Genomic DNA, 227,320 nt, shown 5'->3' with positions numbered 1-227,320 from the left:
GGGGGGCTTTAAAAGCCAATCCTCATGCACCTTGAGGTTGGTGAACTTCAATTCCGCCTCGGGCATGCCACATAGACCCAGGGTGTTTTCCCGGCCGGTGATCTCAAACCCCTCGGGCAGGTCCGCGTTCATCGGATCGGCAAATACAATAAAGCCCCCAATGCCCATCTCATCGCCCGCCTCATCGATCACACGGGCGAAAATCAGGTGCAGCTTTGAAACACCGCCGCCGGTGATCCAGTGCTTCCGGCCATTTATGACGTAGGTGTCGCCTACCTTCCGGGCCGTCGTCTGCATATCGGTCGCCGCACTGCCTGCGTCCGGCTCGGTAATGCAAATCGCCGGTTTGTCCCCCGCCAGAACATGATAGGCACAGAACGCCTTTTGCTGTTCGGTGCCATAGGCCATGACCGCGCTGATGCCACCCATATTCGCCTCGACCACAACGCGGGCGGTCAACGTGCACACTTTTGCGATCTCTTCGACCACTTCCACAACGTCGAGGAAACTTGCGCCCTGACCGCCGAACTCTGTTGGGATCGTCATTCCCATGATCCGGGCTTCTGTCAGGGCTGCGACGTTGCTCCAGCAATAGCTGCGGGTTTTGTCCCAATGGGCGGCCCGCGCTTCAAACGCAGGCGATAGGTCTTTGACTGTTTCGACAAATCGATGAGTCATTGCGGGGACTCCTGCGCGGCACTTCACGAAAGCGTGGTAATGCAAGGGTAACAGATGCAGTAATTCAGCAAAACGAACTTAAATTTGACATCTAATTCAGGTACACTGAATTTATGCAGACCCGTTCACTAAAAAGTCTTGTTAAGATCTCTCACGTTCAGTCTTTCAGCGACGCGGCTGAACAGCTTGGAATGACGTTACCTGCGCTGTCTATGCAGATGAAATCATTGGAAGAAGCCTTGGGCACCGAACTGTTCGACCGCTCGGTCAGACCACCGCGCCTTACGCCAGTTGCGCGCGCAATCGTCGAAGAGGCGGTTCCTTTGCTGCGGCACGAAGACAATCTGATCGAGATATGCCGACAAGGCGGAGGGCTGGCAGGCAAGTTTCGTTTGGGGTTTGTCACCACAGCGGCGGTGCGCCTGCTGCCCGGATTTCTTCAGACCGCCAGTCGGGAATTGCCGCAGGCCTCGTTCGAATTCGAAACCGGTTTGTCTGCCAGCTTGCAGCAAAAAGTCGTCTCGGGGCTGCTGGATGCGGCGATCATCACCGACGCAGATGGTCTGCCCAGCCTACTGGCATCCGAAGTTTTGCGGCAGGAGCCATTTGTATTTGCAGCCCGCAAAGACCTTCTCGATCAAGGTTTGCCCAGTTTGTTGTCCGAAGGCGTGTTCTTCCACTTCATGCCGGATACCGGGATCGGGAAGCTGATCGCGCGGGTGATGGTCAGCCATGAACGCCCTGCCCAGTCCAAGACTGTCGTACTGGATAATCTTGAGGCCATCATGGAATGCGTCTCGGCCGGGTTAGGCTTTACGCTGCTGCCTGTCCCTGACGTCGAACGCTACCGCGCGCCGGACCTGGTTGTGCTGGATGCCAAAGCCACGATGCAGCGCAAACTGGTTCTTGTCACGTTGCGCGACAGCGTTCTGGACCGGTACCGGAGCGAACTGGCATCCTCGCTGGGCCGCACTTCGAACGATGGTGTTACATAGTCCCGTCGATTTCCCCTCAAATCGAGGGATAGGTGCGCCCTGATGGTTACATCGGCGGTTCAATCTCGACAGGTTGGCCGCTGCGCTGCGATTGGATTGCAGCAAATGTCAGCGCCAGAGATTTCAGATTGCTCCGGGCGGAATTGTCCGGTGAGCGATCTTCTTCGATGGCGCAAAGCAACTCGCCCATTGCGCCTTGAAACCCGTCATTGAACCAGGCGCCCTGCAACGCGGGCCGGCTATACCCATCTGCAGTCGTCAGGGTGATCGTTTGCTGCCCTAGGTCTGCTCCGGTTGAGGATATGCTTCCCTTGGTGCCGGAGATATAGGTCGTGTCCAGTGGCCCGTGTTGCGTGCTGCCGTCGAAAACCAGACTGGCCTGCCCCTGTTCCAGACTGACCACGGCCTGCGCCAATAACGGCACCTTGTTATCCTGCCCCCGCGCGTGAGAGGCGCTGGCGAACACCGATTTCGCCCGGTTGCCAACAATAGAAGACACGAAATCGAACCAGTGAATCCCGAAATCATACAGGATCAAATCCTCGATTTCGTCGAACGGCGTGCCTGCGGTCCAACCATGGTTCCAGTGAATGGAGGTGTGGACGGACTGGACATCTCCGATATGCCCAGCGCGACACGCTTCGCGCATCCAGGCCATGTGCGGCGACCATCGTCCATTCTGGTTAACCGCAAGCTTCACGCCTTGTTTGTCGGCCAGTTCTACCAGCGTTTTTCCGGTTGTCAGATCGGATACAAAGGGTTTCTGGCTTAGAACATGCTTTCCCGCTTTCAGAGCAGCCTCGATTACTGGCGCACGTATGTCGGTGGGCAGAGTTATGTCGATGATGTCTATTTCGCGGTCTTCCAAAAGGTCTTGATAGCGTTCAACAATGCGGGCATCAGGAAAGAACTCTGCCGCTTTGCCTTCCGCTTTTGCACGGCTTCGGTTCCATAGCGCCACGACATCCCAACCCGCAGTGCGGTATGCATCCAGATGGCTGTTCGAAATACCTCCCGTTCCGATCATGCCGATCCGAGGGCGATAGGTTCGGGGGTTTGGTGGAAGGTAATCGACCTCGGGCGCGTTGATCTGCGGCAAGTCCTTGGATTTCAGCGCGTAGGTGTCTGTGTCGGCGGCATCGTCGCTCATGGCAGCAGTTCCAATGTGCGTTTTTCGGCGGCGGATTGAACGGCTGTGTCCACGATCCTCTGCGCCGTCAGGCACAATTGCGGATTCAGCGGACCGGCCACCGCTTCGCCGCGGCTGATGCAGCCCAGAACGTACTCGATTGCGTTTGTCTGGCCTTTGGGCAGCGGATCAGCAGGGATTTCATGCCGCTCTGGCCGGGCGCGGGTTTGGACGGTCACGTGGTCGGCATAGTCGGGCGAAGAGATCGTTCCATCCGTGCCGACAAAGACAAACCCACAGGTAGGCTGCGGCTGAGTGGTCCACGGATCAGTAAACGTTCCCCAACGGGTTTCCATCTTGGACAAACCGCACGCATAGCGGCAGACAGCAATGGCATGTTGATCGACTTCGATACCGGGTGTTTCGTCGACGGTGCATGTCACCTCAATCGGGGCTTCCCCGTCCATGTACCACGTCCCCAGTGTCGCGCCGTATCCGAGGTAGTCCAGCAACGACCCGCCGCCCGAGGATTTCTTGTACCACCAAGAGGTTGGCTTTTCCTGTTCAACCTCTTCCGGGCTGACCTCGACCTTGTCGGCAAGGTGAAAAAGCGGGCCGCGATTGCCGTCGTAGAAATGCACCTCTCGCAACTCGCCGATCAGTCCTTCATCGATCAGGCGCTTGGCGGTAACGTGGCTTTCCACCCACCGCAAAGGCCAGTTGATGATCAGTTGTTTCCCGGTCCCGTCCATGGCCGCGATCATGCGGCGCGCGTCATCCGAGGACGCAGCGAATGGTTTTTCGACGAAGACATGCACGCCATGCGCTGCCAGTTTTTCAGTGTAATCGGCGTGGTCTGCCGTGGCGACGCATAAAACGGCCATGTCATAGGTTCCCGCGGCCATGCAGGCATCGAAATCGGTAAAAACCCGGTCTGGCGGAATATCGAAATTCTGGACCGCCGAAGCCATTTTCTGCCTGTCGGGATCATAGATACCGGCAATTTCCGCTTCAGGGTGTTCATGCACCATGCGGAGCAGATCGCCCATATGCATGTGGTCAAAGCTTATTCCAACAATCCGAAACATGGGCGTCCTCCGTTCTAACGGTTTCCCGTGATCCTGACATAGATGGCCGTCACCGCCAGGATGATCAGACCAAACAGCGCCGTTCTTGCGCCTTCGGGCATCTGCATCAGGGTCAGCATTGTATCCAGAACCCTGATGATCAAGGCGCCCACAATGGCACCCGCAAAACTGCCACGCCCGCCAAAGATCGAGGTTCCGCCGATCACCGCAGCCGCGACCGAGGGCAGCAGCAGCGGATTGGCAAGGCTCAGCGAGGTTTGCCGGATCATACCAAGATATAGCAACCCCGCGACCGCCGCGATCACCCCCGACAGCGCGTAGAGCGCCAGATAGACCTGCCAGGATTTGACGCCCGAAAGCTTGGCCGCGTTTTCGTTCGAGCCCAGCGCGAACAGCAACCTGCCAAAGCCGGTGAATCGCATCAGCCAGAAGATGAACAAGGCGAAGGGCACAAACAGAAACAACCCGTTGGGCATGGACAAGGTGCGCCCGGTTCCAAGCCACGCCAAAAAGGCCGGGATCTCGGACCCGGCATTGATCACCATCCGCTGATAGACCTGCAGACAGCCCGTGGCGATCAGGCCGGTGCCAAGGGTCATGATCAACGGATGCACCCGCACCAACCCAACCCCAAGGCCGTTGACGACCCCGACAACCAGACCGGAGGTCAAGGCGACCAGCACCGCAGGCGTCACGCCCCAGATCGAGGTCAGGGTGGCGCAGACAAAGGCCGCGACGGTTGCGACAATGCCCGCCGACAGGTCGATCCCGGCGGTCAGCATCGTCAGCACCTGACAAGCGGCCAGCATCGCAAGCGGTATTGCAAACTTGATCAAGTTGCCAACCCAGAAGGTCGAGACCAGCCCATCGCGCCCCGCCCTGAACGGCGTGACAATACCGGGCCGCATGAACTCCAGCACAGCGATCAGCAAGACCAGAAAGATCAAAAGCGGTATCACAGGATTATCCCGCAGATACCGTCCAAAGCGGACGACGGGTGGGTCATTCACGGCCATGCTCATCGTCTTGCTCCTCGCGCGGTGGCTGCGGTGCCAAGCAATACGACGGCCACCATGATCGTCCCTTCGATGATTGTCGTGACATTGGGGTCCACGGCCAGAAATGTCAGGATCGTGCGCACGATGCGCAGGATGAACACAGCGACAATCGGCCCAAGCAGCCCGCCGCGCCCGCCCCCCAGAACCACGCCGCCCAGAACAACGGCGGCGACCGAGGCCAACAGATAGGGTCCGGGCACCGGCTCACCAATGCCGGTCAGTGCCGCAAGGCTGAGCCCGCCGAAGGCACAGAAAAGCCCACAAATTCCATAGGCTGCGATTTTGACGCGCCCGACGGACACCCCCGATCGAAAGGCCGCGCGTTCGTCTGATCCGGTTGCATAGATCGAGATACCAAGCTTGGATCGCCGAAGGGGCAGCCATACCACCGCAATACATCCGACCATGATGGCCAAGGCGCTAGGTACCCCAGGAATGACACTGCCGCGAATGCTCTGCTGGACCCAATCGGTGGTTGACCCGCCCGGCGTTTCCAGGATCAAAAGCGCTACGCCTTCCCAGACAAAAAGCATCGCCAGCGTGACCACGATATCAGGCACTCGGGTCAGAACGATGAGGGCGCCGTTGATTAGTCCCATCGCCAATCCGATGCCAAGCACGATCACGATGGCCGGTAGTCCGGACATCCGCTCCATCAGCGCAGCGGCAGAGACGGCACATACAGCCATCATCGATGCAACCGACAGATCGATCCCGCCGACGATCACCACCACCGCCATGCCCGCCGTTGCGAAAGCAAAGGGCAATGCGGCGCGGGCAACGCTTTCCAACCCAGACGCTCCGAAAGAGGGCTGTATGAGTTTGGTGACGGCCAGCAAAACCAGCAGCAACGCGACAAGACCCAGAAGCCAGGAGTGTTTGCGCAGGGTCTTGGTCACGCTGCACTCTCGTTTTCAGTTAGCCCATAAGCCGCGCGCAGCAGGGTTTGCTCGTCCGCGTCTTTGGCGTCGATCACATCCACAACACGGCCATTGAAAATGACCAGCGCGCGGTCGCAGGCCAGCGGCACCTCCTCCAGTTCCGACGTATAGAACAGGACCGAGGCCCCGTTTTGCGCCAGTTCCCGCACCAGAGGGTAAATCTGGCGTTTGGTCCGCACATCGATCCCCCGCGTCGGGTCAAACAGCAACAGCGTCTCGACCCCTGTGGCGAGCCATCTGCCAATGGTCACCTTCTGCTGGTTCCCGCCCGACAGGCGCTGCACCTCACCCTGCGCGCGTGTATCGATTTGTAGCTTCTCAATGGCATAATCGACCCGCTCACGCTCTTGCCGCAGGTTCAGTTGTCCCCAATCCCGCAGGCGGGCCGAGAACGGCAGCGCGATGTTCTCTTTGACCGATCGTTGCGCCAACAGCGCGTCGGCCCGGTCACCCGGCACAAAGGTCAACCCGGCCGAGATCGCATCGGCAGGGTGCCTGAACCCAACCTGCGATCCGTTCACCTCGATCACCCCGGCAGTCGGAGGCAGAAAGCCTGCCAAACAGTCGAACATCTCATCCTGCCCCTGCCCTTCAAGCGCGACAACGCCAAGCACCTCGCCCGGATGAAGGTCGAACGAGATATTCGACACCTTCGGCGCAATCGCCAGATTTCGAACAGACAGGCGCGGATTGCCTTGCGCGACAGAACTCGCGCCGTTGTTTTCGCGATCCCCAAGGTCCAGTTTCTGACCCAACATCAGTTCAACGGCCCGTTCTTCGACGCCCGGCTCAATTCTCAGATCACCAACGGTCATCCCGTCGCGCAGAACCGAGGCGCGGTCACACAGCTCAGAGATTTCGCTGAATCTGTGCGACACGTAAATGACACCCATGCCCTGATTTGCCTGCTCGCGCACAACCGTCAGTACCCGCTCAACCAGATCGGTTGGCAGCGCGGCTGTCATCTCATCCAGCAAAACCACATCCGGCTCGGACGCCAAGGCACGCGCGAGGTCCAGAATACGCAAAGTGGCAAGCGGCAGGTCTGCGATCAGGTCCGAGAGGTTCAGCTGTTCAATCCCAAGCTCACTGACCCAATGCCTGAATGGCGCAAGTGGTGTATCGGTCAGCCGCAGGTTATCGGCCACATCCAGATGGGGGATTAGTGAGGGTTCCTGATAAACCGGAACAAGGCCCGATTTGCGCGCCTCGGCCGGGCTGCCAACGCGGGCTACTTGTCCTCGGATCAGCACCTTGCCGCTATCCGGCCTCAAGGCGCCGGTGATGATTTTCACGAAGGTGGATTTCCCGGCGCCGTTTGCCCCCATCAGGGCGACCACCTCGCCCTTGGAGACGCTCAGATTGGCATCGGTCAAAGCACGGACAGCACCAAAGTTCTTGGCAATCCCGGACGCGTCGAGAAGGTGTGTTTCGGTCATCGGTGCCCACTATTCCAACTTGGTTGCCCCCTGCCCGAACCGGGCAGGGGGAATTCACACAAGGCCAGACCGCTTTTAGCTGTCGCCCGGCCCTTTGCATTCGATGATCTGTTCCATCGAATAGTCTGTCCAACCGGGAACCGTGACCGAGACGGGCCATTCGGGATCAAGGTTGGGATTTTGCGCCGCAGTGATGGTTGCAACACCGTCATCCGTGGCGTTTTCCCAGAGCACCGGGTCCACCAGAACGGTTTTGTCGTCAGGCGCGTTGCCGTTCAGAATATCGACAGCCAGAGCGATCCCTGCACCGCCAACAGATCCGGGATTGGTCACCGCGGCCCCTTGCAGACCGTCAACTTCGGTCAGGTACTGCACGAACCCGGCATTGTCCGCGCCGACAATCGGCACCAACGGCGCGCCGGATTCCACAAAGGCATCTACGATCACGTTGTCAATTCCGCTGGTCCACACACCGTTGAACGGAATGCCCGTGGCCAGGAAGTCGAACATCTGCTGCTTGCCCTGATCCTGCTGCCAGCCGGTGAACACCTCGTGCACCACGTTGATGCCGTCATATTCGGCCAAGGCGCGCTTGAACCCGTTGTCCCGGTCAGTATCAGCCGAAACCCCTGCGATGCCGCGCATATAGACCACGTCACCCGAGCCGCCCAATTGCTCGAACAGCCATTTCGCGCCCAGATAGGCATATTCTTCCTGATTGTTCGACAGGATATACGCACCATCCGCCGTCACTCCCGCATCCACGGCGACCACGACAATGCCCTTCTCCATCGCCGCATCCAGCGCCGAATTCAAAGCGTCCGGGTTTGACGGGTTCAGAACAATCGCATCCACACCCGCTTCGATCAAGTTGTTGATGTCCTCCAACTGTCCGGCTGAATCCGTGTTGCGATGCGCAACGATCAGGTTCGACACATCCTCTTCGACCAGGGCCTGAGCCCGCATGGCGCAGATCATTTGTTCGCGCCAGCCGTTGCCCTGCACGGTGTTGGACACACCGATCGTGTAGTCGGCAGCAAACGCCGCCGGTGTGAACGCCGCAGCAACAGCTATGGCCGCCGCACCTGTGAGTAGCTTTTTCATTGTAGTACCTCCCAATTGAACACTCAGTGATATGTCCGGGGCTTTTCGCCCTTCTATTTGATGAACGGTTGCAGCACGTCGCGTGCCAGCAAGAACCCGCGCTTTATCTTTTCGTCGGTCCCTTCAAACAGCCTGTCCTCATGCTCGATGATGACAGGGCCATCGTATCCAACCCGGTAAAGGCCCGAGAAAAAGTCGGACCAGTCGACATCGCCCAGACCGCAAAGGCGCGGCACCTGCCACCCCATGCCCGCCGACATGATCCCGTGTTCATAAAGCCCGTCGTGATCCACCATCAGGTCCTTGGCATGGACATGCGCGATATGCGGGCCGAATTCCTTGATGAACCGGGTCTGATCGATGAACTGCCAGATCAGGTGAGACGGGTCGAAGTTCATCCCGACATCGTCGCCCCATTCCTCGAAAATCCTGCGCCAGATCTTCGGCGAATAGGCAATGTTATGACCGCCGGGCCATTCATCATAGCTGAAGATCATCGGGCAGTTTTCAAAGCACAGGCGAACACCCTGCCCACGGGCATGATCGACGATGGGTGAGATGATCTGCTGCGCCCGCGCCCAGTTCTGGTCCACATTCAGGGTTCTGTCGCCGCCGACAAAGGTGTTGACCACCGACAGGCCCATCGTGCCTGCGGCTGTTATTACCTTTTTCAGGTGCTCGATCACCTCATCCCGGTGCGACGCATCGGCGTGCAGCGGGTTGGGGTAATATCCAAGACCCGAGATTTCGATACCCATTCCGGTCAGCGCATCCACGATCTCCTTGCCCTGCGCGGCCGTCAGCCCATCGACATTGATGTGGCTCGTGCCCGCATAGCGCCGCTTTTCACCGCCGGAGGACGGCCAGCATGCGATCTCGAGCGCTGAAAACCCGTTGCCAGACGCCCATGTGGCAACGTCCATCAGGTCGGTATCTTCAAATGGCGCGGTCAGCAGTCCAAGTTTCATGTTGCCCCCCTTAAACCTCGTCCAGATCGACCCAGCGATCTTCGCGGGCCGATTTCACCACGGCATCGCAGAACCGCATTTCATAATGGCCGTCCTCAAACGTCGCCCAAGTGCTGTCTGGCCCGCGTTTGCCTGCGCAGACGTCCGTGTAGACCGCACGGAAGAAGTTGAAGAAACTGTCCGCAAACCCTTCGACATGACCGGGCGGCAAGGTCGCGGCGCGGGTGCCCGTAGCATTCATCAGCGTGAAATCCCGCATCAATATCTGATTGGCGTCGTCGCGATGCCCGATGAACAGGTGATCCGGCGTTTCGCTGTTCCACGCCGCGCTGGCCGCGCTACCTGCAATATCCCAAACCAATGAGTTCTTGCGCCCGATATTGATCTGAGAGGTGGTCATCACGCCCTTCGCGCCACCCTCGTACCGGATCATGATCGCCGAGGCATCGTCGGTATCGACGGCCACAGTTTCGGTTGTCCCTTCGGCGCTGGAAAATGTCTCAACCGGGCCGGTCGGCCGCTGCCGTTCGGGCAGAAAGGTCGTCAGGTCGGCAAATACGGATTTAGCTTTCAGCCCTGTGACAAAACTCGTCAGATCAACCCAATGCGTCCCGATATCCCCGACCGAGCGCAACACGCCCCCTTTGTCAGCCTGCAACCGCCAGTTCCAGTCCGTTGGCTTTGCCAGCCAGTCCTGATGATAGTGGCCGGTCACAAAGCGGATGCGCCCCAACTCTCCCTGAGCGACCATTCCATGGGCTTGCTGGTTCAGGGGGTAAAAGCGGATGTTGTAACATACCGCGCAAACCTTCCCCGACGCGGCGGCCATCTCGACCATCTCAGCCGATTGATGACTGGTCATTGCCAGTGGCTTTTCACAGATCACGTGTTTCCCGGCCTTCAGGATCGCCATGACCTGCGGGAAATGGGCGTGGTTCGGGGACGTGACGTGGACCACATCAACACTGTCATCTGCCAGCAAGGCCTCCAACGAAGGATACGCTTGATGGACCCCAATCTCAGCAGCCCGCGCCGATCCCCGTTCCGCTGACGACCCGAGCACGCCAACAACCTGCACTCCAAGACGATGCAGGGCCTGCACATGAACCGTTCCTATAAAGCCGGTTCCAATCACTGCCGCGCCGATGGCCGAGACATCAGACATTATCACCTCCTTCAGACAACCGAGTATCCTCCGTCCACGGGCATGCAGATGCCGGTTACAAACGCGGCTGCGTCCGAGGCCAGGAACAGCGCCGCGCCGACGATGTCGGCGGGCATTCCCCATCGGGACATCGGCGTTCGCGCCTCGACTGCGTCGACGAATTTCGGATCCTGTCTGGCCCTTGCGGATTGTTCGGTCACGATGAACCCTGGCGCGATGGCGTTCACGCGAATACCGTCTGCGGCCCATGCGACCGCCAGGGATTTGGTCAATTGCTCGACCCCCGCTTTGGACGAGCCATAGGCCGGGTTTTGCGGTGATCCAAAGCGGGCATACATCGACGCGATATTGATCACCCGACCCTTTCGGGCCAGAAGCGCGGTATGCAACGCCCGCGCGCATCGCATGGTTCCGACCAGATTCACATCCAGCACATGGCTGAAGAATCCGGGCTCCATTTCCTCGCCTCGCCGCGTGATCGCTGCGCAATTCACCAGCACATCCAATTCAAGGCGGTCGCGACCAAATGCTTCGACCGCGTCAGTGTCCACGACGTCGAGCTGGGTATAGGGGAACCGGGCGGCGTCTTCGGGCAGGCACTCTGGCTCGGCCCCTGTGATTTCGACCTCGGCACCGGCGTCTTTGAACGCGCGGGCAATGGCTGCCCCAATGCCACCCCGGCTGGCACCGATCACGGCGACCTGCGCGCCGGAGAAGTCGAACCGGGCCGCGGCAGTCAAACCGCCACCCCGGTCCACAGGTCGTTGTTGCCAGCTTTGGCGGCACGGATCATTACATTCCCCCGATTGCGAATTATGCGCCTGCAAACGATTACATTTGCAGAAATTCGCCCTTTTCAATCCTTGAAATCGATTACATAATCGACAGCGTCAGGGATTCGAGTCAACCGAAATCTCACTTTGCAATCAGGACCCATGATCCAGAAACCCGCAACCATTCAAGATGTCGCCCGCGCAGCAAGGGTGTCCACGGCCACCGTCAGCCGGGTTCTGTCCAACCCTGATGTCGTCAAGAAATCCACCAAAGATGCGGTCATGCAGGCGATCCAGAGCACGGGCTACAGGGCAAACCAGGCGGCCAGAAACCTCAGGATGCAGCGCGCGAATGCGGTTCTGGTCCTTGTCCCGAATTTGGGCAAACCCTTCTATTCCGGCATTCTGGCGGGCATCAGCGAGGCGTTTTCCGGCACCGGTTATGCAGTTCTGATTACGGATACGGAAAGCAATCCGATCCACGATTCTACTCTGGCCGAGTATTTCCTGGACGGGCGTATCGACGGCGCGATTTCGCTGGATGGTCAGTTGTCGGACACAGTGCTGAACAGGTGCATTCAGGCCGGAGCCCGAGACAAAATTGTGTTCTTGTGCGAATGGGTCGAAGACCAGTCTTTTCCGGTGGTCAAAAGCGACAATGTCGAGGGGGCCCGGCTGGCAATCCGCCATCTGCACAACCTCGGCCACGAAAAAATCGCTCATGTCACCGGGCCGCAGGGCAATGTTCTGACAAGCGCACGTCGAGAGGGTATGGTGTCTGAGCGCGCACGTCTTGGCCTGCCTGCCCCGACCGAGTGGATCATTCGCGGTGATTTCTCGCTCGAATCCGGACACGAGGCCGCCGCGCGCATTCTGGCGATGGACGACAGGCCCACAGCTGTATTCTGCTCGGCCGATATGGTGGCATTTGGGCTGATCGCCGGGCTTCAGGCTGGTGGTGTTCGGGTGCCCGAGGATATGTCTGTTGTGGGTTTCGACGACATCGAGATGTCGGAATATTATGTGCCCGCACTGACCACGATCCGTCAGAACCGGCACTTTTTGGGTCAACGGGCCGCAAAACTTCTGCTTGATCGGCTCTCGTCGGGGCTTGGCGCAAATGAACCGGAAGCCCCGGTTCCTGTTGAACTGATCGAACGGGCCAGCACCGCGCCGCCCAAAACAGGCGGTAGGTAACCTAGCGCGGCGCGCCCAGAACCGACTGTTCAAGATCGACACATACGCCGGTCATCGGAAATGATTCAGGGCTTAGTAGGAATACGGCCAACCGAGCCGCTTCGTCGGGCATCAGCAACCGGCCCAACGGAAGCCCCTGCCCTGCCTGTTCCGCCCAATCCTGCGCTTGGCCCAAAGCACCGGTTTGCGTTTCATGCTCGGACTCAGTCAGCGCCCAACCCAGATTGATCCCGTTTACGCGAATAACATCGTGCAAATGCGCGTTGGCCGCATTCTTGGTCAATGTCTGCAACGCCCCTTTCGACGCCGCATAGATTGCCAGATCCGGCGCGCCGCAATGGGCATTCATAGATTGAATATTCACGATCCCTCCGCCAGACCCACGCGCTTGCATGTCCCGGATCGCTTCACCGATCAGCAGAAAAGGCGCGCGGGCGTTGACTGAAAAAATCTTGTCGAAATCCTGCGCTGTTCCGTCAAGAAAACTGGCGCGGTTCGTTAGTCCCGCAGCATTCACAAGGCCATCAATCCGACCAAAAGCGGCCCGCGCTGCCGCCGCGACATCCGCGCAAGCGCCAGCTTCGGCCAGATCGGCGACAATGGTCTTGGTCCGGGCAACGCCCGACAATTCCGCTGCAAGGCTTAGCAGACCGGCCTGGTCTCTGTCCGTCGCCAAAATCCGACGAACGCCCTGCGCAGCGGCCCGGCATGCGATCGCACGGCCGATGCCTTTGGCGGCTCCGGTGACGACAAGCGCCATATCTTGCAGCCGGATACTCATGCCGACACCCGACCGGCTGGAATATTTTCCCTTAGAATAATCCTCGGCTCGATATGCTCCATCGGCAATTGGACAGGCCCCGACGCAATTGCCCCAAGCAGACGAATGACAGCTTGTTCCCCGATAAGATGAGCGTTCTGGTCGATCACCGCATGGATCAAACCTTCGGCCAACCAGCGCCGCGTGTCCTCTGTCAGGTCGTGCATGACGACAAGGGGCCGTTCGGATTGCGGGATGGTTTCAAGCGCCTGCACCAGACCCTTCCGCCCCGCCCCTACGCAATAGACCCCAACCAGACGCGCGCCCGAACGATAAAGCCGCGTCAATTCGCGGTACAAACGCTCTCCATTCTCACCGGTCTCGACTGATGGCAAAGCGGTAAGCGTCGGGTAATACGCGGACAGACAGGACCGAAACCCCAATTCCCGCTCGCTGTGTCCGTGATACGCATGCGTTCCAAAGAAAACCGCGACATCTCCGGCGCCATCGCTGGCAGACATACCCAGTATCTGAGCCGCCGTGCGCCCGGCGACCATGTTGTTAACACCGACATACCCCGAGCGCGGCGTTGCCAGCACATCCGACGCTAAAGTGACCACACGAATACCGGATTCGCACATCCGCCGCAGGGCATCCCGGCTGCGCGGGTCGTCTGTTGCCACGACACCGATCCCGTCGGTATCTGGCGGCAGGTTGTCCAAAGCCTCGATCAGCGGGTCCGGGCCTATGCCGTCCAGCACCTGTATTCTGCAACTTTCGACCAAGGGCTGAGCGTCCGAGAACCGCGTGATGGCCCCGGCCATATCCTGCAGGAACGTATTGCCGCCGGTCGGGATGAGAAAGCTGAGACGCGCAGGTCGCGAGGGCAGCGCCAGAATACCCTCGGACGGGAGATACCCCAAAAGCCGGGCCGCCCGCATCACACGCTGCCGGTTGGCGGCGCTGACGCCCTTGCGCCCGTTCAGCGCCCGGTCCACGGTCGCCGTCGAGACCCCGGCCCGTTTGGATATGTCGGCAATTGTGGCGCGCGTCATGCCCTTAAAGACCTCAATCGATTGCTTTGTCGCGGACCATACTGGCACGATAAAAGCCGCTCGTCTTGTTTTGAGGCATCAAATTACATCAATTTGGCGGTGTTGTTTTTCTAAATTACGCCACTGCTGTGCCCTAGCGCGATATGACCCGAAAATAGCTGATGTAATCTGATGGGCATGGCACTTGATGCGACAGGGTGATGTGCCAAAGCTATCAGTGGACCGGACAGGCCGTCTGATCGCTCAACACGGCCTGCACTTGGTAGAACCATAACAGCGGCGTAAACCGATGACCGACACGCTTCAACATGGGCCCTTGCCCGAAACAGTTCGGGATTATTCCCTGACCGGCGAGACCGGCAAAAAAGCGCAAGAGATCGGGCTTGCGGCAGCAGAGTGGTATCACAGCGCCGTCCCCCGCAAGACGATGAAATCCCTGATGAAACGCCGCGACGGCCCTGCCCTGCGCGACACGGCATTGTGGGTTGGGCTTCACATTTTGCTCGCGGCCGGGGGCATCTTCTTCTGGGGGAGCTGGCTTTCGGTCCCGTTCTGGCTGGCCTATGGCGTGGTCTATGGCTCGGCCTGCGACAGCCGTTGGCACGAATGCGGCCATGGGACGGCCTTTCGAACGCGCTGGATGAACGATGTTGTGTATCACATCGCATCCTTTCAGATCATGAGGAACCCTGTGAACTGGCGGTGGAGCCACGCGCGTCACCATACCGACACGCTAATCGTGGGCCGCGACCCGGAAATCGCCTGGATGCATCCGATCAACCTGATGCTAAAGGCACTAGCGTTTGTCGGCATCTACGACACCTGGCTGTCACTCAAGGTCCTGTGCCGCAATGCGCTGGGGTATTTGTCGCCGGACGAGAAGGACTACATCCCGCAATCCGAATGGCCAAAGGCCGTGTTCTGGGCGCGGATCCATATGCTCATCTACGCGGTCGTGTTGCTGGTATCCGCGTTCATGCTGGCAAACGGCATGGGCTGGAAATCGACAATCCCCATCCTGCTGATCGGCGGACCCCGCGTTTACGGGTGCTGGCATTTCGTTATGACCGGCCTGTTGCAACATGGCGGCTTGCCCGAGGACGTCATTGACCACCGGCTGAATTCCCGCACGGTCTACATGAACCCGATCAGCCGCTGGCTGTATTGGAACATGAACTATCATGTAGAACACCACATGTTCCCGATGGTGCCCTATTACGCGCTTCCTGCCCTGCACGAGGAAATCAAAGATGACCTTCCCGCGCCCAACACCTCAATCCGGGACGCCTACAAAGAGATGATGGGGGCCGTGATGCGTCAACGCTCTGACCCCGGCTATGCGTTAAGGAAAACGCTGCCGCAAACGGCGCAGCCCTACAAGGAACATCTGCATTCCCATGTGCCAGACCGGAGCAGTGACGATTAAAAAGGTAGGAGCCCAACATGCCCTGGGTCGAAGCAATCGCCATTGATGACGTTGAAGAAGAGGATGTCATTCGCTGGGACCACGTCGGTCGAACTTTTGCAATTGTCCGTGGCCCGGACGGAGATTTCTTTTGCACAGACGGTTTATGCACTCATGAACAGGTTCATCTGGCCGATGGCCTGGTGATGGATTACGAGATCGAGTGCCCCAAACATAACGGGATTTTCGATTACCGTTCGGGCCAAGCCTTGCGCGCCCCTGCCTGTGCAAAACTTGGAACTTATGAGACGAAGTTTGAAGGTGGCAGAGTTTTCGTTTTGGTTTGAAGAATAATCTCACCGGACGCGCAGCCCTCAAGACGAACAGCGCCCAAAACCACAAGGCGGTCCCATGTCCGAAGACACGATCAACCTGAATGCAGATGGCATCCGACTGTCGTTCGACACCAGCATCGGCATGATCAAAAGCTTCACGGTGACGGATGGCGACGCTGGGATATCCCCGTTGCACCGCGCGCCTTGGGTCGGAATGGACGAGGCCCTTCCCGATGGGCTAGCGCCCCATCTATACAAGCTGGGAGGAGATTTTTTCTGCGCGCCGTTTGGGCAGGAAAAAGACGGGGCACCCCTGCATGGTTGGCCTGCAAACGCATCCTGGTCGATCATTGATCTGTCGCCTGACCAATTGTCAGCCCGGCTGGATCACCGCGTCAACGATGCGGAAGTCATCAAAGAGCTTTCACTGCGCCCGGATCACCCCTTTGTTTATCAAAAACATACGTTTGTGGGCGGGTCCGGGTCGGTCCCGGTGGCCAACCATGCGAATATCTCTCTGCCAAATGGTGGCTATGTTCGGACCTCTGCCAAATCCTGCTGGATGACGCCTGCAACACCACAGGAAACTGATCCGAAACGCGGCAGGTCGGGGTTAGTCTACCCTGCGTCCAGTGACGATCCAACGCGTTTCCCGTCGCAGGACGGCACCACAGATCTGACGCGCTATCCCTGGTTCCAACGGCATGAGGATTTTGTTGCCGGGCTGGATGCACCCGGTGGCGATTTCGGTTGGACAGCCGTCACCAGACCGGTCGAGGGTGATCTGTTCCTTTCGCTCAAGCGATCTGAACACCTGCCCATGACGATGCTGTGGCACTCGAACGGAGGGCGGGATTATCCGCCGTGGTCGGGCCGTCATTTTGGCTGCCTGGGCATCGAAGAAGGCGCGGCCGGGCATGTTTTGGGACCTGATCGCGAAAAGGCACTGTCCGGGCCCGGTGCTTTGCAGCTATCTCCGGCCCGCTCTGCCGTTGTTAAACACGTGATCGGCGCGATTGCCTGGCCTGCGGGTTCTCCGGTTCACTTCATAAACCTGCATGATCACGGGCTGGAGGTTTTTGGGGATTGCGGAACGCGCAAACGCATCAGCTTCGACACCGAATTCTTGCAGGGTTCCTAACACCCAATCGTCGCAATCCCCGCGCCTTGTCTGAGCAGGATTGGGCGACAGCCGGCTCCCTAACAGGAACAAAGCCATCGCCCGCCGGTCAAATGTCAGGCGTGATCGTCCTTCACCAACTCGCCCCGACCATGTCCTGACATACCGCCAGAAACCTCCTCGGTCGCTTCATCCGCCAATGTCTCTGGCAGGATCAGGTTCAGGACAATCGCGATCAGGGCCGCAGGTAAGATCCCCGACGCACCCAGAACTCGCAGCGTATCCGGCAGGTGCTGCAGCGCGTTGGCCGAACCCGGCGCGACGTTCATGACCTCTAGCTGAAGCCCCAGACCAATCGACAGCGAGACCGCGAAGATCACCATGTTCCGACGGTTCCAGACCACATCGGACAGCATCGAAACACCCGCGGCGACAACCATCCCGAACATGACGATGACCCCGCCGCCCAGTACTTCGATCGGAACGGTGCGAATGATGCCACCGACTTTCGGGACCAATCCGCAGATGATCAGGAAAATGGCTCCGATGGTCACGACATGCCGGCTCATCAACCCGGTCATCGCAATAAGGCCCACGTTCTGGCTGAATGAGGTGTTGGGAAACCCGCCGAAGATACCGGCAATGGCGGTGCCGAAACCATCGGCAAAGGTCGCGCCCTGAATCTCGTTATCTGTCGCTTCGCGCCCCGCGCCACCTTTCGTGATCCCGGAGACGTCGCCGACGGTTTCAACCGCTGAAACAAAGGCCATAAGGCAAAAGCCGATCACGGCGGCCAGAGAGAACTCGAACCCATACTTGAATGGCTGTGGCAACGCGAAGGCCGCAGAACGTTCCCACGAACCCGAAATCGCCTCGAGCGGCAGTTTCCCGACGAGGATGCAATAGACGTATCCGACAAGAATGCCGACAAGAACCGCCGAGACTGACAGCATCCCGCGGGCAAAGAATTTCAGCCCCAATGTGACAAACACAACGATCAACGCCGGGGCCCAGCTGGACAATGAACCGTAGGTTTCAGACCCCGAAGCCTTGGCCGGAACACCACCGGCGGCGTATTCGATGCCGACCTTCACCAATGCAAGCCCGATCATGGTAACCACAAGACCTGTGACCAAAGGCGGCAGGGCAAAGCGGATTCTGCCGATCACAGTGCCCAGCAAGGCATGGAAAAGACCGCCGATAATGACACCACCGAACAAAGCAGCCAGACCGTCGACACCTTTTCCGGCGACCAGCGGGATCATGATCGGGATAAAGGCGAAGGACGTCCCCTGCACGATGGGCAAGGCCGCCCCGACCGGGCCGATGGTGACCGTCTGCAACAGCGTGGCAACGCCTGCAAACAGCATCGACATCTGGATCAGGTACAGCAGCTCCGGGAAATCCGGGCTGTTCGAGCCAAAGCCGAAACCGGCGGCCCCGGCGACGATAATCGCTGGTGTGACGTTCGAGACAAACATCGCCAGCACATGCTGAATGCCCAACGGCACGGCACGATATATGGCAGGAAAATAGTTCGGATCACGAAGTTGCTCTGGCGTTCCGATAGATGAAGCAGTCATGGAGTCCCTCGCGTTGTGCCCCTGTTGCAGACTTTGCCGGGGGGTTGGCGCGCACGCTGTGACCTGCGTTCGACTCAGCGGCTTTGGACCTAGTGGCCTTCTCTGTGCCTTGACCTCCACAAAGTGGAGTTAGGTTAGTGCAGAAAAGCGCGAGGGATTATCAAAAATACCCGAAAGGTGCTGTGCTGACGTGGGGGGCCGTAGGGCGGAATGCCCAAACAGTACGATACGGATTTTGGAGTGGCGGGGAGACAGGGATTCGAACCCTGGGAACGCTCTCACGTTCAACGGTTTTCAAGACCGCCGCATTCGACCACTCTGCCACCTCCCCGTCGAAGGCAGGGTCTAAGGCCAACTGAAATCAGAGGCAAGTCGAAATCGGGAAATCTTGCCGAAGCCTGCGCAGCAGTCTTTCCATGACACCTCGCCCGCGTTATGCTCTGGCGGTAAGACCGTAGCAGGCTGGCGCGCAGAACCGGCCCTGCGGCGGGGCTCGGAAAAACGAGGCCCTTTCAGGCAAGGGATGAAAAGATGAAGCGAGCAACACAGACACGCGCAAGATCGCGAGGACTGGCTGTTTTGGCTGTGACTTTGACCGTTTTGTCCGGGTGTGAGGAAGTTTTACAATCACAGAACGCGTCTGAAGATGGCGCAAAATCCGGGGACGACTCGAAGATCGAGTTGCTGCCTCAGGTCACCAGCGCCTCGCAACGTGATGTCGAGGCGCCGGATGTGTTTTCCGTCACCGAGGCAGGTTTGTGGGACGGGCGTCCATCGCTGGGCGGTATCTGGGTCGCACATCCTGACGTCAAGCAGCCCGAACGCGTGCTGATCAAGAACACCGCCAACAACAAAACCATCACCGGCGCGCTGTTCCGGCGGGAACGCAATTTGCCGGGTCCGGCGCTGCAGGTATCCTCGGCGGCAGCAGAGGAATTGGGAATGCTGGCCGGTGCCCCAACCCGCGTCAGTGTCGTTGCCCTGCGCCGCGAAGAGGTCGAACAGAAGCCACCTGCCGAGGAACCCGCCCCCGAAGCGGAAACAACCAGTGACGAGGCCGAGGTCGCGGCAGCCGAAACCGCGCCGGATACCGCGGCCGAGGAAAAGCCCGCCAAGCGGAAATGGTGGCAACGTAAGGAACCCGCAGCCGCGGCAGGCGCAGCCGGTGCCGCCACCGCAGCAGCAGGGTCCGCAGCTGAGGACGCGGCAGAGACGGCGGTCGATGCCGCTGCACCGGAAGCCAGTGCAACCGCCGCGCCGGGCCTGTCCGATGCTCCGGTCGCGCCGCCGCCCGAAAAGCCAGCCAAGCGCAAGTGGTGGCAAAAGAAGCAGCCAGACGAAATCACCCAGACGCCGCTGGACCCGATCGAAGGCGCAGCCGCCGCGATTGAAGCAGCCGAACCTACACCGGCAGCCGCTGCGGCGGCCACGGCGGCGGCCCCCTCGAACCTGTCGAAACCCTTCGTTCAGGTCGGCACGTTCAGCGTCGAGGCCAATGCCAAGTCCGCAGCGGACAAGGTTCGCAAGAACGGCATGACCGCCGACGTGCGCGAACTGAAAACCGAAGACAAAACGGTCTGGCGGGTTCTGGTCGGCCCCGCCGCGACCCGCGCGGAACGCAAGGCTATCCAGAGCGACGTGAAGGCCTTGGGCTTTACCGACGCGTTCACCGTGTCCAACTGATAACAGGAGGCGCCCCCGTGCTATCCGCATTGCGAACATCCGTATTCACCCTTGGGCTGGCCGTTCTGGCCCTGCCCGCGCACGCGTTCGATACCTCGGCGCGCGCGGCTTATGTGATGGACCAGACGACCGGGACGGTTCTGCTGTCGAAAGACGCCGATCAACCCTTGCCTCCGGCGTCGATGTCAAAATTGATGACGCTGTATGTCGCGTTCGAAGCGCTGCGCGACGGGCGGTTGACCCTGCAGGAAACCCTGCCGGTTTCCCAACATGCAATGAGCTATGGCGGCTCGACCATGTTCCTGAACACGCAGGATCGCGTAACGGTCGAGGACCTGCTGCGCGGGATCATCGTGCTTTCGGGCAATGACGCCTGTGTGGTGATCGCCGAAGCGCTCAGCCCCGATGGCACCGAGGCGGGGTTTGCCCGCTACATGACCCAGCGCGCCAAGCAAATCGGTATGGACAATTCGAACTTTGCCAACTCGAACGGCTGGCCCGCTGCCGGGCATATGATGTCGGTGCATGATCTGGCGGTTCTGGCCGACAGGCTGATCACGGATTTCCCGGAATACTACCCCCTGTTCGCCGAAGAAGAGTTTGAATTTGACGGGCGCGCACCGTCCAACAAACGCAACCGGAACCCCCTGCTGCGGCTGGACATCGGGGCCGACGGGCTGAAAACCGGCCACACGCAAGAGGCGGGCTATGGCCTTGTCGGCTCGGCCAAACAGGGCGACCGCCGGGTGATTTTCGTGCTATCGGGTCTCGACAGTACCGCGCAGCGGGCAGAGGAGGCTGAGGCCGTGGTTAACTGGTCGTTTCGAAATTTTGTCGAGAGGACAGTTGCCACCGAAGAAGCGCCGATAGCCGAAGCCAAGCTGTGGATGGGCGAAAAAAAGACCGTGGGTCTGGTGCCCGAGGGTGATCTGAACGTGTTGTTCCCCGTTCTGGGTGCGCAAGATGTCGAGGCCGAGGTGGTCTATGAGGGCCCGATCAATGCGCCCGTCACCAAGGGCCAGCAACTGGCCGAACTGGTGATCAAACCCGAAGGTCTGCCCGAAATCCGCCGCCCTCTGGTCGCGGCCGAAGATATACCGCTGGGCGGGTTCGTGGTGCGCATGATGACAGTGGGCGGCATTGTCCTGAAAGACGTGATCAATAACCCGCTGGAGTCGATGTGACGCAACGCGGGTTATTCCTGACCTTTGAAGGCATAGACGGATCAGGCAAATCAACTCAGGCCCGGATGCTGGCCGAGTATCTGCGCGACGATGGCCATCAGGTGGTGTTGACGCGTGAACCCGGCGGCTCGCCGGGGGCCGAGGAAATCCGTCGGCTGGTGCTGGAAGGCGACCCCGATCGCTGGTCGGCGGAAACCGAGTTGTTGCTGTTCACCGCCGCCCGCCGCGACCATCTGGAGCGGACCATCGAACCGGCTCTGGCCGATGGCATGGTGGTGATCTGCGACCGTTTTGCCGACAGCACACGCATGTATCAGGGCCTGTCGCGCGGCAATCTGCGCGGGCTGGTGGATCAGTTGCATGATCTGATGATCGGGCGCGAACCGGACATGACCCTGTTAATCGACATGGACCCGGACACCGGCCTGTCGCGTGCCAAAGGCCGTCAAGGCACCGAGGAACGGTTCGAAGATTTCGGCCCGGCCCTGCAAAAACAGATGCGCGCCGGGTTTCTGGCTTTGGCGGATGAATTCTCTGACCGGTTCCGCGTCGTCGATGGCAATCGCGACATGGACAGCGTCGCACAGGATGTGAGAGATATCGTCGAGGCAGCCCTGCGATAGACGATGAGCGACGACACCCCAACCCCAGATCAGGCGCCCGGCGCGCCGCATCCGCGTGAAACCGCCCGCCTGTTCGGGCAGGACGCGGCGGAACAGGCGTTTCTGACCGCCTACACCTCGGACCGGCTGCATCACGGCTGGCTTCTGACCGGCCCCCGCGGGGTTGGGAAGGCGACGTTGGCCTGGCGGATCGCGCGGTTCCTGCTGGCAACGCCCCCTGCTGATGACGGTGGGCTTTTTGGCGCGCCTCCGCCCCCTGAAACACTGGATATTGATCCGGATCAGCCGGTCTTGCACCGTATCATGGCGGGGGCAGAGCCCGGTTTGGCGGCCATCACACGCTCGCTAAACGATCAGGGGCGGTTGCGCGGTGAGATTGTGGTGGATGACATTCGTAAGCTGGGCAAGTTCTTCGGCCTGTCCTCGGCGGATGGCGGTCGGCGTGTGGTCATCGTGGATTCAGCAGATGAGATGAATGTCAGTGCCGCAAATGCGCTGTTGAAAATGCTTGAGGAACCGCCCGCGCGAACCACGCTGCTTCTGATCTCGCACCAACCCTCGCGCCTGTTGCCGACGATACGGTCGCGCTGTCGGACCCTGCGCTTGTCGCCGCTGGGGCCCGAGGACATGCAGGCCGCATTGGCGCAGACCGGGGCAGAACTGCCTGCGCAGCCGGATCATCTGGCCGCGCTGGCTGCCGGGTCGGTCGGTGATGCGGTGCGCCTGATCAATCTGGGCGGGTTGGAGATTTACGCCGAACTGATCGCCATTCTTGGCACCCTGCCCCGCATGGATCGCCAACGCGCGCTGGCACTTGCCGAAGCCGCCGCCCAGCGCGGCGCAGCAGAGCGGTTCGAATTGCTGCTGACTTTGATTGACGTCGCCCTGTCCCGCCTTGCCTTGACCGGCGCCACCGGCACCCCACCCGCGCCCGAAGCCGCCCCGAACGAGGCCGCAACGCTCGCGCGCCTGTCGGCCTCGCCCGATCAGGCGCGGCGCTGGGCCGAGGTTGCCGCTACAATCACAGCCCGTGCACGCCATGGTCAGGCGGTGAACCTTGACCCTGCCGCTTTGGTTCTAGATACGGTGTTCAAGATACAGGAAACCGCCGGTCAGAGCAGATGAGCGACACCCCCCAAATCACCGACAGCCATTGCCATCTGGACTTCCCCGATTTCGAGGGGCAACTGGACCAGATCATCGCCAACGCCGCCGAGGCAGGCGTGACCCGCATGGTCACGATCTGCACCCGTTTGCGCAACGAGCCTTCCGTCCGCGCCATCGCCGAGGCCCACGCTCCGGTTTTCTACGCCGCGGGCACCCACCCGATGAGTGCCGCAGACGAGCCAATGGCAACGGTCGATGAGCTGGTCGCTTTGGCGCAACACCCGAAATTCGTGGGCATCGGTGAATCCGGACTGGATTACCATTACACCGCCGACAGCGCCGAGGTGCAGAAACAATCGCTGCGCATCCATATCGAAGCCGCCCAGCGCACCGGCCTGCCCCTGATCATCCACGCCCGCGCCGCCGATGACGACATGGCCCGCATTCTGGCCGAGGAATACCGCAACGCGCCCTATTCCTGCGTCATGCATTGCTTCTCGTCCTCCGCCGAGCTGGCCAAGGCTGCTCTGGATTTGGGGTTCTACCTGTCCATGTCCGGCATAGCTGCCTTCCCCAAAAGTCAGGGGTTGCGCGACATCTTCGCCGCCGCGCCCGTGGACCGCATTCTGGTCGAAACCGACGCGCCCTATCTGGCCCCGCCGCCCTATCGCGGCAAACACAATGAGCCTGCCTATACTGCGCACACCGCCCGCAAAGGGGCCGAGGTGTTCGGCATGGATTACGCCGTATTCGCCGCGCAAACGCAGGCCAATTTCGACCGCCTGTTCTCGAAGGCCGCTTTGTACAAGGCCGCTGCATGAACCAGCTGCGGTGCACCATTCTGGGCTGCGGGTCCTCTGGCGGCGTGCCGCGCCTTGGCGGGCAATGGGGTGACTGCGACCCAACGAACCCGCGCAATATCCGCCGCCGCTGCTCGATGCTGGTGGAGCGGGACGGGCCAGATGGCACCACATCGGTCCTGATCGACACAACGCCGGACATGCGCAGCCAGTTGCTGGATACCGGCACCGGTCGGTTGGACGGGGTGGTCTATACCCACTCTCACGCTGACCACGTGCATGGCATCGACGATCTGAGGATGATTGTCTTCAACATGAAATCCCGCGTGCCGGTCTGGGCTGATGGCGATACGCAGAACGCACTGCTTGGGCGGTTTGGATATGCGTTTATCCAACCCGAAGGCTCACCCTACCCTCCGATTCTGGATCTGAAATCCATTGACGGCGCTTTCGAAGTTGACGGACCCGGTGGCCCGATCCCCTTTCAACCGTTCAAGGTCAATCACGGCTCGATCGACGCGCTGGGATTTCGCATGGGCAACCTTGCCTACCTTCCCGACGTGGCCGAGGTCTACGACGACGCGTGGCCTGCGATGGAGGGGCTGGATTGCCTTGTCATCGACGCCCTGCGCCGCACGCCGCACCCGACCCATGCGCATCTGGAAAAGACGCTGGGCTGGATTGAAAAGCTGCAACCGAAACAGGCGGTACTGACCAATATGCATATCGATCTTGACTATGCGACCGTCGAGGCCGAGACCGCCGACCACATCACCCCCGCCTATGACGGGATGGTGATCCATCAGGCGCTGTAAGGCCCTGCCCCGCGCAATCCGGATACCGCCAGGCCGGGGGGCGATATGCTTCAAAGCCTGATTGACGTCATCCTGCCGGTCTTTCTGGTCATCGGTGCGGGCTATGCCGCGACGCGGTCGGGCTATTTCAAAGAAGTGCATGTCGATGGTCTGATGAAATTCACGCAGGGCTTCGCCATCCCCTGCCTGCTGTTTCTGGCCATCGCGCATCTGGACCTCAGCGCCAGTTTCGATCCGCGCCTGTTGGCCAGCTTCTATTCTGCCGCTGCGCTGTGTTTCACCGCCGGACTGTTCGGCGCGCGGCTGATCTTTGGGCGCGAGTGGGAAGACTGCGTCGCCATCGGCTTTTGCTGCCTGTTTTCGAACTCAGTCCTGCTGGGCCTGCCGATAACCGAGCGTGCCTATGGGCCTGAAAACCTGACCGGAAACTACGCGATCATCGCGTTCCATTCGCCCTTCTGCTATGGCGTCGGCATCACGGTGATGGAGATCGTCCGAAATCGCGGCCATGGCGGCGCGCGGATGGCACGCTCGGTCCTGTCTGCGATGTTCAAGAACGCTTTGATCCTGGGCATTGCGCTTGGGTTTGTCGTCAACCTCTCGGGCCTTGTCATTCCCCGCGTGGTCGATGAAGCGCTTGGCCTTGTGACCCGCGCGGCCTTGCCCGGAGCCCTGTTCGCACTGGGCGGCGTGCTGGTCAAATACAAGCCCGAGGGTGATCTGCGCACGATTGCCTATGTGTGCTGCATCTCACTGATGCTGCACCCAAGCCTTGTCTGGATCTTCGGCAAATCCACCGGACTGCCGCAGGACCTGTTCCGCTCGGGCGTTTTGAACGCGGCCATGGCACCGGGTTTCAATGCCTATATCTTTGCCAATATGTATGGCCGCGCCAAACGGGTCGCCGCCTCATCCGTTCTGATCGGAACAGGCGTTTCGATTCTGACCGTCTGGCTTTGGCTGGCCGTTTTGGGCTAACACCTGTCTTGACTTGCAGGCCCGGCGACACAGCTATCGCCCAAGAACAGGAGCCGTATATGCCGCACGCCATTATTGTCGCCCATGGTCAACCCTCGGATCCCGATCCGGCCGAGGCCTCTTTGTCGCGGTTTGCCGCGCAGGTAGACGCCGTGGCGACCGGTGTATCGGTGCACTCTGCCACCCTCGCGGCCCCCGGATCGCTTGAGGCCATGATGGATAGCCTGCCCGGTAACGCAGTGATTTACCCTTTGTTCATGGCCAAGGGCTGGTTCGTCACCAGCGCCCTGCCGAAACGTGTCGGAAATCGTGGCCTGCAGATTCTGGACCCGTTGGGCGTTGACCCGGAATTGGCCAATCTGGCGGCCTCGGCCCTGCAGGATGCGTTGGTCGCGAACCAATGGCTGGCGTCAAAAACAGATCTGGTGATCGCCGCCCACGGATCGGGGCGCAGCCGCAATCCTGCGATCGTGACGCAGGATTTTGCAAAGACACTGGGTGAGATTCTTGCCTTCAAATCAATTCACGTGGGCTTTGTTGAGGAACCCCCTTCAATTGCCTATGCAGCGAGCAGCGTGGGTCAGAAATCCATATGCCTGCCCTTCTTTGCCTGCACAGGCGGGCACGTGTTGGAAGACGTCCCGCAAGAACTGGACCGCGCCGGGTTCCAAGGGCAGCTGTTGCCCGTGGTCGGAGAGCTTCCGCCCATACAACTCCAGATCGCCCGGAAACTGAGCGCCGCCTTCGAGGCCGCCTGACAAGGGTCAACTCACGACTGCGCTTGCAACAGCGTTGAGTACAGTCGATGGCAGGATCGCCCTTCCCGCTTGGCCTGATACAGCGCCAGATCGGCGGCATGAAGAATCTCTGCCGCTTTGGGCGCATCGAACTGGGTGGAGATCGCCGTTCCGATGCTTGCGGAAATACGGCAGGGCTGTTGTTGAAACATCATCGGCTCATTCAATCGCGCGATCAGGCGCGCGGCGATGGAGGCCAACACATCCTCTCGGGTCAGGCCCTTGAAAATAATCACAAACTCATCGCCGCCGACACGCGCAACGGTGTCGTCGCCCCGCGTTTCCTCGACCATGATCTGGGCGGCTTGCTGCAATACATAGTCCCCGGCGGCGTGACCCAATCGGTCATTCACGGCTTTGAAATAGTCCAGATCCAGATGCATCAGCGCAAACGACGCGTTGGCTGATACCAGATGCCCCAGCATATGATCCATCGCGCGGCGGTTTTTCAGGCCGGTCAAGGTGTCGGTATAGGCTTGCTCCTCGGCGGCCAGCATCGCGCCCTGCAACCGCAGGTTCAGGGACCGCGATGCCTCCATCGCGGCGGATTTCGCCTCGACCAGATACAGAAGTTCGATGGCCAGATCGGTGCCCGAAAAATCGGCACTGGTCAGGGCGTAATCCCGCACCGCGTCCAGGATCGAGATGCCAAATGACAGGTTGATCACCGCCCCGCGCCCATTCGGTAACGGCGCAACAAGCCCTTTCAGGGCGGTTCGGGGTTCATCAAGAAACTTCAGATGCAGCTTCGCCCCGGCCATGGACATCAGCGCCGGAATGGTGGTGACGGTGCGCGGGCGGATCAGTTGGAACACGTCCAAAAAACTTTTTCCGATCAGAGGCATGTCCGGGCGCAGCTTTTGCAGGGTAGGCCCGGCCCGTTCGATTCTCCCGCCTTCATCCAGCAGCAGAAACATCGGGCACAGGGTTTCCAGCAGATGTGCCAGATCCTCGGGTTCTGTCATCCGTTTCGCGCCCCCAAATCGAAATGCCGCCCTTCCGCGAAGGCGCTTTCCACCAACATGATTGAGATAACCTCGGCCGTGTCCTGTTGCCCCTCATGCGACAGCATCACCAGCGCACCATAATCGTCGGCCATGGCCCGCAGGACCCCGACCATTACGCTGGAATAACCCGGCAACCCCGAATAACACAGCAACTGATATTCGGTCGCAGAACGTTCCCGCAACTCCAAGGCTGGCAAGGTCAGGTCCGACACGGCCAGGCGGACGCGATCCGCAAGATCGTCCAGCGAATGCAGGAACTCGACATAGCTGACGCCGCCAAACCTCAGCAGCCGTCGCAAACCCTCCATATTGGGATGCGAGACCAGATAGGTGCCGACGTCTTCGAGTATTTCGGGCTGCGGACGCCCCAGATCGTGGCTCAACGCGTCAAGAACCTGCGCCAGCACGTCTTCGCCATAGATCAACATGGGCTCGAACTCGTGAAACCCCAGCCCCGTCGCCTCGGTCACGCGCAGCCAGCACGATTGACCATAAGTCGCACAGACAAAGGATTGGATCGCCCGATTGATCAGACCATGCATAGGGTGCCCCAGATTGGTTTCACCCTACTGTGGTCTGACAATCCTTAACAAATAGCCAAAATCTGCCCGATTTGCCGAGAATCCGGCCAAGCAAGACGGTCTAAGGTCAAAAATCCGTGGGTGCCCCGCCTTCCGCTTTGCGACGATCAACAAATTCGGCCAGTTCCTCGCGAATTCCGTCGTCCATCGCCGGAGGCTCAAAGCTGGTGATGATCTCTTTGAACATGTGATGCGCCCGTTCGGCTGTCCAGATGCCGCCTGCGACCTCCCAACCTTCATAGTTTTTCCAGTCGCTTAGGAAGGGTTGATAAAACGCCGTGGTGTACCGATCCTGTGTGTGCTGAATGCCAAAGAAATGGCCGTCATTCCCGACCGAACGGATAGCGTCCACGGCGATCTCATCCGGGCCGGTCGCGACAATTTCAGGGTCCATATAGCGTTGAATTTGCTGAAGAACCTCGCAATCCATGATGAATTTCTCAGGGCTTGCGATCAGGCCACCTTCCAGCCAGCCAGCCGCATGATACACCATGTTCGTGCCCGACTGGACCGCCGCCCAAAGCGAGTTTGACGTCTCCCAAACCGATTGCCCGTCCGGTACATTCGCTGCGCAAACGCCCGAGGATCGCATCGGCAGATTATAGAACCGCGCCATCTGCCCGGTCATCTGGGTCGAGCGCATGTATTCCGGCGTTCCAAAGGCCGGAGCGCCGGTTTTCATGTCGACATTTGACGTAAACGTCCCGATTGCGCAGGGCGTGCCGGGGCGGACATATTGGAACAGCGCGATTGCACAAAGCGCCTCGGCCAGCGACTGCGCCACCGCGCCCGCCATCGTCACCGGTGCCATCGCACCCGCAAGCGTGAACGGCGTCACCACAATCGCCTGCCCCCGCCGGGCCAGACGCAGGCAACCGTCGATCATCGGATAGTCGTGTTTCAGAGGCGAGGTCGAGTTTATGTTGGTATACATCCTTGGGCTGGCGTCAAATTCGTCGTGGCTCAGGCCACTTGCGATCCGCACCATCTCCATCACGTCTTCGACCCGCTCTTTGCCCAGCGAATAGGCGTGCATGGCCTTATCCGTCAGTGTCAGCTTGTCATACAGCACATCCAGATGCCGGACGCTGGCATGCAGATCCACGGGTTCGACCGGATAGCCCCCGGCAAAGTGGATGCAGTTGAAATATTGCGTCAGTTTCAGAAGGTTGCGACACATCTGGCGGTTGCCGGGAACCTTCTTGCCGATCTCCATGTCCCAGTAATTCGGTGGAGACGAGACGTTCCCGAACACCATATTCTTGCCGCCGATTTCAATCGTGCGTTCAGGATTTCGGGGGGTGATCGTGAAACTGCTGGGGGCCTTGGCCACCATCTCCATCACGAAGTCGCGGCCCATCCGAACGTTGTCGCCTTCTATCGTGCACCCGGCCTCGCGCAGGATCTCAACGGCTTCGTCATTGTAGAACTCGATACCGATCTCTTCCAGAATACGCATCGCGCCATCATGGATCGCCTCGATCCCTTCGGGGCCCAGCGGTTCGGTCGGTCGGTCGGTGTTGACCGGCGGGTTCCATGGCATCTGATCGATGACGGCGCTTCCGCGTCGGGCGGCGGCCCCGGCGCGGCCGCCGCCGCGCCGTTTGCGAGTACTGGTGTCGGCCATCGTCCCCTCCTGCTTTGCTTATACCAAGCAAGCCTTGAAGACCGTCCAACAGCCGCTCTGTCTGCGACAGAAAATGTCGGTTTCTTATCCCGATATGCCGAATTTCGGGTCGGTGAGGTCAGTTCTGCGCCAGCCAGACCGGAATATGCCCGATATCCGGCAGAACCACATCGGCCATAGGGGCCAGTACCTCGGCCTTGGCCAGGCCTGTCAGAACGCCAATAGTCACCATACCGGCAGCGCGCCCGGCCTGCAGGTCATGCAGGCTGTCACCCACCATGGCAATACGCGACGGATCGACGCCGACATGCGCGGCAAAGGCCAGCAACTGCCCCGGCCCGGGCTTATATCCATGGCCGCTGTCATACCCCGCGATAAAGTCGAAATGGTCACGAATACCCACCGACTCCAGGTGCTGAAGCGCGGGGTGTTCGCTGTCATTTGTCGCAACGCCAAGTTTGAGGCCGGATTTCCGCAGACCATCCAGAAACGATTCCAACGGCACTGCGGGGGCCTGAGTGGCCGCCGCAGCCTCGGTATTGATCAGGTCGATAAGTTCGGCCAGCGTGTACCCATCCAGATGAGGCAGCATAAGCTCGGCAATTTCTTCAACCGTGGCTGCGATGACGATACTGTCTTCGGCATATCGATCCTGCTCAAGATCATAGCCGATGACGGCGCCCAGCTCTGCCGCCCGTGTCTGATCGGAACCGGCGAGACGCGTCAGCAGCGACCGCCCGAATGCCCCCCACGTATTGGCGAAATCGAACAGAGTGCCGTCCTTGTCGAAGACGATTGCATCAATGGGCATCGCAGGCTCCTGCTGAGATAGGGTTAGGTCCAGTGCATTTCACCGCCCGCCAGCACCGCGCGGGCCTGTGCGGGTTGGGCATATGGGACCGAATGCGCGTCGCAAAACGCGATGATCCACGAATCATCCATCAGAAGGAAATCCAGAACGGATGCCAAAAAGGCAGGGTCGCCCGCATTGGTCCGCAAATCCTGAGACGCAGCGCCGGTTGAGCCAAGAAATACAGGCAAAAGCTCATCATTTCCGACCAGCCAGCCAAGGGCGGTCAGCGCAAGCGTTTCGGCAGAATCGGCAGAAAGTGACATAAACCGGCCCTGGATTCGGTCTTGGAAAGGGTTTGTTAACCAGACTCATAAACACTTTGTTGACGCATGCAATCAACGGTGAGCGACTATGTCCGTGCAGGGAACCATCCTTGTCCTCGACGGGGTATCAACCAACCGCATTATGCTGAAGGTTCAGCTGACGGCGGCATGGTATCACGTGGTGCAGGGGGAAAAGCTAAAGGGGCTGCGAGCCTTGCTGCGGCGGGTACGGCCCGATCTTGTTCTGACTGCGCAGACCCTGCCGGACGGGACGGCCGCAGATGTCAAAAAGCTTATCCTGAACGAGCCCGAGCTGGGCGATGTGCCCGTGGTGGCGCTTGCGCCTCAGAATGACAAGGCCGCCCGCCTGCGCGCGTTGGAGGATGGGCTGGACGATGTGATGACCCATCCATTCAAGGATACGCTGCTTCTGGCCCGCATTCGCAGCCTGTTGCGGGCGCGGGCCGACACGCAGGACCTTCACGTCAACGACACGCCTCAGACCATTGGATTCGCAGAACAAGCCACGGCATTTCTCACCCCACACAAGCCAGCGCGCGTCGATATTCTGTCGCTGACACCCCGAACCGGCGCGATATGGAACAAGGCCCTGTCCCATCAGACACGGCACATTGTCGGCTGGCACACGCAATCCAATCTGCAGGCGCTGTTGTCGGGCCCGACCCCGGACGCCGTCGTGATCGAATTGGATGCCAGCCCGAGCGGATTGAATATTCTCGCCGACCTCAGATCTCGCAGCGCGACGCGCCACACAGTTCTGATCGGGGTACTGGACGACACCAATGCCGCTATGGCGTCCGAGGCTTTGGATCGCGGCGCGGATGCCGTTTGCCTTGGCGGCTTCTGCCCGCAGGAAATCCAGTTGCGACTGGCAAACCAGCTTGCCCGAAAAACACGTATCGATCAGATGCGCGCCTCGCTGAAACGCGGGATCGCCGACTCGTGGATCGACCCGCTGACCGGGTTGCACAACCGGCGCTACGGTATGCACGCGATGGAACAGATCGCCCGCCAATCGCTGAGGTCCGGGCGCGGCTTTGCGATCATGCTGGCCGATCTGGACCATTTCAAAACGATCAATGACCGCTTTGGGCATGCCAGCGGCGACATGGTGCTGACGCAGGCCGCGACCCGGATGCAGCGGGTTCTGGGGGACACCGGGTTTGTCGCCCGCATCGGCGGTGAAGAGTTCATGATCGGGGCCTCAAACATGACCCGTGCACGGGCCGTCAAACTGGCAGAGGCGCTGTGTGACAGTATTTGCCAACAACCCTTTCACCTGTCCGACACACAGGACCCGATCCCGGTTACGATCAGCATCGGCCTCAAACACGCCTCGCCCGGATATGCGTCGCAAGATACACGGCCCGAGCCTGTGGATAGGCTGATGAAATCAGCGGACGAGGCGCTGTACGCCGCGAAAAGAGCAGGCCGCAATCAGGTTCGGATCCGCCAAAGCGCGGCATGAATCAATCGTGCTTCTGGTGCTTGCGGTGGCCACGCTGAACAACCTCTTCCAGCCGGTCGGCATAACCCTGACGTTCTGCATCCGACATCGCCGAGACACGCGCCAACCATTGAGTTTGTAACGCAGCTTGCAATTGGGCCGTTTCCTGTGCCTGTTGCTGCAACAGAACCTCAACAGCCGCCGGATCGAACGGCACCGCGCGCAATGCCTGGCTGATCGCTGCAAAATCCCGCGCCCGGTTACCTGAACGTTCCCGGTGCAACCCCGACAATTCCCCGCGCAGGGATTTGCGGTCGTCTTTGGGCAAAGCGCGATACAAGGCGGGGCCAAAACCCGGTGGGCCCTTGGCGTGGTCACCGCCTTTCAACCGAAGAACCGTCCCCGCAGCAATCCCGACAATCAACAGGTTCAGGGCCAGTGAGAGGGCCAGAACAATCGGCATCCAACGCCGTTTTGGTTTGGTTTCCGCGCTCATTCCGTGGCCTCCAGAAAACTCGTGTCAAAGCCCAGATCCGCTATCAGATAAGACGTGTCCTGCGACGTCACCAAACTGGCCGGGTCGGGCAGAAAAGCAGGTGCGGAAAACCCGATCCAGACACCAGCGGCACTGGCCGCGATCAGGCCACCAAACCCCTGCCAGCCGCCGATCTGTTCTAGAAAACGGACCCATGGTCGGGGGCCGACCGGCGACCGGGCTTTCAGACGTTGCAGGCGAACCGCCTCGGCATCGGTCTGAATGCGTACGGCCAGACCATCCGGCAGGTCGTCGCGCTGCGCCCTTGCCTGGGCAAACAGATCATCCAGTTCCATGTCATCATCAGCCATTTTCATACCCCAGTTCATCCCGTCGTCTGGCCAGATTGGCAGCCAGGCTGCGTTTTCCCCGCGCGGTCAGACTTTCGACCGCTTCTACCGATACCCCCATGATCCCGGCAATCTCGGGGTTGGGCAATTCCTCGATATGGCGCAGGATAACCGCCTGTCTTTGCCGATCCGGCAATTGTGACAGGGCCGCCTGCAATGCATCCTTGCGCGCCTCTTGCTGCATGCGTTCAACCACGCTGACACCATCGTCCTCGGGTTCGGGTACATCCGACAAGGCCTCGGGCCGTTTCTTGCGCCGCATATCCACACACAGGTTCAGCGTCACCCGGTATAGCCAGGTTGAGACCTTGGCCTGCCCTGGCACCCAGTCCGGTGCCATCTGCCACAGCCGCATCATGGCCTCTTGCGTGATGTCTTCGGCCTCGGCCCGGTTTCCCAGCATACGCAAAGCCACCGAATAGCTGCGCGGCCCCAGACGGTCGGTCAAAAGCCGCGCGGCCCCGGCATCGCCATCAGCAAACTGCCTCAGCAACACATCGTCGCCAAGGTCGGCTGCAGCGGCATCGCCGCCGCAACCTGTATCTGGATGGGAGGTCAGATCCTCCATCCCGCATCAGTTATTGTCGGCGCCCGCCTTGTGACGCTTTTTGTGATGCCGGCCCATTTTGTCTTTTGCATCGGCAAATTCCTGTTCCGAGATGCTGCCGCTGTCATCTGCATCGATCCGGTCAAACATCTTGTCAGCCCGGCGTGGTTTCGGCAACTCATCCTGGCTCAGAAAGCCATCGGCGTTGGCGTCATGCTCTTCGAACATCTTGGTGATACGCTCGTCCGACCGTTTCTGGGCCGCCGCCTGCATTTCTTCAACGCTCAATTGGCCGTCGCCATCGGTATCTGCCGTCGTGAACCGCGCATTGCGATGGGCGGTCATCTCGTCCCTGGTGATCTGCCCATCTCCGTTTGCGTCCAGTTCCTGAAACGAAACGGGCTCACGATCTTTGGGACCCGCCGCCAGAACCGATGTGCCTGTGATGGCGACTGCTGCAAGTACGATACCCGCGATGAAAGTTGAGTTTTTCATGGTTGGTTTCCCTTGTTTGACGCGGCCTCATCACCGCTGCTCATATCCATTCAAACGGGGCGCGCCGGGGTTTCCGTCGCAAAGGTCAAACTTTTTTTGATATTTGGCTTGGGCGCGTCATTGCCCGCATCGGCACAAAGCGACGCACCCCCCTTTAAACTCGCGGACACAAGGCGCAATATCCGGCAAAGATGAGCGCATGAGTTATATTATGGACCAGACGATCGAGACCCCGACCGAAGATGAGCGCCCGACATGGCCTGCTTTGGTCAAAGGCTTTCGTGGCCGGTGCCCCAAATGTGGTGAGGGCAAGCTGCTGCACAGCTATCTGAAGGTGAACGACCACTGCCCGAACTGCGGGCAGGAGCTGTTTCATCACCGCGCCGATGATGGCCCGGCATACCTGACGATTCTGGTGGTCGGGCACTTGCTGGCCCCCGCGCTGCACGTCTCGTACGTGCATTGGCGGCCGGATCCGTGGACCATGGCAATCGGCTTTTCCATTGCCTGTGTGGCGCTGTCGCTGTACCTGCTGCCCCGCCTGAAGGGGGCCATGGTGGCCTATCAATGGGCACGCCGGATGAACGGGTTCGAGAAAGCCTCATGAGGTCATCCATCGGAACCGGCCACGCATGAGCATCGACAAAACAGCAATACGGGACGCGGCGACAGTCATTGTCTTGCGCAATCGCCTGACGGATCCGTCGATTCTGATGGGGCAACGCGGCACCAATGCCGTGTTCATGCCCAACAAGTTTGTTTTCCCCGGCGGCGCGGTTGACCCGTCGGACGGGAGTGTTCCTTTGGCCACGCCGCTGCCCGGTTTGTGTCAAGACCGGCTTGCCGAACAATCCGCGCCCGATCTGCAAACCGCGCTGGCCGCCGCTGCGATACGCGAATTGTGGGAAGAAACCGGACTGGTTCTGGGGCAGCCCGGCACTTGGTCCGCGACCGTGCCCGAGGATTGGGCGGAATTTGCCGACATGGGATTTCTGCCATCCGCCAAAGGCTTACAGTTCGTTTTTCGCGCGGTCACGCCGCCCGGCCGCCCACGCCGGTTTGATGCGCGGTTCTTTCTGGTCGATGCGGATGAGATTCAGGGCGATCTGGACGATTTCAGCCGCGCCTCGGACGAGCTGTCGCATCTGCAATGGGTCCAGCTGGACCGCGCCCGTGATCTGGACCTGCCCTTCATCACCGAAGTTGTTCTGGCCGAAATCGCAGCGCGCGTGACCGATCCGACGCCACCGGCATCGGTTCCCTTCTACCAGAACCAGGATGAGGCCAGCCTGTTTCTGCGCCTGCGCGGATACCCGATGCCGGATGCCGACTGACGCCGGGCTTACTTCATCCGGCTGATCACAACGGTAACTTCGGGCTTCTTGCCGATCTCGGTCTTGGCGGTCTGACGCACGATCCGGCGCATCGCCTCTTCCAGCTTGTCATCGTCGCGCAGGGTCTTGGCCTCGGCCCGCATCAGGAACTGGTTCAGGTCTTCCTCCAGCACCTCGACCAAAGCGGCCCGCGAGGTTCCGGTTTCCGGTAGGCCCATCATATCGCACCAGGGTTCGCCCAGCGGCTCGTCCTCTTCATCCAGAATGACTGTGACCGTGACATGCCCGTTCAGCGCCATGCGAATACGGTCGCGGACAATGCCGTCCAGCGCGCCGATCTTGACGGTGCCGTCCAGATAGGTGCGTCCGGTCTCGACATAATCCACAACCTTGGGCGCATTGCCGGTCAGGTCCAACATGGTGCCGTTGACCGCAAGGATACCGGTCCGCCCGCCAGCCTCGGCCAGTTTCGCATGTTCGCGCAGGTGGCGGTGTTCGCCGTGCATCGGGATGACCATCTGAGGGTCAGTCAGCGCATGCACCTTCTCAAGATCAGGCCGGTTGGCGTGGCCCGAGACGTGATACAGCCCCGAGCTGTCATCGACCACATCCACGCCCTTTTCGCTAAGCTGGTTCATGATGAAGATCACGCCGCGCTCGTTTCCGGGAATGGTCTTCGACGAGAACAGGAACAGATCGCCCTCTTTCAGTTCGATCCCGCGATACTTGCCGCGTGCCAGTTGCGCGCTGGCGGCGCGGCGTTCGCCCTGACTGCCGGTCACGATCAGCATCAGGTTCTGGCGCGGCAGGTCCACCGCCTCTTCGGCGCTGATCACCTTGGGGAAGTCCGACAGGATACCGGTTTCCGTCGCCGCCTCGATCATCCGGCGCATGGCGCGGCCCAGCAAAACAACCGAACGCCCGGCCCGCTGCCCGGCCTCTGCCAATGTCTTCACCCGCGCAACGTTCGAGGCAAAAGTGGTGGCCACAACCATACCTTCGGCGCTTTCGACCAGCTTTGTGATCTCGGGCCCAACTTCGGATTCCGATCGTCCGGGATGGGCTGAAAACACATTGGTGCTGTCACAGACCAGCGCCTTGACACCCGATTTGGCAACCTCGGTCCACAGGTCCGGGTCAAACGCTTCCCCCACAACCGGGTTTGCGTCCAGTTTGAAATCGCCCGAATGCACGATCCGGCCCGCAGGCGTGTCGATCACCAAGGCCGCGCTTTCGGGGATCGAATGCGAGACCGGCAGGAAACCCACGGTGAACGGGCCAGCCGAGACCTGCTCGGGCCAGGCCGAGGCGGTGCGCACGGCGTCTTCGGGATGGCCATGTTCGTCCATCTTGCGGCGGGCGATATTGGCGGTGAAAGCACGTGCATAGACCGGCGCGCCAAGTGCTTCGTAACAATGGGCCACGGCGCCCACGTGATCTTCGTGCGCGTGGGTGACAAAGATCGCCTCAAGCCGGTCGGCGCGGTCCTGCAGCCATGAAATATCGGCGTGGATCAGATCAACCCCTGGCGTGGTATCCATATCGGGAAACGTCACGCCCAGATCGACGAGGATCAGGCGTTCCTTGCCCGGTTCACCATAGCCATACACATAGGCATTCATGCCGATTTCACCGGCCCCGCCCAGCGGCAGGTAGATCAGTCTTTCGCTGCTCATGTCGAGCCATTTTCCTTGTTATAGCGATGGATCACGGTCAGGCCGTGCATCGTCAGATCATCTTCGATTGCGTCGAACCCCACGTCGGCCTGATCGAACAAGGGTGCGAGCCCTCCGGTTCCAACGACTTTCATCGGCATTCCGTATTCGGTCTTGATGCGGGCAATCAGCCCCTCGATCAGACCGGAATAGCCCCAATACACGCCCGACTGGATACAGCCAACCGTATTCGTGCCAATCACTTTGTCCGGCCGCGTAATGTCGATATGCGGCAACGCCGCAGCGCCCTGATGCAAAGCCTCCAGGCTGAGGTTCACCCCCGGCGCAATGATGCCGCCGACATAAGCGCCGTCGGCGGCCACGACGTCGAAATTGGTTGCGGTGCCGAAATCCACCACCACCACATTGCCGCCATGCCGGTCAAACGCCCCGACCGCGTTGGCCAGACGATCCGGGCCAGGCACGGTGCCTTCATCCACGCGGGGCGTCACAGGCAACAGGCAATCGGGTTTACCCACCACCCATGGCCGGCAGCCAAAGAACCGATCCGCAAATATACGAAGGTTGAACACCACGCGCGGCACGGTCGAGGCGATAATCACATCCGTGATCTCGGCCTCGATGCCGTAATGTTTCACCAGCGTCGAATACCATGTGAAATAGGCGTCCGCCGTGCGCGAGTGATGGGTCGACGTGCGCAGCGTGCACAGGAAGGTTTCGCCATCCCAGATCGAGAATACGGTGTTCGTGTTGCCGCAATCGATGGCCAGAAGCATCTGCGCCCCTTTCAGAAATACACATCCGCCGCGGGAATGCTCACGCGGCCTTTCGCGGTGTTTAGGACAAGGTTGCCCCCCGCGTCCACCGTTTCGAAGGTTCCGACCGTCTCTGACGTTCCGGTACGGGCGGTGATGACCTCGCCCAGACGCGCCGCGCGGGCCAGCCAGGCGGTGCGGATCGGCTCAAACCCATAGGTGACAAACTGCGTCTCGTAACGGGCATAGGCGGCGGCGAGTTCGGTCAGGAAATCCTCGGGCGTGACATGGGCCCCGGTTTCCGACAGCAATGAGACGGGGCGCATTGCACCGGGTTCCACCGCCTCGGGGTCGGGGGCCGAGGCCAGATTTACGCCAATGCCGATGGCCAGATGGGCCACGCCGCGCCCCTGCCCGGTGCTTTCCAGCAGGATTCCCGCCAGCTTGCCGCCATTCAGCAGCACATCATTGGGCCATTTCAGCGACAGACCGTCCGCCCGCCCGGTGACAGCCACACAGGCATCAAACAGGGCCAGCGCGGCGACGAAGCTGCGCAAAGCCGATTGTTCCGGTGCACCTTGCGGACGCATCAGCAAGGTCGCGGCCAGATTGCCCATGGGGTTCGCCCAAGCCCGCCCGCGCCGTCCGCGCGCTGCGGTTTGGTGATGCGCCATGATCCACACCGGACCGCTGGCGTTTGGGGCGATCCGTGCCGCTTCGTTCAGGGTGCTATCAACTTCCTGCACTTCGTGCAGGCCGTAGCCTTGGGGCCATTTGGTCATATCAAAAAGGCCCGGTCGCGCGACCGAGCCCCTCCTTCACAGTGTTCTAGACGATCAGTTGACAAGCGTGGCTGCCGCAGCCGCCGCTGCGCCCTCGACACCGAACTGATAGAATACGCCGATCAGCATCAGGGCTGCCGATCCCATCAGGGCGACCCACAAAACGGGCGATGACCGCGTTTCGATCGGTTCCTCGTTCTCGGCCCCGAAATACATGTAGAACACGATCCGCAGGTAATAGAACGCACCGATGACCGAGGCGATGGCCGAGACGATGACCAGACCCGTCAGACCCGCGCTGACGCCCGCTTGCCAGACACCGAACTTGGCGAAGAACCCAAGCATCGGCGGCACGCCCGCAAGGCTGAACATCAGGATCAGAACCGCCAGCGCCTTACCCGGATCATGCCTGGAATACTGGCGCAACGCATCAATGTCGGTGACGGGTTTGCCATCACGTTCCATCATCAGGATGAAGGCGAAGGTGCCGATATTCATGGTCACGTAAATGGCCAGATACATCAGCATCGCCTTGATGCCCAACTCGGTCCCTGCGGCCAGACCGATCAGCGCATAGCCCATATGCGCAATCGACGAAAACGCCATCAGGCGCTTGATGTCACGCTGCCCAATGGCGGCGACCGCACCCAGCAGCATCGACAGCACAGACAGCAGCACGATCACCTGTTGCCAGTCTTTCACGATACCGCCGAATGCGTCATGCAGCAGCCGCGCGAACAGGGCCATCGCCGCCACTTTCGGCGCGGTTGCAAAGAACGCGGTAATCGGGGTCGGAGAGCCCTCGTACACGTCCGGCGTCCACATATGGAAAGGCACCGACGAGACCTTGAAGGCCAAACCCGAGATCAGGAAGATCAGACCAAACAGCAGGCCAACCGAGACATCTCCGGCCTGTACAGTCGCGATGATGCCCGAAAACAGGGTGGTTCCGGTGAAGCCATAAACCAGCGACGCACCATATAGCAGAAGGCCCGAGCTGAGCGCGCCCAGCACGAAATACTTCAATCCGGCCTCGGTCGATTTCGCACTGTCGCGGCGCAGCGCGGCCACGACATAAAGGGCCAGGGATTGCAACTCCAGCCCCATATACAGCGACATCAGATCGCCTGCGCTGACCATCATCATCATGCCCACAGCGGCCAGGGCCACCAGCAACGGATACTCAAAGCGCAGCAGGCCCCGGCGGGCCATGTATTCCTGGCTCATGACCAGAACGGCGGCGGCGGATAGCAGGATCGCAACCTTGGCAAAGCGGGCAAAGCCGTCATCGACGAACATGCCGTTGAAGGCCACGTTGGTGCCGTCACCATTGGTGGCAATCCAGATTGCCAACAGCGCCATCAGGCCAGCGGTGGCCCAGACCAGAACCGGCGCCAGCCCGTCTTTCGTCGTATAAACGGCCCCGATCAGGGCCACCATCGCATATACGGCCAGAACGATTTCCGGCAGGATTATTGTCAGATCAGCCTGGATCATGTCTCCAAAGCCTCCTTAATGCGAGGCGGCCGTCTGGGTCGCAGCCTCAGCCGCGGCCAGAGCCGTGTCATAGTTCGAAATCAGCGCGGCGGTCGAGTTGCCGATCACATCCGTGACCAGCGATGGGTAGACGCCCAGCAGGATGGTCATCACGATCAGCGGCGCGAAGATCAGCCGCTCGCGCGAGCTCATGTCCGTCATCGCCTTGAGGCTTTCCTTGATCAGATCGCCAAACACCACCCGGCGGTACAGCCACAGCGCATAGCCAGCCGAGAAGATCACACCGGTCGCGGCCACGGCCGTCACCCACGTGTTGACCTGGAAGGCGCCCATCAGGGTCAGGAACTCTCCGATAAAGCCTGACGTCCCCGGCAGGCCGACATTGGCCATGGTGAACAGCATGAAGACCAATGCATAGGCGGGCATTCGGATCACCAGACCTCCGTAAGCCTCGATATCGCGGGTATGCATCCGGTCATATATCACGCCGACGCAAAGGAACAGCGCGGCCGAAATGAACCCGTGGCTGAGCATCTGGAAGATCGCGCCATCAATGCCCTGCTGGTTCGCCGCAAAAATCCCCATGGTCACAAAACCCATATGCGCGACCGAAGAGTAAGCGATCAGCTTCTTCATATCCTTCTGCACCAGCGCCACCAGCGAGGTGTAGACGACAGCAATCGCCGACATCCACAGCACCAGATCGGTCATCACCGCTGACCCCACCGGGAACATCGGCAGGCTGAACCGCAGGAAGCCATAGCCGCCCATTTTCAACAGGATCGCCGCCAGCACGACCGAACCCGCCGTTGGTGCCTGCACGTGCGCATCTGGCAACCAGGTGTGCACCGGCCACATCGGCATCTTCACTGCGAACGAGGCAAAGAAAGCCAGGAACATCAGCGTCTGCATACCGCCGACGATGTAGACGCCCAACACGCTGAACCCTTCGGAGGAGAACTGATGGGTCATCAGCGCCTCGATATCCGTGGTGCCCGCATCGGCATACATCGCCACCATCGCCACCAGCATCAGCACCGAGCCGAGGAAGGTGTAGAGAAAGAACTTGAAGCTGGCATAGATACGGTCCTTGCCGCCCCAGATGCCGATGATCAGGAACATCGGGATCAGGCCTGCCTCGAAGAACAGGTAGAACAGCACCAGATCCAGCGCCATGAACACGCCCAGCATCAGCGTTTCCAGCAGCAGGAAGGCCACCATGTATTCCTTGACGCGGTCCGTCACCTGCCAGCTGGCCAGAATGGTCAGTGGCATGATGAATGTGGTCAGCAGCACGAACAGAACGCTGATCCCGTCCACGCCCATCTTGTATTTCAGGCCCAGCAGCCATTCACCCTCTTCCACCATCTGGAAGCCGGTGTCGTTGGGGTCAAAGCCGGTGTAGATGCCGATCGAGACAAGGAAGGTCACCGTGGTCGCCAGCAGGGCGACCCATTTGGCATTGCGTTGCGCCGCCGCGTCGTTGCCGTGCAAGAACAGAGCCAGAATGCCCGCTGCGATGGCCGGGATGAAGGTAACGATGGAAAGGATATTGTCCATTACTGCGCCCCTCCGCCGATCGACATCCAGGTCACAAGGGCCGCGATGCCCAGCACCATCCAGAAGGCATAGGTGAAGATGTACCCGGTCTGCGCCTTGCCTGCGAGGCGGGTGAAGAAGGGAACAACGCCCATGGCTACTCCGTTCAGGAAACCGTCGATTGTATTGCCGTCACCGCGCTTCCAAAGGAACCGGCCAAGGGCCACGGTAGGTTTGACAAAGACCGCATCATAGATCTCGTCAAAATACCATTTGTTCAGCAGGAACAGGTACAACGGGCGCTGGTTTGCAGCCAGCCGCGCGGGCAGCGTGGTGTTCACGATGTAGAACCAATAGGCCACGACAAAGCCCAGCAGCATCGCCACGAAGGGCGAGACCTTGACCCATTTCGGAACCGCATGGGCATCGTCCAGCACGGTATTGTCGGGTGCTATATACAACGCGCCCTCGCCCGGCTCACCCGCAAACACGTAGTGATGGTCGCCGCCGTGGGCGTCTTTCTCTCCATGGCTGCCATCCGCATGACTCTCATCTGCATGTGCGTCATCCGCGTGGCCTTCGTCCCCATGATGCGCATCAGCGGTGCCGTCGGCGACGTGCTCGGCATGAGTCGCATCATCATGCCCTTCGGCGTGTTCGGATGCTTCGGCTACGGGGATGCCATAGAACTTGCCAACCTTATCGGTATGGCCAAAGAAGTTGCTATACCAGATCATCCCGGCAAAGACGGCCCCTATAGACAGCGCGCCAAGCGGGATCAGCATGGTCATCGGACTTTCATGGGCGTGGTCATGCGTGTGCTTGTCGCCGCGCGGCTCACCATAGAAGGTCAGAAAGATCAGACGCCAGCTGTAGAACGAGGTAAAGACAGCGGCAATCACCAGCATCCAGAAGGCATAGCCCGTTCCACCGGCAAAGGCGCTTTCGATGATGGCGTCCTTGGACAGGAACCCGGCAAAGCCGAACGTGGTCAGCGGGATCCCCACACCGGTGATCGCCAGCGTTCCGATCATCATCGCCCAGAAGGTATAGGGGATCTTCTTCCGCAACCCGCCGTATTCGGTCATCTCCTGCTCATGATGCATGGCGTGGATCACCGAACCCGCACCAAGAAACAACAGCGCCTTGAAGAAGGCGTGCGTCAGCAGGTGGAACATCGCCGCCGAATACATGCCGACACCAGCCGCCACGAACATATAGCCCAGCTGCGAACAGGTCGAATAGGCGATGACGCGCTTGATGTCGGTCTGCACCAGCCCCACGGTCGCCGCAAAAAACGCGGTCGAAGCCCCAAGGAAGGTGATGAACGCAGTCGCACCCGGCGCGAACTCCATCAACGGCGACATGCGGCAGACCAGGAACACGCCCGCCGTCACCATGGTCGCAGCGTGGATCAGGGCTGACACAGGCGTCGGGCCTTCCATCGCGTCGGGCAACCAGGTGTGCAGGATCAACTGCGCCGATTTCCCCATCGCGCCGATGAACAGCAGGACGCAGATCACCTCAATCGCTGTCCACTCCCCCCACAGGAAGGTCAGTTGCGTTTCGGCCAGCGTCGGGGCCGAGGCAAACACGTCCGAGAAATTGATGCTGTCGGTCAGGAAGAAGATCGCGAAGATCCCCAGCGCAAAGCCGAAATCACCGACACGGTTGACGATAAACGCCTTCATCGCCGCCGCATTGGCGCTGGATTTGCGGTAATAGAACCCGATCAACAGGTAGGACGCGACGCCCACGCCTTCCCAGCCAAAGAACATCTGCACCAGATTGTCCGCCGTCACCAGCATCAGCATGGCAAAGGTGAAGAAGGACAGATAGGCAAAGAAACGCGGCTTATAGCTCTCACCCTCACGCCATTGCGGGTCATGGTCCATATAGCCGAAGGAATAGAGGTGCACGAGCGCCGAGACCGTCGTCACCACAATCAGCATGATCGCGGTCAGACGGTCCAGACGGATGGCCCAGCTTGTCGACAGCGAGCCGCTTTCGATCCAGCGCAGGATTTCGATCTGCTGGGTCTGGCCATCGAAGGTCAGGAAGACGATCCATGACAGCAGACAGGCGAGGAACAGCAGACCCGTGGCGGTCCACATGGCGGCCTTTTCGCCAATAAAGCGCCAGCCAAACCCGCAGAGCAGCGCGCCCACCAGCGGGGCAAAGAGGATGGTGGTTTCCATATTCTCTTACCCCTTCATCATATTGACGTCTTCAACCGCGATGGTGCCGCGGTTGCGGAAGAAGCAGACCAGAATGGCCAGCCCGATTGCCGCCTCGGCCGCCGCAACGGTCAGCACGAACAGCGTAAACACCTGCCCGACCAGATCGCCAAGGAAGCTGGAAAACGCCACGAGGTTGATATTCACCGCCAGCAGCATCAGTTCGATGCTCATCAGCAGGATGATGACGTTCTTGCGGTTCAGGAAGAGACCGAAGATGCCGATGACGAACAGCGTCGCCGCGACCGTAAGATAGTGTTCAAGTCCGATCATAGACCTGCTCCTCGGGACTCTGGGTAGTAGATTTTGCAGCCGTTGAATGGGTCATAACGGTTGCGGCGCTTCATGTTTGCGATTTGTTGCTCAACACTAAGAGAAACTTTGTAGTCGTTCTCGTAAGCTATCGATACCAGTTCAGCCGCAGATGTAATTTCTCGCACGTCTATAGCTCCAATGGGGACTTGTATCAGATCCACGAGTTCATCACGCCATCCGTTGGGCTGATCAAGGTTTTCAGCTCCCAAGATCGACACAACTTCTGCTCGATGGCAGTCCGCAAACAAAAGCCTTTCGAAAATACCACCGCATGAGGTCGTAAGGGTGACTCGTTGAGCAACTCGCTTGCCGCCTAAATCAACGATCTTTCCACCGTATAACTTATGGTGCTTATAGTCTTCAGCGTGCTGAAAGCTCCCATCAGGTGCCACCGAAACTGGTTGATCTCTCCAAGTAGGGTCTTCTTCAAGGCTGCAAGCAAAGGCGCTTCCAGCAGACACAACAAAAGCAAATGCTATGAATACTTCACGCATCACAACCCCTGCCCCGGTTTCACGTCCTTCAACTCCATCGCCTTGGCCGGGTCGCGCATCATCTGGCCGATGATGTCTTGACGCTTGATGTCCTGACGGTGGCGCAGTGTCAGAACGATGGCACCGATCATGGCCACCAGCAGGATCAGGCCCGCAAGCTGGAACAGAAGGAAATATTGATCATACAGGATGACACCCAGTGCCTCGGTATTGTGGCGGTCCGCCGGGACCGGCTGCGCCAGATTGGCGGCGGCACCCTGCGCGCTTTCCCATGCGCCGAAGGCCATGACGAACTGCATCAGAATGACCAGACCGATCAGTAGGGCCAGCGGCATATAGCGGGCCATCTCGGCCTTCAGCTCGGCAAAATCCACGTCCAGCATCATCACCACGAACAGAAACAGAACCGCGACTGCGCCCACATAGACGATGATCAGCAGCATCGCCACGAACTCGGCCCCCAGCAGCACGAACAGCCCCGCCGCCGACAGGAAGGACAGGATCAGCCACAGCACCGAATGCACCGGCTGACGGCTGATCACAGTGAACAACCCGCCGGTTATGGCGCTGATGGCAAACAGGTAGAAGGCAAAGACGGTCATTGATCCTCATCCTCGTTGTCGCCCATGACTTCTTGCGCCAGATCCAGCGCGCGGGTCATGGCCGGGATGCCGGCAAAGACCGACATCTGACCGATCGTTTCCACGATCTCTTGTTTCTTAGCACCCGCCTCCAGCGCGTGGCGCACGGTCTGGCGCACCGCTGAATCCGCCTGTGCGCCCTGACAGGTCAGCCCGGCCAGCGTCAGCAGCAGGCGGGTCCTGGCATCCAGCCCGTCCTTGTTGACGGTATTGCCGAACATCATCTCCATGACCTCTTTCGGCATGGTCGGCCACAGCGCCTCGAACCCCTTGGGCGAGAATTTCTCCATCGCCGGGTTCATCGCCCTGGCCATGTCCTGAGCCTGCTTCATCATCAGCTCGAACGGATTTGTCGGGCTGTCAGTCATCGGTACGGCGCGTCCAGTTCCAGATTGCGGGCGATCTCGGCCTCCCAGCGTTCGCCGTTCGACAGGAGTTTTTCCTTGTCGTAGAACAGCTCTTCCCGAGTTTCCGTGGCGAATTCGAAGTTCGGGCCTTCGACGATTGCATCGACCGGGCAGGCTTCCTGGCAGAAGCCGCAATAGATGCACTTGGTCATGTCGATGTCGTACCGTGTCGTACGGCGAGAGCCGTCCTCGCGTGGTTCGGCGTCGATGGTGATGGCTTGCGCCGGGCAGATCGCCTCGCAGAGTTTGCAGGCGATGCAGCGTTCTTCGCCGTTCGGATAACGGCGCAGCGCGTGTTCGCCCCGGAAGCGCGGGGACAGAGGGCCCTTTTCATGCGGATAGTTCACGGTGGCCTTGGGGGCGAAGAAATACTTCAAACCCAGCTTCATGCCGACCCAGAAGTCCTGCAGCAGGAAATACTTGGCAGCGCGGGTGTAGTCGATGTTTGCCATATCAGCCTCCTACGCTCCAACGGGCGAACGCGCCCCAGAACCAGTCGAATTTTGCCGCGAAGGCCACAAAGACCACCCAGACCAGCGAGAACGGCAGGAACACTTTCCAGCCCAACCGCATCAGCTGGTCATAGCGGTAGCGGGGCGTGATCGCCTTGACCATTGCGAAGATGAAGAAGAAGAACGCCATCTTGGCCACCATCCACAGCACGCCATCGGGTAGGCCCGGGATCGGGGACAGCCAGCCGCCGAAGAACAGCAGCGAGGTCAGGGCGCACATCAGGAAGATGGCGATGTATTCACCGGCCATGAACAGCAGGAAGGGCGTGGCCGAGTATTCGACCTGATAACCGGCAACCAGTTCCGATTCCGCCTCGGGCAGGTCAAACGGGGGGCGGTTGGTCTCGGCCAGTGCCGAGATGAAGAACAGGAAAACCATCGGGAAATGCGGCAGCCAGTACCAGCTAAAGAACCCGAACGAGCCGTCCTGCGCGCGCACGATGTCGCCGAAATTCATCGAACCGGTCGAGATGATGATGCCGATGATGATCAGGCCGATCGAGACCTCGTAGGAAATCATCTGCGCGGCTGAGCGCAGCGACCCAAGGAACGGGTACTTTGAGTTCGACGCCCAACCGCCCATGATCACGCCATAAACCTCAAGTGAGGAGACGGCAAAGACGTACAGAATGGCGACGTTGATATCCGACAGGACCCAACCGTCGTTGAACGGGATCACCGCCCAGGCGATCATCGCCAGCACGAAGGATGTCAGCGGCGCGAGTATGAACACCGTACGGTCGGCACCCGCAGGAATGACAACCTCCTTCACCACATATTTCAGCGCGTCCGCCACCGATTGCAGCAAGCCGTATGCACCGACAACGTTCGGGCCGCGACGCATCTGGACAGCAGCCCAGATCTTGCGGTCACCATAAACAAGGAACAACAGCGAAATCATCACAAAGGCAACAACGGCAAGCACTTGCGCCAGTATAATGATGGCTATTCCGCCTGGGGTGTTAAAGAATTCAGCCATTGGTCCTCACACCGTGGGTATTCCGTTTTCCGCCTGCGTCACGATAGTCGCGAGGCAGCAGCTGGGTCGGCGCGTAGGTGTAAACAGCATCCGCCGCCCTCGCGCTACCCTTTTTCTTTGGTTCCACATTCACATCCCGCGCGGTGACCTGCCGAATAGCAGCCGCGCTAGTTGGCGATATGAAACAGCTCTGGTTCATTCCGCAGCGATCTTTTCGGCCTTGCGCGCCTGCGCTTGCGCCGACAGCTCGGCCATCAGTTGCGAGGCGCGGGCGATTGGGTTGGTCAGGTAGAAATCCTGGATCGCGTGGCGGAAGCTGGCTTGGCCCAGGGGGCCTGCCTCGAGCGGTTGAAATTCGTTCTCGATCACCTCGTCGATGCGGGCCAGATGCGGAACCGCCTCGATCAGTGCAGTGCGCAGTTGCGCCAGCGAGTCATAGGGCAGTGTCGCCCCCAATTCGGCCGACAAGGCGCGCAGGATGGCCCAGTTCTCTTTGGCGTCCCCCGGCGCGAACCCGGCGCGCATCGCCAGTTGCGGGCGGCCTTCGGTATTCACGAACAGCCCGTTTTCCTCGGTATAGGCCGCGCCCGGCAGGATCACGTCGGCACGATGCGCGCCCCGGTCGCCATGGCTACCTTGGTAGATCACAAAGGCCCCATCATCGATCTCGACCTCATCCGCGCCCAGGTTATAGATCACCTCGGCCCCTTCGAATGCAGCCTCAAGCCCGCCTTCCGTCACAGCGCCAACATCCATTGCACCAACACGGGCGGCAGCGGTGTGCAGGATCATCAGCTTACCATTGGTCCGCGCGGCTGCCTGCATGGCGTGCCCAAGCACCGCAGCGCCGTCCGCTTCGCGCAGCGCACCCATGCCGACGATGATCACCGAGGGCTTTTCCAGAATGTCGTCGAATTCGTGCTTTTGCAGATCGGCCAGCGCATCCCGCCCCTCGCCCATCTGGAAAACGTCATAGGTCAGATCAGCCTGCGGTCCGATATTGGCAATCTTGGCCCCGTTCAGCCACGCCTTTCGGATGCGTGCATTCAAAACCGGTGCTTCGTCACGCGGGTTGGCCCCGATCAGCAGGATATATTTCGCATCATCAACATCTTCGATCGACGCCGTGCCGACATAACCCGACCGGTTGCCAGCAGGCAGGCGCGCATTGTCCACACGGCATTCAATATTGCCGTCCAGACCTTCGACCAGTTGCTTCAACGCGAAAGCCGCCTCGACCGGAACAAGATCACCGACCAGCGCCGCAACCTTCTTGCCCTTCATCGCCCCGGCCGCTTTGGTCAGCGCCTCAGGCCATGAAGCCGGGCGCAGCTTGCCGTTTTCACGCACATAGGGCTTGTCCAGCCGCTGACGCCGCAGACCGTCCCAGACGAAACGGGTCTTGTCGCTGATCCATTCCTCATTCACGCCATCATGGTTGCGTGGCAGGAAGCGCATCACTTCGCGCCCTTTGGTGTCCACCCGGATGTTCGAACCCAGAGCATCCATCACATCGATGCTTTCGGTCTTCGTCAGTTCCCAAGGGCGGGCGGTAAAGGCGTAGGGTTTCGAGGTCAGTGCGCCCACCGGGCACAGGTCGATGATATTGCCCTGCATGTTCGAGTCGAGCGTCTGGTTCAGATACGAGGTGATCTCGGCATCCTCGCCCCGCCCGGTCTGGCCCATCTGGGTGATCCCGGCGACCTCGGTCGTGAAGCGCACGCAGCGGGTACAACTGATACAGCGGGTCATCGCGGTACCGACCAGCGGACCCAAATCCAGATCGTCCACTGCCCGCTTGGCCTCTTTAAAGCGCGAACCGGATACGCCGTAGGCCATGGCCTGATCCTGCAGGTCACATTCGCCGCCCTGATCGCAAATCGGGCAATCCAGCGGGTGGTTGATCAGCAGGAACTCCATCACCCCTTCGCGGGCCTTCTTGACCATGGGAGAGTTCGTCTTGACTTGCGGTGCCTGCCCTTCCGGCCCCGGACGCAGGTCACGCACCTGCATGGCACAGGATGCGGCAGGCTTCGGCGGGCCGCCCACGACCTCAACCAGACACATGCGGCAATTCCCGGCGATCGAGAGGCGTTCGTGATAGCAAAACCGTGGAATCTCGATCCCGGCCTCTTCACAGGCCTGGATCAGGGTCATCGAACCATCGACTTCAATCTCCTGTCCGTCGATATTCACTTTCCGAAGGTCAGACATGGTCTAGTTCGCCCTCAAATACACGCCAATGGCGCTGTTTCTTTCGATTTCCGCCCGCCCCAGCGTGCAGAATGAATTTGGTTTGTCATACGAGACACCGTTCTGCGCCAGATACGCCTCGCCCTTGGCGCGCATCCGGTCCTTTTCGGCATCCGATTCGACGTAAGCCCGGATTTCCGTGTCCGAATACCCCAGTTCATTGGCTTTGGACCGCAGCCCCCACATCACGCCAATCGCTTTCAGACGCCGCCCGCTGATCGAGGGGCAGTATTCGGAGATCTCGTTTGCGATGGCGATATAATAAAGCTCGTTGTCGATCTCAGCGACATCGCTTAGCGGAGGTTTGGCCTGAACCGCGCCCGGCACGGTCATCAGCGCGGCCACTGCCAGAGTTTTTGCAACAGACATGATTGATCCTTTTGTTTTGGGTGCACCAAAACAAAAACCCGCCGATCTGCTATGCGATAGCAGACGCGGCGACATGCCGTGATATGCAAGAACGCGCGTCATGGTCTTTGGCAGGTTCCTGCAAAGGCCAGCTTGTCGTTGTCAATCCGCAGCTGCTGCGGATCCGTATCCGGCCCCACCTTCCACGCGATGCGGGATGAGCCGAAATTCTGCACGCAGTATTTGATCCCTTCATACCGCCCGGCCTCACGCGCGCCGTTCAGGGAAGCTGATACACCGTTGACGACGATGGTGAACTCGGTCGGTGCCCTTTTCTTATCGACGGCTTTGGCCTTGGTTCTGAAGTAATTGCCTTCGAACAAAACCCGGTCACTTCGGGATGTCGTGATCGTGCTGCAAGCCGTCAGCAACGCCAAAGTCGCGATGGTCAGGCATGTCGTGGCCCGGCTTGCTTTCGCAAACCTTTGATTTCTATAACTCATTCCCATCACAGTGCAGCCACCAAAGCCATAACCCCAATAACAAACATGCAAGCCCAGGCCAGCACATACAGAACCGAGCGCACACCCGAATGCGGTTTACCAACGCCCCGAATGTGAACCCCCAGCATCACAAGCCGGGCGACCAGCGCAATCGACGCCAACAGGTTGACCCAAAACGGGCTGACCCCCAGCAAAATCGCGGTCACGACAACGATGACAAAAGCGGGCAGTGTTTCCGTGCCGTTCAAATAGGCCCGGTTCAGACGATAGGCCCGGTCCGCATAGTCTTGTTCGGGCGTGGCGCCCGGTGCCAGACCCTTGTTCTGCTTGGCCATGGCGCTGAACGGTGCAAGCAACAACACAACCAGCGTGAAGATCACCAGCGAGGCCAGGGCATGAGCGTATTCGGCAAAACCTTCCATTCGACTTACTCCGCAGCTATCGCACTGGTGCGACCCGATTTCTGGGCCTTGATGCGGTCTTCGATCTCATCCCGGAAGTTGCGGATCAGGCCCTGGATCGGCCAGGCCGCCGCGTCGCCTAGGGCGCAGATCGTGTGCCCTTCGACCTGTTTGGTCACGTCAAACAGCATGTCGATCTCTTCCAATTCGGCCTCGCCCCGCACCAGACGGTCCATCACCCGCATCATCCAGCCGGTGCCTTCACGGCAGGGCGTACACTGACCACAGCTTTCGTGCTTGTAGAATTTCGACAGCCGCCAGATCGCCTTTACGATGTCGGTGGACTTGTCCATCACGATCACCGCAGCAGTACCCAGACCCGAACCCAACTCACCCCGCAAATAGTCGAAATCCATGATCGCATCGCGCATGTTCTCACCGCGCACGCATGGCACGGACGAGCCGCCGGGGATCACCGCCAGCAGATTGTCCCAACCGCCGCGAATGCCACCGCAATGGGTCTCGATCAATTCTTCGAAGGATATCGACATCGCCTCTTCAACAACGCAGGGGTTGTTCACGTGACCCGAGATCGCAAACAGCTTGGTGCCCGCGTTGTTCTGGCGGCCAAAACCCGCGAACCAGTCGGCACCCCGGCGCAGAATGGTCGGCACAACGGCAATCGATTCCACGTTGTTCACCGTCGTCGGGCAGCCATAAAGCCCCGCCCCCGCCGGGAACGGAGGTTTCATCCGTGGCATGCCCTTCTTGCCTTCAAGGCTTTCGATCAGGGCGGTTTCCTCGCCGCAGATATAGGCCCCGGCCCCGTGATGCAGGAACAGATCGAAATCCCAGCCCGAGCCAGCCGCGTTCTTGCCCAGCAGACCCGCATCGTAAGCTTCGTCAATCGCGGCCTGCAACGCCTCACGCTCGCGGATATATTCGCCGCGCAGGTAGATATAGCAGGTATGCGCGTTCATCGCGAATGAGGCGATCAGGCAGCCTTCGATCAGCGTGTGCGGATCATGGCGCATGATCTCGCGATCCTTGCAGGTGCCCGGCTCGGATTCATCTGCGTTTACAACCAGATAAGACGGACGTCCATCGCTTTCCTTGGGCATGAAAGACCATTTCAACCCGGTCGGAAAGCCCGCACCACCGCGACCGCGCAGCCCTGAATCCTTCATCGTCTGGATGATCCAGTCCCGGCCCTTCTCGATCAGGCCAGCGGTGCCGTCCCAATGCCCACGCGCCTGCGCGCCGCGCAGCGTACGCTCGTGCATCCCGTAGATGTTGGTAAAGATCCGGTCCTGATCCTTCAGCATCGCGTGTTACCCTTGGCTATCCTGACGCATGCGCCAGAGTTGAAAAATGTTGACGCCCGCATAGATAAATCCGGCCAGCGCGGCGAGGTCGAACAGCAGCGCATGGCGCGCGGTCAGTTCCATGGCAGGGCCGATGAACAGGTTCATGGCAAGCCAGAACGCCATCGTCACCGCGATGACGATGCCGATGTGACGGCCCTTACGGGCTATGGCCAGTTCCTTGTCCTTGTCCATCTCACCTCGATGCCCCGAATGGGCACCCGTCATTTAGTCTTCGTCTGTCTGCTCATCATACGTGCCTTCTTCTTTGGCACGTTTGGCGAATTCGGTTTCATCACCCACCGCAAGCTTGGCCGCCTGTTCGATCCAGCCGTCCCGCTCGATCCGGCCTTTGAACTTCAGCCGGGCATCGACCCAGGCCACATGCTCGGGCGTCCACGAGGCGATCTGATCATAGTGGAAAAAGCCCAGATCGTTCAGTTTCTCTTCCAGTTTCGGCCCTACGCCCTTCAGCAGTTTGAGGTCGTCGGGCAAGCCCCCGCGCGCCTCGGGCAGTGTTCTGGGCTGATCTTCCTTTGCCTCTTCGGGCGCAGGCTTGGCCTTGGCTTCTTCCGCCTGTTTCACCGCAGGTTTCGCCGGTTCAGGAGCCTTAGGCGGTTTCGCCGCAGCCGAGGCACCGGCCTGTTTGCCATCCTTGTCCAGCCACGGCGTCAGGATCGGAACCTCGGTCCCGTCGATGCGCTTGACGGTATCGCCCAGACCGGTCGCCAAAGCGACCGAGGCATTCTGCGCAGGTTTCCCGGCGTCATGTTCGGTCAGGCTGGTCAGCCCGCTCAGCGGTTCCGCCGCATAGCGCCCGTTCTGCGGGCCCGGCGTCGGTACTTTGCCAGCGGCCAGATCGTCGATGATCTTGCCAAAGCTTTCAGTCGTCAGGTCTTCGTAATAGTCCTTACCGATCTGAGCCATCGGAGCATTCGCACAGGATCCAAGGCATTCCACCTCTTCCCAGCTCAGCTTGCCATCGGCGGATAGTTCATGCGGCTTGGCGGCAATCTTTTCCTTGCAGACCGCGATCAGATCCTCGGCCCCGCAGATCATGCACGACGTCGTGCCACACACCTGAATATGCGCGACCGACCCAACCGGTTGCAGTTGGAACATGAAGTAGAACGAGGCAACCTCAAGCACGCGGATATAGGCCATGCCCAGCATCTCAGCGACGTATTCAATCGCCGGACGGGACAGCCACCCTTCCTGCTCTTGCGCGCGCCACAGCAGAGGGATCACCGCGCTGGCCTGACGCCCCTCGGGGTATTTGGTGATCTGCGCTTCGGCCCATTGCTGGTTGGCAGCAGTAAAGGCGAAGCTTTCGGGTTGTTCGGGGTGAAGACGTCTAAGCATTGGTCCGGTCCTACTGCATCGCGACGCACGCAACAAATATGTTGGGCACCTTTCGATCAGGCGATTCATCGCGCACTTCTGCGCTCAGTTTCTCACGCCGGACCGCAGCAAACTCCTCTCGATCCGCGCTGAAACAAAAATACATGTCCGAGCCTTTCTTCATCCCGAAGCTGGCCCCGTTCTGACCACTTGTCGCGAAGGGCTCAAAACTCGCATTGGCGAGATCGGACAAGTGAACATAGTCGCTTTCGCCAACCAACGCTTGGGCCAACACCGGCCCGGGAAGCGCAAAAGCTGAAAGAGCGAAGATAAGCGACTTCACCGATCAATCTCCCCAAACACCACATCCATCGTCCCGATAATCGCGGCGACGTCGGCCAGTTGGTGCCCTCCGGCAACGTGGTCCATGGCTTGCAGATGCAAGAACCCCGGCGCGCGCAGTTTGGCGCGGTAGGGTTTGTTGGTGCCATCGGCAACCAGATAGACGCCGAACTCACCCTTGGGGGCCTCAACGGCGGCGTAGACTTCGCCTGCGGGGACGTGGAAGCCTTCGGTATACAGTTTGAAGTGATGGATCAGGCTTTCCATCGAGGTCTTCATGTCCGAGCGTTTCGGCGGGGTGATCTTGCCGCGGGCCAGAACGTCGCCGGGGCATTCGCGGATTTTGGCGATGGCCTGACGGATGATCAGCAGCGACTGGCGCATCTCTTCCATCCGCACCAGATAGCGGTCATAGCAGTCGCCGTTCTTGCCGACAGGGATCTGGAACTCGAACTCGTCATAGCATTCATAGGGCTGCGCGCGGCGCAGGTCCCATGCCAGACCCGACCCGCGCACCATCACGCCCGAGAAGCCGTATTTCTGGATGTCATCCTCGGTCACGACACCAATGTCGGCGTTGCGTTGCTTGAAGATGCGGTTCTCGGTCAGCAGACCGTCAATGTCGTCGAGAACTGAGGGGAACTCATGGCTCCATGCCTCGATATCATCAAGCAACTCGGGCGGCAGGTCCTGATGCACACCACCGGGGCGGAAATAGGCGGCGTGCAGGCGGGCACCGCAGGCACGCTCATAAAACACCATCAGCTTTTCGCGTTCCTCGAACCCCCACAGAGGCGGGGTCAGCGCACCCACGTCCATCGCCTGCGTGGTCACGTTCAACAGGTGGTTCAGGATGCGTCCGATCTCGGAATACAGAACCCGGATCAGGGACCCACGGCGCGGCACTTCGACCCCGGTCAGCTTTTCAATCGCCAGACACCAGGCATGTTCCTGATTCATTGGCGCGACATAATCCAGACGGTCGAAATACGGCAGGTTCTGCAGATAGGTCCGGCTTTCCATCAGCTTTTCGGTACCACGGTGCAGCAGGCCGATATGCGGATCGCAGCGTTCGACGATCTCTCCGTCCAGCTCAAGTACCAAACGCAGAACCCCGTGCGCCGCAGGGTGTTGCGGGCCGAAGTTAATGTTGAAGTTGCGGATCTTCTGTTCTCCGCTCAGCGCGTCCGTGCTGCCGTCATCGTATCTTGAGCCGTCCATCAACGCCCCCGTTTCTTCTTTTTCGCCTCAGCCCGGACCCGGACCTTTTCCGCCTCGGCGGCCTTGGCGGCGGCCCCGGCCAGAAGAACGCCCAGCGCCCCTAATGCGATCAGTTCCCCCAGCATCATCTCAGCGGCGCTCCAATTCCTGTAGCTTGATCCCGACCCACCAGAGCAGGGCAATCGTGCCAAATGGGACGAGACAGAGCAGGCACCAGACTTTGTTGATCCCGAAGAACGGCAGTATCTTGACCATCGGGATGATGGTCAGCGCGGAAAGGATCAACCACCAGATACCACCCATCACTCGGCCTCCTGTTTCTCATCCCCCGGCAAGATGTAATTCGCACCTTCCCACGGGGACATGAAATCAAACTGACGGTATTCCTGCACCAGCGACACGGGTTCGTAGACCACGCGCTTTTGCGCCTCGTCATAGCGCACCTCGGTATAGCCGGTTGTCGGGAAATCCTTGCGCAGCGGATAACCTCGGAACCCATAGTCGGTCAGGATACGCCGCAGGTCGGGGTGGCCCGAGAACAGGATGCCGAACATGTCGAACACCTCACGCTCGAACCAGTTGGCCGAGGGGTGCACGTCGACAATCGAGGGTACCATGTCCTCCTCGCGGATCGAGACCCGCAGGCGAATGCGCTGGTTCTGGTACATCGACAGGAAGTGATAGACAACATCAAAGCGCTTGGCCCGTTCGGGGTAATCAACGCCGGTAATATCCACAAGGGTCGAGAACTGACAGTTGCGGTCGCTGCGCAGAAACTCGATGAACTCAACAAGGCTCGACGGAGCGACATCGACGTTCAACTCACCATGGGTGACGTCCCACGACAGCACGCAGTCGGACCGCTTCAGTTCAAGTTGCGCGCCAAGTTCCTTGAGTGCTTCGCTCATCTGCCCTCTCCCTCAGCGTACAATCGTGCCGGTGCGGCGGATTTTGCGTTGCAACTGCATCAGACCGTATAGCAGCGCCTCGGCAGTTGGCGGGCAGCCGGGGACGTAAATGTCCACCGGGACGATACGGTCACAGCCGCGCACCACCGAGTACGAATAGTGATAGTACCCCCCGCCATTGGCGCAGGAGCCCATCGAGATCACATAGCGCGGCTCGGGCATCTGGTCGTAAACCTTGCGCAGCGCCGGGGCCATTTTGTTGGTCAGGGTGCCTGCAACGATCATCACGTCCGACTGACGTGGCGACGCGCGCGGGGCGATACCGAACCGTTCGGCGTCATAGCGCGGCATCGAGGTGTGCATCATCTCGACCGCGCAGCAGGCCAGACCAAAGGTCATCCAGTGCAAGGAACCGGTGCGGGCCCAGTTGATGATGTCTTCGGTCGAGGTCAGCAGGAACCCTTTGTCCTGCAATTCGGCATTCAGGGCCTGGGTGGCGACTTCTTTGTCGACGCCGGCGGTGTTTGCACCCGTCATCACTCCCATTCCAGGGCCCCTTTCTTCCATTCATAGGCAAAGCCGATGGTCAGCACCGCCAGGAACACCATCATGGACCAGAACCCCACATCACTGATGTCCTTGAAGCCAACGGCCCACGGAAACAGAAAGGCGATTTCCAGGTCGAAGATGATGAAGAGAATCGAGACCAGATAGAAGCGAACGTCAAATTTCATCCGGGCGTCGTCGAACGCGTTGAAACCACATTCATATGCGCTGACTTTTTCCGGATCGGGATTGCGGACAGCAAGGACGACGGCCGCCAGAATCAGCACGATTCCAAGGCCCACGGCCACGGCCAGAAACACCAGGATCGGGAGATATTCCCGCAACAACTCTTCCACGAGTGGCTCCTTTCTTGCGCGGCCCCGACAAGGCGCGCCGTCAATTGGCGTGTTGACTGGATATTCTGTATCCCTGCGGGATCAGAGGGTCAACCGACCACAAGCGCGCAGGGGGGCATTCAGGGGCTTGACAGGTCTAAGAAAACCCTCGCCACCCCCCTGTTGGTGCGCTTCGAGTTTCAGAGTCAAACTTCGTTGATCCACGCAGGCTTGCGTTTGTCGAAAAACGCGCCGATGCCTTCAAGCGCTTCATCGGTTTCCCAGCGAGCGACAAGCGCGTTGATGGTGTGGTCAATGACCTGCTCGTCGATTTTCGGCCCCAGATCCCTGACAAGCGCCTTGGCCGAGGCGACAGCCCCCGGTGCGCAGGCCAGATAGGGGCGTACTTCAGCCTCAACAGCGTCCGCCAGCTCGTCCGCAGGTACAACCTTGGCCAACAGGCCAAGCGTCACCGCCTCGGTCGCGTCAAACAGGCGCGCAGACATGAAGACTCGCCGAGCCCTTGCCTCGCCCATGCGGGCGATCACGTAAGGGCCGATGGTGGCCGGGATCAGGCCCAGCTTGGTTTCCGTCAGCCCCATTTTCAGCGTCTCGACGCCAAGCGCCACGTCGCAGACAGCAGCCAACCCGACCCCGCCCCCGAACGCGTTACCCTGCAACGCACCGATCAGAGGTTTCGGCAAAGTGTTGAGCGCCTGCAACATCTCAGCCAGCTTGCGCGCCTCGGCAAATCGCGTTTCAGGATCCGCAGCCATCTGATCCTGCATCCACCCCAAATCCCCTCCAGCGCAGAACGATTTGCCCTCACCGGTCAGAACCACCACCCGAACGGACGCGTCCTGCCCCAAATCAGAAGCTGCCTGAGTCAGTTCCGCAATCATCTGCGCCGACATGGCGTTGTGTTTTTCGGCACGATCCAATTTCAAAGTCGCAACGCCGCGCGCATCCGTTGTGACGGTTATGGTGTCGAACATTTCAGCCCCTCATTGCGCGCGCCATCTGCGCCGCTTTTTCCAAAATTCCGGCATCCAACCCGGTTTCGTAGCCCAATCGCTCCAGATGCGCTGCCACGGCCTCGGTCGCGACATTGCCTGCGGCGCCGGGCGCGTAGGGGCACCCACCAAGGCCGCCAACGGCCGCGTCAAACACCCGCACCCCCAACGAAAGCGAGGCGTCGATATTGTCAATCGCCCGTCCGTTCGTGTCGTGAAAATGCCCGGCCAGACGGGTCACCGGCACACGTTCGCGCACGGCCATCAGCATCCTCGCGATCTTGTCCGGGGTTCCCTGCCCGATTGTGTCCCCCAAAGACACCTCGTAACAGCCATGCGAGAACAGAAGATCCGCAACCTCGGCCACTTTTTCCGGCGGGGTCGGTCCGTCATACGGGCAGTCGGTCACGCATGAGACATAGCTACGCACCGGCAGGTCGATATGGCGTGCTGCATCCAGAATCGGCGCGAACCGCTCAATCGACTCGGCAATCGTGGCGTTGATATTGGCCTTCGAAAATCCCTCGGACGCCGAGGCAAAAACCGCGATCTCATCCGCACCGGCGGCCAGAGCATCCTCGTATCCCCGCAAGTTCGGCGTCAGTGCGGCATAACGCAGGCCGTCGGCCCGGCGGATACCGGCCAGAACCTCGGCGCTGCCTGCCATTTGCGGCACCCATTTGGGCGACACAAAACTGGCCACCTCGATCCTGTTGAACCCGGCATCGGACAGGCAATCGACCAAGGCGATTTTCTCGGCGACCGGGATGTCGCGCTTTTCGTTCTGCAGCCCGTCCCGTGGCCCCACTTCAAAGATTTCGACGCGCTCACCCATTCCTTCGCCCTCTCTGGCTTCTTCTCGTTTCAAATACGGATGGCCCGACTGTGCCACGCCGCGTGCCCGACGAACAGCTTAAGCGTCCTCCAACCGGACCAGAGCCGCCCCGGCCTCGACCTGCGCACCGTCTTCGGCCAGCACCTCGGCCACCACTCCGTCACGCGCGGCCAGCAGGGAATGCTCCATCTTCATGGCTTCGAGAATGGCAAGGCGGTCGCCTTCCTTGACCGATTGGCCTGCCGTCGCGAACACCGCTTTGACCAGCCCCGGCATGGGCGCTTCGATGACATTGGTGTCGCCCGCCGCGCTGGTGTCGCGGTCCAGAGGGTCAACGATATCAAACACCTGGCCGTAGTCCTCGAACACGGTGATCCGGGACCCTGCGACCGAGACATTGGGCATCCTCGCCCCGTCAATCAGCCAGCGCCCATTGCGCCGGGTCGCCGTGACTGTGCGATCCCCGACCTGCCAGATTTGCGTGTCCGGTCCCTCGACCTGCACATCAAGGTCGACGATTTCGCCATTGCGTTTCAACTGCGTCGCACGATGCAGCGGAGCCCACAAAGTGAACCCCGTAGAATCTGATGCCTCCAGCAACCCAAACGCATGCATCGCTGCTGCAACCAGCGTTTCCGGCTTTGGCTCACCCTCCTGCACCAGCGTATCAATGTCGCGCCCGATAAGCCCTGTATCCACATCGCCCGAGGCAAAGCCCGCATGGCGGGTCAATGCGCCCAGAAAGGACAGGTTTGTGACCGTGCCCCCAACCTCGGTCCCGCGTAAGGCCCGATGCAGCGTTTCCAGCGCAACAGCGCGGGTCGGGCCGTGCACGATCACCTTCGCGATCATCGGATCATACCAAGGGCTGATCGTATCCCCTGTACGCACGCCACTGTCGGCCCTGCAATCCTGCGGGAAATGCAGATGGGTCAGCGTGCCGGTCGCGGGCAGAAAGCCCTTTGGCACATCCTCGGCATAAAGTCGGGCCTCGAACGCATGACCGGTGATCGACAGGTCCGACTGCCGTTTCGGCAGGTTCTCACCCGCCGCGACGCGCAGCTGCCATTCCACCAGATCAACACCAGTGATGGCTTCGGTAACGGGATGTTCCACCTGCAGGCGCGTGTTCATCTCCATGAACCAGAACCGATCCGGTCGCAGCCCGTCCGAGGCATCGACGATGAACTCAACCGTCCCCGCGCCCTTGTAGCCAATCGCCTCGGCCGCGCGTACACCGGCCTGCCCCATCGCCTCGCGCATTTCAGCGGTCATGCCGGGGGCCGGAGCTTCTTCGATCACCTTCTGATGCCGCCGCTGCAACGAACAATCGCGTTCGAACAGATGCACCGCATGGGTGCCATCGCCGAAGACCTGCACCTCGATATGGCGCGGCTTGGCGACGAATTTCTCGACCAGCACGGCATCATTGCCAAAGGCGGTCTTTGCCTCACCACGCGCGCTGTCGAGCGCGGTTGCGAAATCCTGAGGCCGTTCAACAAGGCGCATCCCCTTCCCGCCACCGCCCGCAACGGCCTTGATCAGAACCGGATAGCCGATGGTGTCAGCAGCCCCCGCCAGATGTTCGGGGTCCTGATTGTCGCCGTGATAACCGGGCACCACGGGCACACCCGCCTGCTCCATCAGCACCTTGGCCGCGTCCTTGAGGCCCATCTTGCGGATCGCATCCGCCGAGGGGCCGATAAAGGTCAGACCCGCAGCCTGAACCGCATCCACGAAATCGGGATTCTCGGACAGAAACCCATAGCCCGGATGGATCGCCTGCGCACCGGTATCGAGCGCAGCCTGAATGATCACGTCGCCCTTCAGATAACTCTCAGCCGGGGCCGCAGCGCCGATATGCACTGCCTCATCCGACATCTGCACATGCTTGGCCGACGCATCCGCATCGGAATACACCGCAACGCAGGACACACCCATCTTCTGAGCGGTTTCCATCACCCGACAGGCAATCTCACCCCGGTTGGCAATCAGGATTTTATTGAACATTACTGTGGCCTCTCGCTGAAATGCCCAAAGGCATTCAGTATTGGAATCGTGCCCTCATTTAGAGGTCGACATGGGTCGTTGGGCTGCGCCGTGTTACAGATCTGCCCGTAGTTTTCGCTGATGCTAACAAAAGTGCTTGCGGAGCAACCAATCGCGAACTGCGCGCGTTCAATACCGTTGTATCGCAAGCTGTAATCGGAGTAAGCCCCGGCTCCGCACACCCCTCTGGGAGAAGGCACTTTTAGGCTGACACGTATTACTTCAATTTTCTGTGCCTTTCCAAGTTCGCACGTTAGCACCGGGACTTCTTCCTTCGGACTATCCCAACCCTTTGCCATCGGAACATAGAAACCATCTCTTGTGGCAGGCATCTGATTGTTAGCGTCAAAATAAATTGGATATGCAGCGAAGTGCCGAGCCTTCTCATCGCAATTCCAACCCAGTGCCGGCCACCACTGATCCGCGAGCACGCCGTGGTTCCAACAAATCACCAAGAAAGCAATGAAACTCGCCCTTGGCATCCTAGCCCTCACATCCGGAACACGCCAAAACGTGTCTCCTCAATCGGCGCGTTCAGCGCCGCGCTCAGCGACAAGGCCAGCACGTCGCGGCTTTTGCGCGGGTCGATGATGCCGTCGTCCCACAGCCGGGCGGAGGCATAGAGCGGGTGCGATTGCTCCTCAAACATCTCCAGCGTCGGGCGTTTGAATTCGGCTTCTTCCTCGGCCGACCATGTGCCGCCCTGCCGCTCGATCCCGTCGCGTTTGACGGTGGCCAATACGCCCGCCGCCTGCTCGCCGCCCATCACGGAAATGCGCGAGTTCGGCCAGGTCCACAGGAACCGCGGCTGATAGGCCCGCCCTGACATGCCGTAATTCCCGGCCCCAAACGATCCGCCCACCAGCATGGTGATCTTGGGCACATTGGTCGTCGCCACGGCTGTCACCATCTTGGCCCCGTGCCGGGCTATGCCCTCGTTTTCGTATTTCCGACCGACCATGAACCCGGTGATGTTCTGCAAGAACACCAAAGGCGTTTTGCGCTGCGAACACAGTTCGACAAAATGCGCGCCCTTCTGCGCGGCCTCGGAAAACAGCACGCCGTTATTGGCGATGATCCCGACCGGGCAGCCTTTCACATGCGCAAACCCCGTCACCAGCGTCTCACCAAAACGCGGCTTGAACTCATCGAACCGAGAGCCATCGACCAGCCGCGCAATCACCTCGCGGATGTCATAAGGCGTGCGCAGATCAGCAGGCACGACGCCCAGAATTTCCTCGGGGTCATAAGCCGGTTCCTCGGATGCCTCAAGCTGTAGGCCGGGCTTCAGCCCGGCACCGCCCAACGACCCAACGGCCCGCCGCGCCAAGGCCAGCGCGTGGGCATCATCCTCGGCCAGATAATCCGCGACGCCGGACAGGCGCGTGTGCACATCGCCGCCGCCCAGATCCTCGGCGCTGACAACCTCTCCGGTCGCGGCCTTGACCAGAGGCGGCCCGGCCAGAAAGATCGTGCCCTGATCCCGCACGATGATCGTCACATCCGACATCGCAGGCACATAAGCCCCGCCCGCCGTACAAGACCCCATCACCACGGCGATCTGAGGGATACCCTTCGCGCTCATCCGCGCCTGATTATAGAAGATTCGGCCAAAATGGTCGCGGTCGGGGAAGACCTCATCCTGATTGGGCAGGTTCGCACCACCGCTGTCGACCAGATAGATACAGGGCAGATGGTTTTCCTCGGCAATCTCCTGCGCGCGCAGGTGTTTCTTGACCGACAGCGGGTAATAAGTGCCGCCCTTCACGGTGGCGTCGTTGCAGACCACCATGACCTCGCGCCCCTGCACCCGGCCAATGCCCGCGATCACCCCTGCCGCCGGGGCCGCATCGCCATACATCCCATGCGCCGCCGTCGCGCCGATTTCCAGAAACGGAGACCCCGGATCGAGCAGGTTCGCCACCCTGCGCCGAGGCAACATCTTGCCCCGAGATTCATGCCGCGCGCGGGATTTCTCGCCCCCGCCCATACGGGCCGCTTCGGCAGCGGCAGAGATTTGCGCCAGTGCATCGAGATGCGCTGCGCGGTTTGCCTTGAAGCCCTCAGAGGCGGGCATGGCTTTGGATGTGAGTTTCATACTTCAACGACGCTCCAAGCTCTAGTTAGGTAGCAGGAAATTGCGATAAAGATTGGCATCGTCACTAAAACTAAATACGCAAAGTCGATACCAACCAACGCAAGAACGATCACTGCAATCGGGCACAAGAAAAGGAGAGATATGTAGTGGCGCTTCGGCTTCCCATTCGCCAGCGTTGCCCGCAGTTTCGCACCGCAATTGGCACAGCCTGAATACGGTTGAACTGTTTGGACACCCAGCCCAAAATCGAAAGTAGGCCAAAGAGACGCTCTCGATTGTTCTGTTCCGCATTTTGGACAGCACAGGCTATTTGTCGAAATGATCATGCTCAATCTATCTCCCCCGCAGCTAGCGCCTTCAATTCCTTCCGAATAACCTTCCCGGTCACCGTCATCGGCAACTCGTCCAGAAACGCCACTTCGCGCGGGTACGAATAATGCGCCAGACGGTCTTTGACCCACTCCTGCAATTCCACGCCCGACGCCTCAGCCCCCGGTTTCAGCACCACATAGGCCTTCACGATCTCGGTCCGCAGCGGGTCGGGCTTGCCGACCACACCCACCGTCGCCACCGCCGGGTGGGTCAGCAGGCAATCCTCGATCTCAGCCGGGCCGATGCGGTAGCCGGCAGACGTAATCACATCGTCATCACGACCGACAAAGCGCAGATAGTCGCCCTCCCACACGCCGCGATCGCCGGTGATCAGCCAATCGCCCCGGAACTTCTCAGCCGTCGCGTCGGGTCGGTTCCAGTATTCCAGCAGCATCGAGGCTGAGCCACGCCGGATGGCGACGTCGCCTTCTTCGGTGGTCGGCTTGCCACCATCGTCGATCACCGCCACGTCATGCCCCGGCACAGGCTTGCCGATGCAGCCGGGCTGCACCGGGAAGTCCTCGGCGCAGGAGGACACGACCATGTTGCATTCGGTCTGGCCGTAGAATTCGTTGATCGTCAGGCCAAACGCCTGTTGCCCCCAGGCCAGCATCTCGGCCCCCAGAGGCTCACCCCCCGAGGCGACCGAGCGCAGGACGGGGATCGATTGATCCGCCGCCTTGAGCATCCGCAGCGCCGTGGGCGGGAAAAACACGTTCTTCACGCCCCCACGCGCGATGATATCGGCGCAGGCTTCGGGCGTGAATTTCTCAAGCCGCGCTGCGACCACCGGAATTCCCAAGGCAAGCCCGGGCATCAGCACATCGAACAAACCGCCGATCCAGGCCCAGTCGGCAGGGGTCCACAGGCAGTCACCGTCGCGCAGATGGTTATGGCTGATCGACACGCCCGGCATATGGCCAGTCAGAACCCGATGCCCATGCAGCGCGCCCTTGGGGCTGCCGGTTGTGCCGGATGTGTAGATCAGTACCGCCGGATCATTTGGCGCGGTTTCCGCAAACGGCACCGGCCCGCCCGGCTGACCGATCTCGGACGCGATCAAAGGCTCAGCAAGGTCGCCCAAGAGTTCCGCGCCCTCGGCATCCGTCAGGACGAGCCGCGCGCCTGCATCCCCAACCCGAGACCGCAGCGCATCCTGTTTGAACAGGTTGAACAAAGGCACCGAGATCGCCCCGATCTTCCAGATCGCCAGATGCGCAGCGGCACACCAGGGCGACTGGCTCAGCAAGACGCCCACCCGATCCCCGGCCTGCACTTTGGGCAGCAGGGCGCGGGCCAGCCCGTCCGTCATCTGTCGCAATTGCCCATAGGTGACGCGCTGTTCAGATGCGCCGGTCAGGTCGATCAGGGCCACCTTCTCAGCAGGATGGTCGAGGCATTGTTTCGCCATGTTCAACCGGTCCGGCAGGTCCCAGCTATCCCCAGGGCGCAAACCCGGTATGCGCGCAGGGTCAATCATAGCGATAACCTCTTGTTTCATTGGTGTTTTCGGCTTCCGCTCTGATCCACCCCCACACCGAAACTTGATGCAGATCAGAGTGTGACCCGGCCCAGCCTGCCACATCCGGGGCGTCAACAAAACCAAAGGCAAGATTATGACCAAAACGCTCGTCGCTTTGACCCTTTCTACCGCATTGGCCGGACTGGCCGTGCCCGCGTTTGCTCAATCGCAAGGCGACTGGACCCTTGGTGTCGGTGTCGGATACCTGGACCCGAAATCCGACAACGGAACGATCGCAAACTCTGACGCCGAGATCGATGCCGACACCCGACCGATCTTCACCGCCGAGTATTTCATTCGCGACAATCTGGGGATCGAGCTGCTGGCCGCAACGCCGTTCAGCCACGACATCACCCTTGGCGGCAGTGTCGACGCGGGCAGCGTCAAGCACCTGCCCCCCACCCTGTCGCTGAACTATCACTTCCCGACCAACAGCGCCTGGAAACCCTATGTCGGTGCTGGTCTGAACTATACCATCTTCTTTGACGAGCAGTCCGATCTGGGCGAGCTCAAGGTCGATAACTCGTTCGGTGTCTCGCTGCAGGCCGGGTTGGACTATATGGTCACCGAAAAAGGTGCCGTCCGGCTGAACGTGCGCTGGTTCGACATCGACTCGGACGTGACACTGGACGGTGCCGACATTGGTACCGCCGAAATCGATCCATGGCTGGTCGGTGTGTCCTACGTCCATCAGTTCTGATCCCGCAAACGCCTCGCCGGTCCGGAACCGGCGAGGCATTCTGTTCACTGCATCTCGCTCATCAACTCGCGGCCAATCAGCATCCGGCGAATCTCGCTGGTGCCGGCGCCGATCTCCATCAGCTTGGCGTCGCGGAAAATCCGGCTGACCGGCGCGTCCGACAGGAACCCCGCCCCGCCCATCGCCTGAACCGCCTGATGCGCCTGGGTCATCGCCGCTTCGGACGCATACAAGCAGCACGCAGCCGCATCCTGACGGGTCACATCCCCACGATCACAGGCCTTGGCCACCTCGTAGACATAGGCACGGGCCGAGTTCATCGCCGTATACATATCGGCGATCTTGCCCTGCATCAGTTGGAAGCTGCCAATCGGTTTGCCGAACTGCTTGCGCTCGGACAAATAGGGCATGATTTCATCCAGACAGGCCGCCATGATGCCGGTTCCGATCCCGGCCAACACGACACGTTCATAGTCGAGACCCGACATCAGAACCGCAACGCCGTTGCCTTCTTCGCCCAGAACGTTTTCGAACGGCACCTCGACATCTTCAAAGATCAGTTCCGCCGTGTTCGACCCGCGCATCCCCAGCTTGTCGAAATGGGGCGAGGTCGAGAAACCCTTCATCTCTTTTTCGATCAGAAACGCGGTGATGCCCTTGGATCCGGCATCCGGGTCGGTCTTGGCATAAACGACCAGAGTGTCCGCATCCGGCCCGTTGGTGATCCAGTATTTGTTGCCGTTCAGACGGTAATGGTCGTTGCGCTTTTCCGCCCGTAGCTTCATCGAAACCACATCCGACCCGGCCGAGGGTTCGGACATCGCCAACGCCCCCACATGCTGGCCCGAGATCAGGCGCGGCAGGTATTTCCGCTTTTGTTCTTCATTGCCGTTCAGCTTGATCTGATTGACGCACAGGTTTGAATGCGCGCCATAGGACAGCGAAACCGAGGCTGATGCCCGCGCCACTTCTTCCACAGCAATCGTATGGGCTAGATAGGACATTCCGGCACCGCCATATTCCTCGGGCACAGTGACGCCCAGCAGGCCAAGCTCACCCATTTCAGCCCATAGCTCGTTGGGAAATTCGTTGGACGCGTCAATATCAGCGGCCATCGGCTTGACCCGTTCCTGCGCCCAGCGATGCACCATTTCACGCAGCGCGTTCACGTCTTCGCCAAGATCGAATTTCATAGTCGCCATGAACATTGGCGGGCTCCTCCCGAGAATTAATGAACAAGCGTTCAATAACTGGATAGCAGCGAATCTGCAACCGGTCAATCACCGTAAGGATATCGGCCCCAAAACGCACAAACGCCGCCCATGCGGGGCGGCGTTTTGCAAACATCAAGCGTGCGCCGCAGGCGCACTCCGCTGGATCACGATTGGTAGACGGCCCCGACCTCGGCCCGAATGATGCGCGCGATCAACTGACAATCCTCCAACGAAAAGGTCAGTGGAACCCGCATGTCCATCACACCCGCCAGCACGCGGTCCGATTTTGGCATCCGCTCGCTGTCCACATAGCGCCAACTGTCATAGCGCGAGGTAAAACCGGTTGGCTCGGCCCCGCCAAACCACTTCAACTCGACCCCGCGCGCGGCGCAGCGGCTGATCACCTCTGCGATACGTTCGGGCAACCAGTCCAACAGAAGAAACTGAATCGACGAGCCCACATAGGTCTCGGCCTTCGGGCGCTCGACCACGGTCAGCCCCGGCGTGCCACGCAGACCGGCCTCGACGGCACGGTATCGTTCGTTCCAACGCTCAACCTGCCGGTCCAGATCCCGCAACTGCGGGCGCAGAATGGCCGCGCGCAGATTGTCCATGCGACCCGAGACATTGGGGGTGGTGTACTTGATCCGCTCGAACACCTCAGGCCCCGGTGCGGCCAGATGGCGCTCATACAGCATATAGGACCCCGACAGCATCGTGGCCTTGGCCGCCAGTTCTTCATCATCGGTGATCAGCAAACCGCCCTCACCTGAATTGACGTGCTTGTAGGTCTGGCACGAATAACACCCGACCGCGCCCTGACGACCCGACAATTGCCCGCGCCAGGCGGCCCCCATCGTATGGGCGCAATCTTCGATCACGGTTACACCGGCCGCGTCGCAAATCTGCATCAGCCGGTCCATGTCGCACAGATGACCGCGCATATGGCTCAGCATCAAAACGCGTGCCTGATCCAGCTTGGCCTCAAGATCGTCCAGATCGATGGTCAGGTCTTCTGTCACCCCGACAAACACAGGCTTGGCCCCAACCGAGGCAATCGATCCCGGCACCGGAGCCAGTGTGAACGCGTTTGTCAGCACCGGATCGCCGGGCTGCACACCCACGGCACGCAACGCGGTGGCCAGCGCATAGCCACCGGACGACACGGCGAGGCAGTATTTGGCCCCCATCTGAGCGGCAAATTCCTGTTCCAGCAACGCGGTCTCGCCCAATTCACCGGGCGCGACATTGTAACGATGCAAGCGCCCATGGCGCAGGACGGCCATCGCCGCGTCGATCGCCGCGTCCGGGATCGGTTCCTGCTGGGTGAAGCTGCCTGTGAATATCTCTGTCATATCTCAGTTCTGGGGCTGCATTCTGCTGGGGTCAAGAGATCATGCCGCCGCACCGATCAATCCGGTCACCACCTCGGGCAGATCGTCGAAATGATGCAGCAGAGCGTCGGGCTCCAAAGCCGCCATATCGTCGCCCGACGGGCCGAACGTAACCAGAACCGAGGGTACTCCGGCGGCCTTTGCGGTATTGCGGTCGGTATCCGAATCTCCGATCAGAACGCACAGATCGGGATGCCCGCCAGCGCGCCGCGCGGCTTCGCGTAAGGGTTCAGGGTCTGGTTTGCGCACCGACAAGGTATCCGCACCAACTAATGAGGCAAACTGATCCCGCACGCCCATCTGGCTCAGCAATTGATCCGCCAGCCGTTCCGGTTTGTTGGTGCAGATCCCAACGCCATAACCTGCGGTTTTCAACGCCTCGACCGCGTCCAACGCGCCGGGATAGAAATGTGTATGGGTGTCGATGTCTTTGGCATAGGCCTCAAGCAGCACGGGATAGTAGGCGTCTACTGTGCCCTCATCAAAGGCCCCGACCCGTTTCAGACCGTGGGTCAACATCATCCGACCGCCACGCACGGCGATACCCGCATCCTGCCCGTGAACCAGCACATCCCCATGTCCCATCTTGCGAAAACAGTGGTTCGCGGCGGCCAGCAAATCGCCCGACGTATCCGCCAAAGTCCCGTCCAGATCGAAGATGACCGTGCGCATCGCGCCTCCTTGCTCGGCAGGTTTCCGCCATGTCGTGTTGCAAACGGCAATCTAGTTTGATGGCCGAACGGCTTGCGCCTTTGCCCTCAGCGGATAAAACGGACGGCAACAAAACACAAAGAGAAAACGATTTCATGACCACTGCCCTTGTCATCCTTGCCGCCGGGAAAGGCACCAGGATGAATTCGGACATCCCCAAAGTCCTGCACCCAATCGCTCAGGTTCCGATGCTGATCCACGCCATGCGCGCCGGATCGGTCTTGTCGCCCGAGCGCACCGTGATCGTCACAGGCCACGGGGCCGAGGCCGTCGCCAAGGTGGCGCAGGCCGAGGACGAGACCGCCCAGATCGCGGTGCAGGAGGAACAACTGGGCACCGCCCATGCGGTTGCGCAAGCGCGTGAGGCGCTGCAGGGGTTCGAGGGGAATGTCGTGGTCCTGTATGGGGACACACCGTTTTTGCAGCCCGACACGCTGGAGCGGATGATCGAAGCGCGGGCCAAGAACGATTTGGTGATCCTTGGGTTCGAAGCGGCCGATCCGGCGCGTTATGGCCGTTTGGTCATGAACGGTGACACGCTGGGGCGGATTGTCGAATTCAAGGACGCATCGGATGAAGAACGCGCAATAAGCTTCTGCAACTCGGGCCTTTTGGCGTGCAACGCGCAGACGCTGATGTCGTTGATCGATGCGGTGGGCAACGACAATGCCTCGGGTGAGTACTATCTGACGGATGTGGTCGAAATCGCCCGCAGCCGAGACCTGACAGTAACGGCGGTTGCCTGTGATGAGGCACAGACGCTGGGCGTGAACTCTCGCGCCGACCTCGCCGCTGCAGATGCCGTGTTTCAGGCACAAGCGCGTGCCGAACTGCTGGATTTGGGCGTGACCCTGATGGCCCCGGAAACGGTCTACCTTGCTGCCGATACGGTGATCGGGCGGGATACGGTGATCGAACCCAACGTGGTCTTTGGCCCCAGCGTAACCGTGGAAAGCGGCGCAACGATCCGGGCGTTTTCGCATCTTGAAGGCTGCCATGTCAGCCGGGGTGCAATTGTCGGCCCCTATGCCCGCTTGCGCCCCGGGGCGGAACTGGCCGAAAACGCGCGGATCGGCAATTTTGTCGAGATCAAAAACGCCGAGATCGCCGAGGGCGCGAAGGTCAATCACCTCAGCTATATCGGTGATGCCTCGGTTGGGGCGGCAACAAATATCGGGGCGGGTACGATCACCTGCAACTATGACGGCGTGATGAAGCACAAGACCACGATTGGTGAAAACGTGTTCATCGGTTCGAACACGATGCTGGTGGCCCCGGTGACGCTGGGCGATGGCGCAATGACGGCGACAGGTACGGTTGTGACTAAGGACGTCGAAGCCGACGCGCTGGCCGTGGCCCGTGCCAAGCAGGAAAACAAACCCGGCTACGCGCGCAAATTGTTTGATATGTTAAAGGCGAAAAAGGCTCGCCGCGATAAAGAGGCCTGATTTTATGTGTGGAATTGTTGGTGTTCTGGGACAGCATGAAGCCGCCCCCATTCTGGTTGAGGCCCTGAAACGGCTGGAATATCGCGGCTATGACAGCGCCGGTATTGCAACCGTCAATGACGGAGCTTTGGGCCGCAGGCGGGCGGTGGGCAAGCTGGTCAACCTAAGCGATCTGCTGGTGCATGACCCTTTGCCCGGAAAATCCGGCATCGGGCACACCCGCTGGGCCACCCATGGCGCGCCTTCGGTCAACAATGCCCACCCGCACAAGGCCGGGCCGGTTGCCGTGGTCCACAACGGGATCGTCGAAAACTACCGTGAACTGCGCGCCGAACTGGCCGAGCACGGGATCGGGTTCGAGACCGAAACCGACACCGAAACCGTCGCACTGATGGCTGAACATCTGCTGAATTCGGGCCTGTCGCCCGTTGAGGCCGCGTTCAAAACCATCGACCAGTTGCAGGGCGCGTTTGCGCTGGCCTTTCTGTTCGACGGTCAGGATGACCTAATCGTGGCTGCGCGCAAGGGCTCGCCGCTGGCGATTGGTCACGGAGATGGTGAGATGTATGTTGGCTCGGACGCGATTGCGCTGGCGCCGCTGACCAACAAGATCACCTATCTTGAAGAAGGCGACCGGGCGGTCCTGACCCGCACCTCGCTGGAAATCCGCAACGAGGCCGGTGAACTGGCCAATCGTGAGATGCGCAAGATCAAGCTGGATCATGCACGCGCCGATAAGGGCGAGCACAAGCATTTCATGGCCAAGGAAATCGCCGAACAGCCCGTTGTCGTGGCCGAGGCGATCCGATCCTACCTGCCCACCGGCGGCGACCGGGTCGTGTTGCCAAATACCGATCTGGATTTCACCAAGCTGGACCGCCTGACAATGGTCGCGTGCGGCACGGCCTTTTATGCCTGCCTGACCGCGAAATACTGGTTCGAGCAATTGGCGAAACTGCCGGTCGAGGTCGATATCGCCAGCGAGTTCCGCTATCGCGAACCACCCATCACCGACCGTACCATGGCGCTGTTCGTCAGCCAGTCGGGCGAGACCGCCGATACACTGGCCGCGCTGCGCTATTGCGAGGGCAAGGCGGACAAGATTGTGTCGGTCATCAATGTCCCCGAAAGCTCGATTGCGCGGGAAAGCGATGTGGCGCTGCCCATCCATGCAGGGGTCGAGATCGGCGTTGCCTCGACCAAGGCGTTCACCTGTCAGCTGAGCGTGCTGCTGATGCTGGCCCTCAAAGCCGCAGCCGACCGGGGCACGATGTCGGATGAGGATCTGGCCGATCACGCCGCCGCCCTGCGCGGGTTGCCCTCGGTCCTGAACGCAGCGCTGGATCAGAACCGCGCCATTCGCAAATCCGCCCAGCGCCTGTCCGAGGCGCGCGACGTGCTGTTCCTGGGACGCGGTCTGATGTACCCGCTGGCAATGGAAGGTGCGCTGAAGCTGAAAGAAATCAGCTATATCCACGCCGAAGGCTATGCCTCGGGCGAATTGAAACACGGCCCCATCGCGCTGATCGACAAGCATATGCCGGTTGTGGTGATGGCCCCGAAGGATACGGTTTTCGACAAGACGGTCTCGAACATGCAAGAGGTGATGGCCCGCAAAGGCAAGGTCATCCTTGTGTCCGATGACGACGGCATTGCCGAGGCCGAGGACGGCGTCTGGAGCACGATCCGCATGCCGCATATCCACCCCAGCCTCGCCCCGATTCTGTATTCGGTCCCGGCCCAATTGCTGGCCTATCATACGGCGGTCGCCAAAGGCACGGATGTGGACCAACCGCGCAATCTGGCGAAATCGGTGACGGTGGAATGACCTGGCCTGCCCCTGCTACGCTTGTTGGCACTCACGTCCGATTGGAACCGCTTGACCCCGCGCATTCAGAGGCTCTGAAAACGGCGGCGGCGGATCTGGGGCAGCTTTGGTATACCTCCATCCCCACGGTCGAGGGGATGGACGCCGAGATCGACCGCCGCATGGGGTTGCACGATATGCAGCCCTTTACGGTCATGACACAAGACGGCACCCCTATTGGGATGACCACCTACATGAACACTGATGAGGTCAACCGGCGGGTCGAAATCGGCTCGACCTGGATCGGGCGCGCGGTTCAGCGCACGCCGCTGAACACCGAAGCCAAATTTCTGTTGCTGCGCCACGCTTTCGAGGGTCTGTCCTGCCATGCGGTCGAATTCCGCACCCATCGGCTGAACACTCAGTCCCGGCAGGCTATCGAGCGGCTGGGGGCGCAGTTGGATGGCATCCTTCGGGCCAATATGGTGATGGCCAACGGAACCCTGCGCGACACGGCCGTCTATTCAATCACCGCACCGGAATGGCCTACGGTGCGCGCACATCTTCTGCACAAGCTGGACCGATGACACTGGACGACGCCCTTGCCGCGATAAAGGCCCATGCCGACGCAGAAAAGGCCGTGCAGATGGCGGCGTACCACAAGGCGGACCGCCCCTATCTGGGCGTCGCCAACCCGGTTCTGAACGACCTCAACAAAGCGTGGAGGCAAGAACTGGACGTGCCCGGGCGCATCCATTTGGCGGATGCGCTGTGGCAGACCAATGTGCACGAAGCCCGTCTGGCCGCTGCCAAACTGCTGACGCAGGCGCGCATCCGACCGGACGACGCGGTTTGGGCGTTGCTGGAAAGCTGGCTGCCGGATTTCGATGCCTGGGCCGTTGCCGATCACGCCTGTATGGCGATGCAAAAACGGCTATCCGCCGACCCGACGCGTCTGGATCAAGTCGAGGGCTGGACGACCTCGGACCATATGTGGACACGCCGCGCGGCGCTGGTTGCCACCCTGCCCTGGACCAAGCAGAACCACCCGAAACCGGATGATCTGGCCCGCCGGGATCATATCCTTGGCTGGGCCGCCACCTATGTCCCGGACCGCGACTGGTTCATCCAGAAAGCCATTGCTTGGTGGCTGCGCGAGCTGTCCAAACACGACGCCCCGCGCGTCCTGGCCTTTCTGGACCAACATGGGGATGCCATGAAACCCTTTGCCCGGCGTGAAGCCGGGAAATACCTGAAAGATCAGTTGGCGTAGATTTCGACCTCGACCAGCGCATCCAGCGGCACCAGCAATGCCCGCATCGCATCCAATGACAGCTGGCTCCCGCCGCCTTCCGGCCCGCGCGACGGCACCAAGGTGATGTAAGCCTGCGCACCGGTTCTAGGCACCACCACACGTGCGGTTACCTCGGTGTCCACAAGCGGCGTTTGCATCCAGCGGCCGGGCGTCGTCGGATCGCCCAATCCTGCAATGGTCGTTCTGGGGCCCGCCCAATCGGCGCGGGCGGCAACCGGCTCAGGCTCGAGTGTGGCTTCCGTAATTTCGGATTCCACTTCTGGCGCTGCTTCGTTCCGGCCAAAAACGCGATCCGTTGTTGACCGAACCGCATCGCAACCGGTGACCAGAACGCACAGGAAAACAAGAAAATACCTCATCCGTCTTACCTACAGCCCCACACCCATCTGTTCCAGCCCAAAGCGCAGTTCGCTCTTGTCGTGGACCGGTTCCACATCTACCTATAGCGCATGACTGCTCCGCTGATTGATCCCTTCGCCCGTGCCATCACCTATCTGCGCGTCTCGGTAACCGACCGCTGCGATTTCCGCTGCGTGTACTGCATGTCCGAGAACATGACCTTCCTGCCCAAGAAAGACCTTCTGACGCTGGAAGAACTGGACCGGATGTGTTCCACCTTTGTGAAGATGGGCGTCGAAAAGCTGCGCATCACCGGCGGGGAACCCCTTGTGCGGCGCAATATCATGACGTTTTTCAATGCCATGACCCGTCATCTGGACAGCGGCGCGCTGAAAGAGCTGACGCTGACCACCAATGGCTCACAGCTTCACCGTTTTGCCGACGATCTTTACGCGGCGGGTGTGCAGCGGGTGAATGTCTCGCTTGATACGCTGGACGATGACAAATTCGCCAAAGTCACCCGATGGGGGCGTCTGAAACAGGTGCTGAACGGCATCGACGCGGCGCAAAAGGCCGGGTTGCGGGTCAAGATCAACGCGGTGGCCCTGAAAGGCTTCAACGAGCCGGAACTGCCCCGCATCACCGAATGGTGCGCAGAGCGTGACATGGACTTGACCTGGATCGAGGTCATGCCAATGGGCGATATCGGCAACGAGGATCGTCTGGATCAGTACTGGTCGCTGAAAGACGTGCGCAAGGAATACGAAAACCACTATGCCGTCACCGATCTGGCCGAGCGCACCGGCGGCCCGGCGCGCTATGTCCGGCTGGAGGAAACAGGCCAGAAGATCGGCTTCATCACGCCCCTGTCCCACAATTTCTGCGAAAGCTGCAACCGCGTGCGCCTGACCTGCACGGGTGAGCTGTATATGTGCCTCGGACAAGAGGATATGGCCGATCTGCGCGCCCCGCTGCGCGATCACCCCGACAGCGGAGCACAGCTTGAAGACGCGATCCGCGCCGCAATCACCCTAAAACCCAAAGGGCATGATTTCGACTATTCCCGTCAGGCCGTCGATGGCCAAATGAGCCGCCACATGAGCCACACGGGCGGCTGACATGCCCGGCCACCCAACGCTGCTGTACCGGCTGTATTGCGGCCTGACGACGATTGCGGCACCTCTGGTCTGGCGCGCGGTGCGCCGCAAACTGCAGGCCGCTGACGTCCCCCCACAGCGTCAACAGGAACGGCTCGGCCACGCCAGCCTGACCCGCCCGCAAGGCCGCCTGATCTGGTTTCACGCCGCAAGCGTCGGTGAAAGCCTGTCGGTTCTGAGCCTGATAAAGAAGCTGGGCGAACGCCTGCCCGATGCCGAGTTCCTGATAACCTCGGGCACCCCGACCTCTGCCGCTCTGATCGAAAAGCGCCTGCCGGCCCGCGCGCGCCACCAATACCCGCCGCTGGACACAGCCGGCCCGGTTAAACGCTTCCTGGACCATTGGACACCCGACGCCGGGATCTTTGTCGAAAGCGAAATATGGCCGCGCCTGATCGTCGAAAGCGCACGGCGGGGCGTGCCGCTGGCCCTGCTCAACGCGCGCCTGTCCGAGAAGTCCGTCAAAGGCTGGAAAAAGCGCCCCAAAACGGCGGGCTTCCTTCTGGATAAATTCCGGCTGTTTCTGACCCAGAACGAAAAGACGGCCAACAACCTGATTGCCATGGGCGCGCAAGCCGACCGGGTGAAACCCGGCACCAACCTCAAGGCCATGTCCGACCCGCTGCCCGTGGACAGCGCAACCTTGAACGAGATACGCGCGCAAATTGCAGATCGCCCCGTCTGGATCGCCAGTTCCACTCATGACGGCGAAGAGGAAACGGTACTTGCGGCGCACAAGGCTTTGCTGGAACGCTGGCCGAACCTTCTGCTGCTGCTGATCCCCCGTCACCCCGAGCGCCGAGGCGACGTTGCCACCCTTCTGCGTCAATCCAACCTACCCGCCGCCTTCCGCGCCGCTGGCGAGCCGATCACCGCCCAAACCCAAGTCTACGTCGCCGACACGCTCGGCGAAACCGGAACTTGGTACGCTATTGGCCCTATAGTCTTTCTTGGCGGATCACTCAAAGAGATCGGGGGCCACAACCCCTTCGAACCCGCCCAGGCCGGGGCCGCAGTCATCACCGGACCGCGCTACTTCAACTTCGCCGAAACTTTCGCCCCACTGGTCGAGGCCAAAGGCGCAATCGAGGTCCAGACCGCCAAAGACCTGTCCGATGCCGTCGAAACCTGGCTGGCAGATGACACCGCCCTGACCCGCGCGCGCGCGGCAGCCCAAACCTGCGTCTTTACCCAAAAGGACGCGCTGGATGCAGTCGTTGAAACGCTCTGCACCCATCTGACCCTCGCCCAATAGGCGCAGGATCCCTCTTCATCTGGCTAAAAATATCTCGGGGGTGTGGGGGCAGAGCCCCCACCCTTTCAATCAGGCCGCCGGCATCCGCTGCTCGACAATCTCAGCCCACCAGCTGCACCCGGCGGGAATGGCCTCGTCGTTAAAATTATATTCCGGGTGGTGCACCATGGCCGTGTCGCCATTGCCAACCAGAATATACGCCCCCGGACGTTCTTCGAGCATGAACGCAAAATCCTCGCCGCCCATCACCAAAGGCGCATCCTCGCAGTCGCCGGAAACAGACCGGGCCACGTCTGCGGCAAACGCGGTCTGCTCGTCACTATTCACCATGACCGGGTAGCCGCGGATATACGTCACGTCCGCAGTGCCGCCGAACGTCGCCGCCACGCCGTTGCAAATCTCGTTGATCCGCTTTTCGGCCAGATCGCGCATCTCCTTGCTCATCGTGCGCACAGTGCCTTTGATCTGCACCGTCTGCGGGATCACGTTGAACGCCTTGGATGACGTCTCGAACGAGGTCACCGACACCACCACCTGATCAATCGGGTCCGCATTGCGCGATGCAATGGTCTGCAATGCCAGCACCGCCTGCGCCGTCATGACAGTCGTATCCACCGTCTCCTGCGGTTTCGCCGCATGACCACCGCGCCCTTCAAAGGTGATATCGAACTGATCGGTCGCCGCAAAGAACGAGCCCGGACGAATCGAGAAACTGCCAACCGGCTTACCGGGCCAGTTGTGCATCCCGTAGACCTCCTGAATGTTCCAGCGATCCATCATGCCGTCTTCGCACATTTCGCGCCCACCGCCGCCGCCTTCTTCGGCAGGCTGGAAGATTACGACAACGGTGCCGTCGAAATTGCGCGTTTCCGACAAGTACTTCGCAGCCCCCAGCAACATCGCCGTGTGGCCATCATGCCCACAGGCATGCATCGCGCCGGGCGTTTTTGAGGCATAGTCCAATCCCGTCGCCTCATGGATCGGCAGCGCGTCCATGTCGGCGCGTAGACCGATGACCTTGCCGTTGCTGTCGGACTTGCCCTTGATCACGCCGACAACGCCAGTGCGGCCGATACCGGTGACGACCTCGTCGCAACCGAACTCCTTGAGTTTCTCGGCCACTACTGCGCTGGTGCGATGCGTTTCGAACAAAATCTCGGGGTTCTCATGCAGATCGCGTCGCCATTCGGTGATTTCGTTCTGCAATTCGGCAAAGCGGTTCTTAACTGGCATTCTTTCTCTCTCCTACTTCAAGCCGCCGGCATCCGGCGCTCGACCATTTCGGCAAACCACGAGCATCCGATTGGGATGATCTCGTCGTTGAAATTATATTCGGGGTGGTGCAGCCCGGCGCTGTCGCCATTGCCCAGAATGATGAAAGCGCCGGGGCGTTCTTCCAGCATGAATGAGAAATCCTCGCCCCCCATCACCATTGGGGCCTCGCCGCAACTTCCACCAACAGCAATCGCGGCTTCTTCTGCATAGCCGGTTTGCTCTTCAGCGTTGATCGTGACCGGAACGCCTTTGTTGTAGGTCACGCTTGCGGTGCCGCCCATCGTGGCGGCGATGCCGGTGGCAACTTCGCTCAGCCGCTTTTCGATCATCTCGCGCATTTCGTTGGAATGCGTGCGTACCGTGCCCCGAAGGCGGGCCGATTGCGGGATCACGTTGAACGCCTTCGATGACGTCTCGACCGAGGTCACAGACAACACACCCTGCTGGATCGGGTCGGCATTGCGCGACACAACCGTTTGCAGGGCCACGATTAACTGAGACAGCATCACTGTGGTGTCCACCGTTTCCTGCGGTTTGGCCGCATGCCCGCCATGACCTTCCAGATGGATGTCGAACTCGTCCGCCGCCGCCAGCAATGGCCCCGAGCGGATGGCGAATTGGCCCGTGGGCAGGCCCGGCACGTTATGCATCGCATAGACTTCCTGAATGCCAAACCGGTCCATCAAACCGTCCTGACACATGGCCTCGGCCCCGTTGCCGCCCTCTTCCGCAGGCTGAAAGATCACAACTGCCGTGCCGTCGAAATTGCGCGTCTCGGCTAGGTACTTTGCAGCGCCCAGAACCATCGCCGTATGACCATCATGGCCGCAGGCATGCATCGCGTCGGCGGTTTTCGAGGCATAATCCAGCCCGGTCTGTTCTTGCATGGGCAGCGCATCCATATCCGCCCGCAACCCAATCGCACGGCCCTGTGTATCTGTCTTGCCCCGGATGATCCCGACCACGCCGGTACGGCCGATGCCTGTGACAACCTCATCACAGCCGAACTCTTTCAGCTTTTTGGCCACCAGGGCGCTGGTGCGGTGGGTGTCGTACAGGATCTCGGGGTGTTCGTGAATGTCGCGCCGCCAGCCGGTAACCTCATCGTGCAGTTCTGCAAGGCGGTTTCTGATCGGCATGTCATTCTCCCTTATCAGGCGATGGGCAATCGTCGTTCCACAATCTCGACAAACCAGCTGCAGCCGGCGGGAATCGCGTCGTCATCGAAATTGTATTCCGGGTGGTGGCACATGGCCGTGTCCCCGTTTCCAACAAAGATGTAGGCTCCGGGCCGTTCTTCAAGCATGTAGGCGAAATCTTCCGATGGCATGATGGGATCGGTGCTGTCATTCACCTTACCCGCAACGGCTGCGGCGGCTTCTGCGGCATAGGTGGTTTCCGCCTCGGAATTCACAGTCACCGGATAGCCGGGGTTCCACTTCACCTGCGCCGATGCGTCAAAGGCCGAGGCCGTATCCTCGGCAATCCGGCGCACGCGGTCTTCGGCAATGGTACGATATTCCGGATCCAGCGTTCTGACGGTGCCTTTCAGCCGGACGGTATGCGCAATCACGTTCGACGCGGAACTGTCTGTTTCAAAAGTGCCGACAGTCAGAACAACCGATTTGATCGGGTCCACCGTGCGCGAGACAACCGATTGCAAAGACACAACAATATGTGACGCAACAAGCGTCGTATCCACCGCGTCATGAGGGGCCGCTGCATGGCCGCCCTTGCCCGTAACGGTGATTTCGAACTCATCCGATGATGCCAGCAAAGCACCGGGCCGGATGGCAAATTCGCCCACCGGAAGGCCGGGCATGTTGTGCATCCCGTAGACCTCTTGAATGTTCCAGCGGTCCATCAGCCCGTCCTGACACATGGCCAAGCCCCCGGCCCCGCCTTCTTCGGCAGGCTGAAAGATCAGTACCACGGTGCCATCGAAATTCCGCGTCTCGGCCAGATAGTGCGCAGCCCCCAACAGCATCGAGGTGTGGCCGTCATGCCCGCAGGCGTGCATCTTGCCGGAAACGGTCGAGGCATAGTCCAGCCCCGTCGCTTCTTCGATCGGCAGGGCGTCCATATCGGCGCGCAGCCCGATCACGCGACCCCTGGTATCCGTGCGGCCCTTGATCACCGCCACGACGCCGGTTTTGCCTATACCGGGCGTGATTTCATCGACGCCAAATTCCTTCAACCGTTCAACAACAAAGGCTGCGGTTTCGTGGACGTCGTACATAAGTTCGGGATGCGCATGCAGGTGGCGACGCCATTTGGTGATTTCACCATGCATCTCGGCAAGTCTGTTTTTCACCGGCATGTCGTGCCTCCTTTGGCGGGTTAGCCCGTCAGCTTTTCCAGCAGCCGTTTCATAAATGCGTGGCCTGCTTCGAACTGCGCGACCGAGATAAACTCGTTCGGCTGATGCGCCTGCGCGATGTCGCCGGGGCCGCAGATGACAGCGGAATAGCCTGCTTCCTGAAACTGACCCGCCTCGGTGCCATAGCTGACCACGTGGCCGGCATTGTCGCCGGTCAGGGCGCGGACCAGGGCCTCGGCCTCCCCATCCTCTTCCGGCACCAGACCGGGGATCGAGAAGTTCTCGGACAGGTCGATCCGCGCCTCGGGGTGGACCGCCTGCATCCGTGCCTCGACCTCGCGCACCTGCTGGAAATACGCGTCGCGCCAATCGGCTTTTCGTTCGTCCGGGACAATGCGGAAGTCCATCATGAACCGGCAATCCTTGGCGGTAATGTTATGCGCCGTACCGCCTTCGATCATGCCCACATGCAGGGTCGACCATGGTGGGTTGAACACCGCAGCGGTATCGCTGGGCCTTGCCGCCTGATTACGTGCATTCTGATCATTTGCCCAATCGATCAGCGGCGCCGCCTGCATGATCGCATTGACACCGGTGTGCATGATCGAGCTGTGGACCTCGAACCCCACCATATGCGTGTCATAGCCAAAGCTGCCCTTGTGCCCTGTGACCGCCTGCATTGTCGAAGGCTCACCCACAATCACGGCAGAGCCTTTGGGCAGAACACCCTGCATCGCCTTGATCATGGGCGGCGCGCCGGTGCAGCCGATCTCTTCGTCGAAACTCAGCGCCAGTTGCAGCGGGCGTTGGAGGTTTGCGTAATGGCCTTCGACCAAGGCCCAGATGGCCAGCGCATCAAACCCCTTCATATCGCAGGTGCCACGCCCGAAATATTTGCCGTCTTTTTCGACAACGGTGAAGGGATCAGTGTCCCACGGTTGCCCGTCCACCGGCACCACATCCGTGTGGCCGGACAGGACTACCGCGCCTTCTTCCCACGGGCCGACATGGGCAAATACCGCCGCCTTGTGCGGCTGGTCCGGGTCGGGCCAGCGATGCGGTTCAATCCCATGTTCCCGCAGATAGCTTTCGACCCAATCAACCAGCGGCAGGTTGGTGTCACGGCTTACGGTCGGGAACGAGATCAGCTTGGTCATGATCTCAAGCGGCGTCAGGCGCTGTGCCATGGAATTTAGTACCCGCTATCCGTCGTCAGGATGAAATGGCCCGGTTCGACCTCATGATAGACCGAGGGTTCAGGCGTGTAGTCGATTGGATGAATTGGCGACGGGATCGGTTTGAAATTCAGGTCTTTTTCCGATTTCCGCTGGTTCGGATCGGCAATCGGAACCGCCTTCATCAGCGCCTGTGTATAGGGGTGCTGAGGGTTCTCGAACACCCGCGCGCGCGGCCCAAGCTCGACGATCCGGCCCAGATACATAACGCCGACATGGTGGCTGACCCGCTCGACCACGGCCATGTCGTGGCTGATGAACAGGTATGACAGGCTGAGTTCGGATTGCAGTTCCATCATCAGGTTCAGAACCTGCGCCTGCACCGACACGTCCAGCGCCGAGACCGCCTCATCCGCGATGATCAGCTTGGGGTTCAGGGCCAGTGCGCGGGCAATCGCGATCCGCTGACGCTGTCCGCCCGACATCTCGTGCGGGAAGCGGCGCATGAAGCTGCGCGGCAGTTGTACCTTGTCGAACAATTGCGCCACGCGGTCCTGTAGTTCCGACCCGGTCGCGACGCCATAGTTGCGCATCGGTTCGGCCACCTGATCAACCAGTTGCATCTGCGGGTTCAGCGAGGCGAACGGGTCCTGAAAGATCATCTGCATGTCCAGCCGCGCCTTGCGCAGGCCGCCGGGATCCAGCTTCATGATATCGACGCCATCCAGATCGATCTCGCCCGCCATTGGCTCGACCAGACGCAGGATCGACCGCCCGGCCGAGGACTTACCACAGCCTGATTCGCCCACAAGGCTTAGCGTTTGACCGCGATTCAACGTAAAGGACACATCCTCGACCGCGTGAACGTTCGAAATCGTGCGGCGCAGCAACCCGCCTTTGACGGGGAAGCGTGTAGTCAGGTTTTTGACCGTCAGCAAAACCTCTTCGGTGCCGGGAATCGGGGCGATGGTCTGGCCTTCTACCCCCAGCAATTTCATCGGCTCGGGCGCGGATTTCCCCTGCATTTCCCCGAGCTTGGGCACCGCAGCCAACAGCGCCTTGGTGTAATCATGCTGCGGGTTTTCGAAGATTTCCTTGACGGTGCCTTCCTCGACCTTGTTGCCACGGAACATAACCACCACGCGGTCGGCCATCTGTGCCACCACAGCCATGTCATGGGTGATAAACATCACCGCCGTGCCGGTTTCCCGCTTCAACCGGTCCATCAGGGCCAGAATCTCGGCCTGAATGGTCACATCCAGCGCCGTGGTCGGCTCGTCCGCGATCAAAAGCCGGGGCTCGCACGCCATTGCCATCGCAATCACAACGCGCTGCCGCATTCCGCCGGACAGTTCATGCGGATATTGCTTCAAACGGCGTTCCGGCTCGGGAATCCTCACCTGACGCAGCAGTTCAAGGGCGCGTTCTTCGGCCTGAGTCTTGGACATATTCTTGTGGATGCGCAGACCTTCGGTCAGTTGTCGGCCCACGGTGAAAACCGGATTCAGGGCTGTCATCGGCTCCTGAAAGATCATTCCGATCTCGTTGCCGCGAATCTGTTTCATCAGATCCTGATCGGCTTTGGACAGGTCCATTTCGTCCCCGTCGCGGCGATCAAACAGCAATTCTCCGCCCGCGATTTCGCCGCCGCCAAACTCGACCAGCCGCATCAAAGACAGCGAGGAAACGGACTTGCCGGACCCGGATTCGCCAACGATACAAACGGTTTCGCCGGGCTTCACCTCGAACGAGACATCCTCGACGCCCACCACGGGGCCATCCTTGGTTTGGAACTCGACCCGAAGTTTTTTTATCTGGGCAATAGGTTGGTCCAGCACGTGCGCACTCCCCTTGGCAGGCTGATTTGTTCGAATGCCCGACGCTAAGGCGCTGAGGCGGGAAAAGTCAAACCCGTCGCAATTTTTCCCGACGGCAACCCTTGCTTTTTTCCAAAGTTCTGTTTCGATACCTCGCGTAACCGTGTTGGGGAGAATACGGCATCACAAAAATGCGAACTGATTTTGCGATATGAAATCAGCGTCTTACCCCCATTGCGGCAACGCCTAATCCGCAGGCCTTGCGGAGAAAATCGAGACACGCAAGTGTCCAACATGGAGTGTATGATGAAAATCAAAGCCCTTTTGCTTGGTGCGATCGCAAGCACGGCGATGGCCCCAATGGCCTTTGCCGAGCGCGGCTCGGACGGCAATGTAAGCATCATCTATTGGCAAGCACCCTCGATCCTGAACCCGTTCCTGTCGGGCGGTACCAAGGATGTGGAATCAGCTTCGCTGGTGATCGAACCGCTGGCGCGCTACGACCAGGACGGCAACATGGTGCCCTTCCTGGCATCGGAAATTCCGACCGTCGAAAATGGTGGTGTCAGCGAGGATCTGACCTCGATCACATGGAAGATCGCACCGGGAATCACCTGGTCGGACGGCACTCCGTTCACTTCGGCAGACGTGAAATTCACTGCTGACTACTGCATGCACCCGGAAGGCGGTTGTGCTCAGGTCACCAAGTTCGAGGGCGTCACCTCGGTCGAAGCGGTGGATGATCTGACCGTCAAAGTCACTTTCGACAAACCGACCCCCTTCCCTTACGGCCCGTTCGTGGGCGGTGAAAGCCCGATCATTCAGGCCGCTCAGTTCGCAGACTGCCTGGGTGCGAAGGCCCCGGAATGCACCGACCAGAACTTTAACCCGATCGGAACCGGCCCGTTTGTCGTCACCGAGTTCAAGCCGAACGACGTGATCACATTCGCAGCCAATGACAACTATCGTGACCCGGCGAAACCGGCCTTCGCGACCGTGACCTTCAAGGGCGGCGGCGATGCAACGGCTGCCGGTCGTGCGGTCATGGAAACCGGCGAGTTCGATTATGCCTGGAACCTGCAGCTTGCGCCCGAAGTGATCGCGCAGATGCAAGAAGGCGGCAAGGGCACCCCGGTCGCAGGCTTTGGCCCGCTGGTCGAGCGTATCATGCTGAACCAGACCAACCCGTCACCCGACCTGCCCGAAGGTGAGCGTTCGACGGCTGCGCATCCGCACCCGTTCCTGCAGGACCCGGCCGTCTACAAGGCGCTGTCCATGGCAATCGACCGGCCGCTGCTGGTTGAGATCGGCTACGGTCAGGCGGGTAAAGTGACCTGTAACTGGGTTCCGGCCCCCGCTGCGTTCAATTCGACCTCGATGAGCTGCGACACGCAGGACATTGAAGGCGCGAAGAAGCTGCTGGATGATGCCGGTATCGTGGACAGCGACGGCGATGGCGTTCGTGAAAAAGACGGCGTTCCGCTGAAAATCGTCTATCAGACCTCGACCAACGCCGTCCGTCAGGACTTCCAGGCGCTGATCAAGGAATGGTGGAGCCAGATCGGTGTTGAAACCGAACTGCGCAACATCAACGCATCGGTCTTCTTCGGTGGTGATCCGGGTTCGCCCGACACGTTCCAGAAGTTCTACGCCGACGTTGAAATGTACGCCAACACCTTCAACGGCACCGACCCGCAGTCCTATCTGGGCAACGGCCTGTGCGACAAAGCTCCGCGTCCGGACACGCAGTGGCAGGGTGAGAACATCAGCCGCTTCTGCAACGAAGAGTTCGACAAGCTGCATGGTCAGCTGGCCGAAACCGCCGGTCTGGAGGCTCGTGCCGAGATCGCGAAGCAGCTGAACGATATCATGGTTCAGAACGGCGGCATGATCCCGCTGGTGCACCGTGGTCGTCTGTCGGCGCACGCAAACACGCTGGGTGGTGTTGTCCTGAACGTTTGGGACAGCGAGCTGTGGAACATTGCGGACTGGTACCGCAAGACCGGTTCCTAAGCGTTAATCTTGCAAAGCCGCGCCCCGACCCGTATCGGGGCGCGGTCATTTGCACACCATCCCAACAAGAAGACGCATATAAAGGCGCCTCTTAATGCTCAACTTTACCATCAGACGACTGGTTCTGGCCGTTCCCACGCTGCTGTTCATCAGCCTCGTCATCTTCCTGCTCCTCGAACTCGCACCCGGCGACCCGATGGCACAGGTTCCGCTCACCGTTCCCCCCGAAGTCAAAGAGAAGATGCGCGAGGCGCTTGGCCTGGGCCAGCCGATGCATATCAGGTTCTGGAAATGGATCGTGCAGTTCTTCTGGATCGAACCGCAGGTGCTGGTCGACCATATGTTCGGCACCACCTTCTCGGAAGGTGATCTGCGAGTGATTTCGTGGCAGACCCGCTCGCCCGTCATGGACATCGTCGTACAGCGCATCCCGCAGACCCTGTGGGTTGTCGGCACCGCCTATGTGGTCGCCATCCTGATCGCCCTGCCCATCGGCATCTATTCCGCTTATCGCCAGTATTCCTGGTTCGACCAGATGGGCACGTTCGTGTCGATGGTCGGCTTCTCGGTCCCGCCGTTTTTCTCGGGCGTTCTGGTGATCGTGATCTTTTCGGTGCAACTGGGCTGGTTCCCGTCGATCTATGACACAACTCTTGTGGTCAACAGTTGGGACAGCTTCATGCTGCAGCTGAAACAGATGATCATGCCCGTCATGGTTCTGGCACTACAGATCACGGCACAGCTTAGCCGCTTCATGCGTGCGTCAATGCTGGACAACCTCAATCAGGATTACGTCCGCACCGCCCGTGCCAAGGGCCTCAGTGAATATACGGTCGTAATGGTGCATGTCCTGCGCAACTCGATGATCCCCGTGGTCACCGTGATCGCGCTGGGTATTCCGGCCATCTTCGGCGGCGCCATCATCACCGAGCAGGTGTTCAAGGTGAACGGCATCGGCCAATTGCTGATCGGGGCCATTCAGGCCAACGACCTGCCGATGGTGCAGACCCTGACCTTCATCTTTGCCGTGCTGATCGTTCTGTTCAACCTGATCGCAGACGTGCTCTACGGCATTCTGGACCCGAGGATTCGTTATGACTGATCATGATCGTACCGATACGCTGGTCCCGGATGAAGGCATTGCACCCGCGTCTACCGCCCTGCCAACTGCAGGCGTGATGGACGACCTGACCACCCCGCCGCGCAGTCAGTGGCGCGACGTGTGGGATCAGTTCAAGACCCACAAGGGCGCGATGATCGGGGCGATGCTGTTCATCTTCATCGTCGCTGCCGTGTATCTTGGCCCCTATGTCTGGACCATCGATCCGACGCAGATCGACATCCGGGCGCGCAATCAGGGGCCAAGCTGGGCGCACCCGTTTGGCACTGACCAACTGGGCCGTGATATTCTGGCGCGGATGATGTCCGGCGGGCAGACCTCGGTCTCGGTGGGTATCACCGCGATGTTGCTGGCGCTGTTCCTGGGCTCGTTCATCGGCGTGGTCGCCGGGTTCTTCAAGCGGCTCGACGGGCCGCTGATGCGCCTGACCGATCTGTTCCTGGCCCTGCCCCTGCTGCCCCTGCTGCTGGTCATGATGCTGCTGTTTCGCGAGCCCTTGTCGGCGGCCTTCGGGCTGGAGCGTGGGATCTTTATCCTGATTGTCTGCGCAATCGGCATCACCTCGTGGATGCCCACCGCACGGATCGTGCGGGGCGACGTGTTGGCGATCAAGGAACGTGAATTCGTTCTGGCCGCGCGTTCTATCGGCACCAGCAACACGCAGATCATCACGCGGCATATCCTGCCGAACGTGCTGTCCCCGATCATGGTTTCGGCCACTTTGGGGATTGCCACGGCGATCATCACCGAAAGCGCGTTGTCCTTCCTTGGGCTGGGTTTCCCACCGGACTTCCCGACCTGGGGTCGTCTGCTGTTCGACGGTGTCGACTATCTGCAGCAATACCCCGAACGTGTGTTCTGGCCCGGTCTGGCGATCTCGCTCACCGTGCTCAGCGTCAACTATCTGGGCGACGGTCTGCGCGACGCGCTGGATCCGCGTATTCGCGGGCGTTAAGCGAACTCAGTCGGCGCGCCTTAGCGCGCCGGCACACACCACGATCAGAACGGCAAGCGGCAGCAATACGGCAAACGCCATCCGCAGCGTCAGCAACTCGGCCAGAAACCCGATCAGCGGCGGCCCGATCAACAGCCCCCCATAACCAAGCGTAGCAACACTGGCGATGGCCTGCCCCGGCGGTATCTGCGGATCATTGGCCGCCCGGCTGAACGCCAATGGCATGATCACCGCATAGCCCACACCCATCAAAGTGAATCCCACCAGCGCCAAAGGCGCGGCCCCTGCCGAGACCACGCAGAACACACCCACCGCCGCAAAGACGCCACCGCCGCGCGCCGCCGCAACCGGCCCGACCCGCGCAATAAGAAAGCCTCCGGCCAGCCTGCACACCACCATCGCGACCGAGAAGACCGCATAGCCCAACGCCGCAACGCTCTCAGCCGCTCCGGTGACATCGCGCAGGAACAAGGCGCTCCAATCGGCGACTGCGCCTTCCCCTAGCGCGCCGCACAGCGCCGTGAAGCCAACAAGGATCAACACGCCGGACGGGAAGGCAAAAACCGCGCCATGCGATTGTTCTGCCCGGCGAGACGTCCACTGCACCCAGGACAGCGCCAAGGCCAAAGCCACGACGACAGCACCTGCGGCAAGAAAGTGCTGCAACACGTTCATCTGCAACTGAACCGCGGCATATCCGCTGATGGCCCCCAGCCCTGCCCCAAGGCTCCACATCGCGTGGAATGAGGACATGAGCGGTTTGTCAAAGGCCTGCTCGACCTCAGCCGCCCAGGCATTCATGGCCACGTCCATCGACCCGTGGAAGGCTCCAAACAGAAACAGAAAGGCGGCCAACATGGTGAAACTGTCCGCCATCGCCAACAGGATCAGGGACCCGGTATAAAGAACGGCTATGATCCGAGTGATCGCGACCGCCCCGAACCGGTCGGTCAGCCGCCCGGTGATGGGAAAGGAACACACTGCCCCCGCCGCCATGAACAGCAGACCATAGCCCAAGTCTTCGTGGCTGAGTTGCAGATGGTCACGGACGGCAGGAATACGGGACGCCCAAATGCCAAACAGAGCACCGTTCAGAATGAACATCGCGGTCACAGCCCGCCATGCCGAAACAACACTGATCATTTGAACGCTCCGATTGGCTTTTCTGCCCGGCCACTACTACAAAGCCTAAGGGCTCGCGCAAGCGTCGTTCACTCCAACCGCTTGCGAATACGGCGCACCGCGAACCACACTGCCAGAATGACAGGCAAGGTTATCAGCGCGGTCAATGTGCCCTTGCTCAACCCCGCGGACGTCAGCGGGTACAACAGGTAACTGACCAGAGAGACCGCATAATAGCTGATCGCAACAACCGACAGCCCCTCGACCGTGTGCTGCAAACGCAGGGCCAGATCAGCGCGGCGATCCATGCTTTCCAGCAATGCCTGATTCTGCGCGCTGCGCTCTACATCCACCCGCGTTCGCAGAAGATCACCCGCCCGAATTGCCCTGTCCGACAAGGTCTGCAGCCGCTTTTCGGTGGATTTTACGGTTCGAATGGCCGGATCGTATCGGCGCATCATGAAGTCCGCAAAGCTCTGCCCACCCTGAAACCGTTCTTCCCGCAACACCTCGATGCGCTGGTTTACGATGGCTTCATAGGCACCGGTGGCCCCAAAGCGAAAGGCACAGCGGGCCGACAAGGTCTCCAACTCGGTTGAAGTTGTCAGAAGATCGGGCAGCAGATCGTCGGGATGTTTGCCGCCGTCGGTCATCTCGACCATCAGCTCGGACAACCGTTTGTCCAACTCACCAATGCGCGGCATCAGGGTTTTAACCCGCGCAAAGCCAAGCATCGACATGGCCTTGTAGGTCTCGATTTCGCACAGGCGCTGGATGACCCGCCCGGTGCGCCTGTTGCCGGTTCCGTCCGAGACAAACAGGGCAAAGCGCATATGCCCGGCCGGATCGATGCGAAAATCACTGGCGCAAATGGCCGCGCCATCCAGAACACCGGCAACGGCCAGACTCTCGGGTTCGAACCAGTCCAGCAGTTGCGCCCTGATCTGCGCGTCATCCGGGCGCGGTACGACGCGCATCAGAATCGAGGTCACCCTTTGGCCCGGGCTGGACATCAGCCAATCAGGCGGAAAGACCTCAAAATCGGCGGGATTGAACGCCCGGTCGCTCACGTTCGGCGTAATGGCCGTGTAGGTGACAAACTCGGTGTGCTGTTCCCATTTCAACCAATGGCGACCGATCTGGCCCGCATAATGCGTTGCTGCGGGTTGCGGATGCGGTGCCCCGTGACGATCCAGAAGATCCGTCAGATGAGCGATATCGTCGCTCTTGTCCCGACCGGCTGCATCAACCGGCATTTTGATCGCAAGGAAGGCAACCGTGCAGGGCACCTGAGCAACCGGAAAGGGCCGCGCATGCAGCTCATTGGCCAGCGCATAGCGCAATGGGTGGTCCTGAATGGGTGTCATAGATCGCTCCGTACCGTGCCACGGACTATATGCGATCCAGAGAATACATCAATTCTCTTTTTATTTCATATACTTACATGAATGCAACGGCATACAAATCCGCTATCTCATTGATTTGGTTGCCACAGTTCAATCGGATTGCCTTCAGGGTCGTGAATTCGGGCGAACTTGCCCACCTCGCTGTCCCAGTCCGGGTTGGTTTCCACAGCGATCCCCGCCGCCTGAAGTTGTTCAGTCAGGGCTGCAAGATCATCGACCCGAAAGTTGATCATCCATTGCTGCACGGCCCTGCCGAAATACTCGGTGTCCTCAGCAAACGGAGCAAATACCGTGTAGCCTTCGCGCTGCTTCCAGGGGGCAGGGTCATAGTGGTTGACGCCCAGATGTGTCTCGTACCAGGCGCTCAGCGCTTTTGGGTCGCGCGCGCGGAAGAACACGCCACCGATACCATTCACCTTTTCCATCTCCGACCTCCTGCATAGTTTGGTTCCGACCCAGATTACCACATTCCGCCCGCTTCATCTGGCCACAAATATCCTGGGGTTTTGGGGGCAAAGCCCCCATTCAAACGCAAAAAAGGGCGCCCATTGGCGCCCTTTGCGTTTGGATTACGACCCGTTTGATCAGTCGATCATAGGCAGCAGTTTGTCCAGCGACTGTTTGGCGTCGCCGTAGAACATGCGGGTGTTTTCCTTGAAGAACAGCGGGTTTTCGATGCCCGAGTACCCGGTGCCCTGACCGCGTTTCGAGACAAACACCTGCTTGGCCTTCCAGCATTCCAGAACCGGCATTCCGGCGATGGGGCTGTTGGGGTCTTCCTGTGCCGCAGGGTTCACGATGTCGTTCGAGCCGATGACAATGGCCACATCCGTATCCGGGAAGTCATCGTTGATCTCGTCCATCTCCAGCACGATGTCATAGGGCACCTTGGCCTCGGCCAGCAGCACGTTCATGTGGCCCGGCAGACGGCCCGCGACCGGGTGGATCGCAAAGCGCACCTCTTTGCCCTTGGCGCGCAGCTTGCGGACCAGCTCGGAAACCGATTGCTGCGCCTGCGCCACGGCCATGCCGTAACCGGGGATGATGATCACGCTGTCGGCCTCGTTCAGCGCGGCGGCCACGCCATCGGCGTCAATCGCCACTTGTTCGCCTTCAACGGCCATCTGCTCGCCCTGCGGGCCACCAAAGCCGCCCAGGATCACGCTGACAAAGTGACGGTTCATCGCCTTGCACATGATGTAGGACAGGATCGCACCGGACGAGCCCACCAGCGCACCAACAACGATCAGCAGGTCGTTGCCCAGCGAGAAGCCGATCGCCGCAGCCGCCCAGCCCGAGTAGCTGTTCAGCATCGACACAACCACCGGCATGTCGGCCCCGCCGATGCCCATGATCAGGTGATAACCGATGAACAGCGCCGCCAGTGTCATCAGGATCAGCGGCAGCAGACCGCCCGACATAGTGTACCAGACCAGACAGATCAGCGACAGACCAGCAGCCGCCGCATTCAGCGCATGACCGCCGGGCAGCTTGGTCGCCGCCGAGGTCACCTTGCCCGCCAGCTTGCCATAGGCCACGACCGACCCGGTAAAGGTGATCGCACCGATGAAGATGCCCAGGAACAGCTCGACATGCAGGATCGCCAGCTCGGCCGAGGTTTTCTTGGCGATCAGCTTGGCAAACGCGCCCAGATCGCTCAGATCCGCCTGAGACGCGCTGTCGGCAATCGCCATGACCTGCGCCACGTTGCCGATCTCAAAATGCGCGTTGAAGCCCACAAACACAGCCGCCAGACCCACCAGCGAGTGCATCGCGGCCACCAGCTGCGGCATCTCGGTCATCTGGACGCGCTGCGCCACATATTGACCGATCAGACCACCGCCCGCGATCAGCAGCAGCGACAGCAGCCACAGACCCGAACCGGGGCCAACCAGCGTGGCAAAGACCGCCAGCGCCATACCGACGATGCCATACCAGACCGCGCGCTTGGCGCTTTCCTGGTTCGACAGACCGCCGAGCGAAAGGATGAACAGAACAGCTGCAACAACATAGGCGGCAGTGGTGAAGCCAAATTCCATGTGCCCGGCCTCCTTAAGATTTCTGGAACATGGCGAGCATGCGCCGGGTTACGAGGAAGCCGCCGAAGATGTTGATCCCGGCCATGAAGACGGACAGCGCCGCCAGCAGAATGACCAGGAACGACCCCGATCCGATCTGCATCAACGCCCCAACGATGATGATCGACGAGATCGCGTTGGTGATCGCCATCAGCGGTGTGTGCAGGCTGTGCGCGACGCCCCAGATCACCTGGAAGCCCACGAAGATGGCCAGCACAAAGACAATGAAGTGCTGCATGAAGCTGGCCGGGGCGATCAGCCCCACCAGCAGCATCAGCGCGCCGCCGACCCCCAGCAGGGTGAACTGCTGTTTGGTCTGCGCTTTGAAGGCCGCAATTTCCTGCGCCTTTTTCTCTTCCGGGGTCAGTTCCTTGACCTCGGGTTTCTTCTGCGCCGCAATCGCCTGCACTTTCGGCGGTGGCGGCGGGAAGGTGATCTCGCCCTCATGGGTCACGGTCGCGCCGCGGATCACGTCATCTTCCATGTTGTGATTGATCTGGCCGTCCTTTTCAGGCGTCAGGTCAGTCATCATGTGACGGATGTTCGTCGCATAAAGCGACGAGGACTGCGCCGCCATCCGACTGGGGAAGTCGGTATAGCCGATGATGGTCACGCCATTGTCGGTCACGATCTTCTCATCCGCCACGGTCAGCTTGCAGTTGCCGCCCTTTTCCGCCGCAAGGTCAACGATGACCGAGCCCGGCTTCATGCTTTCGACCATGTCCTTGGTCCAAAGCTCAGGCGCTTCGCGGTTCGGGATCAGCGCCGTGGTGATGACGATATCCATTTCTGGCGCCAACTCACGGAACTTGGCCAGCTGCGCGTTGCGGAATTCTTCCGACTGAACGCTGGCATAGCCGCCGGTGGCCGCGCCATCCTGCTGCTGTTCCTCAAAATCCAGATAGACGAACTCGGCGCCCATCGATTCGACCTGCTCGGCCACTTCGGGGCGCACGTCGAACGCATAGGTGATCGCACCCAGCGAGGTCGAGGTCCCGATCGCCGCCAGACCGGCCACACCGGCCCCCACGATCAGCACCTTGGCAGGCGGCACCTTACCCGCCGCCGTCACCTGACCGGTGAAGAACCGGCCAAAGTTGTTGCCCGCCTCAATGACCGCACGATAACCGGCGATATTGGCCATCGAGGACAGCGCGTCCATCTTCTGCGCGCGGCTGATCCGAGGCACCATCTCCATCGCGATCACATTCGCGCCCTTGGATTTGGCCAGCTCCATGCCTTCTTCGTTCCCGGCAGGATTGAAGAAGGAAATCAGGGTCTTGCCCTTGGTCAGACGCTTGAGTTCCGTCGCATTCGGCTGGCGCACCTTGGCAACAATGTCAGCCTCTTTCCACAGCGCCGCCGCGGTCTTCACAACCTCAACACCCGCCGCCTCATAAACCGCATCCGAAAACCCGGCCGCAGCCCCCGCACCCGTCTCAATCAGGCACGCATACCCCAGCTTCTGCAACTGAACCGCAGACTCAGGCGTCATCGCAACCCGATTCTCACCCTCATATATCTCTCTTGGTGTGCCTATTTTCACTGGCAATCTCCCGTGGTTCCAAGGCCGAGCAGGTCCTCGGTATTGATTGTTAAGAAAACGTGTATCTCGCGCAATTTTGTTTCGCAAGCGCAGCATTTGTTACGTTGTGTCATTGCCGCCCCCTCCTAAACCCAGCGCCGTGTCTTGCGTTCGTAGCGGGCGAAATCGGCGCGAAAGGTGCGGCGCAGCCGGTCTTCTTCGGGCAGAATGAAGCGCCGCTCCAACACCCAGACAAAGATCGGGACAAGGGCAAGCGACACGACCGCGTCGAACCGCAGGATCAGCCCTGCCAAAATAAGAACGTCGCCCAGATAGATCGGGTTGCGGCTGCGCTTGTAGATGCCGGACTGCACCATCGCGCTGGGTGTTCCATGGGGGATGACGGTGGTCTGATGCCGCCGAAACTCGACAACGGCCAGGACCGCCAGAAGGATGCCGCCGCCGATCAGCACTCCGCTGATCAGATCGGTCAGCCCCCCGTCAAGCGACAGACCAAAGCTGAGGAACCGCGCCTGCAGCCAGGCCAACAGGACAAAACCCGCAAGCCAAACAGGGGGAACATCGATCCAGCGCATTGCAATCCTCGAAGATTGACGCCACGTAAGGGCACGTGTCGTTTCTGGGCGCTGTCCTATCGTTTTCAGGCCAAAATAGCAAAACCCCAGTATGTCGCATCAATGGACAGGGCGGCGGGGATCGTTTACGCCCAAGGTAACCCGCGACTTTGAAACGAAAAAGTGAGCTGCCATGACTGATTTCGCCGCAACCAAGGCCATGTTCACGCTGCCCGATGGCATGGTATATCTGGACGGGAACTCTTTGGGGCCTGTTCCCAAAGGGGCGGCGGGCCGGGTTCAGGCCATGATGTCCGACGAATGGGGCCAGATGCTGATCACGGGCTGGAACAAGGCCGGTTGGATGGGGATGCCGGTAGGTCTGGGCGACCGGATCGGGCGGCTGGTCGGGGCCGAACCGGGCAGCGTTGTTGTCGGCGACACGTTGTCGATCAAGGTTTATCAGGCCGTTGCCTCGGCTTTGGAACTGAACCCGGACCGCCGGGTTGTGCTGTCGGACAATGGCAACTTCCCGTCCGATCTGTATATGGCCGACGGGCTGTTGCGATCGCTCGGCGCGGACTACGAACTGCGCGTGGTTGACCCTGAACAGGTGGCCGAAGCGATCACGGATGAGATCGCCGTTCTGATGCTGACCGAGGTCGATTACCGCACCGGGCGGATGCATGACATGAAGGCGCTGACAGAACAGGCCCATGCCAAAGGCGTGGTGACGGTTTGGGATCTGGCGCATTCGGCAGGTGCGATCCCGGTGGATCTGGCCGGGTGCAATGCCGATTTCGCCGTGGGTTGCACCTATAAATATCTCAACGGCGGACCGGGTGCGCCCGCCTTTATCTACGTCGCACCGCGCCTTTCAGACCAGGTGCGCCCGGCCTTGTCCGGCTGGTTGGGGCACGAGGCCCCGTTCGCCTTTGATCTGGATTATCGCCCCGGTGCCGGGATCGAACGGATGCGGGTCGGGACCCCGCCGGTTATTCAGATGACCGCCCTGTCGGCAGCGATGGACATCTGGGACATGGCCGAGATGGCGGATGTTCGCACCAAGTCCATTGAACTGACCCAGCGCTTTATTACCCGCGTCGAGGCCACCTGCCCTGATCTGGAACTTGCCAGTCCCCGTGATCCGGCCCAGCGCGGCAGCCAGATCTCATTCCGGTTCTCTGACGGTTATGCCGCGATGCAGGCGCTTATTGCCCGTGGCGTGATCGGAGATTTCCGGGCCCCGGACATCATGCGCTTTGGGTTCACACCGCTTTACATCGATGAAGGGGATGTGGATTGGGCCGTCGAAATACTGGCGGATATCATGAGCAACCGGCTTTGGGACCGGCCCGAATACAAGATCCGCCAGCGGGTTACCTGACCTCCAACCCGGCCCCGATCAACGCCGCCAACTGGGCAATGCGCTGTTCAAAATCCTGAGCACTGGATGAGGTCAGCTTGATGCCCTTCAGGCTTGCTGTAATGGTCGTGGCCGTCTCATGCGGCGCGGCGAAGATTTGCGCACGGCCTTCGGCTTGCATCCTGGTCAGCCACGCGGCGAAAAGATCGGTCAGATCGGCCTCACCCTGTTCGACTATGTCGGTCGACATGGATTTGGTCGTATCCAGCATTTCAACCCCATGGGGCGAGGCCAGAATAGCCGCCATACCATCCATTTGTGCCCTGACCGCTGACGCAAGGACGTCCGAAACCGATCCTTCGCCCGCCAGAGCCTCGGCCACGGCGGCAATCTTTTCTGCGTAATGCAGTTGCGTCAGCTCGCGAACGATCGCCTCTTTGTTCTTATAGTGCAGATAGACAGCAGGACGGGACATTCCAGCGCCGCGCGCTATGTCGTCCATCGAGGTCTTGCGGAAGCCATAGCTGGAAAACGCCTGAAACGCCGAGTCCAGGATGGCCTTTTGCCGCTTGTCTTCACTTGAATCTTTCATTTCCGAAGCTCTGACAGTTTTCGTCTATTTTGTCAATTGACACACTGACACTTTTCACCAATTATGTCAAAAACTGCCACAGCGAGCGAGAGGTGTGCCATGGCGACCACCCTGAAAATCAACGGAACAGCGCATCAGGTTGACCTGCCTGATGACGTCCCCCTGCTTTGGGTTTTGCGGGACGAGGTCGGATTGACCGGCACCAAATTCGGCTGCGGCGTCGCTGCCTGCGGGGCCTGCACGGTTCATATCGATGGCGAGGCTGTTCGATCCTGTCAGGTCGCCCTGTCGGATGTCTGGGGCGATGTGACCACGATCGAAGGCGTCGGCAGCCCCGCGGCGATGTCGGCGATCCAGCAGGCTTGGGTTGACCATCAGGTGGCGCAATGCGGCTATTGCCAGTCCGGACAGATCATGCAGGCGGCGGCTTTGCTGGCCGAAAACCCCTCGCCCACGGACACTGACATTGACGAGGCGATGCAGGGCAACCTGTGCCGCTGTGGCACCTACCCCCGCATCCGCGCAGCGATCCACGACGCTGCTGGCAAGTTGAAGGAGGCGTAAGTTATGGGCAAAGTTGGAAAAATCCTGCGCCGCACCTTCCTGATCGGGTCTGCCGCTATTGTTGGCGGCGTGGCCTTTGGGGCCTATTACGTCACCCGGCCCGCCGCCAACCCGCTGAAACCCGGCGACGGCGAGGCCGCGCTGAACCCGTTCATCCTGATCGACCAGAACGGCGTGACGCTGTTTGCCCCCCGCGCCGAGATGGGACAGGGCGTGCAAACCACCTGGGCCGCGTTGATTGCCGAGGAGTTGGACGTCGATCTGGACCAGATCACCGTTCTGCATGGCCCTGCAGCGGCGGCCTATTACAACTCGGCCCTGATTGGTGAAGGTCTGCCCAACAAGGGCTACGATATCTCGAATTTCCAGCACAATCTGGGCGAGGCTCTGGGCGTTCTGGGCAGAACACTCAGCCTGCAGGTCACCGGCGGTTCGACCTCGATGAAGGACGGGTTCGAACGAATGCGTCAGGCCGGGGCATCGGCGCGGGAGACGCTGAAACGGGCTGCGGCGGACCGGTTGGGCGTTGACCCCTCGCAACTGCAAACCGCCTCGGGCCATGCGATCGCCCCCAATGGCGACAAGATCGCATATACCGAGCTTGCGATGGACGCCGCCGGATTGGAGCCGGTCGAGGTGCCCCTGCGCGATCCGTCCGAATGGCGCTATCTTGGTCAGACCCAGCCGCGTCTGGATATGGTGGAAAAGGCCACCGGCACCGCTGAATTCGGCGTCGATGTGCGCCTGCCCGGCATGAAATTCGCCGCCGTTCGTATGAACCCCAAACTGGGCGGAGCGATGAACGGCTTTGATGACAGCACCGCAAAATCCATGCCCGGCGTCGAACAGATCGTCGATCTGGGCACCGGCGTTGCGGTCATTGCCAACAACACCTGGCTCGCCAATCAGGCGGTCGAGGCCATCGAGGTCGACTGGGGCGACGCGCCCTATCCGCCCGACACCGATGGTATCTTCGCCAAGATCGCCGAAGCCTTTGACGACTCGCCGAACTCGACCATGCGCGACGACGGCGATGTCAGCGTCACGCCCGAAGGCGCAACCGAGATCACGGCGGAATACCAGCTGCCCTACCTCGCCCACGCGACGATGGAGCCGATGAACGCCACTGCGCTTTACACCGGAGACGCGCTGGAGCTGTGGTGCGGCAATCAGGCCCCGACCCTGATCCAGTTCCGCGTCGCCAACACCGCCGGACTAGAGACCGAGCAGGTGCAGATTCACACCACCTATCTGGGCGGCGGATTCGGTCGGCGCGGAGAGCTGGACTTTGGCGAGATCGCCACCAAGGTTGCCATGGCCATGCCCGGAACCCCGGTGCAAACCACCTGGAGCCGCGAAGAAGACATGCGCCACGACTATTTCCGCCCCGGCGCCATCGCCCGGATGCGGGGCGCGGTTCAGGACGGCAAGGCAGTTCTGATCGACGGTCAAGTGGCGGCACAATCCTGCACGCAGCAGGCGGTCGGGCGCTACACCGGCCTTCCCGGCGCGGGTCCGGACAAGGTGCTGGTCGAAGGGTTCTTTAACCAGCCCTACGCCGTTCCGAACTATCGCATGAGCGGCCATATCGCCGATCTGAATGTCCCCGTTGGCTTCTGGCGCTCGGTCGGGAACAGCCACAACGGGTTTTTTCATGAAACCTTCATGGACGAACTGGCCCACGCCGCTGGCCGCGATCCGCTGGAATTCCGGCTGGAGTTGATGAAGGGCGAACATGCACCCTCGGCCGGTTGCCTGGAAGCAGTGAAAGAAATGTCCGGCTGGACGGGTCAAACACCCAACGGCGTCGGGCGCGGCGTGGCCTTTACGTACAGCTTCGGAACACCTGTGGCTCAGGTCATCGAAGTGGTCGACGAAGACGGCACCATCCGCATCAACAAAGCGTGGATCGCCTGCGACATGGGGCTGGCGCTGGACCCGGAAAACGTCAAGGCCCAGTTGTTTGGCGGCATGATGTATGGCCTGTCGGCGGCCTGTTACGGCGAGATCACCTTTGCCGAAGGCGAGGTCGAGCAGTACAACTTCCCCGACTACGACGCGATCCGCATGCACACAGCCCCGCAGGTCGAGGTGCGCGTGCTGGAAACCAACCGTCATATGGGCGGCGCGGGCGAGCCCGGCACGCCGCCTTCAATGCCAGCACTAGGCAACGCACTGTTCGACCTGACCGGCGAACGCGCCCGCACCCTGCCGTTGATGAAGCAGTTCAATCTGCTGATCTGAGCGAACACCCCGGTCCTGTCCGTACAGGGCCGGGGATCAATCTGCCCTCGACACAGTCAGAAATTGACCGACAGGAAGATGGATGCCTCGGTCGCATCCAAATCATCCTCGAACAGACCCAGATACCCCAGTGTCGCTTCCAGGAAAACAGCCTCGCTGGCTCTTCCCCGTACACCGATACGCGTAGCCCATGTCACATCTGACTGCGATGTTGAGCTGACCCCAATTTCGTCCCGCTCGAACCAGTAGGTTGCGCTGAGCGACGCAAACGGAGATACAACGGACCGCGACGTGACAAACGGCCTGCTCACCTCCAACTCCGGCGTTAGGGCACTGTATCTGACTTTGGCAACCTCGCCGATTATGTTGGTAGGCTGGCCCAGAACCGTGCCGGTCAGGTCGTACTCTTCGGCGCTGTAATTGTAGTAGTCAAAGGCGATAGACGGTCTGATCAGGTACCGCCCGGCCTCGTATTGGCCAATAGCTTCCAAATTGGCGCGCCAGCGCGTGCGGTCAAAGTCGCCGCTCAGCTCAAGCACACCGACATCTGTTGAAAACTCGCCGAACGTTGCCACGCCATTGAGAACCCATCGGTCTGACATGCGCCAGGCGAAATAGGGACCGGCCGCGAATCCTTGGGTGTCCTGAGTGAACTGACCCTCAAAACCTTCGACATCAATACTTTCCATCTCGACCTGAAAGCCAATCACCAGATCTTCTCGTACCAGCCGATCGATTCCAGCAGCGAAATACCTGTCATTGACATCAACCTCATTGGCGCCGCGCGTATCCTCAATTTCCGTATAGGAGAAATCCGTCCAGACGTTCCATGGCGATGGCGGCGCAAGATCCCGGCCTTCCGTCAATGGCGGCCCGGCAACAATAGGAACAACTTGAGGGTCACATAGCGCGGGATCCAGCTTGCCTGTCGCCGCGTTTACACATTCCGCTCGGGCAACGCCGGTTCCACCACCAGACGAGCCGGGCTGTGTACGCGGCACAACGACCGCTGTCGACCCACCTCCGGGAAACCCGCCAGACCCGCCAGAACTCCCCGCGAAACCACCCGTTCCGCCGCTGCTGCCGGTGCCGCCGCCGCTGCTGCTGCCGGTGCCGCCGCTGCTACTGCCGCCGCCAAAGCCGCCGCTTCCGCCGCCAAAGCCGCCACCGCTGCTTCCGCCACCGAAGCCTCCACTGCCGCCACCGGTTCCACCACTGCTGCCACCGGAACCGCCGCTACCGTTCCCTCCACCGGACCCGCCGTTGCTGCCACCAGAGCTACCGCCACCACCGGGCAAGCTCCAATTTCTTTGTTGGTTTTGGGTGTCGATCAAACAATCGCGACCGTTTGGGGCTCCGCCTACCTCGAACAGCCGATGCACGCCGCCGTTTCCGTTCGACACAAAAGGTGAAAAACTCAGATGAACGCCATTGCGTGACCTGCTCCATGTATCGACCGTTGTGTTGCGCTGTGCGGCTTCAAGACGGAAATTCCCTTGCCCGGTCGCTGATAGCCAAACGGATGACGCCGAGTTCGGGGTGCGACCGATATAAAGTAACTCACCCAAAGAACCGCATTGCTGCGCCGCTACATCAGCGGCAATACCAAAAGTCGCAAAACACGCGGCCATAAAAAGACCAGAGTACCGCCGCATCCGCTTTAAAGGTCGTCGCATATCAGGCCCCAAAGTTGCGTTTCGGGCAAAAGGCCCAAGGCAAAGCACGATGGCTCAAGCCTCTCAAACGCAAACACGGCCAGACAAGCCAAATTGACTACAATAAAATCTAAATTTGAGAATGTGGCGGATGTGCAAACGCCCGATACGTATCAGGCCGATTTCTGAAAGGCACCTGTTTTGCGGCCGCAACTCCACAAATGCACAGCCGCCCCAAAGGCTTCGAACAATGGGCGGGATACCGGGTCGTTGACCGCATCCCATTCCGGATGCCACTGTACCGACAGCGTAAAGCCCGGCGCATCTTTGATATACATCGCCTCTGGCGTGCCATCCGGCGCGTGACCATCGATCACAACCCGCTGGCCGACGGTCTTGATCCCCTGCCCGTGCAACGTATTGGTCATCACCTCGGAAGCACCAAACAGGTCGTGGAAAACGCCACCTTCGGTCAGCGTCACCACATGGCGCAAGGCGAATTTCTCCTCCAGCGTACCGTCCGGCGGCATCCGGTGGTTCATCCGGCCCGGCAAGTCCCGGATCTCGGGGTACAGCGTACCGCCCATGGCCACGTTGACCTCCTGAAACCCGCGGCAAATGCCCAAGAAAGGCTGACCACGCTCCACACAGGCGCGCACCAGCGGCAAGGTGATCGCATCCCGCGCCCGGTCGAAATCGCCATGGGCATCGGTTGCAGGCTCGCCATATTCCTCGGGGTGCACATTGGGGCGACCACCGGTCAGCAGAAACCCGTCGCAGGTCTCAAGCAGCTCATCGACCGAGACAAACCGCGGATCCGCCGGGATCAGCAGTGGCAAACAGTCCGAGACATTGGCCACCGCATCCGAATTCATCGTCCCGCCCGCATGGGTCGGGTATTGATCATTCATCAGGTAAGAGTTGCCAATGATGCCTACGACGGGCCGCGCCATTCCAATGTCCTTGCTGTTGCACTGATTGGAATGGACGCTAACGGCAGACTTGGGAACGTGCAACAGAACACGCCCTGCATGACAGCGCAACGCAATGTTCAACTGCGCACAAGCGTAAACCTGCGACCGGTTGATCAGATCTCCCCTGTCAACCCGGCGGCCTCGATCCCGGCCATGCCCGCCACGGCGTCGTTGTCCGAGGTATCGCCGGTCACGCCAACCGCGCCAATCACAGCGCCCTTCTTGTCCCGCAACAGAATGCCGCCCGGCACAGGAATGACCTGACCGCCATAGGCACCGTTCACCGAGGCCATGAAATAGGCCTGCGCCTCGGCCCGTTGCATCTGCGCCGTGCCCGCCATGCCCAGCATGACCGAACCATAGGCCTTGCCCTGCGCAATCGCGAACCGACCGGGGGCCGCGCCATCCTCGCGCTCAAACGCAATGACATGGCCGCCCGCGTCCAGAACCACAACGGACAGAGGCTTCAGCTCCATCTCATGCCCCTTTTCCAGAGCTTTACGAATGATGGTGCGCGCCTTGCGCAAGGAAATGCCCATACCTGATCCCTTTCATCTGGCCAAAAATATCATTGGGGACACGAGGGGGCAGGCAGCCCCCTCGTTCCCGCCATTGCCGCCTAGCCACGGCTGGCTTTGAATTCCAACCGCCGCGCATGCAGAACCGGCTCGGTATAGCCCGAAGGCTGAATGCGGCCCTTGAAAACCAGATCGCAAGCGGCCTGGAAAGCGATACCGTCAAAGCCGGGTGCCATGGGAACATAGGCCGCATCATCCGCGTTTTGGCGATCCACCACTGCAGCCATTTTCCGCATCGCCGCCATGACCTGTTCTTCGCTTACCACGTCGTGGTGCAACCAGTTGGCCAATGCCTGAGACGAAATCCGACAGGTCGCACGGTCCTCCATCAGGCCGATATCGTTGATATCCGGCACTTTCGAACAGCCGACGCCCTGATCGACCCAGCGTACTACATAGCCAAGAATGCCCTGCGCGTTGTTCTCGATCTCGCGGGTGATCTCATCCGCGCTCAGGTTGCGCCCACCCAGCAGCGGGATGGTCAGCAGATCCTCCAGCGTGCCACGGGGTCCACCAGCGGCCAGTTCGTCCTGACGGTCCAGAACACTGACTTTATGATAATGCGTCGCGTGTAGGGTCGCGGCAGTTGGTGACGGCACCCAGGCGCAGGTGGCACCGGATTGCGGATGGCCGATCTTGGCCTCCAGCATGTCTCCCATCCGATCCGGCATCGCCCACATGCCCTTACCGATCTGTGCTTTGCCTTTCAGGCCGCAGGCGAGGCCGATATCGACATTGCGATCCTCATAGGACGCAATCCACGGCGTGTTCTTGATGTCGCCTTTCGGCAGCATCGGGCCGGCCTCCATCGAGGTGTGGATCTCATCCCCCGTCCGATCAAGGAACCCGGTATTGATGAAGGCCACCCGCGATTTCGCAGCCCGAATACACTCGCCAAGATTCACCGACGTGCGGCGTTCCTCATCCATGATGCCCAGCTTCACCGTATTGCGCGGCAGGCCCAGAATGTCTTCGACCATGTCGAAAATCTCGACCGAGAAGGCCACTTCTTCCGGCCCGTGCATCTTGGGTTTGACCACGTAAACCGACCCGGCGACCGAGTTCCCGCCCTCGCGCTTGAGGTCATGCATCGCGATCAGCGTAGTGCAGAGCGCATCCATCAGCCCTTCGCCGATCTCGCCCCCTTCGCCGTCCAGTACGGCGGGGTTGGTCATCAGGTGGCCCACATTGCGCACCAGCATCAGCGAGCGGCCCTTCAGCGTTGCCTGCTCTCCCCCTGCGGTGGTGTAACCCACGTCGCCCGCCAATTTGCGGGTAAAGGTCTTGCCGCCCTTTGTGACCTCTTCGGTCAGGTCGCCCTTCATCAGACCCAGCCAGTTGCTATAGGCCACCACCTTGTCCGCGGCATCGACACAGGCGACCGAGTCCTCGCAGTCCATAATCGTGGACAACGCAGATTCCAGACGCATATCCGCGATCCCGGCAGGGTCCGTCGCCCCGATATTGCTGGTTGGGTCGATCATGATCTGAATGTGCAGGCTGTTGTTCTTCAGCAGCACAAATTCGGGCGCATCCGCAGCGCCACCAAAGCCCACAAAGCCCGCCGGGTTGGCCAGAGCGGGCACCAGCGTACCGCCCGCGACGCGCAGACCGGTAACTTCCGCCCACGACCCTTCGGCCAGTGGCACGGCGTCATCCAGAAACGACTTGGCCCAGGCGATCACGCGGGCGCCGCGCTCGGTATCGTACCCGCCACCTTCGGGCAGATCGCCCATCGCGTCGGTGCCATACAGCGCATCATACAGGCTGCCCCAGCGCGCATTGGCGGCATTCAGCGCAAAGCGGGCGTTGGTGATCGGCACCACCAGCTGCGGGCCGGGGGTCAGCGCGATCTCGGGGTCGACATTGGTGGTTTCGATCTGAAACGCCGCGCCGTCTTCGACCAGATAGCCGATCTCGCGCAGGAAGGCCTGATAGGCGGCGGCGTCATGATCCTGACCCATATTCGCCAGATGCCAGCCGTCGATACGGCCCTGAATCTCATTGCGTTTGGCCAGCAGCGCCTTGTTCTTCGGCCCCAACTCTTCGACCATTTGGGACAGGCCGGACCAGAATGTTTCCGGCGACACGCCCGTTCCCGGCAGCGCCTGACCCTCGATAAAACCTGTCAACTCTGCGGAGATCTGCAGGCCGCTCCGGGTTTCTCTGCTGCTCATCTACCATTTCTCCCGCTTTTGTACGCCACTGTATGCCGCCCTCAATTAGGACGGATGTTTCCGATAGGCAACTCTTGTTGGGAATTTCATCCCCCAAACCCACCACACGCACCAGATCAAACCGAAACCCAAGCCCCGGATGGCCGACGCCACCCTGCTTGCAGCCCGGCGGCGCAGCCCCTAACGTCGCGCCAGACACGAACCGATGCGAGGCCCCCGATGCGCGACGCCGCCCCCACAACGATCTATCTGAAAGACTATGCGCCCTTCGGTTATCTGGTGGACAATGTGCATCTGACTTTTGATCTGGCTGATCACGCCACCCGCGTCACCTCGCGCATTGCATTCCGGCCAAACCCCGAGGCCACCGACCGCACGTTTTTCCTGCATGGCGAAGACCTGACCCTGATCCGCGCCGCCATTGACGGTGTCGATGTCACGCCCAAACTCACCGACAAGGGTCTGACCGCCGCTGCCCCGGATGCTCCATTCATCTGGGAATCCGAGGTTGAGATCGACCCCGGCAACAACACCGCTCTGGAAGGGCTGTATATGTCGAACGGCATGTACTGCACCCAATGCGAGGCCGAAGGGTTTCGCAAGATCACCTATTACCCCGACCGCCCCGATGTGATGTCCACATTCACTGTGCGCATCAATGGCGACCTGCCTGTGCTGCTGTCCAACGGCAACCCGTCCGGCAAAGGTGAAGGTTGGGCCGAATGGACCGACCCATGGCCCAAGCCCGCATACCTGTTCGCGCTGGTCGCAGGTGACCTGATCGCGCATTCCGACCGTTTCAACACGATGTCGGGCCGCGACGTGGACCTGAACCTCTGGGTCCGCCCCGGAGACGAGGGCAAATGCGCCTTTGGCATGGAAGCCCTGAAAAAGTCGATGAAATGGGACGAGGACGTCTATGGCCGCGAATATGATCTGGACGTGTTCAACATCGTGGCCGTGGATGATTTCAACATGGGCGCGATGGAGAACAAGGGGCTGAACATTTTCAACTCCTCGGCCGTTCTGGCCAGCCCGGAAACCTCGACCGATGTGAATTTCGAACGGATCGAGGCGATCATCGCGCATGAGTACTTCCACAACTGGACCGGCAACCGCATCACCTGCCGCGACTGGTTTCAGCTATGTCTGAAAGAGGGGCTGACCGTCTTCCGTGACGCCCAATTCACGTCCGACATGCGTTCGGCCCCGGTAAAGCGTATCCATGACGCCATCGACTTGTGCGCCCGGCAATTCCCCGAGGATAACGGGCCGCTGTCACATCCGGTGAGGCCCGAGAGTTTTCAGGAAATCAACAACTTCTACACCTCGACCGTCTATGAGAAGGGCGCCGAGGTGATCGGGATGCTGAAACGGCTGATTGGCGACGAAGCCTACGCCAAGGCGCTGGACCTGTATTTCGACCGCCATGACGGGCAGGCCTGCACCATCGAGGATTGGATCAAGGTGTTCGAGGACACAACAGGCCGCGATCTGACCCAGTTCAAGCGCTGGTACAGCCAATCCGGAACGCCTCGGGTATCGGTTGCCGAGCACTGGAACGACGGCGCCTATACCCTGACGCTGACCCAGCGCACCGAAGCCACGCCCGGTCAGGACACCAAAGAACCGCAGGTGATCCCCGTCGCCGTGGGTCTGCTTGGCCCCAATGGCGATGAGGTCCGCGCAACCGAGGTGCTGGAACTGACCGAGGCCGAGCAGAGTTTTACCTTCACCGGTCTGGCGGCCAAACCCGTGCCCTCGATCCTGCGCGATTTCTCGGCCCCGGTGATCTTGGAACAAGATCACTCGAATGCCGAACGGGCGTTTCTGCTGGCCCATGATACCGACCCCTTCAACCGCTGGCAGGCGGGGCGCGCGCTGGCCGAGGATACGTTGCTGCGGATGATCTCGGATGAGGCGGTGCCGGATGCCGATTACCTGGATGGTTTGCTGGCGGTATTACGCGATGGCGATCTGGACCCGGCCTACCGCGCGTTGATGCTGGGCCTGCCCACGCAATCCGAACTGGCGGCGGCTTTGTATGAACGGGGCGAAACGCCCGACCCGATGGCAATCTGGACAGCGACCGAGACCCTGCGGCAGGCCACGGCACAGCATCTGCAAGACCTTCTGCCCCGCCTGCACAGCGAGGCTTTGGTGGACGCGCCCTACAAGCCGGATGCGGAACAATCCGGCAAGCGCGCGCTGGGAGGTGCGGCTTTGGCCCTAACCACGCGGTTGGACGGCGGCGCGATGGCGGCGGAGGCCTATTCCAAATCGGACAACATGACCCTGCAACTCTCGGCCCTGTCCTGCCTGTTGCGCGCCCGCAAGGGCGAGGCCGAACTGGCCGCGTTCTATGATCAGTGGCAGCATGACCGTCTGGTGATCGACAAATGGTTCGGGCTGCAGATTGCGATGGCCGCGCCCGAGGCAACGCCAAAAACCGCCCAAACGCTAACACAGCACGCTGATTTCAATTGGAAAAACCCCAACCGCTTCCGCGCTGTGATGGGCGGGCTGGCGATGAACCATGCCGGGTTTCATCAGGCCGATGGCGCAGGGTATCGCTTGCTGGCCGATTGGCTCATTCGCCTGGACCCGGTGAATCCACAGACCACCGCGCGCATGTGTTCGGCCTTCCAGACCTGGAGGCGATACGACGCAGACCGTCAGGACCTGATCCGCGCGCATCTGACCCGCATTTCCGAGACACCAGACCTGTCACGCGACACGACCGAGATGGTGTCGCGCATTCTGGGCGCATGACGACCTACACGTTCACGCGGCACAACCGGAATCCGCGCACGATTCTGATTCTGATCGGTGTCTATGCCGCATTGCTGTCGCTGATCATCCTGTTCGACGCGGTGTGGTGGATCGTCGGGTTGCTGTCCCTTGCGACCTTGCCCGCCATCTGGGACGTCGTTCAGGACAGCAGCGCCGGCGTTCAACTGGATCAGCATCGCCTGCGCTGGTTTTCAGGCAAAAGACAGGGCGAAATGGCCTTGGATGAAATCCAATACATCCGCTTTGACACGCGCTGGGATTTCTCGGTCCGCGTCTCACTGGTTCTGCACTCGGACAAAAAGGTCCGCCTGCCGGATGAGTCGATTCCACCGCATCGCGCATTCGAAACCGTGTTGGAACAGGCCGGTTATCGCGTCAAACGCCACCATTTTACCGTTTTCTGAAACGATCCGTGCAACAATGCAAGATTGCGCAGAATTCATAAAAGGTAACGAGCATTTAACTTGAAATAGCCGCAGTTTCCGGCCAATTTTGAGTCGTACGTTACCAGTTTTTAAGTTTTCGAGTTCCACCATGTTCCGGTTTGCACGGGCGCTTTCTGCCCGATTGACAGCTTCCAAACCCCAAACCGCGTCTGATTTCAGCGCAACGTCCGCCTTGGCCGCAGCCTTGCCCGAGCAGGGTCAGCTGAATATTCCCGTGGCCAAATTGGGCCCCGAGGACATGGTCGGGCGCGAAACGATTGAGCGTGGCCGCCATCTGGCGCGTCAGGATCGCTGGGCTGAACTGTCCAAGGAAATGCGTGCCGCTGACGACGCGTGCAAGGCGGCCCCGGACGGGATGCCAATCGCCGATCTTTTGGCCTTTGGCGCGCGTTCCGATGTGGTGCTGGCGGCAGAACATGCCCTGTCCGACGGCAAACCGATTTCGGATTACGACCTTCTGGGTGGCATTTCAGATCTGGAATCCGAATTGCGCGACAATCCCGACGACCCGATGATCGCTCTGGTCGTGGCGCTGGCCCATATCGACATCGCATGGGCGTGGCGCGGAAACGCGGCGGATGCGACCCTACCGCCGCTGCATCGATCGCGCTGTGCGGCGCATTTCGACCGGGCGGCGCAAATCTTGCCGGATTGCAAAGCCGCCGCCCCCAACAGCCCGCTGATCGCGGCTGCGGCATGTGCCTTGCTGGCCGGTCAACGCAAGGCGACGGCGCGGGTTGCAGATGAATATGAACGCCTGATCACCCTGGACCCGAATAATCAGCGCCACATGCGCGCGATGGGCAGCCACCTGCTGCCCCGTTGGTTCGGAAGTTACGAGGAGCTGGAAATTCAGGCCCTGCGCAACGCTGCTCGTACACATGAGACATGGGGCGCAGGTGGTTATACCTGGGTTCAGTTCGACGCCATCGCGCTGGACGAAGAGGCCTGCGCGCGGTTGGATGTCGAGTATTTCCTGGAAGGTCTGCGGGATATCCTGCAACGGCGACCCGATCAGCAGATGGTCAACATGCTGTCCGCCTATTGCGCAATCACGCTGCAAAACGGGCTGGGCCTGAACGAACAGGCCGATCTGGTGCGCAGCCAGATGCGCGAAGCTGCAAACTGGCTGATCCGCGATCACCTGACCGAGCTTCACCCGCTGATCTGGGCCCACGCGGCGGCCGGATTTAACAACTCGGTCCGCATCAACTCACCCGAGCGGTTCGCCGCTCGCGGACAGCGCGATGCGTTGCGCGCCATCGGCGATTTCTTCCGGGATGAGTTGGGCAGCGGCAAGGATGTGACCTTCACTCCGACCGGCCTGCAGTTTTCACAGCACTGAATCGCGCCTTCCCCCTTGCCCCTAGGCCCTGCCGGGCCTAATACGCAGGCTTAGATTTCTGCGGATATGAGGCGCGCCATGCTCGACCTGACATACGATATGCCCAAAGTCAAAACCATTGCCGGGGCCAAGCACGATTGGGAACTGGTGATCGGGATGGAGGTGCACGCTCAGGTCTCGTCCAATGCCAAGCTGTTTTCCGGTGCATCGACCCAATTCGGGGCCGAGCCGAACGCAAACGTGGCCTTTGTAGACGCAGCGATGCCGGGGATGCTGCCGGTGATCAACGAGTTCTGCGTGGAACAGGCCGTGCGCACCGGGTTGGGCTTGAAGGCGGATATCAATCTGAAATCGGCCTTTGACCGCAAGAACTATTTCTACCCCGACCTGCCGCAGGGCTATCAGATTTCCCAGCTGTATCACCCCATCGTAGGCGAAGGCGAAGTGCTGGTCGAGATGGGCGACGGTACCGCACGCATGGTCCGTATCGAACGCATCCATATGGAGCAGGACGCAGGTAAATCGATCCACGACATGGACCCGAATATGTCCTTCGTCGACCTGAACCGGACCGGCGTTTGCCTGATGGAGATCGTCAGCCGCCCCGATATCCGTGGCCCGGAAGAAGCCGCCGCCTATATCGCCAAGCTGCGCCAGATCATGCGGTATCTGGGCACCTGCGACGGCAACATGCAGAACGGCAACCTGCGGGCGGACGTGAACGTTTCGATCTGTTTGCCGGGCGCGTATGAGAAGTATCAGGAAACACAGGATTTCTCACATCTGGGCACGCGCTGCGAGATCAAGAACATGAACTCGATGCGGTTTATCCAGCAGGCGATCGAGGTCGAAGCCCGCCGCCAGATTGCCATCGTTGAAGGGGGTGGCAAGGTCGATCAGGAAACCCGCCTGTACGATCCGGACAAGGGCGAGACACGCTCGATGCGGTCCAAGGAAGAGGCGCATGACTACCGCTATTTCCCCGACCCTGATCTGCTGCCATTGGAGATTGAACAGGCGTGGGTAGACGACATTGCCGCCAAGCTGCCGGAATTGCCCGACGACAAAAAGGCCCGCTTCATCAGCGAATTTGGCCTGACCGACTATGACGCCTCAGTCCTGACTGCCGAGGTCGAAAGCGCCGCCTATTTCGAAGAGGTCGCACAGGGCCGCAACGGTAAACTGGCTGCCAACTGGGTCATCAACGAGCTATTCGGCCGGTTGAAGAAAGAAGATCACGAGATCACAGACTCGCCGGTTTCGCCTGCGCAGTTGGGCGGGATCATCGACCTGATCGCCTCGGACGCGATTTCCGGCAAGATCGCCAAGGATCTGTTCGAAATCGTCTATACCGAGGGCGGCGACCCGGCGCAGATCGTCGAAGAGCGCGGCATGAAGCAGGTGACCGACACCGGCGCCATCGAGGCCGCCTTGGACGAGATCATCGCCGCCAACCCGGCGCAGGTCGAAAAGGCCAAGGTGAACCCGAAACTGGCGGGCTGGTTCGTCGGTCAGGTGATGAAAGCCACCGGCGGCAAGGCCAACCCCAAGGCTGTGAACGAACTGGTCAGCAAAAAGCTGGGATCGTAAGCCCCCGCTACACCGGATTGAACGGAGTCAGGCCACCGGCTTGACTCCGTTTTCATTTGCGCCCTTTCTTCGGCAGAGATGACAGAGGGTGCCATGCAGAACAGATTTGATCAGGAACTTGAGGACCGTCTGGTCCGCTACGCGGCCATCGACAGCCAAAGCGATGAGACCTCGGCTACCACCCCCAGCACCGACATTCAGTTCGACATGCTGAACCTGCTGCGTGACGAGCTAACGGCAATCGGCGCGCAGGATGTGGAACTGACCGGCGACAGCGTTGTTGTGGCGACCATCCCAGGCACCGCGCCGGGGCCGACCATCGGCTTTCTGGCCCATGTGGACACCGCGCCCCAGTTCAACGCCACCGGCGTCAAACCGCGTGTGATCAAGGGGTACAACGGCGGCGATATCAGCTTTCCCGATGATCCTGATCTGGTGCTGTCACCTGCGGAACATCCTTATCTGGCGGACAAGATCGGTCATGACCTGATCACCGCATCCGGCACCACCTTATTGGGCGGCGACGACAAGGCGGGCGTGTCGATCCTGATGACAATGGCGCGGCATCTGATCGAAAATCCTGACATCCCGCACGGTCCGATCCGCATCGCCTTCACCCCGGACGAGGAAATCGGCCGTGGTGTGACCCCGCAACTGCCTAAAGACCTGGGGGCCGATTTCGCCTATACGCTGGACGGTCAGGAAGTGGGCGAGATCGAATACGAAAGCTTCTCGGCCGACCGCGCGGTGATCAAAATTACCGGCGTCTCGATCCATCCCGGACTGGCGAAGGACAAGATGGTTAATGCCGCCCACCTCGCCGCCAAGATCGTGCAGACCTTGCCGCAGGCAACCATGACCCCGGGAACCACCGATGGGCGTGATGGGTTCATCCATATCACCGATATGAATGGCGGCTCATCCGAGATGGAGATCAAGCTGATCCTGCGCGATTTCGAGATGGAGGGCCTTGAGGCGCAACGTCAGATCGTCCGTCAGGTTTGCGACGCGGTGCAAGCCACCGAACCGCGCGCGACCATCACCTGCGACATCAGCCATCAATACCGCAACATGCGCTATTGGCTGGAAAACGACATGACGCCCGTCGATCTGGCCCGCGAAGCCTGTCAGGAGCTTGGCATCGAACCACTGTCCGTTCCCATCCGGGGCGGCACGGACGGATCCCGCCTGACCGAGTTCGGAACCCCCTGCCCCAACCTGTTCACCGGGATGCAATGCATTCACGGACCGTTGGAATGGATTTCGGTACAGGACATGGCACAGGCAACCGAACTGTGCTTGTCGGTTGTGGCCAAGGCGGCGCAGAAAATCGGCTGAATGACGCCATTTTCGCAACCTCCCTTTCGCCCATGGACTGGCGTGCTAAGTTGGCCGCAACAGGCATTAGGAAACAATTGATGCAGCGCTACGAATACAAGGTGATCCCCGCCCCGCAAAAAGGCACCAAGGCCAAGGGCGTCAAAACGGTCGAGGGGCGCTTTGCGGCCTCGGTTGAGCAGGTTTTGAACCAAATGGCGCAGGACGGGTGGGAATACCAGCGGGCGGAACTGCTGCCTAGCGAGGAACGCTCGGGCCTGACCAAATCGACCACGAACTGGCGCAATGTTCTGGTGTTCCGGCGGATGATCGCGGCGGCCGTTGTGCCCACCCCGTCCCCGACCGAAACACCCGAAGGCGTGCCGCTGGCCCAACCTGTGCCGGGGCCGGAAGCCGTGCAAGCGCCAGAGCCTATTGCCGAAGAAGCAGACGAACCGCCCCTGACGCTAAAACACAGCGATGATGCGGCAAAAGAGCCGGACAAAGCCTAAACCCTGCCGACTGTACCCGACCGCTAAGACGTGACTTCGGCGATCAGGTCATCCCAGACCGAAAACACAAGGTCCGGCGCCAGCCGGTGGCGTATGTCAGTGTGATTGGCCGCCATTTCCGTGCGCATGTGCGGATCCTGTATCAGCTGCAAGGCAGACGCGGCCAGCGCATCGACATCTCCGGTCGGCACCAAAAAACCATTTCGACCGTGATCAATAAGATCGGATGGGCCATAGTCGCAATCGAAGGACACAATGGGGATACCACTGACCGCCGCCTCGGCGACAACATTGTGAAACCCTTCAAAGCGGGACGTCGCCAAAACGATCTCACTGTTTTTTGCCCAAAGACCGACCTCGGGCGTATTGCCCGGCAAATTCACAACGCCCTCAAGCCCCAGATCCCGACGCAGCGTTTCCAATGCGCCGCGTTCGGGGCCCTCTCCGTATATTGTCAGAGTCGTTTCGGGGCTGTGCGCGTGAATACGTTGCATGGCTTGCAAAAGCATATCGAAGCCCTTTTGGGGCACCAGCCGTCCGATCGAAACCAATTGACTCGCGGGTCCGGTCTTTGTCGGGGCAACGACATCAAAGGGCGTAATCGGGTTCGGAATAACAATGCCGCGCTTGCGCAGTGTCGGTGGCAAATCCGCCAGACCTTTCTGTGTCAAAGCGACCACTTTGGCAGCCCGCATCCCCAACACGGCCTTGAGCTTCAACCACAAGGGATGGGCATTTTGCCGTTTTGGGTTGTTGCGCTCGCAAATGATGACTGGAATGCGCTTGTCCAGCGTCGCCAGCAAGGTCAGCACGTTGACCTTGGTCAGAAATGAGATCACCAGATCTGGCTTGAATTGGCGCACTGTTTTTCGGATGTGCATCAAGCGCCTGAGCTGCCCCGACTTCCCGGTCAGCGCGCTGATTTCAACATCGGGGTGATTTTCGAAGTACGGCCCCTGCTCGGGCATGCTGAAGGCCGTCACATGCACCTTCAGCCCACGCCGGGCGAAATGCCCCGACAACATTGAGATGACTTTTTCCGCCCCACCCGGCCCAAATCCGGCCTGTACAAATAGTACTCGCACCAAAACACCCTAAAACAAATCAGAAGGCTTCGTGACGCTAAACCACGCCAGATGTTCATACAACAAATCGTTTGTTAAATTAAAATTAAGACGAAAAACGGCGCTCTAATTGGTCCCTGGCCTGTTTCTATAACTCTCGCCAAAGTCATAGCCTGAACAATCGCTCTGCAAGTCCGGAATCCCATGCGAATTAGAAACGCAATTTTGACGGCGACCGCTGGAAAACGGCCCAAGCGATTCTGTGATTTGCTTGGAACAGGGTCAGACGTCGATATCCAGCGCCAAAGCATGGATCCGGGGCACAATATCCCCCAACGCCTTGTGCACCGCGCGATGGCAGGCGACGCGGGACTGCCCCTCGAATGCAGAGGCTCGGATGCGGACGTTGAAATGGCTCTCGCCTCCGTCCTGATACCCCGCATGCCCACGATGGCTTTCGCTGTCATCGACAACCTCAAGCTCGCGCGGATCGAATGCGGCTTGCAGGCGGGTTCGGATTTCGTCGGTCACGCTCATTTTTATGCTCAGCGGCAAAAATTTTGCCGCGCCCCTCTTCTACTTTCGGCTGCTTAGACTAAACTGCTGCCTCCGAGTCGAAAAGATGCGTTCGTGAGGATCACAGCATGGCGAAGTCAGACCCCTTCGGATTTGATATGTCCGTTTCCAGCGCCAAGAAAAAGAACCCGCGCGGGCGTCGGGGTATGTCGGGCGCGTCTGAGACCTCGGTGCGGATCTGCGACCACCCGGGATGTGAAGAACCCGGCAAGTACCGCGCGCCCAAAGCACCGGATGTATTGGATGATTTCTACTGGTTCTGCCAGCAGCATGTGCGCGAATATAACCAGAAATGGAACTTCTTCGACGGCACGACCGAGGCCGAGCTGAACGCGCAGCGTTCGAAAGACAAGGTTTGGGAACGTGAAACCAAACCCATGGGCGATCCCGAGGCCCGTGCCTGGGCCCGCCTGGGCATCGAAGACCCGCATCAGGTGTTGGGTTCGAACAGCACCCAGAACAAGGGCCGCACCTCAGGCGGAGGAGGCCGTCGCCTGCCGCCCACCGAGCGTCGTGCAATCGAGATTCTGGAAGCCAATGACAGCTGGTCCAAAGCCGAGGTCCGCAAGGCCTACAAGAAGCTGATCAAGGTACTGCACCCGGACATGAACGGCGGCGACCGCTCGCAAGAGGAACAGCTGCAAGAGGTCGTCTGGGCCTGGGATCAGATCAAGGATAGCCGGAACTTCAAGTGACGTCTGGCCCAAGCCTCGCTTGTTAATAGGGTTGTGGGATCATCAGATACGCCTGATTTGAAGATCGAATTGCACGGGCTGGAATCCCCCACCCCATGCAATAGGTCTTGCCAAGCACAATCAGAATTTACCGTTGTCGTGGGCCATTTCGTTTGGGATGGGCGAAACGACGTCCCAGTGTTCGACGATTTTGCCATTCTCGACGTGCCAAAGATCAAAAAACGCCCACGGCTCGCCACCCATGACGGCATCCGACGCCACGAAGACAAAGTTCCCCTCGGCAACAACAATCTGCGGTTCGAACTTGGTGATGACCATCCCTTGCGCCGCAAATGCCTCGACCGCTGCCATTAGGCCATCCAAGCCATCCGCGATGTTCGGATTGTGCTGACGATAAACGGCAGGGTCCATGTAATCGGTGACTTTCTCGGGGGCATTTCCGGCAAGGACATCCCGCACGAAGCCGACGACAAGCTGTTTGTTTTCAGCCGTTTTCCCATGATCGGCCAACTCGACCGGCCCATCTGTCATTGAGCGTCCCGACGCCGTGGTCTCAGGCGGGGCTTGCAAGTTGTCCCAGTGTTCAGCAACCAGCCCGTCTTCGACCCTGAACACATCGAAGGCAACAAGGGTCGGGGCGCCAAAAGCATCGGCGTTTTCAAAAGTGTTGTGCAAGACGACATAATCCCCCTCGGCAATGACGCGGTGGGTTGTGACGGTCATGCCTGAGGCTTCGATTGCCGGAATAACGCTCAGCAATGCGTCGGCCCCGGTTGGAATTGAAGGATTGTGTTGAATGTAGTCCGGGGCCAGCAGATCTTTGGCCGCTTGCGGGTCATGTTCAACAAAGGCTGCTGTAAACAGAGCCATAACCAGTTCCTTAGGTGTCATCGTGCGTCCTTTCGATTCGCGTTATGGCAATAGCTGGTATCAAAAATGCACTACGTTTCAATTACGCACTAAAATGAAACAAGGTATGTTTTAGGATACCTGGTCTGGTCCAAGGGCGCTTGAATCGCCGAACATCGGTATGGTAATCGACGCTGGTATTCAATTTGCACCGAGGCGAAAATGCTACCCATAGGCGTTGAAAGCAAAGCCGAAGCATCGAACTGCCCCATTCGCTCCGTTCTGTCGAATGTTACGGGCAAGTGGCGCATGATCATCATCTTGTCGCTTGAGGATGAACCGAAAAGGTTTGGAGAGATCAAGCGCTGCATCGGCGATGTGACACAGCGGGTTCTCACCGAAAACCTGCGGGGGCTTCAGCGCGATGGGTATTTGACACGGACCGTTGATCCTGGTCCTCCGGTCGCTGTGTCTTACGAACTGACCCCGCTGGGTCGTAGCCTTCTGGAGCATCTGAAACCGTTGGTCTTCTGGTCCAGCACGCGACAGGAGCAGGTCAAGGCTGCGCGGCTGGAATATGAAAAAGCGCATCAGGACTGAGCGGTTCTGGCCGATCACCGGCGCTAGTAAATTGCAACTCTGACACCTGCATGCGGTGGCCCCACAGCCCTCAAGCGTGACGTCCAATACGAACCTGATCGTTCAGAGCATCTCGTCGTCCTCAACCTGTTACAAACCCTTGTTACGGCCTGTCCCGTGGGCCGCGTACTCTGCCCATATCCGATTTGACGCGAACAGCGAGTTTGGACTGTGATATGGACAACCTGATCTACACCGTTCACGAGGTCTCAGTGGTGCTGGCCCTCGGTTCGGCCCTGATGTTGAGCCTGTATCTTGCCCTGAACCTGCGCTTGCCGCGTTTGGGTCTGTGGCCCAGCGCCAGCGGATGGCGGCATCACGCGGCATTCGGGCTGTTTTGGCTGTTTTGCGGCGCCACCGTCGTGTTCGCCTTGTCCGAGGTTTGGGTGAACGGCTGGGGCCATTGGGTGCGCTACGCTATCGGCGTGCCGATCATGGTGCTTTCCTTCGGCATCACGCTGCGCGGGTACCGCTTTCTGGGGCTCGACAATACCTACTGCGAAAGCGACGGGTTGGTGACAAGCGGCATGTATGCCTATTCGCGCAACCCGCAATATGTTACCTCGGTGCTGGCAACGGTGGGTCTGGGGATCTCCAGCGGATCGTGGCTGACCCTGGCCTTGGCCGCCATTCTGTTCCTGATCTACTTTCTGTTCGTTCTGAACGAAGAAAGATGGCTGCTTCAGGGCTATGGCCGCTCCTTTCAGGACTACATGCGCCAAACGCCACGATTTGTTGATGAGCGCAGCCTGATCAGATTGCGTAAGGAGATCCTGCAGTAATCGTTTCAGACCAACCGATAAGGCCAGTTGAAAAGAAACATCCGGTCAGCTTCTTCAAGTGGCGGCTTTCCCTTGCCCTTGCCTGCAATATGTTGCACCACACACGGGTTCAAACCCGGCAATACGGGTCAAAGGATAAGGACAAGGCGCATGGCTGACGGATCGATCGACATCAACGCAAAACCAACCGAAGAGATCTCGGTCCGTGAAGTGTTTGGCATTGACAGCGACATGGCGGTCAAGGGCTTCGCCGAGGCCAGCGACCGTGTGCCTGCCATTGATCACACCTACAAGTTCGACCCGGAGACGACGCTGGCGATTCTGGCAGGCTTTGCCCATAACCGCCGGGTGATGATCCAGGGCTATCACGGCACCGGGAAATCGACCCATATCGAACAGGTCGCCGCCCGCCTGAATTGGCCCGCCGTACGTGTGAACCTGGACAGCCACATCAGCCGGATCGACCTGATCGGGAAAGACGCGATCAAGCTGCGCGACGGCAAGCAGGTGACTGAATTTCACGAAGGCATCCTGCCCTGGGCGCTGCGCAACCCCGTTGCCATCGTTTTCGACGAATACGACGCAGGCCGCGCCGACGTGATGTTCGTGATCCAGCGTGTTCTGGAGCATGACGGCAAGCTGACCCTGCTGGACCAGAACGAGATCATTACGCCGAACCCGAACTTCCGCCTGTTCGCCACCGCCAACACTGTTGGTCTTGGCGACACCACGGGCCTTTATCACGGCACGCAGCAGATCAACCAAGCGCAGATGGACCGCTGGTCACTGGTCTCGACCCTGAACTACCTGAGCCACGACGCCGAAACGATGATCGTTCTGTCGAAGGCCCCGCATTACAACACCGAGAAGGGCCGCAAGACCGTCAGCCAGATGGTCACAGTCGCCGACCTGACCCGGACCGCGTTCATGAATGGCGATCTGTCCACCGTCATGAGCCCACGGACCGTGATCAACTGGGCCCAGAACGCCGAGATTTTCCGTAATGTCGGCTATGCCTTCCGTCTGTCTTTCCTGAACAAATGCGACGAGTTGGAGCGTCAGACCGTGGCCGAGTTCTATCAGCGTTGCTTTGATGAGGAACTGCCGGAAAGCGCGGCGAGCGCGAGCTTGGGGTAAGCACCCGAATTGCGCCCGTTTCGGGCGCAATGCCTCCGGCGGGGATATTTTTGGCCAGATGAAGGCGGATCCGTTAGTCTTCTCCGCGTTGGGCAGGTCACTTTGATGAGGGCTTAGGACATGGCACAGAAGAACGACAACCCTGCTGATCCGTTCAAGAAGGCCCTGGCCGAGGCCACCAAGGTCATGGCCGATGATCCCGAACTGTCGGTGACCTATACAGTCGATCCCTCGGGCATGTCGGGTGAGTCGATGCGGCTGCCTCAGGTGTCGCGCCGGATGACTCGAGAAGAGGTGTTGCTGGCGCGCGGCACGGCGGATGCCTTGGCGTTGCAACGCAAATACCATGATGACGCGACCCATGCGCGCTATGCGCCTCCGGGCGACATGGCGCGGGATCTTTATGAAGCGATGGAGGTCGCGCGGTGCGAGGCGATGGGTGCGCGGGATATGCCCGGCACGGCGTCGAACATCGACGTAAAGATTGGCCACGAAGCGCTGCGGCGCGGGTATGATCAATGCAAGCAACCGGCCGAAGCGCCCCTGTCGGTGGCGGCAGGCTATCTGATCCGGCATCTGGCCACCGGGCGCGATCTGCCGCCTGCAGCGGAAAACGTCATGAACCTGTGGCGCGGGTTTATCGAGGAACAGGCGGGCGGCACGCTGGAAAACCTCGACGATATTCTCTCGGATCAGGCCGAGTTTGCCAAATTCACCCGTCAGGTGATCAAGGATCTGGGCTATGGCGACCAGCTGGGCGATGACCCGGATGAGCTGGATGACGAGCAGGAAGATCAGGCCGAGGACGACGCGGACGAACAGCCCGATCCCGACAGCACCGGGCAGGATGATCAGGACGAGCAAGACGCCGACGCCACGCCCGAGCAAACGCAGGAAGAACAGCAAGATCAGTCTCAGGCCCAGGTCTCGATGGATGAGATGGCCGAAGATGAGATGGGCGATGAGGCCGAAATGCCGGATGGCGAGGCTCCACTGGAACCGCCTGCCCCACCGCCCGCGTCCGAGGCTGACCCGGATTACAAGGTCTACCTGAACACGCATGACGAAGAGATCGCCGCCGAAGATCTGGCCGAACCGGCCGAGCTTGAACGGCTGCGCGCCTATCTCGATCAGCAGCTGGATCAGTTGAAAGGGGCTGTCAGCCGTTTGGCCAACAAGCTGCAACGCCGTTTGCAAGCGCAACAGAACCGGTCGTGGGAGTTTGACCGCGAGGAAGGCATTCTGGATGCCGGACGTCTGGCGCGTGTCGTGGCGAACCCGACCACGCCGCTGAGCTTCAAGGTCGAAAAAGACACCGAGTTCCGCGATACCGTGGTGACCCTGCTGCTGGATAATTCAGGCTCGATGCGCGGGCGTCCGATCTCGATCGCCGCCGTCTGTGCTGATGTTCTGGCAAGGACGCTGGAGCGCTGCAATGTGAAGGTCGAGATTCTGGGCTTTACCACGCGCGCGTGGAAAGGCGGTCAGGCGCGCGAGGCATGGCTGAACGATGGCCGTCCGCAGCAACCCGGGCGCCTGAATGACCTACGCCATATCATCTACAAAGGGGCCGATGCGCCCTGGCGGCGCGCGCGGGCCAACCTGGGTCTGATGATGAAAGAGGGTTTGCTGAAGGAAAATATCGACGGTGAGGCGCTGGAATGGGCCCATCGCCGGATGCTGGCGCGGCGCGAGCAGCGCAAGATCCTGATGGTGATCTCGGATGGCGCTCCGGTCGATGATTCGACACTCAGCGTGAACCCGGCGAATTATCTGGAAAAACACCTGCGCGATGTGATCGCCATGGTCGAAAAACGCAAGATGGTCGAATTGCTGGCTATCGGGATCGGCCACGACGTGACCCGGTATTATGATCGGGCCGTCACGATCACGGATGTCGAGCAGTTGGCCGGCGCGATGACCGAACAACTGGCGGCGCTGTTCGACAGCGACCCACGCGCCCGCGCCCGTGTGATGGGAATGAAAAAGGCCAGCTAAGGCTGACCTTGCCTCCGGCGGCCGTATTTTGGACAAGAAGAACAGGCGGCGTTTCAAGCCGTCCTTCGGTTTGAGGGAGGGAATGATGTTTCAGTCTTTTGAAGTTACTGCGCGTCCGGAACAGGGGCCGCCGCGCTTGGCTGCATTGCGGGCCGAGATGGAGCGAGAGGGGCTGGACGGGTTTCTGATCCCGCGCGCGGATGCGCATCAGGGGGAATATGTGGCCCCACGGGATGAGCGGCTGGGCTGGTTGACCGGGTTTACCGGCTCGGCCGGGTTCTGCGCTGCACTGCGCAATGTGGCCGGTGTGTTTGTCGATGGGCGGTATCGGACGCAGGTCAAGGCGCAGGTTGCCGATGTTTTTACTCCGGTCCCATGGCCGGATGTCAGCCTGAGCACCTGGTTGAAAGAGCAGTTGCCGCAGGGCGGCAAGGTCGGGTTTGACCCCTGGCTGCACGCGGCCGGTCAGGTCTCGGCCGTGGCGAAAGAGCTTGCGGGCAGCGGTATCGAACTGGTGCGCTGTGACAATTTGATAGACCGGATCTGGGCGGATCAGCCTGCCCCGCCAATGAACCCTGTGGCAGCCCACCCGATTGAATTTGCCGGGGAAACCGCCGAAAGCAAGATCGCGCGACTGGCGGAGGGTTTGAATACGTCCGGGCGCGCGGCGGCGCTGATCACCTTGCCGGATTCGATCATGTGGCTGCTGAATATTCGCGGCTCGGATATCGCCTATAACCCTGTGGCGCACGGGTTCGCGATTTTGCACGCCGCTGGGCGGGTTGATCTGTTCATGGCCGCCGAAAAGCTGGGCGGTGTTCGTGACCATCTGGGCGATCGGGTCTCGGTTCGGAACCCTGCGGCGTTTCTGGATGCTGTCGGTCGGTTGGAGGGGCGCGTTCAGGTTGATCCGAACACGGTACCTCAGATCGTTGCAGACGCTTTGGGGGACAAGATGGTTGACGGCGGCGATCCCTGTGCCGTCCCGAAAGCCTGTAAAAACCCGGCTGAAATCGCAGGCAGCGCCGAGGCGCATTTGCGTGATGCGGTTGCGGTGATCGAAACCTTGTGCTGGTTGGATGGACAAGGCCCCGGTACCGTCTCTGAAACCCAGGTCGTGACGCGGCTGGAAGAGAGCCGGCGTAAAGACAATGCGTTGCAGGACATTTCGTTCGACACAATCGCGGGAACCGGCCCCCATGGTGCAATCATGCATTACCGGGTGACCGAGGCGACCGATAGCAGGTTGGAAAACGGCCATCTGCTGGTGCTGGACAGTGGCGGGCAATATCTGGACGGGACCACCGATATCACCCGAACCATTGGGATCGGCGAGGTTGGAGAGGCCGAGAAAGCCTGCTTCACCCGCGTTCTGAAGGGCATGATCAATCTGTCGATGCTGCGCTGGCCGGTCGGGCTGGCTGGACGTGACATTGAATGCATCGCCCGGGCGCCGCTGTGGCAGGCGGGACAGGATTTCAATCACGGGGTCGGTCACGGTGTCGGCGCTTACCTAAGCGTGCACGAAGGCCCGCAGCGCCTGTCGCGGATCAGCCACGTGCCGTTGGAGCCCGGCATGATCCTGTCGAACGAGCCCGGATATTACCGCGAAGACGCGTTTGGTATCCGCATCGAAAACCTTGTCGTGGTCGAAGAGGCCCCCAACCTGCCTGACGGCGATGATGAACGCGCCATGCTGCAATGGCGTACGCTGACTTACGTGCCGATTGACCGGCGCCTGATCTTGGTAGATATGCTTACCTCCACCGAACGCGCCTGGCTGAACAGCTATCATCAGGCCGTTGCAGAAAAGATCCGGCCAAGGCTGGGCGGCGCGGCTCAACTGTGGTTGGATGCCGCAACAGCGCCGATTTGACATCGGACTGTTACATGGAACGGGCAGAGGAGAGGCCCGAAAAAGGCGAGGAAAAGACGAAATATGACTGAGATCACAATCGAGAAGGCGGACGGAAAGTGGAGCGTTCGCTCGGGCGGTGCGGTTCTGGGCGAAAGCAGCAATGCTCTGGTGCTGCTGGAAGGCGATCTGGATCCAGTGGTCTATTTTCCTCGCGCGGATATCGCGATGGCGTTTCTGGATCAGACGGACAAGGTTACGCATTGCCCGCATAAGGGCGACGCGACGCATTATTCGATCGTGAACAAGTCATCGGTGACAGAAAACGCCGCCTGGAGCTATGAAAGCCCGATCCCTGCCGTGGCCGAGATCAAGGGGTATCTGGCGTTTTATCCGGCGGAGTCAGTGAAGGTTGAACAGATTTAAACCTGTTTGGCTCACCTGTATTTGCCCTGGGTTGCGGCGCGGATCAGACATAGCCCTTGCGCACCAGCGTGCGGTAGCTTGATCGCATCTCGCCCCGGTCGATGTAACATCCCCGCAGATAGCGCTCTCCGCTTGTGGCAGAATACGCCTCGCGGCCATGAACGATCCGGTGGTTGTCGAAGACAAAGCACTCGCCTGCCTGCATTCGAAAGCGGTTGAGGTATTTGGGGCTGTTGATTGCCCGCAGGAACTTGCTGAAAGCCGGGTAATAGGCATCCAGAACGTCCTGCGGCAAATCAAACACATCCGCCATATGCTGCGAGATGGTCACGCCTGACACGGTGCCATTTGTATCCAGTTCGATCACGTGCTGATGCGCGCGCCAGTCGAAATCTTCGTGGTCATAGAAAAACGGCACTTTGTGCTGGACCAGCAGATCAAAGTCTTCGGGGTGTTCGGCGCGGAAATCTTCGGCCACGGCGGCCCCGTCGACAAACAGGCTGTAGCCCCCATCCACGCTGTTTCTGCGGCAATGCAGAAACTGAACACCGGGCGCCATTTCTTCTGACGGTGTGTCGGTATGCATCTCTAGCGCATTGGCCGTGAACGCAAGATTGACGGGGTCTATCTGGACCTTCACATCAAAATACTCACCAGCGACCGAGGGCCGGACCAGCCCGAGGCAATTAGTGAGTTTGGTCAAGGACTCGTCGCTGTCCTCCATATCTGTGATGACGGCGACGCCTTCTTCGATCAAGGCACGGGCCCAGGCCGCGCGGGTTGGCACGTCGTGGATCACGTCATGTTGGCTGAACCGTGGAAAGCTGTCGCTGTGCCCGGCCCGCCAAAGCTTTCTGGGAAGCACCGCCGGATCATCCCGCCCGCCGCGTGTCTGAAATCCCATCAGCCAGTCGATTGAATACCGGCTTTGGTGGTCTTCACCCAGCCAATCGATGATAAGATCATTGCCCTCAACCTCGGCCGATCTGGCCTGCGGGGCTTGTGTCAGCGAAGTAATGTCAAACGTGCGCTCACGCAGTTCTGGGTCAAAGGACGAGGTGCAATTGTCCCGCAGCCAATAGTAGTTGAAATAGACGTCCTGCCCACCGGTGTGGAGAACAAGCCCCTGATCTTTCAGAGCAACCGCACCATTTGTGTTCGACATCGCTGGCTCCTGGCAGATGAAACAACCGCATGTGTTAATCCCGTTTCCGGGATTCTGAAGCGACCATGACGAGATTCGAATTTCGACGCAAAGCCAATTTCAAATTCGCGTATCCTGCTCACGCGACTGTGGTGTGCATGTGAAGCGTGTGGCGTGCACACTGAATGTGGATGCGAACAGGAGGGTGCCATGTCTGTTTCACGTCGCAGATTTGCCGGGTTGATCGGGGTCGGAGCGTTAGTGCCGGGGTCGGTATGGGCGCAAAGCGATCCGGTGCTGGAGGCCATACGCAGCACGCTGTATTCCGGTCGTACCGATTTTGAAGCACAGATGGCTTACCTGATACGGCGAGGAAACCCGGATGTGGTTCCGGCCCTGATCACCGCGATGCGGTTTTCTGACCGGCGGCGGGACGAGATTTCCGAAGTGATTGAAACCCTCTCGGGCCAGAAATACGGCACTGACTGGTTTGACTGGATGCTCTGGCAGGAACGGAACCCGCAACTGGTCCCCCATCCGTCGCTCATCCCGTTCAAACGCGAAGTTCTGTTGGGGATCGATCAGAATTTCGATCTGTTCCTGCGGCCCGAATACCTGACGCGCGACAGGATGAAAATCCGGCTGGAAGAGATCGCATGGGGCGGCGTTTACAAGGATGGCATTCCCTCATTGGACAATCCGACGCTGATCTCGGCCTCGGATGCCAGTTACCTCAGGGACGATGATCTGGTCTTTGGCGTCTCGATCAACGGCGACACGCGCGCCTATCCGCTGCGGATCATGGGCTGGCACGAGATGTTTAACGAGGTGATCGGCGGGGTCCCTGTCGCCCTGGCCTATTGCACCCTATGCGGGTCCGGTATTTTGTTCGAAACGCAGGTCGCGGGTCGGCGCAAGCCCTTTGTGTTTGGCTCGTCAGGGTTCCTTTACCGTTCGAACAAGCTGATGTTTGACCGCGAGACGCATTCGCTGTGGAACCAATATACCGGCAAGCCCGTCGTCGGCCCACTGGTTGACAGCGGGATAGAACTGAAACAGCGGCCGGTTGTCATCACCACCTGGGATAGCTGGAAAACCTCGCACCCTGACACGCGGGCCTTGTCGTTGAACACCGGGCATCGACGGAACTATGGCTCGGGCGTGGTGTATCGCGAGTATTTTGCCTCACCCGAACTGATGTTCCCGGCGCAGGTGGATCAGTCACAGCACCGGCAAAAGGACTATGTGTTTGCGATCCGTCAGTTTGGCGCGGCACGGGCCTGGCCATTGGATGCGTTCAGCCGAACCCGCGTGATCAACGATGCGATTGCGAACCGGCCTTTGGTCTTGATCGGCAACCCGGATCGGCGCACCGTACGCGCCTATGAACGTGCCGGGCACAGGTTCAAGGCTGCGGATGGCGGTCTGGTGGATGAAGCAGGCCGAAAGTGGACCTTGACCGAAGAAATGCTGGTCGGCCCGGATGGCACACAATTGCCACGGGTGGCCGGGCATATCTCGTACTGGTTCGCGTGGGACAACTATCTGGGCGATGCGGCGAGCGTGTATCGCGGCTAGGAATGCTCTTCGGCCGCTGTGGCGGCCAAGGCGCGGTTATACGCCTTCAGCGCATCTACATGATACAAGGCACCAACCGGAGTTTCGGTCCCGTCGTCTTCCAGGATAATCACCGGGATGCATGGAATGTCGTCCCGATCGAAATAGGGCATCGCAGCCTCCAGCGTGGCGCTGGCCTTGACACACAGGCCCTGCTCGATCAGCGCGCGCGCCTCGTCAGCGGTGATCGAGCGCGCGTCGCCAATGGGCCGCATCACTGCCCCGGCCCGCAGCATGGCCAGCAGATAGGCCTGCGGACCGGCGGCCAGATGCACATTGCGACGCTCTAGCTGGGTCAGGAAGAACGACCGATCTACAAGGCGCGAGGCCAGCGCTGTGGACATCGACACCGACACCATCACGGCCAGACCGATCTGCCAGTCTCCGGTCAATTCAAACACGATCAGTGTGGTCGAGATCGGCGCACCAAGAACGGCGGCTGCAACCGCCCCCATTCCGGCAAAGGCATAGAGCGTGTGGGTTCCCGACACGTCGGGCAACAAACCGGTGGCAATCAGACCAAAGGCCAGCCCCGTCAGCGCCCCGATCATCAACGCGGGTGAGAATACCCCGCCCCCCATGCGCCCGCCCATGGTGATGGCAACCGCAACGGTCTTGACCACGGCAAACAGGATGGCCGTCGTCAAAACCAGATCGCCGGTCAGGGCGCGGGTCGTCGTCTCATACCCCACACCGATGATATGCGGGAACCAGATCGCCAGCAGGCCCAGCATCGCACCGGACACAGCCGGGCGCAGCCAACCGGGCAGAGACAGGCGGTTCTGGATGTGGTTGCCAATATCCTCGGCAAAGAAGATCGAGCGCATCAGCAGCAAGGCGACGAACCCGCAGATCAGCCCGAGGATCAGAAAGGCGGGCAGTTCCACGTAGAATTGCAGCGATCCGGGCGTATCCAGCGTAAATTCGGTGACATCGCCATATTCCAGACGGTTGATCACCGTCCCCGCGACCGAGGCGATGACAATCGGCGCAAAGGCGTGCACGGCGAAGTGGCGCAACACCACCTCAAGCGCAAACAGCGCCCCGGCGATGGGCGCGTTGAAGCTGGCTGAAACGGCGGCGGCGACCGCGCACCCCAGCAGATCCCGCCCGGTGATCCCGTCGGCGTGGATGCGGTTGCTGACCCAGGTTGAGATGACACCGGCCATATGCACCACCGGCCCCTCCCGACCGGTTGAGCCGCCCGAACTCAGCGTGATCAGCGAGGCGAAGAACGAGGCGATACCAGCCTTGGTTTCTACCCGGCCATCGCTGACGGCGGCCCCTTCGATCACGTCCGCGACAGACCGCACGCGGCCATCATCGGTAAACTTGTTCAGGATGATACCAACGATCAGACCGCCAATGATGGGGATGATCAACACCATGAACCACGGCAGCATCTCTGCATGGCTGTGCAACAGCAGAATATCCTCGGTGTCGTAGAGATACGCCTGCAGCGCGCGGATCGCCTTGCGGAACCCCAGCGCCATGAACCCGGCGGCGATTCCGATGGCCAGCGCGATGAACCAGAACTGAATCTGGCTGGGCCCACGACGCCGCATCACCCGCCACGCATCCTTGATCGCGGCCATGGCCTGATTGAGCTGGTTGCGCAGAACGGTGCGGGTTGACTGGGTCATTGGCCCTCGGGGATCAATACATACCCCTTAGTAAGCCACGGGGCGGCCATATAAAAGTGCGATAGCGACGGTGGGGGCACCAGGAAACGCCACAAACGGCGTCAGGCGTCCAGCAAGGCGCGGGCGGCAGCGCGCGCTTCGTCGGTGATCGTGTCGCCCGACACCATTCGGGCGATCTCATCCACGCGATCACCTTCGGCCAAGGGCACAACGGTCGAAAGGGTCTGACCCGCGCTTACTTGCTTCTGCACCCGCCAGTGATGCGCAGCCCGCGCGGCCACTTGGGGTGAGTGTGTGACGACCAGCACCTGCCCGCCTTGCGCAAGGGCTGCCAGTCGGCGCCCAACCGCATCGGCAGTGGCACCGCCGACGCCCCGGTCAATCTCGTCAAAGATCATCGTTCGGGCACTGTCATCACCGGACAGGCAAACCTTGAGCGCCAGCAGAAACCGGCTGAGCTCACCACCCGAGGCGATCTTGTTCAGCGGCCCCGACGGTGCGCCGGGGTTGGTGGCAACCGTGAAGGCCACCGCATCGGTGCCTTCGGGGCCGGGATCGGCTGGCGATATTTCTGTCTGAAACACCGCCCGTTCCATTTTCAGCGGCGCAAGCTCGGCCATGACCGCCGCATCCAACTGCCCGGCGGCCTTTTGGCGGGTCGCGCTGAGCCTGGCCGCAGCCGTATCATATGTGGCCTGCGCAGCCTCGACGGCGGCCCGACACTCGGCCAGATCGGCGTCACCGGCGTCCAACTGCCCCAAACGATCCCGCAGAGTATCTGCAAACGGGCCCAGATCATCCGGTGCCACGTTATGCTTGCGGGCCAGCGCGCGGATCGCGAACAGGCGTTCTTCGGCGGCTTCCAGTTCCGCCGGATTGAAGTCCAGCGCCTGAAGGCAGGCGTTCACACCGTCCTGCGCCTCACCCAATTCGATCAGGGCACGCCCCAGCGCAGCGATGGGGTCTTCCAACTGCCCGCCTGCATTGTCGGACACACCTTCGAGCCAGCGCATTGCGTCCGACATCGCGCCTTCGGCACCCTCACCGCCCAACAGGTCAAATGCCCGGGCGACATCATCGCGGATCCGCTCGGCCCCCTGCATCATGCGGCGGCGCGCATCCAGATCGGCATCCTCACCCGGTTGCGGGTCCAGCTTGTCCAACTCGGCCACGGAATGACGCAGGAATTCCTCTTCGGCGCGCATCGCGGCCAGCGCGGCCTCGGTCTCGGCCAATGCCTTGCGGCTGCGCGACATCTCGGACCACGCGCGGCGGACCGATGCCAACTGACCCGAGACCTGAGCGTAGTCATCCAGCAAAACCCGGTGGCCGCGCGGGTTCAGCAATCCACGATCATCATGCTGGCCGTGCAATTCGATCAGCGTTTCGGACAGCGCCCGCAGAACCTCGCCCGAGCAACGACGATCATTGACCCAGGCGGTCTTGCGGCCCTCGGCGGTGTTGACGCGGCGCAGGATCAACTCCTCTCCGCCCGGCAATCCAGCCTCGGCCAGAACCGCATGGGCCGGATGGTCGTCGGGCAGCTCAAACTCGGCTACAACTTCACCCTGCGCTGCACCCTGCCGAACCAGTTCGGCCCGACCGCGCCAACCCAGAACGAACCCCAGCGAATCCAAAAGGATCGACTTACCCGCCCCGGTCTCACCCGTCAGCGCGTTCAGACCCGGCTGGAACGTCAGTTCCAACCGGTCGATGATCAGCATGTCACGGATATCTAAGGCGCGCAGCATCGGGTGTTAGCATCCCCAGACCGTCACCAGCTTACAACCACTGACCCTTGATCGTCTGGCGATAGATCTGGCTGAGCCAGTTGTTGCCACGGCTCTTCAGATCCAGCCCGCGCGAAGTCAACAGCTTGTAGGCATCGTCATACCATTCCGAGGACTGGTAGTTGTACCCAAGGATCGCGCCTGCGGTCTGCGCCTCATCAAACAGACCCAAGGACAGATAGGCCTCGACCAAACGATACAGCGCTTCGGCTGTGTGCGACGTGGTCTGGAAATCCTCGACCACGACACGGAAGCGGTTGATGGCCGCGATATAGTGATCCTGACGCAGGTAATAGCGCCCGATCTCCATTTCCTTGCCCGCCAGATGGTCAAAGGCCAGATCGAACTTCAACACTGCCGAGGTGGCATACTCGCTGTCGGGGTAAACCTCGATCACCGTGCGCAGCGCTTGCAGGGCCTGAAAGGTCAGGCCCTGGTCGCGGCCAACTTCGTCGATCTGGTCATAATAGCTGAGCGCCAACAGATACTGCGCATAGGCCGCATCTTCGTCGGTGGGGTAAAAGTCGATATAGCGCTGCGCGGCGGCGCGGCTTTCTTCGTAATTCTTGTCGGCATGGAATGAAAACGCCTGCATGATCAGCGCGCGTTTGGCCCAATCCGAATAGGGGTACAGCCGTTCGACTTCCGAGAAATACCAAGCCGCGTCGTCCGAGCGATTCTGCGACAGCTCATATTCGCCACGCGTATAAATCTGCTCGGGCGTGAAGCCTTCAAGGTTCTGTTCGCGGTCAGCGCCCCTGTTACCACATGCTGTCAAAACTGCTGCCAGAAGAATCGCGCCCGCGAACCTGACTGCCGCTTTGCTGCCAACCATACTGCCCATCCTTGTCATCATACTCAACGAGGTTTGCCCCGAATTGAGCCATGGTCTAGCATAGATATTTCCGGTGCAAAACGCCTTATGCGCGCTCTGTCGCAAATGTCGTCAGAGTTGATTGAATCAGGCGACCGCCGGAATTTCATCCAGAACAAGGCCCTGACCCGGCAAGCGGGCTGCCTGTTCAGGTGTGCACAGGATCGGACGCACGGCGCCGGGTGTCTCGAACAGCTTGCGCAGCAGGGTGTTGGTCATCGAATGGCCGGACTTGTCACCGGTGAAATGACCCAGGATCGGACCACCCGCCAGATAAAGATCACCCAACGCATCCAGCATCTTGTGACGAACGGCTTCGTCCGCATAGCGCAGGCCACCCGGGGTCAGAACCTCGTCACCCTGCACCACAACAGCGTTTTCCAGCGTACCGCCCAGGGCCAGACCGTTTTCGCGCATGGCTTCCACGTCGATGCGACGGCAGAAGGTGCGGCAATCGCTCAGCTCGCGCACGAAGGATCCGTTGCGCATATCCAGCGTTTTGGTCTGATTGCCGATAGCGGCATCTTCAAAGTCGATATGGAAATCGATGATCAGCCCATCCGCCGGAGCGATAGATGCGCTGGCCCCCTCGCGCGATGCGGTGACGGGTTTCAGCACTTCATAAGCCAGAACCGGGCTGGCCTGACGGCGCACACCCTTGGCCATGATGCCCCGCACAAAGTCGATGGACGACCCGTCCATGATCGGCACTTCGGGCCCGTCAATCTCGATCAGCGCGTTGTGCACGCCGCAACCCGCCAGCGCCGCCATGATATGTTCGATGGTCGACACCGACACGCCTGCATCATTGATCAGTCGGGTGCACAGCGGCGTACGTTCGACAATGTCATAGATGGCAGGGATCAAAGCGTTGCCCAGCTCGATATCCGTCCGTTTGAACCAGATGCCATGACCTGCTGCTGCCGGTTTCAGAACCATGACAACAGGCTGACCGCCGTGCAGTCCGACGCCTTTGAACGTGACCGGAGATTTGAGCGTATGTTGCAAAATGGGCCTCAGCGAGTGGTGTCCAGCCTCGGACGGCTGTGTTGGACACCCAGTTAAGGAAGCGGGCGGTCAGGCTCAACTCACTCTTTGTAACTGAATGAAACATCAATGTAACAGATCGGCAAAACCCTGCTTATCTGCTCATAAATCCTTAACAAATATAGAAAAAGGGCCGCCTGATGGCGACCCTTGACGCTCATTTTGTTACCGCGATCAGTTGGCTTGACGGCGCAGGAAAGCCGGAATTTCGATCCGCTCCTGGTCGGGATCCGCTTCTTCATGCGCTGGTGCCGTGGCGTCAGCCTGCCGCATCGCGGGCTGCTGACGGACCGGCTGCGCGGGGGTATCCGCGGCGTGACCGGTCATGCGGTCGATCAGACGGTTAAAGCCAAAGCGGGGGCGTTCTTCGGCTTCAGCTTGCGGCTGCGGCGCGGGTTCCGGCGACCGTGTTGCGGTCAGACGCTGTGCTGCCGAGGGGACATTCTGCACCGCCGCCTGCAAGCGCTGCAGCGCCTCGGGCGAAGGCGTTCCCGCCGCGTGTGGTTGCGCGGCGTAGGCGTTCGGCGCCTGCTCAACAGGTTCCGGCTGCGGTTCGAATTCAGCGACACGCGGTTGGTAGGCGGGTGGCGGAAGGCCATCATCGTCCTGTTCGTCACGCGGCTGGAATTGCGCGGGCTCTTCGGTTGCCTCGAACAGCGAGGGTTCGCGGTTTTCCGGCATCTGAGGCGCGGCCTCGGCCACTTCTGCCGCGGCAGGCACTTCTTCACGCACAGGTTCTTCGGCCGAAACGGTGCGGGTCAGCGGCTCGGACATCGAACGGCGCGCAACCGGCACATCGCTGGTTTTTTCCGTGGCATCGATCCCGGTTGCCACGACAGAAACGCGCATTCCGCCTTCCATCGCGGTGTCGAGGGTCGAACCGACGATGATATTGGCCTCGGGGTCCACTTCCTCGCGAATGCGGTTGGCGGCCTCGTCCAGTTCGAACAGTGTCAGGTCGTGCGAGCCTGTGATGTTGATCAACACGCCCTTCGCGCCTTTGAGGCTGATTTCGTCCAGCAGCGGGTTGGCAATCGCCTTTTCGGCGGCCTGAATTGCGCGATCTTCGCCGGTCGCCTCGCCCGTGCCCATCATCGCCTTGCCCATCTCGTCCATCACGGCGCGCACGTCCGCGAAGTCGAGGTTGATCAGACCCGGACGCACCATCAGATCGGTCACGCCCTTGACGCCCTGATACAGAACGTCATCGGCCATCGAGAACGCCTCGGTGAACGTGGTCTTTTCATTGGCCAGACGGAACAGGTTCTGGTTCGGGATAATGATCAGCGTGTCAACGACCTGTTGCAGCGCTTCAACGCCGTCTTCGGCCTGACGCATGCGCTTGGCACCTTCGAACTGGAAGGGTTTGGTGACGACGCCAACGGTCAGCACACCCAGTTCCCGCGCGGCCTGCGCGATGATCGGCGCGGCCCCGGTACCGGTGCCCCCGCCCATACCGGCGGTGATGAAACACATATGGGCACCTGCCAGATGATCGACGATCTGTTCGATGCTTTCTTCGGCGGCGGCGGCCCCAACCGTCGGACGGGCCCCTGCCCCCAGACCTTCGGTGACCTTCACACCCAGTTGCACCCGCGCCGAAGACTGGCTTTGCTGCAACGCCTGCGCGTCGGTGTTGGCGACGACAAAATCGACGCCGTCCAACTGTTTTTCAATCATGTTGTTGACCGCGTTGCCGCCTGCGCCGCCAACGCCAAATACTGTAATCCGAGGCTTCAGTTCGTCGTGCCCGGGCATCGAAAGATTCAATGTCATGCTCTGTCCGCCTGTATTTTTGTTCCGCCAAAGCGGTGTTTTTCTTACCTATCCTTGTTCGATTCTATCCTTGTGATGCGCAAAGGTCACGTCAAAAATCGCGCAAATCCACAAAATATGGAGGAAATAAGGCATCAAACGGCGGTATTTCGCACCAGCCGCCAAATCTTGCGGAGTGGCCTAAAGATGCCACAAGACAGCCGAAAACCGCGCCGTGGCAATTGATTTGCACACGGACGGAAATCCCGGTTTTGGTAGGGCGGAAAACTGCTCAATGTCCTGCCGCCGGGCCTCTGACGGGCCTTGTGGATATCTTTAGGGATAAATCCCGCAGCCGCAACCGGTTTCTTTAGCTGATCGGGGCACTTGGACAGTCCAAGCCGTTTTCGGTGATGCTGCGCACCTCTTGAATTTCGCCGTTTGTCAATGACGCCAGCCGGACCATCAGGCGGTCTTCATGCAGAAACGGCCACCAGCAGACCGGAATGCCATCCGGGTCATTGTCATATAGAAAGCAGATCTGGCCGTTGGGCGTGGTGATCTGCCCGTAGACGCAGCCCCTCCCTGCTTCCCGCCAGACCGAAGTTCTGTGGTTCAGGAATTCCTCCGTTCCGACCAGATCACCGCTGCGGATCTCGTAGAACATGACGGTTTTGCCGATAACGGCGTCCAGAAAAACCTCGGGCGTGATCAGGGTTTGGGCCGGGGCGAGACCCGGCCACAACACCAGAGCGGCGCCGCCAAGGGTTTTACCAATTGTCACGGAACCACCGCACCGCGCGCTTGAACGGGCGCGCGGCATAGGTATCGACCGGAATTTCGAAATCCCACCATTCGTCCTGCGGATGTGCCGCAAACAGGCTGAGACCTACGGCTGAGGAAAAGCCCGGCCCCGTCGCCGATTGCGGCAGGCCGTGAACGCGCAGCGGACGGCCCAGGCGGACCCTTTGACCCAGAATGCGCGTGGCCAAACCGTCCAGCCCCATGATCTGGCTGCCGCCCCCGGTCAGAACGATCTGCTGGCTGGGCATATGTTCGAACCCGGCGGCATCCAGCCGCACGCGGACCTCTTCCAGAATTTCCTCGACCCGAGGCCGCATGATACCGATCAATTCAGCCCGGCTGACGGTACGGCGATCATGCTCCCAATCGCCGGTATCGCCGCCGATATCGATCAGGTCGCGATCATCGGCCCCGGTGGCATGGACGCCGCCGTTAAAGGTCTTGATCCGCTCGGCCACGGCAGTCGGCACGCCGAGACCCATCGAGATGTCCTGCGTCACGTGATCGCCGCCCATGCGCACGCAGTCGGCATAGATCATGTGTTTCTTCATAAAGATCGAGACGCTGGTCGTGCCACCGCCCATGTCGATACAGGCGGCACCCAATTCCTGCTCATCCTCGACCAGCGCCGAGATGCCCGACACATAGGCCGAGTTCGCAATCCCCGCCAATTCCAGATCGCAGCGTTTGATGCAACGCACGATGTTCTGAATCGCCACAGCGTCGACAGTCAGCATGTGCATGTCCACGGCAAGGCTCTGCCCCAACTGCCCACGCGGATCGATCAGGCCCGAGCGGTTGTCCAGCGCGAAATTCACCGGCTGGGCATGCAGCACCTCGCGCCCTTCGCCGTAATCGGGCACGTCGCAGGCGTTCAGAACACGGCCGACCTCGGCCTCGGTGACAAGCTGACCTTCCAGATCGACCTGCGCGTCCAGCCCGTAAGAGCGCGGGTTTGCCCCCGAAAACGATGCGATGACATGATCGACGCGGATATCCGCCATCTTCTGCGCCGCCTGCAGGGCGGTGCGGATGGCGCGTTCGGTTTCCTGCATCGCGGTAACTTCGCCGAACTGGACCCCGCGCGAACGGGTGGTCGCAGCCCCGATCACCCGGAACCCGGTTTGACCGGCCATGGAACCGATCGAGTTATCCTCGGACAACCGCCCGGTGCCGTCGAAGCGCAGGACAAGGCAGGCGATTTTGGAACTGCCCACATCCAGAATGGCGACAACGCCACGTTGCATCGCCTGCCGGCGCATCTGCCGCATGGCGCGTTGGGACTGATAAAGATCGGTCATCATGGTTGCTACTGCCCGTTACTCGCGTTCACTTTTGTATTCCACCAGTCTTCGCTGGCGGCTTTGGTCATTCTCATAGTTGGCCGGTTCCCAAGGCGCATGTCGACCACGGCCACATCACGCTCCAGCAGGTCCTGCACCTCGTTCACCGCCAGCACACGCTCCAGCGCGCGCACCGGGCGCTCGGTCGGCAGCATGATCCGCTGACCACGATCCAGCACCAGATCCCAGCGGCGCTCACCCACGCGCACCAATCCCCGGACACGAGTGCCAAGGCTGCGCGAGGTCTGAAAAATCTCAAGCGCCTCGGCCACATGCGCATCCGCACCTTCGCCCGCAATCAAGGGCAGGCCCGCATGATCCTTGCGCGAGGCCGCCTGATCCACGTGCACACCGGTCTCATCCAACAGCTCAACGCCGTCACGGGTGCGCCAGACGATCACGGGCTGCCGTTCGACCACATCGACCTGAAGGATGCCTCCGGGCCGGATTCGCACGGTCGCGGATTTCACCGGGTCCAGCCCGGTGATCGTGTCGCGCATCTGTTCGACATCCAGATCCCAGGAACTGATCGGGAAATCCAACGGCACCACTTCGCGAATATCGTCGGCCAGACCGGCCCCTGCGCCATCAATGGCCATCAGGTTGACCATGAATTCCGGACGCTCCTGAATCGAGGTGCGGATGTCGGCGATATAGGTGCTGACCGCCTCGCGCCGATCTTCCGACGCAAAGTACAGGCCGATGGCAGCAGCCACCGCGCAAATCGGCAGGCCCAGCTTGACACCCAGTCGAATGCCCGGCGTCAGCATCCACCGCTGGAACCGATAGCTGAGCCGCGACGGCGCAGGATCAGCCCGGCGCGCTGTGCGGTTGAACAGCTTTACTCCGCTCAAGCGCAGAACGGGCTGAGTGTCATGGGGTTCCGTATCCGCAGATTCAAAATCGGCATCCGGACCGGCCAAGGCCTTGGTTCGGTGAATCACTGGCGCGCGGGTGGCTGTCAGCGGTCGCATGAGGCGTCCTCCACCATCCACACACAAAGCTGGCCGAATGTCATGCCCAGATGCTGCCCCTGCTCGGGCACCAACGAGGTCGGCGTCATGCCCGGCTGAGTATTGGTCTCCAGCAGGAACAAGCCGTCGCGCCCCTTGCTGTCGTCCCAGCGGAAATCGGTCCGGCTGACGCCCTTGCAGCCCAGCACATTGTGGGCGCGCAACGCGTAGTCCATGCACAGATCGAAAATCTCGGACGGAATCTCGGCAGGCAACACATGCCACGAGCCGCCGGGCTTGTATTTGGCGTCATAGTCATACCAGCCGCCATCGGTCATGATCTCGGTCACGGTCAGGGCGCGATCGCCCATCACCGTCACCGTCAACTCGCGCCCCGCCACGTATTGTTCGACCATCACCTGATCGGGCATGTCCTCGGACAGCTGCGGCGGGCCGTTCGCGTTTTCATGCACGATATAAATGCCGACGCTGGACCCTTCGTTGTTGGGCTTGGCCACGTAGGGCGGTGCCATGACATGATCGGCCATCACATCCGACTTGGCGGCAATCACGCTTTCCGCGATGGGCAGTCCGGCCACCCGAAACGCCTCTTTGCTGCGCTGCTTGTCCATCGCCAAGGCCGAGGCCAGCACGCCCGAATGCGTATAGGGAATGCGCATCCATTCCAGCAGGCCCTGCACACAACCGTCCTCACCCCAGCGGCCATGCAGGGCGTTGAATACAACATCCGGTTTGATGTCCAATAGGCGCGCATAGAGGTCGGGACCCGCGTCCAGCTCGACCACTTCAATGCCTTCTCCCACAAGGGCGGCTGCGCATTCGCGCCCGCTGCTGAGTGACACCTCGCGTTCCGCCGAGGGGCCGCCCATCAATACCGCCACTTTGGGGTTTGTCCTGCTCGACATACCCAACGTGCGCCTCAATGTCCCCGGACCTTATGTGGTGGTCCGTACTGCGTTTATGCCTTTGATCCGTCGCCTGGATTTGCCTGTTATGGTCTGACGGTTGGGGCTTTATTCTGTCAGCGGATCGCCGACCCGCATGATTTCCCACTCTAGCGTGATGCCGCTTGTTTCGTAAACCTTTTTTCGCACCTCTTCGCCTAGCCCTTCGAGGTCGGCAGCGGTGGCGTCACCGGTATTGATCAGGAAATTCGAGTGCTTCGGGCTCATCTGCGCACCGCCCTTGGTGGCCCCGCGCATCCCCGCGTCATCGATCACCTTCCACGCCTTGAGGTCATGCACGTCGTCTTCCCGCCCCGTTGACGAGAACCCCGCCGGGTTACGGAAGGTCGATCCGGCGCTACGGTCCTTGGTCGGCTGCGTCTCATCCCGCTTTTTCAATTGTGCGTCCATGCGGGCGTGCAGTTCTTCCGGATTGCCCGAGGGGCCTTCGAACGTCGCCGAAACCAACACCGCGCCTTCGGGCAGATCGGTCTGGCGGTATCGGAAGTTCAGATCCGCTGGGGTCAGGTCCACGACCTCACCCTGCCGCGTGACGATGGTGGCTTTGCGCAGAACATCCGCTGTGTAACTGCCATAGCAGCCCGCGTTCATCCGCACCGCGCCTCCGACAGATCCGGGAATGGTGCGCAGAAACGTCAGGTCAACCCCCGCATCCGCCGCCTTCCGCGCCACATGCGCATCCAAGGCCGCAGCGCCTGCGGTGACGGTGTTACCGTCGATGGAGATACCATTGAAACCGCGCCCCAGCCGGATCACCACGGCACGCAAACCACCATCGCGCACGATTAGGTTCGACCCGACGCCCATCGGAAAAACAGGAGTATCTGCGGGCAGATCGCGCAGAAAGCCCCGCAAGTCTTCCAGATCGGCAGGTTGAAACAGATAGTCCGCCGGCCCTCCGACACGGAGCCATGTCAGGTCGTTGAGGCTGCGATTTTGGGACAGCCTGCCGCGTGTTGATGGAAGAGTGCTCATGGCCGCTAGATCGCGGATTTAGGCGTCCAAGGCAAGACGTATAAGGGATACGTTTCTCAGACCCGCCGACGCAGCCACCGCCCCAGATAAATCACTGGCCACCGAAGCACGGACATCCCCATTCCCAGCACCAGCAAGCCAATCCAGGGGCCATGCTCGAACGTGACATACCCAACGATTGGGATGCCAACCGCGATCAAGATGTAGGCGCGGGTCCAGTGGTTGTCCTTGCTGGGGATCATCGCCAGCACGTTGGCGGCCACACCCCAAGCAGCGGCGAGAGCAATCGACCAGCTCATTCCGTGACCTCCCGGCCCGTCCATTTGCGCCAGTAAAAGCGGATGGGATTGCGGAACATCGACACGAACCCGGCAAAGGCCGCAACCGACCAGAACCAGCCGTGATCATAACCCAGCCACAGGATCAGAACCGGCGCGCAGATCAGCAGCAAGATACCCGGAGGGAATTGCAGCCGCATCGGCAACAGCGCCACGATAGTCGCGCAGATCACCCAAAGTGCGGCAAAGATCATCGAATAGTCCATTCGCCCCCTCCACGGGTACGCGGTATCAGTGAATACTCTATCACACTTTCAGGTTGTGCGGCAAATGAGGATGAACGTCAAACTGCTTGTTTTCTTTGCAATCTCTCAGGCAGCCCGTTGGCCCACGCGCTGATCGTACCGGCCCCGAGGCAGACGACCATATCGCCCGGACGAGCCTGTTCCCGAACGAGACGTTCCAGATCATCCTCGCTTAGGATCGCGCGCGCATGGCGGTGGCCGTGACGGATCAGACCTTCGACCAGATCGTCACGGGACGCGCCTTCGATTGGGTCCTCTCCGGCAGCAAACACTTCGGCAATGGCGACGACGTCGGCATCGTTAAAGCAGGTGCAGAAATCGTCGAACAGGTTGGACAGGCGGGAATAGCGGTGCGGCTGGTGGACAGCGATCACACGGCCTTCGGTCGCCTGACGCGCGGCTTTCAACACAGCAGCGATTTCGACCGGATGGTGGCCGTAATCGTCGATGATGGTGACTCCATCGACCTCGCCGACCTTGGTGAAGCGACGGTTCACACCGCCGAAATTGGCCAGTGCCTCTCGGATTTCCGCGGCCTTCATGCCCAGATGGCGGGCGACGGCCACCGCAGACAGCGCGTTTGAAACGTTGTGGTCGCCCGGCATCGGCAGGGTGCAGCCCTCGATCACTTTGTCTTCGTATTGCAAGTGGATGTCGAAATGCGCGACGCCGCCCTTGTAGGTCAGGTTCTCGGCCCGCACATCCGCCTGCGCGTTAAAGCCATAGGTGCGCACGCGGCGGTCGGTGATACGGCCCACCAGAGCCTGCACCTCGGCATGATCGGTGCAGCAGACAGCCAGACCGTAGAAGGGCAGGTTCGAGACGAACTCATAGAACCCATCGCGCAACGTGTCGAAATCGCCCCAATGCTCCATATGCTCGGGGTCGATATTGGTGACGATGGCGATGGTTGCAGGCAGGCGGTTGAATGAGCCATCGGATTCGTCGGCCTCGACCACCATCCATTCGCCCTGCCCCATTCGCGCGTTCGAGCCATAGGCGTGAATGATGCCGCCATTGATCACGGTGGGGTCGAAATCACCCGCGACCATCAGCTCGGCCATCATCGTGGTCGTGGTGGTTTTGCCATGGGTTCCGGCAATCGCGATATTTGACCGCAAGCGCATCAGTTCGGCCAGCATATCCGCCCGGCGGACAACAGGCAGGCCTTGGGCGCGCGCCTCATCCAGTTCCGGGTTGCCCGGTTTAATCGCGGTCGACGTGACAACCACTGCAGCGTTCTTGAGGTTCTCGGCCTTTTGCCCCACGAAAATCTCGGCTCCCAGCGAGGCCAGACGGTCGGTGATTTTCGACGCCTTCAGATCCGATCCCTGAACCCTGTACCCAAGGTTCAGCAACACCTCGGCAATGCCGGACATCCCGATCCCGCCGATCCCGACGAAATGGATCGGCCCTACGTCCTGCGGCAGTTTGGTTGCTGGGGTCATGTGGTCTCCTTCTGCGCCAGTTGCTCGACCTGGGCAACCAGACGCTCGGTGGCGTCCGGTGCCCCGACCGACAAGGCGGCGTGGGCCATTTTCTGTGCGGCTTCGGGGTTTGTCAGAACCGTGGTCATTTGCTCGGTCAACGCGGCGACGTCAAGAGCATTTTCAGGGATCATGATCGCCCCGCCCGCCTGTACCAGACCTCGGGCATTGGCGGTCTGGTGATCGCCAGCGGCGGCGGCAAACGGGATCAGAATCGAAGGTCGCCCGATGACCGAGATATCAGCCACGCTGGACGCGCCCGAGCGGCTGATCACCAGTTGCGCGTCCGACATACGGCGGGGCACATCATCAAAGAACGGCTGAACATCGGCGCGGATGCCATGGTCGGCGTAGAAGGCGGTGACGCGGTCGCCATCCTCGTCCCGCGCCTGATGCGAGACGCGGATGTAGGATCGAAGGAATTCGGGCAATGCAGCGATCGCTCCGGGTACGACATCGCTGAGGATGCGCGCGCCCTGCGATCCGCCCATCACCAAAACCGACATCGGGTATTCGCCCGGCGGGATATAGGGGGCAGCCGCACGATCCAGAACGGCGGCGCGTACCGGATTGCCGGTGTGAATACCATGCGCGCCCTCCGGCAAGTCGGTCGGCCATACGCCGCAGGCCACCTGCGCAACGCGAGTGGCAAACAGTTGGTTCACACGTCCAAGAACGCCGTTCTGTTCGTGGATCATGCGCGGGATTTTCAGCAGTGTCGCCGCACCCAGTGCCGGGATCGAGGGATACCCCCCGAAGCCCACGACCACTTCCGGTTTGTCGCGCATCATCTGAAAGGCCATGCTGGCGACGCCGCCAGCAATCTTTGGCCCGACCAGCGCCTTGGCAGCGAGACCCCCACGCGCGAAAGTGGCCGAGGATGCCTCGACAATCTCAACGCCTTCGGGGAAGGCACCGGTATAGCGCGCGCCGCGCGGATCGGTGGACAGGCGCACGCGCCAGCCCTTGTGCAGCATCGCCTCGGCCAGCGCTTGCGCCGGGAACATGTGGCCCCCGGTGCCGCCCGCCGCAATCAGAAGGTAGGGTTTGCTCATCAACCTCGTCCGCGCAGAATATCGCCAAGCTCGCCCTGTGGGCGGGTGCGGGTGAAGGCCAGTAACATGCCGATGGCGATGCCGCCTGCGATCAGGGACGAACCACCATAGCTGACAAAGGGCAGCGTCATGCCCTTGGCAGGCAGCAGGCGCACCGCAACACCCATATTGATCATCGCTTGAACGCCGAACATGCAGGCCAGACCGGTGCCCGCCAGTCGGATGAACATGTCCCGTTCGCGCATCAGCCGCAAAAGCGAGCGTACAACGATCAGCGAATAGAGCGCGATGATGATCAGCACCAGGATCAGGCCGTATTCCTCGGCCGCCACAGCGATGATGAAATCCGTATGCGCATCGGGCAGAGACCACTTCACCTGCCCCTCACCCACGCCAACACCAAACAGACCGCCTTCACGGATGGCGTTGGTGGCATAGCCAAGTTGGGTGGTCGGATCGACCTCTTGATTCAGAAACCCGTCGATGCGGCGCGCAAAGTGGTCCGAGTTGGAATAGGCGAACATACCGCCCAGCACGACCACGCCCGCCATGCCAACCAGCAGCAGCATGGGCGCCCCGGCCACGAAATACATCACGCCCCAGCCGAACAGGATCAGACACGCCTGCCCGAAATCGGGCTGCATCACCAGCATCCCGACAATCGCCATGCACAGTGCAAAAGACCACAACCGCCCCGGAGGGCCGTTGATCTGCTGCGAGGCCGCCAGCAACCATGCGGCCACAACCACAAATCCGGGCTTCAGAAATTCAGAAGGCTGCAACGAGGCGAAGCCCAGCGAATACCACCGCACCGCCCCTTTGCCAAAATCGGTACCAAAGATCGGCAGGAAGGCCAGCGCGACGAACGCCCCCAGAAAGCCCAGAACCGCCAGACGGCGCACAAGGGTCGGAGACATCATCGACGTCAGCAGCATCGCAATCAGCGCCAGCCCGCCGAACAACACCTGCCGTTCAACATAGTGAAACGGATCAAACCCGTTGCGCCCGGCCAGCGGCGGCGATGAGGCCAGCCCCAGCAACAGCCCGATGACAAACAGGATCAGAACGCAGGACATCGTCCAGCGATCAATCGTACGCCACCACTTTGGTAGAATCGGTTCCCCGCGCTGGTCCTGGACCGCGCCATACACCATCTCAGTCATGAGATACCGCCACTTACTGCCTCACTCGTGTCCCGTTTTCGGGATCTGGTTGAGAGTCTACAGGGATTTTGGCGATTGGGCTAGGGAAATGAAGGGCAACGCACAAAAGAACAGAACCCTACTTTTTCTCTGCTCAGCGTCGAGGCTAGAGTTGCGGCATGAAACACAGCATTCTTCATAGCGTAGCCCATAACTTCACCGATTCACTGGCTGGTGGCCTTAGCTTCGTTGTGCCGGGCCACATGATCGGAATTTCGGTGTTTGCCGAGGCGGCTCGACATATAAACGGCTATTTCATCGCCAACTTCCTAACGGGCCAGGCTTGCGGTGAGTTGCTCGACGATGAGTTGGCAACCTTTCTTCCGCTGTTCAGAAACGCGTTCCCTGATTTTTGCGAGCAAAACCAAGTAAACTATTCTGACTACACCGCTTTTCTGGTGCGCTTTATATCTCAGTCAAGCGGAAATAAATATGTGATCACCATCGAAGATCGCAATGGACGTCGATCTTCAAGAGAGTATCTCGGCAATAGTGGCAAGCGCTCTGAAATAGTCGATCCGCTTGGAAGACGCAGACCCAAGAAGCTTCGAGTTCCTCTAGACTAGATCCAGCCCCATCGAGTTATTTTTGCGCTCGAATTCGCTCCAATCGATCCGAGTGCACTTGCCATCCCCTTCAATCCACGCCATCCCCCGCCCATGACCTACGACACGATCATCCTCGGGGCCGGTGCAGCCGGTATGATGTGCGCCGCCCACTGCGGCGGGCGCGTTTTGGTGATCGACCATGCAAAAGCCCCCGGCGAGAAAATCCGCATCTCGGGCGGCGGGCGCTGCAATTTCACCAACATGTATGCGGGACCGGCAAATTTCCTGTCCCAGAATCCGCATTTCTGCAAATCCGCCCTGGCGCGCTATACGCAATGGGATTTCGTCGATCTGGTCGGGCGCCACAATATCGCGTGGCACGAGAAAACGCTGGGGCAGCTATTCTGCGACGGTTCCTCGAAACAGATCATCCAGATGCTGCTGACCGAGATGGAGCGCGCCGGGGCCGAGCTGTGGGTGCGAACTGAACTCAGGGACCTGCGCAAGACCGAGGCCGGGTTTGAACTTGAGGTCGACCGCGAAGGTCAGCGCCTCAGCCTGACTTGCAGCAACCTCGTGCTGGCCACCGGCGGCAAGTCGATCCCAAAGATGGGGGCGACTGGTCTGGCATATGACATCGCGCAGCAATTCGGGCTGCGAATCACCGAAACACGTGCCGCTTTGGTCCCGTTCACCTTCTCGGACGGGAAATTCAAAGACCTCTCGGGCGTCTCGCTGCCAGCGCGGCTGTCAAACGACCGTACTAGCTTTGACGAGGCGCTGCTGTTCACCCATCGCGGGCTCAGCGGTCCGTCGGTGCTGCAACTGTCGTCCTATTGGCGCGAGGGCGAGGCGATCCGCGTCAACCTGATCCCCGATCTGCCCCTGTTCGACCTGCTGCGCGATCAACGTCAAAGCGGCGGGCGCAAGGCGCTAACCACGGAACTGGCCCGCCACCTGCCCGCGCGGCTGGTGGACTACCTCAGCCAGCATATCCCGATGCCGCGCAATCTGGCCGACCAGTCCGACGCGGCGCTCAAAGACCTGATCGCCGCCCTGTCCGATTGGCACCTGACCCCTTCGGGCACAGAAGGTTATCGCACCGCCGAGGTCACTCTGGGCGGGATCGACGCAGATGACCTGTCGTCAAAAACGATGGAGGCCAGGGAGATCCCCGGCCTCTATGCGATTGGTGAAGCTGTGGATGTCACCGGCTGGCTGGGCGGTTACAACTTTCAATGGGCGTGGTCCTCGGGGCATTCCGCCGGAACCGCCATCGCAAGCCGTCAGCACCCTTAGCCGACGACGTTATACCCGCGCCCGCGCATGCAGTTGCGCACAATAACTTCCTGATTCTGGTTGTTCTGCAACGCGCTTGCCCCCGCGCCCAGCAACGCCCCTGCGACAGCCGTCCGGCCAAGGTCGCTGGCGCTGTCATCAATGATCGCCTTCGCACCCGCCGCACCCGCAGCACCAATGGCCGCCGCGCCGGCCGTTCGGCCATCAACAGTTGGCTGTGTCCGGGCCAGAGCCTGACACTGCGCCAGATCCGCGTTGTAATTCGGACCAATATTGCCGTCGATGATCGGCGTATAGTTGGCACCCGAGCTTGCACAGGCCCCAATCAGCAGCACCGCTGGCAAGGCCATCAATTTCTTTCGGTTGGACATATCCGTAACCTCGTTTTCTAACGTCCCGCCAAGGCAAGACCAAATCCGGTGGGGCGTCAAGCCGATAGCGACCCAGAGCAGATGAACCGGCGGTCGATTGCAACCGCGTTATTCAGCCAGCCTTTGCCGCACATTGTCGGCAAAATCCTCACCGCGTTGTTCAAAGTTATCATATTGGTCGAAACTTGCAGCAGCGGGCGCAAGTAACACAGTTTCACCTGCCTCGGCATCCGCCATCGCCTGCTCGACCGCTGCGACCATGGTCGTGCACACTTGCGCATCCACGTTCAGTTGCATGGCGAAACCTGCCGCCTCGCGCCCGATCACATAGGCCTTCAGCACATCGCTTGCAGCATCGTTCAGCGCGTCCAGCCCACCCTCTTTCTCCAACCCGCCGCAGATCCAGCGAATCCGCTTGAACGCGCCCAGCGCCTTCACCGCGCTGTCGACATTGGTGGCCTTGGAATCGTTCACATAAGTCACGCCCCCGGCTTCGGCGATGATCTGGCTGCGATGGGGCAGGCCCGGATAGCTGTGCAGAGCGTCCTCGATCACCCGAGGCGCCAACCCCAGCGAACGGCAGGCCGCATAGGCCGCGCAGGCGTTCTGGTGGTTATGCGTCCCCGGCAGGCCCTTGATCGCCCGCAGATCGATCGAACCCGCCTGCCGCCCTTTGCGGTATTCCGACAAGAACCCCTTGCGGGCAAAAACCTGCCAGCCCGGACCGGTCAGCTTGCGCTCGACCGATATGCGGATCACCCGATCATCCGCTGGCCCCTCGGCCATCTGCCCAGCCAGAAACGCGCCCTCGGCCTCATCCACGCCAATGACGGCGCGATCCGGGCCGCCCTCGGCAAACAACCGTCTTTTGGCAGCAAAATAGCCCCCCATACCGCCGTGACGGTCCAGGTGATCCGGTGAAAGATTGGTGAATACCGCCACATCCGGCGTCAGAGAGCGGGCGAGTTCCGTCTGATAGCTGCTAAGCTCCAGCACCACGACCGAGCCATCGCCGCCCGGATCAATATCCAGCACCCCGCGCCCGATATTTCCGGCCAATTGCGCATCGCGCCCAGCCTCGGTCAGAATGTGATGGATCAGCGCCGCCGTGGTCGATTTTCCATTCGACCCGGTCACCGCGATCACACGCTGCGGGGTGTCAAAATTGTTCCATTCCGGCCCCGCAAAGGAACGGAAGAACAGACCGATATCATTATCGACCGGAACGCCCGCCTCCAAAGCTGCCGCGACAACCGGATTGGGCGTCGGATACAAATGCGGAATGCCCGGAGACACGATCAACGCCGCAATCTGATCAAACGCCCCGTTCCGAAGCAGATCGGTGCAAACGAACCCCTCAGCCTCAGCCGTATCCCGCGCATCCGGATTGTCATCCCAGCACACCGGCTGAGCCCCACCCGCCCGTAGTGCCCGTGCGGTGGCCAGCCCAGACCGCCCCAGCCCCAGAACCGCAACTTTCTGTCCTGAAAACCCTTTGACCGGGATCATGTCCTTTGCCCTTCGTCTAGCTTTGCCTCAAACCAATCCACGCGTTCAGCAATCGGTGCTTTCGGAACAAGCAGAGTTTGAAACCCGAGTTTCGGTAAGCGGTCGCACAAAGCCTCATACTCCGCAAGTGCGTCGGACAAATCGTGCCTTCGTTGTTCATCTTTTTCATAGATTTCAGGCCACGGTGGGAACAGAAATACGCGGCGATCATAGCCGAGGTGCAATATCCTGTTCCGTAAAGCGCTTTCCAGAGCGGCACCGGTTCGGTCGAACCAGATTAAAGCGTCCAGTGCTGAACGGTCGAACAAGACCAACCCATCCGGAGCCCCGGCCATATCATCGAAAGCGGTTTGGATCACCTTTCGACAAAAGGCTTCCGGGTCGGCCCATGGCACGGCACCCCCGCTTTCCCTTTGCTCGTTCATCACAACGCGGCGACCCGGTTCCTCAACCGTCGCATAGCCGCGCCGGGCCATTTCGTTAAGAAGTGTGGACTTACCACCGCCCGAACACCCGGACAGTACAATCCGGCGATCGCTCACCGAACCTTCAACGTCGCCAACCCGATCATCGCCAGGATCAGCGAGATGATCCAGAAGCGGATCACAATGGTTGGCTCGGCCCAGCCCTTTTTTTCATAATGGTGATGGATCGGGGCCATCAGGAAGACGCGTTTGCCGGTGCGTTTGAAATAGAGGACCTGAATGATCACGCTCAGCGCTTCGACCACGAACAAACCGCCGACGACGGCCAGAACCAGCTCGTGTTTCGTGGCCACGGCGATGGCACCCAGCGCGCCGCCCAGCGCCAGTGATCCGGTGTCGCCCATGAACACAGCCGCAGGCGGCGCGTTGTACCACAGGAAGCCAAGCCCCGCGCCGAAGAGGGCCGAAGTGAAGATGAATATCTCACCTGTGCCGGGCACGTAGTGCACATCCAGATACTCGGTAAAGTCGACCCGGCCCACGGCGTAGGCGATGATCCCCAGGGTCGAGGCCGCGATCATCGCGGGCATGATGGCCAGACCATCCAGACCATCGGTCAGGTTCACCGCATTTGCGGCCCCCACGATAACGACAATAGCGAACGGGATATAGAAGATGCCCAGATTGACCAGAGTGTCCTTGAACACCGGCACGGCCAGCTGGTTTTGCAGGATTTCAGGATGATGCAGAGTGGCCCAGAGCGAGGCCAGAACGGCGATGATTACGCCCAGCGCAAGCCGCATCCGGCCCGAAACACCCTTAGTATTCTGCTTTGAAACCTTCGCGTAATCGTCGGCGAAGCCGATGGCCGCATAGGCCAGTGTCACGAACAGCACCATCCAGACATAGGGATTGTCCCACCGCGCCCAGACAAGCGTCGATGTCACCAGCGCGCCGACGATCAGCAACCCGCCCATGGTCGGTGTTCCGGCCTTGGAAAAATGCGCCTCTGGCCCGTCATCGCGGATAGGCTGGCCTTTGCCCTGCTTCCTGCGCAGCACGTTGATCAGCGGCTTGCCGAAGATGAAGCCAAAGATCAGCGCGGTCATGAAGGCGCCGCCTGCGCGGAAGGTAATGTAGCGGAAGAGGTTCCAGAAATCCCCTCCGTCCGACAAGGCGGTCAACCAATACAGCATTACAAAACCCTTCTTACACGAGGCTTATGGGTGCGTTCACCCGTTAAGCGCGCCCCCTTGCCCCATTTTGCGCAGACCGTCAACAATCCGCGCCAGAGCCATGCTCAGCGAGCCCTTGGCCAGCACAGTATCGCCGGTTTTGATCAGATCAGGCAGGTGCACGGCCATCTCGGTGCTGGTTTCAAACCACAGTCCGCGCTTGTTGGCTGGCAGGGCCTGATGCAGAGCCTGCATAAGCGGACCGATGCAATGCACTTGGTCCACACGCGCCATCGCATCGACCTGGGCCATGGCTGCGTGCATGGCCTGTTCCTGCGGCCCCAGTTCTTTCATGTCGCCCAGAAAGGCGATGCGGCGCGCGCCTTGCGATGCAGCAAGCACATCCAAGGCGGCCTCCATCGAGGTCGGGTTGGCGTTGTAGCTGTCGTCCAGCAGTTCGATCTGTCCGCCAGCGGCCAGCAGCAAGGTCTCGCGCACGCCGCGCCCCTTGACCGGCGACCATTGCCGCAGACCGGCGATGGTCTGATCCAGATCAACGCCCAGTTCGACACAGGCGGCCAGAGCGCCCAATGCGTTCATCGCAAAATGCGTACCGGCGGATTGGACGTCGAAGGTGAACTGCGTGTCACCAACCGTGGCTTTTGCCTGAACCGAATCCGGCCCGGCAGTCACATCCGTCAGTTTGTAATCTGCAGCCTTGCGGCCAAATTCAACGATCCCTGCACCGTGATCTTGCGCCGTGTGGCGCAGAATTTCGGCGTGGTCGATATCAGCGTTCACGATGGCTGCGCCGCCGGGTTCCAGCCCCTCGAAAATAGCTGCCTTTTCGTGGGCAATGCCTGCAACCGACTCAAACGCCTCAAGATGAACCGCGGCCACGGTTGTCACCAGCGCCACATGCGGGCGGGCCTGGCGGGCCAGCGGAGCAATCTCGCCGGGGTGGTTCATGCCGATCTCGATCACCGCAAACTCGGTGTCCTGCGGCATCCGTGCCAGTGTCAGCGGCACGCCCCAATGATTGTTGTAGCTGGCGACGCTGGCATGGGTTTTGCCCTGAGTTTCAAGAATGGTTGCCAGCATTTCCTTGGTCGAAGTTTTGCCGACGCTACCTGTCACCCCGACCACGCGCGCTTGTGTCCGCGCCCGCGCGGCCTGCCCGAGCGCCTCGAGCCCGGCTTGCACATCTTTGACGATCAACAGCGGCGCATCTTCGGACACACCCTCGGGGATATGGGAAACCAGCGCCGCCCCTGCGCCCTTCTCAAGCGCCTGAGCCACGAAATCATGCCCGTCACGTGCAGCCTTCAGCGCAACAAACAGATCGCCCGGCTGCAACGTTCTTGTGTCAATCGACACTCCATTTGCCTGCCAATCCGTGGTTGCCCGCCCGCCGGTGGCCTCGGCAGCCTCTGCCGCTGTCCAAAGCGTCATGCGACCCTCCCGTCCAGAGCGGCCACGGAAATGCTCGCCTGCTCGACGTCGTCGAAGGGCAGAACCTGATCGCCGACGATCTGGCCGGTTTCATGCCCCTTGCCAGCGATCAGCAACGCGTCGCCCGGTTGCAAGGCGTCGATGCCGCGAAGAATGGCCTCGGCCCGGTCGCCTACCTCGGTGGCACCAGGCGCGCCGTCCATCACGGCGGCGCGGATGGTGGCTGGGTCTTCGCTACGCGGGTTGTCATCGGTGACGAATACGATATCCGCATGGTTCGTTGCGGCCTTACCCATCAGCGGGCGTTTGGTGGCATCTCGATCTCCACCTGCGCCAACAATGGCGATCAGACGGCCCATCACATGCGGGCGTAGCGCCTTTAATGCCGTGGCAACGGCGTCAGGCGTATGGGCATAGTCCACAAATACTGCTGCGCCGTTGTCACGTGTGGCCGCCAGTTGCATACGCCCCCGGACAGTTGTCAGGTGCGGCAGGGTTTCGAACACCCGCTCGGGCTCATCCCCGGCGGCGATCACCAATCCACAGGCGAGCAGGATGTTCTCGGCCTGAAACCCTCCGATCAGGTTCAGGCGGGTCTGGTAGGTCTTGCCTTGCCAGGAAAACCGCAAATCCTGCCCGGTCGAGTCAAATCGTTGGTTCATAAGGCAAAGATCGGCCTCGCCCAATCCGACTGTCAGCACCGACTGCCCCCGCGCCTCGGCAATCTTGCGCACGCGGGCTCCTTTTGGGTCGCTGAGGTTGATCACGGCGGTTCCGTCATGGGGCAGAACACGGTCGAACAGGCCCATCTTGGCTGCAAAATAGGCCTCGAAGGTTTCGTGATAGTCCAGATGATCCTGCGTGAAGTTCGAAAATCCGGCGGCGGTTAGCTGTACGCCATCCAGCCTGCGCTGCTCTAGCCCATGCGAAGACGCCTCCATCGCCGCATGAGTGACCCCATTCTCGGCAGCCTCGGAAAGACAGCGATGCAGGGTGATCGGTTCGGGCGTGGTGTGGGCCAGCGGAGCGGTCCAGGCACCCTCGACACCGGTGGTGCCCAGATTGACGGCAGCATGGCCAAGCTCGGTCCAGATCTGGCGCACGAAGCTGGCAACCGAAGTTTTACCGTTGGTGCCGGTAACCGCCACAATGGTCTGCGGCTGCTGTCCAAACCACAGCGCCGCCGAACCCGCCAGCGCCTGACGCGGGTCTTCGACCACGATCAGGGCGGCGTCGGAAGCGGCCAATTCGGTTGCCGCGATCCGCGCGCCTTCGGCGTCGGTCAGTACCGCAGCGGCCCCCATGCGCAGGGCAAATTGGATGAACTCACCGCCGTGGACGCGGGTGCCGGGAAGGGCCGCAAACATGTAGCCGTCCTTGACCTCGCGGCTGTCAACCGCCAGCCCGGTGATATCCGGATTTGCGCCGCCGCGTGCGGTCAGGGCCAGTTGGCTGAGTTTCTTTGTTCTTGCGCCCATGACCCACCTGTTCTCTGGCACCCTAATTCGAGGTCAGGGTTATAGCAGCGCCCGCCTCAGGCTCAAGCCGGGGACGCAGGCCCAGCAAAGGGGCAACCCGCCCGATCAGCTCAGCCGCAACCGGGACAGCCGTCCAGCCTGCGGTGCGGCGCTTTTCGCCATAGGCCACGATTGACGGTTCATCCAGCGTGACGATCAGCACGTATTTCGGATCATAGGCCGGAAAGATGGTGGCAAAGGTCGCGATCACCTTATCATCGTAATACCCGCCGCGCGGCTTGGGCTTATCCGCCGTTCCCGTTTTGCCCGCAACGTAATAACCTTTGACATCGCCAAAGCTGGCGGTGCCGTCGGTTACCACTTTGCGCAGCATCTTCTGCGCCTGCGATGCGGCGCTGTCCGACAAGACGCGCGGGCCGTATTGCGGGCCGTTTTTCTTCAGAATTGTCGGGCTGACATAATGCCCGCCATTGGCAATCGCCGCATATCCCGCCGCCAGATGCATCGGGCTGGTCGACAGGCCATGGCCATAAGAAATGGTCACCGTGCTCAACTCACCCCATTTCTTGGGCTTCAGCGGCGCGCCCCCGGCGGCCTCGACAATCTCGAACGGTGTGGGTTCAAACATGCCCAGTGTTTGCAGAAACTCCTGCTGACGTTTGGAACCGATCTGCAAGGCCAACCGCCCGGTTCCCCGGTTCGAGCTATGGACGATCACATCCGCAACGCTGATCTTGCCGTAGTTCTTGCCGTTGAACTCACCAATCGGGAAGCGACCGATTTTCATCGGCCCCGAGGTGTCGATAATGGTCTCGGAGTTCACCAACCCAAGCTGCACGGCCTGCGCGGCAGTAAAGATCTTGAAGACCGAGCCCAGCTCATACACGCCCTGCACATAGCGGTTGAACAACGGGCTGTCCGACGGATCAAAGCCCGAGGTCGGAGGGCGCGGGCGATCGTTGGGATCAAAAGACGGCAGCGACGCGGCCGAGACCACCTCACCCGTATGCGCATTCATCAGAACGGCCGAAGCCCCCTTGGCGTTCATGATTTTCATGCCGCCATACAGCACCTGCTCGACTGCGGCCTGAATGGTCAGGTCCAGCGACAGTTGCAACGGTTTGTTGCCGTTGGCCGGATCGCGCAGATAATCGTCGAATTTCTTCTCGACACCAGCAACGCCGATCACTTCGGCAGCACTCACGCCCTCACGACCAAAACCGGAGCCACCCAGAATATGCGCGGCCAGCTTGCCATTCGGATACAGGCGCATTTCGCGCGGACCAAACAGGATGCCGGGATCACCGATGTCATGAACGGCCTGTTTCTGCTCGGGCGAGATGCGCTTTTTGATCCAAAGGAATTTGCGCTCGCCAGTGAAGTCCTTGACTAGACGCTCTTTATCCAGATCGGGGAAGATCGCCACCAACTGATCCGCCGCCGCAATCGGATCGATCATCAGGGGCGGTTGGGCGTAGACCGAATAAGTGTCCAGATTGGTCGCAAGAATCCGACCCTCACGATCCACAATATTGGCGCGCTGCATGGCAATCGCCGCCCCCGGCGCGCTGGCCAGCGGCTCTTGCGCCTCGGACGTCGCCAACATCCCCATCCGGAAGCCAACAACCGAGAAGGCACAGAAAAAGAACAGGCCCAGCACCAGCAGGCGACCCTCGGCCCTGGCACGGGCGCGGTCTTTCATCTGTTCATGACGCTGACGGATGTTTTCGCGTTCGATGACCTTCGGATTTTCCCCACGGGCACGGGCATCCAGAACACGGGCCAAAGGGCGGAGTGGTGTGCGGGTCATGGAATCTGCACCTCGCCCAATGCCTGCAAGTCAGTAATCGCCTGCAATTCAATCGGATCCACGATGGGCAGATCGGGGTCTTCGGCATAAGCAATCTGATCGGCACGCCCAAACTGCTCGGCCCGCAGGGGCAGCAGACCCAGACGTTCGAAATTCAAATCCGCCAGTTCGCGCAACCGGTCGGGACGGTTCAGATAGGCCCATTCGGCGTTCAGAACCGCCAGACGCACCTGCGCCATGCCAATCTCGCGCTGCAATTTCTGCGTTTCTTTCAACACTTGCTGGGTGCGGTAATTCTCTTGATACGCCCAAAGCGCCAATCCGAACACGGACAGAGCGGTCAACACATACAAAACACTCTTCATCTTGCCCTTCCCCCCAATTGCGGCATTCCGATTGCGCGGGCATCAATTTCCCCCGCCGGAGCCTCGGTTCGTACCGCAACACGCAGCTTGGCCGACCGCGCGCGCGGGTTTTCCTGCAATTCCTGATCATCCGGGCCCACGGCCTTGCGGGTTTTCAAAGTGAATTGCGGCAATTCCTGTTCCATTTCGGGCGCATAGCGGTTTGCCCGACCGGTTTTGCCCGCGCGGGACTGAAAGAACCGTTTGACCATGCGGTCTTCGATGGAATGGAAGGTGACAACAGCCAGTTGCCCGCCCGGCTTCAACGCCCGTTCGGCGGCCATCAAGCCCTGAAACAGTTCTTCATATTCCGCGTTCACCGCGATCCGCAGCCCCTGAAAGCTGCGCGTCGCTGGATGCGATTGCCCCGGCTTCGGGCGCGGCAAGCAGGATTCGATGATCTCTGTCAAACGCAGGGTTGTGGTGATGGGTTCCTCAGCCCGCGCTTTGACAATCGCCTTGGCAATCCGACGGCTGGCGCGTTCTTCACCGTAGTGAAACAGAATATCGGCCAGTTGCGCCTCGGTCGCTTCGTTCACAAGATCAGCGGCGCTTTCGCCCTCCTGGCTCATGCGCATGTCCAGCGGCCCGTCCTTCATGAAGGAAAAGCCACGCTCGGCCTGATCCAACTGCATGGACGACACCCCGAGGTCCAGCACAACGCCATCCAGACCTTCGGCATATTCGTCCATCCGGGAAAACACGCCGGGTTGCATCACCAGCCGTTCACCATATTCGGCGGCCCAACCCGCCGCCATCTCAAACGCCAGCGGATCGCGGTCCACGCCGATGACCTTGTCAGCCCCGGCCTCCAACAAGCCGCGCGTATACCCGCCCGCGCCGAAGGTTCCGTCCAGCCACACGCCTGAAACCGGCGCCACCGCGCCCAGCAACGGGCGCAACAGAACAGGGATATGAGGTTTATCGGAAGGGGTCTCAGCGCCGGACATGCCGTCACGCGTCCCCGATGCCATCGAGATAGACCATCGGGTCGAAATCGTCTGGCAGATCGTCCATCCACTCTTCAGCCTTGGCCAGTTCCTCGACCTCATAGGTCTCGGGCTTCCAGATCTGGAAGGTGTCACCGGCAGCGATAAAAAACGCCTCATTCTCAAGGTCGATCTTGCTGCGCAGCTTTGCGGGCAGCACCAGCCGCCCAGTTTCGTCCACATTGGTCGGGAAGGACTGACCGTGGAACATGCGCTGCAACATCTTGCGCTCCATCGAGCCGCGCGGCAGTGCATCGATCTTGGCATCAACCTCGTCGATCGCCTGCATTGTATAGCATTCAAGATATTTGCGGCGGTGATCGCCATAGACAATCACAAGCTCAGGATTGTCACCGGGCTGCCAGTTGGGATCGGACGCTTCAAGCACACGGCGAAACGAGGCCGGGATCGAGACCCTGCCCTTCGTGTCCACCTTATGGTGGCTTTCACCTCTAAACCTGCGCGCCAAGACGACTGTCCCTTTCGCTTGCGCCCCACCTCAAATTCACGCTCCCCCCGGATGAAAAACGGCGGGTTGATCTGCTGCCACTGATCAACCCGCCGCATTGACCCGCTTTGCGGGATGTCCAGCTGCGCGCGCCACCTGGGGGGATGTCTGCTCGCCCGCGCGCCGGATCTCTTGAGTGATGAAAGCGAGATGCCTGTATGAAACCTGATTATTTTTGGTCGGGGTCGTTTGGTGCCCCTGCTGCCTCGTCCTCATCGGATAAATAAGGGATGACATGGGAAATCATGGAAATCAACTGGAAAATTTGGCCACTGCGTTCGTCAAGCGGCGATGCGACCATCATATCACTATGATTAACAGGCGTATATACACCGCATATAGACACGCAAGGCATCTATGTACCCATATGTTCCAATTTCTATAAGCGGAAAAGACTTCCCACGATTTCCCAATTTTTTTCAGCTTTACCCCGACTTTCTGGAAATACCGCCCAAAAACCGTGACACCCATCCCGAATCAATGACCTCAAAGTCCACGACAGTCTTGCTTGGATCATCAACCCACAGAACATCCCATGAATTCCCAAGTGGGGCTCGTCACAGCCCCAAACAGGTGGGCGCTGCTGAAATCTTGGGCTTTTACAACGCACAAATTTTCCAAGTTAGCGCCCAAACATATGGCGAATGCTTGCGGTAACTTTTTTCCGCTGCGCAAACCACAACCAAAGGCGTGTCCAAAACCCATATTTATAAGGGAAATCTACAGGTGCCCGCTCAACATTCTGATATCTATGCATTTGCTGCATAGCAGCATTGACGTCGCCCGGTATTGTGCAATCGCAGCATTTGCCTATTTTCAGTCTCAAGCAAGCGCCGGACGACACCGGCACAGACACACGAGACCGAGTAAAGCACATGGCTGTTGCAGCAAATTCCACCGCGCTGAAGGGCGCACACACAAGCGGGCTGAGCGCGCTGATCGAAGCCGCCAAAACCCGCTTTGCCCGTCACCGCATGTACCGCCAGACGGTCAACGAACTGTCCGGCCTGTCCAACCGCGAGCTGGCCGATCTGGGCCTGCACCGCTCGATGATCCGCCGCGTTGCGATGCAGGCGGCTGACGACTATACCGCGCGCTAAGCGCACCGAAACACCCGAGATCAGACCCTTCCTCCTCCCTTTAGGGTCTGTAATCAGCGGCGGCGTCTCTCCTCCTCCCTGACGCTGCCGCACCTAATACCGGCCCTGAACGCCGGAAACTGATACATCGGGGCTCTCCTCCTCCCTGCCCTGATGTTGAAAGCGCGCGGCGACGTCCTTCTCCTCCCTGACGTCGCCGCGTCGTACCCATACCGGGCTCAAACCCGGGTGCTGATACATCAGGGCTCTCCTCCTCCCTGCTCTGATGTTGCAATGAGCGGCGGTTCCCCCTCCTCCTCCCTGGGAACCGCCGCTTTTCTTTTGCGCACAGCAAAAAGGGGCGCGAACGCCCCTGCTTCTTCTGTTCAAAAATACCTCGGAGCGCGAGGCAGAGCCTCGCAAAAAGATCAAAACGGCACGTCGTCCTTGGAAGACAGGAACCGGGAAACAACTTTCTTCGTCCCGGCCTTGTCAAACTCGACCTCGACCTTGTCGCCTTCGATACCAACCACCCCGCCATAGCCGAATTTCTGGTGAAAGACCCTTTCACCCAGGGTGAAACTGGCTACCGCCGTGGCATCGATCACCGTATTGCGGCTTTCGCGCGGTTGCGACATGCCATATTGGCCCTGCCGCGCCTGCATCCGCTTCCAACCGGGAGAGTTATAAACATTCGCCTCCGCCGCGCGGGTTTCGATGCTGGCCGTGGCTTGACGGGTCCCATGTAGTCCCGACGATGTCAGTATTTCAACATGATCCTCTGGCAACTCATCAATGAAGCGCGAGGATATAGCGCTCTGCCACTGCCCGAACACCCGTCGGTTTGCCGCAAAAGAAATCGTACAGACCTCTTCCGCACGGGTGATGCCCACATACGCCAATCGCCGTTCCTCTTCGAGGCCCTTGAGGCCCGATTCGTCCATCGACCGTTGCGAGGGGAACAACCCATCCTCCCACCCCGGCAGGAACACCGCGGGAAACTCCAGCCCCTTGGCCGCGTGCAGTGTCATGATGGAAACCTTGGCCCCATCCGAATCCTGCTCGTTATCCATGACCAGGCTGACATGTTCCAGAAACCCTTGCAGGTTCTCGAAATTGTCCAACTGGTTGACGAGTTCTTTGAGGTTCTCCAGCCGTCCCGGCGCTTCGGGTGTTTTATCGTTCTGCCAGTGACCGGTATAGCCGGACTCGTCCAGAACAATTTGCGCCAGTTCGATATGCGTATGCTCAGGCGCGCCATAGCGGATCGGCGACACGCCATCGTCGATAACCGAGTCATCATCGACCTCAATCCGAGGGCCCCGCGTCATCGCATTCCAGCGCGCCAGACCATCGATCAGTTCACGCAGCGCCTTGCCGCCTTTGCCCTTGATCAGGCCGTTATCGACCGCGATCCGCGCACCATCGACCAGAGACACCCCGTTCTCGCGAGCGACAACCTGAATCGTCTGCTGCGCCTTGTCGCCAAGGCCCCGTTTGGGCGTGTTCACAATCCGCTCAAACGCCAAATCGTCCTCGGGGCTGACCACCAGCCGGAAATAGGCCATGGCATCGCGAATCTCCATCCGTTCATAGAACCGAGGGCCGCCGATCACCTTGTAGGGCAGACCAATGGTCAGAAACCGATCCTCAAACGCCCGCATCTGATGCGAGGCGCGGACCAGAATGGCAATTTCGTTTAGGCTAAACTGCTTCAACCTACTGTTTGAAACTGATTTAAGCATGTTGGCTGCTCCCGGGTCACCTGAAAGCAGCTCCAAAATGAGGTTTTGTGTTTTGAGATCGCTATACACGTCTCCAGTTTCAAATGCTTGTTTGATATAGTCTTGCTGATCAATCGGCCCTAGACCCGCTTTAGCACGCCTATCTAACTCTTGCTCAAAATTCCTTAGACGTGGATTGAAGCGATTTTTTGCCTCGACTGATCTTCCGTTGATGTGGTCATCAATCTTCTCGCCAACCCATCTAGCTTCTTCTTCCCCATCCCAATGACCAATTAAACGAACTGTCCAACCATCCTGTTCAGCGTCAGTCCACAGCTCTTTTCCCAGACGGCCTTCGTTGCCCCGAATGACATTCGAAGCAGCAGCCAAAATATGCGGGGTCGAGCGGTAGTTTTGCTCCAACCGCACCACATAAGCGCCCGGGAAATCCTTCTCGAACCGCAGGATGTTGCCCACCTCGGCCCCGCGCCAGCCATAGATCGACTGATCGTCGTCGCCCACGCAGCAGATATTCTTGTGCCCCCCGGCCAGCAGACGCAGCCAGAGGTATTGGGCGACGTTGGTGTCCTGATACTCGTCCACAAGGATATAGCGGAACCAGCGTTGGTATTGTTCCAGAACGTCCGGGTGAGTCTGGAAGATCGTGACCATGTGCAATAGCAGGTCGCCGAAATCCACCGCGTTCAACTCGCGCAGGCGGGTCTGGTACTGCGCGTACAGCTCGATACCCTTGTTATTGTACGCCCCGGCATCCGCCGCAGGCACCTTGCCTGGCGTCAGGGCGCGGTTTTTCCAATCATCGATGATTCCAGCCAGCATCCGCGCAGGCCAGCGTTTGTCATCAATATTGGCGGCCTGAACCAATTGCTTGAGCAGGCGCAGTTGGTCATCGCTGTCCAGAATGGTGAAGTTCGATTTCAGATCGACCAGTTCGGCATGCCGCCGCAGCAGCTTGACGCAGATGGCGTGGAAAGTGCCCAACCAGGGCATGCCCTCGGCTGGTTGCCCAAGCAGCCGCCCCACACGCTCTTTCATCTCGCGTGCGGCTTTGTTGGTGAAAGTTACCGCCAGAATCTCATTTGGACGCGCTTTCCCGGTGGTCAGCAAATGCGCAATACGCGTCGTCAGGGCCTTGGTTTTCCCCGTCCCCGCGCCCGCCAGCATCAGGACGGGCCCGTCCAACCGCTCGACCGCTTCGCGCTGGGCCGGGTTCAGGTCATCCAGATACGGCGCTGGCCGCGCGGCCATGGCTCGTTGCGACAGCGATGCGCCCTCGAAGGCGTCCATTTCGTCAAAACTGCTCATGGCTCCAAACTACGCCGGATGCGTGCCAAGGGAAAGAGTTTGTTCACGGCTTGTTCACACGCGTTTTTAACTTTCTTAACACACACGGAACAGACGGCGTAACGCGCAGTTCGAACGGCTCATTTTGATCGGCCAAGGCGCGTCGAAGGACCTGCACCGCCTCAAACCCTTGCCGAATCGCCGTGCAGGTCGGATCAATCCGCATGGATTTGCACAGCATGTATCCCGGCATCCCGGATCTGAAACGCCGCGCCCGGCGCAGGTTGCCGCATTTTGTCTGGGAATATGTGGACAGTGGCACCGGAACGGAAACCACTTTGCACCGCAACCGGCAGGCGCTGGACGACGTGCGACTGTACCCCTCGATCCTGCATGGAGAGCTGACGTTCGACACGCGGGTCGAGCTTTTGGGGCAGACCTGCGCCTTACCTTTTGGAAGCGCTCCGATCGGGATGTGCGGCCTGATCTGGCCAAATGCCGAAGCGTTGCTGGCGCGCGCAGCCGCGCAGGCCGGTCTGCCCTTCACCCTGTCGACCGTCGCCAGCCAGTCACCCGAGGATATGGCCCCACATCTGGGCAAAAACGCGTGGTTTCAACTCTACCCGCCCAAAGACCCCGAGATTCGCAGCGATGTGCTGGCCCGCGCACGTGCCGCCGGGTTCAAGACTCTGGTTCTGACCGCCGATGTGCCGGTTGCGTCGCGGCGCGAACGACAGACGCGCTCGGGCCTGACGCAGCCGCCGCGTCTGACGCCGCGATTGCTGGCTCAGGTTGCGATGCGCCCGGCCTGGGCCATGGGCATGTGGCGGCACGGAACGCCCAGGATGCGGACCCTGGACAAGTATATCGATGGCCAGCAGACCCTGCCCCCAACCGCCCATATCGGGTATCTGCTGCGTACCTCGCCAGACATGGATTATGTCAAATGGCTGCGCGATCATTGGGACGGGCCGTTTATCGTGAAGGGCGTGTTGCGACCCGAAGATGCGGAACGGCTTGAGAAAACAGGTGTGGATGCGATTTGGGTCTCGAACCACGGCGGGCGCCAGTTTGACGCTGCACCGGCCAGCATCGACGTGCTGCCCGAGATTCGCGCCGCCTGCAGCCTTCCGCTGATTTTCGACAGCGGCGTCGAGGGTGGCTTGGACATACTGCGCGCCATGGCCAAAGGTGCGGATTTTGTCATGCTGGGGCGGGCGTTTCTGTATGGGCTTGCGGCCCTTGGCGCGCAGGGTCCGGCCCATGTGATCGACATTCTGCGGCAGGATTTGCTGGCCAATATGGGACAAATGGGCATCGCTTCGCTGGATCAGGTGCCGCAGGGTCAACTCTGCGATTGATGCTGCGCCGCAGCAACGCTAAAGAGAAACCGCCATAAGGCGGCGTTTGCGAGCGATAACATGCCGGTTCTACCCAGAACGACTGATATACGTGCGCGTATTGTCCGCCTATTAAACGGCCACACCTAAATGACCGGGACCTAAAATGACCGACTTCAACAAGATCCTGATCGCCAACCGCGGCGAAATCGCTATCCGCGTCATGCGCGCAGCCAACGAGATGGGCAAACGCACCGTCGCCGTCTTTGCCGAAGAAGACAAGCTGGGCCTGCACCGTTTCAAGGCGGATGAGGCATATCGCATTGGCGAAGGCATGGGACCGGTTGCGGCCTATCTGTCGATTGACGAGATCATCCGGGTGGCCAAGGAATGCGGTGCCGATGCGATCCATCCCGGCTATGGCCTGCTATCCGAAAACCCAAGCTTTGTGGATGCCTGTGTGCAGAACGGCATCACCTTCATCGGCCCCAAGGCCGAGACCATGCGCGCCCTGGGCGACAAGGCCAGTGCGCGGCGCGTGGCGATTGAGGCAGGTGTTCCGGTGATCCCGGCGACCGAGGTTCTGGGCGATGACATGGACGCGATCCGGGCTGAGGCGAAAGAGATCGGCTATCCGCTGATGCTCAAGGCGTCCTGGGGCGGCGGCGGGCGCGGCATGCGTCCCATCAACTCCGAGGATGAGCTGGAAGAAAAGGTGCTGGAAGGTCGGCGCGAGGCCGAGGCCGCATTCGGCAATGGCGAGGGCTATCTGGAAAAGATGATCACCCGCGCGCGTCATGTCGAGGTGCAGATTCTGGGCGACAAGCATGGTGAAATCTATCACCTCTATGAACGCGACTGCTCGGTCCAGCGTCGGAATCAGAAAGTCGTCGAACGCGCCCCTGCCCCTTACCTGTCCGAAGAACAGCGCGCGGAAATCTGCGAACTGGGCCGCAAGATCTGTGCCCATGTGAACTATGAATGCGCAGGCACGGTCGAGTTTCTGATGGATATGGAAACCGGCAAGTTCTATTTCATCGAGGTGAACCCCCGCGTGCAGGTGGAACACACTGTCACCGAAGAGGTCACCGGTATCGACATCGTGCAGGCTCAGATTCTGATCGCCGAGGGTAAAACCCTGGCCGAGGCCACCGGTGCCGCCAGCCAAGCCGATGTGCGCCTGAACGGTCATGCGTTGCAGACCCGGATCACAACTGAGGACCCGCAGAACAACTTCATCCCCGATTATGGCCGCATTACTGCGTACCGCTCGGCCACCGGCATGGGCATCCGTCTGGATGGCGGCACGGCTTATGCAGGCGGGGTGATTACACGCTATTACGACTCGCTTCTGACCAAGGTCACCGCCAAGGCGCCGACGCCCGAGGCGGCGATTGCCCGGATGGACCGCGCCCTGCGCGAGTTCCGTATTCGCGGCGTCAGCACCAATATCGACTTTGTCATCAACCTGCTGAAGCACCCGACCTTCCTGTCGAATGAATACACCACCAAGTTCATCGACACGACGCCGGACCTGTTCCAGTTCAAGCGCCGCCGCGACCGGGGCACCAAGGTTCTGACCTATATTGCGGATATCACCGTGAACGGGCATCCCGAAACCAAGGACCGCCCGGAACCGCGCACTGATCTGAAAGAGGCCAAGGCCCCCGCCGCTAAGGCCGAACCGCAGATGGGCACCCGCAACCTGCTGGAACAGAAAGGCCCGCAGGCGGTTGCCGACTGGATGAAGGCGCAGCGGCAGTTGCTGATCACCGACACCACCATGCGGGACGGGCACCAGTCGCTGCTGGCGACCCGGATGCGCTCGATCGACATGATCAAGGTTGCCCCGACCTATGCGGCCAACCTGCCACAGCTGTTCAGCGTCGAATGCTGGGGCGGCGCGACCTTCGATGTGGCCTATCGCTTCCTGCAGGAATGCCCGTGGCAGCGCTTGCGCGATCTGCGCGAGGCGATGCCGAACCTGATGACCCAGATGCTGCTGCGCGGCGCAAACGGGGTTGGCTATACCAACTACCCCGACAACGTCGTGCAGGAATTTGTGCGTCAGGCAGCGCAGAACATCGACGTGTTCCGCGTGTTCGACTCGCTGAACTGGGTCGAGAATATGCGCGTTGCGATGGATGCGGTTGTTGAGAGCGGCAAGATCTGTGAAGGCACAGTTTGCTATACCGGCGACATACTGGACCCGGACCGCGCCAAGTATGACCTGAAATACTATGTCGGCATGGCGAAAGAGCTGCGCGATGCTGGGGCGCATGTGCTGGGCCTCAAGGATATGGCGGGCCTGCTGAAACCGGCCTCGGCCAAGATCCTGATCCGCGCGCTGAAGGAAGAGGTCGGCTTGCCGATCCACTTCCACACGCACGACACCGCCGGTATCGCCAGCGCAACCATTCTGGCGGCCTCCGAGGCGGGCGTGGATGCGGTGGATTGCGCGATGGACAGCTTCAGCGGCAACACCTCGCAGGCAACGCTAGGCACCGTGGTTGAAGCCCTGCGTCATACAGAGCGGGACACCGGGCTGGACATCAAGGCCATCCGTGAGATCAGCGACTATTTCGAAGCAGTCCGCGGCCAGTACGCGGCGTTCGAATCCAGTCTGCAGGCCCCGGCCTCTGAGGTTTACCTGCACGAGATGCCGGGCGGTCAGTTCACCAACCTCAAGGCGCAGGCCCGCAGCCTCGGCCTTGAAGAGCGCTGGCACGAGGTCGCTCAGACCTACGCCGATGTGAACCAGATGTTCGGCGATATCGTGAAGGTGACGCCTTCGTCCAAGGTGGTGGGCGACATGGCGCTGATGATGGTCAGCCAGAACATGACCCGGGAACAGGTCGAAGACCCGTCGACGGATGTGGCCTTCCCCGACTCGGTGGTGGACATGATGCGCGGCAATCTGGGCCAGCCTCCGGGCGGGTTCCCCGAGTCGATCATCAAGAAGGTGCTGAAGGACGAAACGCCCAATACCGAGCGCCCCGGCAAGGGGGTCGAAGCGGTCGATTTGGAAGCCACCCGTGCCGATCTGTCCAAACAGTTGGAAGGCATGGAGGTCGATGACGAGGACCTGAACGGATACCTGATGTATCCCAAGGTCTTTCTGGACTACATGGGCCGCCACCGGGTTTACGGCCCGGTCCGCACCCTGCCCACGCGCACCTTCTTCTACGGCATGGAGCCGGGCGAAGAGATCACGGCGGAAATCGATCCCGGCAAGACGCTGGAAATCCGTTGTCAGGCCATTGGCGACACCGACGAAAAGGGCGAGGTCAAAGTGTTCTTTGAACTCAACGGCCAGCCCCGCGTGATCCGGGTACCGAACCGCATGGTGACCTCGACCACGCAGGCGCGGCCCAAGGCCGAGGCCGGCAATCCCAACCATGTCGGTGCGCCGATGCCGGGTGTCGTGGCAACCGTCGCCGTCACTGCGGGGCAAGAGGTCAAGGAAGGCGACATGCTGCTGACCATCGAGGCGATGAAGATGGAAACCGGCATCCACGCCGAACGCGACGCAGTTGTCAAAGCGGTCCATGTTCAGCCCGGCGGTCAGATTGACGCCAAGGACCTGCTGGTTGAGCTTGAGTAACTGACATTCAGGTAATCGACGAAAAAAGGCGCGCCACCCGCGCGCCTTTGTTTTTGCAAGGTCCAACCGTCACGGGTCGGCTTTCCGGCCTTGCCCCCCAGTACCTCAGGGCTCAACTGCCCCCACAACCGCCGCCAATCGTCAGGTCACCTCGGGTCCAACAGGACCATCGTGGCAGTTTCCGCACGCATTCGACCGACATGCCACATCTACACAAAACTGTGACTGGCTGAACTGAACCGATCTGTTTAGTCCCCGTGCCTGTAAAGCCGCCCGGACGACCCGGCGGTTGCATAACGGCCCGAGGAGAAACAGGACCAATGCTATCGATCACCCCGCTTTATGCGGCCCCCATCGCCATTCTGTATGTTGTGCTTAGCCTTCTCGTCGTCCGGTATCGCCGCTCGGGCCTGGTCTCGTTCGGGGATGGCGGGAAGGAAGAAGTGCTCAAGGCGATGCGCACGCAGGAGAACTGTCTGGAATACGCCCCCTTTACCCTGCTGCTGCTGGCAATGATTGAAATTCAAGGGGCCGAGGGCTGGCTGGTCCACGCATTTGGCGCAGCCCTTCTGGTCGGACGCCTGATGCACGCCTATGGTTTCGGCCGCACGCCTCAGATTCAGCCGCTGCGTATGTACGGGATGATCCTGACCTATATCGCCCTGTTGGGTACGGCGATCACCAGCTTCGTTCTGGCCATCTGACGGACCCCGGCGGCGCAAAAGAAAATTTCGATTGCGCCGCATTTTCCACTTGCAGCCCCGCGTGGGAATTTATACATCCCTCCTCACTCAACGGCGCGGGCGTAGCTCAGGGGTAGAGCATAACCTTGCCAAGGTTAGGGTCGGGCGTTCGAATCGCCTCGCCCGCTCCATTGAGAGGTCTTTGGACCGACACATATGTATCTGATGCGGGCGTAGCTCAGGGGTAGAGCATAACCTTGCCAAGGTTAGGGTCGGGCGTTCGAATCGCCTCGCCCGCTCCAGATACCAAAACCTTCAGAAAGCCTTGAATGTCATCGTGGTCAGCGACCGTTCGATGTTTGGGATGACCAGCAGGTTTTCATTGATGAAATGGCCCACGTCCTCGGTTTCCGGGATATAAAGCTTCAGCAGCAGGTCATATTCGCCGCTTGTCGAATAGAGTTCGGAGTGGATTTCGCGCAGCGCGATTTCCTCGGCCACACTGTAGGTGGTGCCGGGGTGGCAGCGAATCTGGATGAAAACGCAAGTGGACATGGCGTCGGTCCTTCAATTGACTTGCCGGCAGGCTGGCACGGGGCCGGGCCGGGTGCAATCCCCTGCAACAGTTTGCGGCGAATGCCACACATGGTCTGGATCAACCCGCCCCACCCCGTCTATAAGCTCCCTCGAAGCAAAAGGAATTCGCCCATGCGCAGCGCATCGATCAGCCGCAAGACCGCAGAGACCGAGATTTCGGTTCAGGTCAATCTGGACGGCACCGGCCAGTATGACAATCAGACCGGCGTTGGCTTTTTCGACCACATGCTGGACCAGCTGGCGCGCCACTCGCTGATCGACATGACCATCCGGGCCAAAGGCGATTATCACATCGATGATCACCACACGGTCGAGGATACCGGCATCGCGCTGGGACAGGCTTTGACGCAGGCGTTGGGCGACAAGAAGGGCATCCGTCGATATGGTGAGTGTCATTTGCCGATGGATGACGCGCAGGTACGCTGTGCGCTGGACCTGTCGGGGCGTCCGTTCCTGATCTGGAATGTGGATCTGCCAACGCCCAAGATCGGCAATTTCGACACCGAACTGGTGCGCGAGTTCTTTCAGGCGCTGGCCACCCATGGCGGTGTCACACTGCATATAGATCAGTTACACGGGTTCAACAGCCACCACATCGCCGAGGCGGCGTTCAAGGCCGTCGCGCGCGCATTGCGGCTGGCAGTTGAGACCGACCCGCGCAAGGCGGATGCGATTCCATCCACCAAGGGCGCTTTGTAGGCGGTCGTAAGGGGCGCTGCCCCTCTTGGCCTGCGGCCAATTCACCCCGCCGTATTTGGAACAAGAAGAAGAACAGGTCCGTATCATGCTGACTGCGATCATTGATTATGAGTCGGGCAATCTGCACTCGGCAGAGAAGGCGTTTCAGCGCATGGCGCGTGAGGTGGACGCGGGTGAGGTTGTCGTCACCTCGGACGCGGATGTCGTGGCGCGCGCGGATCGGCTGGTGCTGCCAGGCGACGGGGCCTTCCCGGCCTGCGCCGCCGAGCTACGCGGGCACAAGGGCATCTATGACGCGATGGTCGAGGCGGTCGAACAGAAGGGCCGCCCGTTTCTGGGCATCTGCGTGGGAATGCAATTGATGGCCTCGAAGGGGCACGAATACACAGAAACCGACGGGCTGGGCTGGGTTGGCGGCGATGTTGTGCGAATCGAGCCGTCAGATCGCGCGTTGAAAGTGCCGCATATGGGCTGGAACGACCTGGTTCTGGAAAGCGACCATCCGGTGTTCGATGGGGTGCGTTCAGGCGATCATGCCTATTTCGTTCACTCCTACCACTTCCGGGTCAGCGATCCGGCGCAGCGGCTGGCCCATGTGGACTATGGGCAAGAGGTCACGGCCGTGATCGGCCGCGACACAATGGTTGGGATGCAGTTCCATCCTGAGAAAAGTCAGGATGTGGGCCTGCGCATGATCGGGAATTTCCTGACCTGGACCCCCTGAGCAATTACTGAACGCGCGTCCAGGTCTGCCCGCGACAGACCAGACCACCAGCAACGCAGCCTTTGACGGTCAGTTGATTCTGGCTGTCCAGAGTCATCTTCGAGTTATAGGTCTTGTCGCGGTCTGGGGCCCAGATCTTGCCATTGTCATAGCTCCCGTCACCTTCAGGGACCATGTCCCAAATGATTTGCTTGCCCAGATTCTCGTATTCCAAGTTTTGATTGCCGCTGCCATCAAATGCACTGTCAATGGTTCCGCAGACGGCGCTGCCGCATTCCGAAATGGATACGTGCAGGTAACCGCCTTCATCACCTGCTTGGGTTTTCCAGATGCCATCGACCGGATCGGCAAAAGCACCGGTGGCCAGTGCTACAAAACCGGCGGCAAGAGTGAGTTTCTTCATAATCAACCTCCCTGATTTGCGGGCAGTCTGACCCGAGGCGTGCGTGTGGGCAAGAATGACCCAGCGTCGCGTTGCATCCCCTGCCCCGCCTGTGCGATATGCCGGGCGTGTAACACTGAGATAGGGCCGCCCGACATGATCCTCTACCCCGCCATCGACCTGAAAGACGGCAACGCCGTTCGCCTGCTGCGCGGAGAAATGGACAAAGCCACCGTGTTCAACGAAGACCCGGCAGCGCAGGCCCGCGCTTTTGTCGAGGCCGGGTGTGAATGGCTGCATCTGGTCGACCTGAACGGCGCGTTTGCGGGCGAGCCGGTCAATGCCGCCCCGGTCGAGGCGATTCTGAAGGCTTGCGATGTGCCCGCGCAGCTGGGCGGCGGCATCCGCGACATGGCAACCATCGAGACCTGGATCGACAAGGGACTGGCGCGCGTCATCCTGGGTACTGTCGCGGTTGAAAACCCTGATCTGGTGCGCGAAGCGTCCAAGGCTTTCCCGGGCAAGGTCGCCGTGGGCATCGATGCGCGCAACGGTATGGTTGCAACCAAAGGCTGGGCCGAGGAAACCGACGTGCAGGTCACTGACCTTGCCCGCAGCTTCGAGGACGCAGGCGTTGCTGCGATCATCTACACCGACATCAACCGCGATGGCGCGATGCAGGGCCCGAATATCGAGGCGACGGCGGCTCTGGCGCAGGCTGTGTCGATCCCGGTGATTGCCTCGGGTGGTGTCAGTTCACTGGACGACCTGATCGCCCTGCGCGACTGCGGCGTTGAGTTGAACGGCGCTATTTCGGGTCGCGCGCTTTATGATGGCGCGATTGACCTGGCCGAGGCCATTCGCGCCCTGTCTTAACCCCTACTGCGCGGCAGCCGAAGTCAGATTGTTCAGCGCACCACGCATCTTTTCGATCACGGGCGAGTTTTCGACATCATCAAGCTCGTCCATGATCTCTTTCGGGTCTTCATAGGCCAGCCAGACCTGCCCGTTTTCGTCCTCATAAGCCTGCACTTTCAGCGGCAGGAACAGACCAGCGCGCGGATCAATCTGCATCGCTGGCGTGCCCAGTGCGGGGTTGCCAAAGATCAGAAGCTGATTGGGCGGGATGGGTGTGCCAACCTTCTCGGCCCCTGCCGCGTGATCGATCCGGGCAAAGACGGTTGCGCCTGCATTGCCCACTGCAGCCTCAAGCGCGTCCAGCGCCTCGGCCACGGATTTGTCGGTTTCCACCTTGATGATATCGTCTGCCATTGCGGCGACTGCTCCTGCAAAAATGAATGTGGTCGTCAAAAAGAGGTTTCGCATCTCATTGATCTCCTGCTGAATTTGGGAACAGTTTTCACAGCTTTGAGAGGGGTGGCAATCACAAGTCTGGCATCGGCGGGGCTTTGCCGGTAGAGGTGCGCCAAGGAACGATGGTCTAGAGTCATCTAGAACCAACAGTTGCAAGAACAAAGGAACCACCTTTTGACAGAACGCTTTGGTTCAATCTTAGGCATCGCAAACAGAGCAAGTGCAGTCCGCGTAAGGAACATCTTGTCGCCATTGCTTTGGTTATGTGCAATTTCTCTTCCCGTTGGACTAGTTGGCTTTGTGCTAGGCAAAGATGGCTTCGAATGGGTTTTCATTACATTAATGTTCGTGCCTATTCTAATGTCTCTAGTCGCTTTCGGATACTTCGCCATTCGGGATCCGCAAAGGCTGCAATCGGAAGAGTACCTATTGAAGGAAGCAAAGCTCAAATTGATGTCAAAGTCGGGAGAAGTAACCGATCCAAACGAATTGGTTTCGGTAGATATAGACTCAGAAAATCTTATCGACGTCGAGGCAAACAAAAATGGCTGATTTTGTGTTTGTCGCTTTCGATAGCTCCAAAGTCGACATCGAAGAGTTGGCTAAAGAGCTCAATTCTACTCTGGACTTGGAAGACTGGTTCACCGTGTTTAATAACGGGCTCCTACTTGAGACCTCTTTGACCGCAAAAGAAATCTCGGCTGCCATTCAAAATCTCTACGGAAAGCTAAATATTATCTGTATTGAGTTTGATGCCTTGCAAGCAACGGGATTGCTCCCGATGGCAATTGCTAGAACAATCGCCTCGAAACGGTCCTGAATATGCTGAAAACCCGTATCATTCCCTGTCTGGATGTTGCCGATGGCCGCGTGGTCAAAGGTGTGAACTTTGTAGGCCTGCGCGATGCGGGCGACCCGGTGGAATCGGCCAAGGCCTATGACGCCGCCGGGGCGGATGAGATCTGTTTTCTGGACATCCACGCCACGCATGAGAACCGGGGCACCATGTTCGACGTGGTGCAGCGCACGGCAGAGCAGTGTTTCGTCCCCCTGACCGTGGGCGGCGGCGTGCGCACCAAAGATGACGTGCGGGCCCTGCTGCTGGCGGGGGCGGATAAGGTCAGCTTCAACTCAGCTGCGGTGGCAAACCCGGACGTGATCGCCGAGGCTGCGGATCAGTTCGGCAGCCAGTGCATCGTCTGCGCCATCGATGCCAAGACCGTCAGCCCCGGCAAGTGGGAGATTTTCACCCATGGCGGCCGAAAGCCCACCGGCATAGACGCGGTGGAATTTGCCAAGACCGTTGTGTCCAAGGGCGCTGGGGAAATCCTGCTGACCTCGATGGATCGTGATGGCACGAAGGCGGGGTTCAACCTGCCTTTGACTCGCGCGATCTCGGACGCGGTGGATGTTCCGGTGATCGCAAGCGGGGGCGTCGGCAATCTGGACCATCTGGTCGAGGGCGTGACCGAAGGCGGCGCAAGTGCCGTTCTGGCGGCATCCATCTTCCATTTCGGCGAATACACCATTCGCGAGGCCAAGGAACATATGGCCGCCGCTGGTATTCCGATGAGGCTGACATGAGCATTCTGCACGATCTGGCCGCCACCATTGAGGCACGCAAAACCGCCGACCCTGAATCGAGCTGGACCGCCAAGCTGCTCGCCAAAGGCCCCGAGAAATGCGCCGAGAAGTTCGGGGAAGAGGCCGTTGAAGCCATTATCGAAGCCGTCAAGAATGACAAGGCGGGGCTGACCTCTGAGGCGGCGGATGTGCTGTATCACCTGCTGGTCATGCTGGCGGCGCGGGACGTGGCACTAGACGATGTGCTGGCCGAACTGGCACGGCGCCAGGGCCTCAGCGGTATTGCCGAAAAGGCCGCGCGCCCCAAGGGGTAAGCTGCGGGGTTTCAGAACGACCGCCCCGGCCCTATGATCGGGCTGTGCGGTCTGTAACCCTGAGGGCATAAGAATGATCAGAGCTTTGGCCTTTGTTCTGGCCCTCGTGATACTGGGGGCCTGTGCCTCCCCGCCGCCGTCGACCGGCGACGAAGTCCAGCGTCTGGCCACCGAAATTCGCGAATTGGGCCCCGGCATCGATCCCGAAGAGGCCGACCGCGCCGCCCGGATCGCCTATGCCTATACCGCGCAACTGGTGCAGGAATACCAGATCACAGACCCGCCCCTGATCCACAATGCAAAGGTCAACAGGGGGCTGCGCCCGCGCGGGTTGTGCTGGCATTGGGCCGAGGATGTCGAACGACGTCTGAAGCAGGAACAGTTCCAGACACTGACCCTGCATCGCGCCATCGCCAATGCGGACAATCCGTTCCGAATCGACCACAGCACCGCCATCATCAGCCGCGCCGGAGACCCTATGGACCAAGGCATCGTGCTGGACCCGTGGCGCTATGGCGGCGTGCTGTACTGGTCCCCCCTGTCAAAGGACACAAGATACGATTGGGTGCCACGCAATGTGGTTCTGGAAAAGCGTCGCAAGGCGCAGGTGGCCCGGCTGAGGCCCTACCCGGCTGAATAAGCTAAAGCTTGGATGAGATGATGCCGGTGCTGAATCCACCCATGCGCAACTCGCCAAACAGGCGCTGATATTCGATCTTCGGGCAACGGTTCATCACCACCTCAACGCCGCGCGCCTGCGCTTTGGCAGCGGCCTCGGCGTGTTCGACGCCGATCTGCATCCAGACGGTCTGCAGATCGGGGAAGACCTCCAACGCCTCATCCACAATCGGCGGAACGGCTTCGGACCGTCGGAAGATATCCACCATATCGACGGGCTCGGAAATCTCGGCCATGCTGCCGCGCACTGTCTGACCAAACAGGTCCTTGCCCGCGTGGCCCGGATTGACAGGGATCACGGTATACCCCTTCAGCGACAGGTAGCGCGCCACGTAATAGCTGGGCCGCACAGGATTCATCGAAACGCCGACAACAGCAACACGTTTGGTGCACTGCAGGATACCTTTCAGATGATCATCGGAATAGTCAGGCATAGCGGCATCCTAAGCACAGACCGCAAAAAGAAAAAAGCGCCCAAGAAGCCTTGGGCGCCAGTTGTTGGAACGAGGGACAGTGAAATGACCCGCGGCAGTTCCGTTCCGCGGTCACTGTGACATTTAAGCATGATCCGGATGAAAAAAAGAGGGGGCCTTCTTTTTTGTGATGACTTTTCACAAAAAGAGGAAACCAACCTATTCCTCGTACAAAACCACCGGCCAGTTCTGTTCGGCCATCTGGATGTATTCCGACCTGTCCTGCTGCCAGATCTGCTCGATTTCCGGCGAATGCGTCAGGTACAGTCGGCCATCCACCACCTGCCACGCCATCGGGTCGGTGCTTTTCAACACACCCTTGGCCATCGCGTAGGAACAATACCCGCCAAATTGAGGCGCATAGGCGCGCGGATTGCTTTCAAAACGCTCGCGGTTTTCCTGTGACGCGAAATGCCATTCGGCCCCTTTCCACATCACGGCAATCGTCGGCTGACCCTGAATCGGAACGTCGCTGTCAAAATAAGACACGGGATCGTACCCCGCCATTGCGGCCCCTTCGGTCGCGAAATAGACAGGTTTATCCTGCGCCTGAACGGCAGGCGCCAAAGCCAAGGCAAATATTGCACCAAAGATGGAGCGACGACGAAGCATCACGGAACCCACAACTGAGAATCGAGAGTATCAAAGTGCAATTTTTTGACGCTTCGGGAACCCCTGTTGACGCGGTTGTGAACGCCTGTGCTGCCTGGGTTGCAGTTTAGTCGAAAATATCCTCGATCACGTCCCAGGCTTCGTCCAGCACCCGATACAGCACGCTTTTCTTCTTTTTCTTCTTGCGCGTCTTGGGCGGGGCAACATGGCTGATAGCGGTGCGTTCCTGCCTGGGCTTTGCCACTTTGCGCTTTGGCAGCTTCTTCAGGTCATGCAACGGCGCGCCGCAATTGGAACAGCTCAGCTCGTGCCGGTTCTTACCGGTCAGAACCAGCGCAGCCCGGGTCCCGCAGTAACAGCAGGTGGCGATTTTGGATGGTCCGGAAATGACGCTCTCCTGTTCAATGGTGACGTGAGACATATAAGGCGATTGCCGCCGCATTTGAGACGTTCAGGGATCCGAACCCGCCGGATGCGTCAATTTTCACCAGTTGATCAACCGTTTCCTTGGTCTTTTGCCGCAATCCCGGCCCTTCGGCACCCAGCACCAGGGCCACGGGCCGGTCGCGCTGATCGCCCAGGGCGGTTTCGATCGTCTCTTGCGCCTCACCGTCCAGCCCAAGCACCAGAAAGCCCATTTCCTGCAATTCGGTGATCGTGTCGGCCAGATTACGCACCCGAAGATAGGGCTGACGCTCCAACGCGCCGCTGGCCGTTTTCGCCAGCGCCCCGGTTTCAGGGGCCGAATGGTGCCGCGTTCCGATCACGGCGCTTGCGCCCAGAACCTCGGCCGAGCGCAGAATCGCCCCCACGTTATGCGGGTCGGTCACCCGGTCCAGCAGGATCACGCGCGGGTGTTCGCGCCCGATGCAGTTTTCAGCCAGACCGCCCCACTCCAGCGGCTTGACCTCAAGCGCCGCACCCTGATGGACCGAGCCTGCATCGATAGGTGCCGTGAACTTGCGCGGATCGACCATCTCGGCCTCGATCCCTGCAAATTCAATGGCTTCGGCCAGCTTGTCGCGGGCATTTCGGGTCACGATCAGGCGCAGTTTTTGGCGTTTGGGGTTCATTAAAGCGTCCCGCACGGCGTGCAGGCCGAACAACCAAACGGTCTCTGCAGCGGCGGCTTTTCGCGCCTGTTCCTTTTCGACGACCCACTTGGGTTTTTTCATTTTGGGGGCCTCCGGGCCGGGAATTCGGTTTCCTGCGTCAAAGCGGAATTTTCCTGTTGACGCTCCTTTGGTGCGCTAGTAATCACGCCTCCACGTCAGGTGCAACGCCTGACAGTGGGCGACAGGCCGCAAGGTGTGGCAGGGGACTGTAACTCCCTCGCGGAGACGCACGCCTGGTTCGATTCCAGGGTCGCCCACCACTTCTCCATATACATGAAATCAAGGCAATGGGCGGTTATCACTTGCGCCTGGCAGGCCTTTTCGCCTGCGGACCTCCGTTCGGACCCGCCACCCCAAAAACCACGCTTTTTATGCCACGAAGCTCTTTTGCCCCTCGAAACCGACCCGTCCGATAACAACAACGTTCTAGAACGTGCTCTTGTCGAATCAAGGTGTTTCATGTTCTGTCGCCCGCGATGGTTCCCGACCGCTTTCTGCGGACGGGATAAAAGGGAATACGGTGCGGCCCCATGGCCAATTCCGTGACTGCCCCCGCAACTGTAGGCGGCGAGCGACCCGAGATCGTCCACTGGGCATTTGCCTGGGAAGGATCGGGACAGCGTTGACCCGCAAGTCAGGAGACCTGCCATCCGAATTTGAATGAACCTGGGCGGGGTGTCCCAGAGGGAGATGACAATGTTTCAAACGGCCTGTGCCGTCCAAAACCTTGCACTCGCTTTGCCCTCGACCTCGCGAAGGAGGCGATGCTTTTGTCATTGCAAACAAATGAATTTCCACCCTGCAACCCGCATCGGGTGACCGTTGCCCCGGTGACCTGCAACACCCCTGTTTGCGCGCACGCCATTGGGGTAACCCGATGACGCGGCACATTACCCATGACGACTCGGGTGCACGAGGGCGCTGCCTAACCGAATTCAGCGTTGTGGCGCTGATTGCTGGCGCTTCGGCCGTGTCGGCTGTGTTGTGTCTTGCGATTTACGTGGTGCTGTGATGACGGCTGTCTTGCAACTCCGCGATCTGACGCTTGGATACCCTGATCTGACGCTGTTCCGTCGCCTGTCCATGGATATTGAAGCCGGCACAACTCTGGCCGTTCTGGGGGCCAATGGGTCGGGCAAAAGCACGTTTGTGAAGATGCTGCTGGGTCTGCTGGATCCGCTTTCGGGCAGCATGAACTGGCCCAATGGCCGCCCCGGCGCCATCGGCTATCTGGCGCAAATGACCGAGTTTGACCGCCGCTTTCCCATCCGCGTGCGCGATCTGGCCGCGATGGGGGCCTGGCGTGGGTTTGGCTTCCGATCCGGTCTGGACCGCGCCGCGCGCGACCGGATGACCGCAGCACTGGACGAGGCCGGGGTTCTGGACATCGCCGACCGTCCGCTTCACATGCTGTCGGGTGGCCAGCTTCAGCGCGCCCTGTTCGCGCGTGTCATCATGCAGGACGCCCCTTTGATCCTGCTGGACGAACCCTTTGCCGCCGTTGACCAAAGCACCGAGGCGCATCTGCTGACGATCATCCGCCGCTGGCGCGATGAGGGCCGCGCCGTTGTGCTGGTCGTGCATGACCTGTCATCGGTTCTGGACCATTGCAGCCATGCCCTGCTGTTGGGCGGGCAAGAAGCGACCCATGGTCCGGTGAATGACGTCCTGACGCCCGACCGGCTGGTCGCGCAGGGGTATCTGTCCGAGAGTCAGGCCTCGTGGATGTTCCGTGGAAACCCTTCAGCATCGGAGCATGCCCATGTTTGATCTGCTTACCGAAATGTGGAGCTTTGCCTTCATGCGCCGCGCCTTTGTGGCGACCACCGTTCTGTCGGCCTCGGTCGCGCCGGTGGGGGCATTCCTGGTCCTGCGCCGCCTGTCACTGGCGGGTGAAGCCATGGCCCACGCGATTACGCCCGGCATCGTCATCGGGTTCGTGACGGCGGGTCTATCGGTCATGTCGCTGTTGGTCGGCGGGCTGATTGCTGGGGTCGGGGTGGCCATCCTTACGGCCCTGCTGGCGCGCCGGACGATCCTGCGCAGCGATGCCAGCCTTGCCTCGCTGTACCTGATCGCCTTGGCCGTAGGGATATTCATTCTATCCGCAGCCGGGTCCGCCGTTCCGCTGAAAAGCTTCCTGTTCGGTTCGATCCTCGGAATTGACGATGCGTCGATGATGCTGGTGGGTGGGGTCGCGACGGTGACGCTGGTGGCCTTTGCTGTCCTGCTGCGCCCCTTGATTGTCAGCACCTGCGACCCGGTGTTTTTCGAAACCCAGACGCGCCGCCCCTGGCTGGTCGATCAGGGCTTTATGCTGCTGCTGGTTCTGAACCTGCTGGCCGCGTTCAAGACGCTGGGCACACTTATGGCTGTTGGTCTGATGATCCTGCCCGCAACCGCCGCGCGGTATTGGGCAAGTACCATCACGGCGCAGCTGGTTTTGGGTTTCCTTTTCGCCCTGTCCAGCTGCTGGATCGGTCTGACCCTGTCCTACCTGTTTCCCGACACGCCATCCGGCCCGGCCATCGTGCTGGTCGCGGGCGGGTTCTTCCTGTTTTCGGCCATCTTTGGGCCGCTTGGTTTTGGCGGACGGCTGCGCAAACCGTCCGTTTCGAAAGACATCCCCGTCGCGCAAGTTCCACAAGAAGAGAGAGCTCAATGACTCTTATGAAATCCCTCTATGCCGGTATTGCCACGGCATCCCTCGCTCTGGTTGCCCTGCCAGCCTATGCAGGTGAAGACCACGTCAAGGTCGTCGCCAGCTTCTCGATCCTCGGCGACATGGTCGAAGAGGTCGTGGGCGACCTGGCCGATGTGACCACAATCGTTGGCCCCGATGCGGACGCGCATGTGTATCAGCCGTCGGTTGCGGACGCCAAGGCCGTGGCGCAGGCGGACATCATCTTTGTCAACGGTCTGGGCTTTGAGACATGGTCCGACACGCTGATCGCGGAATCGGGCACCGAAGCCACCGTGCATGTCGCAACCGACGGCATCACGCCGGTCGAGGTCGACGGTGCAATTGACCCCCACGCCTGGAACTCGCTGTTGAACGGCGTGATCTACGTGACCAACGTGGCGGACGCGATGAAAGACGCCATGCCCGAGCATGCAGATGAAATCGCCGCCAATGCCGACGCGTATATCGCCAAGCTGGAGGCACTGGACGCCGAAACCAAAACCAAACTGGCGAACCTGCCCGCAGACCGCCGCACTGTCGTCACTGCCCATGACGCGTTCGGCTATCTGGCGGACGCCTATGGCATGACCTTCCTGGCGCCAGTCGGCATCGACACCGAAGCCGAGCCGTCCGCCAAGGAACTGGCCGTTCTGATCGACCAACTGAAAGCCGAAGGTGCGGCAGCCTTGTTTGTTGAAAACATCACCAGCCCGGCCTTGGTTCAGCAGATCTCGGACGAAACCGGTATTGAGATCGGTGGCCGTCTGTTTTCGGACGCCCTGTCCGAGCGTGGTGGCCCGGCCACAAGCTATCTGGCGATGTTCCAGCATAATCTGGGCACGCTGCTGACTGCGCTGGAAACCCAAGGCGCGAGCTGATGATACCCGGTCGAGGCGGTTTTCAAGCCGCCTCGTACCACCTCAGGCAGGTTGCAACCGGTTGCAGCCGCTTCGCAATAGTGCATAATCAAACCCAATGATTATCGCGACCCCACCCACACCCCAACCGCATGAACGGTACGCCCTGTGAGCGTGACTTTGAAAGATGTTGCGGCGCTTGCCGGGGTGTCCCGATCCGCCGTTTCGCGCACCTTTACCGAAGGGGCCTCGGTCTCGGCCAAAACGCGCAGCAAGGTTGAGAAAGCGGCGCGAGAATTGGGGTACAGCCCGAATGCGCTGGCCTCGTCGCTGACGACCGGGCGGACCAAGCTGATTGGCCTGATCTCGAATAACTTCCATAACCCGATATTTCTTGAGGTGTTCGACCAGTTCACCCGCGCCCTGCAGGAACGTGGGCTTCGGCCTTTGATCGTGAACCTGACGGATGAGACCGAGCCTGCCAATTCCGTGCGAATGCTGCGTCAGTATTCAGTTGATGCGGTCATTGTCGCGTCATCAACCCTGCCCCCCAGTTTTGCCAAGGCGTTCCACGATGCGGGCGTGCCGGTGGTGCATACCTTCGGACGGTCGGCGACCTCGCCCGAGGTGCATGTGGTCGGCATCGACAACGTCGAATGCGGGCGCATGGCGGCGCGCGAACTTGTTTCGCGCGGGTACAAGCGCGTCGGCTACCTCGGTGGGCCAAAAGATGCGACGTCGGCCATGGATCGGTATCGGGGGTTCATCGAGGAAACCGACCAGCATCCCGACCTCGACGTGTCGCATTCTTTCGCGGATAATTACTCGTTCGAGGCGGGGCGCGCGGAAATGCTGCGCCTGCTGCAAGGCAAACCCGCCGAAGGGTATTTCTGCGGCGACGACATCCTGTCTATCGGCGCGTTATCGGCGTTGAAGGATCACGGGCTGAAGCCGGGGCAGGACATCGGAATCATCGGCCTGAACGACATGGAAATGGCCCGGTGGGAAAGCGTCGATCTGACCACCATTCACCAACCGATCAAACAGATCATCACCTCATCCGTTGATCTGGTCGAGGAGATGCTGAAAGAGCCTCAGAGATACCCTGAGGCCCGGATTTTCCCCTGTCGGGTGATCGAGCGGGGCACGTTGCGGCGGCCCCGCCCTTGATCAGCGAAACATTGGCGGGCGGGCGTCTTTCCACGCACCCTGCTCTTTGCCGGACGCGACAGCGGCGTGGACTGCCGCGATAGACCGCACCCCATCCGCAGCGCCGGGCAAGCCGTCGCGCGTCTCGCCCCGGATCGCGTCAGCCAGATCGCAGTAGATATTGGCCACGGCCAGCGGAAAGCCTTCGGGGTGCGCAATCGCCACTCGAGACAGGCGTTGCACTTCATCGTGCAGCCCGCCCTCGCCCTTTTCGATGATCTGGGTGCGCCCACCGACGGGCGTGTAAATCAACTGGTTCGGCTGCTCGGACGCCCAGCGCAACCCACCGGTTTCGCCGAACACCTGAATGTCGAACCCGTGCTGCCGCCCGATGGCAACGGATGAAGTCCACAGCCGCCCGACCGTGCCGCCTTCCATCCGGAAATTCACCATCGCGTCGTCTTCCAGTTCCCGGCTGGAGATGGTCGAGGCCATATCGGCGGACAAGGACTTCACCTCGTCATCGCAGATGAAACTGGCCATATGCAGCGCGTGGATGCCACAATCCGCGAATTGGCCCGAGACACCCGCCATCGCCGGATCGTAGCGCCAGCGCACGCGCGGGTTGTCGGCATCCGTGGCATCGCCGTGGTGCCCATGGCTGAAATTGGTGACAACCAGACGGACCTTGCCAATATCACCCGCCCGTACCATGGCGCGGGCCTGACGAACCATCGGATAGGCCGAATAGCAATAGTTGACCGCGCAGATCTTGCCCGAGGCTTCTGCGACGCGAACGATCTCTTCGCCCTCTTCCACTGTCATGGTCATCGGCTTTTCGCACAGCACGTTGAACCCGGCTTCCAGAAACGCCTTGGCGATCTCGAAATGGGTCGAGTTTGGCGTGGCAATCGTCACCAGATCGACGCGATCGTCGCGGTCTTTCTCCCCTGCCAGCATCTCTTGCCAATTGCCATAGGCGCGGTCGGCAGCAATACCCAGCCGTTGCGCGTATTCACGGCCTACCTCGGGCCGATGATCCAGCGCGCCTGCGGCGAATTCGAACATCCCGTCCGCCTGCGCGCCCAACCGGTGGGCGGGCCCGATCTGGCTGCCTTCGCCACCACCGATCATGCCCCATTTCAGCTTTGCCATGGTCTTGGTCTCTCTATCGATTGTATCGTTAAGCGATCAGAAATCGCTGATGTTTTCCCACTGCCGCTGGTCCGATGAGGCCAGTGCCGCCGCCAGCACCCGGTTGACCTGATGCCCGTCGCGGAATGTGGGCCAGATCGCTTCGCCTGTGTGGATAGCCCGCAGGAAATCCTTGGCCTCGATGATGATCTGATCCTGATAGCCGGTGCCGTGGCCGGGTCCCTGACAGAAGGGTTCGTAATCCGGATGTGCCGGGCCGGTCAGGATTTTGGTGAATCCCCGCTGCGCCTCGGGCCCTTCGCGCCGATAAAGCCATAGGGCATTCTGATCTTCCTGATCAAAGCGGATCGCGCCTTTTGTTCCCGAAATCTCATAGGCATAGCCCATCTTCCGCCCCGTCGCGACGCGGCTGAAATAGAGGTTCCCCATCACGCCATTTTCAAACCTGCACATCATCTGCGCGTGATCGTCATTTGTGACCTCTCCGCCGGGGCGGGTGCGGTGCACGGTTTCCACATCGGCCATGACCTGCGCAATTGGTCCGATCAAAGCCATCGCGCCGTTCACCATATGCGGGGCCAGATCACCGATTGTTCCATTGGCCATCCCCGTCGTGCGCCATGTGGCGGGGGCTTGCGGGTCAGCATAGAAATCCTCGGTATGCTCGCCCCGAAACCAGGTAACATTGCCAATCTCGCCCTCGGCGATCAACTGGCGGGCGTACTGGCTGGCAGGCGTGCGGATATAGTTGAAACCGACCATATTTACGGTACCCGCAGCCTCGGCAGCGTTGACCATCGCCTGACTGTCCTCAAGCGACGCACCCAGCGGTTTTTCGCACAAAACCGGCTTGCCCAAAGCAAAAGCTGCCTCGGCGATCTGGCGATGGGTTTCCTGCGGGGACGCGATCACCACAGCCTCGACCTTTGGATCCTCGACCAAAGCGCGCCAGTCATGGGTCGCGCGCTGAAACCCATAGGCTTCCCGATACCGCTCGGCGCTTGCTGGCGTGGACGCGCAAATCACCTCAAGCCGAGGTCTGAGCGCCGTGTTGAACACCGCACCAACGGCGGACATGGCAACGGAATGCGCCTTGCCCATATAGCCGCCACCAACGATTCCAATTCCGATTTCAGGCATCTGTCACGGCTCCGAACATATCATTTGCAACCGGTTGCAAAATCAGTATCGTGTGAATCGATTCAACGCAAGGTCCAAACTTTGCCGACGCCCCTAAGCCGGAGGAATATGACGTGAGCGCTTTGATGGACGGTATCAAAGGGAACCGTTTTGCAGTTTTCGGGCGTGCTGGCATGGACCTGTTTGCCGATCCCATCAACGTCAAAAGCGAAGATGCCGAGACGTTCCACGCCGATCTTGGCGGATCCTCGGCCAATATCTGCGCGGGTCTGGTCAAGCTGGGCAGTCAGGCATCGCTGGTCACCTCGGTCTCGGATGACGCAATCGGGCGTTTTTGCCTGAACCGGCTGCGGCATTACGGGGTGGATACGTCCTATATTCGCGTTTTGGGCGGCGAATATCGCACTTCTCTGGCGTTGTATGAAAGCCGGACCGAGAACTTCCAGAACGTCATCTATCGCAATGGGGCCGTCGATTTTCAGGTGACCGAAGATGACGTGGACCGGGTCAACTATGGGGAATTCTCGGCTGTCCTGTCCGCCGGAACGGTATTCGCCTCGGAACCTTCCCGAAGCTCCACGTTCCGCGCTTTTGACAATGCACACAAAGCCGGGTTGCCGGTGATCTTCGATGTCGATTACCGGCCCTATAGCTGGCCCTCACCCGAGGTGGCCGCCGATGTCCTGTCCCGCGCCGGAGAGGCCAGCGACCTGATCGTCGGCAATGATGAAGAATTCGGTTTCATGGCCGGTGGCATCGAAAAAGGGTTCGACAAGGCCCGGGAACTGGCCTCGAAACCGGGCCGGGTTGTCATCTACAAGATGGGCGAAAAGGGTGCCGTGACCCTGACCGACGGGCAAGAGATTCAAACAGGCATCTTCCCGGTCGATGCGATCAAACCCGTTGGCGCGGGTGACAGTTTCATGGCCGGTCTTTTGGCCTCGATCGCTGCTGGCGCGTCGCTGGAACAGGCGGTCCTGCGCGGTTCAGCCTGTGCGTCCATCGTGGTTTCCAATCCCGGCTGCGCCCCCGCCATGCCCACAACCCCGGAACTGAATGCGTTCCTTGCCGATCATCCCGGCCCGACCACATAGGAGTTTCCCATGCATATCGCGCCCTATGACAACCAGAACAAACCCATTGTGGATGCCGACGATCCGACGGTGCCGCTGAACTATTTCAACATCGTCAAACTGCGCCGTGGCGAGGCGTTCGAATATCAGGTACCGGGGTATGAGACCTGCATCGTGCCCGCCACCGGCAGTGTGGATGTAGATGTCGAAGGGGCGCATTTCCCCAAGCTGGGCAACCGGGGCGAGGATGTCTGGGATGGCGAGCCCGAGGGCGTTTACGTTCCGGTCGGGGCCAAGGCACAACTGGTCTGTGTATCGGACGAGGCCGAGGTTTTCGTCGCGGGCGCGAAGTTCGACAAGGTGCTGGATCCGTTCGACGTGCGCGAACATGACCTTGTGCAATATGGCAGCGATGACACCAAAACCCATCGTAAAATCAAACACATCCTTGGCCAGAAACAACATGACAAGGTTGGTCGCCTGCTGGTGAGCGAGTTGTTCACGGTTGGTCAGGGCGGCTGGTCAGGTTTCCCCAGCCACAAGCACGACACCAACCGCCTGCCGGATGAATCGCGCCACGACGAGACCTATAATTTCCGCTTCAAACCCAACTGGGGCTCGGGCCTGCAAATGCTGCAGCGCGAGGACAACGAGCCGGGCGATGCCTACCACATCGTCGATGGCTCGACGATCTGCATCGACAAGGGTTATCACCCCTGCTGCGTGCTGCCGGGGTATGAGATGTATTACTTCACCATCCTCGGCGGTCTCAGCCAGCGGTCTCTGGTGCAGTATTTCCAACCAACACATGCCTATCAGATCGAAACGATTCCGGGCATCAAAGACATGATCGCGAAGTTCAAATGACCCTCGTCACTCTGAAAGACGTCCTGCAACCGGCCTACGAACAAGGCTATGCCGTGGGCGGGCTTGTGACCCTCGGCTGGGAAGACATGCGCGCCTATGTGGCCGCGGCCGAGGCCGAAAATGCCCCAGTGATCCTGCAAGCCGGACCCAGCTGCCGCGAGCACACCCCCCTGCCTATTCTGGGTAAGATGTTCCGGCATCTGGCCGAGAACGCTTCGGTGCCGGTAGTGGCCCACCTGGATCACGGCTATACGTTTGAGGAGTGCAAGATCGCACTGGACAGCGGCTTTACCTCGCTGATGTTCGACGGATCGCGCAAGCCCCTGCAGCAGAACATCGACGAGACTGCCGCAATTGCCGAGATGGCCCACGCGGCAGGCATTTCCTGCGAGGGCGAGATCGGGTTCGTGGGTTATTCCGGCGGCGAAGGCTCGAACGGGACCGACCCGACCGAGGCTGCGCAGTTCGCCCGCGACAGCGGCGTGGACGCGATGGCGATCTCGGTCGGCAATGTCCATTTACAGCAAAACAAGGAAGGCGGGCTCGACGAAGACCGCATCCGCCAGATCGACGCCATGACCGAGGTTCCACTGGTCATCCATGGTGGTTCAGGCGTGCCGGTCGAACAACGCGCGCGCCTCGCCCGCGAGACCGCAATTTGCAAGTTCAACATCGGAACCGAACTGCGCATGGCCTTTGGTCAGGCCCTGCGCGAGGCCGTGAATGCAGACCCCGACAGGTTCGACCGCGTGACCATCCTGAAGGAAACGCATGACCCCGTCGAGGCTGCTGCTCGCATGGTGATCCGCGCTTTTGGTGCGCCGTCGCAGCGATAGAAGCAAAAAGGCCCCGGAATGGCGGGGCCCGGTATCCAGCAGGCGCTAAGCGTCACGCTCCATGATCCATTCGACCTCGGGGGCCGGGACGAACCGCCATTTTCGCAGCGGCCCGGCCATGACGTTCAGGTAGTACATCTCGAACCCATAGGGCGCGCCGCAGGGGTGGTGGCCGCGCGGGACGGTCACGACGTCGCCATCAGACACCGCCATAGTTTCATCCAACTGGCCGTCATCGGTATAGACCCGCTGAATGCCGAAGCCGTTGGACGGGTTCAGGCGGTGGTAATAGGTCTCTTCCAGATAGGTGATGCGGGGGTAGTCGTCCTCGTCGTGACGGTGGCTGGGATAGGACGACCAGTGGCCGTTTGGCGTGAATACCTCGGTCACCAGAAGGCTATCGGCGTAGTCCTCGGCCTCCATCGCTATGTTGTTGATATAGCGCGTGTTTACGCCCTTTCCGCGTTCGGTCAAGGTTATGCCATCGGGGCCAATACGCCGCGCCGCATGACCGCTTTTGCCCGGTGCCGAACAGACGGCGATGACACAATCGGTTTCTGCCACCGCTTCCCATTCGGTTCCGTTCGGCAGGTACAGGCAATGCGGTGGCGTCTTCTCGAACACGTTCATCCGGTCACCCAGAACACCCCAATCCTGCCCGGCCCCGGTGATCTGTGCCTTGCCCTCGACCATGACCAGAATGACCTCACGATCACCGGTGGCCTCAAACGCCGTGTCACCGGAACGCAAGTGATAGAGACCAAACCCGACATACCGCCACCCGGCGCTGGCCGGGGTGATATCGTGAACCTTGCCGCGCGTGCCGAAGGGTTTCTTGAGCAGATCTGCCATTTTGTTCTCCTTGCGGGCAGCCATTCGGGCCGCCCGATTGTTGTTTCAGGCAGCTTGCCTTTGGTTCAGGGCCGAAAGAACCTTGGACAGTTGCGCCTCGGTCCAGCCTTCCGCAACAGCGCAGCGCAGTATGTCCGCCTGGCTTTCAGGCGCGTTGCCCCCGACCGGAGGGTCCGTGTCGAGATTAGTGGGGAAGGGATAGCCCTCAGCCGTGGCCGCAATCGCGGCCTCCAACTGCGCAGCGTCCAACGCCCCGCGCTGCTTCAAGGCAACCAGAGACGGGAACACCGCCAGCGACATCGCCTGACGATCCACCGCCTCCATCGCACGCCCGAAGGGTGATGAGATTTGCAGCAGGTTCGCCATGCGGTGAATGTCGGCGCTGCGGTTCTCGCCCGCCGCGTGGAACAGGGCCGGGTTGAAAAACACCGCGTCGCCCTTTTCCAGTGGGAGCTGGATATAGCTGTCCTCGAAATACGCCCGGTGGGCTTCGTCGTGGAAGGCCAGATAGCCCGGCGGGTAGAGCTGCGAGAACGGCAGCAGCTTGGTCGGACCGCTTTCCACCGGCATGTCGCAATGCGCAACCGCACCCTGCAGCGTCAGCGAGGCTGTTACCAGATGCGCATGGGCCGGGTATCGGGCCGCGCTGTCCGCGTTTTGAAACCCAAGGTGATAGTCCCGATGCGCCTGTTGCGCCTTACCGCCGGGACGCACCTGATTGATCTGTGCCGTCACCTGATAGTGCGGCCCAAGCCATGCTTCACAAGCCGCCAAAATCGCCGTGTTCCCGAAATAGAGCGCAAAGCCTTCGGGGTCGCGCAGGCACTGTTTTTGCAAGGCGTTCCAGATCCGGTCATTCGCGCCTGAGGCGGCGAAATGATCACCCTCACCCGCCCCGCTTAGGCGTTCTTGCTCGATAATCTGACGAAACACATCCGTCGCCCGATCAATGATCGAGGTGTCCGGATACGCCCCTTTCAAAGCGATCACACCGGCGGATTTGTCCAGAACCCAGCCCCACTCCGCCAGCAAAGCCCGGCGTGTATCCGGCTGTTCCAACATCGGACGCAGCGCCTGCATGTCATAGACGGGCACGTTCTTTTCGACGGAGGCCGCAAAAGGCACCGTTTCAGCCAAAAGGTTCTGAGAGGTCAACACCTTGAATTCATCCAGATCACAGGATTCCCGGTCGAAATAGCCGACATATCCAAGCTGTTGAGTCACCATGACAGTCTCCTTTCTCATGGCTTTTGGTGTTGCCCCTTGGGGCTGGGTGTTACGCCGTGATCTCCAATCCCGCCCGTTTGCAGACCTCGACAATGTGGTCGTAGCCCATCTTGGAATACTCATAGGGCGGCGCCTTGGCCGGGTCCTGCTCGGCCTCGACCACGATCCAGCCGTCGTAATCCATCGCTTTCAGCGCGTTTGCGACCGCCTGAAAGTCGATGCAGCCATCGCTTGGAACGGTGAAAGCGCCGCCGACCACCGCATCCAGGAAAGAATGGTCATTCTCGCGGGTTGTCTGCACGATCTGAGGGCGGATGTCCTTGAAATGCACGTGATGCACCCGGTCGCCCCAGCGGTTCAGGGTTGCCATCACATCACCGCCGCCAAACAGCAGATGGCCGGTGTCAAAGCACAGGTTCACCTCGGGGCCCGATCCCTCCATCAGCCAGTTCACGTCATCCTCGCTTTCGATGATCGTGCCCATGTGGTGGTGATAGGCCATCGGCATCCCCTGATCGGCCATCCATTTCGCCAATTCGGTGATCTTGGCTGCGTAGGCTTTAACCTCATCCTTCGACAGTTTCGGACGGTGATTGACCGGCGTGCCCATCTGCCCCTGCACGGTGTTCGAGCATTCGGCATAGACAATGCACGGGCTGTTCAGCGCAACAAACTGCTCGACCTGTTCACGCACCGCCTCACGTTCGGTCGCGAAGTCGTTGACCAGCGACGCACCGGAACACCAACCGCCGCACAGGGCGATGTCGTTGCTATCGAGATAGGCGCGCAACCCTTCGGTGTCGCCGGGCATCCGCTGGCCGCGCTCGATGCCTGTATAACCAATCTCTCTGGCCTCTTTCAGCGCCTGTTCCATGGTATAGGCCGCCGTCAGGTCGGGCAGATCGTCATTCTGCCAGGCAATCGGAGAGATACCGATCTTCACGCTCATTTCGTATTTCTTTCCTTGATCGCAACTTCATAGGCCGCGCGTTTTTCGTTGACTTCGGGGCGGATTGAGACCTCGGGCACAGCGACTTCCCACCAGGTACCGCCATATTCGGTGGACGGGTAGGGATCGGTGTCGATGACCACCACATAAGGCCCTTTGATGTCGGCGCGCTTGGCCAAAGCCTCTTCCAAGTCAGCAATCGAGCTGACCTTGACCGAGGTCGCCCCCATCGCCGCCGCATGTGCGGCAAAGTCGATGGCCGACGGTGTCTCATGCACCGCGTGATCCAGCAGATTGTTAAACTCGGCCCCGCCGGTGCCCATCTGCAAGCGGTTGATACAGCCAAAGCCCCGGTTGTCGGTGATGACAACAGTGAAGGACACGCCCATCATCGCGGCAGAGGCCATTTCCGAGTTCGCCATCATATAGGTGCCGTCGCCGGTAAAGCAGATCACGTCGCGCTCGGGCTCGGCCATCTTGATGCCCATCGCACCTGCGATCTCGTACCCCATGCAGCTGAACCCGTATTCCATGTGATAGGCACCGGGGCGTGGGGCCTTCCACAGCTTGTGCAACTCACCGGGCATTGTTCCAGCGGCGCACATTACAACCGTGTCGTTGTGCGAGGCACGCTGAACCGCGCCAATCACCTGCATGTCGGTAGGCAGAGCGTTCCCGTCACCGGGCGCGTCGGTCAGCTTGTCGACCTTGCCGAACCAATCGGCTTTCAGGGTATCGGCCACTGGATCGGCGCTGTAGCCCTGCAAGCCTGCGCCCAGCTCTTGCAAACCCACGCGCGCGTCGGATTGCAATGGCATCGCCCCGTGCTTTTCGGCGTCATAGGCTGCGGTGTTCAGGCAGATCATCTCGCGTTCGGGGTTCGAAAACAGGCCCCATGACCCGGTGGTGAAATCCTGCAACCGCGTACCAACCGCAAGAACCAGATCAGCCTCGGCGCAGACATCATTGGCCGGTTCTCCACCGGTGACGCCAATGGGCCCCAGATTCAATGGATGGTCCCAGGCCAAGGCCGATTTGCCCGCCTGCGTTTCAGCGACGGGGATGTTGTGGGTTTCAACAAAGCTTTGCAGCGCATCGGTCGCGCCCGAGTAATGCACCCCGCCTCCGGCTACGATGACCGGGCGCTTCGCCGCCTTGATCGCGGCAACGGCGCGGGCCAGTTCGCCCTCGTCCGGGCGGATGCGGCGCTGATACCAGACGCGGGGCTCAAAGAAGCTTTCGGGGTAGTCGTAGGCCTCGGCCTGCACGTCCTGACAGAAGGCCAGTGTCACCGGACCGCAATCTGCCGGGTCGGTCATGGTACGGAAGGCGCGCGGTAGCGCGGTCAACAGGTGTTCGGGGCGCGAGATGCGGTCATAGTACCGGCTGACCGGGCGGAAACAGTCATTGGCGCTGACCGTGCCGTCACCGAAATTCTCGATCTGTTGCAGCACCGGGTCCGGGCCGCGCGAGGCAAACACATCGCCGGGGATGATCAGTACCGGCAGTCGGTTCGCATGAGCCAATGCCGCCGCCGTTACCATATTCGTGGCCCCCGGCCCGATGGATGAGGTCACGGCCATCGCCCGCGTGCGACGCATCTGCTTGGCATAGGCAATCGCGCAATGGGCCATGGTCTGTTCGTTGTGACCGCGATAGGTGGGCAGGCTGTCTTTGACCGCGTGCAAAGCCTCACCCAGACCGGCCACGTTGCCATGGCCGAAAATGGCCCAGACTCCGGCGATATAGGGCTCTCCGGCCTCATTCATCTGCGCCCCGAGATAGCGCACCAGAGCTTGCGCCGCGGTCAGTCGGACTGTCTTGCTCATCATGATCCCTTTCAACACGAAGCCGCCATGGGCTTTAGGTCGGTTTTCACATTTCTGAAGGTTCCAGGCCACCCAATCTGACCTGTGATTTATGTGTGGCCTTGCACCACTGAATGATCGGGCACCCCGCATGTCTGCGGGGCACCCGTGTTTTAAACGGTCCCGCCCAGCGAACCTTCCAGTTCGGCCAGTTCCTGACCGCCAGCCATAAGGTCCTGAAGTTCCTCAGGCGTGATCTCACCCCGTTTGGCCGTGCCCAGCGTCTGTCCCCGGTTCAACACGGTAAAGCGGTCGCCCACCGCCAACGCGTGGCGGACGTTGTGGCTGATGAACACGACGCCCACACCCTGACTGCGCACCTTGTCGATGGTCGCCAGAACGTTCGAAGTCTGACGCACCCCAAGGGCCGAGGTCGGCTCGTCCAGAATCAGGATCTTCGCACCGAAATGCACGGCGCGGGCAATCGCAACTGTCTGACGTTCCCCACCCGACAGCGTGCCGACGGCCTGATCCGGGCCACGCAGGTTGATGCCCATCTTGCGCATCTCTTCCATGGTGATCTCATCCGCCAGTTTCTTGTCGAAGAAGTTGATCCCGGCCACTTTGCGTGTCGGTTCATTGCCCATGAAGAAGTTGCGGCTGACGCTCATCAACGGGATCATGGCCAGATGCTGGTGCACCGTGGCGATACCCGCTGAAATGGCGTCACGCGGGTCTTCGAAATGCATCGGCCTGTCTTCGAAGAAGATCTCACCGGCGGTTGGCTTGTGCACACCGGACATGGTTTTGATGAAGGTCGACTTGCCCGCGCCGTTATCTCCCAGCAGGCAATGGCATTCCCCCGGTTTCAGGTCGAAACTGACGCCAGCCAGCGCGATCACCGAACCAAAGTGTTTCTGAATGTCGACCATACGGATGATCGGCTTTTGCTCTTGCGAGTCGCCGTGGTGGAATTTGGTGTCTTCGGTCATCTCAGCGTTCTCCTGTGATGATGCGACGAATATAAGTGTTCAGGATCACCGCACCCAGCAGGATCACACCCAGAAACACCCGGAACAGCGAACTTTCGACGCCTGCAAAGAACAGCCCCTGCTGCACCACACCAAAGATAAGCGCGCCCAGCGCCGCCCCCAGAACCGAGCCATAGCCGCCGGTCAGCAACGCGCCACCGATGACCACGGCGATGATTGCCTCGAACTCTTTCAGCAGACCACGATCCGCGCCGGCCGAACCGAATTCCATGACCTGACAGGTCGCAAATACGGTGGCGCAGAAGGCGGTGAACATGAACATCAGGATTTTCACCTTGTTCACTGGCACACCCGAGTTTCGCGCGGCCTCGGCATCGCCACCGGCCGCAAAGATCCAGTTGCCAAACTTGGTTTTGGTCAGCAGCACATGGCCAAAGATAATGATGACAATCGCCCAGACGATCAGCATGGGGATACCGTCAACAACAGGTTGACCGGCGCGCGTACCGCGTTCGAACGTGGCGATAATGCCGTTGTCGCCCAGCCAGACGAACAGCCCCTGCAGAACTTTCCCACCAAAGATCGGGGCCAGCCAGTCGCCTTCTGCCGCGTCGCGGATACCGCCGATGATGGTCTTGTTCTCGAAGGTTTGCGGCAGATAGATGGTAAAGCCCCGCAGCACGAACAGCGCCGCCAGCGTCACGATAAAGCTGGGCAGCCCGGTGCGGATCACGATCCAGCCGTTAAAGGCACCGATCAGCATGCACATAATGAAAGTCACAATGATCGAGATCCAGGCGGGCCAGCCCAGGATCACCAGAAAGATGGCAATCATCATGCCCGAAAAGCCGATCATCGAGCCGACGGACAGGTCGAATTCACCCGCGATCATCAGCAAGCACGCGCCGACAGCGATGATCATGAACTGAGCGGACACGGTGCCCCAGTTCATCACGCCCTGCGCGTTGAACATGCCGGAATCAGCGGCGAATAGAAGAAAGAAGGTAAAGACTGCGACGGTTCCAACGATCCCGCCCAGCTCGGGGCGGATCAGCCAGCGGCGCAGCGCGGACATTTCCTTGACGCGTTCGTCAGCGACTTGGGTGGTGGACATGGGGTGCCTCCACGATTTGAAAGGTGCGGATTGAAGTCAGGCGGGTGGCGCGCCCTGGCGCCACCCGGTTGGGATCAGCGGTATTCGCCCGCGTGTTCCTCGACTTTTTCAAGGGCGTCTGCGGTCACAAAACCGGGGCCGGAGTTGATGTTGTTGCCCGGCAGAACGCCGTAGCGATGGTAGTTGGTCAGGATCACAACCGGCAGATACGCCTGCAGGAAGGGCTGCTGGTCGATGCCCCACTGAATGGTGCCGTCCTTGATGCCTTTGACGATTTCCTCACCCAGATCGAAGGTGCCGAAATAGATGTCACCGGCCATGCCGTTTTCCTTCAGCGCCGCCACGGTGGGATCAGCCGACACCGGACCCAGAGTCAGTATGCCATCGGTATCCGGGTTTGCGGACAGATAGGCCAGAACCTTGTTCTTGATTTCCGCCGGGTCGGTGCCGCTGTCCAGCATCGCATCGCCCAGTTCAACACCCAGACCATCGGCAAAGCCACGGCAACGCTCGCCCACCGTGGGCTGCTGGATCGCGTGGTTCACGCACAGGAATTTGGTAACGCCGTCACCTTTTGCGCGCTGACCGGCGGCAAGACCGGCGTCATATTCGGGCTGGCCGACATACATCAGCGCTCCAACCTCGCGCGCCTGATCCGGCGTGCCGGTGTTCATGATGATAACGTCAATGCCCGAGTCCACGGCAGATGTGATCGGACCTTTCAACACGTCATAATCGGCCAAAGTGGTGATGATCCCGTTCGGCCCCGAGGCCGCCGCCTGATCGATGATCCGCGCCATGTCGGCGATGTCGCCGGTGGGCGGGTTGCGATACTCGACCTCGACACCCATCTGATCACCCGCCAGCGCGATGCCGTTCTTGATCGTGTTCCACCAGCTGTCGCTGTCCGGGGCATGGCTGACCAGGATGTACTTTTCGCCTTCCGCCGCAGCGCCCGTGGCCGCTGCAACCGCCACAGCACTGGCCATCAGCACTCGTTTCACAAACTTGTTCATTTGGTTTCCTCCCATAAAAACCGTCTGTTTTTGTCCTGGGCTATCCGCCCCATTCACTCGGTCGGACCGAATCTGTCGTAGCCGGAAGTGGTACCGAGCCGTTTTCAGTTTGAAGAAATTCGCTCATTTTGCAACCGGTTTCAAAATTTCCGCCATTTGGACGGGTGCGCCCGAACGTGCGGATTGCGTTGCCGCTTCGGCCATGGCCAGCGCAGCGACACCGTCATCCAAAGTCACCGGAACCGCCGCGCCCGACGTTGCGGCCTGGACAAATGCATCCCATTCGGCCCGATACGCAGGCATATAGCGTTCAAGGAAAAAGTAGGTAGGCTTGGCCCCGACAACGCCGTCCGACGTCGATTTGACCACCGTATTTTCCAACATGTTCTGGGCCTGCAGCAGTCCCTTTGATCCCAGCATTTCGACCCGTTGGTCATAACCATAGGCCGCACGGCGCGAGTTCTTGATGACCGCGATCCGACCGTCCGCGTAAGTCATTGTGACAACAGCGGTATCAACATCCCCGGCCTGCCCGATCTCAGGGTCCACGACCGAGGATCCAACGGCGGAAATAGAGGTCGGGATTTCCCCCATCAGATAGTTCGCCATGTCAAAATCGTGGATCATCATGTCACGGAACAGCCCGCCCGAAACCTTGATGTAGCTGACCGGTGGGGGTGCCGGATCGAAAGAGGTGATCGACAACAGCTCAGCCTTGCCAATCTCACCTGCGTCCGCTGCCGCCTTCATCGCAGAGAAATTGGGATCAAACCGGCGGTTGAACCCAATCATAACGGGTGGCTTGCGCCCGGATATTGTATTCTGACAAGCGAGTGCCCGCTGCAGGTCCAAATCGACCGGCTTTTCGCACAAAACCGCCTTGCCTGCCTGCGTCGCGGCCTCGATCAGGTCCGAATGCGTGTCGGTCGGTGTTGCGATCAGTACCGCGTCAATATCCGGGTTATCGATAATTTCGTCCGAGCTTTGCACCTGCGCGCCGTGCGCCTCGGCAAGTTGCGTCGCGGCTTCGGCCATTGCGTCCGACACCGCACATAGCTTGCTTTCCGAATGCGATGTAATGGCTTGCGCGTGGACACGTCCGATACGACCAGCACCAAGCAGCCCGACCTTGAGCATGTAATTCTCCCGAATCTTACTTGGCGTCACAATGTTGCTCTTTGCAACCGGTTGCAAGAATTTTTTTCGGGATGCCACGAGGAAACAGGCAAACACCGGCCAAGCGCCTTTTGACGGATGGGAATCACCCGTCGGACTTACGCCTAAGGTTGGCCCTGTTTTGATCAAAGGCCCCGAAAATCGCTCGAATTTTGTGGGAAATCGCAGAAAATCCGACCAGAAAAGGCGATCCGTACGGGAATCCCCCAATATCCGAGGCCTTAGACTTGGGCTAGTTTGAGGTCAGCGGATTACACTACCACTCAGTAACCCCTTACGAGGGGCTGGCCTGACCCCCTCACCCAGCCCCTCACCCTCCCCCAAGGCCAAAAGAAAATGGCGCGTTTGAAACAAACGCGCCAAGTGTCTTGGGGAGAACTTTAAAAAAACTCACGTCATAAAACCAACTGACGCCAACTCATCAATAGGGTCACTTTGACTGATTCTGTGGGGCCGGTCAGTGACCCGGATCACACAAACGAGATTTCGCGCGCGATGGGTCGGTTGCATCGGTTGGAAATGGCGATCCCTGAAGGACTCGAACCCTCAACCTGCTGATTAGAAGTCAGCTGCTCTATCCAGTTGAGCTAAGGGACCGCTGCGCCCTTCTTGCGGTTTTTACGGGCGGGGTTCAAGGCCCAAGCGCATGAAGGCGCTGTTGGGATCATCCTCATAGCCGTAGATCGGGCCGCAATAGGAATATCCCAATGCTTCGTACAGTTTGCGGGCGCCGTCATATTCCGGCAAATGCGCCGCGCCGGTTTCCAGAACCAGCGCGGATAACCCTTCCGACCGGGCGTGTTCCGCAAGATGATCCATCATCGCGCGCGCAAGCCCGCGTCCGCGCGCTTGTGACAGGATGTGCACCGATTTCACCTCGGCCGTTTGGTCCGGCAACAGCTTCAGCGCCCCGCATCCCACCGGTTGATCGCCGTCATAAACGGCCCAAAACCGGATCCCCGACCCGGACAGCGCATCGGCATCCATTGTATGATTGCTTTCCGCAGGGCCAGCCGTTTGGCTATGGGCAAAATGCGCCTCGACCACCGGGCGCAAAGCGTCCGATGTGGGGTCGGCCTGACGAATGTCGATCACTCAGTGCGTCCAGGGGCCGCGCCGGTCGGTGGCGAAGTTCTCGCCATAGCCCCGGGCGCGCAGGTTGGGTTTGCGCTTATGCGGCTCGCTGACCTGCGCCTCGATACCGTTATCCTTGGCGTATTCCAGCGCCTCTTCCTTGGTATCGAATTTCAGCCGAACCTGAGTCTGCGTGTCATTGGACGAGGTCCAGCCCATCAGCGGATCAACCTCGCGCGCCGAGGCGGGGGCATATTCCAGAACCCATTTGCGGGTCTTTGCCATGCCCGAGGTCATCGCATTTCTTGAAGGCTGGTAAATCCGTGCGCGCATGTCGCCTCTCCGTCCTCACTTGGCTGATCATGTTTATGCGCCACGCGAGCGGCGCGGACAAGTCCGCAATTGTCGCGGGTTTCAGCGATCCGACTGATGCCAGAAACTGTCATCAACGTGGCCTAAAAAGGGGTTCAGCTCATGATGAGGATTGCAACTTGATCCACCACGAAAGAACCCTTGAAATCGATGCCCGGCCCGAGGCCAACCGGGCCGTTCTAAGCCGGTTTATGAACACTGACGAATTTCCGCCACAGGTGCAATCGGATCAAATCCCGGACGGTCGGCTTGCGTATTACTGAAAGGCGTTTTCAAAAACCAGATCAGGACTTGCAGTTGGACAAAATAAGAACAAATGTAAGGGCCTGACCTGGAGCCTGCCCATGCCCTATGCCCATTCCGACAAGACCCAACTGACCGCCGAAGACGTCCGCGCCCGCCTGAAACTGGAAGGCGGCAAACAGTTCGTGATGCATACCGAGTTTGCCCCCGCAGGAGACCAGCCGACAGCGATCAGGGAACTAGCCGGCGGCGTTCTCGACGGCGAGCGCGATCAGGTCCTGCTGGGCGCGACCGGGACGGGCAAGACCTTCACCATGGCCAAGGTGATTGAAGAAACCCAGCGCCCCGCCATCATCCTTGCCCCCAACAAGACGCTGGCGGCGCAGCTATATGGTGAGTTCAAGGGCTTCTTCCCCGAGAACTCAGTAGAATACTTCGTGTCCTACTACGATTACTACCAGCCCGAGGCCTATGTGCCGCGCTCGGACACGTACATAGAAAAAGAATCCCAGATCAACGAACAGATCGACCGAATGCGCCACTCGGCCACGCGGGCGCTGTTGGAACGGGATGACGTGATTATCGTCGCCTCGGTGTCCTGCATCTACGGCATTGGTTCGGTCGAGACCTACGGGGCGATGACGCAGGACCTGAAGGTTGGCAATGAGTACGACCAGCGGCAGGTGATGGCCGATCTGGTGGCCCAGCAATACCGCCGCAACGATCAGGCCTTTCAGCGTGGCTCGTTCCGGGTGCGGGGCGATTCACTGGAAATCTGGCCCGCCCACCTTGAGGATCGCGCCTGGAAACTGTCCTTCTTCGGTGAAGAACTGGAACAGATCACCGAATTCGACCCGCTGACCGGTGAGCGCGCAGCAACGATGGAACAGGTGCGGGTCTATGCGAACTCGCACTATGTGACGCCGAAACCCACGATGCAGCAGGCGATCATCGGGATCAAAAAGGAGCTGCGCATCCGGCTGGACCAACTGGTGGGTGAGGGAAAGTTGCTGGAAGCGCAACGGCTGGAACAGCGCACCAATTTCGATCTGGAAATGCTCGAGGCCACCGGTGTCTGCAACGGGATCGAGAACTATTCGCGCTATCTGACAGGCCGCGCACCGGGCGAACCACCCCCGACCCTGTTCGAATTCATCCCCGACAATGCCATCGTTTTCGCCGATGAAAGCCATGTCAGCGTGCCGCAGATCGGCGGCATGTACCGGGGCGACTATCGGCGCAAGTTCACGCTGGCCGAACACGGGTTCCGCCTGCCGTCCTGCATGGATAACCGGCCCCTGAAGTTCGAAGAATGGGATGCCATGCGCCCGCAATCCGTCTTTGTCTCGGCCACCCCCGCCAAGTGGGAGATCGAACAGACCGGCGGCGTCTTCACCGAACAGGTGATCCGCCCCACCGGCCTGCTGGACCCCGAGGTCGAAATCCGCCCCGTATCGATGCAGGTGGACGACCTGCTGGACGAGGTGCGCAAGGTCGCCGCCATCGGCTTCCGCACGCTGGTCACGACGCTGACCAAACGCATGGCCGAGGACCTGACCGAATACCTGCACGAGCAGGGCATCAAGGTGCGCTACATGCACTCGGATATCGACACGCTGGAACGCATCGAAATCCTGCGCGACCTTCGGTTGGGCGCGTTTGACGTGCTGGTCGGCATCAACCTTCTGCGCGAGGGGCTCGACATCCCCGAATGCGGGCTGGTCGCCATTCTGGACGCGGATAAAGAGGGGTTCCTGCGGTCCGAGACTTCACTGATCCAGACCATCGGCCGCGCCGCGCGTAACGCCGATGGCCGTGTTATCATGTATGCCGACAAGATCACCGGTTCGATGGAGCGCGCCTTGGGCGAAACCAACCGCCGCCGCGCCAAACAGCTTGCCTATAACGAGGAACACGGCATCACCCCCGAGACGGTGAAAAAGAATGTCGAGGACGTTCTGGCCGGGCTCTACGAAGGCGACGTGGACATGAATCGCGTCACCGCCACCATCGACAAACCGATGCACGGTGCCAATCTTGAGGCCCATCTGGACGGTCTGCGCGACCAGATGCGCAAAGCCGCCGAGAACCTGGAATTCGAAGAGGCCGCCAACATCCGGGATGAGATCAAACGTCTGGAAGCGGTCGATCTCGCCGTCGCCGACGACCCCATGGCGCGTCAATGGGCGGTCGAGAAAGCCTCGGAAGACGCGGTTAGGTCGCGTGGGCGGTCAACGGCTGGGAGGCCGGGCCAACGGGGTGGGAATGTGAAGCGGCGGAAGAGGTGATAGCCTCTACTTTTTTTCGCCAAGTGGCTTCAAACCCAGGGTATCTCGATAGGCATTTATCGCAAATTCTCGCTGCGCCAACCACTTTTGTCTCTCAATATCCCAGGTTTTTAGAGCTACCTGTTCAGTCGCTCTCGCTCGTTCATACGAACCGATTACCGTGCCAAAGAGAAGCATCAATGAAAATGCCAAAACAGAAGCTGAAACGTTAACGGCTTTGTTTGCTTCCTTTGTGATCAAAAATATCGCCAACCCGCCAATAAACGTCAATGCTACCGGCAAAACATTACCTGCAGCGGCAGTACGGCTACTACCCATAAGTAACCCGATAACGCCTGCCAAACATCCAAAAACCAGAACAAGTCCTAAAATCGTTCCGTAAGAAACGTCCATTTTGGCTTCGGCGCTAACGCATCTGTCCCTCACCAAATTGAACAAAAACAACGCTAAGACTGAAGTTAGGGCCAGTGCTAAACTGCACCCAAACAATACTGCTGTTTTCTCCAAAGATAGTAACAAATCAATTTTATACATTGAGTTCATCCAGTGTTAGCCACGGGGCAAAGTTGTTTGGATCTCCGAATGCATCTGGTGATGGTTGGTTTGCCATGAAGCCCTCCCAGTCATCACCAAACTCAAGTGGGCTTTCGAAACAATTTAGCAGCTGTGTTGATTCATCTAAACTCAACGTCTCGCCGGATTTCCGTTTTAGTGTAAGTAGCTTACAGCCACCGCCTTCCTGCTCAAGCTCGCTGCTTTGGCCAGCCGATGCATCATCTTGCTCCGTTTCATCTTCGGCTGTTGAATCTGAAAACTGTGCGAATGTGGTTGTGCTGAATAGTGCAAATACCACAACTATTGATTGCAAATACAAACTACGTTTCATACCAAACCCTCAAAAACCAACATACCTTATCATCTTTTTTTGGCATCTCATAATCTTACCAAAGGCGCTGGATGGATTTTCAACTCATTCCTCCAATGCTCTCTAAACTCAAAAAAGGGGATATGACCCTTACCTACTCACAAACGTATACTAAGAACTTGCAGCCAAAACCCTTCTATTTCGCGTTTGAGATCACAAATTGTGGTTCCAAACGGTTGCCGTGACGCACCCCAACACGTTCTCTCTAGGCGTGAGATCTAATGCGCCATTCACCGAGTGCACGGCGCTCGTGTGGTACAGGCAAAGGACCAGGCGCGCTTCTCAGGAAAATCTGTCAGCAAGCGTAGGATGGGTGCTCGCACCCATCTTTTTTGTGATGAACATTGATGGGTGAAATCACCCATCCTACAGCCCGACACTACCCTTACAGCCCAACGCCCTCTCCTCCACGTTTGAAAAAACAGGTTGTGTTTTCAAAACGGTTGTCATGACGAACACTCCACACAGCCTGCTCGAATTCCAAAGCGCCATTGACCGGGTACGGGGCACCCGCGTGGTGCTGGCCGAGGATCTGGCGCAGTTTTATGAAAAATCCGTCAGCGCCTTCAATCAGGCCGCCTCGTGCACTACTAACGTCTGTCGTAAAGACAGATCACCACCCTTGCCCAAGGCCCATCGACAGCTAAGTTTCCGTCATGCGCCTTCTTCTGCTCACGATACTCCTCGCCACCCCGGCCACCGCATGGGAGGCCTCGGTGGGTCAAATCTGCACCCTGTCGCATGACACCGAACAGGCCGAAATCTTCCTGACCTACGACCCGTCCCAACCTCTCTATACGCTGACGGTCACGCAAAAGACCGAGGCCTGGACACAGGCCCCATGGTTTGCCATGCGGTTTGAGGGGCCGAACCCGATCGAAATTGCCACCTCGCGCCATGTGTTGTCGGACGGTGCGGCCTCGCTGACTGTCACGGATACCGGGTTCGGAAATGTGCTGGACGGGTTGGAATATAATCAGACCGCCTACGCCTTCACTCAGGACGGGGTGGCCGAGTTTCCTTTGGACGGTGCTGCGCCGCAGGTCCGCATTTTTCGCGACTGCGCCGGGGCTCAATTGTCCTGAGGTGAAGAAATCAGGCCGAACGGATCAGGGCCGCACGAATTTCGCGTTCCCCACAGCGCGTTGTGTTGCCGTGCCGGATGTGGGTGATTTGTTGGCGCGCACCTGACCTGACTTTTCGCACGAGACACCGTTGCGGTCCGGGTCATAGCGTTCGTGATACCCGGCATAACCTTTGCGGAATGGACCAAAGCCAAGCTTTGCGGGTGCTTCACAGCCTGACAGGGCGATGAGGTGCAGGATCGCTCCGTTCCGGTCGAACTCGGACATTCGGATGTAGATGTTCGCCGCAATCAGTGCGGTTGTCAGAGGTAAGGCCACGACCATCAGCCCAATGCGAAAAGGCGACAAAGCCCGCCGCCGCGTCGCGTCAGCGCGCAGGTGTCGCTTTGAGGGCTGCGGGTTCAGGTTATCCTGTTCCTGCGTGAGGCGATCCAAATCCATACCCCGTCTGTACACGCGATTTGTGGCAAAGCCGAGGCGGCGGCGACCCGACGGGCTGGAACTGTGTCCCTCAAACCCGTATCAAATGGTCACCTCTGACGCGACAGCAAACCGAGTGCGATGCCCAAGGCCGACCCATACCAACCCACGGACGACGCAGCGCGCAAGTTGGCGCGCGATCTGGTGGGCAGCGCTACTTTTGCCGCGCTGTCCTTTCTGCGCCCGGACAACGGCTTGCCATCATCGTCACGCATTGCACTGGCGACGGATGAGCAAGGGCAACCGATCTCGTTGATTTCAACGCTGTCCGATCACACCCGTGCTCTGCACGCGAACCCAGCCTGTGCGCTATTGATCGGAGAACCGGCGGACAAGGGCGATCCGCTGACCCATCCGCGCCTGACGTTGCACGCCACAGCACAGTTGGTCGCCCGAGGCACACCCGATCATGAGGACCTGCGCCTGCGCTATCTGGAGTTGCGCCCGAAAGCCAAGCTTTATGTCGATTTTGCAGACTTCGGGTTTGTTCGCTTTGACATCACCGACGGGCTGCTCAACGCAGGGTTCGGAAAAGCCTACCGTCTGAGCCCTGCGGATTTCTAGACGTCATCGGACCACGTGAACCGCGCATTTTGCGTGGCGCACCACATGCGTCGCGGTAGACCCCAACAGCAGGTCCTGCATCCCCGGCCGATGCGATGCCATGATGATCAGATCCGGGCTGTGTGCCTCGGCCCAGTCCAGGATACTGCGGCCCGAATGCCCCTCGATCACCAGCCCTTCGGCATTGGGCAGTTTTGCGGCAAGGTCATCCAGCTCGGTCTGAATGGCCTTGCGCGCTTCGGTCAGATATTCGGCGGGCATGTAGGAAATCGCATAGTTGGGAATATGCTCGACAACATGCAGCAAGGTGACCTTTGCGTCCGGTGTTGCCAATACCTCGGCCAGTTTGATCGGGCCGGACGTATCCCGTTCGGTGTCGAAGGAAATGGGGACAAGAATGTTGTGATACATTTTAGGGCCTCCGTTTAACCGCAGTCATAGTAAACCACGCGGAAATCAGAGGCCTTGATCCAGGTCAGGATCGGTCAAAGGTTTCGGCCACCTCGTACATGACCGGTTCGAAACTCTTGCATAATTCATTGAGCTTGCGGTTGCGGTCCCGCATCTCGGGCGTGCGCAACATGGCCAGGAAATCCTCACGGCGTTCCCACTGTGAATAGTTGGCAATGCGGGTCTGCGCGTCGTTCACATGAAGGCCCGCTGATACGAATCCCGGCTGCTTGGAGATAAAGCTGGAATAGGCATCCGTCAGCGCTTCCAACAGGTCCTGACAGGTTCCCGGTGTCATTTCAAATGTTGTAATGACGGTCTGCACGGTTGCGGTTTTGGCGATGGTCGGCATCTGATCCTCCTTTGGCTGATCTCAGCCTAGCACAGGAAACCTATAAGTCGCGCAATTCCTTGGATTCTTGTAATTTTGGCAAGAGAATGACGGCCGCCCGCTTGGGGCGACCGCCTGAGCACTTACCGCTCCATTCGCACCAGAACAGATGCCGTACCCCTCAGGTTTTCCTGCCACCGCAGGCGAACACCGTCTTCGTTGTTCCCCTGCTCGACATCGACATAGGGCGTGGCATAGCGAACTGTGCCAAGCGTACTTCTGAGCGCCCCCAGCGCGGTGACGGAATCGCAGCTTCGCGCCTTGCCCTTGAATGGCAAGCGGGCAGAGGTCCAAACGCTCCATGTCCCGGCAGCCGTGTTCTGTGTATGGCGAAGCCGAAGAGGGTTCGCTACTTTCTTGTCGATACCGTGAAAGGTGTTGTTCTGGAACGTCACATTGACGTGGCGATCCTTATTGAGGTCAGCAAACGTTGTATCCACCCGCTCGGCGCGTTCAATGTCGCTGCTGCTTGACCGGAACACGTTCCCCGTTACCGAAAGCCCGTTCAGAAAATGCCCCGGCCCATGGGGGCGGACCACGATATAGCTGAACCAGGGCGGTGCTTCGCTGGAATAGAAGATGTTGTCCGTGATGCTCATGGCGCTGAACGAATTGCCCGAAACATAGCTGGGTTCTGCGTCGCGCTCGTTGCTCCATTCGATAAAGCAGTTGTCGATGTAGTTCTGGGCAATGGTCGAGCTGTTATAGGTGCCAATCATGATCAGGCCAGCGGTGCGAACGCCCTGCGGAATGCTGTCCCCCTGAAAGAAATGATTGCCCAAAATCATGTTGTTGTCGCCGCCCACCACGGCGAAATGCTTGAACCTTACGACACGGTTATGGCGCAACTTGATGTCATTTGCGTTTGTGTTCAGCGCAATCGAGTTACGCTCGGGTACGGTGAAGGATTCCTCGGCGGACAGGAACTGACAATTGTCGATCAGCATCCCCTTGCACCCGGTCCCGGTTGACGAGATGCCGCGATCTTTGGGGCGGCTGATGAAACAATCGTTCAGCGAAAACGTGCTGCCCGACTGCGCCAGACGGATGGCGCTGCACCGGCTGTTGCACTGGAATTCGATCTGCTCCATGCCGAATTTGCGCAGTGTACTGAAGCCGCTGAAATCCAGCAGATATTTGAAGGACTGGAATGTATAGGTCTGCGTGCCCGAGGCGTCATAGATCGGCGCATTCAGCGTGATCTCGCCCGCGCCGACATCCTTGGACCGCACGTAAATCTCGCGCCCCACGCCTGCGCCCTGCACCAGTGATCCAACAGGGATGTTCGCCACATTGGCCACATCCGTAAGGCGGGTATTGTCGGAAGGGTCATAGGTGGCGACCGAGGTGAAGGTCTCGGTGTCCCAATCCGTGCTGCTTTTGACGTCGAACTGTCCGTTACGGATCACACGTCGGGTGGAGAAGCCTTGCTTGTTGGGCACAGCCGCCGCCATATCAATCGGCCCCGTCACCGCGACCTTGCGCCCGCCCAGATCCAGCGAGTCGTGGTCCGAATTGTTCAGCAACGCCTGAAATGCCTTTTTGAAGGCCAGTTCCTCATCCCCGAAAGCGGTGATGTAGGCAGGCAGATCGAAATTCTTGGTCAGCAGCAGCATCTTGTCGTCGGGCATGGTCACCGTGCCTTCGAAATCCATCTCGGACGCCATGCTGGTATTTTCGGCCAGATGATATGTTCCCTGCGGAACATAAACCCGACGACCGCCCGCAGCCTGATCCGCCGCTTCGAACGCAGCCGAGTCATCGGTGACGCCGTCGCCAATGGCCCCGTAATCGCGCACATCCACAACGCTGATCATCTCGCGCAGGAACACGCCGGTCACATCCGTGATCTCGATGTCATCGACCCGCACCAGTGCGCCGTTGGCACCAAGGATATCCAGACCAAAATGGCCGTACAGCGCATCGACACCCCAGGGCATGTCCACCCCGGGGCGACGCCCGGTGCCGACGATTGCGGTGATTTCATGCACCGCCCCGTAGCCTGAAAGTTGCGTCGCCGGCCCCTCTTCGATCACGCCGGTCAGGTTTGTATCCCCGGCCCCGCCAGCCCAGGCCGCAATCCGAACCTCGGGCAACGGACCGCTGACGGCTTTGACACGCGCCTTGATCTGCAGATAGCAGCCGGGCAGCAGTGGCGTCTGGCCCATATAGCGCAATTGCTGCGTTGGATTGACCTTCAGAATCTCAAGACAGCCGCCAAAATCCGCATCCGCTGGCACAAATGCCCCCGTGCCCGACCCGGCATAGGTGGGCGAGCCCGGTGTCCCGTCCCCCGCAGACCAAACCCCCAGACCATCCGCGAATTGAGGCGGCATGAAAACGATGCCGTCGGTGATTGCCTTGTTCATAGAAATCCCTTTCCCAATCGCGCCGCACAGAACAGCGACACGTTCAAACCCTCAGCCCGGGTCCACCCCGAACGCGAAAGTCTGAGTATCCAAAAGGGATTAACTGCGGCTCATCCCACCGTGACGGTGGCGTTGCCTCAGGCTGATGGGTCGGAATTGCCCAGCAATTGCACGCCGTTGATTTTCCAACCGTTTTCCTGCTCGATCATCTGGTAGTCGAGAATGTGAACCCGGCCGTCGCCATCCACGATCATGACCTTTTGCCACAGCGCGCCCGCAATCTCGCGCAGTTCCAGAAACCGCACCTCGGACGGCCGCCACACCATCGGATAGCCGTTGCGCACCATGGCACCAAAGTTGTCGGGATTCTGGAACAGGCGCTGGATATTCGGGCTGGCAAAGGTGAAGGCGGTGGCGAAATCATCGGCTTCGAACGCTTCGATCTGCGCCGCGATATTGGCCTCGATCTCTTCGCTCTGACCATAGGCACCCGAAGCCAGAGCGACACTCAGGGATACAGCAAGCAAAAATCGACGCATGGGGCCACCTCCTGACGGAAGGGTAGCCCCAAGCGGGATCAGGTCAAATCAGACCAGCTCTCCGGCCAGGGCCTTGTCGATCAGTGCGATCGTCTCGGCCACGCCGTAAAGCGCGATGAAACCACCAAAGCGCGGCCCCTGCGAGGCCCCCAGCAGCACCTCATAAAGCGCCGTGAACCAACCGCGCATCGGGTCGAACCGCTCGCGTCCGATGGAATAGACCACTGATTGCAGCGCCTCGTCCTCGACCGGGCCGTCATAGGCCTCAAGCGCAGCTTTCAGCGCCTCCAGCGCTTCGCGTTCCTGATCGGTTGGCGCGCGGTGCTTGCGGGTCGGTTTGACGAAGTCGTTGAAGTAGCGCACGGCAAAGCCCGCCGCCTGATCCAGATCGGGATGGCTTTCCGCAGTCGCGTCGGGCGCGTAACGGCGGATAAAGCCCCACAACGCCTCTTTGTCCTCGGCCCCGGACACTGATGCCAGGTTCAGCAACATCGCAAAGGGCACCATCAGGGTCGACTCGGGCACCTCTCCGCCATGGATATGCCAAACCGGGTTGTTCAACTGCGCCTTCAGGTCCTGACCCGGATAGGCACGCAACTGTTGATGATACTCGTCATAAGCTTTTGGGATCACATCAAAATGCATCCGCTTGGCGGTCTTGGGCTTTTGATACATGAAATAGGCCAGCGACTCGGTCGGCGCATAGGTCAGCCATTCGTCAATCGACACGCCATTGCCGGAGGACTTGGAGATCTTCTGACCGTTTTCATCCAGAAACAGCTCATAGCTGAAATGCTCAGGCGCACGGCCACCCAACGCACGGCAGATCGCGTCATAGATCTTTTCGTTGGTCGCGTGTTCTTTGCCGTACATCTCGAAATCGACGCCCAGCGCCGCCCAGCGCGCGCCGAAATCCGGCTTCCACTGCAGCTTCACGTGGCCGCCGGTGACGGGCACGGTCCATTCCTTGCCGGTTTCATCGTCAAAGGTCACCGTGAAGGTCTCGGCGCAGACCTTTTTCATCGGCACATACATGACCCGCCCGCTTTCCGGGTGCAGCGGCAGGAAGATCGAATAGGTCTGCTGGCGTTCTTCCCGCAGGCTTTTCAGCATGATTGCCATGATCTCGTCATAGCGTTCGACCGCGCGCTTGAGGATCTCGTCAAACTGCCCGGACTCGTAGAATTCCTTGGCCGAATAGAACTCGTAATCGAACCCAAAGGTATCAAGAAACCGCCGCAGCATCGCGTTGTTGTGCGCGCCAAAGCTGTCGTATTCACCGAACGGATCCGGGACCGAGGTCAGCGGGCGCTGCAAATGCTGTTCAAGTATCTCAGGGTTCGGTACATTGGTCGGAACCTTGCGCATCCCGTCCAGATCGTCCGAGAAACAGATCAGCTTGGTGGGGATATCCGACAGCGCCTCGAACGCACGCTTGACCATCGTGGTCCGCGCAACTTCGCCAAACGTGCCGATATGCGGCAAGCCAGAAGGGCCATAGCCCGTTTCAAACAGAACATAGCCCTTTTCCGGCGCATTCTTCTGATAGCGTTTGAGCAACCGGCGCGCCTCTTCAAAAGGCCAGGCCTTGGACGACATTGCGGTGTCACGCAGTTCAGACATTTCGATATGCTCCATCGGGAAGGCTGTGCCGGTCACCCGATGCGACCGGACCGACCCCTCCTATTGTGCTAGTGCAGCATGAGTCAATAATGGCTCATGCTTTTTCGGCCCAGCAAGCGTGGCAGGCTGGTCGCGCGCAGACGAAATCGGCCTGACTGGTCAGCCAATCCCCAAGATCGCGCGCGCCTCGGCCGGAGATGCGACCGCGCGCCCGGCGTTGCCAGCACATGTGGCCAGCGCTTCGATCAACTGCCCGTTGCCCGAGGTTTTGTCGCCTGACGGCAGATAGAACGTGTCCTCAACCCCGGTGCGCAACATACCACCCAACTCGGCGCTCAGCTGGTGCACTGGCCAAATGTCCGCCCGCCCGATCAGCGTTGTCTGCCATTTTGATCCGGGGATCATGTATTTCTGAAGCAGACGCAGCAGTTCACCATCCACCGGCATGCCCGAGGCGACACCCATCACAAGGTTATACTGTGCTTGCCTGGCCATTCCCGCACGCACATACATCTCGACCGAGCGGACAATGCCCACGTCAAAGCACTCAAACTCGGGAATGCTTCCGGTCTCTGCCATTACGTCCAAAAAGCCCTGCACCTTTTCGGGCGGGTTATCGAATACCATCGGTGGCCAGGCCCAATCGCCCGAGGCCCGCAGCTTGAGGTAGTTCAGCGTCCCGGCATTGCAGGCCGCAATCTCGGGCCTGAGTTCACGCAACACACCGACCGGTGCGCTGATATCCGCACCGGGCAAGCCGGTGGTCGAATTGATCAGCACGTCCGGACAGGCATCGCGGATTGCATCTGTAATGTCACGGGCAACTTTTGGATCCCAGCTGGGTAAGTGGCCGCGACCGGGGCCCTGATCCCGGTAGTGGACATGAATGATCGACGCCCCCGCATCATAAGCTTCACGCGCCGAGGCTGCGCAGTCTTCGGGGGTAACCGGAACGGGATGCTGCATCGGGTTGGTCAGCACACCGTTCAGCGCACAGGTCAGGATCGCCTTATCCATGGTCAAGGCCGTGGCAGGCACCAAACGCAGCGGGTTTGATGGGGGTGGTTGGGTCGTTCAAATGGGGGCTCATAAAGGCTCCTGTTCGGGGGGATTTGCATAGATTGCATCGATTAAAGCGGCATGGTTTTTCTCGATCACCCGTCGCTTCATCTTAAGGGTCGGGGTCAGTTCATCGGCGTCCTGAGACAGAGGTCGGTCCAGAATACGGAATTCATGCACCTGATTGACGCGAGAATAACGAGGGTTGATCTGGGCAATGGCGGCAGCGACAACCTCTTGCACGCGGGGATGCAACGGTGTCGGGTTGTCCAACCCTTCGGCCTCGGCAAAGGCGGCCAGCGCATCTTCCGAGATACTCAGCAGCGCGGCCACGAATTTGCGCCCATCTCCCAGCAACATGGCGTGTTCGACCAGCGGAATATCCGTCAGGTCATTTTCAATCGCGGCGGGCGAGATGTTCTTGCCGCCGGTGGTGATCAGAATTTCCTTCTTGCGCCCGGTGATTGTGACAAACCCATCCTTGTCGATCTGCCCCAAGTCCCCTGTCCGAAGCCAGCCATCTTCGGTTAGGGTATCGCTGCTGGATTCAGGGTCTTTCAGATAGCCATCAAAGACGTTTGGCCCGCGCACCAGAATCTCGCCATCCTCGGCAACGCGCGCCTCGATGCCCGGCAGCGGTTTACCGACACTGCCCAATCGGTTGGCGTTGGCGCTGTTCATCGTGCTGGGGCCGCAGGCCTCGGACTGGCCGTAGCCTTCGTAAACATCGATGCCAAGGCCGGAAAAGAACTGCAGCGTCTGGACCGAGATCGGCGCCGCAGAGGACAGGATCGTACCGCAATCCGCCAGCCCCAATGCGCGGCGCACCCGTCTCAGCAACAGCCGATCAGCCAGACGGTATTGCAGCGCAAGGCCAAAGCCGGGCTTTTGACCCCCAAGCCGCTTTTGAGCCACCTCCTGCCCAACACCCAGTGCCCAGCGCGCCATCGCGCCTATGGCCCCTTTTGCCGCAGCAACACCCGTGGTGATCCGTTCTTCGATCTTCTGCCAGACGCGCGGCACGCCCAGAAACACCGTTGGGCGGCACAGGGGCAGCACATCGCGCATGGTCAAAGGGTCCAGACAATACCAGACCTGACTTCCAAACACGGCCTGGCCCAAAATCGAGTTGTTGAACTCTGCAATATGGGCCAGCGGCAGGTATGACAGCATACGCGCGCCGTCCTTGACCTGCATAAACTCACCAAGCGTCTGCGTTATCCAGATCGCAGCGCGATGCGACAGCACAACCGCCTTCGGTTTCCCCGTGGTCCCCGACGTATAGACCAGAAGTGCCGTGTCTTTCAGCGTCAATGCACTGCGGCGGGTGTTCAATTCGGGCTGAAACTCTGCCCCACCAAGCCCAAGGAAATCAGGCCAGGACAGCACATCGGCCTCGGCCACCTGTTGGTTCATGGACACGACGTGGCGCAGACCCGGGGCATCTGCCCGCACCGATTGCACCCGCGACAGGTTTTCGTCGGTGTCGCACAAGACCAACGGGCAATCCGAATGGCGGATGATATAATCGACCTCTTCGGCTGATGAGGTGAAATAGATCCCTGTCGGATTGCACCCGGCGGCCATTGCGGCATGGGCCATGACCACCCATTCCGGGCGATTGCGGCCGAGAATGCAAACGACCTGTCCGGGGTCAAGCCCCAAGGCGATCAATGCACGACCCGCCCGTTCCACCTCGGCCCCGAACCCCGACCAGCTTTGCGATTGCCAATCCCCATCAACCTCGTGCCAATAGGCGGGCGCATCCCCAAGACGCCTGACGGTGTCGATCAGGTGAAGCGGTACGGGCTTCAGGGTATTGGCGTCGATCGGCTGCATCTCGTCCTTTCCGGGGTCAGGACCGTTTATTGCCGGAACCGCGATCCGGGCGGCGGCGTGGTCTCAGGCGGTCCAGCAAAGCACTGGGCGTTTTCCATCCATTCCCTCGCCAGATCGCCCGAAACGGTCAGATCAGTGTCCACATAGCTGCGCGTCTGCGTCACCGTCTGCGCAAACCCAAGGGCCGAACCGCTGATCTGCCCCACCGACGCGTCGCCAAATTGCCAGACCTCGCCCGAGGGCGCAGTCAGTTCGACGGCAGGCATCGCAGGCGGAACCTCTTTCCCGCGCAGTTGGAACGAAAACCCGAATGTGTTGACGCCCAGAATGACGATGTTCTTGATCCGGTCGCTCTCGGTGCGTTCCGCGCCGAAAAGGTCAAAGACCTCGTGCCCATGGGCCCAGGTCTCCATCTGGCGCGCGCTGATGGACGACCGCGCCGACATCGACGGTCCCACCCAGGGCAGGCGCGTTTTGGGATCCACACCCTGCCAACGGGTGGCCATATCGCGGAAGTAATCCCGCCAGAGGGTCAGCAGCGCCTCGCCCCGTTCCGAGATGGCGGCGTTTTCCATGGCCCGAAACCCCAGCGTCTGGATTTTGGGCAGGCTTTCACCCAGCATCGCATTGAACGCATCCGCCGAGGTCAGCGACAGATCGGCGGCCCGGTTCCAGAAATGCAGATGCACCAACACATCATTCACCGTCCACCCCTTGAACTGGGTGGGCGCATCCCAACGTCCGTTGCACTGCGCCTCGATTACGGCAGCCAATGCTTCGCTTTCCTCCAGAAAGGCAGTGACCTGTTCCATTATGTCTCCAACAGAGTATTGAGCCGGTCGACGGCGTCCAGAAAATCGGCTTTGAAATCCTGAACGACCTGCCCGGCCGAGGTTGTTTCATTCATCAATCCAACCGCCTGTCCGACCCAATAGGTCGCCAGTTCGGTCGCACCTTCATGCCCGGCTGAGGCCAGTTTTTCGGTCAGATGCAATGCCGGCTCGCTGACGATGGTCTGGAACGGCATCGGCAGAGGGGGCACATCGCTGTCCTCCCACGCATCTGTCCAGGCCGATTTCAACTGTCGGGACATCTTACCGGTACGCGACTTGCTGCGCACAGTGTCCGAGGACGTGGCCGCCAGCATCTTGTCCTTGATCGGCTGCGCCGGTTCCCCTTCGGCAGTTGTCAGCCAAACCGAACCGCACCACGCGCCCGCAGCCCCCATTGCCATCGCCCCCGCCATCTGCCGACCGGTGGCAATACCGCCCGCCGCCAGAACCGGCCTGCCCTGCGCGACCGAGACGATCTCGGGCGTCAGCACCATGGTTGAAACCTCACCGCAATGACCACCCGCTTCGCCGCCCGCAGCCACAAGAATATCCACCCCGGCGGCGATCTGCCGTTCGGCGTGTTTCTTTGCCCCGACCAGAGCGGCCACCGGAACGCCCCGCTCATGCGCCATGTCGATCATGATCTTCGGCGGCTCACCCAAAGCGTTTGCGATCAGCTTGATCGGGAACGAGAACGCAACCTCAAGCATAGCCTGCGCGCCTTCTGCATCCATGTTGCGGGCGAAATCCAGGAACCTGATCCGATCCTCGTCAATCCCGGACGTGTCGATGCCATGGCTTTGCAGGACCTGTTCGGCCAGATGTTTCTGCTCGGCGGGCAACGCGGCCAACAACTGGTCGGGGTCAAGCGCGGCACCAGAGGCCGCAAGGTTGTTCGGCACGATCAGGTCCACGCCATAAGGTTTGCCATCGACGTTGGCGTCAATCCATTCCAGTTCCTGCCGCAACTGCTCGGGCGTGTACATCACCGCGCCGAACACACCCATCCCACCGGCCCGCGACACCGCAGCGACCACATCCCGGCAGTGGCTGAAAGCAAACAGCGGAAACTCCAGCCCCATATTCTTGCACAGATCGGAATTCACGGCGTGTCTTCCTCCAACGCGATCATCAGCGCGCCAGCGGTCAGCTGCGCACCGGCCTGGGTGACAACCTCGCGGACCTGTCCGTCGCGCGTGGCCGTGATCTGGTGCTGCATTTTCATCGCTTCGAGAACGGCCAGCGTCTGGCCCTTTTCGATCTCATCACCCGGCGCGACGTTGATCGAGACCACAACCCCCGGCATCGGAGCCACGATCCGGCTGCCGCCCGCATCGTCGCCTGACGCGGCCAACGGATCGAAAATCGTGAAGGTAAGGTCAACTGTGTCGCGGCGCAGACCGAATTGGCCGTTGCCCCAGCGGGTGAAGCTGACGGTAACGCGCCGCCCGTCCAGCGCCAGGGTTGCGCTGGTGTCGCCCATGCTCTGAACCGTCACGACAAAGCTGTCATCGCCGCAACGGACGTCGAAATGATCGCCAACCGGTGAGACCGAGACCTTGGCCTCGGCCTCGCCGTGGATCAGTGTGACCATGTTCGGCAGCGGCGCAACGCTGTGCCAGTCCAGCAGTTCTTCGCTGACGACGGTGGATCGCGCAAACAGGCGGTCGCGGTCCTGACAATGGATCAGAACGGCGGTCAACGCGAAATCGGCGGGCCGGGCCTGAACCGGGTCGACGCCATCGGGATAGGTCTCGGCGATAAAGGCCGTGGTGGCCGACCCGTCGGCAAAACCAGGCTGGTTCAGGGCGTCGATCAGAAAGCCGCGATTGGTGGTCAGACCCAACAGCGCGGTTTCCTTCAGCCCGGCGACCAGACGGCGGCGCGCCACGTCGCGGCTGGGGCCGATGCCGATCACCTTTGCCAGCATCGAATCGTAAAAGGGCGAGACCTCACTCCCCGTTTCGATGCCGGTATCGGTGCGCATCCCTTCGCCGTCGGGTGTTTGCCACAGGGCAATCGGGCCAGTCGCGGGCGCGAAATCCGCGCCGGGGTCTTCGGCATAGAGACGCGCCTCGATGGCGTTCCCGTCAAGCCGCACATCCGCTTGCGTCAACGGCAGGGGCAGGCCCTGCGCCACGATGATCTGCAACTCGACCAGATCGAGGCCGGTGATGGCCTCGGTCACCGGGTGTTCGACCTGCAACCGGGTGTTCATTTCCAGGAAATAGAACGCACCCGAGGCATCCAGTAGGAATTCCACCGTACCCGCGCCGCGATAGTCCACCGCTCGGGCGGCGGCGATTGCCGCGTCGGTCATCTCCTTGCGCAGCTTGGGCGTCATCACCGGGCATGGCGCTTCTTCCAGAACCTTCTGGTGACGGCGCTGGACCGAGCAATCGCGTTCGCCCAGATGCAGGGTTGTGCCGTGATCGTCGGCAAAGACCTGAACCTCGACATGGCGCGGTGCAATGACGGCTTTTTCCAGTATCAATTCGCCGGACCCAAAGGCGTTTTCCGCCTCGGAGCGGGCCAGTTGCAATCCTGCGGCCAGATCGTCGGCACCATGCACGATGCGCATCCCGCGCCCGCCGCCACCGGCAGCGGCCTTGATCATCAGCGGGAATCCGATTTTGGCGGCGGCCTCGGTCAACGCGGTGTCGGATTGATCCTCGCCTTCATAACCGGGCACGCAGGGAACCCCGGCTGCTATCATCAACCGTTTCGCGGCCGCCTTGTTGCCCATCGCACCAATTGCTGCGGCAGGCGCGCCGATAAAGGCCAACCCCGCAGCACCCACGGCGGCGGCAAACGCCTCATTCTCGGACAAAAAGCCATAGCCCGGGTGGATCGCCTGTGCGCCCACCTGTTGGGCTGCGGCAATGATGGCATCGCCGCGCAGATAGCTGTCCGCCGGGGCCGAGCCACCGATATGAACCGCATCATCCGCCAGTTTCACATGGCGCGCGTTGCGGTCCGCGTCCGAGTAAACCGCGACCGTCCGCAGGCCCAGCCGCCGAGCGGTGTCGATGACGCGGCAGGCGATCTCACCCCGGTTGGCAATCAGAATTGTGTCAAACATCTTCGGCCTCGGCCCATTTCGGATTTCGTTTCTGCATAAAGCTGGTGACGCCTTCGATCCCTTCGGGCGACAGCAGGCACCCGGCGAAGTCGTCGGCGGCGCGGGCAATCTGGTCCTGTCGTGGCAGGCTTTCCATGTCGCGCAACAGCGCTTTGGTCACCGCCAGAGCATTGGGGGATACACGGGTGATCTGCGCCCGAATGTCGGTCAAGGCCGCATCGATCCCGTCTGCGCCGCTGACCAACTGATCGACCAACCCAACCTCAACGGCTTGCTGGCTGGTCAGAGTGGCAGCAGACAGCATCAAACGGCGTGTCTGACGCCGCCCCAGCCGCCGCTGCACCATGGGTGCGATCTGCGCGGCGACGATGCCGATCCGGGTCTCGGTCAGGGCGAATTTGGCGTTTTCCTCGGCGATCACCAAATCACCGCTGCAGACCATGCCAAAACCTCCGGCCATGGCGGCCCCTTCGACCACGATGACCACGAATTGCGGCAACTGATCGATGGCATCGAACACCTGAGCCCCACGGATCGACGCCGCGACGACCTCATCGCGCGCATCGGCTCCTTGGAAAGCGGATTGAAACGCCCGCAGGTCCCCCCCGGCGCAGAACACCCCGCCCCGACCGCGCAGGACCACGCCGCGAATGTCACGGCGTTCCAGCAAATTGGCGCAGAGGGCCAGCAACTCATCGATCCGCTCGAACGTCAGCGGGTTGCGACGGGCCGGTTCGTTGAACCAGACCGTCAGCCACCCGCCCTGCTGTTCAAGGTCCAGATGCTTATAGGCAGCGCCGTCCATCACATCCGCCCCACGCCAAATGCGTTGGGTTTGAGACGGCGATTGCGGCCTTCCTCGACCGTTTCCAGACACATGGCCAGAACCTTGCGGCTGTCGCGCGGATCGATGATGCCATGGTCCAGAACACGCCCCGAGGTGACGAAGCTGTCGGATTGTTCGTCAAATATATGGCGGATGATCTTGCCTTGCTGCTCCAACGCCTCTTTCGGCACGTCTATGCCCTTGCGCTTGGCGGTCATGGCCTGCACGATACCCATGGTCTTGGCAGCCTGTTCGCCCCCCATCACACCGGATTTCGAATTCGGCCAGGCAAACAGAAAATCGGGCGCAAAGCCACATCCGGCCATGCCGTAATTCCCGGCCCCGAAGCTGGACCCGATATACATAGTGATCTTGGGCACCCGCATGTTGGTGACTGCCTGAATCATCTTGGAGCCGTGCTTGATCATGCCCGCTTGTTCATAGGCGGTGCCGACCATGTAACCTGTGGTGTTGTTCAGGAAGATGACCGGGATGTCCGCCTGATCGCAAAGCTGGAAGAACTGCGTGGCCTTGTTTGCCCCTTGCGTATCAATCGGACCATTATTGCCAATGATGCCGCAGGCAAACCCGTGGATCGAGGCGCGCATACAGACGGTGGCCGGGCCGAAATCCGGTTTGAAATCCTCAAACTCAGACCCGTCGACCAGACGCGCCACCACCTCGCGCACGTCATAGGGTACCTTGGGGTCGGCAGGCACAATCCCGGCCAGTTCCGCCGGGTCATAGACCGGAGGTTCAAACGCGTGGCGCGGCGGCATGGACTGGCCCTTGTTCCAGTCAAGCTTGCCGACCACATCGCGTGCCATGGCAATCGCCTGCACATCATCCTCGGCCAGATACTCGACCAGTCCGCTGACCGAGGCGTGCATCTCGGCCGAGCCAAGCTCTTTCTCATCCGCCTCCTCCCCGGTGGCCGCATAGACCAGAGCGGCCCCGGCCAGCGCCGCCATGCCGTTCTTTTTCACCCCGATCACATAATCCGACAAGCCGGGCATATAGGCCCCGCCCGCGGTCGAGGCCCCGTGCAGAACTGCGATTGTGGGAATGCCTGCCGCGCTCATCCGGGCCAGATTGGCAAAGGCTGTGCCGCCCTGCGCCCACATCTCGACCTTGTAATTGGTCAGGTCGGCCCCCGCGCTTTCGACCAGATGAACAAAGGGCAGCTTGTGCCGCAATGCCAACCGCTGCACGCTTAGCCCGGCCTCAAGCCCCTTGACGCCCATCGCACCAGCTTTGATGCCGCTGTCATCCACCCAGATGATGCAGCGCACGCCGTTCACAAATCCGATCCCCGCGATCAGCGAAGACCCCGGCACCGATTTCTCTTCTTTCGAACTATCGATCAGATACCCAGCAATGGTGTGCAGCGCCAGAAACGGCATGCCGGGGTCAAGCAGCCGGGCCAGACGCTCGCGCGGTAAAATCTGCCCGCGCTTTTCGAACCGCTCGCGTTTCTGTTCCGACAGCTTCACGGGCCGCGCCTCAAGCTCGCGCAGTTTTTCGACCAGAGACAGCATCGCCGCCTGATTTTCGTGAAAAGTTTCGCTGCTGGTCTGAATTGATGATTGATATGGCACGGTGGCTCTCATATAAAACAGGACGTCCTGTTTTTTTTCACAAGTCCAGAGCAGCCTGTCAACATGAAAACCAACACGACTTCGTCTGACGCAACTGGCACATCGCCCCGTCGCCAGCAGGATCGCGCCGTTGCGACACGGCGCGCGGTGCTGGATTCCGTGATCGAATGCCTTGACCAACTTGGCTATGCCGAGACCAGTTTCAGCGCGATCCAAAGCCGGTCAGGCCTGTCGCGCGGATCGGTGAACTATCACTTTCCAACCCGCCACGACATGATCGTGGCCGCTGCGGAACTGATGTTGGACAACGCTCGCGCCGGGGCAATCAGCTATTTCGGACGCGCGCATGGTCAGGACAGCGCCGGGGACTATGGGCAGATCGCGCAATTGCTGTGGTCAAGGGTTGTGAACACCTCGGCCGGGCGCGCCTTTGTCGAGCTGATGGTGGCTGCGCGCACCGACCCCAATCTGGAATTCGCGCTTAACGATATGCTGGCGCAGTGGGACGCGGACTTAAACCAGAAACTGCGCGCCACCTATCCCGATGATCCGGAATTGATGGTGATGGTCTGGGATCTTTGCCGCACCTATTTGCGCGGGCTGTTGATTCAGGCGCGTTTTGCGCCGGACCCGATGGCCCTACAATCCAAAATCGACCAGTTCTCAAAAATCGTCTGGCAATTCGTTCAGTCCAGAAAAAGCACCTGATCACAGTTCCGGGGAAAGAGCATCATGTACGACAATACGCGACCCGACCGTCATTTCAGCGCAGAACATCAGGCCTTCCGCAGCAGCCTGCGCGCCTTTGTCGAGGCCGAGATCATGCCCAATATCGACACATGGGAAGACGCCGGTCGCCTTCCCCGCGAGCTGTACAAGAAAGCTGCCGAGGTTGGATTTCAGGGCGTCGCCTTCCCCGAAGATCTGGGGGGCGCAAACGGTGATCTGTTCATGCAAGTGGTCGGCACCGAAGAGATCGCGCGCTGTGGTGCGGGGGGCGTTGCAGCCTCGCTGGGGTCTTTTTCGATTGCGCTGCCTCCGATCGCGCAAAGCGGCAACGCGGCACTGCTTGAAAAGTTTGTGAAACCGGTGATCGCAGGCGACCGCATCGCGGCGCTGGCCATAACCGAGCCCGGCGGAGGATCGGACGTGGCCGCCCTGCGCACCACGGCGATCCGGGATGGTGACCATTACATCGTGAACGGGGAAAAGACCTTTATCACCTCGGGCATGCAGGCCGATCAACTGACCGTGGCTGTGCGCACAGATCCTGACGATCAAAGCATGACCGGCATCTCGTTTCTGGTTGTCGAAGGCGACACGCCGGGGCTGACCCGGACAGAACTGAAAAAGATGGGCTGGTGGGCGTCGGACACCGCGCATCTGCATTTCGACAACTGCCGCGTTCCGGCTGAAAATCTGGTGGGTATGGAAGGCGAAGGCTTTCTGGCGGCCATGCTAAACTTCAACAATGAAAGACTGGCCCTGGCGGTGCATGCCTACACAATGGCGCAGGTCTGCTACGACGAGGCCCTGGCCTGGGCCAGACAACGCACCGCCTTCGGCAAACCACTGACAGCGCGTCAGGCCATTCAGCACAAGCTGATCGACATGGCGGCCCGGATCGATGCGGCCCGAACCCTGACCTATGACATCATCTGGCGCTACATGCAGGGCGCTGACCCCTTGAACGTCCACGTCGCCCGCACCTCGATGGCCAAGGTAACAGCAACTGACGCGCTGAAATTTTGCGCCGATGAGGCGGTGCAGATTCTGGGCGGTGCGGGATATATGCGGGGGACGGCCTCGGAACGGATTTACCGCGAAGTGAAGGTGATGACCATCGGCGGCGGCACGGATGAGGTGCTGCGCAATCTGGCAGCGTCACAACTGGGGATTTGACGGGGCATTCATCCTCAAAGTTTCATCTGTCACCTGAAGCACATCGGCCTGCCTACAGATCAATTCAAACCGCTTTGCGTGCTGGAATTTTACCGGTCCGCATACGACCCCGGTCTGACGACCGGGGTCAAAGACAGATCAATGGCCGGTCAGGACCAGAGTGTTCACCGGCATCAGGATCAGTCGCAGACGCAATCCCGCAGCATGAACCACGCCGATGGTGTCGACGACATGCAGGAAGGCCCCTTCCCAAAACCCAAGGTCTTCATGCTCTAGCCGTTCGTGGTTGTCGGTGTAGACATTTGCCAGACAGTTACTGCCCGGCGGAATGTCGTCGGTCATGCCTTTATACAGTGGCTCCATATACACCAGAATAGAACCGGGGTTGTTGTTGGTCTGCACGTCCCGCAACTCATCCGACGGGCGGATCTGGCCCGAGGGGATCACGTCCTGCACTTCGACCACGACCATCGGGATCACGGTAAAGGGTTTGGTCATGCAACCCAGCTCTCCGATCATGCCGGGTTTGATGACTTGTGCAGAAAGCTGGTTGAATGCAGCCTGAAACCTGTCATGCCCGAAATGCGACGGCACCAGAATACCGGCAGGTCGCAAAAGCGGGCTGACGTAATCCCCCACTTGCAGCCCGAATTGTTCGACCCGACCGGTTACTCCGGCGTTGATCACGGTCTTGTCCAACTCGGTCAGCGCGGCGTCCAGTTGGGCGTTGGCGCTGGCTAGCTGGGCCGGGATCAACTCTTCGATCTGCTGAACCACCGCCGCACGCCGGGATTCCGCAGCCGTGACCTGCGCCTCGCGCTCCTCTACCAGGTTCTCCAACCGCTCGATCTCGGTCAGACGAACGGCGCTCGATCCTTCATCCCGCAGCGTGGTATTGCGTTCCAGATCCTCAAGCGATTGATCCAGCGCGGCGCGGGCACCGGCGATCCCGGCGTCGGCTTCGGCCAGATCGGTTTCGGCCACTTTCAGCGAGGCCTGCACCTGAGCAACCTGCGCATGCGCGGCCTGAACCTGCGCCTGCTGAGTGAAATCCTCGATCCGGAAAATCGGCTGGCCCGCCTGCACCAATTCGTTGTTGCGAACGTAGACCTCGGACACGCGCCCACCCAGTTGCGGCAGGATGGTGACCGTCCGGAAATAGGACGCAGCGGTTGTGCTGGCCGGGTGGAAATAGAACAGCGTGGTGATTACCGTCAGGGCCAGAATGGCACAGGTGGTCAGCCCCCAGCGCAATTCATACCACATGGTAAACAACGTAATCTCATGCCCGATCCGCTTACCTTGGACAAAGCGGCGGAACAGATAGTCGGGCAGCACCGTAATCAGGGCGCAGATCATCGTCTCGATCATGACTTAATGCTCCTGCGCTTCGGTTTTGTCCGCACTCGGCGCGGCTGGGGGCGGCGCTTCGGGTAGCGTCTCTGGCACAGGTGACCGACCCAAAGATCGAATAGCGTCGGCAATGTTCTTCATCGGTGTCGCAAAATCCGGGAACTGGAACCCGGCAACCAGAATGGCCGCAATCCAGAAAATTCCGTTATGCGTGAACAGGGCCAACAGCGCCAGAATTCCCACCAACTGGAACTGCGGATGGTTGTTTTCATGCGCCATTTTCTCGGGAACCGAATGAAGTGTCAGGTAGCCAACACCGATCAGCACCACAAGCACCACAAAGAAAACGACCATGGCGGAGAAAAGGTAATCGCTTCCGTCGGCTGCGACGACGTATCTGGGAATATGCCCGGTGGCCATTGGATGAAGCTCTGCTGCGGTCACCTTACCCTCCTGTTTGTTTTGCTACTTCTTTGACCGGGTTGAAGCACAAATTCAAGCTTGCTTATAGTCCACGGACCGACTGTCGAGACGAACAGGGACCTCAGACACCGATATGAAACCTGAAACCCTTTGGGGTACCTGCCTAAATGAAAGCACATGATATGATTGATTTCCTCATCATCGGCGGCGGCATTGCAGGGCTGAGCGCAGGCGCCCGGCTGTCACAGCACGGGTCCGTAACCGTGTTGGAGGCAGAAGATGCAGTTGGGTATCATGCATCCGGTCGATCGGCCGCCCTGTTCGAGCAGAATTACGGCCCACCATCGGTGGTAGAGCTGAACAAAGCCAGCGCCCGGTTTCTGCATACAGAGAACGGAGGCTACCTTACACCCCGTGGACTGATGCTGGTCGCAGCCAAAGATCAGCGTGAAGCCTTCAATGCTGACCTGAGCAGTCTCGACATGAGCAGGGTGTCGGTCGAAGATGCAGTTTCCCGAATACCAATTCTTGATCCCGCAGGTGTTGGCTATGCCGCACTCAGCGAAGCCGCGTTTGACATCGACACGGACCGCCTGATGCAGGATTTCTCGCGCACCATTCGCAGAAATGGCGGGGCCGTGCTGACAAAGCACAAGGTGACAGCCATTCACAAATCGGCGCATTGGCGGGTCGAGGCCGGAGACGTATTCGACGCCCGCTACCTGATCAACGCGGCAGGCGCATGGGCGGATGAGATTGCACAACTGGCCGACGTTCAGCCCATCGGCATCACCCCGCGCCGCCGTTCCATGGCGCGAATCCCGGCCCCAGGAGGGCACGACGTCTCGGGCTGGCCGATGATGCTGGGCACAGACGAAAGCTGGTATGCTAAACCGGATGCGGGCAAGTTGCTGGTATCTCCGGCCGACGCAACACCGGTTACACCGCATGACGCCTATGCGGACGACATGGTACTGGCCGAAGGCTTGGCGCGGTATGAGGCTTTGGTGACCGAACCTGTCACGCGGATTGAAACAAACTGGGCCGGGTTGCGCAGCTTTGCGCCAGATGGGACGTTGGTGTTGGGCCCCGACCCGCTGGAACGGTCGTTTATCTGGTGCGTTGGTCAGGGCGGGTACGGGTTCCAAAGCGCGCCAGCCGCTTCTCAGTTTCTGGCAGATCTTGTTGTCGGAAACACTCCGATATTTGATCAAACCATCATCGACATGCTAACCCCGGACCGATTGAACAGATGAGCAAGCGCATCCCTCCGCCAAATGCCAGCGTCGCCACCCCGGCGGAAAACGGCAAACTGGTCGCGCCCGCCGCCACCCGGAACGCAGGCGTTCTGAGTGACCTTTTGGAAGCGTGGGCCCCCTCCGACGGCTCCGCCCTCGAAATCGCCAGCGGCACGGGCCAGCATGTTTGCGCCTTTGCCGAGCGTTTGCCCAACCTGTTCTGGCAGCCGACAGAGATTGATCCCGAACGCCGCGCCAGCATTGATGCATATGCACTCAATCTCCCCAACATCGCACCGGCTTTGGAACTGAACGCAACGCAAGCGGGTTGGAGCAAGCAATTCGCGCCGAAGGACCTGATCGTGCTGATTAATCTGCTGCACCTGATCAGTTGGGAAGAGGCGGAAACTCTGGTGTCGGAAACCGCAAAAAAGCTCTCACCCGGTGGGCGCTTTATTCTGTACGGCCCGTTCAAACGGGACGGGCTGTTGACCAGTGACGGAGATAAACGGTTTCATGAGGCGCTTGTCCTGCAGGACCCCGAAATTGGTTACAAAAACGATGCCGACATTCGATCAATGCTGTTTGCCAAGGGGATGAAGCGCGTCGAAACCGTTGAAATGCCCGCAAACAATCTGGCCTTCATTGCCACGGCATAAGTCAGCCGGCCTTGTTCAAAAAGCCTGCTGTCGCAGGCTTGCCTCCGGCGGAGGTATTTTTGAACAGAAGAAGTAACGGATCGTTAACTCTGATCGGCGACAGTGTTTTTGCGGTACAGGCGGAGGCGCCGATGACCGTAACAGGAGAAGGCCCCCCTCGCCAAAAGCAGGGGGGCTGAATCTTGTGACCAGCCCCCGCTTCTCTTGTTCAAAAATACCTCCGCCGGAGGCATGGGGCGCCGCAGGCGGCCCATTTATTGCGACCCATTAGCCGTCCTTGCGGATGACCTCGTTTTTCGGGTCATACGGGCTGTCGCAAGTGACAACCGCATCCCACAGTTTGTCCTGCATTTTGACCTGCAGCTTGGTGCCTTCGACCGCCAGTTCGGGTTTCACGTATCCCAAACCGATGGATTTTTCGAACGCCACCGAGTAGCCACCCGAGGTCAGACGTCCCACGCGCTCACCTTCCGGCGTATAGAGCGCCTCGCGGCCCCACGGATCGGCATCGTCCGGCCCGTCGATCAGCAGCGTGCAGCATTTCACGCGCACGCCGGTTTCTTCCAGCTTGGCCTTGCCGTGGAAATCCTTGGACAGATCGACAAAACGCGGCAGGTCGGCCTCGAGCGGGGTCGCGTCGCGGCCCAGTTCAGTGCCGAAAGCGCGATAGGATTTCTCTTGCCGCAGCCAGTTCTGGGCGCGGGCGCCGACCAGTTTCATGCCGTGTTTCTCACCGGCTTTTTCCAGCAGGTCGAACAGGTAGTTCTGCATCTCGATCGGGTGGTGCAGTTCCCAGCCCAACTCACCGGTATAGGCCACGCGGATCGCGTTGACCGGGCACATGCCCAGTTCGATCTGGCGCGCCGACAGCCACGGGAAGCGCTTGTTGGACAACGCAGTGTCCGGGTCGGCGTCCTTGATGATCTCTTTCAGAACGTCACGCGACTTAGGTCCGGCGATGGCAAAGACGCCCCACTGGGTGGTCACGTCCTGGATTTCGATATAGCCGAACTCCTCCATCTTGTCCTCGGCCGCCTTGCGCAGGTAGTCGGCGTCATACTCGGTCCAGGCACCGGCAGAGACGATGTAATAGTTGTTCTCGCCATTGCGGACGATGGTGTATTCGGTGCGGGTGGTGCCATGCGAGGTCAGCGCGTAGGTCAGGTTGATACGACCAACCTTGGGCAGCTTGTTGCAGGTGAACCAGTCAAGGAACGCGGTCGCACCGGGGCCTTTGACGACATGCTTGGTGAAGGCCGAGGCATCGATCAGGCCGACGCCTTCGCGGATCGCCTTGGCTTCTTCGACGGCATATTGCCACCAGCCGCCACGGCGGAACGAGCGGCTTTCCTTGTCGAAATTGTCCGCCGCGTCCAGCGGGCCAAAGTAGTTGGGACGTTCCCAGCCATTGACCCAGCCGAATTGCGCGCCGCGTGCCTTTTGGCGGTCATACGCAGGGACGGTGCGCAGCGGACGGCAAGCCTCACGCTCTTCATCCGGGTGGTGCAGGATGTAGACGTGTTCGTAGCATTCCTCGTTCTTGCGGGCTGCGAATTCGGTGGTCATCCAGTTGGACGAGTACCGCTTGGGGTCCAGCGAGGCCATGTCGATCTCGGCTTCGCCATCGACCATCATCTGCGCCAGGTAATAGCCGGTGCCACCCGCAGCGGTGATACCAAACGAGAAACCTTCGGCCAGCCACATATTGCGCAGGCCCGGAGCCGGACCGACCAGCGGGTTGCCGTCAGGGGTGTAGCAGATCGGGCCGTTGAAATCGTCTTTCAGACCGGATTCGGCGCAGGAGGGGACGCGCTCGGCCATGGCCATGTACTGATCGGCGATCCGGTCCAGATCCAGCGGGAACAGGTCGGCGCGGAAGCTGTCGGGCACGCCATGTTCGAACTGTGCGGGCGCGCCATGTTCGTAGATGCCCAGAATCCAGCCGCCGCGTTCCTCACGCGCGTAGGATTCGTTGTCGGCGTCGCGGACAACGGGATGCTCGGGGTTGCCCGCTTCGCGCCATTTGACCAGTTCGGGGTCCTTGTCCATGACGATGAACGTGTGCTCGACCGGGATCGCGGGCATCTTGATGCCCAGCATCTTGGCGGTGCGCTGCGCGTGGTTGCCTGATGCGGTCACCACATGCTCGGCGGTGATCACCACCTGCTCATCGGACGGGATAAGGTTACCACCTTTTTCGATCATCTTGGTGCAGGTGACTTCCCAATGGGTGCCGTTCCAGTGGAAGGCATCGGCCTGCATCTTGCGTACGATGTCCACGCCGCGCTGGCGCGCGCCCTTGGCCATGGCCTGCGTCACGTCGGCCGGGTTAATATAGCCGTCTTCGGTGTGATAAATCGCGCCTTTCAGATCCGAGGTCTCGATCAGCGGCCAGCGGTCCTTGATCTGTTCGGGCGTCAGCCATTCATAAGCGACATCGCAGGTCTCGGCAGTCGAGGCATAGAGCATGTATTCATCCATACGCTCCTGCGTCTGCGCCATGCGCAGGTTGCCCACCACGGCGAAGCCCGCGTTCAGGCCGGTCTCTTCCTCAAGCGTCTTGTAGAAATCGACCGAGTATTTGTGGATATGGGTCGTCGCGTAGGACATATTGAACAGCGGCAGCAGGCCCGCCGCGTGCCAGGTCGAGCCCGAGGTCAGCTCATCCCGTTCGATCAGCATCACATCGTCCCAGCCCGCTTTGGCCAGATGATAGGCAATCGAGGTGCCGACGGCACCGCCGCCAACAACCAGTGCTTTGACTTGGGTTTTCATAACCGGGCGTCTCCCCTTGAATTCAGTTGCACCCATATGGCGCAAATCCAGGGCGCGGCGCGACATTCATCCGACCGGTGATAAGAAAAAAACGACCCGCAGGCTGAATCAGTGTCCTAAAAAGTCGCAGTGAGACAGCGAATATGGCCCCGCGATACAGCGGGCTATTGGTCCGGAACGATCTTTCCCGGGTTCATGATATTGTCCGGATCCAACGCAGCCTTGATCGTGGCCATGTACCGGGTCGCAGCGCCAAGTTCCTTGACCAGATAAGGGCGCTTTCCCTGACCAATTCCGTGCTCACCCGTGCAGGTTCCATCCATCGAGATTGCCAGATCGTTCAGCCAGCCAACGAACTGATCGGCCCTGGCAACCTCATCTTTGTTGTCCATATCGATCAGGGGTAACGTGTGGAAATTCCCATCGCCCACATGCCCTACAATCGGCGCGATCAGGTCCAGTTCGGCGGCTTTGCCCTGCGCGGCACCAACCGCTTCGGCCAAGCGCGAGATCGGAACGCAGACATCCGTCGATATGCCCTGTGCGCCGGGGCGCAATTGCAGGCAGGCCCAATACATATCATGACGCGCCTGCCAAAGCTTGTTGCGTTCTTCGGTGGTCGAGGTCGCAGCGAAATCGGCACCCCCGAATTCAGCGGCGATCTCACCAAAGGTTGCGGCCTGTTCCGCCGCGCCATTCTCGGACCCGTGGAATTCCAGCAGCAACAGCGGAGTTTCGGGCAACGTCAGGCCAGAATAGGCGTTCGCGGCCCGAACCGACATCTCATCCAGCAGTTCAATCCGCGCGACCGGGATGCCGTATTGGATTGTCATCATCACCGCCTGACACGCGGCATCGATGGTTGGGAAAGAACAGCGGGCCGAGCTGATCGCCTCGGGTATCCCGTGCAACCGCAGCGTCAGTTCCGTAATAATGCCCAGCGTCCCCTCGGCCCCGATCAGCAGCCGGGCCAGATCGTAGCCGGCCGAAGACTTCTTGGCGCGGTTCCCGGTTCGGATCACCTGCCCGTCTGGCATCACGGCCTCAAGGCTCAGCACGTTGTCGCGCATGGTCCCGTATCGCACGGCATTGGTGCCCGAGGCCCGCGTTGCGGCCATTCCACCCAGCGAAGCGTTGGCCCCCGGATCGATGGGAAAGAACAAGCCCTGATCGCGCAGATGGGTGTTCAGGTCCTCTCGGGTGACGCCGGGTTGCACGACACAATCCAGATCGCTGGCATTTACCGCCAGCACCCTGTTCATCTGCATCAGATCAACGCAAACCCCACCGGCTGGCGCATTGACGTGCCCCTCAAGCGAGGTGCCGGTGCCGAAGGCAATCACCGGAACCTTGTGGGCCGCGCAGGTTTTTACGATGTCGGCGACCTCGCTGGTCGTCTGCGGAAAGACGACGGCATCGGGGCTTTGGTTCGCGATCCACGTCGTGGTGTGACCATGCTGTTCCCGGATCGCGGCGCTGGTTTGAAGCCGGTCGCCAAAGCGCTGTTTCAGAATTCCAATCGCCGTTTCAATACCCGCGTCATTGCGGGGCAGCGCGGTTGCCTGCACCATCTTGGTTCTCCCCTGCCCGACAGGGTGCCGGGCCTTTCAGTTCATGACTAAAAGGCCAGGCAACGCGGGACAAGTCCCAAGACCTATTCGCCCAGCGCGATGCCTTCGCGCCGAGGGTCCGCGCCACCGCTCAGCCCGTCGCGAATTTCGATGGCGTGCAGGCCCGAGGTCAGGTCGCGGGGGTTCACCTCGAACCCAAGCTCGGTCAGGGCATCGACATAACCTTCGGCGGTGGTCCCCAGTTCAACGTCATAGGTGCCGAACCGGTTTACCAGATGCGGCAGCGAGACGGCCTGCTGCACATCCATGCCCCAATCCGCCCAGGCGATGATCGACTTGGCCACGTAACCAATGATACGGCTGCCGCCGGGCGATCCAATGGCCAGAACCGGCGCGCCGTCCAGCATCACAATCGTCGGGCTCATCGACGAGCGGGGGCGTTTGCCGGGCTCCAGCCGGTTGGCAATGGGTACTCCGTCCGAATGGGTCTTGAACGAGAAATCCGTCAATTCGTTGTTCAACAGAAACCCGTTGGTCATCAGCCGCGAGCCAAAGCCGTTTTCGATGGTCGTGGTCATCGACAGGACATTGCCATAGCCATCCACAATCGAGATATGCGAGGTCGAGGGCAGTTCCAGCGAGGCATCATCGGCCCAGTTCAACGCGTGGTCGAATTCGGGATTGCCGGGCGTGACCTCGGTCAGCGCGCTTTCGGTGTTCAGCAAGGCAGCGCGTTCCGACAGGTAGTCCGGGTCCACCAGACCATTGGTCGGCATGGGGACATAATCGCTGTCCGCCATGTACCGCCCCCGATCCGCAAAGGCGAGGCGCGAGGCGTCTCCGATCAAACGCCAGGCTTCCATGCTGTCTGGCCCCATGGCGGACAGGTCGAAATTGTCCAGCTTGCCCAGAATCTGCCCCACAGTCAGCGCGCCCGACGAAGGGGGCCCCATACCGCATACATCAAACGACCGGTATGCGGCGCAGACCGGCTCACGCTCGATCACCTGATACAGCGTAAGGTCAATGCCCGACAGAACGCCCGGATTGCCCGGAGCGGTCCGAACGGTGTTTACGATGCCCGCGGCGATATCACCGCCATAAAACCCTACGGCCCCATCGGCAGCCAGTGTCCTCAGCGTCTCTGCATAGTCGGGGTTCACCAATCGCTGCCCTTGTTGCAAGGGTTCGCCGCCGGGCAGGAAATACTCGGCCGTTGCCGGAAAGCGGGAAAGCCGTTCGGCATCATTCTCGACCAGCGTGGCGAGGCGTGGCGACACAAGGAAGCCGTCCTCGGCCAGCCGGATACCATCTGTGAACAGGCCGGGCCATGGTGAGCGGCCCCAGCGGCGGTGCGCCTCTTCCAACAGCGCGGGCGTTCCCGGAGTACCCACCGACAGCCCGCCGACAACCGCGTCGAAGAATTTCAGCGGTTCGCCGTTTTCATCGTGAAACAGCCTCGGCGTCGCCTCCAGTGGGGCCGTTTCGCGCCCGTCCAGCGTGGTCAATTCTCCTGTGGCGGCATCGTACCAAACCAGAAATGCCCCGCCCCCAAGACCCGAGGATTGCGGCTCGACCAGCCCCAGAACGACCTGAACAGCAACCATCGCATCCGCAGCCGAGCCACCTGCGCGCAGCACCCGCGCCCCGGCTTCGACGGCCAGCGGATTGGCGGCGGCGACCATCCAATTGTCGGATTGCACCGGTACGCCTGCGGCCTTCGCCTCAAGCGCGGCAACCACTTCTTCGGTAAGGGCCTGAACCTGACCTTCCGTTGCCCCTTCGGGCGCAACCGCATCTGCGGTTTCCTGCGCAACAGAAGGGGCAGAAAACGTGATCGCAGACAGTATGAGACCTGAAATATAACCGGAACGCATCGTATCCTCCAATTCAACTATTGCTTTCAACAGTGTACGGGCCACCGCAACACCGCAACCATCGGTTGATACAGAACCGAACGACGGCAGAGTTCCGCCACACCGTTCATCACCCAATCTGCGCGGTCCCGATCGTATCGTTGCATGCCCTCAAATTCGGGCAGCCAGCCTTCCCGCCGGATTGTCCAGCATTCATATGTCGGTTTCAATTGGTCGGGTTGGTCAAAACTGCCCAAATGAACCTCGACCTCTTCTCCGGTTTGGGCAAATACCGGCGAACCGCAGATCGGACAGAACGACCGCCCTGCATGGCTGCGGACCTCTCCGCTGATCTCAACCGCGTCCGTGGGAAAGATGGCAGCGGCATAAAACAACGCTCCGTGATGCTTACGACAGTCAAGGCAGTGGCACATCCCAACCCGCGACGGAGGCCCATTTGCCGTTACGCGCACGCTGCCACAGCGGCATCCGGCCCGATAAACCTCCATCACAGTCCTTTCCCAATGCGCTATAGCATAGCGGGCACAACCTGATCCGGCGGGCGGTGGCCATCCTCAAACGTCTTGATGTTGATGATCACCTTCTCGCCCATCTCGATCCGCCCTTCCAACGTGGCCGACCCCATATGCGGCAGAAGCACAACGTTCGGCAATTGCCGCAGGCGCGGGTTCACATTGGTGCCGTGTTCATAAACATCCAGCCCGGCCCCGGCGATCTCACCCGCGCGGATCAGGCGGGTCAGGGCGTTCTCGTCCACCACCTCACCCCGCGACGTGTTCACAAGCACTGCCGAGGGCTTCATCAGCTTCAACCGTCGCGCATTCATCAGGTGAAAGGTCGATGGCGTTGACGGACAATTGACCGAGATCACATCCATGCGCGCCACCATCTGATCCAGGCTTTCCCAATAGGTCGCCTCAAGCTCTTCCTCGGTCTCGGGGCGCAGGCGGCGGCGATTGTGATAATGCACCTGCATGCCAAAGGCGCTGGCACGGCGGGCAACGGCCTGCCCAATCCGGCCCATGCCCAGAATGCCCAGACGTCGACCACCGATCCGGCCACCCAGCAATGCTGTGGGTGCCCACCCGGCCCAATCGCCCTGCTGCATCACGGCCAACCCTTCGGGAATGCGGCGCGTAACCGCCAGAATAAGGCCCATGGTCATGTCGGCCGTATCGTCGGTCAGCACACCCGGCGTGTTCGACACCAGAATGCCGCGCTGCCGGGCTGTGGCCACGTCGATATTATCGACACCCGCGCCATAGTTTGCGATCAGACGCAGGTTCTCACCCGCCTGCCCCAACAATCCACCGTCAATTGTGTCGGTCACTGTGGGTACCAGCACATCGGCCTCTTGCACCGCCGCGACCAGTTCTTCGCGTGTCATGGGCGCGTCATCCTCGCGCAGGCGAACATCGAACAACTCGCTCAACCGCGTTTCCACTGCCTCGGGCAACCGTCGCGTTACAACAACACTCAGACGTTCTCTTGGCACCTCAGCCCTCCCATCGCTTTGCAAACGCGCGCGCTCCATGGCATCGTGGCGCAGGATAAGGCGGGGCACAAGAACCCCTAAGGCATTGAGTCGACCTTTTTTCGAAAGCAGATCAACAGGCACAAGAGCAGACAGTCAGTGAGTGGTCTTCTACCGGTGAAACGCCGCTGTTTGGCGATCCTTACCGTGGTTCTTATGGCGTTCGGCCCAATCGCCGCCGCGACGCAAGAGGCGCGCGGCCCTGTCACGAATCTGCCCCTGCCCCGCTATGTCTCGATGAAAGCGGCCGAGGGGAATGTGCGGCGCGGCCCGTCCCTGACCCATCGAATCGACTGGGTGTTCAAACGTCGGGGCATGCCGCTGCAGATCACGGCAGAGTATGGCAACTGGCGCAAGGTACAGGACCGTGACGGAGCAGGCGGCTGGGTCCATTACGCGTTGCTGTCAGGTGTTCGGACCGTTCTGATCGAATCCGATATGTTGCCCGTCTACGCCCGCCCTGACCCAAATTCTCAGATCAATGCGCATTTCGAAACCGGAGTCGTCGCCCGCCTTGGCACCTGCTCATTGGATTGGTGCCGTATATCCGCAGGCGGCTATCGCGGCTGGACCTTGAAATCCAACCTCTGGGGCGTCGAACCCTCCGAAATCCGCGAGTAAGAGCCACCGCCTTGTGCTGGCTGCACCGCGCAATCGTTCGGGCGCGACCGAGGTTCGAATCTCTGGCAATGCCCCGCGACGCAGCTAAATTGACCTGACAGGGCCGAGGGGACACCATGAAAGCCATCACATATTCAGCATTCGGCGATGCGTCAGACGTTCTGAAACTGCAAGACCTTCCCGACGTGCCTCCGGCCCCAGGTGACGTGACCGTTGATCTGGCCTTTTCCGGTGTGAACCCCTCGGACGTCAAAGCGCGTGCCGGATCCAGACCCGGGGTCACGAAACCTGCGTTCCCGGTTATCGTCCCCCACAGCGACGGGTCCGGTGTAATCTCTGCCGTTGGAGAAGGCGTTCCAAAATCGCGGCTGGGTCAGCGCGTCTGGATATGGAATGGCCAGTGGAATCGCGCCTTGGGAACAGCGGCCACCCAAATCACACTGCCCTCGGATCAGGCGGTTGCCCTCCCGGACGCCGTCTCCCTGGAAACCGGGGCAGTTCTTGGCATTCCGGGCCTGACGGCCAGCCACGCTGTCTTTTCAGGCGGTGAAATTGAACGCCAAACCATTTTGATCCACGGCGGAGCAGGCACGGTCGGCTATCTGGCCGTCCAAATGGCGAAATGGGCAGGCGCCCGTGTCATTAGCACTGCACACCCTCGCAACTATGAGCGCGTGCGACAGGCCGGATCGGAAACGGTACTGGACTACAGCGATCCCGATCTGGCCCAGCAAATCCTTGCCGCCAATGATGGCGTTCCGATCAACCGAATCGTCGATGTTGAATTTGGCCGGAATGTTGAAACAAATACTGCCGTGATCGCCGAGAATGGACGTATCAACGCGTTCGGCTCTGCGCAGGAGATGTCCCCCACCCTGCCCTTTTACCCCCTGATGTTCAAAGCTGTGACGCTTGAGCTTATCCTGATCTACCTTCTGCCGCCTGCACCGCGATCTGCGGCGATCAATCGGCTGCATGCAGCATTGGAAGATGGCAGCTTGATTTGCCCGGTTGAAACGATCCTGCCGCTACAGGATTGCGCATCCGCCCATGACCTTGTCCAAACCGGCAATCGCAACGGCGCAGTGCTGTTGAAAACCACCTGACGACCGGCCAAAAATATTTTTCCAAGGCAGTCGCATTTTTTACCCAAAAGCCCTTGAACCCCGCCAACAACAATCGTAGATAGCCGCTCACCGTTGGGGTGTAGCCAAGTGGTAAGGCAGCGGTTTTTGGTACCGTGTATCGTAGGTTCGAATCCTACCACCCCAGCCATGATTTTCCATTAAATCACACACTGAATAATTGGTTGCCGATTGTGGCTAATTTTCAGGGACTTAGTTTTTGACGATTCGAGCTG

Annotated in this window: 218 protein-coding genes, 6 tRNA genes and 1 riboswitch (1 of these 225 cut by a window edge); of the genes, 78 read left to right on the top strand and 146 right to left on the bottom strand. The window is 60.1% G+C overall.

The window, feature by feature from the left end:
• Positions 1–678 carry the 5' portion of a 3-sulfinopropanoyl-CoA desulfinase gene (acdA, locus tag ACR0KJ_RS01120; RefSeq protein WP_480625765.1) on the bottom strand. Its footprint begins 543 nt before the window's first position, so 678 of the gene's 1,221 nt are visible here — the first part of the coding sequence; it begins with the start codon at positions 676–678; the stop codon falls past the left edge of the window.
• Between the two features lie 113 nt (positions 679–791).
• On the opposite strand from acdA, the gene ACR0KJ_RS01115 reads away from it, so the two are divergent.
• Positions 792–1,673, top strand: coding sequence for a LysR family transcriptional regulator (locus ACR0KJ_RS01115; RefSeq protein ID WP_480625764.1), 882 nt, complete (start codon positions 792–794; stop codon positions 1,671–1,673).
• Positions 1,674–1,719: 46 nt separating this feature from the next.
• On the opposite strand, the gene ACR0KJ_RS01110 is transcribed toward ACR0KJ_RS01115, so the two are convergent.
• From ACR0KJ_RS01110 to ACR0KJ_RS01070, 9 genes are all read right to left on the bottom strand, one after another.
• Positions 1,720–2,823: a Gfo/Idh/MocA family protein gene (locus ACR0KJ_RS01110; protein WP_170517439.1), complete on the bottom strand. Its 1,104-nt coding sequence runs from the start codon at positions 2,821–2,823 to the stop codon at positions 1,720–1,722.
• Positions 2,820–3,890 carry a Gfo/Idh/MocA family protein gene (locus ACR0KJ_RS01105; protein ID WP_170517436.1) on the bottom strand — a complete coding sequence of 357 codons (1,071 nt, stop codon included), beginning with the start codon at positions 3,888–3,890 and terminating at the stop codon, positions 2,820–2,822. Before ACR0KJ_RS01105 ends, ACR0KJ_RS01110 begins: the two co-directional genes overlap by 4 nt.
• Positions 3,891–3,904: 14 nt before the next feature.
• Positions 3,905–4,912 carry an ABC transporter permease gene (locus ACR0KJ_RS01100; protein WP_170451824.1) on the bottom strand — a complete coding sequence of 336 codons (1,008 nt, stop codon included), beginning with the start codon at positions 4,910–4,912 and terminating at the stop codon, positions 3,905–3,907.
• On the bottom strand, positions 4,909–5,847 hold the full coding sequence (locus ACR0KJ_RS01095) for an ABC transporter permease (protein ID WP_480625763.1): 939 nt from the start codon (positions 5,845–5,847) through the stop codon (positions 4,909–4,911). The genes ACR0KJ_RS01100 and ACR0KJ_RS01095 overlap by 4 nt, the downstream gene beginning before the upstream one ends.
• Positions 5,844–7,328, bottom strand: a complete 1,485-nt coding sequence (locus ACR0KJ_RS01090; RefSeq protein ID WP_170517427.1) for a sugar ABC transporter ATP-binding protein — start codon at positions 7,326–7,328, stop codon at positions 5,844–5,846. The genes ACR0KJ_RS01095 and ACR0KJ_RS01090 overlap by 4 nt, the downstream gene beginning before the upstream one ends.
• A 75-nt stretch (positions 7,329–7,403) precedes the next feature.
• Positions 7,404–8,432 carry an ABC transporter substrate-binding protein gene (locus ACR0KJ_RS01085; RefSeq protein ID WP_170451830.1) on the bottom strand — a complete coding sequence of 343 codons (1,029 nt, stop codon included), beginning with the start codon at positions 8,430–8,432 and terminating at the stop codon, positions 7,404–7,406.
• A 53-nt stretch (positions 8,433–8,485) separates the two neighbouring features.
• The gene (locus ACR0KJ_RS01080) at positions 8,486–9,400 is read right to left on the bottom strand and encodes a sugar phosphate isomerase/epimerase family protein (protein WP_170517424.1); all 915 of its coding nucleotides are present in this window, start codon (positions 9,398–9,400) and stop codon (positions 8,486–8,488) included.
• 10 nt (positions 9,401–9,410) lie between these two features.
• Positions 9,411–10,565, bottom strand: coding sequence for a Gfo/Idh/MocA family protein (locus ACR0KJ_RS01075; protein WP_480625762.1), 1,155 nt, complete (start codon positions 10,563–10,565; stop codon positions 9,411–9,413).
• 11 nt (positions 10,566–10,576) lie between these two features.
• Positions 10,577–11,305, bottom strand: coding sequence for an SDR family oxidoreductase (locus tag ACR0KJ_RS01070; RefSeq protein ID WP_170621430.1), 729 nt, complete (start codon positions 11,303–11,305; stop codon positions 10,577–10,579).
• Between the two features lie 195 nt (positions 11,306–11,500).
• On the opposite strand from ACR0KJ_RS01070, the gene ACR0KJ_RS01065 reads away from it, so the two are divergent.
• Positions 11,501–12,535, top strand: a complete 1,035-nt coding sequence (locus tag ACR0KJ_RS01065) for a LacI family DNA-binding transcriptional regulator (protein ID WP_170621428.1) — start codon at positions 11,501–11,503, stop codon at positions 12,533–12,535.
• A 1-nt stretch (position 12,536) separates the two neighbouring features.
• On the opposite strand, the gene ACR0KJ_RS01060 is transcribed toward ACR0KJ_RS01065, so the two are convergent.
• Both ACR0KJ_RS01060 and ACR0KJ_RS01055 read right to left on the bottom strand, forming a co-directional pair.
• Positions 12,537–13,316 carry an oxidoreductase gene (locus ACR0KJ_RS01060; protein WP_480625761.1) on the bottom strand — a complete coding sequence of 260 codons (780 nt, stop codon included), beginning with the start codon at positions 13,314–13,316 and terminating at the stop codon, positions 12,537–12,539.
• Complete coding sequence (locus ACR0KJ_RS01055; RefSeq protein ID WP_170451842.1) at positions 13,313–14,350, bottom strand: LacI family DNA-binding transcriptional regulator; 1,038 nt, start codon at positions 14,348–14,350, stop codon at positions 13,313–13,315. The genes ACR0KJ_RS01060 and ACR0KJ_RS01055 overlap by 4 nt, the downstream gene beginning before the upstream one ends.
• Positions 14,351–14,639: 289 nt before the next feature.
• On the opposite strand from ACR0KJ_RS01055, the gene ACR0KJ_RS01050 reads away from it, so the two are divergent.
• The 3 genes from ACR0KJ_RS01050 to ACR0KJ_RS01040 all read left to right on the top strand — a co-directional run bounded on the left by ACR0KJ_RS01050 (position 14,640) and on the right by ACR0KJ_RS01040 (position 17,231).
• On the top strand, positions 14,640–15,776 hold the full coding sequence (locus tag ACR0KJ_RS01050) for a fatty acid desaturase family protein (RefSeq protein WP_170451844.1): 1,137 nt from the start codon (positions 14,640–14,642) through the stop codon (positions 15,774–15,776).
• A 17-nt stretch (positions 15,777–15,793) separates the two neighbouring features.
• Entirely contained in the window at positions 15,794–16,102 is a 309-nt protein-coding gene (locus ACR0KJ_RS01045) for a MocE family 2Fe-2S type ferredoxin (RefSeq protein ID WP_480625760.1), read from the top strand.
• 64 nt (positions 16,103–16,166) lie between these two features.
• Entirely contained in the window at positions 16,167–17,231 is a 1,065-nt protein-coding gene (locus ACR0KJ_RS01040; protein ID WP_480625759.1) for a hypothetical protein, read from the top strand.
• A 95-nt stretch (positions 17,232–17,326) separates the two neighbouring features.
• Here the strand turns inward: ACR0KJ_RS01040 and ACR0KJ_RS01035 are convergent, their stop codons facing one another.
• Both ACR0KJ_RS01035 and ACR0KJ_RS01030 read right to left on the bottom strand, forming a co-directional pair.
• Positions 17,327–18,793 carry a uracil-xanthine permease family protein gene (locus ACR0KJ_RS01035; protein WP_480625758.1) on the bottom strand — a complete coding sequence of 489 codons (1,467 nt, stop codon included), beginning with the start codon at positions 18,791–18,793 and terminating at the stop codon, positions 17,327–17,329.
• A 241-nt stretch (positions 18,794–19,034) separates the two neighbouring features.
• A tRNA-Ser gene (locus ACR0KJ_RS01030) sits at positions 19,035–19,124 on the bottom strand.
• A gap of 200 nt (positions 19,125–19,324) precedes the next feature.
• On the opposite strand from ACR0KJ_RS01030, the gene ACR0KJ_RS01025 reads away from it, so the two are divergent.
• The 8 genes from ACR0KJ_RS01025 to ACR0KJ_RS00990 are packed head-to-tail and all read left to right on the top strand — an operon-like array spanning position 19,325 to position 26,741.
• Positions 19,325–20,476 (top strand): SPOR domain-containing protein, encoded by a 1,152-nt coding sequence (locus ACR0KJ_RS01025; protein ID WP_480625757.1) that lies wholly within the window; start codon positions 19,325–19,327, stop codon positions 20,474–20,476.
• Between the two features lie 17 nt (positions 20,477–20,493).
• On the top strand, positions 20,494–21,660 hold the full coding sequence (locus ACR0KJ_RS01020) for a D-alanyl-D-alanine carboxypeptidase family protein (RefSeq protein ID WP_480625756.1): 1,167 nt from the start codon (positions 20,494–20,496) through the stop codon (positions 21,658–21,660).
• On the top strand, positions 21,657–22,283 hold the full coding sequence (gene tmk, locus ACR0KJ_RS01015) for a dTMP kinase (protein ID WP_170451857.1): 627 nt from the start codon (positions 21,657–21,659) through the stop codon (positions 22,281–22,283). The genes ACR0KJ_RS01020 and tmk overlap by 4 nt, the downstream gene beginning before the upstream one ends.
• Before the next feature lie 3 nt (positions 22,284–22,286).
• Positions 22,287–23,408: a DNA polymerase III subunit delta' gene (locus tag ACR0KJ_RS01010; RefSeq protein WP_480625755.1), complete on the top strand. Its 1,122-nt coding sequence runs from the start codon at positions 22,287–22,289 to the stop codon at positions 23,406–23,408.
• Positions 23,405–24,211: a TatD family hydrolase gene (locus ACR0KJ_RS01005; RefSeq protein ID WP_480625754.1), complete on the top strand. Its 807-nt coding sequence runs from the start codon at positions 23,405–23,407 to the stop codon at positions 24,209–24,211. The genes ACR0KJ_RS01010 and ACR0KJ_RS01005 overlap by 4 nt, the downstream gene beginning before the upstream one ends.
• The gene (locus ACR0KJ_RS01000; RefSeq protein ID WP_170451864.1) at positions 24,208–25,005 is read left to right on the top strand and encodes an MBL fold metallo-hydrolase; all 798 of its coding nucleotides are present in this window, start codon (positions 24,208–24,210) and stop codon (positions 25,003–25,005) included. The genes ACR0KJ_RS01005 and ACR0KJ_RS01000 overlap by 4 nt, the downstream gene beginning before the upstream one ends.
• A gap of 45 nt (positions 25,006–25,050) precedes the next feature.
• The gene (locus ACR0KJ_RS00995; protein WP_170451866.1) at positions 25,051–25,983 is read left to right on the top strand and encodes an AEC family transporter; all 933 of its coding nucleotides are present in this window, start codon (positions 25,051–25,053) and stop codon (positions 25,981–25,983) included.
• Between the two features lie 59 nt (positions 25,984–26,042).
• Positions 26,043–26,741 carry a CbiX/SirB N-terminal domain-containing protein gene (locus ACR0KJ_RS00990; protein WP_480625753.1) on the top strand — a complete coding sequence of 233 codons (699 nt, stop codon included), beginning with the start codon at positions 26,043–26,045 and terminating at the stop codon, positions 26,739–26,741.
• An 11-nt stretch (positions 26,742–26,752) separates the two neighbouring features.
• Here the strand turns inward: ACR0KJ_RS00990 and ACR0KJ_RS00985 are convergent, their stop codons facing one another.
• The 5 genes from ACR0KJ_RS00985 to ACR0KJ_RS00965 all read right to left on the bottom strand — a co-directional run bounded on the left by ACR0KJ_RS00985 (position 26,753) and on the right by ACR0KJ_RS00965 (position 31,111).
• Positions 26,753–27,745 carry a diguanylate cyclase domain-containing protein gene (locus ACR0KJ_RS00985; RefSeq protein ID WP_170451877.1) on the bottom strand — a complete coding sequence of 331 codons (993 nt, stop codon included), beginning with the start codon at positions 27,743–27,745 and terminating at the stop codon, positions 26,753–26,755.
• Entirely contained in the window at positions 27,742–28,329 is a 588-nt protein-coding gene (locus ACR0KJ_RS00980; RefSeq protein WP_170734391.1) for a heme NO-binding domain-containing protein, read from the bottom strand. The genes ACR0KJ_RS00985 and ACR0KJ_RS00980 overlap by 4 nt, the downstream gene beginning before the upstream one ends.
• A 106-nt stretch (positions 28,330–28,435) precedes the next feature.
• On the bottom strand, positions 28,436–29,995 hold the full coding sequence (locus ACR0KJ_RS00975) for a trimethylamine methyltransferase family protein (RefSeq protein WP_170451882.1): 1,560 nt from the start codon (positions 29,993–29,995) through the stop codon (positions 28,436–28,438).
• A 118-nt stretch (positions 29,996–30,113) separates the two neighbouring features.
• A complete protein-coding gene (locus tag ACR0KJ_RS00970; RefSeq protein ID WP_170451884.1) occupies positions 30,114–30,806 on the bottom strand; it encodes an HAD family hydrolase in 693 nt (230 codons plus the stop codon).
• A 23-nt stretch (positions 30,807–30,829) separates the two neighbouring features.
• Positions 30,830–31,111 (bottom strand): DUF3572 domain-containing protein, encoded by a 282-nt coding sequence (locus ACR0KJ_RS00965; RefSeq protein WP_170451886.1) that lies wholly within the window; start codon positions 31,109–31,111, stop codon positions 30,830–30,832.
• Between the two features lie 88 nt (positions 31,112–31,199).
• On the opposite strand from ACR0KJ_RS00965, the gene ACR0KJ_RS00960 reads away from it, so the two are divergent.
• Positions 31,200–32,600 carry a diguanylate cyclase gene (locus tag ACR0KJ_RS00960; protein WP_170451896.1) on the top strand — a complete coding sequence of 467 codons (1,401 nt, stop codon included), beginning with the start codon at positions 31,200–31,202 and terminating at the stop codon, positions 32,598–32,600.
• A 1-nt stretch (position 32,601) separates the two neighbouring features.
• On the opposite strand, the gene ACR0KJ_RS00955 is transcribed toward ACR0KJ_RS00960, so the two are convergent.
• From ACR0KJ_RS00955 to ACR0KJ_RS00940, 4 genes are read right to left on the bottom strand one after another with little or no spacing between them, the layout of a single operon-like run.
• Positions 32,602–33,075 (bottom strand): periplasmic heavy metal sensor, encoded by a 474-nt coding sequence (locus ACR0KJ_RS00955; protein WP_170621396.1) that lies wholly within the window; start codon positions 33,073–33,075, stop codon positions 32,602–32,604.
• Entirely contained in the window at positions 33,072–33,425 is a 354-nt protein-coding gene (locus ACR0KJ_RS00950) for a hypothetical protein (protein ID WP_170621394.1), read from the bottom strand. The genes ACR0KJ_RS00955 and ACR0KJ_RS00950 overlap by 4 nt, the downstream gene beginning before the upstream one ends.
• Positions 33,418–34,032: an RNA polymerase sigma factor gene (locus ACR0KJ_RS00945; protein WP_170621391.1), complete on the bottom strand. Its 615-nt coding sequence runs from the start codon at positions 34,030–34,032 to the stop codon at positions 33,418–33,420. The genes ACR0KJ_RS00950 and ACR0KJ_RS00945 overlap by 8 nt, the downstream gene beginning before the upstream one ends.
• 6 nt (positions 34,033–34,038) lie before the next feature.
• A complete protein-coding gene (locus ACR0KJ_RS00940) occupies positions 34,039–34,506 on the bottom strand; it encodes an EF-hand domain-containing protein (RefSeq protein ID WP_170451904.1) in 468 nt (155 codons plus the stop codon).
• Between the two features lie 199 nt (positions 34,507–34,705).
• Here ACR0KJ_RS00940 and ACR0KJ_RS00935 point away from each other — a divergent pair, with 199 nt between their 5' ends.
• The gene (locus tag ACR0KJ_RS00935; RefSeq protein WP_480582104.1) at positions 34,706–35,113 is read left to right on the top strand and encodes a DUF983 domain-containing protein; all 408 of its coding nucleotides are present in this window, start codon (positions 34,706–34,708) and stop codon (positions 35,111–35,113) included.
• 25 nt (positions 35,114–35,138) lie between these two features.
• The gene (locus ACR0KJ_RS00930; RefSeq protein WP_170451906.1) at positions 35,139–35,840 is read left to right on the top strand and encodes an NUDIX hydrolase; all 702 of its coding nucleotides are present in this window, start codon (positions 35,139–35,141) and stop codon (positions 35,838–35,840) included.
• Positions 35,841–35,848: 8 nt separating this feature from the next.
• Here the strand turns inward: ACR0KJ_RS00930 and ACR0KJ_RS00925 are convergent, their stop codons facing one another.
• The 31 genes from ACR0KJ_RS00925 to ACR0KJ_RS00775 all read right to left on the bottom strand — a co-directional run bounded on the left by ACR0KJ_RS00925 (position 35,849) and on the right by ACR0KJ_RS00775 (position 65,083).
• Entirely contained in the window at positions 35,849–37,516 is a 1,668-nt protein-coding gene (locus ACR0KJ_RS00925; RefSeq protein WP_480625752.1) for a ribonuclease J, read from the bottom strand.
• Positions 37,513–38,292 carry a type III pantothenate kinase gene (locus ACR0KJ_RS00920; RefSeq protein ID WP_170451910.1) on the bottom strand — a complete coding sequence of 260 codons (780 nt, stop codon included), beginning with the start codon at positions 38,290–38,292 and terminating at the stop codon, positions 37,513–37,515. Before ACR0KJ_RS00920 ends, ACR0KJ_RS00925 begins: the two co-directional genes overlap by 4 nt.
• An 11-nt stretch (positions 38,293–38,303) precedes the next feature.
• Positions 38,304–39,053 carry a biotin--[acetyl-CoA-carboxylase] ligase gene (locus ACR0KJ_RS00915; protein ID WP_170451912.1) on the bottom strand — a complete coding sequence of 250 codons (750 nt, stop codon included), beginning with the start codon at positions 39,051–39,053 and terminating at the stop codon, positions 38,304–38,306.
• 54 nt (positions 39,054–39,107) lie between these two features.
• On the bottom strand, positions 39,108–40,550 hold the full coding sequence (gene nuoN / locus ACR0KJ_RS00910; RefSeq protein WP_480625751.1) for an NADH-quinone oxidoreductase subunit NuoN: 1,443 nt from the start codon (positions 40,548–40,550) through the stop codon (positions 39,108–39,110).
• A 15-nt stretch (positions 40,551–40,565) separates the two neighbouring features.
• The gene (locus tag ACR0KJ_RS00905) at positions 40,566–42,110 is read right to left on the bottom strand and encodes an NADH-quinone oxidoreductase subunit M (protein WP_480625750.1); all 1,545 of its coding nucleotides are present in this window, start codon (positions 42,108–42,110) and stop codon (positions 40,566–40,568) included.
• Positions 42,110–44,287 (bottom strand): NADH-quinone oxidoreductase subunit L, encoded by a 2,178-nt coding sequence (gene nuoL, locus ACR0KJ_RS00900; RefSeq protein WP_480625749.1) that lies wholly within the window; start codon positions 44,285–44,287, stop codon positions 42,110–42,112. The genes ACR0KJ_RS00905 and nuoL overlap by 1 nt, the downstream gene beginning before the upstream one ends.
• Before the next feature lie 6 nt (positions 44,288–44,293).
• Positions 44,294–44,599, bottom strand: a complete 306-nt coding sequence (gene nuoK, locus ACR0KJ_RS00895; protein WP_005984024.1) for an NADH-quinone oxidoreductase subunit NuoK — start codon at positions 44,597–44,599, stop codon at positions 44,294–44,296.
• Complete coding sequence (locus ACR0KJ_RS00890) at positions 44,596–45,135, bottom strand: hypothetical protein (protein ID WP_480582116.1); 540 nt, start codon at positions 45,133–45,135, stop codon at positions 44,596–44,598. The genes nuoK and ACR0KJ_RS00890 overlap by 4 nt, the downstream gene beginning before the upstream one ends.
• Positions 45,135–45,737, bottom strand: a complete 603-nt coding sequence (locus ACR0KJ_RS00885) for an NADH-quinone oxidoreductase subunit J (protein ID WP_170451922.1) — start codon at positions 45,735–45,737, stop codon at positions 45,135–45,137. The genes ACR0KJ_RS00890 and ACR0KJ_RS00885 overlap by 1 nt, the downstream gene beginning before the upstream one ends.
• A complete protein-coding gene (locus ACR0KJ_RS00880; protein WP_480625748.1) occupies positions 45,734–46,144 on the bottom strand; it encodes a carboxymuconolactone decarboxylase family protein in 411 nt (136 codons plus the stop codon). The genes ACR0KJ_RS00885 and ACR0KJ_RS00880 overlap by 4 nt, the downstream gene beginning before the upstream one ends.
• A complete protein-coding gene (nuoI, locus tag ACR0KJ_RS00875; protein ID WP_068347504.1) occupies positions 46,141–46,635 on the bottom strand; it encodes an NADH-quinone oxidoreductase subunit NuoI in 495 nt (164 codons plus the stop codon). Before nuoI ends, ACR0KJ_RS00880 begins: the two co-directional genes overlap by 4 nt.
• 1 nt (position 46,636) lies before the next feature.
• A complete protein-coding gene (gene nuoH / locus ACR0KJ_RS00870) occupies positions 46,637–47,674 on the bottom strand; it encodes an NADH-quinone oxidoreductase subunit NuoH (RefSeq protein WP_170451928.1) in 1,038 nt (345 codons plus the stop codon).
• A 195-nt stretch (positions 47,675–47,869) separates the two neighbouring features.
• Positions 47,870–49,888, bottom strand: coding sequence for an NADH-quinone oxidoreductase subunit NuoG (gene nuoG, locus ACR0KJ_RS00865; protein ID WP_480625747.1), 2,019 nt, complete (start codon positions 49,886–49,888; stop codon positions 47,870–47,872).
• 3 nt (positions 49,889–49,891) lie between these two features.
• Positions 49,892–50,296: a DUF5333 domain-containing protein gene (locus tag ACR0KJ_RS00860; RefSeq protein ID WP_170451932.1), complete on the bottom strand. Its 405-nt coding sequence runs from the start codon at positions 50,294–50,296 to the stop codon at positions 49,892–49,894.
• Positions 50,297–50,394: 98 nt separating this feature from the next.
• On the bottom strand, positions 50,395–50,778 hold the full coding sequence (locus ACR0KJ_RS00855; protein WP_170523558.1) for a hypothetical protein: 384 nt from the start codon (positions 50,776–50,778) through the stop codon (positions 50,395–50,397).
• A gap of 5 nt (positions 50,779–50,783) precedes the next feature.
• Complete coding sequence (locus tag ACR0KJ_RS00850; protein ID WP_170451934.1) at positions 50,784–51,200, bottom strand: MAPEG family protein; 417 nt, start codon at positions 51,198–51,200, stop codon at positions 50,784–50,786.
• Between the two features lie 5 nt (positions 51,201–51,205).
• A complete protein-coding gene (gene nuoF / locus ACR0KJ_RS00845) occupies positions 51,206–52,504 on the bottom strand; it encodes an NADH-quinone oxidoreductase subunit NuoF (RefSeq protein ID WP_480625746.1) in 1,299 nt (432 codons plus the stop codon).
• A gap of 6 nt (positions 52,505–52,510) precedes the next feature.
• Positions 52,511–52,738, bottom strand: a complete 228-nt coding sequence (locus ACR0KJ_RS00840) for a DUF5337 domain-containing protein (protein ID WP_170451938.1) — start codon at positions 52,736–52,738, stop codon at positions 52,511–52,513.
• Positions 52,739–52,771: 33 nt separating this feature from the next.
• Entirely contained in the window at positions 52,772–53,905 is a 1,134-nt protein-coding gene (gene nuoE / locus ACR0KJ_RS00835; RefSeq protein ID WP_480625745.1) for an NADH-quinone oxidoreductase subunit NuoE, read from the bottom strand.
• A 10-nt stretch (positions 53,906–53,915) separates the two neighbouring features.
• Entirely contained in the window at positions 53,916–54,227 is a 312-nt protein-coding gene (locus ACR0KJ_RS00830; protein WP_480625744.1) for a hypothetical protein, read from the bottom strand.
• Positions 54,224–55,447 carry an NADH-quinone oxidoreductase subunit D gene (locus tag ACR0KJ_RS00825; RefSeq protein ID WP_170523552.1) on the bottom strand — a complete coding sequence of 408 codons (1,224 nt, stop codon included), beginning with the start codon at positions 55,445–55,447 and terminating at the stop codon, positions 54,224–54,226. Before ACR0KJ_RS00825 ends, ACR0KJ_RS00830 begins: the two co-directional genes overlap by 4 nt.
• Positions 55,447–55,575 carry a hypothetical protein gene (locus ACR0KJ_RS00820; RefSeq protein WP_480582129.1) on the bottom strand — a complete coding sequence of 43 codons (129 nt, stop codon included), beginning with the start codon at positions 55,573–55,575 and terminating at the stop codon, positions 55,447–55,449. Before ACR0KJ_RS00820 ends, ACR0KJ_RS00825 begins: the two co-directional genes overlap by 1 nt.
• 1 nt (position 55,576) lies before the next feature.
• Positions 55,577–55,750, bottom strand: a complete 174-nt coding sequence (locus ACR0KJ_RS00815; RefSeq protein ID WP_170451944.1) for a hypothetical protein — start codon at positions 55,748–55,750, stop codon at positions 55,577–55,579.
• The gene (locus ACR0KJ_RS00810) at positions 55,750–56,355 is read right to left on the bottom strand and encodes an NADH-quinone oxidoreductase subunit C (protein WP_170451946.1); all 606 of its coding nucleotides are present in this window, start codon (positions 56,353–56,355) and stop codon (positions 55,750–55,752) included. The genes ACR0KJ_RS00815 and ACR0KJ_RS00810 overlap by 1 nt, the downstream gene beginning before the upstream one ends.
• Positions 56,356–56,367: 12 nt before the next feature.
• Positions 56,368–56,901 carry a NuoB/complex I 20 kDa subunit family protein gene (locus tag ACR0KJ_RS00805; RefSeq protein WP_037307875.1) on the bottom strand — a complete coding sequence of 178 codons (534 nt, stop codon included), beginning with the start codon at positions 56,899–56,901 and terminating at the stop codon, positions 56,368–56,370.
• Positions 56,892–57,257 carry an NADH-quinone oxidoreductase subunit A gene (locus ACR0KJ_RS00800; RefSeq protein ID WP_170451948.1) on the bottom strand — a complete coding sequence of 122 codons (366 nt, stop codon included), beginning with the start codon at positions 57,255–57,257 and terminating at the stop codon, positions 56,892–56,894. The genes ACR0KJ_RS00805 and ACR0KJ_RS00800 overlap by 10 nt, the downstream gene beginning before the upstream one ends.
• A gap of 185 nt (positions 57,258–57,442) precedes the next feature.
• Positions 57,443–58,231 (bottom strand): crotonase/enoyl-CoA hydratase family protein, encoded by a 789-nt coding sequence (locus ACR0KJ_RS00795; RefSeq protein ID WP_480625743.1) that lies wholly within the window; start codon positions 58,229–58,231, stop codon positions 57,443–57,445.
• 1 nt (position 58,232) lies between these two features.
• Complete coding sequence (locus ACR0KJ_RS00790) at positions 58,233–59,084, bottom strand: hydroxymethylglutaryl-CoA lyase (RefSeq protein ID WP_480625742.1); 852 nt, start codon at positions 59,082–59,084, stop codon at positions 58,233–58,235.
• A 78-nt stretch (positions 59,085–59,162) separates the two neighbouring features.
• A complete protein-coding gene (locus ACR0KJ_RS00785) occupies positions 59,163–61,094 on the bottom strand; it encodes an acetyl/propionyl/methylcrotonyl-CoA carboxylase subunit alpha (RefSeq protein ID WP_480625741.1) in 1,932 nt (643 codons plus the stop codon).
• A gap of 529 nt (positions 61,095–61,623) precedes the next feature.
• Positions 61,624–63,231, bottom strand: coding sequence for a carboxyl transferase domain-containing protein (locus tag ACR0KJ_RS00780; RefSeq protein ID WP_170621363.1), 1,608 nt, complete (start codon positions 63,229–63,231; stop codon positions 61,624–61,626).
• 328 nt (positions 63,232–63,559) lie between these two features.
• Positions 63,560–65,083, bottom strand: coding sequence for an AMP-binding protein (locus tag ACR0KJ_RS00775; protein ID WP_480625740.1), 1,524 nt, complete (start codon positions 65,081–65,083; stop codon positions 63,560–63,562).
• Positions 65,084–65,219: 136 nt separating this feature from the next.
• Here ACR0KJ_RS00775 and ACR0KJ_RS00770 point away from each other — a divergent pair, with 136 nt between their 5' ends.
• Positions 65,220–65,825: an OmpW family outer membrane protein gene (locus tag ACR0KJ_RS00770; protein ID WP_170451961.1), complete on the top strand. Its 606-nt coding sequence runs from the start codon at positions 65,220–65,222 to the stop codon at positions 65,823–65,825.
• 44 nt (positions 65,826–65,869) lie between these two features.
• Here the strand turns inward: ACR0KJ_RS00770 and ACR0KJ_RS00765 are convergent, their stop codons facing one another.
• From ACR0KJ_RS00765 to ACR0KJ_RS00755, 3 genes are all read right to left on the bottom strand, one after another.
• Positions 65,870–67,033 (bottom strand): isovaleryl-CoA dehydrogenase, encoded by a 1,164-nt coding sequence (locus ACR0KJ_RS00765; protein WP_170451963.1) that lies wholly within the window; start codon positions 67,031–67,033, stop codon positions 65,870–65,872.
• Positions 67,034–67,203: 170 nt separating this feature from the next.
• On the bottom strand, positions 67,204–68,394 hold the full coding sequence (locus tag ACR0KJ_RS00760; protein WP_480625739.1) for a DegT/DnrJ/EryC1/StrS family aminotransferase: 1,191 nt from the start codon (positions 68,392–68,394) through the stop codon (positions 67,204–67,206).
• Between the two features lie 39 nt (positions 68,395–68,433).
• On the bottom strand, positions 68,434–69,105 hold the full coding sequence (locus ACR0KJ_RS00755; RefSeq protein ID WP_480625738.1) for an HAD-IA family hydrolase: 672 nt from the start codon (positions 69,103–69,105) through the stop codon (positions 68,434–68,436).
• Between the two features lie 134 nt (positions 69,106–69,239).
• Between ACR0KJ_RS00755 and glmU the strand changes: the two genes are divergently transcribed.
• From glmU to ACR0KJ_RS00735, 4 genes are read left to right on the top strand one after another with little or no spacing between them, the layout of a single operon-like run.
• A complete protein-coding gene (gene glmU, locus ACR0KJ_RS00750) occupies positions 69,240–70,592 on the top strand; it encodes a bifunctional UDP-N-acetylglucosamine diphosphorylase/glucosamine-1-phosphate N-acetyltransferase GlmU (protein ID WP_480625737.1) in 1,353 nt (450 codons plus the stop codon).
• 4 nt (positions 70,593–70,596) lie between these two features.
• Positions 70,597–72,420, top strand: coding sequence for a glutamine--fructose-6-phosphate transaminase (isomerizing) (gene glmS / locus ACR0KJ_RS00745; RefSeq protein WP_170451970.1), 1,824 nt, complete (start codon positions 70,597–70,599; stop codon positions 72,418–72,420).
• A complete protein-coding gene (locus tag ACR0KJ_RS00740) occupies positions 72,417–72,986 on the top strand; it encodes a GNAT family N-acetyltransferase (protein ID WP_170451972.1) in 570 nt (189 codons plus the stop codon). Before glmS ends, ACR0KJ_RS00740 begins: the two co-directional genes overlap by 4 nt.
• Positions 72,983–73,672, top strand: a complete 690-nt coding sequence (locus ACR0KJ_RS00735; protein WP_170451975.1) for a DNA alkylation repair protein — start codon at positions 72,983–72,985, stop codon at positions 73,670–73,672. The genes ACR0KJ_RS00740 and ACR0KJ_RS00735 overlap by 4 nt, the downstream gene beginning before the upstream one ends.
• On the opposite strand, the gene ACR0KJ_RS00730 is transcribed toward ACR0KJ_RS00735, so the two are convergent.
• Complete coding sequence (locus tag ACR0KJ_RS00730; protein ID WP_170451977.1) at positions 73,660–74,073, bottom strand: hypothetical protein; 414 nt, start codon at positions 74,071–74,073, stop codon at positions 73,660–73,662. The two genes, ACR0KJ_RS00735 and ACR0KJ_RS00730, sit on opposite strands and share 13 nt — an antisense overlap.
• 90 nt (positions 74,074–74,163) lie before the next feature.
• On the opposite strand from ACR0KJ_RS00730, the gene moaA reads away from it, so the two are divergent.
• A complete protein-coding gene (gene moaA, locus ACR0KJ_RS00725) occupies positions 74,164–75,171 on the top strand; it encodes a GTP 3',8-cyclase MoaA (protein ID WP_480625736.1) in 1,008 nt (335 codons plus the stop codon).
• 1 nt (position 75,172) lies between these two features.
• Positions 75,173–76,465, top strand: a complete 1,293-nt coding sequence (locus ACR0KJ_RS00720; RefSeq protein ID WP_170451981.1) for a 3-deoxy-D-manno-octulosonic acid transferase — start codon at positions 75,173–75,175, stop codon at positions 76,463–76,465.
• A 69-nt stretch (positions 76,466–76,534) separates the two neighbouring features.
• Here the strand turns inward: ACR0KJ_RS00720 and ACR0KJ_RS00715 are convergent, their stop codons facing one another.
• The 5 genes from ACR0KJ_RS00715 to ACR0KJ_RS00695 are packed head-to-tail and all read right to left on the bottom strand — an operon-like array spanning position 76,535 to position 83,073.
• Positions 76,535–77,698 carry a M20 aminoacylase family protein gene (locus tag ACR0KJ_RS00715; RefSeq protein WP_170451983.1) on the bottom strand — a complete coding sequence of 388 codons (1,164 nt, stop codon included), beginning with the start codon at positions 77,696–77,698 and terminating at the stop codon, positions 76,535–76,537.
• Positions 77,699–77,715: 17 nt separating this feature from the next.
• Entirely contained in the window at positions 77,716–78,879 is a 1,164-nt protein-coding gene (locus tag ACR0KJ_RS00710; protein ID WP_480625735.1) for a M20 aminoacylase family protein, read from the bottom strand.
• A 14-nt stretch (positions 78,880–78,893) separates the two neighbouring features.
• Positions 78,894–80,060 (bottom strand): M20 aminoacylase family protein, encoded by a 1,167-nt coding sequence (locus ACR0KJ_RS00705; RefSeq protein WP_480625734.1) that lies wholly within the window; start codon positions 80,058–80,060, stop codon positions 78,894–78,896.
• Positions 80,061–80,080: 20 nt separating this feature from the next.
• Complete coding sequence (gene argE / locus ACR0KJ_RS00700; RefSeq protein ID WP_170451989.1) at positions 80,081–81,247, bottom strand: acetylornithine deacetylase; 1,167 nt, start codon at positions 81,245–81,247, stop codon at positions 80,081–80,083.
• A 5-nt stretch (positions 81,248–81,252) separates the two neighbouring features.
• On the bottom strand, positions 81,253–83,073 hold the full coding sequence (locus ACR0KJ_RS00695; protein WP_170451991.1) for an ABC transporter ATP-binding protein: 1,821 nt from the start codon (positions 83,071–83,073) through the stop codon (positions 81,253–81,255).
• A gap of 285 nt (positions 83,074–83,358) precedes the next feature.
• On the opposite strand from ACR0KJ_RS00695, the gene ACR0KJ_RS00690 reads away from it, so the two are divergent.
• The 3 genes from ACR0KJ_RS00690 to ACR0KJ_RS00680 all read left to right on the top strand — a co-directional run bounded on the left by ACR0KJ_RS00690 (position 83,359) and on the right by ACR0KJ_RS00680 (position 87,140).
• On the top strand, positions 83,359–85,065 hold the full coding sequence (locus tag ACR0KJ_RS00690) for a peptide ABC transporter substrate-binding protein (RefSeq protein ID WP_170451993.1): 1,707 nt from the start codon (positions 83,359–83,361) through the stop codon (positions 85,063–85,065).
• 94 nt (positions 85,066–85,159) lie between these two features.
• Positions 85,160–86,167, top strand: a complete 1,008-nt coding sequence (locus ACR0KJ_RS00685) for an ABC transporter permease (protein ID WP_170523487.1) — start codon at positions 85,160–85,162, stop codon at positions 86,165–86,167.
• Complete coding sequence (locus ACR0KJ_RS00680) at positions 86,160–87,140, top strand: ABC transporter permease (RefSeq protein WP_170451997.1); 981 nt, start codon at positions 86,160–86,162, stop codon at positions 87,138–87,140. Before ACR0KJ_RS00685 ends, ACR0KJ_RS00680 begins: the two co-directional genes overlap by 8 nt.
• A 6-nt stretch (positions 87,141–87,146) precedes the next feature.
• On the opposite strand, the gene ACR0KJ_RS00675 is transcribed toward ACR0KJ_RS00680, so the two are convergent.
• From ACR0KJ_RS00675 to ACR0KJ_RS00650, 6 genes are all read right to left on the bottom strand, one after another.
• Positions 87,147–88,283 (bottom strand): MFS transporter, encoded by a 1,137-nt coding sequence (locus ACR0KJ_RS00675; RefSeq protein WP_170523484.1) that lies wholly within the window; start codon positions 88,281–88,283, stop codon positions 87,147–87,149.
• A 68-nt stretch (positions 88,284–88,351) separates the two neighbouring features.
• Positions 88,352–89,629, bottom strand: a complete 1,278-nt coding sequence (locus tag ACR0KJ_RS00670; protein ID WP_480625733.1) for a DUF3422 family protein — start codon at positions 89,627–89,629, stop codon at positions 88,352–88,354.
• A 107-nt stretch (positions 89,630–89,736) separates the two neighbouring features.
• Complete coding sequence (locus tag ACR0KJ_RS00665) at positions 89,737–90,093, bottom strand: VOC family protein (protein ID WP_170452003.1); 357 nt, start codon at positions 90,091–90,093, stop codon at positions 89,737–89,739.
• A gap of 159 nt (positions 90,094–90,252) precedes the next feature.
• A complete protein-coding gene (locus ACR0KJ_RS00660) occupies positions 90,253–91,707 on the bottom strand; it encodes an NAD(P)(+) transhydrogenase (Re/Si-specific) subunit beta (protein WP_170452005.1) in 1,455 nt (484 codons plus the stop codon).
• Positions 91,708–91,720: 13 nt separating this feature from the next.
• Positions 91,721–93,292: a Re/Si-specific NAD(P)(+) transhydrogenase subunit alpha gene (locus ACR0KJ_RS00655; protein ID WP_170452007.1), complete on the bottom strand. Its 1,572-nt coding sequence runs from the start codon at positions 93,290–93,292 to the stop codon at positions 91,721–91,723.
• A gap of 125 nt (positions 93,293–93,417) precedes the next feature.
• Complete coding sequence (locus ACR0KJ_RS00650; protein ID WP_170452009.1) at positions 93,418–93,867, bottom strand: methyltransferase family protein; 450 nt, start codon at positions 93,865–93,867, stop codon at positions 93,418–93,420.
• 172 nt (positions 93,868–94,039) lie between these two features.
• On the opposite strand from ACR0KJ_RS00650, the gene kynU reads away from it, so the two are divergent.
• Positions 94,040–95,233: a kynureninase gene (kynU, locus tag ACR0KJ_RS00645; protein ID WP_480625732.1), complete on the top strand. Its 1,194-nt coding sequence runs from the start codon at positions 94,040–94,042 to the stop codon at positions 95,231–95,233.
• On the opposite strand, the gene ACR0KJ_RS00640 is transcribed toward kynU, so the two are convergent.
• Complete coding sequence (locus tag ACR0KJ_RS00640) at positions 95,226–95,804, bottom strand: TetR/AcrR family transcriptional regulator (RefSeq protein WP_170523459.1); 579 nt, start codon at positions 95,802–95,804, stop codon at positions 95,226–95,228. The two genes, kynU and ACR0KJ_RS00640, sit on opposite strands and share 8 nt — an antisense overlap.
• A 99-nt stretch (positions 95,805–95,903) precedes the next feature.
• On the opposite strand from ACR0KJ_RS00640, the gene ACR0KJ_RS00635 reads away from it, so the two are divergent.
• Together ACR0KJ_RS00635 and ACR0KJ_RS00630 are read left to right on the top strand one after the other, a co-directional pair.
• On the top strand, positions 95,904–96,368 hold the full coding sequence (locus ACR0KJ_RS00635) for a (2Fe-2S)-binding protein (protein WP_170452014.1): 465 nt from the start codon (positions 95,904–95,906) through the stop codon (positions 96,366–96,368).
• A gap of 3 nt (positions 96,369–96,371) precedes the next feature.
• Positions 96,372–98,612, top strand: coding sequence for a xanthine dehydrogenase family protein molybdopterin-binding subunit (locus tag ACR0KJ_RS00630; protein WP_480625731.1), 2,241 nt, complete (start codon positions 96,372–96,374; stop codon positions 98,610–98,612).
• A gap of 56 nt (positions 98,613–98,668) precedes the next feature.
• Here the strand turns inward: ACR0KJ_RS00630 and ACR0KJ_RS00625 are convergent, their stop codons facing one another.
• The 4 genes from ACR0KJ_RS00625 to ACR0KJ_RS00610 all read right to left on the bottom strand — a co-directional run bounded on the left by ACR0KJ_RS00625 (position 98,669) and on the right by ACR0KJ_RS00610 (position 103,996).
• Positions 98,669–100,288: an autotransporter outer membrane beta-barrel domain-containing protein gene (locus ACR0KJ_RS00625; RefSeq protein ID WP_480625730.1), complete on the bottom strand. Its 1,620-nt coding sequence runs from the start codon at positions 100,286–100,288 to the stop codon at positions 98,669–98,671.
• A gap of 152 nt (positions 100,289–100,440) precedes the next feature.
• Positions 100,441–101,220, bottom strand: a complete 780-nt coding sequence (locus ACR0KJ_RS00620; protein WP_480625729.1) for a gamma-glutamyl-gamma-aminobutyrate hydrolase family protein — start codon at positions 101,218–101,220, stop codon at positions 100,441–100,443.
• A gap of 134 nt (positions 101,221–101,354) precedes the next feature.
• Entirely contained in the window at positions 101,355–101,780 is a 426-nt protein-coding gene (locus tag ACR0KJ_RS00615; protein ID WP_170452025.1) for a heme-binding protein, read from the bottom strand.
• Positions 101,781–101,860: 80 nt separating this feature from the next.
• Positions 101,861–103,996 carry a malate synthase G gene (locus ACR0KJ_RS00610; RefSeq protein ID WP_480625728.1) on the bottom strand — a complete coding sequence of 712 codons (2,136 nt, stop codon included), beginning with the start codon at positions 103,994–103,996 and terminating at the stop codon, positions 101,861–101,863.
• 219 nt (positions 103,997–104,215) lie between these two features.
• Here ACR0KJ_RS00610 and pepN point away from each other — a divergent pair, with 219 nt between their 5' ends.
• The 6 genes from pepN to ACR0KJ_RS00580 all read left to right on the top strand — a co-directional run bounded on the left by pepN (position 104,216) and on the right by ACR0KJ_RS00580 (position 111,999).
• Positions 104,216–106,768 carry an aminopeptidase N gene (gene pepN, locus ACR0KJ_RS00605; protein WP_480625727.1) on the top strand — a complete coding sequence of 851 codons (2,553 nt, stop codon included), beginning with the start codon at positions 104,216–104,218 and terminating at the stop codon, positions 106,766–106,768.
• Entirely contained in the window at positions 106,765–107,193 is a 429-nt protein-coding gene (locus ACR0KJ_RS00600) for a hypothetical protein (RefSeq protein WP_480625726.1), read from the top strand. Before pepN ends, ACR0KJ_RS00600 begins: the two co-directional genes overlap by 4 nt.
• 130 nt (positions 107,194–107,323) lie before the next feature.
• Positions 107,324–108,580, top strand: coding sequence for a hypothetical protein (locus ACR0KJ_RS00595; protein ID WP_480625725.1), 1,257 nt, complete (start codon positions 107,324–107,326; stop codon positions 108,578–108,580).
• 78 nt (positions 108,581–108,658) lie between these two features.
• The gene (gatB, locus tag ACR0KJ_RS00590; RefSeq protein ID WP_480625724.1) at positions 108,659–110,170 is read left to right on the top strand and encodes an Asp-tRNA(Asn)/Glu-tRNA(Gln) amidotransferase subunit GatB; all 1,512 of its coding nucleotides are present in this window, start codon (positions 108,659–108,661) and stop codon (positions 110,168–110,170) included.
• 93 nt (positions 110,171–110,263) lie between these two features.
• Positions 110,264–111,508, top strand: a complete 1,245-nt coding sequence (pepT, locus tag ACR0KJ_RS00585) for a peptidase T (RefSeq protein WP_480625723.1) — start codon at positions 110,264–110,266, stop codon at positions 111,506–111,508.
• A gap of 80 nt (positions 111,509–111,588) precedes the next feature.
• Complete coding sequence (locus tag ACR0KJ_RS00580) at positions 111,589–111,999, top strand: MSCRAMM family adhesin (protein WP_170452043.1); 411 nt, start codon at positions 111,589–111,591, stop codon at positions 111,997–111,999.
• Positions 112,000–112,022: 23 nt separating this feature from the next.
• Here ACR0KJ_RS00580 and ACR0KJ_RS00575 read toward each other — a convergent pair whose 3' ends face one another.
• Positions 112,023–113,084: a glycosyltransferase family 4 protein gene (locus tag ACR0KJ_RS00575; protein WP_170452045.1), complete on the bottom strand. Its 1,062-nt coding sequence runs from the start codon at positions 113,082–113,084 to the stop codon at positions 112,023–112,025.
• A gap of 261 nt (positions 113,085–113,345) precedes the next feature.
• Positions 113,346–113,600: a BolA family protein gene (locus ACR0KJ_RS00570; protein WP_480625722.1), complete on the bottom strand. Its 255-nt coding sequence runs from the start codon at positions 113,598–113,600 to the stop codon at positions 113,346–113,348.
• A gap of 107 nt (positions 113,601–113,707) precedes the next feature.
• Between ACR0KJ_RS00570 and ACR0KJ_RS00565 the strand changes: the two genes are divergently transcribed.
• Complete coding sequence (locus ACR0KJ_RS00565) at positions 113,708–114,334, top strand: J domain-containing protein (protein WP_170452049.1); 627 nt, start codon at positions 113,708–113,710, stop codon at positions 114,332–114,334.
• 120 nt (positions 114,335–114,454) lie between these two features.
• Here ACR0KJ_RS00565 and ACR0KJ_RS00560 read toward each other — a convergent pair whose 3' ends face one another.
• Positions 114,455–115,204, bottom strand: coding sequence for a nuclear transport factor 2 family protein (locus ACR0KJ_RS00560; RefSeq protein WP_480582262.1), 750 nt, complete (start codon positions 115,202–115,204; stop codon positions 114,455–114,457).
• A 201-nt stretch (positions 115,205–115,405) separates the two neighbouring features.
• On the opposite strand from ACR0KJ_RS00560, the gene ACR0KJ_RS00555 reads away from it, so the two are divergent.
• The 6 genes from ACR0KJ_RS00555 to ACR0KJ_RS00530 all read left to right on the top strand — a co-directional run bounded on the left by ACR0KJ_RS00555 (position 115,406) and on the right by ACR0KJ_RS00530 (position 122,020).
• Positions 115,406–115,783, top strand: a complete 378-nt coding sequence (locus ACR0KJ_RS00555) for a winged helix-turn-helix transcriptional regulator (RefSeq protein WP_170452054.1) — start codon at positions 115,406–115,408, stop codon at positions 115,781–115,783.
• A gap of 215 nt (positions 115,784–115,998) precedes the next feature.
• Positions 115,999–116,604 (top strand): methyltransferase family protein, encoded by a 606-nt coding sequence (locus ACR0KJ_RS00550; protein WP_480625721.1) that lies wholly within the window; start codon positions 115,999–116,001, stop codon positions 116,602–116,604.
• Positions 116,605–116,754: 150 nt separating this feature from the next.
• Positions 116,755–117,741 carry a cobaltochelatase subunit CobS gene (cobS, locus tag ACR0KJ_RS00545; RefSeq protein ID WP_170452058.1) on the top strand — a complete coding sequence of 329 codons (987 nt, stop codon included), beginning with the start codon at positions 116,755–116,757 and terminating at the stop codon, positions 117,739–117,741.
• Positions 117,742–117,861: 120 nt separating this feature from the next.
• Positions 117,862–119,739: a cobaltochelatase subunit CobT gene (cobT, locus tag ACR0KJ_RS00540; protein ID WP_170452060.1), complete on the top strand. Its 1,878-nt coding sequence runs from the start codon at positions 117,862–117,864 to the stop codon at positions 119,737–119,739.
• A gap of 85 nt (positions 119,740–119,824) precedes the next feature.
• Positions 119,825–121,615, top strand: a complete 1,791-nt coding sequence (locus ACR0KJ_RS00535; protein WP_480625720.1) for an aminopeptidase P family protein — start codon at positions 119,825–119,827, stop codon at positions 121,613–121,615.
• Positions 121,616–121,678: 63 nt separating this feature from the next.
• The gene (locus tag ACR0KJ_RS00530; protein ID WP_170734337.1) at positions 121,679–122,020 is read left to right on the top strand and encodes a DUF427 domain-containing protein; all 342 of its coding nucleotides are present in this window, start codon (positions 121,679–121,681) and stop codon (positions 122,018–122,020) included.
• 43 nt (positions 122,021–122,063) lie between these two features.
• Here ACR0KJ_RS00530 and ACR0KJ_RS00525 read toward each other — a convergent pair whose 3' ends face one another.
• A complete protein-coding gene (locus tag ACR0KJ_RS00525; protein ID WP_480625719.1) occupies positions 122,064–123,185 on the bottom strand; it encodes a TauD/TfdA family dioxygenase in 1,122 nt (373 codons plus the stop codon).
• Positions 123,186–123,374: 189 nt separating this feature from the next.
• Here ACR0KJ_RS00525 and ACR0KJ_RS00520 point away from each other — a divergent pair, with 189 nt between their 5' ends.
• Positions 123,375–124,742: a DUF3179 domain-containing protein gene (locus tag ACR0KJ_RS00520; RefSeq protein ID WP_170622372.1), complete on the top strand. Its 1,368-nt coding sequence runs from the start codon at positions 123,375–123,377 to the stop codon at positions 124,740–124,742.
• Here the strand turns inward: ACR0KJ_RS00520 and ACR0KJ_RS00515 are convergent.
• The 15 genes from ACR0KJ_RS00515 to ftsW form a co-directional block, all read right to left on the bottom strand.
• Entirely contained in the window at positions 124,739–126,424 is a 1,686-nt protein-coding gene (locus ACR0KJ_RS00515; RefSeq protein WP_170452070.1) for a chloride channel protein, read from the bottom strand. The genes ACR0KJ_RS00520 and ACR0KJ_RS00515 overlap by 4 nt on opposite strands.
• A 101-nt stretch (positions 126,425–126,525) precedes the next feature.
• Complete coding sequence (gene recN / locus ACR0KJ_RS00510) at positions 126,526–128,175, bottom strand: DNA repair protein RecN (RefSeq protein ID WP_480625718.1); 1,650 nt, start codon at positions 128,173–128,175, stop codon at positions 126,526–126,528.
• A 31-nt stretch (positions 128,176–128,206) separates the two neighbouring features.
• Positions 128,207–129,049 carry an outer membrane protein assembly factor BamD gene (locus ACR0KJ_RS00505; protein WP_170452073.1) on the bottom strand — a complete coding sequence of 281 codons (843 nt, stop codon included), beginning with the start codon at positions 129,047–129,049 and terminating at the stop codon, positions 128,207–128,209.
• A 126-nt stretch (positions 129,050–129,175) separates the two neighbouring features.
• The gene (gene lpxC, locus ACR0KJ_RS00500) at positions 129,176–130,096 is read right to left on the bottom strand and encodes a UDP-3-O-acyl-N-acetylglucosamine deacetylase (protein ID WP_480625717.1); all 921 of its coding nucleotides are present in this window, start codon (positions 130,094–130,096) and stop codon (positions 129,176–129,178) included.
• Positions 130,097–130,309: 213 nt separating this feature from the next.
• Positions 130,310–131,911, bottom strand: a complete 1,602-nt coding sequence (ftsZ, locus tag ACR0KJ_RS00495) for a cell division protein FtsZ (RefSeq protein ID WP_480625716.1) — start codon at positions 131,909–131,911, stop codon at positions 130,310–130,312.
• 349 nt (positions 131,912–132,260) lie between these two features.
• Positions 132,261–132,674, bottom strand: a complete 414-nt coding sequence (locus ACR0KJ_RS00490; RefSeq protein WP_480625715.1) for a hypothetical protein — start codon at positions 132,672–132,674, stop codon at positions 132,261–132,263.
• Positions 132,661–133,995 (bottom strand): cell division protein FtsA, encoded by a 1,335-nt coding sequence (gene ftsA, locus ACR0KJ_RS00485; protein ID WP_480626263.1) that lies wholly within the window; start codon positions 133,993–133,995, stop codon positions 132,661–132,663. Before ftsA ends, ACR0KJ_RS00490 begins: the two co-directional genes overlap by 14 nt.
• Positions 133,996–134,003: 8 nt before the next feature.
• Positions 134,004–135,011 carry a cell division protein FtsQ/DivIB gene (locus ACR0KJ_RS00480; RefSeq protein WP_480625714.1) on the bottom strand — a complete coding sequence of 336 codons (1,008 nt, stop codon included), beginning with the start codon at positions 135,009–135,011 and terminating at the stop codon, positions 134,004–134,006.
• A complete protein-coding gene (locus tag ACR0KJ_RS00475) occupies positions 134,999–135,916 on the bottom strand; it encodes a D-alanine--D-alanine ligase (protein ID WP_480625713.1) in 918 nt (305 codons plus the stop codon). Before ACR0KJ_RS00475 ends, ACR0KJ_RS00480 begins: the two co-directional genes overlap by 13 nt.
• Before the next feature lie 108 nt (positions 135,917–136,024).
• Positions 136,025–136,951, bottom strand: coding sequence for a UDP-N-acetylmuramate dehydrogenase (murB, locus tag ACR0KJ_RS00470; RefSeq protein ID WP_170452085.1), 927 nt, complete (start codon positions 136,949–136,951; stop codon positions 136,025–136,027).
• A gap of 56 nt (positions 136,952–137,007) precedes the next feature.
• On the bottom strand, positions 137,008–137,250 hold the full coding sequence (locus ACR0KJ_RS00465; protein WP_170452087.1) for a DUF2484 family protein: 243 nt from the start codon (positions 137,248–137,250) through the stop codon (positions 137,008–137,010).
• Complete coding sequence (locus ACR0KJ_RS00460) at positions 137,247–137,495, bottom strand: DUF2484 family protein (RefSeq protein WP_170452089.1); 249 nt, start codon at positions 137,493–137,495, stop codon at positions 137,247–137,249. Before ACR0KJ_RS00460 ends, ACR0KJ_RS00465 begins: the two co-directional genes overlap by 4 nt.
• 77 nt (positions 137,496–137,572) lie before the next feature.
• On the bottom strand, positions 137,573–138,982 hold the full coding sequence (murC, locus tag ACR0KJ_RS00455) for a UDP-N-acetylmuramate--L-alanine ligase (RefSeq protein WP_170523373.1): 1,410 nt from the start codon (positions 138,980–138,982) through the stop codon (positions 137,573–137,575).
• On the bottom strand, positions 138,979–140,076 hold the full coding sequence (locus ACR0KJ_RS00450; RefSeq protein WP_170523369.1) for a UDP-N-acetylglucosamine--N-acetylmuramyl-(pentapeptide) pyrophosphoryl-undecaprenol N-acetylglucosamine transferase: 1,098 nt from the start codon (positions 140,074–140,076) through the stop codon (positions 138,979–138,981). The genes murC and ACR0KJ_RS00450 overlap by 4 nt, the downstream gene beginning before the upstream one ends.
• Positions 140,076–141,239 (bottom strand): putative lipid II flippase FtsW, encoded by a 1,164-nt coding sequence (ftsW, locus tag ACR0KJ_RS00445; protein ID WP_170452095.1) that lies wholly within the window; start codon positions 141,237–141,239, stop codon positions 140,076–140,078. The genes ACR0KJ_RS00450 and ftsW overlap by 1 nt, the downstream gene beginning before the upstream one ends.
• 158 nt (positions 141,240–141,397) lie before the next feature.
• On the opposite strand from ftsW, the gene ACR0KJ_RS00440 reads away from it, so the two are divergent.
• Positions 141,398–141,844 carry a hypothetical protein gene (locus ACR0KJ_RS00440; protein WP_480625712.1) on the top strand — a complete coding sequence of 149 codons (447 nt, stop codon included), beginning with the start codon at positions 141,398–141,400 and terminating at the stop codon, positions 141,842–141,844.
• 93 nt (positions 141,845–141,937) lie between these two features.
• Positions 141,938–143,125: a BaiN/RdsA family NAD(P)/FAD-dependent oxidoreductase gene (locus ACR0KJ_RS00435; protein WP_170452099.1), complete on the top strand. Its 1,188-nt coding sequence runs from the start codon at positions 141,938–141,940 to the stop codon at positions 143,123–143,125.
• Here the strand turns inward: ACR0KJ_RS00435 and ACR0KJ_RS00430 are convergent.
• The 10 genes from ACR0KJ_RS00430 to mraZ all read right to left on the bottom strand — a co-directional run bounded on the left by ACR0KJ_RS00430 (position 143,122) and on the right by mraZ (position 153,207).
• Positions 143,122–143,496: a glycine zipper family protein gene (locus ACR0KJ_RS00430; protein WP_170452101.1), complete on the bottom strand. Its 375-nt coding sequence runs from the start codon at positions 143,494–143,496 to the stop codon at positions 143,122–143,124. The two genes, ACR0KJ_RS00435 and ACR0KJ_RS00430, sit on opposite strands and share 4 nt — an antisense overlap.
• A gap of 108 nt (positions 143,497–143,604) precedes the next feature.
• A complete protein-coding gene (murD, locus tag ACR0KJ_RS00425) occupies positions 143,605–145,005 on the bottom strand; it encodes a UDP-N-acetylmuramoyl-L-alanine--D-glutamate ligase (RefSeq protein WP_480625711.1) in 1,401 nt (466 codons plus the stop codon).
• The gene (locus ACR0KJ_RS00420) at positions 145,002–145,547 is read right to left on the bottom strand and encodes an AAA family ATPase (RefSeq protein ID WP_480625710.1); all 546 of its coding nucleotides are present in this window, start codon (positions 145,545–145,547) and stop codon (positions 145,002–145,004) included. The genes murD and ACR0KJ_RS00420 overlap by 4 nt, the downstream gene beginning before the upstream one ends.
• Entirely contained in the window at positions 145,544–146,626 is a 1,083-nt protein-coding gene (gene mraY / locus ACR0KJ_RS00415) for a phospho-N-acetylmuramoyl-pentapeptide-transferase (RefSeq protein WP_170452107.1), read from the bottom strand. The genes ACR0KJ_RS00420 and mraY overlap by 4 nt, the downstream gene beginning before the upstream one ends.
• Positions 146,627–146,662: 36 nt before the next feature.
• Positions 146,663–148,057 carry a UDP-N-acetylmuramoyl-tripeptide--D-alanyl-D-alanine ligase gene (locus ACR0KJ_RS00410; protein WP_480625709.1) on the bottom strand — a complete coding sequence of 465 codons (1,395 nt, stop codon included), beginning with the start codon at positions 148,055–148,057 and terminating at the stop codon, positions 146,663–146,665.
• Positions 148,054–149,535: a UDP-N-acetylmuramoyl-L-alanyl-D-glutamate--2,6-diaminopimelate ligase gene (locus ACR0KJ_RS00405; RefSeq protein ID WP_480625708.1), complete on the bottom strand. Its 1,482-nt coding sequence runs from the start codon at positions 149,533–149,535 to the stop codon at positions 148,054–148,056. The genes ACR0KJ_RS00410 and ACR0KJ_RS00405 overlap by 4 nt, the downstream gene beginning before the upstream one ends.
• 22 nt (positions 149,536–149,557) lie before the next feature.
• Complete coding sequence (locus ACR0KJ_RS00400) at positions 149,558–151,345, bottom strand: peptidoglycan D,D-transpeptidase FtsI family protein (RefSeq protein WP_480625707.1); 1,788 nt, start codon at positions 151,343–151,345, stop codon at positions 149,558–149,560.
• Complete coding sequence (gene ftsL / locus ACR0KJ_RS00395) at positions 151,342–151,710, bottom strand: cell division protein FtsL (RefSeq protein ID WP_170633591.1); 369 nt, start codon at positions 151,708–151,710, stop codon at positions 151,342–151,344. Before ftsL ends, ACR0KJ_RS00400 begins: the two co-directional genes overlap by 4 nt.
• Positions 151,707–152,699 (bottom strand): 16S rRNA (cytosine(1402)-N(4))-methyltransferase RsmH, encoded by a 993-nt coding sequence (gene rsmH, locus ACR0KJ_RS00390; RefSeq protein ID WP_480626262.1) that lies wholly within the window; start codon positions 152,697–152,699, stop codon positions 151,707–151,709. The genes ftsL and rsmH overlap by 4 nt, the downstream gene beginning before the upstream one ends.
• 4 nt (positions 152,700–152,703) lie before the next feature.
• Positions 152,704–153,207 (bottom strand): division/cell wall cluster transcriptional repressor MraZ, encoded by a 504-nt coding sequence (mraZ, locus tag ACR0KJ_RS00385; protein ID WP_170452117.1) that lies wholly within the window; start codon positions 153,205–153,207, stop codon positions 152,704–152,706.
• A 914-nt stretch (positions 153,208–154,121) separates the two neighbouring features.
• Between mraZ and ACR0KJ_RS00380 the strand changes: the two genes are divergently transcribed.
• Positions 154,122–154,346, top strand: coding sequence for a DUF1127 domain-containing protein (locus ACR0KJ_RS00380; protein ID WP_170622359.1), 225 nt, complete (start codon positions 154,122–154,124; stop codon positions 154,344–154,346).
• A 407-nt stretch (positions 154,347–154,753) separates the two neighbouring features.
• Here the strand turns inward: ACR0KJ_RS00380 and ACR0KJ_RS00375 are convergent, their stop codons facing one another.
• The gene (locus ACR0KJ_RS00375) at positions 154,754–157,375 is read right to left on the bottom strand and encodes an ATP-dependent helicase (RefSeq protein WP_480625706.1); all 2,622 of its coding nucleotides are present in this window, start codon (positions 157,373–157,375) and stop codon (positions 154,754–154,756) included.
• Positions 157,376–157,578: 203 nt separating this feature from the next.
• Here ACR0KJ_RS00375 and ACR0KJ_RS00370 point away from each other — a divergent pair, with 203 nt between their 5' ends.
• The 5 genes from ACR0KJ_RS00370 to ACR0KJ_RS00350 all read left to right on the top strand — a co-directional run bounded on the left by ACR0KJ_RS00370 (position 157,579) and on the right by ACR0KJ_RS00350 (position 163,283).
• Positions 157,579–158,715: an alpha-hydroxy acid oxidase gene (locus tag ACR0KJ_RS00370; protein ID WP_480625705.1), complete on the top strand. Its 1,137-nt coding sequence runs from the start codon at positions 157,579–157,581 to the stop codon at positions 158,713–158,715.
• A 145-nt stretch (positions 158,716–158,860) separates the two neighbouring features.
• A complete protein-coding gene (locus ACR0KJ_RS00365) occupies positions 158,861–162,298 on the top strand; it encodes a pyruvate carboxylase (RefSeq protein ID WP_480625704.1) in 3,438 nt (1,145 codons plus the stop codon).
• Positions 162,299–162,618: 320 nt separating this feature from the next.
• On the top strand, positions 162,619–163,002 hold the full coding sequence (locus ACR0KJ_RS00360; RefSeq protein WP_480625703.1) for an MAPEG family protein: 384 nt from the start codon (positions 162,619–162,621) through the stop codon (positions 163,000–163,002).
• Positions 163,003–163,097: 95 nt separating this feature from the next.
• Positions 163,098–163,172 (top strand) — tRNA-Gly (locus ACR0KJ_RS00355).
• A gap of 36 nt (positions 163,173–163,208) precedes the next feature.
• A tRNA-Gly gene (locus ACR0KJ_RS00350) sits at positions 163,209–163,283 on the top strand.
• Between the two features lie 13 nt (positions 163,284–163,296).
• On the opposite strand, the gene ACR0KJ_RS00345 is transcribed toward ACR0KJ_RS00350, so the two are convergent.
• Positions 163,297–163,536 carry an Lrp/AsnC family transcriptional regulator gene (locus tag ACR0KJ_RS00345; RefSeq protein WP_170633603.1) on the bottom strand — a complete coding sequence of 80 codons (240 nt, stop codon included), beginning with the start codon at positions 163,534–163,536 and terminating at the stop codon, positions 163,297–163,299.
• Positions 163,537–163,689: 153 nt separating this feature from the next.
• Between ACR0KJ_RS00345 and hisB the strand changes: the two genes are divergently transcribed.
• A complete protein-coding gene (hisB, locus tag ACR0KJ_RS00340; RefSeq protein WP_480625702.1) occupies positions 163,690–164,277 on the top strand; it encodes an imidazoleglycerol-phosphate dehydratase HisB in 588 nt (195 codons plus the stop codon).
• A gap of 85 nt (positions 164,278–164,362) precedes the next feature.
• Positions 164,363–165,001 carry an imidazole glycerol phosphate synthase subunit HisH gene (hisH, locus tag ACR0KJ_RS00335; RefSeq protein WP_480625701.1) on the top strand — a complete coding sequence of 213 codons (639 nt, stop codon included), beginning with the start codon at positions 164,363–164,365 and terminating at the stop codon, positions 164,999–165,001.
• 4 nt (positions 165,002–165,005) lie between these two features.
• On the opposite strand, the gene ACR0KJ_RS00330 is transcribed toward hisH, so the two are convergent.
• Complete coding sequence (locus ACR0KJ_RS00330) at positions 165,006–165,404, bottom strand: DUF2147 domain-containing protein (protein WP_170452135.1); 399 nt, start codon at positions 165,402–165,404, stop codon at positions 165,006–165,008.
• Positions 165,405–165,539: 135 nt separating this feature from the next.
• Between ACR0KJ_RS00330 and hisA the strand changes: the two genes are divergently transcribed.
• Positions 165,540–166,259, top strand: coding sequence for a 1-(5-phosphoribosyl)-5-[(5-phosphoribosylamino)methylideneamino]imidazole-4-carboxamide isomerase (hisA, locus tag ACR0KJ_RS00325; RefSeq protein ID WP_480625700.1), 720 nt, complete (start codon positions 165,540–165,542; stop codon positions 166,257–166,259).
• A 3-nt stretch (positions 166,260–166,262) separates the two neighbouring features.
• Here the strand turns inward: hisA and ACR0KJ_RS00320 are convergent, their stop codons facing one another.
• Complete coding sequence (locus tag ACR0KJ_RS00320; RefSeq protein ID WP_480625699.1) at positions 166,263–166,655, bottom strand: DUF302 domain-containing protein; 393 nt, start codon at positions 166,653–166,655, stop codon at positions 166,263–166,265.
• Positions 166,656–166,871: 216 nt separating this feature from the next.
• Here ACR0KJ_RS00320 and ACR0KJ_RS00315 point away from each other — a divergent pair, with 216 nt between their 5' ends.
• From ACR0KJ_RS00315 to ACR0KJ_RS00295, 5 genes are all read left to right on the top strand, one after another.
• A complete protein-coding gene (locus ACR0KJ_RS00315; RefSeq protein ID WP_480625698.1) occupies positions 166,872–167,249 on the top strand; it encodes a hypothetical protein in 378 nt (125 codons plus the stop codon).
• Positions 167,242–167,517 (top strand): hypothetical protein, encoded by a 276-nt coding sequence (locus tag ACR0KJ_RS00310; RefSeq protein ID WP_480625697.1) that lies wholly within the window; start codon positions 167,242–167,244, stop codon positions 167,515–167,517. Before ACR0KJ_RS00315 ends, ACR0KJ_RS00310 begins: the two co-directional genes overlap by 8 nt.
• 2 nt (positions 167,518–167,519) lie before the next feature.
• The gene (hisF, locus tag ACR0KJ_RS00305; protein WP_480625696.1) at positions 167,520–168,281 is read left to right on the top strand and encodes an imidazole glycerol phosphate synthase subunit HisF; all 762 of its coding nucleotides are present in this window, start codon (positions 167,520–167,522) and stop codon (positions 168,279–168,281) included.
• Entirely contained in the window at positions 168,278–168,595 is a 318-nt protein-coding gene (locus tag ACR0KJ_RS00300) for a phosphoribosyl-ATP diphosphatase (protein WP_170523310.1), read from the top strand. The genes hisF and ACR0KJ_RS00300 overlap by 4 nt, the downstream gene beginning before the upstream one ends.
• A gap of 73 nt (positions 168,596–168,668) precedes the next feature.
• Positions 168,669–169,235: a hypothetical protein gene (locus tag ACR0KJ_RS00295; protein ID WP_480625695.1), complete on the top strand. Its 567-nt coding sequence runs from the start codon at positions 168,669–168,671 to the stop codon at positions 169,233–169,235.
• Between the two features lies 1 nt (position 169,236).
• Here the strand turns inward: ACR0KJ_RS00295 and ACR0KJ_RS00290 are convergent, their stop codons facing one another.
• The 4 genes from ACR0KJ_RS00290 to rlmB form a co-directional block, all read right to left on the bottom strand.
• Positions 169,237–169,707 (bottom strand): CoA-binding protein, encoded by a 471-nt coding sequence (locus ACR0KJ_RS00290; protein WP_480625694.1) that lies wholly within the window; start codon positions 169,705–169,707, stop codon positions 169,237–169,239.
• A 198-nt stretch (positions 169,708–169,905) separates the two neighbouring features.
• Entirely contained in the window at positions 169,906–170,358 is a 453-nt protein-coding gene (locus ACR0KJ_RS00285) for a YHS domain-containing (seleno)protein (protein ID WP_170452148.1), read from the bottom strand.
• Between the two features lie 106 nt (positions 170,359–170,464).
• Positions 170,465–170,779: a hypothetical protein gene (locus ACR0KJ_RS00280; RefSeq protein ID WP_480625693.1), complete on the bottom strand. Its 315-nt coding sequence runs from the start codon at positions 170,777–170,779 to the stop codon at positions 170,465–170,467.
• Positions 170,760–171,533, bottom strand: a complete 774-nt coding sequence (gene rlmB, locus ACR0KJ_RS00275; RefSeq protein WP_480625692.1) for a 23S rRNA (guanosine(2251)-2'-O)-methyltransferase RlmB — start codon at positions 171,531–171,533, stop codon at positions 170,760–170,762. The genes ACR0KJ_RS00280 and rlmB overlap by 20 nt, the downstream gene beginning before the upstream one ends.
• Positions 171,534–171,649: 116 nt before the next feature.
• Here rlmB and ACR0KJ_RS00270 point away from each other — a divergent pair.
• The 6 genes from ACR0KJ_RS00270 (at position 171,650) to ACR0KJ_RS00245 (ending at position 176,183) form a co-directional block, all read left to right on the top strand.
• A tRNA-Tyr gene (locus ACR0KJ_RS00270) sits at positions 171,650–171,733 on the top strand.
• Between the two features lie 200 nt (positions 171,734–171,933).
• Positions 171,934–172,138, top strand: a riboswitch (cobalamin riboswitch).
• A gap of 212 nt (positions 172,139–172,350) precedes the next feature.
• Positions 172,351–172,485, top strand: a complete 135-nt coding sequence (locus tag ACR0KJ_RS00265) for a hypothetical protein (RefSeq protein WP_480582332.1) — start codon at positions 172,351–172,353, stop codon at positions 172,483–172,485.
• Positions 172,485–173,243 carry a metal ABC transporter ATP-binding protein gene (locus ACR0KJ_RS00260; protein ID WP_480582334.1) on the top strand — a complete coding sequence of 253 codons (759 nt, stop codon included), beginning with the start codon at positions 172,485–172,487 and terminating at the stop codon, positions 173,241–173,243. Before ACR0KJ_RS00265 ends, ACR0KJ_RS00260 begins: the two co-directional genes overlap by 1 nt.
• On the top strand, positions 173,236–174,138 hold the full coding sequence (locus ACR0KJ_RS00255; RefSeq protein WP_480582337.1) for a metal ABC transporter permease: 903 nt from the start codon (positions 173,236–173,238) through the stop codon (positions 174,136–174,138). Before ACR0KJ_RS00260 ends, ACR0KJ_RS00255 begins: the two co-directional genes overlap by 8 nt.
• Positions 174,135–175,034 (top strand): metal ABC transporter solute-binding protein, Zn/Mn family, encoded by a 900-nt coding sequence (locus ACR0KJ_RS00250; RefSeq protein WP_170523220.1) that lies wholly within the window; start codon positions 174,135–174,137, stop codon positions 175,032–175,034. Before ACR0KJ_RS00255 ends, ACR0KJ_RS00250 begins: the two co-directional genes overlap by 4 nt.
• A 147-nt stretch (positions 175,035–175,181) precedes the next feature.
• Positions 175,182–176,183 (top strand): LacI family DNA-binding transcriptional regulator, encoded by a 1,002-nt coding sequence (locus ACR0KJ_RS00245; RefSeq protein ID WP_170452201.1) that lies wholly within the window; start codon positions 175,182–175,184, stop codon positions 176,181–176,183.
• On the opposite strand, the gene ACR0KJ_RS00240 is transcribed toward ACR0KJ_RS00245, so the two are convergent.
• Together ACR0KJ_RS00240 and ACR0KJ_RS00235 are read right to left on the bottom strand one after the other, a co-directional pair.
• Positions 176,184–177,317, bottom strand: a complete 1,134-nt coding sequence (locus ACR0KJ_RS00240) for a Gfo/Idh/MocA family protein (protein ID WP_170633669.1) — start codon at positions 177,315–177,317, stop codon at positions 176,184–176,186. It abuts the gene before it with no gap.
• Between the two features lie 36 nt (positions 177,318–177,353).
• Complete coding sequence (locus ACR0KJ_RS00235; RefSeq protein ID WP_170452205.1) at positions 177,354–178,457, bottom strand: Gfo/Idh/MocA family protein; 1,104 nt, start codon at positions 178,455–178,457, stop codon at positions 177,354–177,356.
• Between the two features lie 125 nt (positions 178,458–178,582).
• Between ACR0KJ_RS00235 and iolC the strand changes: the two genes are divergently transcribed.
• The 3 genes from iolC to ACR0KJ_RS00220 are packed head-to-tail and all read left to right on the top strand — an operon-like array spanning position 178,583 to position 181,233.
• Complete coding sequence (gene iolC, locus ACR0KJ_RS00230; RefSeq protein WP_480626261.1) at positions 178,583–179,551, top strand: 5-dehydro-2-deoxygluconokinase; 969 nt, start codon at positions 178,583–178,585, stop codon at positions 179,549–179,551.
• A gap of 9 nt (positions 179,552–179,560) precedes the next feature.
• The gene (locus ACR0KJ_RS00225) at positions 179,561–180,397 is read left to right on the top strand and encodes a 5-deoxy-glucuronate isomerase (protein WP_170452207.1); all 837 of its coding nucleotides are present in this window, start codon (positions 179,561–179,563) and stop codon (positions 180,395–180,397) included.
• On the top strand, positions 180,394–181,233 hold the full coding sequence (locus tag ACR0KJ_RS00220; RefSeq protein ID WP_480625691.1) for a class II fructose-bisphosphate aldolase: 840 nt from the start codon (positions 180,394–180,396) through the stop codon (positions 181,231–181,233). The genes ACR0KJ_RS00225 and ACR0KJ_RS00220 overlap by 4 nt, the downstream gene beginning before the upstream one ends.
• 45 nt (positions 181,234–181,278) lie before the next feature.
• Here the strand turns inward: ACR0KJ_RS00220 and iolB are convergent, their stop codons facing one another.
• From iolB to ACR0KJ_RS00165, 11 genes are all read right to left on the bottom strand, one after another.
• The gene (iolB, locus tag ACR0KJ_RS00215; RefSeq protein ID WP_170633679.1) at positions 181,279–182,085 is read right to left on the bottom strand and encodes a 5-deoxy-glucuronate isomerase; all 807 of its coding nucleotides are present in this window, start codon (positions 182,083–182,085) and stop codon (positions 181,279–181,281) included.
• Between the two features lie 45 nt (positions 182,086–182,130).
• Positions 182,131–183,312 carry a phytanoyl-CoA dioxygenase family protein gene (locus ACR0KJ_RS00210; RefSeq protein WP_480625690.1) on the bottom strand — a complete coding sequence of 394 codons (1,182 nt, stop codon included), beginning with the start codon at positions 183,310–183,312 and terminating at the stop codon, positions 182,131–182,133.
• Positions 183,313–183,361: 49 nt separating this feature from the next.
• Positions 183,362–184,261, bottom strand: a complete 900-nt coding sequence (iolE, locus tag ACR0KJ_RS00205; RefSeq protein ID WP_480625689.1) for a myo-inosose-2 dehydratase — start codon at positions 184,259–184,261, stop codon at positions 183,362–183,364.
• Positions 184,258–186,090: a 3D-(3,5/4)-trihydroxycyclohexane-1,2-dione acylhydrolase (decyclizing) gene (gene iolD, locus ACR0KJ_RS00200; RefSeq protein ID WP_480625688.1), complete on the bottom strand. Its 1,833-nt coding sequence runs from the start codon at positions 186,088–186,090 to the stop codon at positions 184,258–184,260. Before iolD ends, iolE begins: the two co-directional genes overlap by 4 nt.
• Positions 186,091–186,242: 152 nt before the next feature.
• A complete protein-coding gene (locus ACR0KJ_RS00195) occupies positions 186,243–187,061 on the bottom strand; it encodes an ATP-binding cassette domain-containing protein (protein WP_170452219.1) in 819 nt (272 codons plus the stop codon).
• Between the two features lies 1 nt (position 187,062).
• A complete protein-coding gene (locus ACR0KJ_RS00190) occupies positions 187,063–188,175 on the bottom strand; it encodes an ABC transporter permease (protein WP_480625687.1) in 1,113 nt (370 codons plus the stop codon).
• A gap of 74 nt (positions 188,176–188,249) precedes the next feature.
• Entirely contained in the window at positions 188,250–189,191 is a 942-nt protein-coding gene (locus ACR0KJ_RS00185) for a sugar ABC transporter substrate-binding protein (protein WP_170452223.1), read from the bottom strand.
• Between the two features lie 123 nt (positions 189,192–189,314).
• Positions 189,315–190,328, bottom strand: coding sequence for an inositol 2-dehydrogenase (gene iolG, locus ACR0KJ_RS00180; RefSeq protein WP_170523186.1), 1,014 nt, complete (start codon positions 190,326–190,328; stop codon positions 189,315–189,317).
• 559 nt (positions 190,329–190,887) lie between these two features.
• Positions 190,888–190,964 (bottom strand) — tRNA-Arg (locus ACR0KJ_RS00175).
• A 21-nt stretch (positions 190,965–190,985) separates the two neighbouring features.
• On the bottom strand, positions 190,986–191,462 hold the full coding sequence (locus ACR0KJ_RS00170; protein WP_170452227.1) for a GNAT family N-acetyltransferase: 477 nt from the start codon (positions 191,460–191,462) through the stop codon (positions 190,986–190,988).
• A complete protein-coding gene (locus ACR0KJ_RS00165; protein WP_170452229.1) occupies positions 191,463–191,774 on the bottom strand; it encodes an ETC complex I subunit in 312 nt (103 codons plus the stop codon).
• A gap of 383 nt (positions 191,775–192,157) precedes the next feature.
• Here ACR0KJ_RS00165 and uvrB point away from each other — a divergent pair, with 383 nt between their 5' ends.
• Positions 192,158–194,344, top strand: coding sequence for an excinuclease ABC subunit UvrB (uvrB, locus tag ACR0KJ_RS00160; protein ID WP_170452231.1), 2,187 nt, complete (start codon positions 192,158–192,160; stop codon positions 194,342–194,344).
• Between the two features lie 6 nt (positions 194,345–194,350).
• Here uvrB and ACR0KJ_RS00155 read toward each other — a convergent pair whose 3' ends face one another.
• Together ACR0KJ_RS00155 and ACR0KJ_RS00150 are read right to left on the bottom strand one after the other, a co-directional pair.
• On the bottom strand, positions 194,351–194,878 hold the full coding sequence (locus tag ACR0KJ_RS00155; RefSeq protein ID WP_170452233.1) for a hypothetical protein: 528 nt from the start codon (positions 194,876–194,878) through the stop codon (positions 194,351–194,353).
• A complete protein-coding gene (locus ACR0KJ_RS00150) occupies positions 194,871–195,230 on the bottom strand; it encodes a hypothetical protein (protein WP_170452235.1) in 360 nt (119 codons plus the stop codon). Before ACR0KJ_RS00150 ends, ACR0KJ_RS00155 begins: the two co-directional genes overlap by 8 nt.
• A gap of 695 nt (positions 195,231–195,925) precedes the next feature.
• On the opposite strand from ACR0KJ_RS00150, the gene ACR0KJ_RS00145 reads away from it, so the two are divergent.
• Positions 195,926–196,354, top strand: coding sequence for a hypothetical protein (locus ACR0KJ_RS00145; RefSeq protein ID WP_480625686.1), 429 nt, complete (start codon positions 195,926–195,928; stop codon positions 196,352–196,354).
• A 24-nt stretch (positions 196,355–196,378) separates the two neighbouring features.
• Here ACR0KJ_RS00145 and ACR0KJ_RS00140 read toward each other — a convergent pair whose 3' ends face one another.
• The gene (locus tag ACR0KJ_RS00140; protein ID WP_170452238.1) at positions 196,379–196,795 is read right to left on the bottom strand and encodes a hypothetical protein; all 417 of its coding nucleotides are present in this window, start codon (positions 196,793–196,795) and stop codon (positions 196,379–196,381) included.
• 120 nt (positions 196,796–196,915) lie between these two features.
• Between ACR0KJ_RS00140 and ACR0KJ_RS00135 the strand changes: the two genes are divergently transcribed.
• On the top strand, positions 196,916–197,398 hold the full coding sequence (locus ACR0KJ_RS00135) for a pyridoxamine 5'-phosphate oxidase family protein (protein ID WP_170452240.1): 483 nt from the start codon (positions 196,916–196,918) through the stop codon (positions 197,396–197,398).
• Positions 197,399–197,401: 3 nt separating this feature from the next.
• Here ACR0KJ_RS00135 and ACR0KJ_RS00130 read toward each other — a convergent pair whose 3' ends face one another.
• The 12 genes from ACR0KJ_RS00130 to ACR0KJ_RS00075 form a co-directional block, all read right to left on the bottom strand.
• Positions 197,402–197,809, bottom strand: a complete 408-nt coding sequence (locus ACR0KJ_RS00130; RefSeq protein ID WP_170452242.1) for a universal stress protein — start codon at positions 197,807–197,809, stop codon at positions 197,402–197,404.
• A 64-nt stretch (positions 197,810–197,873) separates the two neighbouring features.
• Positions 197,874–198,200 carry an antibiotic biosynthesis monooxygenase family protein gene (locus ACR0KJ_RS00125; protein ID WP_170452244.1) on the bottom strand — a complete coding sequence of 109 codons (327 nt, stop codon included), beginning with the start codon at positions 198,198–198,200 and terminating at the stop codon, positions 197,874–197,876.
• 122 nt (positions 198,201–198,322) lie between these two features.
• On the bottom strand, positions 198,323–200,608 hold the full coding sequence (locus ACR0KJ_RS00120; protein ID WP_480582373.1) for a glycosyl hydrolase family 28-related protein: 2,286 nt from the start codon (positions 200,606–200,608) through the stop codon (positions 198,323–198,325).
• A gap of 137 nt (positions 200,609–200,745) precedes the next feature.
• Positions 200,746–201,147 carry a DUF4864 domain-containing protein gene (locus ACR0KJ_RS00115; RefSeq protein WP_170452248.1) on the bottom strand — a complete coding sequence of 134 codons (402 nt, stop codon included), beginning with the start codon at positions 201,145–201,147 and terminating at the stop codon, positions 200,746–200,748.
• A 48-nt stretch (positions 201,148–201,195) separates the two neighbouring features.
• Complete coding sequence (locus ACR0KJ_RS00110) at positions 201,196–202,770, bottom strand: lysine--tRNA ligase (protein ID WP_170453123.1); 1,575 nt, start codon at positions 202,768–202,770, stop codon at positions 201,196–201,198.
• 159 nt (positions 202,771–202,929) lie between these two features.
• Positions 202,930–203,787, bottom strand: coding sequence for a beta-keto acid cleavage family enzyme (locus ACR0KJ_RS00105; RefSeq protein ID WP_480625685.1), 858 nt, complete (start codon positions 203,785–203,787; stop codon positions 202,930–202,932).
• 69 nt (positions 203,788–203,856) lie between these two features.
• Entirely contained in the window at positions 203,857–205,668 is a 1,812-nt protein-coding gene (locus ACR0KJ_RS00100) for an AMP-dependent synthetase/ligase (protein WP_480625684.1), read from the bottom strand.
• Between the two features lie 26 nt (positions 205,669–205,694).
• A complete protein-coding gene (locus tag ACR0KJ_RS00095; RefSeq protein ID WP_170452253.1) occupies positions 205,695–206,480 on the bottom strand; it encodes a TIGR03084 family metal-binding protein in 786 nt (261 codons plus the stop codon).
• Positions 206,480–207,607 carry an NAD(P)H-dependent flavin oxidoreductase gene (locus ACR0KJ_RS00090; protein ID WP_480625683.1) on the bottom strand — a complete coding sequence of 376 codons (1,128 nt, stop codon included), beginning with the start codon at positions 207,605–207,607 and terminating at the stop codon, positions 206,480–206,482. The genes ACR0KJ_RS00095 and ACR0KJ_RS00090 overlap by 1 nt, the downstream gene beginning before the upstream one ends.
• Positions 207,604–209,583: an acetyl/propionyl/methylcrotonyl-CoA carboxylase subunit alpha gene (locus ACR0KJ_RS00085; RefSeq protein ID WP_480625682.1), complete on the bottom strand. Its 1,980-nt coding sequence runs from the start codon at positions 209,581–209,583 to the stop codon at positions 207,604–207,606. The genes ACR0KJ_RS00090 and ACR0KJ_RS00085 overlap by 4 nt, the downstream gene beginning before the upstream one ends.
• Positions 209,576–210,388 (bottom strand): enoyl-CoA hydratase/isomerase family protein, encoded by an 813-nt coding sequence (locus tag ACR0KJ_RS00080; protein WP_480625681.1) that lies wholly within the window; start codon positions 210,386–210,388, stop codon positions 209,576–209,578. Before ACR0KJ_RS00080 ends, ACR0KJ_RS00085 begins: the two co-directional genes overlap by 8 nt.
• Positions 210,388–212,007 carry an acyl-CoA carboxylase subunit beta gene (locus tag ACR0KJ_RS00075; protein ID WP_480625680.1) on the bottom strand — a complete coding sequence of 540 codons (1,620 nt, stop codon included), beginning with the start codon at positions 212,005–212,007 and terminating at the stop codon, positions 210,388–210,390. The genes ACR0KJ_RS00080 and ACR0KJ_RS00075 overlap by 1 nt, the downstream gene beginning before the upstream one ends.
• A 63-nt stretch (positions 212,008–212,070) precedes the next feature.
• Between ACR0KJ_RS00075 and ACR0KJ_RS00070 the strand changes: the two genes are divergently transcribed.
• Together ACR0KJ_RS00070 and ACR0KJ_RS00065 are read left to right on the top strand one after the other, a co-directional pair.
• Entirely contained in the window at positions 212,071–212,715 is a 645-nt protein-coding gene (locus ACR0KJ_RS00070) for a TetR/AcrR family transcriptional regulator (protein WP_480625679.1), read from the top strand.
• Positions 212,716–212,739: 24 nt separating this feature from the next.
• Positions 212,740–213,909, top strand: a complete 1,170-nt coding sequence (locus ACR0KJ_RS00065; protein WP_480625678.1) for an acyl-CoA dehydrogenase family protein — start codon at positions 212,740–212,742, stop codon at positions 213,907–213,909.
• Positions 213,910–214,047: 138 nt separating this feature from the next.
• Here ACR0KJ_RS00065 and ACR0KJ_RS00060 read toward each other — a convergent pair whose 3' ends face one another.
• Positions 214,048–215,280: an HlyD family secretion protein gene (locus ACR0KJ_RS00060; RefSeq protein WP_480582385.1), complete on the bottom strand. Its 1,233-nt coding sequence runs from the start codon at positions 215,278–215,280 to the stop codon at positions 214,048–214,050.
• A gap of 3 nt (positions 215,281–215,283) precedes the next feature.
• Entirely contained in the window at positions 215,284–215,682 is a 399-nt protein-coding gene (locus ACR0KJ_RS00055; RefSeq protein WP_170453124.1) for a hypothetical protein, read from the bottom strand.
• Positions 215,683–215,867: 185 nt separating this feature from the next.
• Here ACR0KJ_RS00055 and ACR0KJ_RS00050 point away from each other — a divergent pair, with 185 nt between their 5' ends.
• On the top strand, positions 215,868–216,941 hold the full coding sequence (locus tag ACR0KJ_RS00050) for an NAD(P)/FAD-dependent oxidoreductase (protein ID WP_480625677.1): 1,074 nt from the start codon (positions 215,868–215,870) through the stop codon (positions 216,939–216,941).
• A complete protein-coding gene (locus tag ACR0KJ_RS00045; RefSeq protein WP_170452270.1) occupies positions 216,938–217,582 on the top strand; it encodes a DUF938 domain-containing protein in 645 nt (214 codons plus the stop codon). The genes ACR0KJ_RS00050 and ACR0KJ_RS00045 overlap by 4 nt, the downstream gene beginning before the upstream one ends.
• Positions 217,583–217,849: 267 nt before the next feature.
• On the opposite strand, the gene ACR0KJ_RS00040 is transcribed toward ACR0KJ_RS00045, so the two are convergent.
• The 5 genes from ACR0KJ_RS00040 to ACR0KJ_RS00020 all read right to left on the bottom strand — a co-directional run bounded on the left by ACR0KJ_RS00040 (position 217,850) and on the right by ACR0KJ_RS00020 (position 225,300).
• The gene (locus tag ACR0KJ_RS00040) at positions 217,850–220,357 is read right to left on the bottom strand and encodes a GcvT family protein (protein WP_480625676.1); all 2,508 of its coding nucleotides are present in this window, start codon (positions 220,355–220,357) and stop codon (positions 217,850–217,852) included.
• A gap of 164 nt (positions 220,358–220,521) precedes the next feature.
• Positions 220,522–221,928 carry an FAD-binding oxidoreductase gene (locus ACR0KJ_RS00035; RefSeq protein ID WP_480625675.1) on the bottom strand — a complete coding sequence of 469 codons (1,407 nt, stop codon included), beginning with the start codon at positions 221,926–221,928 and terminating at the stop codon, positions 220,522–220,524.
• Between the two features lie 83 nt (positions 221,929–222,011).
• Entirely contained in the window at positions 222,012–223,805 is a 1,794-nt protein-coding gene (gene ggt, locus ACR0KJ_RS00030; protein ID WP_480625674.1) for a gamma-glutamyltransferase, read from the bottom strand.
• 26 nt (positions 223,806–223,831) lie between these two features.
• On the bottom strand, positions 223,832–224,293 hold the full coding sequence (locus ACR0KJ_RS00025) for a GFA family protein (protein ID WP_480626260.1): 462 nt from the start codon (positions 224,291–224,293) through the stop codon (positions 223,832–223,834).
• 20 nt (positions 224,294–224,313) lie between these two features.
• The gene (locus ACR0KJ_RS00020; RefSeq protein ID WP_170453125.1) at positions 224,314–225,300 is read right to left on the bottom strand and encodes a 2-hydroxyacid dehydrogenase; all 987 of its coding nucleotides are present in this window, start codon (positions 225,298–225,300) and stop codon (positions 224,314–224,316) included.
• A 195-nt stretch (positions 225,301–225,495) separates the two neighbouring features.
• On the opposite strand from ACR0KJ_RS00020, the gene ACR0KJ_RS00015 reads away from it, so the two are divergent.
• The 3 genes from ACR0KJ_RS00015 to ACR0KJ_RS00005 all read left to right on the top strand — a co-directional run bounded on the left by ACR0KJ_RS00015 (position 225,496) and on the right by ACR0KJ_RS00005 (position 227,235).
• The gene (locus tag ACR0KJ_RS00015) at positions 225,496–225,960 is read left to right on the top strand and encodes an SH3 domain-containing protein (protein WP_170453126.1); all 465 of its coding nucleotides are present in this window, start codon (positions 225,496–225,498) and stop codon (positions 225,958–225,960) included.
• 116 nt (positions 225,961–226,076) lie between these two features.
• Entirely contained in the window at positions 226,077–227,066 is a 990-nt protein-coding gene (locus tag ACR0KJ_RS00010) for an NADPH:quinone reductase (protein ID WP_170452279.1), read from the top strand.
• Positions 227,067–227,160: 94 nt separating this feature from the next.
• Positions 227,161–227,235: transfer RNA gene (locus ACR0KJ_RS00005), tRNA-Gln, on the top strand.
• The last annotated feature ends 85 nt before the right edge of the window (positions 227,236–227,320 follow it).

Source organism: Ruegeria sp. AD6, assembly GCF_056542325.1.
Note: the sequence above shows the minus strand (reverse complement) of the source record. Positions and strands in the feature narration are given on the sequence as shown.

Coding starts and splice junctions, on each gene's coding strand:
- ACR0KJ_RS01115 (WP_480625764.1), top strand. CDS start 792: ATGCAGACCCGTTCACTAAAAAGTCTTGTTAAGATCTCTCACGTTCAG.
- ACR0KJ_RS01110 (WP_170517439.1), bottom strand. CDS start 2,823: ATGAGCGACGATGCCGCCGACACAGACACCTACGCGCTGAAATCCAAG.
- ACR0KJ_RS01105 (WP_170517436.1), bottom strand. CDS start 3,890: ATGTTTCGGATTGTTGGAATAAGCTTTGACCACATGCATATGGGCGAT.
- ACR0KJ_RS01100 (WP_170451824.1), bottom strand. CDS start 4,912: ATGAGCATGGCCGTGAATGACCCACCCGTCGTCCGCTTTGGACGGTAT.
- ACR0KJ_RS01090 (WP_170517427.1), bottom strand. CDS start 7,328: ATGACCGAAACACACCTTCTCGACGCGTCCGGGATTGCCAAGAACTTT.
- ACR0KJ_RS01085 (WP_170451830.1), bottom strand. CDS start 8,432: ATGAAAAAGCTACTCACAGGTGCGGCGGCCATAGCTGTTGCTGCGGCG.
- ACR0KJ_RS01080 (WP_170517424.1), bottom strand. CDS start 9,400: ATGAAACTTGGACTGCTGACCGCGCCATTTGAAGATACCGACCTGATG.
- ACR0KJ_RS01075 (WP_480625762.1), bottom strand. CDS start 10,565: ATGTCTGATGTCTCGGCCATCGGCGCGGCAGTGATTGGAACCGGCTTT.
- ACR0KJ_RS01065 (WP_170621428.1), top strand. CDS start 11,501: ATGATCCAGAAACCCGCAACCATTCAAGATGTCGCCCGCGCAGCAAGG.
- ACR0KJ_RS01060 (WP_480625761.1), bottom strand. CDS start 13,316: ATGAGTATCCGGCTGCAAGATATGGCGCTTGTCGTCACCGGAGCCGCC.
- ACR0KJ_RS01055 (WP_170451842.1), bottom strand. CDS start 14,350: ATGACGCGCGCCACAATTGCCGACATATCCAAACGGGCCGGGGTCTCG.
- ACR0KJ_RS01050 (WP_170451844.1), top strand. CDS start 14,640: ATGACCGACACGCTTCAACATGGGCCCTTGCCCGAAACAGTTCGGGAT.
- ACR0KJ_RS01045 (WP_480625760.1), top strand. CDS start 15,794: ATGCCCTGGGTCGAAGCAATCGCCATTGATGACGTTGAAGAAGAGGAT.
- ACR0KJ_RS01040 (WP_480625759.1), top strand. CDS start 16,167: ATGTCCGAAGACACGATCAACCTGAATGCAGATGGCATCCGACTGTCG.
- ACR0KJ_RS01035 (WP_480625758.1), bottom strand. CDS start 18,793: ATGACTGCTTCATCTATCGGAACGCCAGAGCAACTTCGTGATCCGAAC.
- ACR0KJ_RS01025 (WP_480625757.1), top strand. CDS start 19,325: ATGAAGCGAGCAACACAGACACGCGCAAGATCGCGAGGACTGGCTGTT.
- ACR0KJ_RS01010 (WP_480625755.1), top strand. CDS start 22,287: ATGAGCGACGACACCCCAACCCCAGATCAGGCGCCCGGCGCGCCGCAT.
- ACR0KJ_RS01005 (WP_480625754.1), top strand. CDS start 23,405: ATGAGCGACACCCCCCAAATCACCGACAGCCATTGCCATCTGGACTTC.
- ACR0KJ_RS01000 (WP_170451864.1), top strand. CDS start 24,208: ATGAACCAGCTGCGGTGCACCATTCTGGGCTGCGGGTCCTCTGGCGGC.
- ACR0KJ_RS00995 (WP_170451866.1), top strand. CDS start 25,051: ATGCTTCAAAGCCTGATTGACGTCATCCTGCCGGTCTTTCTGGTCATC.
- ACR0KJ_RS00990 (WP_480625753.1), top strand. CDS start 26,043: ATGCCGCACGCCATTATTGTCGCCCATGGTCAACCCTCGGATCCCGAT.
- ACR0KJ_RS00985 (WP_170451877.1), bottom strand. CDS start 27,745: ATGACAGAACCCGAGGATCTGGCACATCTGCTGGAAACCCTGTGCCCG.
- ACR0KJ_RS00980 (WP_170734391.1), bottom strand. CDS start 28,329: ATGCATGGTCTGATCAATCGGGCGATCCAATCCTTTGTCTGTGCGACT.
- ACR0KJ_RS00975 (WP_170451882.1), bottom strand. CDS start 29,995: ATGGCCGACACCAGTACTCGCAAACGGCGCGGCGGCGGCCGCGCCGGG.
- ACR0KJ_RS00970 (WP_170451884.1), bottom strand. CDS start 30,806: ATGCCCATTGATGCAATCGTCTTCGACAAGGACGGCACTCTGTTCGAT.
- ACR0KJ_RS00965 (WP_170451886.1), bottom strand. CDS start 31,111: ATGTCACTTTCTGCCGATTCTGCCGAAACGCTTGCGCTGACCGCCCTT.
- ACR0KJ_RS00960 (WP_170451896.1), top strand. CDS start 31,200: ATGTCCGTGCAGGGAACCATCCTTGTCCTCGACGGGGTATCAACCAAC.
- ACR0KJ_RS00955 (WP_170621396.1), bottom strand. CDS start 33,075: ATGAGCGCGGAAACCAAACCAAAACGGCGTTGGATGCCGATTGTTCTG.
- ACR0KJ_RS00950 (WP_170621394.1), bottom strand. CDS start 33,425: ATGGCTGATGATGACATGGAACTGGATGATCTGTTTGCCCAGGCAAGG.
- ACR0KJ_RS00945 (WP_170621391.1), bottom strand. CDS start 34,032: ATGGAGGATCTGACCTCCCATCCAGATACAGGTTGCGGCGGCGATGCC.
- ACR0KJ_RS00940 (WP_170451904.1), bottom strand. CDS start 34,506: ATGAAAAACTCAACTTTCATCGCGGGTATCGTACTTGCAGCAGTCGCC.
- ACR0KJ_RS00935 (WP_480582104.1), top strand. CDS start 34,706: ATGAGTTATATTATGGACCAGACGATCGAGACCCCGACCGAAGATGAG.
- ACR0KJ_RS00930 (WP_170451906.1), top strand. CDS start 35,139: ATGAGCATCGACAAAACAGCAATACGGGACGCGGCGACAGTCATTGTC.
- ACR0KJ_RS00925 (WP_480625752.1), bottom strand. CDS start 37,516: ATGAGCAGCGAAAGACTGATCTACCTGCCGCTGGGCGGGGCCGGTGAA.
- ACR0KJ_RS00920 (WP_170451910.1), bottom strand. CDS start 38,292: ATGCTTCTGGCCATCGATTGCGGCAACACGAACACCGTATTCTCGATC.
- ACR0KJ_RS00915 (WP_170451912.1), bottom strand. CDS start 39,053: ATGACCAAATGGCCCCAAGGCTACGGCCTGCACGAAGTGCAGGAAGTT.
- nuoN (WP_480625751.1), bottom strand. CDS start 40,550: ATGATCCAGGCTGATCTGACAATAATCCTGCCGGAAATCGTTCTGGCC.
- ACR0KJ_RS00905 (WP_480625750.1), bottom strand. CDS start 42,110: ATGGACAATATCCTTTCCATCGTTACCTTCATCCCGGCCATCGCAGCG.
- nuoL (WP_480625749.1), bottom strand. CDS start 44,287: ATGGAAACCACCATCCTCTTTGCCCCGCTGGTGGGCGCGCTGCTCTGC.
- nuoK (WP_005984024.1), bottom strand. CDS start 44,599: ATGATCGGACTTGAACACTATCTTACGGTCGCGGCGACGCTGTTCGTC.
- ACR0KJ_RS00890 (WP_480582116.1), bottom strand. CDS start 45,135: ATGCGTGAAGTATTCATAGCATTTGCTTTTGTTGTGTCTGCTGGAAGC.
- ACR0KJ_RS00885 (WP_170451922.1), bottom strand. CDS start 45,737: ATGACCGTCTTTGCCTTCTACCTGTTTGCCATCAGCGCCATAACCGGC.
- ACR0KJ_RS00880 (WP_480625748.1), bottom strand. CDS start 46,144: ATGACTGACAGCCCGACAAATCCGTTCGAGCTGATGATGAAGCAGGCT.
- nuoI (WP_068347504.1), bottom strand. CDS start 46,635: ATGGCAAACATCGACTACACCCGCGCTGCCAAGTATTTCCTGCTGCAG.
- nuoH (WP_170451928.1), bottom strand. CDS start 47,674: ATGGCTGAATTCTTTAACACCCCAGGCGGAATAGCCATCATTATACTG.
- nuoG (WP_480625747.1), bottom strand. CDS start 49,888: ATGTCTGACCTTCGGAAAGTGAATATCGACGGACAGGAGATTGAAGTC.
- ACR0KJ_RS00860 (WP_170451932.1), bottom strand. CDS start 50,296: ATGTCTGTTGCAAAAACTCTGGCAGTGGCCGCGCTGATGACCGTGCCG.
- ACR0KJ_RS00855 (WP_170523558.1), bottom strand. CDS start 50,778: ATGAGTTATAGAAATCAAAGGTTTGCGAAAGCAAGCCGGGCCACGACA.
- ACR0KJ_RS00850 (WP_170451934.1), bottom strand. CDS start 51,200: ATGGAAGGTTTTGCCGAATACGCTCATGCCCTGGCCTCGCTGGTGATC.
- nuoF (WP_480625746.1), bottom strand. CDS start 52,504: ATGCTGAAGGATCAGGACCGGATCTTTACCAACATCTACGGGATGCAC.
- ACR0KJ_RS00840 (WP_170451938.1), bottom strand. CDS start 52,738: ATGGACAAGGACAAGGAACTGGCCATAGCCCGTAAGGGCCGTCACATC.
- nuoE (WP_480625745.1), bottom strand. CDS start 53,905: ATGCTTAGACGTCTTCACCCCGAACAACCCGAAAGCTTCGCCTTTACT.
- ACR0KJ_RS00825 (WP_170523552.1), bottom strand. CDS start 55,447: ATGGACGGCTCAAGATACGATGACGGCAGCACGGACGCGCTGAGCGGA.
- ACR0KJ_RS00820 (WP_480582129.1), bottom strand. CDS start 55,575: ATGATGCTGGGGGAACTGATCGCATTAGGGGCGCTGGGCGTTCTTCTG.
- ACR0KJ_RS00815 (WP_170451944.1), bottom strand. CDS start 55,750: ATGGGTGGTATCTGGTGGTTGATCCTTTCCGCGCTGACCATCATCCCG.
- ACR0KJ_RS00810 (WP_170451946.1), bottom strand. CDS start 56,355: ATGAGCGAAGCACTCAAGGAACTTGGCGCGCAACTTGAACTGAAGCGG.
- ACR0KJ_RS00805 (WP_037307875.1), bottom strand. CDS start 56,901: ATGGGAGTGATGACGGGTGCAAACACCGCCGGCGTCGACAAAGAAGTC.
- ACR0KJ_RS00795 (WP_480625743.1), bottom strand. CDS start 58,231: ATGTTCGACACCATAACCGTCACAACGGATGCGCGCGGCGTTGCGACT.
- ACR0KJ_RS00790 (WP_480625742.1), bottom strand. CDS start 59,084: ATGGGTGAGCGCGTCGAAATCTTTGAAGTGGGGCCACGGGACGGGCTG.
- ACR0KJ_RS00785 (WP_480625741.1), bottom strand. CDS start 61,094: ATGTTCAATAAAATCCTGATTGCCAACCGGGGTGAGATTGCCTGTCGG.
- ACR0KJ_RS00780 (WP_170621363.1), bottom strand. CDS start 63,231: ATGAAACTCACATCCAAAGCCATGCCCGCCTCTGAGGGCTTCAAGGCA.
- ACR0KJ_RS00775 (WP_480625740.1), bottom strand. CDS start 65,083: ATGATTGACCCTGCGCGCATACCGGGTTTGCGCCCTGGGGATAGCTGG.
- ACR0KJ_RS00770 (WP_170451961.1), top strand. CDS start 65,220: ATGACCAAAACGCTCGTCGCTTTGACCCTTTCTACCGCATTGGCCGGA.
- ACR0KJ_RS00765 (WP_170451963.1), bottom strand. CDS start 67,033: ATGTTCATGGCGACTATGAAATTCGATCTTGGCGAAGACGTGAACGCG.
- ACR0KJ_RS00760 (WP_480625739.1), bottom strand. CDS start 68,394: ATGACAGAGATATTCACAGGCAGCTTCACCCAGCAGGAACCGATCCCG.
- ACR0KJ_RS00755 (WP_480625738.1), bottom strand. CDS start 69,105: ATGCGCACGGTCATCTTCGATCTGGACGGGACTTTGGCGGATACGTCG.
- glmU (WP_480625737.1), top strand. CDS start 69,240: ATGACCACTGCCCTTGTCATCCTTGCCGCCGGGAAAGGCACCAGGATG.
- glmS (WP_170451970.1), top strand. CDS start 70,597: ATGTGTGGAATTGTTGGTGTTCTGGGACAGCATGAAGCCGCCCCCATT.
- ACR0KJ_RS00740 (WP_170451972.1), top strand. CDS start 72,417: ATGACCTGGCCTGCCCCTGCTACGCTTGTTGGCACTCACGTCCGATTG.
- ACR0KJ_RS00735 (WP_170451975.1), top strand. CDS start 72,983: ATGACACTGGACGACGCCCTTGCCGCGATAAAGGCCCATGCCGACGCA.
- ACR0KJ_RS00730 (WP_170451977.1), bottom strand. CDS start 74,073: ATGAGGTATTTTCTTGTTTTCCTGTGCGTTCTGGTCACCGGTTGCGAT.
- moaA (WP_480625736.1), top strand. CDS start 74,164: ATGACTGCTCCGCTGATTGATCCCTTCGCCCGTGCCATCACCTATCTG.
- ACR0KJ_RS00720 (WP_170451981.1), top strand. CDS start 75,173: ATGCCCGGCCACCCAACGCTGCTGTACCGGCTGTATTGCGGCCTGACG.
- ACR0KJ_RS00715 (WP_170451983.1), bottom strand. CDS start 77,698: ATGCCAGTTAAGAACCGCTTTGCCGAATTGCAGAACGAAATCACCGAA.
- ACR0KJ_RS00710 (WP_480625735.1), bottom strand. CDS start 78,879: ATGCCGATCAGAAACCGCCTTGCAGAACTGCACGATGAGGTTACCGGC.
- ACR0KJ_RS00705 (WP_480625734.1), bottom strand. CDS start 80,060: ATGCCGGTGAAAAACAGACTTGCCGAGATGCATGGTGAAATCACCAAA.
- argE (WP_170451989.1), bottom strand. CDS start 81,247: ATGGCACAGCGCCTGACGCCGCTTGAGATCATGACCAAGCTGATCTCG.
- ACR0KJ_RS00690 (WP_170451993.1), top strand. CDS start 83,359: ATGAAAATCAAAGCCCTTTTGCTTGGTGCGATCGCAAGCACGGCGATG.
- ACR0KJ_RS00685 (WP_170523487.1), top strand. CDS start 85,160: ATGCTCAACTTTACCATCAGACGACTGGTTCTGGCCGTTCCCACGCTG.
- ACR0KJ_RS00680 (WP_170451997.1), top strand. CDS start 86,160: ATGACTGATCATGATCGTACCGATACGCTGGTCCCGGATGAAGGCATT.
- ACR0KJ_RS00675 (WP_170523484.1), bottom strand. CDS start 88,283: ATGATCAGTGTTGTTTCGGCATGGCGGGCTGTGACCGCGATGTTCATT.
- ACR0KJ_RS00670 (WP_480625733.1), bottom strand. CDS start 89,629: ATGACACCCATTCAGGACCACCCATTGCGCTATGCGCTGGCCAATGAG.
- ACR0KJ_RS00665 (WP_170452003.1), bottom strand. CDS start 90,093: ATGGAAAAGGTGAATGGTATCGGTGGCGTGTTCTTCCGCGCGCGCGAC.
- ACR0KJ_RS00660 (WP_170452005.1), bottom strand. CDS start 91,707: ATGGAATTTGGCTTCACCACTGCCGCCTATGTTGTTGCAGCTGTTCTG.
- ACR0KJ_RS00650 (WP_170452009.1), bottom strand. CDS start 93,867: ATGCGCTGGATCGATGTTCCCCCTGTTTGGCTTGCGGGTTTTGTCCTG.
- kynU (WP_480625732.1), top strand. CDS start 94,040: ATGACTGATTTCGCCGCAACCAAGGCCATGTTCACGCTGCCCGATGGC.
- ACR0KJ_RS00640 (WP_170523459.1), bottom strand. CDS start 95,804: ATGAAAGATTCAAGTGAAGACAAGCGGCAAAAGGCCATCCTGGACTCG.
- ACR0KJ_RS00635 (WP_170452014.1), top strand. CDS start 95,904: ATGGCGACCACCCTGAAAATCAACGGAACAGCGCATCAGGTTGACCTG.
- ACR0KJ_RS00630 (WP_480625731.1), top strand. CDS start 96,372: ATGGGCAAAGTTGGAAAAATCCTGCGCCGCACCTTCCTGATCGGGTCT.
- ACR0KJ_RS00625 (WP_480625730.1), bottom strand. CDS start 100,288: ATGCGACGACCTTTAAAGCGGATGCGGCGGTACTCTGGTCTTTTTATG.
- ACR0KJ_RS00620 (WP_480625729.1), bottom strand. CDS start 101,220: ATGGCGCGGCCCGTCGTAGGCATCATTGGCAACTCTTACCTGATGAAT.
- ACR0KJ_RS00615 (WP_170452025.1), bottom strand. CDS start 101,780: ATGGGCATTTCCTTGCGCAAGGCGCGCACCATCATTCGTAAAGCTCTG.
- ACR0KJ_RS00610 (WP_480625728.1), bottom strand. CDS start 103,996: ATGAGCAGCAGAGAAACCCGGAGCGGCCTGCAGATCTCCGCAGAGTTG.
- pepN (WP_480625727.1), top strand. CDS start 104,216: ATGCGCGACGCCGCCCCCACAACGATCTATCTGAAAGACTATGCGCCC.
- ACR0KJ_RS00600 (WP_480625726.1), top strand. CDS start 106,765: ATGACGACCTACACGTTCACGCGGCACAACCGGAATCCGCGCACGATT.
- ACR0KJ_RS00595 (WP_480625725.1), top strand. CDS start 107,324: ATGTTCCGGTTTGCACGGGCGCTTTCTGCCCGATTGACAGCTTCCAAA.
- gatB (WP_480625724.1), top strand. CDS start 108,659: ATGCTCGACCTGACATACGATATGCCCAAAGTCAAAACCATTGCCGGG.
- pepT (WP_480625723.1), top strand. CDS start 110,264: ATGCAGAACAGATTTGATCAGGAACTTGAGGACCGTCTGGTCCGCTAC.
- ACR0KJ_RS00580 (WP_170452043.1), top strand. CDS start 111,589: ATGCAGCGCTACGAATACAAGGTGATCCCCGCCCCGCAAAAAGGCACC.
- ACR0KJ_RS00570 (WP_480625722.1), bottom strand. CDS start 113,600: ATGAGCGTGACCGACGAAATCCGAACCCGCCTGCAAGCCGCATTCGAT.
- ACR0KJ_RS00565 (WP_170452049.1), top strand. CDS start 113,708: ATGGCGAAGTCAGACCCCTTCGGATTTGATATGTCCGTTTCCAGCGCC.
- ACR0KJ_RS00560 (WP_480582262.1), bottom strand. CDS start 115,204: ATGGCTCTGTTTACAGCAGCCTTTGTTGAACATGACCCGCAAGCGGCC.
- ACR0KJ_RS00555 (WP_170452054.1), top strand. CDS start 115,406: ATGCTACCCATAGGCGTTGAAAGCAAAGCCGAAGCATCGAACTGCCCC.
- ACR0KJ_RS00550 (WP_480625721.1), top strand. CDS start 115,999: ATGGACAACCTGATCTACACCGTTCACGAGGTCTCAGTGGTGCTGGCC.
- cobS (WP_170452058.1), top strand. CDS start 116,755: ATGGCTGACGGATCGATCGACATCAACGCAAAACCAACCGAAGAGATC.
- cobT (WP_170452060.1), top strand. CDS start 117,862: ATGGCACAGAAGAACGACAACCCTGCTGATCCGTTCAAGAAGGCCCTG.
- ACR0KJ_RS00535 (WP_480625720.1), top strand. CDS start 119,825: ATGTTTCAGTCTTTTGAAGTTACTGCGCGTCCGGAACAGGGGCCGCCG.
- ACR0KJ_RS00530 (WP_170734337.1), top strand. CDS start 121,679: ATGACTGAGATCACAATCGAGAAGGCGGACGGAAAGTGGAGCGTTCGC.
- ACR0KJ_RS00525 (WP_480625719.1), bottom strand. CDS start 123,185: ATGTCGAACACAAATGGTGCGGTTGCTCTGAAAGATCAGGGGCTTGTT.
- ACR0KJ_RS00520 (WP_170622372.1), top strand. CDS start 123,375: ATGTCTGTTTCACGTCGCAGATTTGCCGGGTTGATCGGGGTCGGAGCG.
- ACR0KJ_RS00515 (WP_170452070.1), bottom strand. CDS start 126,424: ATGACCCAGTCAACCCGCACCGTTCTGCGCAACCAGCTCAATCAGGCC.
- recN (WP_480625718.1), bottom strand. CDS start 128,175: ATGCTGCGCGCCTTAGATATCCGTGACATGCTGATCATCGACCGGTTG.
- ACR0KJ_RS00505 (WP_170452073.1), bottom strand. CDS start 129,049: ATGGTTGGCAGCAAAGCGGCAGTCAGGTTCGCGGGCGCGATTCTTCTG.
- ftsZ (WP_480625716.1), bottom strand. CDS start 131,911: ATGACATTGAATCTTTCGATGCCCGGGCACGACGAACTGAAGCCTCGG.
- ftsA (WP_480626263.1), bottom strand. CDS start 133,995: ATGACCGATCTTTATCAGTCCCAACGCGCCATGCGGCAGATGCGCCGG.
- ACR0KJ_RS00480 (WP_480625714.1), bottom strand. CDS start 135,011: ATGCGACCGCTGACAGCCACCCGCGCGCCAGTGATTCACCGAACCAAG.
- ACR0KJ_RS00475 (WP_480625713.1), bottom strand. CDS start 135,916: ATGTCGAGCAGGACAAACCCCAAAGTGGCGGTATTGATGGGCGGCCCC.
- murB (WP_170452085.1), bottom strand. CDS start 136,951: ATGAGCACTCTTCCATCAACACGCGGCAGGCTGTCCCAAAATCGCAGC.
- ACR0KJ_RS00465 (WP_170452087.1), bottom strand. CDS start 137,250: ATGAGCTGGTCGATTGCTCTCGCCGCTGCTTGGGGTGTGGCCGCCAAC.
- ACR0KJ_RS00460 (WP_170452089.1), bottom strand. CDS start 137,495: ATGGACTATTCGATGATCTTTGCCGCACTTTGGGTGATCTGCGCGACT.
- murC (WP_170523373.1), bottom strand. CDS start 138,982: ATGACCCCAGCAACCAAACTGCCGCAGGACGTAGGGCCGATCCATTTC.
- ACR0KJ_RS00450 (WP_170523369.1), bottom strand. CDS start 140,076: ATGAGCAAACCCTACCTTCTGATTGCGGCGGGCGGCACCGGGGGCCAC.
- ftsW (WP_170452095.1), bottom strand. CDS start 141,239: ATGACTGAGATGGTGTATGGCGCGGTCCAGGACCAGCGCGGGGAACCG.
- ACR0KJ_RS00440 (WP_480625712.1), top strand. CDS start 141,398: ATGAAACACAGCATTCTTCATAGCGTAGCCCATAACTTCACCGATTCA.
- ACR0KJ_RS00435 (WP_170452099.1), top strand. CDS start 141,938: ATGACCTACGACACGATCATCCTCGGGGCCGGTGCAGCCGGTATGATG.
- ACR0KJ_RS00430 (WP_170452101.1), bottom strand. CDS start 143,496: ATGTCCAACCGAAAGAAATTGATGGCCTTGCCAGCGGTGCTGCTGATT.
- murD (WP_480625711.1), bottom strand. CDS start 145,005: ATGATCCCGGTCAAAGGGTTTTCAGGACAGAAAGTTGCGGTTCTGGGG.
- mraY (WP_170452107.1), bottom strand. CDS start 146,626: ATGCTGTATTGGTTGACCGCCTTGTCGGACGGAGGGGATTTCTGGAAC.
- ACR0KJ_RS00410 (WP_480625709.1), bottom strand. CDS start 148,057: ATGACGCTTTGGACAGCGGCAGAGGCTGCCGAGGCCACCGGCGGGCGG.
- ACR0KJ_RS00405 (WP_480625708.1), bottom strand. CDS start 149,535: ATGGGCGCAAGAACAAAGAAACTCAGCCAACTGGCCCTGACCGCACGC.
- ACR0KJ_RS00400 (WP_480625707.1), bottom strand. CDS start 151,345: ATGACCCGCACACCACTCCGCCCTTTGGCCCGTGTTCTGGATGCCCGT.
- ftsL (WP_170633591.1), bottom strand. CDS start 151,710: ATGAAGAGTGTTTTGTATGTGTTGACCGCTCTGTCCGTGTTCGGATTG.
- rsmH (WP_480626262.1), bottom strand. CDS start 152,699: ATGTCCGGCGCTGAGACCCCTTCCGATAAACCTCATATCCCTGTTCTG.
- ACR0KJ_RS00380 (WP_170622359.1), top strand. CDS start 154,122: ATGGCTGTTGCAGCAAATTCCACCGCGCTGAAGGGCGCACACACAAGC.
- ACR0KJ_RS00375 (WP_480625706.1), bottom strand. CDS start 157,375: ATGAGCAGTTTTGACGAAATGGACGCCTTCGAGGGCGCATCGCTGTCG.
- ACR0KJ_RS00370 (WP_480625705.1), top strand. CDS start 157,579: ATGGATTTGCACAGCATGTATCCCGGCATCCCGGATCTGAAACGCCGC.
- ACR0KJ_RS00365 (WP_480625704.1), top strand. CDS start 158,861: ATGACCGACTTCAACAAGATCCTGATCGCCAACCGCGGCGAAATCGCT.
- ACR0KJ_RS00360 (WP_480625703.1), top strand. CDS start 162,619: ATGCTATCGATCACCCCGCTTTATGCGGCCCCCATCGCCATTCTGTAT.
- ACR0KJ_RS00345 (WP_170633603.1), bottom strand. CDS start 163,536: ATGTCCACTTGCGTTTTCATCCAGATTCGCTGCCACCCCGGCACCACC.
- hisB (WP_480625702.1), top strand. CDS start 163,690: ATGCGCAGCGCATCGATCAGCCGCAAGACCGCAGAGACCGAGATTTCG.
- hisH (WP_480625701.1), top strand. CDS start 164,363: ATGCTGACTGCGATCATTGATTATGAGTCGGGCAATCTGCACTCGGCA.
- ACR0KJ_RS00330 (WP_170452135.1), bottom strand. CDS start 165,404: ATGAAGAAACTCACTCTTGCCGCCGGTTTTGTAGCACTGGCCACCGGT.
- hisA (WP_480625700.1), top strand. CDS start 165,540: ATGATCCTCTACCCCGCCATCGACCTGAAAGACGGCAACGCCGTTCGC.
- ACR0KJ_RS00320 (WP_480625699.1), bottom strand. CDS start 166,655: ATGGCAGACGATATCATCAAGGTGGAAACCGACAAATCCGTGGCCGAG.
- ACR0KJ_RS00310 (WP_480625697.1), top strand. CDS start 167,242: ATGGCTGATTTTGTGTTTGTCGCTTTCGATAGCTCCAAAGTCGACATC.
- hisF (WP_480625696.1), top strand. CDS start 167,520: ATGCTGAAAACCCGTATCATTCCCTGTCTGGATGTTGCCGATGGCCGC.
- ACR0KJ_RS00300 (WP_170523310.1), top strand. CDS start 168,278: ATGAGCATTCTGCACGATCTGGCCGCCACCATTGAGGCACGCAAAACC.
- ACR0KJ_RS00295 (WP_480625695.1), top strand. CDS start 168,669: ATGATCAGAGCTTTGGCCTTTGTTCTGGCCCTCGTGATACTGGGGGCC.
- ACR0KJ_RS00290 (WP_480625694.1), bottom strand. CDS start 169,707: ATGCCTGACTATTCCGATGATCATCTGAAAGGTATCCTGCAGTGCACC.
- ACR0KJ_RS00285 (WP_170452148.1), bottom strand. CDS start 170,358: ATGCTTCGTCGTCGCTCCATCTTTGGTGCAATATTTGCCTTGGCTTTG.
- ACR0KJ_RS00280 (WP_480625693.1), bottom strand. CDS start 170,779: ATGTCTCACGTCACCATTGAACAGGAGAGCGTCATTTCCGGACCATCC.
- rlmB (WP_480625692.1), bottom strand. CDS start 171,533: ATGAAAAAACCCAAGTGGGTCGTCGAAAAGGAACAGGCGCGAAAAGCC.
- ACR0KJ_RS00265 (WP_480582332.1), top strand. CDS start 172,351: ATGACGCGGCACATTACCCATGACGACTCGGGTGCACGAGGGCGCTGC.
- ACR0KJ_RS00260 (WP_480582334.1), top strand. CDS start 172,485: ATGACGGCTGTCTTGCAACTCCGCGATCTGACGCTTGGATACCCTGAT.
- ACR0KJ_RS00255 (WP_480582337.1), top strand. CDS start 173,236: ATGTTTGATCTGCTTACCGAAATGTGGAGCTTTGCCTTCATGCGCCGC.
- ACR0KJ_RS00250 (WP_170523220.1), top strand. CDS start 174,135: ATGACTCTTATGAAATCCCTCTATGCCGGTATTGCCACGGCATCCCTC.
- ACR0KJ_RS00240 (WP_170633669.1), bottom strand. CDS start 177,317: ATGGCAAAGCTGAAATGGGGCATGATCGGTGGTGGCGAAGGCAGCCAG.
- ACR0KJ_RS00235 (WP_170452205.1), bottom strand. CDS start 178,457: ATGCCTGAAATCGGAATTGGAATCGTTGGTGGCGGCTATATGGGCAAG.
- iolC (WP_480626261.1), top strand. CDS start 178,583: ATGGACGGTATCAAAGGGAACCGTTTTGCAGTTTTCGGGCGTGCTGGC.
- ACR0KJ_RS00225 (WP_170452207.1), top strand. CDS start 179,561: ATGCATATCGCGCCCTATGACAACCAGAACAAACCCATTGTGGATGCC.
- ACR0KJ_RS00220 (WP_480625691.1), top strand. CDS start 180,394: ATGACCCTCGTCACTCTGAAAGACGTCCTGCAACCGGCCTACGAACAA.
- iolB (WP_170633679.1), bottom strand. CDS start 182,085: ATGGCAGATCTGCTCAAGAAACCCTTCGGCACGCGCGGCAAGGTTCAC.
- ACR0KJ_RS00210 (WP_480625690.1), bottom strand. CDS start 183,312: ATGGTGACTCAACAGCTTGGATATGTCGGCTATTTCGACCGGGAATCC.
- iolE (WP_480625689.1), bottom strand. CDS start 184,261: ATGAGCGTGAAGATCGGTATCTCTCCGATTGCCTGGCAGAATGACGAT.
- iolD (WP_480625688.1), bottom strand. CDS start 186,090: ATGAGCAAGACAGTCCGACTGACCGCGGCGCAAGCTCTGGTGCGCTAT.
- ACR0KJ_RS00195 (WP_170452219.1), bottom strand. CDS start 187,061: ATGACCGAAGACACCAAATTCCACCACGGCGACTCGCAAGAGCAAAAG.
- ACR0KJ_RS00190 (WP_480625687.1), bottom strand. CDS start 188,175: ATGTCCACCACCCAAGTCGCTGACGAACGCGTCAAGGAAATGTCCGCG.
- ACR0KJ_RS00185 (WP_170452223.1), bottom strand. CDS start 189,191: ATGAACAAGTTTGTGAAACGAGTGCTGATGGCCAGTGCTGTGGCGGTT.
- iolG (WP_170523186.1), bottom strand. CDS start 190,328: ATGCTCAAGGTCGGGCTGCTTGGTGCTGGTCGTATCGGACGTGTCCAC.
- ACR0KJ_RS00165 (WP_170452229.1), bottom strand. CDS start 191,774: ATGCGCGCACGGATTTACCAGCCTTCAAGAAATGCGATGACCTCGGGC.
- uvrB (WP_170452231.1), top strand. CDS start 192,158: ATGCCCTATGCCCATTCCGACAAGACCCAACTGACCGCCGAAGACGTC.
- ACR0KJ_RS00155 (WP_170452233.1), bottom strand. CDS start 194,878: ATGTATAAAATTGATTTGTTACTATCTTTGGAGAAAACAGCAGTATTG.
- ACR0KJ_RS00150 (WP_170452235.1), bottom strand. CDS start 195,230: ATGAAACGTAGTTTGTATTTGCAATCAATAGTTGTGGTATTTGCACTA.
- ACR0KJ_RS00145 (WP_480625686.1), top strand. CDS start 195,926: ATGCGCCTTCTTCTGCTCACGATACTCCTCGCCACCCCGGCCACCGCA.
- ACR0KJ_RS00140 (WP_170452238.1), bottom strand. CDS start 196,795: ATGGATTTGGATCGCCTCACGCAGGAACAGGATAACCTGAACCCGCAG.
- ACR0KJ_RS00135 (WP_170452240.1), top strand. CDS start 196,916: ATGCCCAAGGCCGACCCATACCAACCCACGGACGACGCAGCGCGCAAG.
- ACR0KJ_RS00130 (WP_170452242.1), bottom strand. CDS start 197,809: ATGTATCACAACATTCTTGTCCCCATTTCCTTCGACACCGAACGGGAT.
- ACR0KJ_RS00125 (WP_170452244.1), bottom strand. CDS start 198,200: ATGCCGACCATCGCCAAAACCGCAACCGTGCAGACCGTCATTACAACA.
- ACR0KJ_RS00120 (WP_480582373.1), bottom strand. CDS start 200,608: ATGAACAAGGCAATCACCGACGGCATCGTTTTCATGCCGCCTCAATTC.
- ACR0KJ_RS00115 (WP_170452248.1), bottom strand. CDS start 201,147: ATGCGTCGATTTTTGCTTGCTGTATCCCTGAGTGTCGCTCTGGCTTCG.
- ACR0KJ_RS00110 (WP_170453123.1), bottom strand. CDS start 202,770: ATGTCTGAACTGCGTGACACCGCAATGTCGTCCAAGGCCTGGCCTTTT.
- ACR0KJ_RS00105 (WP_480625685.1), bottom strand. CDS start 203,787: ATGGATAAGGCGATCCTGACCTGTGCGCTGAACGGTGTGCTGACCAAC.
- ACR0KJ_RS00100 (WP_480625684.1), bottom strand. CDS start 205,668: ATGCAGCCGATCGACGCCAATACCCTGAAGCCCGTACCGCTTCACCTG.
- ACR0KJ_RS00095 (WP_170452253.1), bottom strand. CDS start 206,480: ATGGAACAGGTCACTGCCTTTCTGGAGGAAAGCGAAGCATTGGCTGCC.
- ACR0KJ_RS00085 (WP_480625682.1), bottom strand. CDS start 209,583: ATGTTTGACACAATTCTGATTGCCAACCGGGGTGAGATCGCCTGCCGC.
- ACR0KJ_RS00080 (WP_480625681.1), bottom strand. CDS start 210,388: ATGGACGGCGCTGCCTATAAGCATCTGGACCTTGAACAGCAGGGCGGG.
- ACR0KJ_RS00070 (WP_480625679.1), top strand. CDS start 212,071: ATGAAAACCAACACGACTTCGTCTGACGCAACTGGCACATCGCCCCGT.
- ACR0KJ_RS00065 (WP_480625678.1), top strand. CDS start 212,740: ATGTACGACAATACGCGACCCGACCGTCATTTCAGCGCAGAACATCAG.
- ACR0KJ_RS00060 (WP_480582385.1), bottom strand. CDS start 215,280: ATGATCGAGACGATGATCTGCGCCCTGATTACGGTGCTGCCCGACTAT.
- ACR0KJ_RS00055 (WP_170453124.1), bottom strand. CDS start 215,682: ATGGCCACCGGGCATATTCCCAGATACGTCGTCGCAGCCGACGGAAGC.
- ACR0KJ_RS00050 (WP_480625677.1), top strand. CDS start 215,868: ATGATTGATTTCCTCATCATCGGCGGCGGCATTGCAGGGCTGAGCGCA.
- ACR0KJ_RS00045 (WP_170452270.1), top strand. CDS start 216,938: ATGAGCAAGCGCATCCCTCCGCCAAATGCCAGCGTCGCCACCCCGGCG.
- ACR0KJ_RS00040 (WP_480625676.1), bottom strand. CDS start 220,357: ATGAAAACCCAAGTCAAAGCACTGGTTGTTGGCGGCGGTGCCGTCGGC.
- ACR0KJ_RS00035 (WP_480625675.1), bottom strand. CDS start 221,928: ATGGTGCAGGCAACCGCGCTGCCCCGCAATGACGCGGGTATTGAAACG.
- ggt (WP_480625674.1), bottom strand. CDS start 223,805: ATGCGTTCCGGTTATATTTCAGGTCTCATACTGTCTGCGATCACGTTT.
- ACR0KJ_RS00025 (WP_480626260.1), bottom strand. CDS start 224,293: ATGGAGGTTTATCGGGCCGGATGCCGCTGTGGCAGCGTGCGCGTAACG.
- ACR0KJ_RS00015 (WP_170453126.1), top strand. CDS start 225,496: ATGGCGTTCGGCCCAATCGCCGCCGCGACGCAAGAGGCGCGCGGCCCT.
- ACR0KJ_RS00010 (WP_170452279.1), top strand. CDS start 226,077: ATGAAAGCCATCACATATTCAGCATTCGGCGATGCGTCAGACGTTCTG.